The 220,350-nt window shown below is 63.9% G+C and carries 239 protein-coding genes and 2 tRNA genes (2 of these 241 running past the window's edge); 101 read left to right on the plus strand and 140 right to left on the minus strand.

Annotation, left to right across the window (positions count from 1 at the left end):
* The 4 genes from RAM60_RS11545 to hisS all read right to left on the minus strand — a co-directional run.
* On the minus strand, positions 1–332 hold the 5' portion of the coding sequence (locus RAM60_RS11545) for a DUF4167 domain-containing protein (RefSeq protein WP_369026643.1). It extends 322 nt beyond the left edge of the window; the window shows 332 of its 654 coding nt (coding positions 1–332); it begins with the start codon at positions 330–332; the stop codon falls past the left edge of the window.
* Between the two features lie 232 nt (positions 333–564).
* A complete protein-coding gene (gene prmC, locus RAM60_RS11550) occupies positions 565–1,392 on the minus strand; it encodes a peptide chain release factor N(5)-glutamine methyltransferase (RefSeq protein ID WP_369026642.1) in 828 nt (275 codons plus the stop codon).
* The gene (prfA, locus tag RAM60_RS11555) at positions 1,385–2,452 is read right to left on the minus strand and encodes a peptide chain release factor 1 (protein ID WP_200981511.1); all 1,068 of its coding nucleotides are present in this window, start codon (positions 2,450–2,452) and stop codon (positions 1,385–1,387) included. Before prfA ends, prmC begins: the two co-directional genes overlap by 8 nt.
* A gap of 2 nt (positions 2,453–2,454) precedes the next feature.
* Positions 2,455–3,690, minus strand: a complete 1,236-nt coding sequence (hisS, locus tag RAM60_RS11560) for a histidine--tRNA ligase (protein WP_369026641.1) — start codon at positions 3,688–3,690, stop codon at positions 2,455–2,457.
* Between the two features lie 82 nt (positions 3,691–3,772).
* Between hisS and RAM60_RS11565 the strand changes: the two genes are divergently transcribed.
* Positions 3,773–5,671, plus strand: a complete 1,899-nt coding sequence (locus tag RAM60_RS11565) for a M61 family metallopeptidase (RefSeq protein WP_369026640.1) — start codon at positions 3,773–3,775, stop codon at positions 5,669–5,671.
* A 97-nt stretch (positions 5,672–5,768) separates the two neighbouring features.
* Positions 5,769–6,308, plus strand: a complete 540-nt coding sequence (gene ppa / locus RAM60_RS11570; protein ID WP_200981514.1) for an inorganic diphosphatase — start codon at positions 5,769–5,771, stop codon at positions 6,306–6,308.
* 3 nt (positions 6,309–6,311) lie between these two features.
* On the opposite strand, the gene RAM60_RS11575 is transcribed toward ppa, so the two are convergent.
* From RAM60_RS11575 to RAM60_RS11585, 3 genes are all read right to left on the minus strand, one after another.
* Positions 6,312–7,688 (minus strand): mechanosensitive ion channel domain-containing protein, encoded by a 1,377-nt coding sequence (locus RAM60_RS11575; protein WP_510639760.1) that lies wholly within the window; start codon positions 7,686–7,688, stop codon positions 6,312–6,314.
* Positions 7,685–9,031, minus strand: coding sequence for a TldD/PmbA family protein (locus tag RAM60_RS11580; RefSeq protein WP_369026639.1), 1,347 nt, complete (start codon positions 9,029–9,031; stop codon positions 7,685–7,687). The genes RAM60_RS11575 and RAM60_RS11580 overlap by 4 nt, the downstream gene beginning before the upstream one ends.
* Positions 9,032–9,107: 76 nt before the next feature.
* Entirely contained in the window at positions 9,108–9,482 is a 375-nt protein-coding gene (locus tag RAM60_RS11585) for a hypothetical protein (RefSeq protein WP_369026638.1), read from the minus strand.
* A gap of 182 nt (positions 9,483–9,664) precedes the next feature.
* On the opposite strand from RAM60_RS11585, the gene lptB reads away from it, so the two are divergent.
* From lptB to ctrA, 4 genes are all read left to right on the plus strand, one after another.
* A complete protein-coding gene (gene lptB / locus RAM60_RS11590; protein ID WP_200981517.1) occupies positions 9,665–10,450 on the plus strand; it encodes an LPS export ABC transporter ATP-binding protein in 786 nt (261 codons plus the stop codon).
* 26 nt (positions 10,451–10,476) lie between these two features.
* Complete coding sequence (rpoN, locus tag RAM60_RS11595; RefSeq protein WP_369026637.1) at positions 10,477–11,934, plus strand: RNA polymerase factor sigma-54; 1,458 nt, start codon at positions 10,477–10,479, stop codon at positions 11,932–11,934.
* 49 nt (positions 11,935–11,983) lie between these two features.
* Positions 11,984–12,418, plus strand: a complete 435-nt coding sequence (locus RAM60_RS11600; protein WP_369026636.1) for an ester cyclase — start codon at positions 11,984–11,986, stop codon at positions 12,416–12,418.
* A 140-nt stretch (positions 12,419–12,558) separates the two neighbouring features.
* Entirely contained in the window at positions 12,559–13,254 is a 696-nt protein-coding gene (ctrA, locus tag RAM60_RS11605; RefSeq protein ID WP_200981520.1) for a response regulator transcription factor CtrA, read from the plus strand.
* A gap of 67 nt (positions 13,255–13,321) precedes the next feature.
* Here the strand turns inward: ctrA and RAM60_RS11610 are convergent, their stop codons facing one another.
* The 3 genes from RAM60_RS11610 to RAM60_RS11620 are packed head-to-tail and all read right to left on the minus strand — an operon-like array spanning position 13,322 to position 14,719.
* Positions 13,322–13,789 (minus strand): hypothetical protein, encoded by a 468-nt coding sequence (locus RAM60_RS11610; RefSeq protein WP_369026635.1) that lies wholly within the window; start codon positions 13,787–13,789, stop codon positions 13,322–13,324.
* A gap of 20 nt (positions 13,790–13,809) precedes the next feature.
* Complete coding sequence (locus tag RAM60_RS11615) at positions 13,810–14,265, minus strand: hypothetical protein (protein ID WP_369026634.1); 456 nt, start codon at positions 14,263–14,265, stop codon at positions 13,810–13,812.
* Positions 14,258–14,719, minus strand: a complete 462-nt coding sequence (locus tag RAM60_RS11620) for a group III truncated hemoglobin (RefSeq protein ID WP_369026633.1) — start codon at positions 14,717–14,719, stop codon at positions 14,258–14,260. Before RAM60_RS11620 ends, RAM60_RS11615 begins: the two co-directional genes overlap by 8 nt.
* Before the next feature lie 78 nt (positions 14,720–14,797).
* On the opposite strand from RAM60_RS11620, the gene RAM60_RS11625 reads away from it, so the two are divergent.
* Complete coding sequence (locus RAM60_RS11625; RefSeq protein WP_369026632.1) at positions 14,798–15,238, plus strand: RrF2 family transcriptional regulator; 441 nt, start codon at positions 14,798–14,800, stop codon at positions 15,236–15,238.
* Positions 15,239–15,274: 36 nt separating this feature from the next.
* Here RAM60_RS11625 and RAM60_RS11630 read toward each other — a convergent pair whose 3' ends face one another.
* A complete protein-coding gene (locus RAM60_RS11630) occupies positions 15,275–16,099 on the minus strand; it encodes a helix-turn-helix transcriptional regulator (protein WP_369026631.1) in 825 nt (274 codons plus the stop codon).
* Positions 16,100–16,304: 205 nt separating this feature from the next.
* Here RAM60_RS11630 and RAM60_RS11635 point away from each other — a divergent pair, with 205 nt between their 5' ends.
* Both RAM60_RS11635 and trmB read left to right on the plus strand, forming a co-directional pair.
* A complete protein-coding gene (locus tag RAM60_RS11635) occupies positions 16,305–16,730 on the plus strand; it encodes a response regulator (protein ID WP_369026630.1) in 426 nt (141 codons plus the stop codon).
* Positions 16,731–16,794: 64 nt separating this feature from the next.
* The gene (gene trmB, locus RAM60_RS11640) at positions 16,795–17,496 is read left to right on the plus strand and encodes a tRNA (guanine(46)-N(7))-methyltransferase TrmB (RefSeq protein ID WP_369026629.1); all 702 of its coding nucleotides are present in this window, start codon (positions 16,795–16,797) and stop codon (positions 17,494–17,496) included.
* A gap of 58 nt (positions 17,497–17,554) precedes the next feature.
* On the opposite strand, the gene RAM60_RS11645 is transcribed toward trmB, so the two are convergent.
* On the minus strand, positions 17,555–18,163 hold the full coding sequence (locus RAM60_RS11645) for an outer membrane protein (protein WP_200981524.1): 609 nt from the start codon (positions 18,161–18,163) through the stop codon (positions 17,555–17,557).
* 175 nt (positions 18,164–18,338) lie between these two features.
* Between RAM60_RS11645 and RAM60_RS11650 the strand changes: the two genes are divergently transcribed.
* A complete protein-coding gene (locus tag RAM60_RS11650; protein ID WP_200981525.1) occupies positions 18,339–19,010 on the plus strand; it encodes an SDR family NAD(P)-dependent oxidoreductase in 672 nt (223 codons plus the stop codon).
* Here RAM60_RS11650 and RAM60_RS11655 read toward each other — a convergent pair.
* Both RAM60_RS11655 and RAM60_RS11660 read right to left on the minus strand, forming a co-directional pair.
* Complete coding sequence (locus RAM60_RS11655) at positions 19,007–20,149, minus strand: aminotransferase class V-fold PLP-dependent enzyme (protein ID WP_369026628.1); 1,143 nt, start codon at positions 20,147–20,149, stop codon at positions 19,007–19,009. The genes RAM60_RS11650 and RAM60_RS11655 overlap by 4 nt on opposite strands.
* Positions 20,150–20,161: 12 nt before the next feature.
* Positions 20,162–22,423: an NADP-dependent malic enzyme gene (locus RAM60_RS11660; RefSeq protein WP_369027333.1), complete on the minus strand. Its 2,262-nt coding sequence runs from the start codon at positions 22,421–22,423 to the stop codon at positions 20,162–20,164.
* 112 nt (positions 22,424–22,535) lie between these two features.
* On the opposite strand from RAM60_RS11660, the gene mutS reads away from it, so the two are divergent.
* The 3 genes from mutS to RAM60_RS11675 are packed head-to-tail and all read left to right on the plus strand — an operon-like array spanning position 22,536 to position 26,011.
* Positions 22,536–25,160, plus strand: coding sequence for a DNA mismatch repair protein MutS (gene mutS, locus RAM60_RS11665; protein WP_369026627.1), 2,625 nt, complete (start codon positions 22,536–22,538; stop codon positions 25,158–25,160).
* Positions 25,161–25,185: 25 nt separating this feature from the next.
* Entirely contained in the window at positions 25,186–25,560 is a 375-nt protein-coding gene (locus RAM60_RS11670; RefSeq protein WP_369026626.1) for a hypothetical protein, read from the plus strand.
* 34 nt (positions 25,561–25,594) lie between these two features.
* Entirely contained in the window at positions 25,595–26,011 is a 417-nt protein-coding gene (locus RAM60_RS11675; RefSeq protein ID WP_200981530.1) for a YidH family protein, read from the plus strand.
* A 4-nt stretch (positions 26,012–26,015) separates the two neighbouring features.
* Here the strand turns inward: RAM60_RS11675 and RAM60_RS11680 are convergent, their stop codons facing one another.
* Genes RAM60_RS11680 through gluQRS form a run of 5 tightly spaced genes read right to left on the minus strand, consistent with a single transcriptional unit; the run spans position 26,016 to position 28,966 of the window.
* The gene (locus tag RAM60_RS11680) at positions 26,016–26,327 is read right to left on the minus strand and encodes a hypothetical protein (protein WP_369026625.1); all 312 of its coding nucleotides are present in this window, start codon (positions 26,325–26,327) and stop codon (positions 26,016–26,018) included.
* Between the two features lie 49 nt (positions 26,328–26,376).
* The gene (locus tag RAM60_RS11685; protein WP_369026624.1) at positions 26,377–27,249 is read right to left on the minus strand and encodes a 3-hydroxyacyl-CoA dehydrogenase family protein; all 873 of its coding nucleotides are present in this window, start codon (positions 27,247–27,249) and stop codon (positions 26,377–26,379) included.
* A gap of 60 nt (positions 27,250–27,309) precedes the next feature.
* A complete protein-coding gene (locus RAM60_RS11690) occupies positions 27,310–27,879 on the minus strand; it encodes a cob(I)yrinic acid a,c-diamide adenosyltransferase (protein WP_369026623.1) in 570 nt (189 codons plus the stop codon).
* A 13-nt stretch (positions 27,880–27,892) separates the two neighbouring features.
* Positions 27,893–28,123, minus strand: a complete 231-nt coding sequence (locus RAM60_RS11695) for an HIG1 domain-containing protein (protein ID WP_200981534.1) — start codon at positions 28,121–28,123, stop codon at positions 27,893–27,895.
* Positions 28,124–28,135: 12 nt separating this feature from the next.
* On the minus strand, positions 28,136–28,966 hold the full coding sequence (gluQRS, locus tag RAM60_RS11700) for a tRNA glutamyl-Q(34) synthetase GluQRS (RefSeq protein ID WP_369026622.1): 831 nt from the start codon (positions 28,964–28,966) through the stop codon (positions 28,136–28,138).
* A gap of 144 nt (positions 28,967–29,110) precedes the next feature.
* Between gluQRS and RAM60_RS11705 the strand changes: the two genes are divergently transcribed.
* On the plus strand, positions 29,111–29,719 hold the full coding sequence (locus tag RAM60_RS11705; RefSeq protein WP_200981536.1) for an HNH endonuclease: 609 nt from the start codon (positions 29,111–29,113) through the stop codon (positions 29,717–29,719).
* 37 nt (positions 29,720–29,756) lie between these two features.
* Here RAM60_RS11705 and RAM60_RS11710 read toward each other — a convergent pair whose 3' ends face one another.
* From RAM60_RS11710 to dksA, 8 genes are all read right to left on the minus strand, one after another.
* Positions 29,757–31,040: an amidohydrolase family protein gene (locus tag RAM60_RS11710; protein WP_510639763.1), complete on the minus strand. Its 1,284-nt coding sequence runs from the start codon at positions 31,038–31,040 to the stop codon at positions 29,757–29,759.
* Positions 31,041–31,279: 239 nt separating this feature from the next.
* Positions 31,280–32,497: a kynureninase gene (gene kynU / locus RAM60_RS11715; RefSeq protein ID WP_369026620.1), complete on the minus strand. Its 1,218-nt coding sequence runs from the start codon at positions 32,495–32,497 to the stop codon at positions 31,280–31,282.
* Positions 32,490–33,119 carry an arylformamidase gene (kynB, locus tag RAM60_RS11720; protein ID WP_369026619.1) on the minus strand — a complete coding sequence of 210 codons (630 nt, stop codon included), beginning with the start codon at positions 33,117–33,119 and terminating at the stop codon, positions 32,490–32,492. Before kynB ends, kynU begins: the two co-directional genes overlap by 8 nt.
* Positions 33,116–33,907, minus strand: coding sequence for a tryptophan 2,3-dioxygenase (locus tag RAM60_RS11725; protein ID WP_369026618.1), 792 nt, complete (start codon positions 33,905–33,907; stop codon positions 33,116–33,118). The genes kynB and RAM60_RS11725 overlap by 4 nt, the downstream gene beginning before the upstream one ends.
* Before the next feature lie 36 nt (positions 33,908–33,943).
* Positions 33,944–34,363, minus strand: coding sequence for a DUF4112 domain-containing protein (locus RAM60_RS11730; RefSeq protein ID WP_369026617.1), 420 nt, complete (start codon positions 34,361–34,363; stop codon positions 33,944–33,946).
* 5 nt (positions 34,364–34,368) lie between these two features.
* Positions 34,369–35,829, minus strand: a complete 1,461-nt coding sequence (locus RAM60_RS11735; RefSeq protein ID WP_369026616.1) for an ABC transporter substrate-binding protein — start codon at positions 35,827–35,829, stop codon at positions 34,369–34,371.
* Between the two features lie 48 nt (positions 35,830–35,877).
* Positions 35,878–36,255 carry a PilZ domain-containing protein gene (locus RAM60_RS11740; protein WP_200981543.1) on the minus strand — a complete coding sequence of 126 codons (378 nt, stop codon included), beginning with the start codon at positions 36,253–36,255 and terminating at the stop codon, positions 35,878–35,880.
* A gap of 108 nt (positions 36,256–36,363) precedes the next feature.
* On the minus strand, positions 36,364–36,822 hold the full coding sequence (gene dksA / locus RAM60_RS11745) for an RNA polymerase-binding protein DksA (protein WP_200981544.1): 459 nt from the start codon (positions 36,820–36,822) through the stop codon (positions 36,364–36,366).
* A gap of 287 nt (positions 36,823–37,109) precedes the next feature.
* Between dksA and RAM60_RS11750 the strand changes: the two genes are divergently transcribed.
* The gene (locus RAM60_RS11750; RefSeq protein WP_200981545.1) at positions 37,110–37,439 is read left to right on the plus strand and encodes a hypothetical protein; all 330 of its coding nucleotides are present in this window, start codon (positions 37,110–37,112) and stop codon (positions 37,437–37,439) included.
* Positions 37,440–37,442: 3 nt separating this feature from the next.
* On the opposite strand, the gene RAM60_RS11755 is transcribed toward RAM60_RS11750, so the two are convergent.
* Genes RAM60_RS11755 through RAM60_RS11775 form a run of 5 tightly spaced genes read right to left on the minus strand, consistent with a single transcriptional unit; the run spans position 37,443 to position 40,644 of the window.
* Complete coding sequence (locus RAM60_RS11755) at positions 37,443–38,582, minus strand: GNAT family N-acetyltransferase (RefSeq protein WP_369026615.1); 1,140 nt, start codon at positions 38,580–38,582, stop codon at positions 37,443–37,445.
* Positions 38,579–39,346, minus strand: a complete 768-nt coding sequence (locus RAM60_RS11760) for a glycerophosphodiester phosphodiesterase family protein (protein ID WP_369026614.1) — start codon at positions 39,344–39,346, stop codon at positions 38,579–38,581. The genes RAM60_RS11755 and RAM60_RS11760 overlap by 4 nt, the downstream gene beginning before the upstream one ends.
* The gene (locus RAM60_RS11765; RefSeq protein ID WP_369026613.1) at positions 39,321–39,776 is read right to left on the minus strand and encodes a RidA family protein; all 456 of its coding nucleotides are present in this window, start codon (positions 39,774–39,776) and stop codon (positions 39,321–39,323) included. The genes RAM60_RS11760 and RAM60_RS11765 overlap by 26 nt, the downstream gene beginning before the upstream one ends.
* Positions 39,773–40,414 (minus strand): HAD family hydrolase, encoded by a 642-nt coding sequence (locus RAM60_RS11770; RefSeq protein ID WP_369026612.1) that lies wholly within the window; start codon positions 40,412–40,414, stop codon positions 39,773–39,775. The genes RAM60_RS11765 and RAM60_RS11770 overlap by 4 nt, the downstream gene beginning before the upstream one ends.
* Positions 40,411–40,644: a DUF3572 family protein gene (locus RAM60_RS11775; RefSeq protein WP_200981550.1), complete on the minus strand. Its 234-nt coding sequence runs from the start codon at positions 40,642–40,644 to the stop codon at positions 40,411–40,413. The genes RAM60_RS11770 and RAM60_RS11775 overlap by 4 nt, the downstream gene beginning before the upstream one ends.
* A gap of 109 nt (positions 40,645–40,753) precedes the next feature.
* On the opposite strand from RAM60_RS11775, the gene RAM60_RS11780 reads away from it, so the two are divergent.
* The 4 genes from RAM60_RS11780 (at position 40,754) to RAM60_RS11795 (ending at position 43,519) form a co-directional block, all read left to right on the plus strand.
* Positions 40,754–41,122: a response regulator gene (locus tag RAM60_RS11780; protein ID WP_200981551.1), complete on the plus strand. Its 369-nt coding sequence runs from the start codon at positions 40,754–40,756 to the stop codon at positions 41,120–41,122.
* Positions 41,123–41,217: 95 nt separating this feature from the next.
* Positions 41,218–41,460: an acyl carrier protein gene (locus RAM60_RS11785; protein WP_369026611.1), complete on the plus strand. Its 243-nt coding sequence runs from the start codon at positions 41,218–41,220 to the stop codon at positions 41,458–41,460.
* Complete coding sequence (gene spt, locus RAM60_RS11790; RefSeq protein ID WP_369026610.1) at positions 41,460–42,710, plus strand: serine palmitoyltransferase; 1,251 nt, start codon at positions 41,460–41,462, stop codon at positions 42,708–42,710. Before RAM60_RS11785 ends, spt begins: the two co-directional genes overlap by 1 nt.
* Positions 42,711–42,724: 14 nt before the next feature.
* On the plus strand, positions 42,725–43,519 hold the full coding sequence (locus RAM60_RS11795; RefSeq protein WP_369026609.1) for an enoyl-CoA hydratase/isomerase family protein: 795 nt from the start codon (positions 42,725–42,727) through the stop codon (positions 43,517–43,519).
* Between the two features lie 45 nt (positions 43,520–43,564).
* Here the strand turns inward: RAM60_RS11795 and RAM60_RS11800 are convergent, their stop codons facing one another.
* Positions 43,565–44,419 (minus strand): sterol desaturase family protein, encoded by an 855-nt coding sequence (locus tag RAM60_RS11800; protein ID WP_369026608.1) that lies wholly within the window; start codon positions 44,417–44,419, stop codon positions 43,565–43,567.
* A gap of 103 nt (positions 44,420–44,522) precedes the next feature.
* Here RAM60_RS11800 and RAM60_RS11805 point away from each other — a divergent pair, with 103 nt between their 5' ends.
* Positions 44,523–45,167, plus strand: coding sequence for a Crp/Fnr family transcriptional regulator (locus RAM60_RS11805; RefSeq protein ID WP_369026607.1), 645 nt, complete (start codon positions 44,523–44,525; stop codon positions 45,165–45,167).
* A 7-nt stretch (positions 45,168–45,174) separates the two neighbouring features.
* Here the strand turns inward: RAM60_RS11805 and RAM60_RS11810 are convergent, their stop codons facing one another.
* Positions 45,175–45,810 (minus strand): YqaA family protein, encoded by a 636-nt coding sequence (locus RAM60_RS11810; protein ID WP_369026606.1) that lies wholly within the window; start codon positions 45,808–45,810, stop codon positions 45,175–45,177.
* Positions 45,811–46,041: 231 nt separating this feature from the next.
* On the opposite strand from RAM60_RS11810, the gene RAM60_RS11815 reads away from it, so the two are divergent.
* Together RAM60_RS11815 and RAM60_RS11820 are read left to right on the plus strand one after the other, a co-directional pair.
* Entirely contained in the window at positions 46,042–46,665 is a 624-nt protein-coding gene (locus RAM60_RS11815) for a hypothetical protein (RefSeq protein WP_369026605.1), read from the plus strand.
* Position 46,666: 1 nt separating this feature from the next.
* Positions 46,667–47,983 carry a DNA-packaging protein gene (locus RAM60_RS11820; protein ID WP_510640409.1) on the plus strand — a complete coding sequence of 439 codons (1,317 nt, stop codon included), beginning with the start codon at positions 46,667–46,669 and terminating at the stop codon, positions 47,981–47,983.
* A 3-nt stretch (positions 47,984–47,986) separates the two neighbouring features.
* On the opposite strand, the gene RAM60_RS11825 is transcribed toward RAM60_RS11820, so the two are convergent.
* On the minus strand, positions 47,987–48,352 hold the full coding sequence (locus RAM60_RS11825) for a cupin domain-containing protein (protein WP_369026604.1): 366 nt from the start codon (positions 48,350–48,352) through the stop codon (positions 47,987–47,989).
* 66 nt (positions 48,353–48,418) lie between these two features.
* Between RAM60_RS11825 and RAM60_RS11830 the strand changes: the two genes are divergently transcribed.
* The 17 genes from RAM60_RS11830 (at position 48,419) to RAM60_RS11910 (ending at position 62,058) form a co-directional block, all read left to right on the plus strand.
* The gene (locus RAM60_RS11830; RefSeq protein WP_369026603.1) at positions 48,419–49,573 is read left to right on the plus strand and encodes a phage portal protein; all 1,155 of its coding nucleotides are present in this window, start codon (positions 48,419–48,421) and stop codon (positions 49,571–49,573) included.
* Entirely contained in the window at positions 49,570–49,878 is a 309-nt protein-coding gene (locus RAM60_RS11835; RefSeq protein ID WP_369026602.1) for a DUF6127 family protein, read from the plus strand. The genes RAM60_RS11830 and RAM60_RS11835 overlap by 4 nt, the downstream gene beginning before the upstream one ends.
* Positions 49,875–50,273, plus strand: a complete 399-nt coding sequence (locus RAM60_RS11840) for an HK97 family phage prohead protease (protein WP_369026601.1) — start codon at positions 49,875–49,877, stop codon at positions 50,271–50,273. Before RAM60_RS11835 ends, RAM60_RS11840 begins: the two co-directional genes overlap by 4 nt.
* Positions 50,274–50,350: 77 nt before the next feature.
* Positions 50,351–51,490: a phage major capsid protein gene (locus RAM60_RS11845; RefSeq protein WP_369026600.1), complete on the plus strand. Its 1,140-nt coding sequence runs from the start codon at positions 50,351–50,353 to the stop codon at positions 51,488–51,490.
* Between the two features lie 71 nt (positions 51,491–51,561).
* Complete coding sequence (locus RAM60_RS11850) at positions 51,562–51,852, plus strand: head-tail connector protein (RefSeq protein WP_369026599.1); 291 nt, start codon at positions 51,562–51,564, stop codon at positions 51,850–51,852.
* 152 nt (positions 51,853–52,004) lie between these two features.
* Positions 52,005–52,406 (plus strand): tail completion protein gp17, encoded by a 402-nt coding sequence (gene gp17, locus RAM60_RS11855; RefSeq protein WP_369026597.1) that lies wholly within the window; start codon positions 52,005–52,007, stop codon positions 52,404–52,406.
* Entirely contained in the window at positions 52,403–52,810 is a 408-nt protein-coding gene (locus tag RAM60_RS11860; RefSeq protein WP_369026596.1) for a phage major tail protein, TP901-1 family, read from the plus strand. Before gp17 ends, RAM60_RS11860 begins: the two co-directional genes overlap by 4 nt.
* Complete coding sequence (locus tag RAM60_RS11865) at positions 52,807–53,157, plus strand: gene transfer agent family protein (RefSeq protein WP_369026595.1); 351 nt, start codon at positions 52,807–52,809, stop codon at positions 53,155–53,157. The genes RAM60_RS11860 and RAM60_RS11865 overlap by 4 nt, the downstream gene beginning before the upstream one ends.
* Entirely contained in the window at positions 53,154–53,348 is a 195-nt protein-coding gene (locus RAM60_RS11870) for a phage tail assembly chaperone (protein WP_369026594.1), read from the plus strand. The genes RAM60_RS11865 and RAM60_RS11870 overlap by 4 nt, the downstream gene beginning before the upstream one ends.
* Positions 53,341–53,916 carry a tail tape measure protein gene (locus RAM60_RS11875; protein WP_369027331.1) on the plus strand — a complete coding sequence of 192 codons (576 nt, stop codon included), beginning with the start codon at positions 53,341–53,343 and terminating at the stop codon, positions 53,914–53,916. The genes RAM60_RS11870 and RAM60_RS11875 overlap by 8 nt, the downstream gene beginning before the upstream one ends.
* An 11-nt stretch (positions 53,917–53,927) precedes the next feature.
* Positions 53,928–56,237, plus strand: a complete 2,310-nt coding sequence (locus RAM60_RS11880) for a DUF2460 domain-containing protein (RefSeq protein WP_369026593.1) — start codon at positions 53,928–53,930, stop codon at positions 56,235–56,237.
* Positions 56,234–57,049, plus strand: a complete 816-nt coding sequence (locus RAM60_RS11885; protein WP_369026592.1) for a phage/gene transfer agent baseplate hub protein — start codon at positions 56,234–56,236, stop codon at positions 57,047–57,049. Before RAM60_RS11880 ends, RAM60_RS11885 begins: the two co-directional genes overlap by 4 nt.
* 134 nt (positions 57,050–57,183) lie before the next feature.
* Entirely contained in the window at positions 57,184–57,462 is a 279-nt protein-coding gene (locus RAM60_RS11890; protein WP_510639769.1) for a hypothetical protein, read from the plus strand.
* 3 nt (positions 57,463–57,465) lie between these two features.
* A complete protein-coding gene (locus RAM60_RS11895) occupies positions 57,466–59,655 on the plus strand; it encodes a phage tail protein (protein WP_369026590.1) in 2,190 nt (729 codons plus the stop codon).
* A 22-nt stretch (positions 59,656–59,677) separates the two neighbouring features.
* Complete coding sequence (locus RAM60_RS11900) at positions 59,678–60,133, plus strand: DUF2793 domain-containing protein (protein ID WP_369026589.1); 456 nt, start codon at positions 59,678–59,680, stop codon at positions 60,131–60,133.
* Positions 60,134–60,328: 195 nt separating this feature from the next.
* A complete protein-coding gene (locus RAM60_RS11905) occupies positions 60,329–61,438 on the plus strand; it encodes an OmpA family protein (RefSeq protein WP_200981563.1) in 1,110 nt (369 codons plus the stop codon).
* A gap of 95 nt (positions 61,439–61,533) precedes the next feature.
* Entirely contained in the window at positions 61,534–62,058 is a 525-nt protein-coding gene (locus tag RAM60_RS11910) for a superoxide dismutase family protein (protein ID WP_200981564.1), read from the plus strand.
* On the opposite strand, the gene RAM60_RS11915 is transcribed toward RAM60_RS11910, so the two are convergent.
* From RAM60_RS11915 to RAM60_RS11945, 7 genes are all read right to left on the minus strand, one after another.
* Positions 62,055–63,653: an MFS transporter gene (locus tag RAM60_RS11915; RefSeq protein WP_200981565.1), complete on the minus strand. Its 1,599-nt coding sequence runs from the start codon at positions 63,651–63,653 to the stop codon at positions 62,055–62,057. The genes RAM60_RS11910 and RAM60_RS11915 overlap by 4 nt on opposite strands.
* Positions 63,654–63,657: 4 nt before the next feature.
* Positions 63,658–64,374: a 7-cyano-7-deazaguanine synthase QueC gene (gene queC, locus RAM60_RS11920; RefSeq protein WP_369026588.1), complete on the minus strand. Its 717-nt coding sequence runs from the start codon at positions 64,372–64,374 to the stop codon at positions 63,658–63,660.
* A 40-nt stretch (positions 64,375–64,414) separates the two neighbouring features.
* Positions 64,415–64,804: a hypothetical protein gene (locus RAM60_RS11925; RefSeq protein ID WP_369026587.1), complete on the minus strand. Its 390-nt coding sequence runs from the start codon at positions 64,802–64,804 to the stop codon at positions 64,415–64,417.
* Between the two features lie 100 nt (positions 64,805–64,904).
* Positions 64,905–65,810 (minus strand): Hsp33 family molecular chaperone HslO, encoded by a 906-nt coding sequence (gene hslO / locus RAM60_RS11930; RefSeq protein WP_369026586.1) that lies wholly within the window; start codon positions 65,808–65,810, stop codon positions 64,905–64,907.
* A gap of 49 nt (positions 65,811–65,859) precedes the next feature.
* Positions 65,860–66,789, minus strand: a complete 930-nt coding sequence (gene argF / locus RAM60_RS11935; RefSeq protein WP_369026585.1) for an ornithine carbamoyltransferase — start codon at positions 66,787–66,789, stop codon at positions 65,860–65,862.
* A 7-nt stretch (positions 66,790–66,796) separates the two neighbouring features.
* The gene (locus tag RAM60_RS11940; RefSeq protein ID WP_369026584.1) at positions 66,797–67,984 is read right to left on the minus strand and encodes an aspartate aminotransferase family protein; all 1,188 of its coding nucleotides are present in this window, start codon (positions 67,982–67,984) and stop codon (positions 66,797–66,799) included.
* A gap of 131 nt (positions 67,985–68,115) precedes the next feature.
* Positions 68,116–68,856: a cold-shock protein gene (locus RAM60_RS11945; RefSeq protein ID WP_369026583.1), complete on the minus strand. Its 741-nt coding sequence runs from the start codon at positions 68,854–68,856 to the stop codon at positions 68,116–68,118.
* Between the two features lie 258 nt (positions 68,857–69,114).
* Between RAM60_RS11945 and RAM60_RS11950 the strand changes: the two genes are divergently transcribed.
* Together RAM60_RS11950 and RAM60_RS11955 are read left to right on the plus strand one after the other, a co-directional pair.
* Positions 69,115–69,945 carry a TerC family protein gene (locus RAM60_RS11950; RefSeq protein ID WP_369026582.1) on the plus strand — a complete coding sequence of 277 codons (831 nt, stop codon included), beginning with the start codon at positions 69,115–69,117 and terminating at the stop codon, positions 69,943–69,945.
* Positions 69,920–70,357 (plus strand): protein tyrosine phosphatase family protein, encoded by a 438-nt coding sequence (locus tag RAM60_RS11955; RefSeq protein ID WP_369026581.1) that lies wholly within the window; start codon positions 69,920–69,922, stop codon positions 70,355–70,357. The genes RAM60_RS11950 and RAM60_RS11955 overlap by 26 nt, the downstream gene beginning before the upstream one ends.
* Here the strand turns inward: RAM60_RS11955 and RAM60_RS11960 are convergent, their stop codons facing one another.
* Entirely contained in the window at positions 70,358–71,785 is a 1,428-nt protein-coding gene (locus RAM60_RS11960; protein WP_369026580.1) for an amidohydrolase, read from the minus strand.
* A gap of 62 nt (positions 71,786–71,847) precedes the next feature.
* On the opposite strand from RAM60_RS11960, the gene RAM60_RS11965 reads away from it, so the two are divergent.
* The 4 genes from RAM60_RS11965 to RAM60_RS11980 are packed head-to-tail and all read left to right on the plus strand — an operon-like array spanning position 71,848 to position 75,179.
* Positions 71,848–72,252, plus strand: coding sequence for a hypothetical protein (locus RAM60_RS11965; RefSeq protein WP_369026579.1), 405 nt, complete (start codon positions 71,848–71,850; stop codon positions 72,250–72,252).
* A 7-nt stretch (positions 72,253–72,259) separates the two neighbouring features.
* Positions 72,260–73,198 carry a sterol desaturase family protein gene (locus RAM60_RS11970; protein ID WP_369026578.1) on the plus strand — a complete coding sequence of 313 codons (939 nt, stop codon included), beginning with the start codon at positions 72,260–72,262 and terminating at the stop codon, positions 73,196–73,198.
* A 24-nt stretch (positions 73,199–73,222) separates the two neighbouring features.
* Positions 73,223–74,809, plus strand: coding sequence for a GMC family oxidoreductase (locus RAM60_RS11975; RefSeq protein WP_369026577.1), 1,587 nt, complete (start codon positions 73,223–73,225; stop codon positions 74,807–74,809).
* Positions 74,799–75,179 (plus strand): YkvA family protein, encoded by a 381-nt coding sequence (locus tag RAM60_RS11980; RefSeq protein WP_369026576.1) that lies wholly within the window; start codon positions 74,799–74,801, stop codon positions 75,177–75,179. The genes RAM60_RS11975 and RAM60_RS11980 overlap by 11 nt, the downstream gene beginning before the upstream one ends.
* On the opposite strand, the gene RAM60_RS11985 is transcribed toward RAM60_RS11980, so the two are convergent.
* From RAM60_RS11985 to RAM60_RS12075, 19 genes are all read right to left on the minus strand, one after another.
* Entirely contained in the window at positions 75,176–75,703 is a 528-nt protein-coding gene (locus tag RAM60_RS11985) for a GNAT family N-acetyltransferase (RefSeq protein ID WP_369027330.1), read from the minus strand. The genes RAM60_RS11980 and RAM60_RS11985 overlap by 4 nt on opposite strands.
* Before the next feature lie 107 nt (positions 75,704–75,810).
* The gene (locus RAM60_RS11990; RefSeq protein WP_369026575.1) at positions 75,811–78,192 is read right to left on the minus strand and encodes a TonB-dependent receptor; all 2,382 of its coding nucleotides are present in this window, start codon (positions 78,190–78,192) and stop codon (positions 75,811–75,813) included.
* Positions 78,193–78,447: 255 nt separating this feature from the next.
* The gene (locus RAM60_RS11995) at positions 78,448–79,764 is read right to left on the minus strand and encodes an ammonium transporter (protein ID WP_369026574.1); all 1,317 of its coding nucleotides are present in this window, start codon (positions 79,762–79,764) and stop codon (positions 78,448–78,450) included.
* A gap of 20 nt (positions 79,765–79,784) precedes the next feature.
* Positions 79,785–80,123, minus strand: a complete 339-nt coding sequence (locus RAM60_RS12000; protein WP_200981581.1) for a P-II family nitrogen regulator — start codon at positions 80,121–80,123, stop codon at positions 79,785–79,787.
* 133 nt (positions 80,124–80,256) lie between these two features.
* Positions 80,257–80,958 carry an endonuclease/exonuclease/phosphatase family protein gene (locus RAM60_RS12005; RefSeq protein WP_369026573.1) on the minus strand — a complete coding sequence of 234 codons (702 nt, stop codon included), beginning with the start codon at positions 80,956–80,958 and terminating at the stop codon, positions 80,257–80,259.
* Positions 80,959–80,964: 6 nt separating this feature from the next.
* Positions 80,965–81,522, minus strand: coding sequence for a pyridoxamine 5'-phosphate oxidase family protein (locus tag RAM60_RS12010; protein ID WP_369026572.1), 558 nt, complete (start codon positions 81,520–81,522; stop codon positions 80,965–80,967).
* On the minus strand, positions 81,522–82,394 hold the full coding sequence (locus tag RAM60_RS12015; RefSeq protein WP_200981584.1) for an alpha/beta fold hydrolase: 873 nt from the start codon (positions 82,392–82,394) through the stop codon (positions 81,522–81,524). The genes RAM60_RS12010 and RAM60_RS12015 overlap by 1 nt, the downstream gene beginning before the upstream one ends.
* 37 nt (positions 82,395–82,431) lie before the next feature.
* On the minus strand, positions 82,432–83,955 hold the full coding sequence (locus tag RAM60_RS12020; protein WP_369026571.1) for a peptide chain release factor 3: 1,524 nt from the start codon (positions 83,953–83,955) through the stop codon (positions 82,432–82,434).
* Positions 83,945–84,319: a hypothetical protein gene (locus tag RAM60_RS12025; RefSeq protein WP_369026570.1), complete on the minus strand. Its 375-nt coding sequence runs from the start codon at positions 84,317–84,319 to the stop codon at positions 83,945–83,947. The genes RAM60_RS12020 and RAM60_RS12025 overlap by 11 nt, the downstream gene beginning before the upstream one ends.
* A 2-nt stretch (positions 84,320–84,321) precedes the next feature.
* Positions 84,322–85,065, minus strand: a complete 744-nt coding sequence (locus RAM60_RS12030) for an SDR family NAD(P)-dependent oxidoreductase (protein ID WP_369026569.1) — start codon at positions 85,063–85,065, stop codon at positions 84,322–84,324.
* Complete coding sequence (gene pheT / locus RAM60_RS12035; RefSeq protein ID WP_369026568.1) at positions 85,062–87,455, minus strand: phenylalanine--tRNA ligase subunit beta; 2,394 nt, start codon at positions 87,453–87,455, stop codon at positions 85,062–85,064. Before pheT ends, RAM60_RS12030 begins: the two co-directional genes overlap by 4 nt.
* Positions 87,452–88,552, minus strand: coding sequence for a phenylalanine--tRNA ligase subunit alpha (gene pheS / locus RAM60_RS12040; protein ID WP_369026567.1), 1,101 nt, complete (start codon positions 88,550–88,552; stop codon positions 87,452–87,454). Before pheS ends, pheT begins: the two co-directional genes overlap by 4 nt.
* A gap of 79 nt (positions 88,553–88,631) precedes the next feature.
* Positions 88,632–89,543 (minus strand): helix-turn-helix domain-containing protein, encoded by a 912-nt coding sequence (locus RAM60_RS12045; protein ID WP_369026566.1) that lies wholly within the window; start codon positions 89,541–89,543, stop codon positions 88,632–88,634.
* Positions 89,544–89,632: 89 nt separating this feature from the next.
* The gene (locus RAM60_RS12050) at positions 89,633–90,526 is read right to left on the minus strand and encodes a helix-turn-helix domain-containing protein (RefSeq protein WP_369026565.1); all 894 of its coding nucleotides are present in this window, start codon (positions 90,524–90,526) and stop codon (positions 89,633–89,635) included.
* Positions 90,527–90,630: 104 nt separating this feature from the next.
* Positions 90,631–91,500, minus strand: coding sequence for a helix-turn-helix domain-containing protein (locus RAM60_RS12055; RefSeq protein ID WP_369026564.1), 870 nt, complete (start codon positions 91,498–91,500; stop codon positions 90,631–90,633).
* A gap of 114 nt (positions 91,501–91,614) precedes the next feature.
* Entirely contained in the window at positions 91,615–91,974 is a 360-nt protein-coding gene (gene rplT / locus RAM60_RS12060) for a 50S ribosomal protein L20 (protein ID WP_200981592.1), read from the minus strand.
* Positions 91,975–92,003: 29 nt separating this feature from the next.
* Positions 92,004–92,207 carry a 50S ribosomal protein L35 gene (rpmI, locus tag RAM60_RS12065; RefSeq protein WP_200981593.1) on the minus strand — a complete coding sequence of 68 codons (204 nt, stop codon included), beginning with the start codon at positions 92,205–92,207 and terminating at the stop codon, positions 92,004–92,006.
* A gap of 135 nt (positions 92,208–92,342) precedes the next feature.
* On the minus strand, positions 92,343–93,086 hold the full coding sequence (locus RAM60_RS12070; RefSeq protein ID WP_369026563.1) for an SDR family oxidoreductase: 744 nt from the start codon (positions 93,084–93,086) through the stop codon (positions 92,343–92,345).
* Positions 93,083–93,868: an inositol monophosphatase family protein gene (locus tag RAM60_RS12075; RefSeq protein ID WP_369026562.1), complete on the minus strand. Its 786-nt coding sequence runs from the start codon at positions 93,866–93,868 to the stop codon at positions 93,083–93,085. Before RAM60_RS12075 ends, RAM60_RS12070 begins: the two co-directional genes overlap by 4 nt.
* Positions 93,869–94,046: 178 nt before the next feature.
* Between RAM60_RS12075 and RAM60_RS12080 the strand changes: the two genes are divergently transcribed.
* Entirely contained in the window at positions 94,047–94,925 is an 879-nt protein-coding gene (locus RAM60_RS12080; RefSeq protein ID WP_369026561.1) for a helix-turn-helix domain-containing protein, read from the plus strand.
* Positions 94,926–94,942: 17 nt separating this feature from the next.
* Here RAM60_RS12080 and RAM60_RS12085 read toward each other — a convergent pair whose 3' ends face one another.
* Positions 94,943–95,878: a ribose-phosphate pyrophosphokinase gene (locus RAM60_RS12085; protein WP_200981597.1), complete on the minus strand. Its 936-nt coding sequence runs from the start codon at positions 95,876–95,878 to the stop codon at positions 94,943–94,945.
* 106 nt (positions 95,879–95,984) lie between these two features.
* Positions 95,985–96,959, minus strand: a complete 975-nt coding sequence (gene glpX / locus RAM60_RS12090) for a class II fructose-bisphosphatase (RefSeq protein ID WP_369026560.1) — start codon at positions 96,957–96,959, stop codon at positions 95,985–95,987.
* An 83-nt stretch (positions 96,960–97,042) separates the two neighbouring features.
* Between glpX and RAM60_RS12095 the strand changes: the two genes are divergently transcribed.
* Positions 97,043–97,624, plus strand: a complete 582-nt coding sequence (locus RAM60_RS12095; protein WP_369026559.1) for a hypothetical protein — start codon at positions 97,043–97,045, stop codon at positions 97,622–97,624.
* Here RAM60_RS12095 and RAM60_RS12100 read toward each other — a convergent pair.
* Entirely contained in the window at positions 97,578–98,888 is a 1,311-nt protein-coding gene (locus RAM60_RS12100) for a homoserine dehydrogenase (protein ID WP_369026558.1), read from the minus strand. The two genes, RAM60_RS12095 and RAM60_RS12100, sit on opposite strands and share 47 nt — an antisense overlap.
* Before the next feature lie 114 nt (positions 98,889–99,002).
* Positions 99,003–99,833 carry a hypothetical protein gene (locus RAM60_RS12105; RefSeq protein WP_510639778.1) on the minus strand — a complete coding sequence of 277 codons (831 nt, stop codon included), beginning with the start codon at positions 99,831–99,833 and terminating at the stop codon, positions 99,003–99,005.
* A gap of 374 nt (positions 99,834–100,207) precedes the next feature.
* Here RAM60_RS12105 and RAM60_RS12110 point away from each other — a divergent pair, with 374 nt between their 5' ends.
* The 6 genes from RAM60_RS12110 (at position 100,208) to RAM60_RS12135 (ending at position 103,911) form a co-directional block, all read left to right on the plus strand.
* A complete protein-coding gene (locus RAM60_RS12110; RefSeq protein ID WP_200981600.1) occupies positions 100,208–100,870 on the plus strand; it encodes a TonB family protein in 663 nt (220 codons plus the stop codon).
* Positions 100,871–100,921: 51 nt separating this feature from the next.
* Positions 100,922–101,692 carry a MotA/TolQ/ExbB proton channel family protein gene (locus RAM60_RS12115; protein WP_369026556.1) on the plus strand — a complete coding sequence of 257 codons (771 nt, stop codon included), beginning with the start codon at positions 100,922–100,924 and terminating at the stop codon, positions 101,690–101,692.
* An 84-nt stretch (positions 101,693–101,776) separates the two neighbouring features.
* Complete coding sequence (locus tag RAM60_RS12120) at positions 101,777–102,307, plus strand: ExbD/TolR family protein (RefSeq protein ID WP_200981602.1); 531 nt, start codon at positions 101,777–101,779, stop codon at positions 102,305–102,307.
* Positions 102,308–102,345: 38 nt separating this feature from the next.
* A complete protein-coding gene (locus RAM60_RS12125) occupies positions 102,346–102,783 on the plus strand; it encodes an ExbD/TolR family protein (RefSeq protein WP_200981603.1) in 438 nt (145 codons plus the stop codon).
* 221 nt (positions 102,784–103,004) lie between these two features.
* Positions 103,005–103,391, plus strand: coding sequence for an ExbD/TolR family protein (locus RAM60_RS12130; RefSeq protein WP_369026555.1), 387 nt, complete (start codon positions 103,005–103,007; stop codon positions 103,389–103,391).
* A gap of 79 nt (positions 103,392–103,470) precedes the next feature.
* On the plus strand, positions 103,471–103,911 hold the full coding sequence (locus RAM60_RS12135; RefSeq protein WP_369026554.1) for an ExbD/TolR family protein: 441 nt from the start codon (positions 103,471–103,473) through the stop codon (positions 103,909–103,911).
* 6 nt (positions 103,912–103,917) lie between these two features.
* Here RAM60_RS12135 and RAM60_RS12140 read toward each other — a convergent pair whose 3' ends face one another.
* Complete coding sequence (locus RAM60_RS12140; RefSeq protein ID WP_369026553.1) at positions 103,918–106,389, minus strand: ligase-associated DNA damage response DEXH box helicase; 2,472 nt, start codon at positions 106,387–106,389, stop codon at positions 103,918–103,920.
* A 96-nt stretch (positions 106,390–106,485) separates the two neighbouring features.
* Between RAM60_RS12140 and RAM60_RS12145 the strand changes: the two genes are divergently transcribed.
* The gene (locus RAM60_RS12145) at positions 106,486–106,716 is read left to right on the plus strand and encodes a hypothetical protein (protein WP_369026552.1); all 231 of its coding nucleotides are present in this window, start codon (positions 106,486–106,488) and stop codon (positions 106,714–106,716) included.
* Positions 106,717–106,720: 4 nt separating this feature from the next.
* Here the strand turns inward: RAM60_RS12145 and pgmG are convergent, their stop codons facing one another.
* From pgmG to RAM60_RS12160, 3 genes are read right to left on the minus strand one after another with little or no spacing between them, the layout of a single operon-like run.
* Complete coding sequence (pgmG, locus tag RAM60_RS12150; RefSeq protein ID WP_369026551.1) at positions 106,721–108,124, minus strand: phosphoglucomutase/phosphomannomutase PgmG; 1,404 nt, start codon at positions 108,122–108,124, stop codon at positions 106,721–106,723.
* On the minus strand, positions 108,124–108,423 hold the full coding sequence (locus RAM60_RS12155) for a J domain-containing protein (RefSeq protein WP_369026550.1): 300 nt from the start codon (positions 108,421–108,423) through the stop codon (positions 108,124–108,126). The genes pgmG and RAM60_RS12155 overlap by 1 nt, the downstream gene beginning before the upstream one ends.
* An 8-nt stretch (positions 108,424–108,431) precedes the next feature.
* Positions 108,432–109,229 carry a division plane positioning ATPase MipZ gene (locus RAM60_RS12160; RefSeq protein ID WP_369026549.1) on the minus strand — a complete coding sequence of 266 codons (798 nt, stop codon included), beginning with the start codon at positions 109,227–109,229 and terminating at the stop codon, positions 108,432–108,434.
* 166 nt (positions 109,230–109,395) lie between these two features.
* Here RAM60_RS12160 and panC point away from each other — a divergent pair, with 166 nt between their 5' ends.
* Positions 109,396–110,241 carry a pantoate--beta-alanine ligase gene (panC, locus tag RAM60_RS12165; protein WP_369027329.1) on the plus strand — a complete coding sequence of 282 codons (846 nt, stop codon included), beginning with the start codon at positions 109,396–109,398 and terminating at the stop codon, positions 110,239–110,241.
* A 162-nt stretch (positions 110,242–110,403) separates the two neighbouring features.
* Here panC and RAM60_RS12170 read toward each other — a convergent pair.
* The 9 genes from RAM60_RS12170 to pepN all read right to left on the minus strand — a co-directional run bounded on the left by RAM60_RS12170 (position 110,404) and on the right by pepN (position 120,026).
* A tRNA-Gly gene (locus RAM60_RS12170) sits at positions 110,404–110,477 on the minus strand.
* A gap of 90 nt (positions 110,478–110,567) precedes the next feature.
* Positions 110,568–111,170: an OmpA family protein gene (locus tag RAM60_RS12175; RefSeq protein ID WP_369026548.1), complete on the minus strand. Its 603-nt coding sequence runs from the start codon at positions 111,168–111,170 to the stop codon at positions 110,568–110,570.
* Positions 111,167–113,026 (minus strand): cation:proton antiporter, encoded by a 1,860-nt coding sequence (locus RAM60_RS12180; protein ID WP_369026547.1) that lies wholly within the window; start codon positions 113,024–113,026, stop codon positions 111,167–111,169. Before RAM60_RS12180 ends, RAM60_RS12175 begins: the two co-directional genes overlap by 4 nt.
* Before the next feature lie 86 nt (positions 113,027–113,112).
* A complete protein-coding gene (locus RAM60_RS12185; protein WP_369026546.1) occupies positions 113,113–113,643 on the minus strand; it encodes an adenine phosphoribosyltransferase in 531 nt (176 codons plus the stop codon).
* Between the two features lie 79 nt (positions 113,644–113,722).
* Positions 113,723–114,589, minus strand: coding sequence for a cytochrome c1 (locus RAM60_RS12190; protein ID WP_369026545.1), 867 nt, complete (start codon positions 114,587–114,589; stop codon positions 113,723–113,725).
* A gap of 23 nt (positions 114,590–114,612) precedes the next feature.
* Positions 114,613–115,908, minus strand: a complete 1,296-nt coding sequence (locus RAM60_RS12195) for a cytochrome b (RefSeq protein ID WP_200981616.1) — start codon at positions 115,906–115,908, stop codon at positions 114,613–114,615.
* 21 nt (positions 115,909–115,929) lie between these two features.
* Positions 115,930–116,502: a ubiquinol-cytochrome c reductase iron-sulfur subunit gene (gene petA / locus RAM60_RS12200; protein ID WP_369026544.1), complete on the minus strand. Its 573-nt coding sequence runs from the start codon at positions 116,500–116,502 to the stop codon at positions 115,930–115,932.
* A 217-nt stretch (positions 116,503–116,719) separates the two neighbouring features.
* Positions 116,720–117,382, minus strand: a complete 663-nt coding sequence (gene pgeF / locus RAM60_RS12205; protein ID WP_369026543.1) for a peptidoglycan editing factor PgeF — start codon at positions 117,380–117,382, stop codon at positions 116,720–116,722.
* Positions 117,375–120,026, minus strand: coding sequence for an aminopeptidase N (gene pepN / locus RAM60_RS12210; RefSeq protein ID WP_369026542.1), 2,652 nt, complete (start codon positions 120,024–120,026; stop codon positions 117,375–117,377). Before pepN ends, pgeF begins: the two co-directional genes overlap by 8 nt.
* Before the next feature lie 154 nt (positions 120,027–120,180).
* Here pepN and RAM60_RS12215 point away from each other — a divergent pair, with 154 nt between their 5' ends.
* Positions 120,181–121,428, plus strand: a complete 1,248-nt coding sequence (locus tag RAM60_RS12215; protein WP_369027328.1) for a M48 family metallopeptidase — start codon at positions 120,181–120,183, stop codon at positions 121,426–121,428.
* On the plus strand, positions 121,425–122,210 hold the full coding sequence (locus RAM60_RS12220) for a Rossmann-fold NAD(P)-binding domain-containing protein (RefSeq protein ID WP_369026541.1): 786 nt from the start codon (positions 121,425–121,427) through the stop codon (positions 122,208–122,210). The genes RAM60_RS12215 and RAM60_RS12220 overlap by 4 nt, the downstream gene beginning before the upstream one ends.
* Here the strand turns inward: RAM60_RS12220 and RAM60_RS12225 are convergent.
* Both RAM60_RS12225 and RAM60_RS12230 read right to left on the minus strand, forming a co-directional pair.
* Entirely contained in the window at positions 122,194–123,135 is a 942-nt protein-coding gene (locus tag RAM60_RS12225) for a DMT family transporter (protein ID WP_369026540.1), read from the minus strand. The genes RAM60_RS12220 and RAM60_RS12225 overlap by 17 nt on opposite strands.
* On the minus strand, positions 123,132–124,127 hold the full coding sequence (locus tag RAM60_RS12230) for a threonine aldolase family protein (RefSeq protein WP_369026539.1): 996 nt from the start codon (positions 124,125–124,127) through the stop codon (positions 123,132–123,134). The genes RAM60_RS12225 and RAM60_RS12230 overlap by 4 nt, the downstream gene beginning before the upstream one ends.
* Before the next feature lie 49 nt (positions 124,128–124,176).
* On the opposite strand from RAM60_RS12230, the gene RAM60_RS12235 reads away from it, so the two are divergent.
* The gene (locus RAM60_RS12235; RefSeq protein ID WP_369026538.1) at positions 124,177–124,476 is read left to right on the plus strand and encodes a GNAT family N-acetyltransferase; all 300 of its coding nucleotides are present in this window, start codon (positions 124,177–124,179) and stop codon (positions 124,474–124,476) included.
* Here RAM60_RS12235 and RAM60_RS12240 read toward each other — a convergent pair.
* Both RAM60_RS12240 and RAM60_RS12245 read right to left on the minus strand, forming a co-directional pair.
* The gene (locus tag RAM60_RS12240) at positions 124,465–126,006 is read right to left on the minus strand and encodes a PH domain-containing protein (RefSeq protein ID WP_369026537.1); all 1,542 of its coding nucleotides are present in this window, start codon (positions 126,004–126,006) and stop codon (positions 124,465–124,467) included. The genes RAM60_RS12235 and RAM60_RS12240 overlap by 12 nt on opposite strands.
* A complete protein-coding gene (locus RAM60_RS12245) occupies positions 126,003–126,467 on the minus strand; it encodes a PH domain-containing protein (RefSeq protein ID WP_369026536.1) in 465 nt (154 codons plus the stop codon). The genes RAM60_RS12240 and RAM60_RS12245 overlap by 4 nt, the downstream gene beginning before the upstream one ends.
* Positions 126,468–126,555: 88 nt before the next feature.
* Between RAM60_RS12245 and RAM60_RS12250 the strand changes: the two genes are divergently transcribed.
* Positions 126,556–127,452: an SDR family oxidoreductase gene (locus RAM60_RS12250; RefSeq protein ID WP_369026535.1), complete on the plus strand. Its 897-nt coding sequence runs from the start codon at positions 126,556–126,558 to the stop codon at positions 127,450–127,452.
* Between the two features lie 117 nt (positions 127,453–127,569).
* Here the strand turns inward: RAM60_RS12250 and RAM60_RS12255 are convergent, their stop codons facing one another.
* Genes RAM60_RS12255 through RAM60_RS12305 form a run of 11 tightly spaced genes read right to left on the minus strand, consistent with a single transcriptional unit; the run spans position 127,570 to position 137,441 of the window.
* The gene (locus RAM60_RS12255; protein WP_369026534.1) at positions 127,570–127,980 is read right to left on the minus strand and encodes a DUF3035 domain-containing protein; all 411 of its coding nucleotides are present in this window, start codon (positions 127,978–127,980) and stop codon (positions 127,570–127,572) included.
* A complete protein-coding gene (gene lspA, locus RAM60_RS12260; RefSeq protein WP_369026533.1) occupies positions 127,980–128,519 on the minus strand; it encodes a signal peptidase II in 540 nt (179 codons plus the stop codon). The genes RAM60_RS12255 and lspA overlap by 1 nt, the downstream gene beginning before the upstream one ends.
* The gene (gene ileS / locus RAM60_RS12265) at positions 128,516–131,374 is read right to left on the minus strand and encodes an isoleucine--tRNA ligase (protein ID WP_369026532.1); all 2,859 of its coding nucleotides are present in this window, start codon (positions 131,372–131,374) and stop codon (positions 128,516–128,518) included. Before ileS ends, lspA begins: the two co-directional genes overlap by 4 nt.
* A 41-nt stretch (positions 131,375–131,415) precedes the next feature.
* Entirely contained in the window at positions 131,416–132,468 is a 1,053-nt protein-coding gene (locus RAM60_RS12270; RefSeq protein WP_369026531.1) for a glycerophosphodiester phosphodiesterase family protein, read from the minus strand.
* Complete coding sequence (locus RAM60_RS12275) at positions 132,465–133,391, minus strand: bifunctional riboflavin kinase/FAD synthetase (protein WP_369026530.1); 927 nt, start codon at positions 133,389–133,391, stop codon at positions 132,465–132,467. Before RAM60_RS12275 ends, RAM60_RS12270 begins: the two co-directional genes overlap by 4 nt.
* Positions 133,388–134,563 carry a dipeptidase gene (locus tag RAM60_RS12280; RefSeq protein ID WP_369026529.1) on the minus strand — a complete coding sequence of 392 codons (1,176 nt, stop codon included), beginning with the start codon at positions 134,561–134,563 and terminating at the stop codon, positions 133,388–133,390. The genes RAM60_RS12275 and RAM60_RS12280 overlap by 4 nt, the downstream gene beginning before the upstream one ends.
* The gene (locus RAM60_RS12285) at positions 134,560–135,033 is read right to left on the minus strand and encodes a dihydrofolate reductase (RefSeq protein ID WP_510639783.1); all 474 of its coding nucleotides are present in this window, start codon (positions 135,031–135,033) and stop codon (positions 134,560–134,562) included. The genes RAM60_RS12280 and RAM60_RS12285 overlap by 4 nt, the downstream gene beginning before the upstream one ends.
* Complete coding sequence (locus tag RAM60_RS12290; RefSeq protein ID WP_369026527.1) at positions 135,024–136,094, minus strand: 5-(carboxyamino)imidazole ribonucleotide synthase; 1,071 nt, start codon at positions 136,092–136,094, stop codon at positions 135,024–135,026. The genes RAM60_RS12285 and RAM60_RS12290 overlap by 10 nt, the downstream gene beginning before the upstream one ends.
* Entirely contained in the window at positions 136,094–136,576 is a 483-nt protein-coding gene (gene purE, locus RAM60_RS12295; RefSeq protein WP_369026526.1) for a 5-(carboxyamino)imidazole ribonucleotide mutase, read from the minus strand. The genes RAM60_RS12290 and purE overlap by 1 nt, the downstream gene beginning before the upstream one ends.
* A 1-nt stretch (position 136,577) precedes the next feature.
* On the minus strand, positions 136,578–137,264 hold the full coding sequence (gpmA, locus tag RAM60_RS12300; protein ID WP_369026525.1) for a 2,3-diphosphoglycerate-dependent phosphoglycerate mutase: 687 nt from the start codon (positions 137,262–137,264) through the stop codon (positions 136,578–136,580).
* Between the two features lie 33 nt (positions 137,265–137,297).
* The gene (locus RAM60_RS12305; protein ID WP_200981635.1) at positions 137,298–137,441 is read right to left on the minus strand and encodes a hypothetical protein; all 144 of its coding nucleotides are present in this window, start codon (positions 137,439–137,441) and stop codon (positions 137,298–137,300) included.
* 112 nt (positions 137,442–137,553) lie between these two features.
* Between RAM60_RS12305 and RAM60_RS12310 the strand changes: the two genes are divergently transcribed.
* Positions 137,554–137,628 (plus strand) — tRNA-Thr (locus RAM60_RS12310).
* Here RAM60_RS12310 and RAM60_RS12315 read toward each other — a convergent pair.
* Complete coding sequence (locus tag RAM60_RS12315) at positions 137,607–138,959, minus strand: hemolysin family protein (RefSeq protein ID WP_369026524.1); 1,353 nt, start codon at positions 138,957–138,959, stop codon at positions 137,607–137,609. The two genes, RAM60_RS12310 and RAM60_RS12315, sit on opposite strands and share 22 nt — an antisense overlap.
* A 185-nt stretch (positions 138,960–139,144) precedes the next feature.
* On the opposite strand from RAM60_RS12315, the gene RAM60_RS12320 reads away from it, so the two are divergent.
* Complete coding sequence (locus tag RAM60_RS12320; RefSeq protein ID WP_200981637.1) at positions 139,145–139,840, plus strand: YiaD family glycine zipper/OmpA-like lipoprotein; 696 nt, start codon at positions 139,145–139,147, stop codon at positions 139,838–139,840.
* Between the two features lie 61 nt (positions 139,841–139,901).
* On the opposite strand, the gene RAM60_RS12325 is transcribed toward RAM60_RS12320, so the two are convergent.
* Positions 139,902–140,681: a 3'(2'),5'-bisphosphate nucleotidase CysQ gene (locus RAM60_RS12325; RefSeq protein WP_369026523.1), complete on the minus strand. Its 780-nt coding sequence runs from the start codon at positions 140,679–140,681 to the stop codon at positions 139,902–139,904.
* 117 nt (positions 140,682–140,798) lie between these two features.
* On the opposite strand from RAM60_RS12325, the gene sucC reads away from it, so the two are divergent.
* The 6 genes from sucC to RAM60_RS12355 all read left to right on the plus strand — a co-directional run bounded on the left by sucC (position 140,799) and on the right by RAM60_RS12355 (position 146,995).
* Entirely contained in the window at positions 140,799–141,998 is a 1,200-nt protein-coding gene (gene sucC / locus RAM60_RS12330) for an ADP-forming succinate--CoA ligase subunit beta (protein ID WP_369026522.1), read from the plus strand.
* Between the two features lie 191 nt (positions 141,999–142,189).
* Positions 142,190–142,936 (plus strand): electron transfer flavoprotein subunit beta/FixA family protein, encoded by a 747-nt coding sequence (locus RAM60_RS12335; RefSeq protein WP_369026521.1) that lies wholly within the window; start codon positions 142,190–142,192, stop codon positions 142,934–142,936.
* Between the two features lie 27 nt (positions 142,937–142,963).
* Entirely contained in the window at positions 142,964–143,893 is a 930-nt protein-coding gene (locus tag RAM60_RS12340; RefSeq protein ID WP_369026520.1) for an electron transfer flavoprotein subunit alpha/FixB family protein, read from the plus strand.
* An 81-nt stretch (positions 143,894–143,974) separates the two neighbouring features.
* Entirely contained in the window at positions 143,975–145,087 is a 1,113-nt protein-coding gene (locus RAM60_RS12345) for a hypothetical protein (RefSeq protein WP_369026519.1), read from the plus strand.
* Positions 145,084–145,983 (plus strand): hypothetical protein, encoded by a 900-nt coding sequence (locus RAM60_RS12350; protein ID WP_369026518.1) that lies wholly within the window; start codon positions 145,084–145,086, stop codon positions 145,981–145,983. Before RAM60_RS12345 ends, RAM60_RS12350 begins: the two co-directional genes overlap by 4 nt.
* A gap of 172 nt (positions 145,984–146,155) precedes the next feature.
* Entirely contained in the window at positions 146,156–146,995 is an 840-nt protein-coding gene (locus tag RAM60_RS12355; RefSeq protein ID WP_369026517.1) for a hypothetical protein, read from the plus strand.
* Positions 146,996–147,024: 29 nt separating this feature from the next.
* Here RAM60_RS12355 and RAM60_RS12360 read toward each other — a convergent pair whose 3' ends face one another.
* The 6 genes from RAM60_RS12360 to RAM60_RS12385 all read right to left on the minus strand — a co-directional run bounded on the left by RAM60_RS12360 (position 147,025) and on the right by RAM60_RS12385 (position 154,160).
* A complete protein-coding gene (locus tag RAM60_RS12360; RefSeq protein ID WP_369026516.1) occupies positions 147,025–148,236 on the minus strand; it encodes a DUF445 domain-containing protein in 1,212 nt (403 codons plus the stop codon).
* A 65-nt stretch (positions 148,237–148,301) separates the two neighbouring features.
* On the minus strand, positions 148,302–151,769 hold the full coding sequence (locus tag RAM60_RS12365; protein ID WP_369026515.1) for an efflux RND transporter permease subunit: 3,468 nt from the start codon (positions 151,767–151,769) through the stop codon (positions 148,302–148,304).
* Positions 151,770–151,781: 12 nt separating this feature from the next.
* Positions 151,782–152,963 carry an efflux RND transporter periplasmic adaptor subunit gene (locus tag RAM60_RS12370; protein WP_369027327.1) on the minus strand — a complete coding sequence of 394 codons (1,182 nt, stop codon included), beginning with the start codon at positions 152,961–152,963 and terminating at the stop codon, positions 151,782–151,784.
* Between the two features lie 265 nt (positions 152,964–153,228).
* Positions 153,229–153,495 (minus strand): GlsB/YeaQ/YmgE family stress response membrane protein, encoded by a 267-nt coding sequence (locus RAM60_RS12375; protein ID WP_200981647.1) that lies wholly within the window; start codon positions 153,493–153,495, stop codon positions 153,229–153,231.
* A gap of 132 nt (positions 153,496–153,627) precedes the next feature.
* Positions 153,628–153,927 (minus strand): CtrA inhibitor SciP, encoded by a 300-nt coding sequence (sciP, locus tag RAM60_RS12380; RefSeq protein ID WP_200981648.1) that lies wholly within the window; start codon positions 153,925–153,927, stop codon positions 153,628–153,630.
* Positions 153,924–154,160, minus strand: a complete 237-nt coding sequence (locus RAM60_RS12385) for a hypothetical protein (protein ID WP_510639787.1) — start codon at positions 154,158–154,160, stop codon at positions 153,924–153,926. Before RAM60_RS12385 ends, sciP begins: the two co-directional genes overlap by 4 nt.
* 161 nt (positions 154,161–154,321) lie before the next feature.
* Between RAM60_RS12385 and mnmA the strand changes: the two genes are divergently transcribed.
* Positions 154,322–155,476 carry a tRNA 2-thiouridine(34) synthase MnmA gene (gene mnmA / locus RAM60_RS12390; RefSeq protein ID WP_369026513.1) on the plus strand — a complete coding sequence of 385 codons (1,155 nt, stop codon included), beginning with the start codon at positions 154,322–154,324 and terminating at the stop codon, positions 155,474–155,476.
* Here the strand turns inward: mnmA and RAM60_RS12395 are convergent, their stop codons facing one another.
* Positions 155,477–155,821 carry a hypothetical protein gene (locus RAM60_RS12395; RefSeq protein ID WP_369026512.1) on the minus strand — a complete coding sequence of 115 codons (345 nt, stop codon included), beginning with the start codon at positions 155,819–155,821 and terminating at the stop codon, positions 155,477–155,479.
* Between the two features lie 29 nt (positions 155,822–155,850).
* On the opposite strand from RAM60_RS12395, the gene RAM60_RS12400 reads away from it, so the two are divergent.
* On the plus strand, positions 155,851–156,981 hold the full coding sequence (locus RAM60_RS12400) for a serine hydrolase domain-containing protein (RefSeq protein ID WP_369026511.1): 1,131 nt from the start codon (positions 155,851–155,853) through the stop codon (positions 156,979–156,981).
* Between the two features lie 3 nt (positions 156,982–156,984).
* A complete protein-coding gene (locus RAM60_RS12405) occupies positions 156,985–157,149 on the plus strand; it encodes a hypothetical protein (RefSeq protein ID WP_369026510.1) in 165 nt (54 codons plus the stop codon).
* Here the strand turns inward: RAM60_RS12405 and RAM60_RS12410 are convergent.
* Genes RAM60_RS12410 through pdxH form a run of 3 tightly spaced genes read right to left on the minus strand, consistent with a single transcriptional unit; the run spans position 157,146 to position 159,471 of the window.
* On the minus strand, positions 157,146–157,940 hold the full coding sequence (locus RAM60_RS12410) for a PhzF family protein (protein WP_369026509.1): 795 nt from the start codon (positions 157,938–157,940) through the stop codon (positions 157,146–157,148). The genes RAM60_RS12405 and RAM60_RS12410 overlap by 4 nt on opposite strands.
* Positions 157,937–158,869 (minus strand): cation diffusion facilitator family transporter, encoded by a 933-nt coding sequence (locus RAM60_RS12415; RefSeq protein ID WP_200981654.1) that lies wholly within the window; start codon positions 158,867–158,869, stop codon positions 157,937–157,939. Before RAM60_RS12415 ends, RAM60_RS12410 begins: the two co-directional genes overlap by 4 nt.
* A complete protein-coding gene (gene pdxH / locus RAM60_RS12420; RefSeq protein ID WP_369026508.1) occupies positions 158,866–159,471 on the minus strand; it encodes a pyridoxamine 5'-phosphate oxidase in 606 nt (201 codons plus the stop codon). The genes RAM60_RS12415 and pdxH overlap by 4 nt, the downstream gene beginning before the upstream one ends.
* Before the next feature lie 82 nt (positions 159,472–159,553).
* Here pdxH and RAM60_RS12425 point away from each other — a divergent pair, with 82 nt between their 5' ends.
* From RAM60_RS12425 to fabI, 3 genes are read left to right on the plus strand one after another with little or no spacing between them, the layout of a single operon-like run.
* Positions 159,554–160,504 (plus strand): DnaJ C-terminal domain-containing protein, encoded by a 951-nt coding sequence (locus RAM60_RS12425; RefSeq protein WP_369026507.1) that lies wholly within the window; start codon positions 159,554–159,556, stop codon positions 160,502–160,504.
* 4 nt (positions 160,505–160,508) lie between these two features.
* Positions 160,509–161,537 carry a YihY/virulence factor BrkB family protein gene (locus tag RAM60_RS12430; RefSeq protein ID WP_246449769.1) on the plus strand — a complete coding sequence of 343 codons (1,029 nt, stop codon included), beginning with the start codon at positions 160,509–160,511 and terminating at the stop codon, positions 161,535–161,537.
* Positions 161,525–162,334, plus strand: a complete 810-nt coding sequence (fabI, locus tag RAM60_RS12435) for an enoyl-ACP reductase FabI (RefSeq protein WP_200981657.1) — start codon at positions 161,525–161,527, stop codon at positions 162,332–162,334. The genes RAM60_RS12430 and fabI overlap by 13 nt, the downstream gene beginning before the upstream one ends.
* Before the next feature lie 10 nt (positions 162,335–162,344).
* On the opposite strand, the gene wecC is transcribed toward fabI, so the two are convergent.
* The 10 genes from wecC to RAM60_RS12485 all read right to left on the minus strand — a co-directional run bounded on the left by wecC (position 162,345) and on the right by RAM60_RS12485 (position 170,902).
* Positions 162,345–163,610, minus strand: a complete 1,266-nt coding sequence (gene wecC, locus RAM60_RS12440; RefSeq protein ID WP_369026506.1) for a UDP-N-acetyl-D-mannosamine dehydrogenase — start codon at positions 163,608–163,610, stop codon at positions 162,345–162,347.
* A gap of 73 nt (positions 163,611–163,683) precedes the next feature.
* Positions 163,684–164,805, minus strand: coding sequence for a non-hydrolyzing UDP-N-acetylglucosamine 2-epimerase (gene wecB / locus RAM60_RS12445; protein ID WP_369026505.1), 1,122 nt, complete (start codon positions 164,803–164,805; stop codon positions 163,684–163,686).
* A gap of 44 nt (positions 164,806–164,849) precedes the next feature.
* Complete coding sequence (locus RAM60_RS12450) at positions 164,850–165,413, minus strand: hypothetical protein (RefSeq protein ID WP_369026504.1); 564 nt, start codon at positions 165,411–165,413, stop codon at positions 164,850–164,852.
* Positions 165,414–165,502: 89 nt separating this feature from the next.
* Entirely contained in the window at positions 165,503–166,030 is a 528-nt protein-coding gene (locus RAM60_RS12455; RefSeq protein ID WP_369026503.1) for a demethoxyubiquinone hydroxylase family protein, read from the minus strand.
* Positions 166,027–166,503, minus strand: a complete 477-nt coding sequence (locus tag RAM60_RS12460; RefSeq protein WP_369026502.1) for a disulfide bond formation protein B — start codon at positions 166,501–166,503, stop codon at positions 166,027–166,029. Before RAM60_RS12460 ends, RAM60_RS12455 begins: the two co-directional genes overlap by 4 nt.
* 15 nt (positions 166,504–166,518) lie before the next feature.
* Positions 166,519–167,859, minus strand: a complete 1,341-nt coding sequence (locus RAM60_RS12465; protein ID WP_369026501.1) for a S41 family peptidase — start codon at positions 167,857–167,859, stop codon at positions 166,519–166,521.
* Positions 167,860–167,960: 101 nt separating this feature from the next.
* On the minus strand, positions 167,961–169,190 hold the full coding sequence (locus tag RAM60_RS12470; RefSeq protein ID WP_369026500.1) for a murein hydrolase activator EnvC family protein: 1,230 nt from the start codon (positions 169,188–169,190) through the stop codon (positions 167,961–167,963).
* Positions 169,191–169,208: 18 nt separating this feature from the next.
* On the minus strand, positions 169,209–169,631 hold the full coding sequence (locus RAM60_RS12475) for a 23S rRNA (pseudouridine(1915)-N(3))-methyltransferase RlmH (RefSeq protein ID WP_369026499.1): 423 nt from the start codon (positions 169,629–169,631) through the stop codon (positions 169,209–169,211).
* A 113-nt stretch (positions 169,632–169,744) separates the two neighbouring features.
* Positions 169,745–170,164: a ribosome silencing factor gene (rsfS, locus tag RAM60_RS12480; protein ID WP_200981665.1), complete on the minus strand. Its 420-nt coding sequence runs from the start codon at positions 170,162–170,164 to the stop codon at positions 169,745–169,747.
* A gap of 57 nt (positions 170,165–170,221) precedes the next feature.
* A complete protein-coding gene (locus RAM60_RS12485) occupies positions 170,222–170,902 on the minus strand; it encodes a nicotinate-nucleotide adenylyltransferase (protein WP_369027326.1) in 681 nt (226 codons plus the stop codon).
* 301 nt (positions 170,903–171,203) lie between these two features.
* Between RAM60_RS12485 and RAM60_RS12490 the strand changes: the two genes are divergently transcribed.
* Together RAM60_RS12490 and RAM60_RS12495 are read left to right on the plus strand one after the other, a co-directional pair.
* The gene (locus tag RAM60_RS12490; RefSeq protein WP_510639792.1) at positions 171,204–172,322 is read left to right on the plus strand and encodes a M23 family metallopeptidase; all 1,119 of its coding nucleotides are present in this window, start codon (positions 171,204–171,206) and stop codon (positions 172,320–172,322) included.
* Between the two features lie 16 nt (positions 172,323–172,338).
* Complete coding sequence (locus RAM60_RS12495; protein WP_369026497.1) at positions 172,339–172,725, plus strand: bactofilin family protein; 387 nt, start codon at positions 172,339–172,341, stop codon at positions 172,723–172,725.
* A 66-nt stretch (positions 172,726–172,791) separates the two neighbouring features.
* On the opposite strand, the gene RAM60_RS12500 is transcribed toward RAM60_RS12495, so the two are convergent.
* The 6 genes from RAM60_RS12500 to RAM60_RS12525 all read right to left on the minus strand — a co-directional run bounded on the left by RAM60_RS12500 (position 172,792) and on the right by RAM60_RS12525 (position 179,052).
* On the minus strand, positions 172,792–174,468 hold the full coding sequence (locus RAM60_RS12500; RefSeq protein ID WP_369026496.1) for an AMP-binding protein: 1,677 nt from the start codon (positions 174,466–174,468) through the stop codon (positions 172,792–172,794).
* Positions 174,469–174,567: 99 nt separating this feature from the next.
* Positions 174,568–175,269, minus strand: a complete 702-nt coding sequence (locus tag RAM60_RS12505; protein ID WP_369026495.1) for a cell cycle transcriptional regulator TrcR — start codon at positions 175,267–175,269, stop codon at positions 174,568–174,570.
* A 103-nt stretch (positions 175,270–175,372) separates the two neighbouring features.
* Positions 175,373–176,359 (minus strand): glycosyltransferase family 4 protein, encoded by a 987-nt coding sequence (locus RAM60_RS12510; protein ID WP_369027325.1) that lies wholly within the window; start codon positions 176,357–176,359, stop codon positions 175,373–175,375.
* Positions 176,360–176,457: 98 nt separating this feature from the next.
* On the minus strand, positions 176,458–177,333 hold the full coding sequence (locus RAM60_RS12515; RefSeq protein WP_369026494.1) for a UDP-2,3-diacylglucosamine diphosphatase: 876 nt from the start codon (positions 177,331–177,333) through the stop codon (positions 176,458–176,460).
* Between the two features lie 101 nt (positions 177,334–177,434).
* Complete coding sequence (locus tag RAM60_RS12520) at positions 177,435–178,049, minus strand: glutathione S-transferase family protein (RefSeq protein ID WP_369026493.1); 615 nt, start codon at positions 178,047–178,049, stop codon at positions 177,435–177,437.
* A complete protein-coding gene (locus RAM60_RS12525; RefSeq protein ID WP_510639793.1) occupies positions 178,042–179,052 on the minus strand; it encodes an NAD(P)H-quinone oxidoreductase in 1,011 nt (336 codons plus the stop codon). The genes RAM60_RS12520 and RAM60_RS12525 overlap by 8 nt, the downstream gene beginning before the upstream one ends.
* A 114-nt stretch (positions 179,053–179,166) precedes the next feature.
* On the opposite strand from RAM60_RS12525, the gene RAM60_RS12530 reads away from it, so the two are divergent.
* The 8 genes from RAM60_RS12530 (at position 179,167) to RAM60_RS12565 (ending at position 188,312) form a co-directional block, all read left to right on the plus strand.
* Positions 179,167–179,382 carry a DUF1192 family protein gene (locus RAM60_RS12530; RefSeq protein ID WP_369026492.1) on the plus strand — a complete coding sequence of 72 codons (216 nt, stop codon included), beginning with the start codon at positions 179,167–179,169 and terminating at the stop codon, positions 179,380–179,382.
* 140 nt (positions 179,383–179,522) lie between these two features.
* Complete coding sequence (gene clpA / locus RAM60_RS12535; RefSeq protein WP_369026491.1) at positions 179,523–181,895, plus strand: ATP-dependent Clp protease ATP-binding subunit ClpA; 2,373 nt, start codon at positions 179,523–179,525, stop codon at positions 181,893–181,895.
* Between the two features lie 124 nt (positions 181,896–182,019).
* A complete protein-coding gene (locus RAM60_RS12540; protein ID WP_369026490.1) occupies positions 182,020–182,937 on the plus strand; it encodes an ABC transporter ATP-binding protein in 918 nt (305 codons plus the stop codon).
* Complete coding sequence (locus tag RAM60_RS12545; RefSeq protein WP_369026489.1) at positions 182,934–184,430, plus strand: ABC transporter permease; 1,497 nt, start codon at positions 182,934–182,936, stop codon at positions 184,428–184,430. Before RAM60_RS12540 ends, RAM60_RS12545 begins: the two co-directional genes overlap by 4 nt.
* A 42-nt stretch (positions 184,431–184,472) precedes the next feature.
* Complete coding sequence (locus RAM60_RS12550) at positions 184,473–185,477, plus strand: ligase-associated DNA damage response exonuclease (protein ID WP_369026488.1); 1,005 nt, start codon at positions 184,473–184,475, stop codon at positions 185,475–185,477.
* A gap of 2 nt (positions 185,478–185,479) precedes the next feature.
* Positions 185,480–187,072 carry a cisplatin damage response ATP-dependent DNA ligase gene (locus RAM60_RS12555; protein ID WP_369026487.1) on the plus strand — a complete coding sequence of 531 codons (1,593 nt, stop codon included), beginning with the start codon at positions 185,480–185,482 and terminating at the stop codon, positions 187,070–187,072.
* A gap of 10 nt (positions 187,073–187,082) precedes the next feature.
* Positions 187,083–187,769, plus strand: coding sequence for a YoaK family protein (locus tag RAM60_RS12560; protein ID WP_369026486.1), 687 nt, complete (start codon positions 187,083–187,085; stop codon positions 187,767–187,769).
* 27 nt (positions 187,770–187,796) lie between these two features.
* Complete coding sequence (locus RAM60_RS12565) at positions 187,797–188,312, plus strand: DUF1993 domain-containing protein (protein ID WP_369026485.1); 516 nt, start codon at positions 187,797–187,799, stop codon at positions 188,310–188,312.
* Here the strand turns inward: RAM60_RS12565 and RAM60_RS12570 are convergent.
* The 6 genes from RAM60_RS12570 to RAM60_RS12595 are packed head-to-tail and all read right to left on the minus strand — an operon-like array spanning position 188,309 to position 192,902.
* Positions 188,309–188,590 carry a DUF167 domain-containing protein gene (locus RAM60_RS12570; RefSeq protein ID WP_369026484.1) on the minus strand — a complete coding sequence of 94 codons (282 nt, stop codon included), beginning with the start codon at positions 188,588–188,590 and terminating at the stop codon, positions 188,309–188,311. The genes RAM60_RS12565 and RAM60_RS12570 overlap by 4 nt on opposite strands.
* Complete coding sequence (locus RAM60_RS12575; protein ID WP_369026483.1) at positions 188,571–189,143, minus strand: gamma carbonic anhydrase family protein; 573 nt, start codon at positions 189,141–189,143, stop codon at positions 188,571–188,573. Before RAM60_RS12575 ends, RAM60_RS12570 begins: the two co-directional genes overlap by 20 nt.
* Positions 189,140–189,697, minus strand: a complete 558-nt coding sequence (locus RAM60_RS12580) for a GNAT family N-acetyltransferase (protein WP_200981682.1) — start codon at positions 189,695–189,697, stop codon at positions 189,140–189,142. The genes RAM60_RS12575 and RAM60_RS12580 overlap by 4 nt, the downstream gene beginning before the upstream one ends.
* Entirely contained in the window at positions 189,690–190,238 is a 549-nt protein-coding gene (locus tag RAM60_RS12585; protein ID WP_369026482.1) for a GNAT family N-acetyltransferase, read from the minus strand. Before RAM60_RS12585 ends, RAM60_RS12580 begins: the two co-directional genes overlap by 8 nt.
* Positions 190,239–190,243: 5 nt before the next feature.
* Positions 190,244–191,242 (minus strand): porphobilinogen synthase, encoded by a 999-nt coding sequence (hemB, locus tag RAM60_RS12590; RefSeq protein ID WP_369026481.1) that lies wholly within the window; start codon positions 191,240–191,242, stop codon positions 190,244–190,246.
* 49 nt (positions 191,243–191,291) lie between these two features.
* Complete coding sequence (locus RAM60_RS12595; protein ID WP_369026480.1) at positions 191,292–192,902, minus strand: M23 family metallopeptidase; 1,611 nt, start codon at positions 192,900–192,902, stop codon at positions 191,292–191,294.
* Positions 192,903–193,067: 165 nt separating this feature from the next.
* On the opposite strand from RAM60_RS12595, the gene RAM60_RS12600 reads away from it, so the two are divergent.
* From RAM60_RS12600 to RAM60_RS12625, 6 genes are all read left to right on the plus strand, one after another.
* Positions 193,068–195,596, plus strand: a complete 2,529-nt coding sequence (locus tag RAM60_RS12600) for a helicase-related protein (protein ID WP_369026479.1) — start codon at positions 193,068–193,070, stop codon at positions 195,594–195,596.
* A 9-nt stretch (positions 195,597–195,605) separates the two neighbouring features.
* Positions 195,606–195,863: an RNA-binding S4 domain-containing protein gene (locus RAM60_RS12605; RefSeq protein WP_200981687.1), complete on the plus strand. Its 258-nt coding sequence runs from the start codon at positions 195,606–195,608 to the stop codon at positions 195,861–195,863.
* Between the two features lie 51 nt (positions 195,864–195,914).
* Positions 195,915–196,253, plus strand: a complete 339-nt coding sequence (fdxA, locus tag RAM60_RS12610; RefSeq protein ID WP_200981688.1) for a ferredoxin FdxA — start codon at positions 195,915–195,917, stop codon at positions 196,251–196,253.
* 257 nt (positions 196,254–196,510) lie between these two features.
* Positions 196,511–197,044 (plus strand): CarD family transcriptional regulator, encoded by a 534-nt coding sequence (locus tag RAM60_RS12615; protein WP_200981689.1) that lies wholly within the window; start codon positions 196,511–196,513, stop codon positions 197,042–197,044.
* A gap of 134 nt (positions 197,045–197,178) precedes the next feature.
* Positions 197,179–197,997, plus strand: a complete 819-nt coding sequence (locus RAM60_RS12620) for a head GIN domain-containing protein (protein ID WP_369026478.1) — start codon at positions 197,179–197,181, stop codon at positions 197,995–197,997.
* Between the two features lie 53 nt (positions 197,998–198,050).
* A complete protein-coding gene (locus RAM60_RS12625) occupies positions 198,051–198,380 on the plus strand; it encodes a hypothetical protein (protein ID WP_369026477.1) in 330 nt (109 codons plus the stop codon).
* Here the strand turns inward: RAM60_RS12625 and RAM60_RS12630 are convergent.
* On the minus strand, positions 198,377–199,303 hold the full coding sequence (locus tag RAM60_RS12630; RefSeq protein ID WP_369026476.1) for an L-threonylcarbamoyladenylate synthase: 927 nt from the start codon (positions 199,301–199,303) through the stop codon (positions 198,377–198,379). The two genes, RAM60_RS12625 and RAM60_RS12630, sit on opposite strands and share 4 nt — an antisense overlap.
* Positions 199,304–199,351: 48 nt before the next feature.
* Here RAM60_RS12630 and RAM60_RS12635 point away from each other — a divergent pair, with 48 nt between their 5' ends.
* On the plus strand, positions 199,352–201,091 hold the full coding sequence (locus RAM60_RS12635) for an acyl-CoA dehydrogenase family protein (protein WP_369026475.1): 1,740 nt from the start codon (positions 199,352–199,354) through the stop codon (positions 201,089–201,091).
* A gap of 18 nt (positions 201,092–201,109) precedes the next feature.
* On the opposite strand, the gene RAM60_RS12640 is transcribed toward RAM60_RS12635, so the two are convergent.
* Entirely contained in the window at positions 201,110–202,561 is a 1,452-nt protein-coding gene (locus RAM60_RS12640; RefSeq protein ID WP_369026474.1) for a PQQ-dependent sugar dehydrogenase, read from the minus strand.
* Between the two features lie 83 nt (positions 202,562–202,644).
* On the opposite strand from RAM60_RS12640, the gene msrC reads away from it, so the two are divergent.
* Together msrC and RAM60_RS12650 are read left to right on the plus strand one after the other, a co-directional pair.
* Complete coding sequence (gene msrC, locus RAM60_RS12645) at positions 202,645–203,127, plus strand: free L-methionine (R)-S-oxide reductase MsrC (protein WP_369026473.1); 483 nt, start codon at positions 202,645–202,647, stop codon at positions 203,125–203,127.
* 123 nt (positions 203,128–203,250) lie between these two features.
* The gene (locus RAM60_RS12650) at positions 203,251–204,102 is read left to right on the plus strand and encodes a YMGG-like glycine zipper-containing protein (RefSeq protein ID WP_369026472.1); all 852 of its coding nucleotides are present in this window, start codon (positions 203,251–203,253) and stop codon (positions 204,100–204,102) included.
* A 51-nt stretch (positions 204,103–204,153) separates the two neighbouring features.
* Here RAM60_RS12650 and RAM60_RS12655 read toward each other — a convergent pair whose 3' ends face one another.
* Genes RAM60_RS12655 through RAM60_RS12680 form a run of 6 tightly spaced genes read right to left on the minus strand, consistent with a single transcriptional unit; the run spans position 204,154 to position 210,003 of the window.
* Positions 204,154–205,119, minus strand: a complete 966-nt coding sequence (locus RAM60_RS12655; RefSeq protein ID WP_369026471.1) for a ParB/RepB/Spo0J family partition protein — start codon at positions 205,117–205,119, stop codon at positions 204,154–204,156.
* Entirely contained in the window at positions 205,116–205,907 is a 792-nt protein-coding gene (locus tag RAM60_RS12660) for a ParA family protein (RefSeq protein ID WP_200981697.1), read from the minus strand. Before RAM60_RS12660 ends, RAM60_RS12655 begins: the two co-directional genes overlap by 4 nt.
* Positions 205,904–206,500, minus strand: a complete 597-nt coding sequence (gene rsmG / locus RAM60_RS12665; RefSeq protein WP_369026470.1) for a 16S rRNA (guanine(527)-N(7))-methyltransferase RsmG — start codon at positions 206,498–206,500, stop codon at positions 205,904–205,906. Before rsmG ends, RAM60_RS12660 begins: the two co-directional genes overlap by 4 nt.
* Positions 206,501–206,532: 32 nt before the next feature.
* Entirely contained in the window at positions 206,533–208,386 is a 1,854-nt protein-coding gene (mnmG, locus tag RAM60_RS12670; protein ID WP_369026469.1) for a tRNA uridine-5-carboxymethylaminomethyl(34) synthesis enzyme MnmG, read from the minus strand.
* Between the two features lie 60 nt (positions 208,387–208,446).
* Positions 208,447–209,721, minus strand: a complete 1,275-nt coding sequence (gene mnmE / locus RAM60_RS12675) for a tRNA uridine-5-carboxymethylaminomethyl(34) synthesis GTPase MnmE (RefSeq protein WP_369026468.1) — start codon at positions 209,719–209,721, stop codon at positions 208,447–208,449.
* Positions 209,722–209,739: 18 nt separating this feature from the next.
* Positions 209,740–210,003: a DUF6489 family protein gene (locus RAM60_RS12680; protein ID WP_369026467.1), complete on the minus strand. Its 264-nt coding sequence runs from the start codon at positions 210,001–210,003 to the stop codon at positions 209,740–209,742.
* Between the two features lie 115 nt (positions 210,004–210,118).
* Here RAM60_RS12680 and RAM60_RS12685 point away from each other — a divergent pair, with 115 nt between their 5' ends.
* The 3 genes from RAM60_RS12685 to RAM60_RS12695 are packed head-to-tail and all read left to right on the plus strand — an operon-like array spanning position 210,119 to position 212,831.
* Positions 210,119–210,817, plus strand: a complete 699-nt coding sequence (locus RAM60_RS12685; RefSeq protein WP_369026466.1) for a dienelactone hydrolase family protein — start codon at positions 210,119–210,121, stop codon at positions 210,815–210,817.
* A 17-nt stretch (positions 210,818–210,834) separates the two neighbouring features.
* Positions 210,835–212,445, plus strand: coding sequence for an FMN-binding glutamate synthase family protein (locus RAM60_RS12690; RefSeq protein WP_369026465.1), 1,611 nt, complete (start codon positions 210,835–210,837; stop codon positions 212,443–212,445).
* Entirely contained in the window at positions 212,430–212,831 is a 402-nt protein-coding gene (locus tag RAM60_RS12695) for a nuclear transport factor 2 family protein (protein ID WP_369026464.1), read from the plus strand. The genes RAM60_RS12690 and RAM60_RS12695 overlap by 16 nt, the downstream gene beginning before the upstream one ends.
* On the opposite strand, the gene RAM60_RS12700 is transcribed toward RAM60_RS12695, so the two are convergent.
* The 4 genes from RAM60_RS12700 to hemE form a co-directional block, all read right to left on the minus strand.
* Positions 212,826–213,347, minus strand: coding sequence for an AAA family ATPase (locus RAM60_RS12700; RefSeq protein ID WP_369026463.1), 522 nt, complete (start codon positions 213,345–213,347; stop codon positions 212,826–212,828). The two genes, RAM60_RS12695 and RAM60_RS12700, sit on opposite strands and share 6 nt — an antisense overlap.
* Positions 213,348–213,360: 13 nt before the next feature.
* Entirely contained in the window at positions 213,361–214,626 is a 1,266-nt protein-coding gene (rho, locus tag RAM60_RS12705; RefSeq protein WP_200981704.1) for a transcription termination factor Rho, read from the minus strand.
* Positions 214,627–214,790: 164 nt separating this feature from the next.
* Positions 214,791–215,234, minus strand: a complete 444-nt coding sequence (locus tag RAM60_RS12710) for a CopD family protein (RefSeq protein ID WP_200981705.1) — start codon at positions 215,232–215,234, stop codon at positions 214,791–214,793.
* Between the two features lie 33 nt (positions 215,235–215,267).
* Positions 215,268–216,293: a uroporphyrinogen decarboxylase gene (gene hemE, locus RAM60_RS12715; protein ID WP_369026462.1), complete on the minus strand. Its 1,026-nt coding sequence runs from the start codon at positions 216,291–216,293 to the stop codon at positions 215,268–215,270.
* A 282-nt stretch (positions 216,294–216,575) separates the two neighbouring features.
* On the opposite strand from hemE, the gene RAM60_RS12720 reads away from it, so the two are divergent.
* The 6 genes from RAM60_RS12720 to hpf all read left to right on the plus strand — a co-directional run.
* Positions 216,576–217,454: a pyruvate, water dikinase regulatory protein gene (locus RAM60_RS12720; protein ID WP_200981707.1), complete on the plus strand. Its 879-nt coding sequence runs from the start codon at positions 216,576–216,578 to the stop codon at positions 217,452–217,454.
* Complete coding sequence (locus RAM60_RS12725; protein ID WP_369026461.1) at positions 217,451–218,056, plus strand: Maf family protein; 606 nt, start codon at positions 217,451–217,453, stop codon at positions 218,054–218,056. The genes RAM60_RS12720 and RAM60_RS12725 overlap by 4 nt, the downstream gene beginning before the upstream one ends.
* A complete protein-coding gene (locus RAM60_RS12730) occupies positions 218,053–218,907 on the plus strand; it encodes a shikimate dehydrogenase family protein (RefSeq protein ID WP_369026460.1) in 855 nt (284 codons plus the stop codon). The genes RAM60_RS12725 and RAM60_RS12730 overlap by 4 nt, the downstream gene beginning before the upstream one ends.
* Positions 218,904–219,509 (plus strand): dephospho-CoA kinase, encoded by a 606-nt coding sequence (gene coaE / locus RAM60_RS12735; protein WP_369026459.1) that lies wholly within the window; start codon positions 218,904–218,906, stop codon positions 219,507–219,509. The genes RAM60_RS12730 and coaE overlap by 4 nt, the downstream gene beginning before the upstream one ends.
* A gap of 50 nt (positions 219,510–219,559) precedes the next feature.
* Complete coding sequence (gene dnaQ / locus RAM60_RS12740; RefSeq protein ID WP_369027323.1) at positions 219,560–220,255, plus strand: DNA polymerase III subunit epsilon; 696 nt, start codon at positions 219,560–219,562, stop codon at positions 220,253–220,255.
* Positions 220,256–220,324: 69 nt separating this feature from the next.
* Positions 220,325–220,350: the start of a ribosome hibernation-promoting factor, HPF/YfiA family gene (gene hpf, locus RAM60_RS12745; RefSeq protein ID WP_200981712.1), read on the plus strand. It continues 544 nt past the right edge of the window; only the first 26 of its 570 coding nucleotides appear in the window; its start codon is at positions 220,325–220,327; its stop codon lies off the right edge, out of view.

Consider the following 220,350-nt stretch of genomic DNA (forward strand, 5'->3'; position numbering starts at 1 on the left):
CGGTTGTCGCTGCGGCCGCGACGGTCGTCGAAACCGTCATCGCCATCATCGTCACGATCGTCGCGGTCGTCCTGACGCTTGCCCTTGGCTTCGTCCTGGCGCGCCTTGTTGTCGGCGATCACGCGGAAATAGTGGTCGGCGAACTGCAGGTAGTATTCCATCTGCACCCGGTCGCCGTTGTGTTGCGCGTCCTGGGCCAGCTTCTTGTACTTGTCGAGCAGCTGCGGGGCATTGCCACGCGCGCGGCTGTCGATGCGGTTGGCATTGTTGCCGCCGCCCTGGTTGCGATTGTTCCCGCGTCCGCGACGACGGTTATTGCGATTGTTGTTCAAGGGTTACCTGTCCTCATAAATGACGCGGCGCGAATTCAACTAGAAATGGCTGCGTGACCCCTTGCACGACCGCGAACATCGCCAGTCGTGTGCCCCAGTCTTGTGCATGGTATGCGAGGCCAAAGCCGCGCACCGTAACTGCATATTTCGGAGCTCAGGCCGGCGGGTCGAGCATGTCGCGCACCACTGGCCTGCGGCCAGAGGTAGAGGGTCGAATCGGCTTTGCCAAGCCTTATCTGAGAATCAGTGCACGCGGACGCCCGCCGAGGTCGCGACGGAGTTCGGATTCAAACCCCGAGTCGCGTGCGATGGACGCGACGCTATCTGCTTGAGTCGCGCCGATTTCGAGCACCGCGATGCCATCCGGCAAAAGGAGCTTGCCAAGCTGCGGGATGATCGCGCGATAGTCGTCAAGGCCTTCGGGGCCTGCGAATAGCGCGCCGGCCGGTTCATAATCGCTCACATCGGGATCGAGAGCGGCATCTTCCTCGACGTAAGGTGGGTTGCAGAGGACGAGGTCGAACTGTCCCAGCCCAACGGTCCAATCATCTGCCAGCCAGGAATCGAGGCGAAACTCCGCCCGTTCCCCGAGACCCAGGCGATCGGCATTGCCTCGCGCAACTGCGATTGCCGCTTCGGAGGCGTCCATCCCCAGCCCCCGCGACGCTTCGCGCTGGCTGAGGAATGCCAGCAGCAGGGCGCCCGTACCCGTGCCCATGTCGAGCACTCGCGCTGCGGACGGTGCGGCCTCGAGCGCTGCCTCCACGATTGTTTCGCTGTCGCCACGGGGGATCAGCGTATCCGGCGTCACCGCGAGTTCGAGACCGAAGAATTCCTGCCGTCCGAGGATATGCGCGACCGGCTCGTGGCTGGACCGCCGTTCGACGAGTGCGGAGAAGGCAGACGGCGCAGCATCGCGCATTCCCTTCAGCAGCATGTCCGAACGCGCGATGCCCAGCGCATGCGCCATCAGCAGTTCGGCATCGAGCCGGGCGGTATCGCTGGTCCTGGCGAGGCGCTCTGCTGCAGCGCGGATCGCTTCGCCGACCGTCTCAGTCATTCATCGCGGCGAGCCGCTTGGCTTCGTCCTCGGCGATCAGCGCGTCGACCAGTTCGCCAAGGCCGGGCCCGGCGATGATCTGCGGCAGCTTCTGCAGCGTCAGGCCGATGCGGTGGTCGGTCACGCGGCCTTGCGGGAAATTGTAGGTGCGGATGCGTTCGGAACGATCGCCCGAACCGACCATCGCCTTGCGCGCCGCGGCTTCCTCGCCATGCGCCTCTTCGCGCATCTTCTCGTAGAGGCGAGCGCGCAGCACCTGCATGGCCTTGGCCTTGTTCTTGTGCTGGCTGCGCTCGTCCTGCTGCGTCACCACGAGGCCCGAGGGCAGGTGGGTGATGCGCACGGCGGAATCGGTCGTGTTGACGTGTTGCCCGCCCGCGCCGCTCGCGCGGTAGATGTCGATCTTGAGGTCCTTGTCCTCGATTTGGACATCGACCTCATCAGGTTCGGGCAGGACGGCGACCGTCGCGGCCGAGGTATGGATGCGCCCGCCGCTTTCCGTCTCGGGCACGCGCTGGACGCGATGAACGCCACTTTCGAACTTCAATTTGGCGAACACCCCGTTGCCGGTGACGTTGGCGACGATTTCCTTGAAGCCGCCGACCTCGGACGCATTCATGCTGACCGGCTCGACGCGCCAGCCCTGTTCGGCGGCATAGCGTTCGTACATGCGATAAAGGTCGCCCGCGAACAGCGCCGCCTCGTCGCCGCCGGTCCCGGCGCGGATTTCGAGCATGGCCGGACGGGCATCGGCGCTGTCCTTGGGCAGCATGGCGATGGCAAGTTCGCGCTCGGCCGCGGGAAGGCGCTGGCGCAATTCGGCCAGTTCCTCGTCAGCCAGCGCCTTCATCTCCGGGTCTTCGGTCAGGACCGAGAGTTCGGCGATTTCGGCGCGGATTTCCTTTACCTCGCGCGCGACCTTGGCGACCGGCTCGAGCTCGGCATAGTCACGGCTCGCCTTGACGAACTCCTCGCCTTCGAGCGTACCCGAAGCCATTCGCGCCTCGAGCTCGGCAAAGCGATGGGTGATCTGGTCAAGGCGTTCAGCGGGAATGCTCATGGTCAGGCGAGCAGGCCTTCGAGATGGATCCGGCCTTCGTCGTCGGCCTTGATGCGGACGTGCTCTTCGCCATCGCGCATGGCGAAGGCGACGATCTTCTCCGCACCCGCTTTGACTGCCTTGTCGAAGCGCTTGCGCGGGCTGCCGGTGGCGATCAGTTCCGCCGAATGTCCCGCGGAGCGGATGCGCCCGATGGCGGCAATCGCATGGCTGAGCAGCTGGTCGTCCTCGACCACGACGATGACGTCGGCCTTGGGTTCGCCCTTGTCGCCAACCAGCATCGCAAGCCGCTCGATCCCTGCAGCCCAGCCGACCGCAGGGGTCGGCGCGCCGCCGAGGCTTTCCATCAATCCGTCATAGCGCCCGCCACCTAGGATGGTGCTTTGGCTGCCGAGCCTGCCTGCTGCCTCGCTGCCCTCGTCGGGAATGAACTCGAAGGCGGTGTGCCGGTAATAGTCGAGACCGCGCACGAGGCTTTCGGCGCGCGTCCACCTGACCCCAGCTGCATCGAGGCCGCTGGTCACCGCATCGAAGAAGGCACGTGCGTCGTCCGACAGGTAGGCGTCGATCTTCGGCGCATCGGCCACGAACCTGCGGTCGCGCGGGTCCTTGCTATCGAGGATGCGCAGCGGGTTCTTTTCCAGGCGCTCCTGCGAATCCTCGGACAGCTCGCCCTGCACTGCGCGGAAATGCTCGACCAGTGCAGCGCGCCAGGCCTCGCGGCTGTCGCCGTCGCCAAGCGTGTTCAGGTGCAGCGTCACGCCCTCGATGCCGAGTTCGCGGATGATCTGGTCGGCCATGGCGAGCAGCTCGACGTCGGCCTGCGGTTCGGCAGCGCCGATGATCTCGGCATCGATCTGGTGGAACTGGCGATAGCGCCCCTTCTGCGGGCGCTCGTAGCGGAACAGCGCGCCGTGCGTCGCCAGTTTCAGCGGCGCGTGCTGCTGCCAGCCGTTGGTGAGATAGGCGCGTGCGATGCCCGCCGTGAACTCGGGGCGCAGCGTCAGGCTCTCGCCGCCGCGATCCTCGAAGGAGTACATCTCCTTGGAGACGATATCGGTCGTCTCGCCAATGGAGCGAGCGAAAACCTCGGTCTTCTCGAACACGGGCATTTCCGCGCGACGGAAACGATAGAGCTTGCGCACGCGCTCGAAGGTTTCGACCACGAAGGCGAAAGCCTCGGCATCGGCGCCGAAGATGTCCTGGGTCCCACGGATAGCTTGCGGTGTTTTCGACATGGCCCGCCCGTTACTCGGCACTGGGCCGCACCGCAATGGGCAGCGATTGCCTTGGAGGCGCGTTGCAGGCAGGGAGGCGCGCATGATCAATCGCTTCGTGTCGCTCGTCCTTCTCGCCACCGCCGTACCGCTGTCAGCCGGTGATCCGGCTCCAGTCCCGGCGCTGCCCGTCACGCAGGCGGCGGCTTATCCCGGGACCATCGCGATTGAGGTCGATGCGCGCGACACGGTCAGCCGAGCCTTCACCACGAAACAGACCATCCCTGTCGCCCCGGGCACGCGCGATCTGGTGCTGGTCTATCCCAAGTGGCTGCAGGGCAACCACGCGCCCTCGGGCCAGATACAGCGTGTCTCGCGGCTGGCGTTCACCAGCGACAAGGGTCCGGTCGAATGGCAGCGCGTGCCGAGCGAGCCCTATGCTTTCCAGCTCGCCCTGCCCGATGGGGCGAGCAAGGTCATGGTCGAGCTCACCTACACCTCGCCTTTCCCGGGGGACGCCTGGCGCGTGCTGATGACCGACGCCATGCTGAACCTGCAGTGGGAGAAGATGTCGCTCTATCCCGCAGGCTGGGACATCAACCGCATGCGCGTGAAGCCGAGCGTCCTCCTGCCCGATGGTTGGGCAGTTGCGGGCGCGCTCGATGGCGAGGTCCGCGAGGGCAACAAGGTCAGCTATGCCGAGACCGACTACGCAACGCTGGCCGATTCTCCGCTGTTCGCGGGCAGGCACCACAGGCGCTGGGACCTTGGCCAGGGCGTCGAGCTGGAGGCTTTCGGCGACGAGGCCAAGAACCTGGTCGCCAAGGACGAAGCCATCGCGGCAGGCAAGGCGCTGGTCGCCGAAGCTATTGTAACCTTCGGGTCGAAGCACTTCGACCACTACGATTTCCTGCTTGCACTGACCGACCAGCTCGGCGGCATCGGGCTCGAACACCACCGTTCGAGCGAGAACACGCAGTCGCCCGACGATCTCAGCGATTTCGCCGGCAACACGCACGACAATTCCCTGCTGCCGCACGAGTTCACGCACAGCTGGAATGGCAAGTTCCGCCGTCCCGCGGGTCTCGTCGCACCCGACTTCCACACCGCACTCGATGCGCGGCTGCTGTGGGTCTACGAAGGGCAGACCTCGTTCTGGGACTGGGTGCTGGCGGCCCGTTCCGGCTTCATGCCGCGCGATGTGGTTCTGGGATCGCTGGCCGAGGATGCAGCCTATTACAGCCGCCAGGCCGGCCGCGAGTGGCGCAGTGTCGAGGATTCCACCTTCGACCCCATGCTCGGCTACAGGGCCGACCGCCCCTTCCCTTCGCTCAGCCGCAACCGCGACTATTACAGCGAAGCGGGGCTGGTGTGGCTCGAGGTCGACCAGATCATCCGCAAGGGCACCAAGGGCAAGCGTGGGCTCGACGATTTCGCAAAGCTGTTCTTCGGCGTGAAGGACGGTTCGTGGCAGGTCCTTCCCTATGAATTCGCCGATGTGGTCGCCGCGCTGGACGCGGTCTATCCGTATGACTGGGCGGGTTTCCTCAAGAGCCGCATCGGCGAGGCCGGACAGCCCGCACCGCTCGCAGGGATCGAGGCGGCCGGTTATCGCCTGACCTGGCGGAGCGAGCCCAACCCATACACCAAGCAAGCGCGGAGCGGGGCGAAGGGCGACTTCAGCGGATCGCTTGGCATCAGGGTATCGGGCGACGGCAATGTTTCCGCCACGCAATGGAACTCGCCCGGCTTCGCCGCAGGCCTGACCCCCGACACGCGCATCGTCGCGGTCAACGGCCTCGCCTTTACGCAAGCCCGGCTCGCCGAAGCGCTCGAATCGGCCAAGGCCAGCAAGGTCGCGCCGCAGCTGATCGTCAAGCGGGGCGAGCGTTTCGAGACCATCACGCTGCCCTATTTCGACGGCGTGCGTTATCCATGGCTGGAACGCGTCGGCGACAAGCCTGCCGGGCTCGACCGCCTGCTCGATCCGCGCCGCAAATAGGACGAAAGCAGGGGTTGCCCGGCAGGGCCACGCACTCTAGTGCGCGCCGCGAAGTCTTTCTGGGGAGAGGGGCCGCACGCAACGAAGAAGAGTAGTCATGCGCATCGACAAGATCCCCGTGGGCGACAATCCGCCCGAGAGCCTCAACGTCATCATCGAAGTGCCGACCGGCGGCGAGCCCGTGAAATACGAGTTCGACAAGGAATCGGGTGCACTGTTCGTCGACCGCATCCTCCACACGCCGATGCGCTATCCGGCCAACTACGGCTTCGTGCCGCACACCCTGTCGGACGACGGCGACCCGCTCGACGCGCTGGTCATCTCGCGCTCGCCCTTCATCCCGGGCTGCGTCGTGCGTGCCCGCCCCATCGGCGTGCTCAACCTCGAAGACGAGCATGGCGGCGACGAGAAGCTGATCTGCGTGCCCGTCGACACGACCTTCCCCTATTACTCCGACGTCGGCCAGACGAAGGACCTGCCCTCGATCATCTTCCAGCAGATCGAGCACTTCTTCACCCACTACAAGGACCTCGAGGCCGAGAAGTGGGTGCGCATCGGCAATTGGGGCGATGCGGAAGATGCCAAGCGCATCGTGCTCGAATGCATCGAGCGCTACGAAGCCAACAAGAACAAGTAGGCGCTACTCGACCGGTCGGGACTGGTCGAGCAGGTCCTTTTCCTGCCCGCCGCCCGACTGGCGCCGTTCGGCTTCGACCATTTCGCTGATTTCGTCCTTGGGGGCGGTATCCGCGGCTTGTTGCGCAGGGGCCGACGCAGGCTTCCTGTGTTTTACCGGAGCTTCCGGCTGCTTCCCCTCTCCCACGTTTTCGAATGGGAGGGGCCGGGTCCGCTGATCGAAACGCAAACGATAGATCGGTTCCGGCAAGGCAAATCCTGCATCCTCAAGCGCCGATTTGACCGCCGCGATGGCATGGGTCTGCGACTTCCACCAATCCGCCTCGCGCTGGTCGATCCAGCCGAGGAAGCGGATCACCACATTCGAATCGCCCACCTCGACGATGCGCCCCTCCGGCGGCGGCTCTTCGAGCACGAAATCGAGCGCTGCCAGCGTGTCACGACCGAGTTTGCGCGCGGCCAGCGCATCGTCATCCGCATCGACGCCCAGGTCGAACTGGAACCGCCTGTGAGGATTGCGCGTGTAGTTGAGGATCACCGCGCGAAAGACCTGTCCGTTGGGAATGCGCAGGTGATTACCGTCGAGCGTCATGAGCACGGTGGCGCGGCTCGTCAGGCGGATTACGCGCCCTTCGTATTCGTCGATCTTCACCCAGTCGTTGGCCCGGAAGGGCTGGCGCAGGCTCAGCATCAGCGAAGCGACGTAGTTCTCGATCGTGTCGCGCATCGCGAAACCGAGCGCGATGCCGACGACGCCCGCGCCGCCAAGCACTGCGCCTAACAGCGCGGTCGCGCCGATCATGTCGAGCGCGATGACGAGACCGCCGATGAAGAACACGAAGCGGATCGCGCTGGAGATCAGTTCGGCAAGGAAGCTGTTCGGTGCCAGCCGGTGCCACAAGGCCCCAAGACCCGCGATGACATAGCCGACCATCGTCACGAGCACCCACACGCCGAGCGCCGCGGCGATGAGCGGCAGGATGCGCACGAAGCTTGCCCAGCGATCCGCAAGGCTGGTGATCCCTGCGCCGTCCGAAGAAATCGAAACGTCGCGCTTGAGCCGGTTCTCGACCGTCACCACGCCCGAAATGCGCCCTGCGATCGCTTCGGCGCGATCGATGTCCTCGGCCTTGGGCACGGTGCCCGCCAGCGAAACCACGCCCTGGCTTACCGACACCTCTACGTCGGCGAAGGCGGGCAGTTCGGCGAAGATTCCCGAGATGCGGTCGGTGATGCGCTGGTCGGCGCCGTCATCCTGCGTGGCGGCAATCGTCTGCGGCGTCGCGGTTTCGACCGGTGCCGGATCTGCTGCCTCTCCGAGCTGCGCTACCGCAGGTGCGGCGAGCGCTAGTGCGAGAAAGGCGAGCAGGCGGAGTATCACTGTCCCGCCACCGCCATCCCATCGATACGGAAGGTAGGTACGTCGATCCCGTGACGGAACTCGAGGTCGTTCGCGGGGACCAGCGCCCTGAACATTTCCGGCAGCGTCCCCGCGATGGTGATTTCGGCGACCGGCCCGGCGATTTCGCCGTTGCGGATGCGAAACCCGCTTGCACCACGACTATAGTCGCCGGTGACGAGGTTGACCCCCTGACCGAAAAGGCCGGTGATAAACAGGCCGTCCTCGATGTCGGCAATCAGCTCCGCGACCGAAACGCTCCCCGGCTCCATCCAGACGTTGCTTGATGAAACGCCCGGAGCGCCGCCACTACCCCGCCCCGCGTGACCGGTCAGACCAAGCCCAAGCTGCCGGGCCGAAGCCACATTGGTCAGCCATCCGCCGAGCCTGCCGCCGTCCACCAGCGTGCGCGGGCCGCAGGCGACACCCTCGCCGTCGAACACGCGCGAGCGTAGCCCGCGAACGCGCAAAGGGTCCTCGATAACGCGTACCGAACTGTCGAACAGCTGCTGGTCCTCGCGACCGATCAGGAAGCTCGCCTTGCGCGCAATCGAGGGCGCACTCATGGACGAGAGGAGGTGGCCGATGACACCATTGCCGACGCGCGGATCGAAGACGACCGGCATCTTGCCCGAAGGGATCGAACCCGGCCCGACCTTGCGGACGGTACGTTCGCCCGCCTCTGTCCCGATTATCGAGGCTTCGGGCAGGTCGCCCAGATGGCGAACAGTGCGATAGGAATAGTCGGTCTGCTTGTCAGCACCCTCACCCGCGACCACGCTGGCCGAGAGCGAATGCGAGCCGCCCGAATGCGACCTGCCGAACCCTGTCGAGGTGGCAAGCGCGAAGACGCTGCGCGACGAACTGGCGCTGCCGCCATTGGAATTGGTCACCCCGGGCACGGCGCGCGCGGCATCTTCCACTGCCAGGGCCGCATCGCGCAGCACATCGGGAGATGGTTCCACCGGATCGAGCAGGTCGAGATCGGGCATCTCCCCGCTGAACAGATGCTCCTGGCCGGCGAGGCCCGCATACTGGTCCTCGGGCGCAAGCCGCGCCATTTCCACCGCCCGTTCCGCCAGCACCGCCAGCCCTTCGGGGGCGAAATCGCTGGTATGGATGGACGAGGATCGCGAACCCACGAAGACCCGCAGGCCGATCTCTTCGCTTTCCGATCGCTCGACATCCTCGAGCGCACCGAGCCGCACACCGACGCTTTCGGAAGAGCTTGCCCGGCACACTGCATCGGCAGCGTCGGCGCCACGCGCTATCGCGAGGTCGACCAGTTCGCGGCAGCGCGACAGGGCTTCATCGCCGCCGATCATCGCAAATTGTCATGTCTTTGGAGCATCGTCCCGCAAGTAGGGACGGGATTGCGGCGAGGCAACCGCGCGAAAGAAATCAGGAAAAGACGAGCTTGAAGAAGGCCGTCAGCGCGATCGGCACAATCAGGGCGAGCGCCCACAACATTATGACATCGCGCTTGAATGCGGTTCCCATCTCGGGATTGCGTGCCTGCTCGTCGCTGAGCGAGGTCCAGCGGCGTTCGTATTTGTGGCAGAAGGGAATGATGCCGGCGACGAGTATGACAAGGATAACGTAAGGCGCGATGTTGTTCATGCCTTCGCGCATGGCGTGGACGGTCGCGAATATCTGGAGGCCGGTATAGACGAGGAGCGCGGTCGCGACGTGGTCGCTCATGCTTTTGCGGTAGTCGCGCTTGCGCTCCTTCGCATGCACGGATCCCACGGTATTCTCCTCGAGCGCCTTTACCATGCGCTTTCCCCTGTCAGTCTCACCCGAATCACATTGTTTCAAATTTGCTTCCCGCTGGCAAGCGCCGCTCGACCTGCGCTGGTGGACCGTCCCGTTGCGGTCCATGCAGGAATCCTGCCAATTCGTCGAACAATGGGCCGCGCGGGGTTTTCACCAGCGGCAGACCTGCCTATGTCGCGCGCATGGCAGACATCGATCAAGCCAGTGTAGCCGACCCGGTTCACGATGCCGCACCGCCCATCCCGCAGGGCGGGCTGGAGGTCATTTCGATCGCCAAGAGCTATGACAAGCGCAACGTCCTGACCGACATTTCGCTGACCGTCGGCAAGGGCGAAGTGCTTGGCCTGCTCGGCCCGAATGGTGCTGGCAAGACGACCTGTTTCTATTCGATCATGGGTCTCGTCAGGCCGGATGCGGGCCGCATCCTGATGGATGGCCACGATGTGACCAAACTGCCGATGTACCGCCGCGCGATCCTCGGCCTCGGCTACCTGCCGCAGGAAACGAGCATCTTTCGCGGCATGACGGTCGAACAGAACATCAACTGCGTGCTCGAAATGGTCGAGCCGGACGACGAGACGCGCGCGGCCGAACTCGAGCGGTTGCTCGAGGAATTCGGGCTCACGCGGCTGCGCACCAGCCCCGCAATGGCCCTGTCGGGCGGCGAGCGGCGGCGCTGCGAAATCGCCCGCGCTCTGGCGGCCAAACCCTCGATCATGCTGCTCGACGAACCTTTTGCGGGCATCGACCCGCTGTCGATCAGCGACATTCGCGACCTGGTAAAGGACCTGAAGACGCGCGGCATCGGCGTCCTCATCACCGACCACAATGTGCGGGAGACGCTCGAGATCGTCGATCGCGCCTGCATCATCTATGGCGGGCAGGTGCTGTTCGCCGGGACGCCGCAGGCACTGGTGGCGGACGAGAACGTCAAGCGTCTCTATCTCGGCGAGAACTTCTCGCTGTGACCGACGGGCGCGCCCGGAGATAGGTCATGGCGCTCGGTCCGAGGCTAGACCTCAGGCAAACCCAATCGCTGGTAATGACGCCCCAGCTGCAGCAGGCGATCAAGCTGCTGGCGCTGTCCAATCTTGAGATCGAGACTTTCGTTGCCGAGGCGCTCGAATCGAATCCACTGCTCGATATTGGGGAAGTACGCCGCGAGGCAGGCGAAGATGCGCCGACCGAACCCGGAGAGCATGACAGTGCCCCCGACTTCGACGGCGAGGCTGCGCTCGATGTCGCCGATCACGCGATCGATCCCGAGGCAGCGCCCGGCGACATGGGCGACTGGAGTCGCGGCGATGGCCCCTCGCTTTCATCGGATGACCTTCCCGACCTCGAAAACCGGTCGGCAGAAGGCCCGACGCTTGCCGAGCACCTGTCCGACCAGGTCGGTGCATCGGCACACGACGCGCGCGAGGCACTGATCGCGCATCGCCTCGTCGGCGAACTGGACGAGGCGGGTTACCTCACCACAGATCTCAGGTTCATCGCCGAGGAACTGGGTGCGCCGCTCGCCGAGGTCGAACGCGCTCTCGCACTCGTCCAGTCGCTCGACCCGACCGGCGTTGGCGCGCGGAACCTGGCAGAGTGCCTCGCACTGCAGGCGAAGGAGGTCGACCGCTACGACCCCTGCATGGCGCGTCTCATCGACAACCTCGATCTCGTGGCTTCGGGAGAGATCGCCCGGCTGAAGCGCATGTGCGAAGTCGATGACGAGGATTTCGCCGACATGCTTGCGGAGCTGCGGACCTACGATCCCAAGCCCGGCCTTCGCTTCGGCGGCGGGACCGAAGCCGCAGTCGTGCCCGACGTGCTGGTCTCGCCGACCGACAAGGGCGGGTGGGACATCCGCCTCAATGAAGCGAGCCTGCCCCGCCTGGTGGTCAATCGCGAATACTACGTAGAACTGAAGGCGGGTGCGCGCGACAAGGCGTCCATGGCCTGGCTCAACGAGCAGCTGGGCGAGGCCGACTGGCTGATCCGCGCGCTCGACCAGCGGCAGAAAACCATCCTCAAGACCGCCGCCGAGATAGTGAAACGGCAGGAGGGCTTCCTCAAGGAAGGCGTTACCGCCATGCGTCCGCTGACGCTGCGCGAGGTCGCCGAGACCATCGAGATGCACGAAAGCACAGTCAGCCGGGTCACCAGCAACAAGTACCTCGCCTGCCCGCGCGGCACCTTCGAGCTGAAGTACTTCTTCTCGAGCGGGGTTGCCGCAGCCGATGGCGAGGGCGCGAGTTCGGAAGCCATCAAGGCCCGTATCCGGGCGCTGTGCGATGCCGAAGACCCGAAAAAGGTTCTCTCCGACGAAGCGCTTGCAGGACTGCTGAAGCAGGAAGGCTACGACCTCGCCCGGCGCACGGTTGCCAAGTACCGCGAAGCCATCGGCATTGGCTCCAGCGCGGAACGGCGCCGCGCGAAGAAGCTTCGCGCGATGGGCGGCTGACAAGTCCGCTCAGCCGTGGCAGGTTCCCGCCCATCGACGGGAGAGCGCGATGTCTGAGCTTGCCGAACGGCGCATCCGGGTGGTCCGCGACCACATGCACCTCGAAACGGTCTATGACTGGGACGGCGTGATCGCGACCTTTGCCGGGCATCCCCGCTACGAGATGTCGACCGGACAGGTGTTCGACGGCGAAGCGGCCGTGCGCGGCTATTTCAACGCTTCGCGTTCGGTCTTCCCGGACCAGGGCAACGAGGTCATCGCGATCGCGCACACCGGAAATACCGTTCTCGTCGAGTTCTGGCTGACCGGCACGCACCTCGGCGAAATGCGCATTGGCGACCGGGTTATCGAGCCTACGGGGCGAAAACTGCGCATGCGCATGGCGGCAAGTTTCGAGTTCGAGGAAGGGAGCGACCGCATCCTCGTCGAACGCCCGTATTACGACCAGGCCGCGGTGGCGCGGAATATCGGAATCGAACTGTGAGTCCTCGCTGCAACAGTAAAAAGTCTTAACGCGCTTTACCTGACGTTAACCTTTTCCGTTCAGACCTCGTGTGGTTAATAAGCGACAACACCTCTTATCGAGGGGTTACCGCAAGTTAGGGGCAACCGGGGGGACCACCCATGCGTGTACTGCTGATCGAAGACGAGCCGACAACCGCGAAAGCGATCGAGCTCATGCTCACGACCGAAGGGTTTAATGTCTACTCGACCGACCTGGGCGAGGAAGGCCTCGATCTGGGCAAGCTGTATGACTACGACATCATCCTGCTCGACCTCAACCTGCCGGACATGCACGGCTACGACGTGCTCAAGAAGCTGCGCGTCGCCAAGGTGCAGACCCCGGTCCTGATCCTCTCGGGCATTGCCGAGATGGACAGCAAGATCCGCTCGTTCGGCTTCGGTGCCGACGACTACGTGACCAAGCCCTTCCACCGCGAAGAGCTGGTCGCCCGCATCCACGCCGTGGTGCGCCGCTCGAAGGGCCACAGCCAGTCGATCATCCGCACCGGCAAGCTGGCCGTGAACCTCGATGCGAAGACCGTCGAAGTCGACGGTGCCCGCGTCCACCTGACCGGCAAGGAATATGCGATGCTGGAGCTGCTCTCGCTCCGCAAGGGCACTACGCTGACCAAGGAAATGTTCCTCAACCACCTTTATGGCGGCATGGACGAACCCGAACTCAAGATCATCGACGTCTTCATCTGCAAGCTGCGCAAGAAGCTCAGCCATGCATGCGGCGGCGACAACTACATCGAGACCGTGTGGGGCCGCGGCTACGTGCTGCGCGACGCCGGCGAAGAGGCGGAAGCCGCCTGACAGAATACTCCTGGACGGGAATAGCGAGGACGCCCGGGGTGCCATGCACTCCGGGCGTTTCGCTTTCTCATGCCGGTTCGTGGAGGCGACCCCAGCTCTCGCGGGTCACCCGCTCCTCGAATATCGCACGTTGCAGCGGGTCGAACACTTCGACCAGGAACGCGCCTTCCACCCACACCTCGACCAGCGGAAAGATGTCGCCCCCACGCCAGCACAGGCGTGCCGGCCAGCCTTCTGCACCGGCACGGTTGATCACGAAATCTGCCGTACAGTCGACACCTAGTGCCAGATGGACTTCGCTACCTCGCTGGGCCGTATCAGTTTTCTGCCATTCGGCCTCATCGGGCCCCCGCGCAAGGAGGGCGCCCCTGCGTACCACTTCGACCTGGACCGAACTGTCGCCCGCCCATGCGACCCATGCATCGGGGCCCCCGGGCGGGAAGGGAAAGGCCTCTCCTTCCAGGAGGTCAGCAAGGAATTGGGCTACTTTCGATGGCTGGTCGGCGGGAATGGATGCGTGGATGATTTTCGGCATGAAAGCCTCCTTGGGTCCGGTCAGGTCAGGATATTGGCGAGGATGGCGAAGCCCGTCCCGAAGAGGGCGAGGCAGGCGGGAACGATGAGAACCTGCGCAGCAACGGCCTTGCGGTCCATCGGTCCGGTCCACGTCATCAGTGGCGCGCGGCCGCGGGCGAAATCGCTCTTGTGTTCAGCGGGTCGGACATTGGCCAGAATGCGCGCTGTCCCGAAGTACATCATCGCATAGCCAATGCTGATCACGATGGCGAAAATCGCAGGACCACTGTGCGCGGTTGCGACAGCGAGTCCGGTAAAGAAGACACAGTAGGCGGCGCTCATCGCGCTCCATACCCAGCGGGGCATCTCGAAATCGGTGGGCGGCGGGAGTTGTCCCGTCGTCGAAGGGCCGGGGCCTTCGAGGAGTGCGAGGATATTCGCATCCACGCATTCGCCGCATTCGGCAGCGGCTGCAAAGTCTTGGCTCTCAAGCATGATACGCTCCATTCGATGAACCCTGGCGGGCTGGTGACTGGCGATGACGGAGTACGCCGGCGAGCAGGCTCGCAGCGATCGAACGGGCCCGGTCGGTCACCATCGCGGCGGCGCCCGGATTGGGGGCTTCGGCCAGCACGGCGGTCTCGAACAGGTCGAGCCAGCGTTCGAATTCAGCGGCGTCGATATCGGGAATGACCACGTGCTTGAGCATCGGATTCCCGCTGAAACTGCCCTCGGCTCGCAAGATCGAGCGCCAGAACTGCTTCATTCTTGCAAGGTGTGGCTCCCAGTCGTCGACGCGGCTCGCGAAGATCGGGGCAAGCACCAAATCAGAGCGGACCGCCGAATAGAACCGGTCCACCAGTCGGTCGATGAAGGGACCATCGATGCCGAGACCGTCGGCAAGCGCGGTGCGGGAGGTACGAAGTTCCAGGGCAGTTTGGCTTGGCATCGCATCGCCTCATAAGTGGTATTTGAGATACCTCTATACGGAGATTGCGCCGAAAGCAATATCTGATATGCATCTTTTATGAGGCTCAATCTCCAGACCGATTTCGCATTGCGCGTGCTCATGTTCCTGGCCGCGCAGAAGCGGCAGGCGTCGATCGAGGAAATTGCCGATGCCTATGGAATCTCGCGCAATCATCTGACCAAGGTGGCGCGTCACCTGGCCGACATGGGACTGATCAGCGCCCGCCGCGGTCGCGGCGGCGGACTCGAACTCGTACTCCCGCCGGAGGAAATCGGGGTGGGCAAGGTGGTACGGGAAATGGAATCGCTCAGCGGCTTCGTCGAATGCTTCGAACGCGATTCGAACACCTGCCCGGTCGCTGGCGCCTGCGGCCTGCAAGGGGCCTTGCGCTCTGCGCTAGACGACTTTCTGGCGCGGCTGGACGACTACACGGTCGCCGACCTGCTGCCCCGTCCCGATCGCTTCACCAAGGCTCTGGCAAAATCGCCGCCCGGCTGAGCCAGCCGGGCGACTTCATCCCTTCTGCAGGGATTTTCACCCGACGCGGGTGAAGTAGGTGGTTTCGAGTTCGGGGATGCCGGCGCCGGCCCAGACGATCGTCTCGGTCATCGATTGCCGGTCCTTCGACACGGTATAGACGCGGGTCGAGACGGGCTGGCCGCCCTTGCCCAGCGTCATCACCAGCGTGTTCGGCGAAGGCTGGCGCAACGACACCGTGTCGATGAAGCCCATGTTGCCGGAAATCGGGACAGGAGCCCCGTCGGCCAAGGCAGTTGAATCCGCCTTGCTGACCGAACCGTCGGGCGCGACGATTTCGACATGTGTGGTCCATGCCTGGTCAGCCGAAACCGCGAACCGGATGGTCACGCTTTTCGGCCGTTCTGTTTCGGGAATGCGGCCGACATCGAGCGACCAGCTCCCCACCAGCGGCGACGGCTGCGTGGCGACGGCATCGGAGGGTGGAGCGGCATCGGTTCCGGCGGTGGAAACGCTTGCCGCATAGAGAAGGCCGGCAGCGGCGATGGGCATCAAGATCAGCATGAAGATGGTTCCTTTAGACCGTGGGCGGCCCGCACCCACGGGCCATGCCGGACCCTCGGTCGCGGGACCCTTCCCCGCCAGATCGATATTTTCGTCCCAGATTTTTTGGGCATCGAGGAGCCGGGCAAGCTCGCGGCTGCTGCCCACCCCGGTCTTGCGGCGCGCTTCGCGCAGCCGCTCGTTGATCGCTGTCTCGGAACGCCCGAGGCTCGCCGCGATCGACTTGGCCGTATGCCCGTTCGCCAGCAGGTGGAGTATTTCCAGCTCGTTGTCGTTGAGCGCGGCCAGGGAACTCTTCGGGATCAGCGGGCGTGACATGGCGCGAGATCATCACAAGCCGGTGAGAGCGTCCAGCACGATTTTTTTGGGTCCGGACCGGTGCCGTACTTGAGCCACCGCAAAGAAGGATAAACGGATGACAGGTCCCATCATAGGTGATTCCCCTGAGGCGCGGCGACGCATCGTCGCTGATAGAATCCTCCTCGCAGGAGCACATTCCTGGATAACGATTGGGGGATCGTCAGTGACAAAGGGACCGGGAAAAAAGATTGCCATCGTCGAGAACGATGAAATCCTCGCCATGCTGTGGAAGGAAACCTGCCGCGCGGCGGGATATGAGGTTGTGGGCATCGCGACCAGCTTTTCGCAAGCGTGCCGCCTGGTTGCCGGTACCTCTCCAGATGTGGTGATCGCGGATTTCGCCCTCGACGATGATCACGATGGCCTTGAGTTGCTGCATCGCGTCATGAGCGAACAGGCGGGCCTCGCAACCATCCTCGTGACCGGCTGGGACCTCGCTGTCGTCCAGGAAAGGCTCGCCTATGTCGAGCCCGGCGCCGTGCTGACCAAGCCGGTCATGCCGGGCGAGCTGCTCGACTGCCTCGCGACGCTTCGCACGGGAGCGGCACAAGACGAGGTGGACGCTGTCGTCTGGGCACACGCCGCCTGAAGCGCAACAGTCGCTCTACGGAACGACTGGACAACGGACCCCTGCCTCGCCTAGCGGGCGCGCCATGTCAGCATTCAAGGAAGGCGATCCGACAACCCTCAACCGGCTCTATGGCCGCAGCCAGGGCAAGCCCCTGCGCGCAGGCCAGCAGGAGCTGGTCGACCGCCTGTTGCCGCAGATCTCGGTTCCGGCAGAAGGGCCGGTGACGTCGGACGTGCTTTTCGGCTTCGACCGTCCGCTTCATTTCGAAATCGGCTTTGGCGGCGGGGAACACATGGCCGAGCGCGCCGACATGCTGCCCGACCACGGCTTCATCGGTGCCGAACCCTTCGTCAACGGCGTCGCTCAGGCATTGGCCCATATCCGCGACCGGACGCTCGCCAATGTCCGTATCCATCATGGTGACGCGCTGGATGTCCTCAAGCGCATCCCCGACGGGGCGCTGACCATGGTCTACCTGCTCCACCCCGATCCCTGGCCCAAGAACAAGCACGCCAAGCGGCGGATGATGAACGACGGCCCGGTGCGGATGATCGCCGACAAGCTGAAGCCCGGCGGCGAGTTCCGCTTCGGCACCGATCATGCGGTTTACCTGCGCCATGCACTGATGGTGATGCGCCGCTTCACCGACGAGTTCGAATGGGTGGTCGAAGGCCGGTCGAGCTGGGAAAACCGCCCCTCGGGCTGGCCCGAAACGCGCTACGAACACAAGGCGCGCACGGTGTACCGCCACGAAGTCTGGTACTTCCGTTTCCGCCGCAAGTAGGCCGCAAACAGGAAGGGCCGCCCCGACGGAGCGGCCCTTCCCTTTTCGGGTACTAGCCTCAGAAGCGCAGGCCGAGCCCGGCGACGATCTGGTCCGTCGAGGCATCGCCGAAATCGGCGTCGGCGACATTCTTGTACTTCGAACGACGGTATTCGATGCGACCTTCGAGCGGTCCGGGCAACTGCACCTGAACGCCGCCGCCGAAGCGCAAGCCGTCGGTGTTGTCCTTGAGGTCGGCGAGCGAGCCTGCCGAAGTGAACGCCTTGGTGTCGAGCGCGGTGTAGCCGACCTTGCCATAGGCCGCGATGCCTGGGGTCAGCGCGAAGCCGGCGCGGGCGCCCACATAGTACTGGCCATTGGCTTCAAGGCCGTCACGCGCGCCACCGAAGCTGGACGGAAACTGGGTCGATCCGGTGCTCGTCGAGATCTCGCCTTCGACGCCCACGAAGGCGCTGCCGAGCGAAAGGTCGTAGCCCGCATTGACGCCGTAGACCGCCGAACTTGCATCGGCCGAGACGCTGCCGTCGCCGGAATCGACATTGAGGCCCTCATAGCCGCCCAGAACGCCGACATAGAGCCCGCCGGGAGCGGTGGTGGCTTCCTGCGCCAAGGCGGGAGCAGCCATGCTGCCGAGTGCGATCGCGACCAGTGTGATTGTCTTCTTCATTGTCAGTCCTTTCGCGTGCTGACTTGTGCACGGAAGGGCTCGATTTCTCCCACCCGCTTGCGCGATGATGAACCGGATGGCGAATCCATGCCGGGGCGCGACGGAGCGACAGAAAAAGCAGAGGAACGGCTCATGACCTGCTACGCCGAGACATTCAGAGCAAAGGGGACCAGAGATGGCTGACGGTACGATCTTCATTCTTGGCGCGTCGCGCGGCATCGGGCTGGGACTGGTCCAGGAATTCCTCGCCCGCGGGTGGAAAGTCGTCGCGAGCGAACGGTCGCATAGCGAGAAGTTGCATGCGCTCGAGGGCAAGGGCGTGCAGATCGTCACTGCCGACGTCACCGATCCCGCCAGCTTCGCCAGCCTCCCCATCGCGGATGGGAGCCTCGATGCAATCATCGTCAATGCCGGAATCACCGGCGCTGCGCACCAGTCGGTGGAAAAGGCGACTGCCGACGAAGTGGCGCATGTCATGATGACCAATTCCTTCGGGCCTGCACGCGCGGCGAAGGCGCTGTTGCCCAAGCTCAAGGACGGCGGCACGCTCGGCTTCATGTCCTCGCTGATGGGCTCGATCGCCGACAGTTCGGGCGGATACGAGCTCTACCGGTCGAGCAAGGCGGCGCTCAACATGCTGGCAAAGGGCATTGCCGAACAGAATGCCGGGCCGCGCGGCATCGAGGTGCTGTCGCTCCACCCGGGCTGGGTGCAGACCGACATGGGAGGCCCCAACGCCACGCTGACCGTCGACGAGAGCGTCAACGGCCTTGCCAATGTCATCGAAGGATCGGGCGGTGGCGGCTTCCGCTACATCGACTATAGCGGCCGCGAACTGCCCTTCTAGCCGAGGCAGGCCCTGAGCGAGCCGATCAGCGCTTCGCGGTCGGCGTCACTGTTGTAGAGGTGTGGAGTAACGCGCAGCGACGCGCCGCGCAGCGATACGAACACGTGGTTGGCGGCGAGTGTCTCGGTCAGCCCGTCGGGCACGCCATCGGGAAATTCCAGCGCCAGGAAATGTGCGGCGCGGTTGCCGACGGGAGCCGCCAATAGGCCCAATTCTCGCGCCTCGGCTGCTATCGCTTCGGTCGAATCCGCCAAGGTTTCAGCGATCGCATCGACACCGAATTCGAGCAGGAAATCGATGGCGGCACCCGCCCCCATCAGCAGCGGCGGGTTCGATTTCTCGCCCATATCGAAGCGCCTCGCCCCCGGCTGGAAATCGTCGCGATAGTCGACCAGCCGCGAGAAATCCTCGGACCCTGCACGATTGATCCAGTTGTGCTCGATCGGCCGTCCCGCATGGTGCTTGGGATCGACATAGAGCATGCCGATGCCATAGGGTCCCATCAGCCACTTGTAGCACGCCGCCACCGCGAAATCGGGCCGGACCGCTGCAAAGTCGATAGGCATCGCGCCGAGAGACTGCGTTAGGTCTAGGACGAGCGCCGCACCCATTGCGCGACATTTCTCGCCCACCGCGACGAGGTCGACCACCCGACCGTCGGCCCAGTGGCAGTTGGGGAGAGCGACGATCCCGGTATCCTCGCCGATCGCGTCGAGCACCGCATCGGTCCAGCTGTCCTGAGACGGGCGGCGCACGTGGACGACCTCTCCCCCGCATGCGCGCGCCAGTTCCTGCCAGGCATAGACGTTGGAGGGGAACTGGTCCGCCAGGGTGACGATCTTCTGACCCTTCGCCAATGACAGGTTGGCGGCTGCGATGGCCAGCGCGTAGCTGGCGGAGGGCACCACGGCGACGCAGTCCGCAGGGACGCCCGCAAGCCTCGCGGCGCGGCTGCGGAAGTCCTCGGTGATCGAAAAGAAGTCGGCCGGGCGGTAATCCCATGGCTGCTGCTTCAGCCGCGCGCCCCGTGCAACGGCCTCGCTCACATCATGCGACAGCGGCGCCATGTAGGCGCAGTTGATGTAATGCACATCGTCGGGGATGGCGAAGCGGTGTCGCTGGGACGGTATCGCGCCCATAGCCGGTACTGCCTAGCCGACGACCCCGGCCGCGGCGAGAACCGCCAGCGTCAGCACGTCGGGCGCAATGGCCGTCATCGGGGCGATCTGCACCGGCTTTTCCATGCCGATCAGCATCGGACCGATGGTCGTCGCCCCGGCCAGTTCGCGCAGCAGCTTGGCCGAGAGATTGGCCGATTGCAGACCGGGCATGATCAGGACGTTGGCCGGACCCGACAGGCGGCTGAAGGGATAGAGCTCCATCACCTTGGGGTTCAGCGCGGCGTCCGGGGCCATTTCGCCTTCGTACTCGAACTCGCACTCCTCGGCATCGAGGATGGCAACGGCATCGCGGATGTTGTCGAGCCACTGTCCCGAAGGATTGCCGAAGGTCGAATAGGACAGGAACGCCACACGCGGCTCGTGGCCCATGCGGCGCGCGACCGCGGCCGTTTCGCGGGCGATATGGGCCAGCTGCTCGGCAGTCGGGCGCTCGTTGATCGTCGTGTCGGCAAGGAAGGTCGTGTGGTTCTTGCCGATCATCAGGTGGATGCCGAAGGAGATCGCACCCGGCGCCGGATCGAGGACGCGAGCCACTTCTCGTGCGGTCTGTGCGAAGGTCCGCGTAAGGCCGGAAATCATGCCATCGCCGTGGCCAAGCGCGACCAGCAGGGCAGCAAAGACGTTGCGTTCCTGGTTGACCATCCGACCCACGTCGCGCTCGGTGTAGCCGCGCCGCTGGAGCCGCTTGTAGAGATAGTCGACCATCGCCGGCACCTTGTCCGACACGGCCGAGTTCTCGATGATCCAGTCGTCCGGATCGTCCACTGCCAGTTCCACCAGCTTCTCGCGCACCTTCTCCGTGCGACCGACCAGGATCGGAGTGCCATAGCCGAAGTCGCGGAACTGGATCGCGGCGCGCAGCACCACGTCCTCTTCTGCCTCGGCGAAGACCATCCGCTTGGGATTGGCCTTGGCGAGCTCGTAGATATTGGTGAGCGCGGCCGTCGTCGGATTGAGGCGCGCCTTCAGCGAATGGCGGTACTCGTCGAAATCGGCGATCGGGGCCTGCGCGACGCCCGAATCCATCGCCGCCTTGGCCACTGCGCTCGAAACCACCTCCATCAGACGAGGATCAAAGGGGGCCGGGATGATGTAGTCCTCGCCGAACTGGTGAGTTACGCCATAGGCAGCCGCCACTTCCTCGGGCACGCGTTCGCGCGCGAGTTCGGCAATGGCGCGGGCGGCGGCAACCTTCATCTCCTCGTTGATTGCGGTCGCCTGCACGTCGAGCGCGCCGCGGAAGATGAAGGGGAAGCCGAGGACATTGTTGACCTGGTTGGGATAGTCCGAACGGCCGGTCGCGATGATCGCGTCGGGACGAACCGCCTTGGCATCCTCCGGCATGATTTCCGGTGTCGGGTTGGCCATGGCGAAGATGATCGGCTTGTCGGCCATCTTCGCGACCCATTCGGGCTTCAATGCCCCTGCGGCGCTGAGACCCAGGAATATGTCCGCGCCGACCAGCGCTTCCTCCAGGCTGCGCGCCTCGGTCGCAACGGCGTGTGCGCTCTTCCACTGGTCGATGCCTTCGCGACCCGGATAGATCGGGCCCGAGCGGTCGCAGACGATGACATTCTCGTGCGGCACGCCGACCGACTTGATCAGCGCGGTACACGCGAGCGCCGAGGCACCCGCCCCGTTCACCACCATGCGCACGTCCTTCAGATCGCGACCGGTCAGGTGGCAGGCGTTGATGAGGCCGGCAGTGGCGATGATGGCAGTGCCATGCTGGTCGTCATGCATGACGGGAATGTTCATCCGCTCGCGCAGGGCCTGCTCGATGATGAAGCATTCCGGTGCGGCAATGTCCTCGAGATTGATGCCGCCGAAACTCGGTTCCATCAGCGCCACGGCTTCGATGAACTTGTCCGGATCCTCGGTGGCGAGCTCGATGTCGATCGAATCGACGTCGGCGAAGCGCTTGAACAGGACAGCCTTGCCTTCCATCACCGGCTTCGACGCCAGCGCACCGAGATTGCCCAGGCCGAGAATGGCGGTGCCGTTGGAAATGACTGCGACGAGGTTCGAACGGGCGGTGTACTTCGCCGCCAGCGACGGGTCGGCAGCGATCGCTTCGACGGGGGCCGCAACGCCGGGCGAGTAGGCCAGGCTCAGGTCGCGCTGGGTCGCCATGGGCTTGCTGGCGATGATCTCGATCTTACCCGGACGGATCGTCTCGTGGTAAAACAGCGCCTCGCGCGTGGTGAAACCGGTCGGCTTTTCGTCGGACATCATATTCCCCGTAGATTCGCCCCCGCCCTAACGCGCTTGGCCAAGGAGCGGTAGGGGAAACCTTGGCCGCGATACTTCCCGAATCGGAACGGCCGCCGCTACGGCTGGAAGGATGTCCGGCCAGCCCACCCCGATGATGCAGCAATATCTCGCCTTGAAGCGCGAGGCGGGCGATGCGTTGCTGTTCTACCGCATGGGCGATTTCTTTGAACTGTTCTTCGACGACGCGAAAGTGGCCTCGGGCGTGCTCGACATCGCGCTCACCAGCCGCGGCGAGCATGGCGGGGAGCCGGTGCCGATGTGCGGTGTGCCGGTACACGCGGCGGAAGGTTACCTCGCGCGGCTGATCAAGGCAGGATGCCGCGTGGCCATTGCCGAACAGACCGAAACGCCCGACGAGGCCAAGGGCAGGGCCAAGCGCGAGGGACTGCCCTCGTCCAAGGTGCTGGTCGCCCGCGACATCGTGCGCTTCGTCACTGCAGGTACCCTCACGGAAGAGGCTCTGCTCGAACCGCGGCGGGCGAACCTGCTGGTCGCAGTGGCACCGGTGCGCGACGGGATCGGGCTTGCAGCGTGCGATATCTCGACCGGCCGGATGGAGCTGGAGCAATGTCGACCCGAGGCGATCGACGCAGCGCTGGCGCGCCTCGGGGCGAGCGAGATGGTGGCCCCCGACGACTGGGAAGACGCGCCTTTCGGCACAATTTCCCGCCCGCGTTCGGATTTCCGCAGTGAAGAGGGCGAGGCGCGGCTGAAGGCGCTCCATGGAATCGCAACGCTCGACGGGCTGGGCGACTTCACCCGCCCGATGCTGGCTGCAGCAGCCGGCCTCGTCGCCTATCTCGACCACGCCGGTCGGGGCAAATTGCCCTTCCTCCTGCCGCCGGTTGCGCGCGGTACTGGTGCGCACCTCGCGATGGATGCCGCGACACGCACCAGTCTCGAAATCCTGCAAGCGCAGGGCGGAGGTCGCGAGGGAAGCCTCATCGCCTGCATCGACCGCTGCGTTACCGGCGCGGGCGCGCGCCAGCTGGCTGAAGACCTCTCCGCGCCGCTCGCAGATGCCAAGGCGATCGAGGCGCGCCTCGCAGCCGTGCACCACTTCCATGCCGATCCGCTCCTGCGCGCCGACCTGCGAGCAATGCTCAGGCAAGCGCCCGATATCGGTCGTGCGCTCGGCCGCATCGTGGCGGGCCGGGGATCGCCCCGTGACCTTGGGCAGATTCGCGACGGCCTGTCCGAGGCGCGGCGGATACGCGATATCCTCCAGTCCAGTCCGGACCTGCCGGAGCTTCTGCGGGGGGCCACGTCAGCGCTGGGCGGCCATGCGGCCCTTGTCGACCACCTCGCCCGTGCGCTCGTTGCTTCCCCCCCGACCGAGCGCCAGCAGGGCGGCTTCATCGCGCCGGGCTACGACCATGCGCTCGATGCCCTGCGCGAAACCAGCGGCAACGCCCGCCGCGCCATTGCCGCGCTGGAAGCGAAGTATCGCGACGAGACCGGCACCCCCTCGCTCAAGATCAAGCACAACAAGGTGCTCGGCTATTTCATCGAAGTGCCTGCCAAGCATGGCGACAAGCTGATGGCACCCGACAGCGGCTTCAGCCATCGCCAGACCATGGCAGGCGCGGTCCGTTTCAACTCGCTCGGCCTGCACGAGGAGGCGAGCCGCATTGCCGAAGCGGGCGGCCATGCCCTGGCCGCCGAGGAAGCGCATTTCGAGGAGCTCGTCGGCGAGATATTCGCAGCGCGCGAAGCCATCGCGGCAACCGCCGCGGCCTTGGCCCGGATCGACGTCAGCGCTGCCCTGGCGGAGCGTGCCGTCGAAGGCGACTGGGCCCGTCCCGAAGTCGTCGACCAGCCTTGCCTTGAGGTTGTCGGTGGGCGCCACCCGGTGGTCGAGCAGGCCCTGGCGCGCGGCGGCGAGCGTTTCGTCGCCAATGACTGCCGACTGGGGAACGACGATCGCCTGTGGCTTATCGGCGGGCCCAACATGGGCGGCAAGTCGACCTTCCTCAGGCAGAACGCGCTGATCGTCCTCCTCGCCCAGGCGGGAAGCTACGTCCCGGCAAGTTCTGCGAGGGTGGGCATTGCGGACCGCCTCTTCAGTCGCGTCGGGGCGTCGGACAATCTCGCCCGTGGCCGTTCGACTTTCATGGTCGAGATGGTCGAGACCGCCGCCATCCTGAGCCAGGCGACAGAGCGCAGTTTCGTCATCCTCGACGAGGTCGGGCGTGGCACTTCGACCTACGATGGCATGGCACTCGCCTGGGCGGTGGTCGAGGCAGTGCACGAACAGTTGAAGTGCCGCTGCCTGTTCGCGACGCACTACCATGAGCTCTCGCGCCTCGCCGAAACCTGCGATGCCCTGAGCCTCCACCATGTTCGTGCACGCGAATGGAAGGGCGATCTCGTGCTGCTCCATGAACTTGCCGGCGGAGCGGCAGACCGCAGCTACGGCCTCGACGTGGCGCGTCTTGCGGGCGTGCCGCAGCCGGTCATCAAGCGCGCCCGCGCCGTCCTCGACAAGCTCGAGAAGGGGCGTGCCGAGACAGGCGGACTGGCGGCGGGGCTTGGCGACCTGCCGCTATTTGCAGTGACGGCGGCGACCGCGGAAGCGAAGGTGGATGGCCTGCGGGAGGCCCTCAGGGAACTCGACCTTGATTCGCTCAGCCCGCGTGAGGCGCTTGAAAAACTCTACCAATTCAAGGCCGAAGCAGACGAAACGAAGGCTTAACCGCGTTCTTCTATAGTCACCGGTCATGGAAGACGGGCTGTTTACCAATCAGGGCAAGAAGCTCCTTTTCGTGGCCATTTTCCTGGTGCTGGTCGCAGCGCTGGTTGGCGGCGAAGAGGACCCGGGCATGATCGCGCAGATCAGCGACCAGGAAGGCACGCAATCCGCGCCGACCGCCAGTGTTGCGAGCGCCAGCACCTATTCCGAGCCCGAAGTAGTCGTACGTGATCCGCGCCCGGTCGAGCGGCCGAGTGCACGTGATACGAGCCTCGAAGACTGGTACGCCGAAGCAGGCCCCTCCGAGCCGGTCGATCCGCAGCCGGTCGATGAAAGCTACCTCATCAATGACACCCAACCCGCCGTCAGTGCCGAGCCGCAAGGCGGGGACTACGAGTTCTGAGGAACCCCCCGCCCCGCTCACCCATTCCTAGGGCATGGCGCAGGCAGATCCCGAAGACGACGACATAGATAAAAGTACCGCCTGGGCGGAATTGCGCACCGATCTCGCCGAAGATCGCAACATCATGGCGATGGAGCGCACTTTTGCCGGATGGATGAGAACCGCATTCGCAGCGATCGGTATCGGTCTGGCATTCAAGGCATTGTTCGGAGCTTTCGATCCGCCTTGGCTTGCAAAGGCCATAGCCACCGTTTTCATCCTGTCGGGAGGTTGGCTGGCGGTAACCGCACAACGTCGCGCCTGCGCCACGCTCGACAGGCTCGACGCGCACCGGTTCGAGGCCATATCGACCCCGAACTTTCGTGTGCTCGCCTATAGCGTGGCGGCGGGGTCGCTGATCCTCACCGCCGGATTATGGATCCTGAACGACGGCTCCCTCCACGCCGGTTGACCGCCTAGCTGTCGTCTTCCTCGAACTCGGCATCATGGCCCTCGCCGTACTTGCCGGCATTGTCGTCCATGTTGGACTCGCCGTCATATGCGCCCATGTCGATCCTGCCGGAACTTTCCATGTCGCGCATGTGGTCGATCACGTCCTGGGTTGTATCACCCATCAGGCCGGATTCGTTGGAACTCTTGATGCTTTCGGTGGGGCTGGACGAGTGATCGCGCTGTGCCTGCTCAGCGACGGTCTGCGCCTGACTGCGCTCGTCGTCTTGCTCGTCATTATGGGTCTCGGGCGGAAGGTTGTTCGGGGGGGTAGTCATCGGGAAATCTCCTTTCCCGATGAACGGCCCCGCCCCGATGCGGGTTCCCTCAGCGGGTCGGCACCGGCATCTCGGACGAATAATCATAGAAGCCGCGACCCGTCTTGCGGCCGAGCCAGCCGGCCTCGACGTACTTCACCAGCAGCGGAGCCGGGCGGTACTTGGCGTCACGGGTGGTCTTGTAGAGCACCATGATGATGTCGAGGCAGGTGTCGAGCCCGACGAAATCGGCCAGCTGCAGCGGCCCCATCGGGTGGTTGAGGCCGAGGCGGCAGCCCTTGTCGATGTCCTCGATCCCCGCGGTCGACTGACCGAGGACGAAGATTGCCTCGTTGATCATCGGCAGGAGGATGCGGTTGACGACGAAGCCCGGCTCGTCCTGCGAGAGGACCACTTCCTTGCCGAGCCCTTCGGCGAAGGCGACCGTCCGGTCTGTGGTGTCCTTGGCAGTGGCAAGTCCGGGGATGACCTCGATCAGGCCCATGACCGGCACCGGATTGAAGAAGTGCAGGCCGATGAACCGCGCCGGATCGGGCGAATAGTTCGCCATGCGGGTGATAGGGATTGAGCTGGTGTTCGACGCCATGATCGCGCCTTGCGAGAGGAACTCGCCGGCCTTCTGGAAGATCGCCTTCTTGATCTCTTCCTTCTCGGTCGCCGCCTCGATGATGAGGTCGGCATCCTTCATCGGCGTGTAGTCGGCCACCGGCGTAATGCGCTTGAGGACGGCTTCCGCTTCGGCGATTTCCATCTTGCCGCGTCCGACGAGCTTGCCGAGCGCCTTGTCGATGCCTGCGTGCGCCTTCTGCGCAACTTCGAGGCTGATGTCGGCGAGCATCACGTCCATGCCGTTGGCGGCAACGGTCTGGGCGATGCCCGAACCCATCTGTCCCGCGCCGATGATGGCGACCGTCTTGCTCATCCAGAAATCCCTTCGCACGTGCAGCAAAGGCGCTGCCCTAGCGAGCGGCGAAGGCGCTGGCTAGCGGTTTGCTCCGGGAATCCACTTTACGTCGTCGGCACCGCCGGCATTGGCAACACGCGCGAGGACGAAGAGGTAGTCCGACAGGCGGTTGATGTAGGCGAGAGCCTGGGGGTTGGTCGGCACATCGGCAGCCATCGCCGTCATGGCGCGTTCCGCACGACGGGCCGAGGCGCGGGCGACGTGGAGGCGCGCGGCAGCTTCCGAGCCGCCCGGTAAGACGAAGCTGGTGAGCGGGGCCAGCCTTTCGTTGGCCGCGTCGATCGCCCGCTCCAGCCACTCGACCTGCGAGGTCACAATCCGGAGCGTCATCTCGGACGGGGCGAAGTCGTCCCCCGGTGTCGCAAGATCGGCGCCGAGGTCGAAAAGGTCGTTCTGGATGCGGTAGAGCGCTTCGGCGTGGTCGCTGCCCTTCAACGCAACAGCGGCAAGGCCCACTACGCTGTTCGCTTCGTCTACCGCGCCGATTGCCTCCATGCGCGATGCGTGTTTCGGGAGGCGCGATCCGTCGACGAGGCCCGTCGTGCCGTCGTCGCCGGTGCGGGTGTAAATCTTGTTGAGCTTGACCACGAGGCGCCGCGCCTCAGTTGGCTATGGCGAGGATGACCGCGACCACGACGATCGCAAGTGCCTGGTACTTGATGCGGTTGAACATCATCCGGTTCTGCAACAGCTGCATCTCGGTGGCGTCCACCTGTTCCCCGCTTTGGAGGTCGATCTTGGTGCTCTTGAGAAAGGCGACGATGCCGCGAACCAGGCTGACGACCACCAGGATCATCAGCACGACGAGGACGATGATGAGGAATGTGTTCATAATGACCCCGATCTAGGTACTGGCGAGCGTAATTCCAGCCGGAAACCGCCCCTGCCGCATTTCCTCTGCCAGCGCCAGCCCGTCCTCGCCGGCACGGCGCCGATCGGCGAGCGAAGGCGAGTGACGGCTCTTCGACAGCTTCTTGCCGCCGGCGTCCATCAACAGGCCGTGGTGGTGCCAGCGCGGCACCGGCAGGCCGAGCAGTTCCTGGAGCAGGCGGTGCACGTTGGTGGCGTAGAAAAGGTCCTGGCCGCGCGTCACCAGCGTCACCCCGTCGGCGGCATCGTCCAGCGTCGCGGCGAGGTGGTAGCTGGCTGGCGAATCCTTGCGCACGATGACGACATCGCCCGCCTCGCGCGGATCGGCGCGCATCCTGCCCGCAAGCTCATCCTCCCACCAGATCTCGCCAACTTCCGCCATGGCCTTGTCGACGTCGAAGCGCAGCGCGAGTGGCTTGCCGATATCGAGTTCGCGGCCCTTGCAGGTGCCGGGATAAACCAGCCCGTCGGGCCCGAGATGCGGTTCGAGCGCCTCGATCTCGGCGCGGGTGCAGGTGCATGGATAGAGCAGGCCGCGTTCGAGCAGGTTGCGCGCTGCAGCATCATAGCTCGCCAGGCGGGTCGATTGCGCCGGAACTTCGTCCCATTCGAGGCCCAGCCATTCGAGGTCGGCACGAAACTCGTCGGCCAGCTCGGCGCGCGAGCGGGTCCCGTCGATATCCTCGATCCTCAGCTGGAAGCGGCCCTGCCCTTCACGCGCCCGGTCATGTGCGACGATGGCCGCGTAGGCATGACCGAGGTGGAGCGAGCCGTTCGGGCTCGGGGCAAACCGTGTGACTGTCATCGGTGCGGACACGGTTGCTTTGAGAGTGAGTCAATAATGTCGCGATTCCCGGGATAAGCCTGTGGAAAGCCTGTCTGTAACAGTCTTGACCCTTTTCCTTGCAAGTGCATTTTTCGAACCAAGAGATCGGGGAGGAACGCCAACGTGTTCAGGGCCGAACTGCTGGAACGGGCCGCGAGGTTCCGAAGTACGCTCGAGGATCCGACGCGCAATCTGCAGTCGTGTCCGTCCCTCGTCCTGAATGCCGATTACACACCGCTATCCTACTATCCCCTGAGCCTGTGGCCGTGGCAGACCGCGATCAAGGCCATCTTCCTCGACCGGGTCGACGTCATCGCGACCTACGACCGCGAAGTCCACTCCCCCTCGCTCGACATGAAGATCCCCAGCGTGATCGCGCTGAAGCAATATGTGAAACCGAGTGAGTTCCCTGCTTTCACCCGCTTCAACGTCTTCCTGCGCGACCGCTTCAGCTGCCAGTTCTGCGGCGACATGCACAACCTCACCTTCGACCACGTGACCCCGCGCCGGCTGGGCGGCAAGACTACTTGGGAAAACATCGCCACCGCCTGCGCACCCTGCAACATGAAGAAGGGCGGGCGGACACCGAAACAGGCGGGGATGCACCTCTACGCCGAGCCGATCCGCCCAACGCACTGGCAGTTGCAGCAGCACGGCAAGATGTTCCCGCCGAACTACCTCCACGAAACCTGGCGCGACTGGCTCTACTGGGACATCGAGCTGGAGGAATAGGAGAATGTCGGGTGGTCACGTGCCACCCGTGCACCGGCTACAATCCGAGGCCGGCAATATCGACGCCCTGTGCCTCGAGAGCTTCCACCAGATTTCGCTGCGTTCTTGCGACATCATGTACCGCCGCGCTCTTGCGTAGCTCGTCGAGCTTCTCGCGATCGAGGTATCGCCCTTTGGCAATGACGGCGGACAGCCGCCTTAACGCCGAAAGATCCATGCTGGGGTCTGCATCCAGAAGCAGGAGGTCCGCCCTCTGCCCTTCTGCGACACGTCCGAAGCGGTCCGTCTCTCCCAGTACCTTGGCTGGATTGAGCGTAGCGGCTCGCAGCGCATCTTGAGGTTGGAGGCCTGCTTCGACAAGCAAGTCGAGTTCCTCGACCAACGAGACGCCGGGAATATTCGTAAAAATGCCGGCATCGCTGCCCGCCACCATCAGCGCACCTTCTTCATGAAGGTACTGCGTCATGGTCTTGAAGAACTCGAAAGCTGCGCGGTTCTGTGGAATATCTTCGTGGGACCATCGATCGTACTCAGCTTGTGATTGAGCGACGAGCAGGGGATTGAGCATCTCGGTCCCGGGTCGCTGGAGGTATGCACCGCCGGTCTCTGCAACCCTAAGTAGGTTGGAAAAGGCAAGAAGCGTCGGATCGACCGGAACTTTCGCATTTGCGATTTTCGCAGCGAGCGTCTTGGCAGCCGACTCATCGTAGCGGTTGCGGAGACCGTGCCAGACAATCGATTCCACGTGTTCGATCGTGACGAAGCCATCGTCGAGGATTTCGTCGAAACCGATCGTGAATGGGCGTGCAGCTGGAGTTCCTGCCATCCGAACCCCCTCAGGCGTATGACCCATGACGGTCATTCCCAATTTGCCGGCCTCGTCCCGGATTGCGTCGTATGCTTCGCGGGTGAGGTTCGAATAGACCTTCAGTCGCCTGAAACCGGCATCGTGCTGCCGCCGCACTGCGCCGCGTGCTTCCTCGGCAGTGGCCACGATCTCATGATTTATCTGCTCATTCGCACCATGACTGTTGAGGATCGGGCCAGTGGTGATCAGCCGAGGGCCAAGAACCTCACCATTTTCGATCCGGTCTGCCAGCGGGAGGTGGAACGGCATTCCCGATGCGTTTCGGACTGTCGTCACGCCATTGGCAAGATAGGCACCGAGCGACGCTTCATCCCAGATGTGGACGTGCATGTCGACGAGCCCTGGCATCACGATGCGCCCCTGGCCATCGATGACCATGAGCCCCTCGTCAGCTATATCTCGGCTCGCAGGGGCTATGCGGGAAACCACGCCATCTTCGATGAGGATCGCCATGTCCCTTTCGATCCGCGGAGTATCCACATCGAGATGAAGGATATCGACATCGCGAAGTAAGTATCGATCAACCGGCCTGGCAGAAGCTTGAGCCGCAAAGGCCATCGCAACCGCAAAGACGAACACTCGAAGTCTACATGCCTTCGCCATCAACATTCTTCCCCCCGCGAGATCATCACGGGTTTGACCGTACGCATCGAGGCGACGAATTCAACTTTGGCCCCGAATTGGGCGCTTGCTTACGTCACTGCCGCCCGCTCGCGGAACTCGTCGCGCTGCCACTCTCCCGTTTCCAGCACCTCGGCGAGATGCCGTGCCGCCTCGGCCATGTCCCCGAAGCGCAGGTAGGCGGGCGCGAAACCAAGGCGCAGGATATCGGGGTCCCGGAAGTCGCCGATCACGCCGCGGGCAATGAGGGCCTGGCAGATGGCGTAGGCCTCGGGATGGCGGAACGAAAGCTGGCTGCCGCGCTGCGCGGGGTCGATCGGGCTGACGACCTCGAGTTCGATACCGTGTTCCGACACGCACTGACGGAAGAATTCGGATAGTGCCTGCGACTTTGCATAGAGCCGCTCGACGCCGATTTCGGCGATCAGGTCGACCCCCACTTCCAGAGCGGCGAGGCCGAGGATGGGCGGTGTGCCGCAGAGCATCCGGTCGACGCCGGGCGCGGGCGCATAGTCGTCGCTGAAGGCGAAGGGCGCGGCGTGGCCCATCCAGCCGGTCAGCGGCTGTTGCACCTCGACTTGGTGCCGCTCTGCAACGAAGAGATAGGCGGGCGCACCGGGTCCGCCGTTGAAATACTTGTAACCGCAGCCGACCGCGAAATCAGCGTTGCAGGCGTTCAGATCGACCGGCAGCGCACCGCCCGAATGCGACAGGTCCCACAGCACCAGCGCGCCCTTGGCGTGAGCCGCCTCGGTGAGCGCGGCCATGTCGAAGATGGCGCCGGTCTTGTAGTGGACATGGGTCAGCATCAGCAGCGCGACGTCATCGTCGATCGCTTCCGCCATCGCCTCGCGCGGTGCCAGACGACGCTCGGCGAGACCCTGCTGTTCGAGCCCCGCGATCATGTAGAGGTCGGTGGGAAAGTTGCCCGGTTCGCTCAGCACCACCTTGCGGCCGGGACGCATGGCGAGCGCGGCGGAGATCAGCTTGAACAGGTTCACGCTGGTGGAATCGCAGGCGATGACCTCGTGCGGATGTGCCCCGACCAGTGGTGCGATCTTGGCCCCGACGCGCTGGGGCATCCCGATCCAGTCGGCGCCATTCCAGCTGCGGATCAGGCCTTCGCCCCATTCGCCCCGGACGACCTCGGCGATCCGGTCGGGCGTCGCCCTGGGCAACGCCCCGAGCGAATTGCCGTCGAGATAGATGACGCCTTCGGCCACGTCGAAACGGTCGCGGAACTCGCGCAACGGATCGCCCGCGTCGAGGGTGCGCGCACGCTCAAGCATCCGGGAGCTCCCGCAGCACCGCACGACACAGGCCCGCATCCCCGCCCGTGATCTTCAGCGGCAGGGCAATGAGCTCGTAGCGCCCCGGCGGCACGTCATCGAGCACCAGCCCTTCAAGGATGCGCATGTCGTTGGCGAGCACCGCCTTGTGGGCGTCCATCGTCTTCGATTCCTGCGGGTCGACCGAGGGCGCATCGGTACCGATCAGGACAACGCCCTGCCCGGCCAGCCAGTCGATCGTCTCGGCAGCGATGGCAGTGAAATCGCTGTCCCATTGATCATGCGGGAAGCGCTCGTAGGTCCGCAACAGCACCCGCGTCGCACCGCCGAGGTCGGGCAAGTCGGCGATCTGCACCCACCCCCGCGCCGCAAGCGCATCGACCACCAGGCATTCGCCAAGGTAGGGGTCGAGCGAGACGCTGGCGATATCCTCGGCCGTTGCCGAATAATGCAGCGGCGCGTCGCCATGCGTGCCCGAATGCGTGCTCATCGTCATGCGCCCGACATTGACCGGCGAGCCGTCCTCCATCTTCCACGTCCGCTCGAACGCGAATTCGGTGTCCCCAGGCCAGACCGGCAGGCCGGGGCGCAGGACCTGGGAAATATCCCGGATGCGGCTCACAGCGCGGTCCTGACGCTGAGCAGTTCGGGGAAGAACGCCGCCTTCAGCACGCCTTCGAGGTACGGAACGCCAGGCGTCCCGCCAGTGCCGGTCTTGAAGCCGATGATGCGCTCGACGGTCTTCAGGTGTCCGAAACGCCAGCGCTGGAAGTGGTATTCGAGGTCGACGAGCTTTTCTGCAAGCTCGTAGAGATCCCAGTGTTTCTGCGGGTCTCGGTAAATCTCTGCCCAGGCTGCCTCGACTGCTGGCGAATGTTCCCAAGCCGCACCGACCGGGCGGTCGAGCACCTCCTGCAGGATCGCGAAACCGCGCCGTGCCAGCAGCGCGATCGCTTCGGCATAGATGCTCTTGCGGTCCAGTTCGGCCCGCAGTTCGCGCGCCACGTCCGGTGTTGCCTCATGCATTTCGACCATCTTGGGTTTCCTCCCGCCGAGGAGGAACTCCATCATCCGGTACTGGGCGCTCTGGAAGCCGCTGGAGCCGCCGAGATGCGGGCGGATGGTCGAATAGTCGTGCGGGGTCATGGTGCTGAGCACGTCCCAGCTCTGGATCAGCTGGCCCTGTGCCCGGGCGACGCGGGCGAGCATCTTGAAGGCGGGGCGCAAATTGTCGGCCACTATGCACTCGCGCGCGGCGAGCAGTTCGTGGATGCACAGCTTGAGCCACAGCTCGGAAGCCTGGTGGACGATGATGAACAGCATCTCGTCATGCGCGTCCGATGCCGGATGCTGCGCAGCGAGGATGCGATCGAGGTCGAGGTAGGACCCGTAGGTAACGTCTTGCGCCATGCGCGCACCCCTAGCGCGCAATCGTCTCGCTTGAAACTACCCCTCGATCACGCGGGTCGCGGGATGATGCTTGTCGAGGTGGTTTTTGACGATCTTGAGGTTGCGGCTGTTGGAGCGGAAGGCGAAGTCGAAGGCATCGCCCAGCACGGGCACGGCACCGACCGCGCTGTCGAAGGCGATATTGCCCGCCATGCGCCAGAGCTTCCATTTGGGGATGCCGAGATTGCGCGCTTCCCACACGATGTAGGCGCCCATCGCCGCCGTAACGAAATCGCCGATCACCGGGACCAGGCCGACGATGGAGTCGAGGCCAATGGGATAGTTGGTGCCGGGAATGACGAGACTGCGTTCGAGCAATTGCTCCATCGCCTCGATGCGCTTGCGCACGGACAGAGGGTCGGTGCCGGTCGGCATTTCGAAGCCCAGCGGTCGGGCGCGGGGGAAGCGTTCGTCCATCTTCCCTAGATGGGGGCGTGGGAGAGTGGGAACAAGGGATGGACGTTCCAGCCGTTCTCGGAAAAGCCAGTAGTGTCACCGCGCACCAGTGACCAGCGGATAGGAGCGCCCAGCGGGATAAACAGGTTTGACGCCGTCAATGCCTGCTCCGCTTCGGCAAGGAAGGAAGCCTCTTCTGCCGGATCGCGCGCATCCACGGCCAGGCCGACGAGGTAATCCGCGCCCTCGGAGCAAACCTGGCGCGAGACGCGGCAATTGAACTGGTTGAGGAACCAGCGCGGACCCCCGAAGCGTGCCACGCGATCGCGCAGGACGAGGTTGGCCTTCTTGCCCTTGGCCGTGCGTTCGACTGCTATGCCGACCTGCGACAGATCCCGTGCAAGTGCCTCGAACAACAGGTCGGAACCGGGCCCGTCCGGCAATTCGATGCTGACGCGCACTTCGCCACCATTGAGGCCTTTCCAGCGTGACACGCGCGAGGCCGCACGCGAACGCCGCGCGCCCATGTCCATGTCGCCCCAGCGCTCTCCCACGGTCCCGGGATCGTTCGGTAGTCCGGGAGCGACTATCCGCGTCGTCGGGACCCAGCCACCGATGTTGAATGCACCGAGCAGGGTTGATCGGTCGATCGCCATTGCCACGGCCTCGCGGTTCTCGGCTGTGGAGAGGAATCCTGCGGGATTGGCGACATCAAGGCCGAACAATCCCAGCGCTGCGTCGAGCCGGATCGTGCCGCGGCTCAACGGGCCGGCGTTCACTAACGGGAGGCTTTCGATCCGTCCGCCGAGAACGAGGTCGTACTTGCCTTGCGCGAAACCCTCCGCAGCAGTGGCCGCATCCTTCGCATATACGCGCACGGGCGAGACTGCCTCCTCCCAACCCTCCTGACTCGGCAAGCCGCGGTCTTCGGGCGGCATGGCATCGAGCTGGATGTAGTCGGCTTCACGAGTGGCGCGCATCGGCCCAATCTGGGTCTTGTCGAGCGACAGGCCCAATTCCGGCTGGGCGAGCAGCTGGAGCAGGTCGGGCATGGGGCTCTTCAGGCGGACTTCGATCACCCTGCCGGTCATCGCCCGGATATCGCGCACCTTGGCAAGGTCGAGGCCGAGCGAGGTCCCGTCCAGCCGCCGCAAGGTCGCAGCCAGCTTGTCGCGCACCATCTGGGCCGTCAGGCGCGAGCCATCGGGAAGGTCGAATTCGCGAATGCGGAAAATGTAGCTGGAGCCGTCATCGGTGACGATCCAGCGCTCTGCCAGCGCGGGAACGACCGAACCTGCCGGATCGAGCGACACCAACCCCTGCGCCTGCGCAGCACGAAGCTCCTGTCCGGGATAGGCCAATCGGACGCCGCCGGTAGCAAGTTCACTCGGCGCAGCAATGAAGGCAACATCGACCACACCGTCATTGACCCCGCCGCTGCATGCAGCGGTTGCCAGTGCCAGTATCAGGGCAGGGATGAAGCGCATCGCCCGCGACTAGCAGTCATGGGCCGCCGCGTCAGCCGCAAGTTTCACTCAGATCGAGCGAACGCCATGTTCATTGTCGAAGATGCGTCCCGTCCGCACCGGTCGCGTATGGCGCGGAGCCTCGCTTCCTTGCGTTCCCGCTGAATTCGCCGCGCGCACCAGGATCGGGTCGATTTCGCGATCGAACGCGATTCCGAAGCGGATTCCCTGGACCCAGGCAACCACGCCCTTCACCTCGCCGACATTGCGCAGGCCAGCTGTGACGCGATCGCCGCTGGCCACCGCCACGCCGGATTCAGCCATCATGCCACCGGCCGACAGATTGCGCACTTTCGCGCGCACCACTTCCGTGCGTCCGTCGAAAGCCAGATCCGCAAACAGGAAAAGGCTGTCGCGCACGACATTCCGGGTTTCCAGCGAAGACATTAAGCTTCCGTCTCCCAAGCCTTAACAACCACCACGCAAATCCGGCGTGTGTGGAGCTATATGCCCGAGGAGACTTGAAAGAGCGGTAAAACGAAAAGGTTAACGCGTTCAGTCGTCGCGGGAGATCTTCTCGCGTCGCTCGTGTGCTTCCTGCGCCTCGACGGTCATCGTGGCGACGGGACGCGCGATCAGGCGCTTCAGGCCGATCGGGTCGCCGGTCACTTCGCAATAGCCATATTCACCCCGGTCGATGCGGCGCAGGGCGGAGTCTATCTTGGCGATGAGCTTGCGCTGGCGATCGCGCGTGCGCAGTTCGATGCCCCAGTCGGTTTCGGAAGATGCGCGGTCGTTTAGGTCGGGTTCGCGTATCGGACCATCCTGGAGCGATTGCAGCGTCTGTCCCGCGGCGTCATGAATCGACTTTTTCCAGTCGAGCAACAGGATGCGGAAATAATCCAGCTGCCTGTCATTCATGTACTCTTCGTCTTCGCTGGGATTGTAATCGTCACCGACCGCCGCGCGGGCCTTGGCCAGTTTTTCCATGTCGCTCGAAGCCGTTGAGGCCATTCGACCCTCTCACCTGTAAGAACCGCAATCGCAGGTCATCGTCGCCCCGCTGGCCCGGATGTTTCCGGTGCCCGACGCCCTGTTGGGCGGGCCTATAGGCAAGCGCCCCTAGGCGCACAAGCGGCAATCCCGGCAAGGTGCCAAATTGATGCTGCACGTGTCCCAAACAGCGCGAATTCCCTCGGCAAAAAAGAAATTAACCGGGCCGTTAACCAATTGTTGACCATAAGAGGCGACCTCTTGGCTGTCCGGCGGGGCAAATGCCGGGCTCAATGGGGGAAATGACAATGGCTTTTACCGCTATCCAGGGAGGCGCCGGTGCCATCGTGCAGGGCAAGGCTGCTGCCGAACTCGTCGCCGAATGTCTCGCCGCTTACGGCAATGGCAGCCTCGATGCTCTCTATGACCTCGGTGTCGCCTTTTCGACCGCCAGCCACGGCGTGACCTGCGACATGATCGAAGCACACAAGTGGTTCAACATCGCGGCCTCGAAAGGCCACGAGGAAGCCGCCTGGTGCCGCGCCGACATTTCCGAGGAAATGACCGCCCGCGAAATCGCCGAGGCCCAGCGCCGTGCACGCGAATGGCTCCTCGAAGGACAGCGCAAGGCCGCCTGAACCCTATCCGCCCTTCCTGAACGGGGTTCGGGCGGAAAGGTAGTTGCGGTCGGCGGCCACTCCGGCACGCTCGCGCTGGAGGAATTCCGCCACCGCCTCGCGGAAACCGGGGTCGGCGATCCAGTGCGCCGAGACGGTCTCCACCGGTTCATAGCCGCGGGCGAGCTTGTGCCCGCCTTGCGCTCCGGCTTCGACGCGCGACAGGCCCAGCTCAATCGCCGCGTCGATCGCCTGGTAGTAGCAAAGCTCGAAATGCAAGAAGCGGATGTCGCGCGTGCAGCCCCAGTAGCGGCCATATAGCGCATCACCGCCGATGAAATTGAGCGCGCCGGCCACGGGAACGCGGTCCTGCAGCGCCAGCACCAGCATGATCTTCTCTCCCATCCGCTCGCCGAACAGGTCGAAAGCCTCGCGCGTCAGGTATGGATGGCCCCATTTGCGTGCGCCGGTGTCTTGGTAGAAATGCCAGAAGGCGTCCCAATGCTCGGGACGAATGTCGCCCCCCGTAAGCCTGACGATCTCGACCTCCGCCTGTGCCGCCGCGCGTTCCTTGCGCAGGTCCTTGCGCTTGCGCGAAGCGAGCGTGGCGAGGAAATCATCGAAAGTCGAAAACCCGCGATTGTGCCAGTGGAACTGGATGTCCGAGCGCAGCATCCACCCCGCATTCTCGAACAGCGGCTGCTGAGCCGGTTCGATGAAGGTCGCATGGGCCGAAGAGAAGCGGTTCTGGAGGCACAGCTGCTCGGCCGCATTGAGCAGCGGCGCGGCATACGCCTCGTTCGACAGCAGCAATCGCGGCCCCGTCGCCGGGGTGAAAGGCGCGGCAATCTGGAGCTTGGGGTAGTAGCGTCCACCGGCGCGTTCGTAGGCATCGGCCCAACTGTGGTCGAAGACGTATTCACCCTGGCTGTGGCTCTTGAGATAGGCGGGCATGGCGGCGAGGATCGGGCCGCCCTCTTCGCTGATGACGATCGGTGTCGCCTGCCACCCGGTGCCCGGTCCGACGCTACCCGAATCTTCGAGCGCGGTCAGGAATTCGTGGCTCACGAACGGATTGTCGGCGCCTGCGAGCGCATTCCATTCCGCACGGTCGAAGGCGCCGACCGATCCGCCGACACGCGCGGCTAGGCCGCCATCGCTCATGGCAGTCCCGCGCCTTCGGCAATGGGCGCATCGGCATATTGCCGCGCCCGTTCGCGCAGGTCGGGGGAACTGACGGTCCAGGTGAGCACCGGCAGCCCTGCGGTGCGAGCAGCCGTGACCATCCGGTTGGGAAGTGCGTGAACGTGATAGGCGAGGAAATCGGGCTGGGCGGCCCATAGCGCGAGGTGGCGGCTGATCTCGCTCTGTGTATGTCCCTTGCTATCCTCGCGCATGACCAGGCCGCGCACGGTCATGGGCGAGTGCTGCTTGAACCACCGGGAGACACGGGGGTCGAAGCTCATGACAGCGTGGGGCCCGGCATATCCTTCGAGTGCATCGACGACGCGACGACAAGTCCGCGTCACATCGTAGCGTGGCTTGGATTTCACCTCGATCAGCAGCGGGACCCGACCTGCAACGATTTCAAGCAGGGCGGCAAGATCTATCGGCGCCTCGCCATCGGCATAATGCAAGGCTTGCCATTGCGCCCTGGTGCGACGTTCGCCCTGATCGGTCGACCCCAGCAGGCGGGCAAAATCCCAGTCGTGAAAGACCATGGGCCAGTCATCGAGGCTGCGCTGGAGGTCGCACTCGATGCCCAAGCCTTCTTCGACCGCCGCGCGAAAAGCGGCAGGCGAGTTCTCTACCCGCCCCTCGCCGTGCAACCCGCGATGGGCATAGGTCCATTCGCGCAACCACCCGACCCGCGCAGGGTCGGGCGAAGCGACGAAGAAGCGGTCAAGCCGTGATAGCAATGATCGCATCGACCTCGACCGCGGCATCGAGCGGCAGGACCGGTACGCCGACTGCGCTGCGAGCGTGCTTGCCGGCATCGCCGAACACCTCGACCATCAGGTCGGACGCGCCGTTTGCAACCTTGGGCTGGTCGGTGAAATCGGACGTCGATGCGACGAAGCCACCCAGCTTGACCACCTGTTCGACCCGCTCGAGCAGGCCTGCAGCCTCGAGCTGGGCGAGAATCATCAACCCGCAAGCGCGGGCCGCCGCCTGGCCTTCCTCGAGGCTCACGGTGTCGCCCAGCTTGCCGGTGACGAGCTTGCCGTCGACGAAGGGCAGCTGGCCCGAGAGGTAGGCGCGGCGGCCGTCGACAACGACCGGCACGTAGCTGGCGACGGGGGCTGCGGCCTTGGGCAGGGTGATGCCGAGTTCCTGGAGCCGTGCGGCGATAGTCATGCGTTTTCCTTTTCGAGTTTGCCCATCAGCCAGGGCAGCGCGTGCTCCCACGTGTCGATCCGTGCGTCGGCATGGCCGGACTTGTGTGCGCAATCGATCAGCGGGGCGAGCATGGGTTCGCCGCACAGGTGGAGGGTCGTGATGTTGGCGCCGGTCCCGCCCAGGGTCTCGCGCGCTGAACGGTGATGCTGGGCAAGGTCGTCGATGAAGATGGCGTGCGACGGATTGTATTCCTGGAGAATCGCCTGGAGTGCAGGACCCTTCGGCCCCTGGTTGGTGAAGACCCGCGCATGGAAACCGTGGTCCGCGAGCTGCTCACGCCGCATCTGCTGGCGCGCATCGTTGAGATTGGTCAGCACCACGACGTCTGCATGATCGGCCAGCGCATTGATGCCTTCGATCGCACCCGGGATCGGCGTCTGGCGATGCATCTGCGTGTCGAAGAAACCGCCAAGCATTTTCCAGATGTCCTCGGGCGCAAGATAGTCGCCGCTTTGCTGCCAGCGCAGCGCCTTTGAAAAATCGTTGCCGACCATGCGGAATTCGACGCCCTGCGTCTCGGCCAGCCAGTCGCGGAAGGGCGCGACCATGTAGAGCAGGACCTCGTCGCAGTCGGAGATGATCAGCGGCCGGCTCATCGGGCGAGCTCCCGGCTGGCGGCCACCAGCGCTTCGGGCGTCGTGCCCAGCGCATCGGCGGCGAGCACGAGGTCGGGCTCATGGTTGGCGAGGAATTCGAGCACGGCTGCCTGCACGCCGCGATCCTCGATTCCGTGGCGCAGGCGCTCCGGGGTCAGGCCGGTCAGCGACAACAGGCGGTCGGCGCGTTGTCCGTCGGCGAGTGCCCAGCCGAGTGCCTCGAGCGCCAAGACCTCGGGCGCCCTGCCCTCTGCCTGCGAAGATGATGCGTCGCGGATAATTGTCAGTTCCCTTCGATTTCCATATGGCGCCTTGCACACGCCCTGAGGAGGCCCGCAGGTGGCAAAGAGAATCCTCGTTGTCGAGGACAACGATCTCAACCGGAAACTGTTCTGCGACGTTTTGAAGGCCAACGGCTTCGAAGTCGTGCCTGTCGCTGACGGTTCCAACGTGCTGCCCACGGCCAAGCGATTCGCGCCCGACCTGGTCATCATGGACATCCAGTTGCCCAATGTCAGCGGGGTCGACCTGATCGTTCAGCTCAAATCGGATTATTCGCTCCGCGACATCCCGGTTCTGGCGGTGACCGCCTACGCCGGCAAGGGCGACGAAGAGCGCATCCGCGATGCCGGTGCGGCGGATTACCTCGCCAAGCCCGTCTCAATCGGCCCCTTCATGGCCGCCGTGCGCGCGTTGCTGCCCGACTAGGCAAGCTTGACAAGCGCCGCGCGAAACCGTTTGGCCCCGACATCATGCAGGACTACGCCCTGCGCACCGGAAGAACGCAGAGAACTGGACCCCCTATGGACCGCGCCGAAGTCGACACCACGATCCGTTCGCTGATCGAGCCCTTCAACAAGAAGGAAGTCGCGATCACCGACAGCACCACTTTTGCCAACGATCTCGAATTCGACAGCCTCACGGTCATGGATTTCGTGGCCGAGATCGAAGACGCGTTCGACATCATCATCTCGATGAACCAGCAGGCCGAGATCGAGAACTACGGCCAGCTCGTCGATGCCGTGACCAAGCTGCAGGCCGACTGATGAGCGAGGGCATCATCCAGCCGGACCAGCCGGAAGAACTTGAGGGCGAAGGCAAGGACCTCTTCTCCAAGTTCGACGACATCATCGCCATGCGCGAAGGCCTCCTCGCCAGCGGGGTAGAGGATCCGTTCAACCTCGTCATGGAAAAGGTCCTCTCGCCTACCCGCGCGATCTGCAACGGGCGTGAAACGATCCTGCTCGGCACCTACAACTACATGGGCATGACCTTCGACCCGGATGTGGTCGAGGCGGGCAAGCAGGCGCTGGCCGATTTCGGCTCGGGGACCACCGGTAGCCGCGTGCTTAACGGCACCTACCAGGGCCACAAGGAAGTCGAGCAGGCGCTCAAGGACTTCTACGACATGGACCACGCGATGGTCTTCTCGACAGGCTACCAGGCCAATCTCGGGATCATCAGCACCATCGCCGGCAAGGGTGACTACGTCATCCTCGACATCGACAGCCACGCCAGCATCTGGGACGGCTGTGCGATGGGCAATGCCGAGATCGTGCCCTTCAAGCACAACGACATCGAAGCGCTCGAAAAGCGGCTCAAGCGCATCCCCGAAGGCGCGGGCAAGCTGGTCGTCCTCGAAGGCGTCTACTCGATGCTCGGCGACATTGCGCCGCTCAAGGAAATGGTCGCGGTCGCCAAGAAGTACGGCGCCATGGTGCTGGTCGACGAGGCTCACTCGATGGGCTTCATCGGCGAGCATGGCCGCGGCGTGTGCGAACAGGCCGGTGTCATCGACGATTGCGACTTCATCATCGGCACCTTCTCCAAGAGTGTCGGCACCGTCGGTGGTTTCTGCGTATCGAACCATCCGAAGTTCGAGATCATGCGCCTCGTCTGCCGTCCCTATGTCTTCACCGCCTCGCTGCCGCCGAGCGTGGTCGCGACGGCCGAGACCTCGATCCGCAAGCTGATGCACGGGTCGAACAAGCGTGCGCATCTGTGGGAGAACTCCAAGAACCTCCACAAGGGCCTGCGCGACCTCGGCTTCCAGCTCGGCACTGACGAACCGCAGAGCGCAATCATCGCGGTGATCATGCCCGACCTCGAGCGCGGCGCAGCCATGTGGGAGGCGTTGATCAAGAACGGGCTCTACGTGAACCTCGCCCGCCCGCCGGCGACGCCTGCGAACATGACCCTTCTGCGCTGCTCGCTCTGCGCCGAGCATTCCGAGGAGGAAGTGGGCGAGATCCTGCGCATCTTCGAGGTTGCCGGGAAGGCCGTGGGCATCATCTGACGAAGGGACAGCCAGTGACCGACCCGATCCTCATCCACTCCGATGGTCCGGTCGAGACGGTCACGCTGAACCGGCCCGAGCGCCTCAACGCCATGGACGAGGCGTTGATCTATGCATTGCAGGACTATTTCCGCGGCCTGCACGATCGCCTCGATGTGCGCGTCGTGGTGCTCAGGGCTGCGGGCCGGGCATTCTGCGCGGGCCTCGATCTGGGCAGCTGGAAGAATACCGGCAACGAGGGGGCGATCCATCACACCTGGCGCACCCAGCGGGCCATTGCCACGGTGATGCAGCTGATGCGCAGCTGCCCCCAGCCGATCATCGCCCTGGCACAGGGCGCTGCCTGCGGGGGCGGCCTGTCGTTGCTGCTGTCGAGCGACATCCGGTTTTGCACGCCGGATTTCCGCATGAACGCGGCCTATATCAAGATCGGTCTCGGCGGGTGCGACATGGGATCGAGCTATTTCCTGCCGCGCCTGGTGGGCTCGTCGCTGGCCTCGGAGATGATCCTCACAGGTCGCTTCATCCATGCCGATCGCGCACTCGCCTCGGGCTTCGTCAGTGCAGTGGTCGAGAGCGACCAGCTGGATGCCGCGGCGGCCGGGATCGTCGACGACATGCTCCTGACCGCACCGATGGGCCTGCGGCTCAGCAAGGATGCCCTAAATCGCAATATCGATGCGCCCGGCTTTGAGGCAGCGCTGGCGATCGAGGATCGTCAGCAGGTGATGCTGAGCCAGACGGCCGATGCACTGGAGGCGCAGCGCGCCTTCCTCGACAAGCGGCGGCCCGATTACCGCGACCGCTAGCATAAAGGTGCCGGCCAGGCTCTCCTTCCCGGCCGGCACGCCCGGTCAGGCGGCGCTGGGCGCTGCCTGCTCTGCAACTTTTTCCCCGCCTTCGGGCATGATCTTGTTTTCGGGGAAGATCGGCCACAGCAATTGCTGGCCGAGCGTCGCCGGGGCGAGGTTCTCGACACCGTAGCTCGTGGGATAGGTGCGGGTGATCTTCGCGGTTCCGAACAGTACGTCCCAGAAGAACAGCAGGTTCCCGTAGTTGCCCTTGTAGTTGACCGCCGGATCGTCGGCGTGGCGACCATGGTGAGCATGGTGCGTGGCAGGCGTCGAGATGGTCCGCTCGACCACCCACATGACGGGCGAGAGCCACTTGATGGCGTAGAGCGGCTTGTCCCAGGCGACGTCGGAATGGGCACCGATGATGACCAGCATCTTGACGACGATGTAGCCGGCATAGACCCAGCCGAGGCCGAGCCAGACAAGCACGCCCGCGAGCCACAGGCTGGGCATCATTGCGTAATAAATGATGTTGTTCCGGTAGACGAGCCGGACGCTCATGTACTTGGCGTTGTGATGCGCGCGGTGGAGGTTGTAGAGCCAGGATGTCGAATGGCTCGCGCGGTGCCACCAGTACTGCATCATGTCCTCGCAAACGAGGAACAGCGCGATCGCGGCGAAGACGTTGAGGCCGGCCAGTGCTCCTGCGTATTGCGGGGCGATCGCATTGGCGAGGGCTCCGGCGGCGAACAGGACGGTCGGCTGGGTGACCGCGATCAGCATCGTCATGCTGACCGCTTCGACGATCCCGTCATCGCGGGTCTGCTCGGATTTCGAGAACAGGTCCGAGCGCCACAGCTCGGCAAGGGCAAAGCCCAGATAGATGGCGATGATGGCGATGGTCGATCCGGGCATGTCTCTCTCCCAAGAGGACGGTCTTGTCGATTCGCGGTCTAGCGTTTACTGACGAGTAAGAATGTCCAATAGTTTACATTCTCCCGCGACTCGACGTTCGCTGATGTCGCCGATGCTGTTTTCGGCGCTCGATCCTGCCTTGCGGGTCCATCTCCTGCGCAATGCCGCGGTGCGCGAATTCGGCGACGGTCAGATCATCCAGCAAAGGGGTGAGCGGGCCGACGGCTTCTGGCTGATCGAAGAAGGATCGGTCATGGTCGGCCAGTTCCTGCCCGAAGGGGAATTTCGCGCGGTCGCACTGCTGGGGCCTGGCGATTCCTATGGCGAGCTGGCGGTCTTCGCCGGCAAGCCGCGCATCGTCGACGCGGTTTCGCGTGGCAACAGCCGGGTCAGGCTGATCGCGGCGCGCCCCTTCCTCGAGGCGCTGAGCAACTACCCCGCCTCGACCCGGGCCTTGCTGGGCGCCCTGTCCGAACAACTTCAGGACACGCTGGCGCAACTTGCCGGCCTGAGGCGCGGGACCAATCCGCAGCGGCTCGCGGCGATCCTCGCCAACATGGCCTCCGACCAGGACCAGCCGGCGAGCGTCGTGGTGACACAACAGGAACTCGCCGACCTGCTCGGAGTGACCCGTGCGACTGCCAATGCGGCGCTGCGCGAACTGCAGAAGCTCGGCCTCGTCCAGCGCGGCTATGGTTCGGTCACGATCCCCGTCCGCGACCGGCTGGCACAATTCGCCCTCGGCTAGGTCCCGCTTACTGCTCCAGCGTGGCGGCGGCGCATTTCTCGGCCGTGGCCTGGTCTTCCCCGCCGTCGAGATAGGCGATGGCGACGAAGCCAGCGATCACCAGCGCCACGAAGCCCACGGTCACGAGGCCGAGGTACTTGTCGATGAAGCGCTTGATAGGTGCCCCGAACAGGCGGAACAGCACGCCCACGATCATGAAGCTGATCGAGCGGGAAACGATGCTGGCGAGGATGAACGGCACCAGCGCCATGCCGATGAAGCCCGCGGTGATCGTCAGCAGCTTGAACGGTATCGGCGTCGCACCCTTCACGATCAGGATCTCGACCCCATATTCGCGCAGGTAGCAGGCCGCCACAGGGAAACTCTCCGACAAGCCGAGCCAGCGCAGCAGGTCGGCACCGATGGTATCGTACAGTCCCCAGCCGATCGCATATCCGAGGAGGCCGCCGGCGACCGAGGCCAGCGTCGCGATGACCGCGAAGCGGATCGCCTTCTTCGGCTCGGCAAGGCACATCAGGCCCAGCAGCGGGTGTGGCGGGACCGGGAAGAAGCTCGCCTCGATGAAGGCGAACATCGCCAGCCACCATTCGGCATGCGGGTGGGACGCCTTTTCGAGCGTCCAGTCGTAGAGCTTGCGCAGCATGGTCCGGTGAAATTCCTCGCGTCCCGTGGTCCTCAGCGAACTAGGCGAGCATCCCTTCGTAGGCAAGCGCGACTGAATAACCTATTTGGTTCTTTTTGATTGACATCGTCACGCTGTTTGGGTACATAAAAGGAACATCGCGATAGTGTGATTCGCACTGAAGGGCGGCCATCTCCACCAGCCGGAGCGGCCGCCTTTTCGCGTTCAGTCAATTCGTTGCGGGAGGGCAAGATGGGCAAAGCCAAGTCCGGCGACCGCCATGCCTGGGAGGCGCCATTCCTGAAGGCGCTCAAGAAGTATGGCTCGGTCAAACGCGCAGCCAGCGCAGCCGGGATCACCACCGGACCCGTATATAACCGGCGCAAACGCAGCGAGGAGTTCTTCGAAGCCTGCACGAAGGCCCGCGAGGCTTTCCATGCCAATGGCGGCCGGGTCATCCGCAACAGCGCCGACAAGCCCGCACCCCGGCAATGGAAGCGCACCTTTCTCGACATGCTGGCGGAGACTTCCAACGTCACCGCTTCCGCCCATGAGGCGAATGTCTCGGTGCGCGAAGTCTATCGCACCCGGCGCTCGGACGAGGATTTCGCGGGTGAGTGGCGCACGGCCCTCTTCGAAGGCTATGCCAACCTGGAAATGGAGGTGCTCGGCTTCCTGCGCGATCCGGCTCCGACCCGGAAGCTGGACGTTGCCGCGGCGCTGCGCCTGCTGACCGCGCACAAGGATACCATCGCCACCGAGCGAGCGGCCCGCGCCAATGTCAGCGCCGCAGAAGTGCGCGCCTCGATCGAACGCAAGGTCGAGATTTTCCGCCAGCAGGTCGCCGCGGAACAGGCGCGCAAGGCCGGTGACTGACTTGGGCGGCAGGCCGCGCCTGTTCTCGCAGGCCTCGTGCGATCTCAAGGACAGCTTCGTCGCCGGACTGGACCAGAAGGAAAAGGACGAATGGTCGTTCGACTTCGCCAACACCGCGCACGACGGGCAGCTGCCACCGTCGGGCGACTGGCGGACCTGGCTGATCATGGCCGGACGCGGTTTCGGCAAGACGCGGGCAGGGGCCGAATGGGTCCGCTCGCTCGCCGAAGCGAACCGCTATGCGCGTATCGCACTGATCGGCGCGAGCCTGGGCGAGGCGCGCAGCGTCATGGTCGAGGGCGAGAGCGGCATCCTCGCCTGCTCGCCGCCCGAACGGCGACCCGTTTTCGAACCTTCCTTGCGGAGGCTGCGCTGGCCCAACGGGGCCGAGGCGATGCTCTATTCCGCTGCCGAACCCGAGAGCCTGCGCGGTCCGCAGCACAGCCATGCCTGGTGTGATGAGCTGGGCAAATGGAGCAATGCCCATGACCGCGCGCTGTCGGCGTGGAACAACCTCCAGCTCGGCCTCAGGCTGGGCAAGGACCAGCGCGTGCTGGTCACCACGACGCCGCGTTCGACGCCGCTGCTGGCAAAGCTGGTCGGGGCAAGCGACACGGCGATTACCCGCGGTCCGACCAGCGCCAACACGGGCAACCTCCCGGCGAGCTTCCTCGCGGCAATGGAAGCCGAATTCGGCGGCACGCGGCTGGCACGGCAGGAACTGGACGGCGAACTGCTGGAGGACATCGAGGGCGCGCTGTGGTTACGCTCGCTGATCGAGGAATGCCGCTGCGAGGGCGCAGTGCCGCCTGCAAGGCGCGTGGTGGTGGCGGTCGACCCGCCTGCCAGCGCGAGCGGCGATGCCTGCGGGATCGTGGTCGCCATGGTAGGCGAGGACGGCCTCGCCTATGTCCGCGCCGATTGCTCGGTCGAGAAAGCGACGCCCGAACGCTGGGCCCGCGCCGTGGCGAAGGCCGCCGAGGCCTGGGGTGCCGACCGCGTGGTCGCCGAAGCCAACCAGGGCGGCGCAATGGTCGCCAGCGTCCTGCGCGCAGCGGACATTTCGCTTCCGGTCAAGCTGGTCCACGCCAGCCGCGGCAAGACGGCACGGGCGGAACCTGTCGCCGCACTCTACGAGGCAGGCCGGGTGAAACACGCGGGAATGTTCGCGAAGCTGGAGGACGAGATGTGCGGGCTGATGGCCGGCGGCGGTTACGAGGGGCCGGGAAGGTCCCCCGACCGGGCCGATGCTCTGGTCTGGGCGCTCAGCGAGCTGATGCTGGGCAAGAGCGGGAGGCCGCGGGTGAGAACGCCATGACGATCAATGGGCGTGTTCGGGGGGCGCAAACAGCACCAGTTCCACTCTTTCGTCGCCGTCGACGTAACCATCGTGACCCGGCGGAATCTCGAAAAAATCTCCCGGCCCGATCGCGGTTTCGATATCGGTATCGACCATGCGGACTATGAGCCGACCGCTGATACAATAGCCGGTGTGGCGAGCAGGACATGCCGCGGGCGAACCGAGCAACGGTTTTTCGTCCTTCTCCCATGTCCAGCCAGGTTCGAAGACAGCCCGCATCCCGGCAGTACCGTCCGCCATCTGGACGATGGAGATTGAACCGGCTTCGGCCATGTCCAGCTTGTCGTCGGGCGTTTCAAACCGTCTCACTTCGATCGCTGCAGTCATTGTGAGCTCTCCCCTTCGGAGGGCGTCGAGTCGGCGCCAACTCAATCGTACAACATTGGAGAGATCATGTCCTTCCTCACCTCCCTGACCTCCGCCTTCAAGGCGGGGGCGACTTCGCGCGTGCCTTTGACCCGTGGCTATATTTCGCCCTGGGCCACGGCCTTCGACAGCACCTCCGGACGCGCACCGTTCGACTACACCTCCGCCGTGGCCGAGGCCTATTGCGCCAATCCGGTGGCGCAGCGCGCGGTGCGGATCGTGGCCGAAGGCGTCGGCGGTGCGCCGATTGCCTGTGCCGACGAGCGGCTGGCGAAGCTCATCGCCTGTTCCTGCGGCGCGCAGCCGCTGCTCGAGGTGCTGGCGGCCCAGCTGTCGCTCCACGGCAATGCCTATGTCCAGATCGTCAAGGACGGCGCGGGCGTGCCGGTCGAGCTCTATCCCCTGCGGCCCGAGCGGGTGCAGGTGGTGGCCGGCGCGGACGGCTGGCCCGCCGCCTATCGCTACATCCTCGCCGATCGCACGCTGACCATCCCGCTCGAGGACGAGGATGGCTGGCCCAATGTCATCCATTTGAAGGGCTTCCACCCGACCGACGACCATTACGGCGCAGGCTCGCTAGCCGCCGCCGCGCCCGCCGTGGCGATCCACAACGCGGCGTCGGAATGGAACCGCGCATTGCTCGCCAATGCGGCGCGGCCGAGTGGCGCGCTGGTCTATGACAGCGGCGATGCAGCGGGGCTGACGACCGAGCAGTTCGAGCGGCTGAAGGCCGAATTGCAGAGCGCCTTCCAGGGCCAGGGCAATGCCGGACGGCCGATGCTGCTCGAAGGTGGGCTCGACTGGAAGGCGATGAGCCTGTCGCCTGCCGACATGGATTTCGCGACGCTCAAGGCCGCGGCGGCGCGCGACATCGCGCTCGCCTTTGGGGTGCCGCCGATGCTGCTCGGCCTGCCGGGCGACAACACCTACGCCAATTACCGCGAGGCGAGCCGGGCGCTGTGGCGACTGACGCTGCTGCCGCTGCTCGGCAAGATCCTCGACGGCCTGCATTCCGGCCTCGGCGACTGGTTTGCCGACGCACCGTCTGTCGACCTCGACCGCATCCCGGCGCTGGCCGAGGACCGCGAGAAGCTGTGGGCGCAGGTCACCGCCGCCGATTTCCTCTCGCCGGACGAGAAACGCGAAATGCTGGGCCTCAAACCGATGGAGAATGGCCAATGACCCGTGAAGACATGCTCGCGCGGCTGATCGCGCAGGCCGATGCGCAGGGGGGCGATCTCGTCACCCTGCGCGCCATCGTCGAGGAATCGAGCGAACTGGGCGCCAAGCGCGTGCTCGACCGTCTCGGCCTCGGCGATCCCTCGGCGCAGGACGATATCGACGAGCTGCGCGAACTGCTTTCCGCCTGGCGCGATGCCAAGGCGAGCGCGTGGAAGGCGGCTGTCGAGTGGCTCACCCGCGGCGTGCTCGCGGCGCTGCTGATCGGCATCGCGGTGCGGCTTGGCGTCGGCGAGATGCTCGGATGAGCGCGCTCAGGATCGCGGGCTACGCGGCGCTGTTCGGCACGCCCGACGCGGCGCGCGACACCATCCTGCCGGGCGCCTTCGCCAACACGCTGGTCGAGCGGCGCGAGCCATTCCCGCTCTACTGGCAGCACCGCCCCGAACAGCGGATCGGCTGGGTCGAGACCGTCGGCGAGGACGCGCGCGGGTTGCGGATCATCGCCACCATCGACAACCCGGACGGGCGCGCAGCCAAGCTGCTGCGCGAGCGGGCGGTAAGCGGCCTCAGTTTCGGCTACCGTGCGCGGCGCTACCGCCACACGCCACAGGGCCGCGAACTGGCCGAGATCGAGCTTTTCGAGGTCAGCGTCGTTACCCACCCACTCCAGCATGACGCCAGGGTCCACCTGACCGCGTGACGTCACGCCGCCTGCCGACTTTCCCCTCGCCGCCTTCCGGGCGGCTTTTTTTGTGCCCTGAAGAAAGAGGAAACTACATGGACAACACTACCCCCACCCCCGACCAGGCCGAAGCGAGCTTCGATATCGTCGCCCGCCAGGACAAGACCGAGGCTGACGTCGCCGCGCTCCGCAGTGACGTCGACGAGGTCAAGGCGCGGGTCGACAAGATCGGCCGCGCCGCCGCCCGCCCCGCGATCGGCGGGACCGAGGAGGCCGCGCCCGAAGTGAAGGGTTTCGTCGACGGCTACCTCCGTCGCGGTTCGACTGCCGAGTTCAAATCGATCAGCGGTGCCGTGCCGTCCGACGGCGGCTATGCCGTGCCGCGCCAGATCGATGCGATGATCGCCCGCGAACTGACCGAGATCAGCCCGATCCGTGCCCTCGCCCAGGTCGTCCAGACCGGCAGCGCGGGCTACCGCAAGCTCGTCAGCATCGGCGGCACCGCCTCGGGCTGGGTCAGCGAGACTGCGGGCCGCCCCGGCACCGACACGCCCAATTTCGCTGAGATCGCCCCGCCGACGGGCGAGCTATATGCCAATCCGGCAGCCTCGCAGGCCATGCTCGACGATGCGGGCTTCGAACTCGACACCTGGCTCGCAAGCGAGATCGCGATGGAGTTCGCCCGCGCCGAGGGCGCAGCCTTCGTTCACGGTACCGGCGTCAACCAGCCCAAGGGCTTCCTGTCATCGCCGGTCAGCACGGCCGAGGATGGATCACGCGCCTTCGGTTCGCTGCAGTACATCGGGTCGGGCGATGCCGACGGCTTCGACACCAATCCCGACGCGAAGCTGATCGACCTCGTCCACACGCTGAAGGCCGGCCATCGCCAGGGCGCAAGCTTCGTGATGAACTCGGCGACCCTTGCCGAGGTGCGCAAGCTCAAGACCGCCGACGGGGCTTTCCTGTGGCAGCCGGGCCTGGTCGAAGGCCAGCCCGATCGCCTGCTCGGCTATCCGGTGGTCGAGGCCGAGGACATGCCCGATATCGCCGCGGGCACCTTCCCGATCGCCTTCGGCAATTTCCGCCATGGCTATCTGATCGCCGAACGCAGCGCGACGCAGGTGCTGCGCGATCCCTTCACCAACAAGCCTTTCGTCCACTTCTACGCCACCAAGCGCGTCGGCGGACAGCTGCTCGACAGCAACGCGATCAAGCTCCTGAAAATCGAGTTGTGATCGCCCGTGCCCGCGCCGCCTCCCCCTTCGGCGCGGGCACCCCCTTTTCCTGTCACTGAGGACATCACTTCATGCCGACAGAACTGTCCGGCCAGCCGCTCGACGAATTGAAGCAATGGCTGGCGATCAGCACTTCGGGCGAGGATGCGCTGCTCCTGCGCCTGCTCGAGAGCGCCTGGCAGATGTGCCAAACCTTCACCCGCACCGTCCTGGGCGAATGGGCGGTGCTCGATCCGGCCTTGCGCCACGGCATCGTCCGCCTTGCCGCGCACCAGTACCGGGAGCGCGACAACGGCGAGGCGGGTGCCCTGCCCGCTGCCGTCGCCGCCCTGTGGCAACCGTTCCGTACCTTGCGACTGTGAGCTTCGAACGCCTGGCACAGGCCCTGACCCGCCGTGCCTCCGCTCTTGCCGCAGCGCGCGCCGAAATGCGCCGCCGTGAACGGCGCGAGGACCCCTCGCGCTGGCACCGCCCGCACCTTCTTTGGCCCCATTTCACAAGCAGGACCGACTAGATGGAAAGCGAATTCCGCCGCGCGCTGGCCCAATGGCTGCGCGACGATCCCGTGCTCTCGCAGATGGTGAATGCCATCGAGGAGGAAGGTCCGGTCGCGGCCAGCCCGCCGTCGATCGCGATTGTGGCCAGTGCGTCTGCCGACTGGGGCAGCAAAACGACGACAGGTCGCGAGGTCCGTCTCGCGCTCGAACTCGTCGTTCGCAGCGATGCGTCGGAAAACACTGCCGCCGTCGTCGCCCGGATCGAGCAGCGCATCGCCACCCTTCCCCCGGACCAGGGTACCTTCCGCGTCGTCGTCACCCAGTTCCTGCGCAGCCGCGCCGAACGCCGCCAGCGCAGCCTTCGCGCCGTGCTGCTCGAATACCGCTTCAACCTCATCGCTACGGAGACCTTGCCATGACAGCCCAGAAAGGCGCCGCCTTCCTTCTCAAGATCGGCGACGGCGGATCACCTGCCACCTACGAGACCGTTGCCGGCCTCCGCACCACTCAGATGTCGATTAACGGCGACACGGTGGTCGTCACCCACAAGGAAAGCGGCGGCTGGCGCGACCTGCTCTCGGGTGCCGGCACCCGTTCGGTCTCGGTATCGGCCAGCGGCATCTTTCTCGGCTCGGATGCCGAGACGAGGGTCCGTAGTCATGCGCTCGCAGGAACGCTCGATGCGTATGAACTCTCGTTCGAGGACGGCGCGAAGATGCGCGGCTCATTCCTCGTCCAGCGCCTCGATTATGCCGGAGACTTCAATGGCGAGCGCACCTATTCGCTCCAGCTCGAAAGCTCGGGCGCAGTGGTGCCTGCATGAACCGCGCTCAAGTAGCCGAAGGCGGTAGCGCAGAAAAAGCTCACGCTAATCAGCTGAGGGGCGAGGCCACGATCTCCATCGATGGACGCCTGCACCTCCTTCGCCCGAGCTTCGATGCGCTGGTCCGGGCCGAAGAAGAACTCGGCCCGCTGTTCGCGATGGTCGAGCGAGCAGGTGAAGGCCAGCTGCGACTTTCCGAGATCGCTGCGCTGTTCTGGCACTGCCTGGCCGAGCGGGGCGAACTCACCCGTGAGCAGGTCGGCTCCGCAGTGCTGGCGACGGGCCTCGCCGAAGCCGCCAAGCCCTTGCGCGCCCTGCTCGGTGAAATCCTCAAGGGCAGCGGGTGAGCGAGAATTTCGGCGTTGCCGCCTTGCGCCTCGCGGGCCTCGCCGCCGGTGCCCTCGGTTGGCTGCCGGACACCTTCTGGAACGCCACCCCTTCCGAACTGCTCGCCTCGCTGGCGCCCCCGCTGCCCGCCGAGACCCCGCCCAGCCGCGAGGAGATTGCGGCGATGATCGAAAGAGACGCCCATAACTGACGAAATCGACGAACTCATCGTGTCGGTGCGCGCCGACACCCAAGCCTTTGCCGCCGACATGCAGGCCATGCGCGGGGCCTTCGACACCACGCTGGTCGACGGCTTCGAGCGCGCCGGATCGGTGCTCGAACGCGGGCTGCTCTCGGCCATTCGCAAGGGCAGCCTCGGCTTCGACGACCTGAAGCGCATCGCCAGCGGCGTGCTCGACCAGATTGCCGCGCAGGCGCTGCAGATCGGTTTCGGCAATCTGATGGGCGGTTCGGGCGGCTCGGCCGGCGGGATCGGCGCTTTCTTCTCCTCGGCCCTCGGTGCGCTGTTCGGCCTGCCGGGACGCGCCACTGGCGGGATTGTCGCGCCCGACCGACCCTATCTCGTCGGCGAGCGGGGGCCCGAGCTGTTCGTCCCCACCAGCGCAGGACGTGTCGAGGCGAACGGCGCGCGGTCCGGCAGCAAGGAGGTCCGCGTCGCAATCAACCTATCCGCCCCGCGCGGGACCAGTGCGCCGGTCGCCATGCAGCGCAGTTCGCGCCAGGTCGCGGCCGCCGTGCGCCGCGCACTTTCGGCCTAGGAGCAACCAACATGTCATTCTGGCTCGCCCGCGAAAGACGCGGGCAACGCAGCGACTGGATCCAGCGTTTCGATCCGCGCTTCTGGACGGTCAACTTCCCGCGCCCGATGATGGCCAGCGTTGTCTCGACCGGACCCAATTCGTTGCGCGTCGATTGCGAATTCGTCCGAAGCGGCGACCTTGCCGGATTGATCTGGGAGAGCGAAGACAAGCTCGACCACGTGCTGCTCGCCTACGCTACCGAGCGCGACTATTCGCGCAGCACGCTAAGTTTCCGCTGGCGTAGTTCGGGGGTCGCGGCCCTCGACCAGACGAACGGCCCAACGCTGACCATCGAAGGCCGAGACACCACTGGCCAGCCGCGCGCCTGGTATGTCCGCTTGTGGAACTTTGCCAGTGGCACACCCGAAGATGCGCGGATCGACCTGCCTTTCTCCGCGCTCGGCACCGGCTGGGACGCTTCGATTGATACGGTCCATCCATCGGACATCGACCGCATGTTCATCTCGCTCGTGCCACAAGGCTATGTCGAGGGAGGGGAGCAGCCTTTCGCGGCCAGCAGGACAGGCTGGGTCGAACTGACCGATATCGCCTGTGACGGCGAAAGGTCCATGCTGGAAATCGGGGACGTGATCCTGCCCGTCCATGGCGAGCAGGTTGCGACCGCCTATGACGACATGTTCAACCAGACCCCGTCGCGCATCCTGCGTTCGATCGAAGGGCTCGGTTATCGCGGGCGCATCGTCCATTATGTCGGGATGAGCCACTACTACCGGCTCGAACAGGTCGATGGGCGGTCCGTCGCAAGGGAAGTTGGCGAGTTGTGCGCGCCAGCCATCGCCTGGCACCGCAACTATTTCGCGGAGGCGGTTTCGATGGGGTTCGAACCCATCGTCTCGTTGTCGTACGAGCTACTCGACGCGAACTGCCCCGTCGCCTGGCGCCAGCGAGCAGCGAACGGCGATATCGCCCTGACGGGCTGGGAGCCTCCGTCGGCCCTGCTTTCCCCTGCCGCAGAACCGGTGAATGCCTTCCTGCAGAGCATCGCGACCCAGTTCACTGCTCTGCTCGAAGAGGCAGGAGGCAAGGTCCTGTTCCAGGTCGGCGAGCCCTGGTGGTGGATCACCCCCGGCAGCTACCGCCCGTGCCTCTACGACGACCATGCCACCACCCTGTGGGGCGAAGGCGCTCGCCTGATCGATGACATGCGCCAGCCGATGGCTGCAGCAGACCGGGCCTTCCTCGAGTTCGCGGGATCGGTCCTTGCGCAGTCCACCCTCGCGCTGACCGATGCGGTCCGCAGTGCCGCCTCGGGCGAGGTGGAGGTCATGCTTCTCGCCTTCACGCCGACCATTTTCGATCCGGCGATGCCCGAAGCGGTGCGGCTGAACATGCCGACGGGCTGGGCCTACCCAGCTTTCGACCGCCTGCAGCTGGAGGATTACGACTGGCTGACGCGCGGAGCCGGCGCCTTGCGCAGGATGGCTTATGAGGTTGTCGCCGACCGCCTGGGGTACCCGGGCGACAAGCAGGACTACCTTGCCGGCTTCGTCCTCGATCCCGCCGATTGCGCCGCGCTGTGGCCACTGATCGATGCCGGCCTCGAAGAGGCTCGCCAGCGCGGGGTCGCGCATCGCTTCGTATGGGCGCTGCCACAGGTCCAGCGCGACGGATACACCCGCCTTCCAGCCACGGAGACTGACGTGCAAGCTTTCGACGATGTCGCCTATCCGCTCGCGCTGGGGCGCGATGCCTCGGTCTCGCCCGAGTTCTCGACTACCATCGCGGTCACCGCTTCGGGCCACGAGGCCCGCAATGCGCTGTGGTCCGATGCGCGCCTGCGCTACGATGTCGGACCGGGCATCCGTTCCGAAGCCGAGTTGGGCGAGCTGATCGCCTTCTTCCGCGCCCGCTACGGCCCTGCCCGCGGGTTCCGCCTGCGCGATCCCTTCGACCACAGTTCAAACGGCATGACCGGCGCATCCGGCCCGGCTGACCAGCCCCTTGGCATCGGCAACGGCGTCGACGACCGGTTCCGGCTTGCCAAGTCCTATGGCGAACAGGCGCGGGCAATTACCCGTCCGGTAGCGGAAACAGTGAGGGTCAGCGTCGACGGCGCGGAAACTGCAGCGTTCAACCTCGCTCCCGGCGGCTGGGTGGTGCTTGACGAAGCCCCGCCGGTAGGCGCCGAAGTTCGCGGGGGGTTCCTGTTCGACGTACCGGTGCGCTTTGCCGAAGACCGTCTCGACGTGAGCGGGCTTTCCTTCGCCGCCGGGGAGGCCCCTTCGGTCCCGCTCATCGAAATCCGCGAGGCCGTATGAGCCGGATCTTCTTCGAACGCGAACTCGATACGGCAGCGGCATGGTGGCGGATCTATCGCAGCGATGGGGTGACGCTCGGCTTCACCACGCATGACCGCGACCTCCTCTTCGACGGGGTGCTGCACCGGGCAGCGCCCGGCATGCTGCCCTCGGCGATCCGCAAGACGGTCGGGTTCACCGACGACGAGAGCGAAGTAGAGGGCGCAATCTCGCACGCCGCCATCCGCGAGGAGGACCTGGTCGCGGGCAGGTATGACGGAGCTCGCGTCGAAAGCGGCATCGTCGACTGGCAATCGCTCGAAACTGCCACCCTGCACGGCGGGTCGATCGGTTCGGTATCGCAGGAAGGCGGGAAGTTCGCCGCCCAGCTGCGCTCGGCCAAGGCCGACCTCGATGTCGATCCCGTGCCGCTTTCCAGTCCGACCTGTCGCGCAAGCTTCTGTGGCCCGGAATGCGCGTTGAACCCGCTCGATCACGAGACGCGCACAACAATTTGGTCGGTGGACCCCGATGCCAACAGGATCACGACCGAAGAGGCCGACCACTCCGGATATTCCTTTGGCACCGTGACCTTCCTCGATGGGACGATGGCGGGACTTTCCGCGCGGATCATCGCCACTTCGCAGGTCGGGCTGAATCTCGACCGTCCGGTGGACCCGGCTCTCGCAACCGGAGCAAGGGTGAAGCTTCGCGAGGGCTGCGACAAGACCATCGCCACCTGCGCTGGTCGCTTCGATAATGCCTGCAACTTCCGTGGCGAGCCATTCCTGCCCGGCAACGACATGCTGGCCCAGTATCCCATGCCGCGATGACCCTTGCGGAAAACTTCGCCAGAGAGGCGGAGAAACTGGTCGGCACCTCGTTCAGGCTGCGAGGGAGGAATCCGGCAACTGGTCTCGACTGCGTCGGACTTGTTTCCTGCGCACTCTCTGCAGCGAGGGGATGGGTGAAAGCCCCCGACGGCTATGCGTTACGTAACGCAACGCTGGAGCCCTATCTCACCTTCGCTGGGCGAAATGGTTTCGAGAACGCGGTCGGGTCAATCGTTCGCGGCGACCTGCTGCTGGTCCGGCCCGGTCCTGCACAAACGCACCTGGTGGTTGCCACTTCGCCGGATCGCTTCGTGCACGCCCATGCAAGCTTGGGACGCGTCGCGATCCATGCCGGCACGCTGACCTGGTCCATCCACCGACACTACCGGCTCCTGCCCCTAATCGAGGAATAGATCATGGCGACCGTCGTACTCACCACGCTGGGCTCGCTCTTCGGAGGACCGCTTGGCGGCGCAGTCGGAACGCTCATCGGTCGCCAGATAGACGGCGCCATCATCGGCGGCCCAAAAAGCGAAGGTCCGCGCCTGAAGGACCTCGCCGTTAGCACTTCGAGCTATGGCCAGCCGATCGCCCGACATTATGGCAGCGTGCGCGCTGCCGGGACCGTCATCTGGGCGACCGACCTCAAGGAGACGAAGCAGAAATCCGGTGGCGGCAAGGGACGCCCCTCGAGCACCTCCTATGCCTACAGCGTCTCCTTTGCGGTGGCGCTTTCGAGCAGGCCGATCGAAGGTATCGGCCGCATCTGGGCCGATGGAAATCTATTGCGAGGCTCGGGCGGCGACCTCAAGTCATCAGGTGCCCTGCGCATTCATTCCGGCCATGGGGACCAGCAACCAGATCCCCTCCTGGTGGCCGAGCTGGGCGGGAAATGCCCGGCTCACCGCGGCTGCGCCTATGTTGTTTTCGAAGACCTTTCTCTGGCCGATTTCGGCAATCGCATTCCCGCCCTCACATTCGAAATCCTCGCCGGTGATGGAGCCGGGCTGCTCCCGGAGATGGTCGGAAATCTCGGTTCCGTAGATCCATCGGCACTGATGGATCAGCTCAAAGGCTACAGCCATGACGGCGGCAGCCTTGCCGGCGTGCTGGCGCAGGTCGACCGATTGAAACCGGTCGTTCCGCTTTATCGGGGGGGCGCATTGCGGCTTGCCGGGAGCAGCACGGCGGAACAGATGACCAAGTCCCTCCCGCCCCCCGCGACCTGGGATCAGGGTGAATTTGGTCGCGAGGAAGGGCGTGCTCGCACACGCGGATCGTTGACGGCAAATGCTCTATCGGCCCTGCGCTACTACGATCCCGCGCGCGACTATCAGCCGGGCATGCAGCGGGCTGAGGGAGGTGCCGCAGCCACACAGGGAAGGACATTGGAGTTCCCCGGCGTCCTGTCCGCTCAGGACGCGCGCATGCTGCTGCGTGAGGCCTCCATGCGAGAAGCAATTGGACAGGAAACGCTGTCCTGGCGGGTAGCACAACTCGATCCCGCGTTGGGTCCGGGTTCGAAAGTAAAGGCGCCCGGTATTCCCGGCACATGGCGGGTGGCGGAATGGGAGTGGCGACGCGCTGGCATAGAATTGCAGCTTGTCCGCCATCTCGAACAGGGCGCAATCCATGCGGTGACTTCCGACCCCGGCGACGGCTGGCATCCACCGGATCGCGAGATCGGGGCCACGAGCCTCCGCGTCTTCGAGTTGCCTTGGGATGGGCACGGATCGAGTGAAGAGGTCCGCATCTTTGCTGCAATCAGCGCGCCCGCTGGCCCCTGGGCCGGGGCAGCGCTGTTTGCGCAGCAAGGTGCCGCGCTCGAACCTGTTGGCAATAGCGGGCGGTCCCGCGCCACGACCGGCAAACTCCTCCAGCCATTGGAACCCAGCCCCGCACATCGGTTCGAACAGGCAGCATCGCTGTTGGTAAAGATGGTGGACCACAGTTCCGAACTGGTCTCGACCGACGCTGCAGGCCTGGCACGCGGGGTCAACCGGATGCTGGTTGGCGAAGAAGTGCTGCAATTCGCCCAGGCCGAACCCCTCGGTGAAGGCGAGTGGAAACTGACCGGCCTCCTTCGCGGTCGCGGCGGGAGTGAACGGCCCGCGCTTGCCGGACATGCGGCAGGCAGCGAAGCAACCCTTTTGGACGAGGATTTATTGTTACTGCGTGTCAATCTGCCAGCGCTGGCCGGCAGCACCGAGTTTGCAGCGATCGGACTCGCCGACAGCGAACCCGTGAAGGCTTCGCTGGAGAACCAGAGAGCAAGCAGGCGCCCTCCCAGCCCGTGCCACGGCTGCGTCCGGCATACTGACGACGGCGCCCTGGCCATTTCCTGGACCCGAAGAGCCCGCGGTGGCTGGATCTGGCAAGACGAGGTCGAACAGCCCCTCGTCGAACAGCAGGAACATTACGAAGTCGGGATCGGTCCGCCTTCGGCACCCTTGCGGTCGTTTACTACCCCGACCCCGGATCTGGTCCTGGGGGCTGCGACCTTGGCCGATCTCACCGCGACGCACCCAGATAGCCCGATCTGGGTGAGGCAGTGCGGCGATTACAGCAAATCACAACCGCTAATGCTCGGCCGCTTGGCCGGGTAACTTCGTCTTGAAGGATCATACCGTGACCGAATATGTCAGCTTTCCAGAATCCACCGCCCGATATTCATTGCCATTTCTTGTCGCAGGACAGGCCCAGAAGGAATTTTTCGTCAACGAGGCGCTCGAACGTCTCGATATACTTCTTCATCCGGTGGTCGAAGGCGAGGTCTGCGATCCGCCTTCCTCACCGCAAAAGGGGCAGGCTTACCTTGTGGCTACGCCGGCGACAGGAGCCTGGATTGGTCAGGAGGATCGTATCGCCGGATGGGACGGTAACCAATGGACCTTCATCGACCCGACCGCGCAAATGAATGTCTTTGATAAGAATCTCGGGCGTAGACGGTGTTTTCGCGAAGGATGGAATCTGCCGCCGGAGCCGGTGCTGCCGACGGGCGGCTCGACCATCGACAGCGAGGCGCGCGAGGCGATCGAGACCATTGTTGAACTCCTGCAACAGGCCGGACTCATATCATCGTAACAATCTGGGAACGAAATTGTTCTAGCGCCGTTCGCACCGCCATGGAGGATATCCCATTCTCTTATCGCAAGAATCTCGTTCGCAAGAGCGGCATAATTGCAACAGTTCCCGGACATTGTCCGCTTGCCACTGTAGGGGTTGAAAGTTAGATATCTTCCACTCGGTGGCTCTAATTCGCAAAAAGGGGAAACAATAATGCGGAAATTCGTCATAGGTATGGCGATGGCCTCTACGGCACTTGCATCGCCCGCCCTCGCCAAGGAAGACAGCTGGTATGTCGGCGTCGAGGGTGGTCCGAGCATCGTTGAGGATATCGATTTCAACGTCGACGACGGCGCTAGCTCGCTCGGTGTCGATTTTGACACCGGCTACGACTTTGGTGGTTTCATCGGTTATGACTTCGGCGCCTTCCGTCTGGAAGCAGAAGTCCGTTACGCTGGTGCCAACCCGAACACGCTGATCGTGAATGGCCCGACCACCCTGGGCGGTGGCAGTGTCATCGGTGCCAACCAGTATGAAGTCGCCGACGGTGAACTCACCTCGCTGGCATTCATGCTCAATGGCCTGTTCGATTTCGGTCCCGATGACGGCCTCCAGGGCTTCGTCGGCGGCGGTATCGGTGTGGCTCGCACCAGCCTCGACACGGTTGTCGGCGTTCAGCAGGCCTTCGATGATTCGGACAGCGGTCTGGCATGGCAGGTTCTCGCGGGTATCCGCGCGCCCCTGACCGACAACATCGACGTTGGCCTCAAGTATCGCCTCTTCACTGCCGAAGACGTGACGCTGGTCGACGTTGCTGGTCGTTCGCTGAACGATTCGATCCGCAGCCACTCGCTGCTCGGTACGTTCACCTACAACTTCGGCGAGCCGCCGGCACCTCCGCCGCCGCCCCCGCCGCCGCCGCCCCCGCCGCCGCCTCCCCCGCCGCCGCCGCCGCCGCCGCCGGCTCCGGTCTGCGAGCAGGGTCCGTACATCGTCTTCTTCAACTGGGACGAATCGGACATCACTCCGGAAGCAGCGACGATCCTCGACAACGCGGTTTCGGCCTACGCCAACTGCGGCACCGCCGCAGTCATGCTGGCCGGTCACACCGACACGTCGGGTTCGACGGCCTACAACATGGGTCTCGCCGAGCGTCGTAACTCGTCGGTCCGTGGCTACCTGACCTCGCGCGGTATTCCGGATGGCCGGATCTCGAGCGAAGCCTTCGGTGAATCGCAGCTGCGCGTCCCGACGGCGGACGGTGTCCGCGAACTCCAGAACCGTCGCGTGGAAATCACCTACGGTCCGGGTTCGGGCATGTAATCTTCGCTTCATTGCGAAAACGAACGAGGGGCCGGAGCAATCCGGCCCCTTTTTCGTTGGGATCGTGTCGGATCCATGGAAGGGAGAACTGAGTAATGCGCTTTTTTGTCGCCAGCCTTGCGCTTGCTGCTGTTGTCAGCGGCTGCACCACGATCGACAGTCTGCCCGAAGAACGGCTCGGAGAAGCTACGATCAGGCTGCCAAGCGGCATCCCGATTGGCTCAGCCCAGATCACGCGCAAGGGCGACCGGCTGACCCTCAGTGCGGCGGTTGCCGGTATCGAACCGGGTATCCATGGTTTCCATCTTCACACCACCGGCAAGTGCATCGCACCTGACTTCACGAGCGCGGGTGGGCACCTCAATCCGGGGGGCAAGGCACACGGATCGCTATCGGCCGGTGGCAAGCACCTCGGCGACATGCCCAATCTGGACGTGGCGTCCAATCGAACCGCCACTGCCGTGGTCGATCTGCCGGGCGAACCGTCCAACGTAATGGCCGACCTGTTCGATGCCGACGGTACGGCCATCGTCATTCACGCAAATGCTGACGACTATCGCACCGACCCGACAGGCAATGCCGGGTCACGCATTGCATGCGGAGTATTCGAAGCGAACTAGGCCTCGATCGGTTCGCCGGCTTCGCGGGCCCAGTTGCGCACATTGGCACTGGCCCGCGGGACCAGCCAAAGCGCCCCGACGAGGAGTGCGAAACCGAACGGCGCGACGATGAATGTCGACAGCACTCCCTTGGAGAGGTCATCGCCGTTGGTAGCCGAGACATAGCCCGCCATAAAGGGTCCCAGGCCGAGGCCAACCAGAGTCGTTGCGAGGAAAAAAGTCGCGGTCGCCAATCCACGCATCCGTGGCAACACCAGGGACTGGCTTGTTGCAGCCGCTCCTCCAAGCGCCGATGCGCTGAGCATCTGGGCAAAGAAGCTGGCGATGTAGAAGATGGTCACATCACTCGTGGTGTAGGCCACCCACATCACGGGAAGCGGTGCCAGCAGGCCCAGCATGATGATCCAGACGCGTCCGTTGGGGCGTCGCTTGATCAGCATGTCCGCGATCCAGCCCCCGACGATGACCCCTACGAAACCAGCCACGGCGGCCGGCGCGCCAAGCAAGAGGCCAAGATCGGACTTGGACGCGCCCAGCGCGCGCTCCGCGTAAGGGGCACCCCAGTACGATGCGGCATAGGAAATGAAGGATACTGTGCCGTAACCAAGGATGGTGCACAGGAACGCCGGTGAACCCCATGTCAGACGAAACGTCGGGAGGTCGCGCGCGCGCAGGCCCATCGCCCAGCTGAAGACGGCATAATAGCCGACTCCCAGGAATACCCATTGTTCGAGCACCCCGGTCCAGCGCCAGAGGATCCAAGCGAGCGCTGCGAAGAATGCCGCGCCAGCCAGGTTCATCGCCAAAGCGCTCGTCCCTCGAGCCGCCGCTCCGAAGATAGTGAACGGCGGAATTACCTGGAAAAGCTCGCGTACGAAGCCCTTGAAAGGTTCGGGATCTTCGGGAGTCGGCAGGCCGTCTATCGCACCGCGCACCGGTTCCCGCAAAGTGAGGACCCAGAGTGCCAGCAACAGTCCCGGGATGCCCACTGCGAGGAATGCCGCTTGCCAGCCTGCGAGGCCGAGTGGCCCGCCTTCCGGATAAGCCGCGTTCCAGTTCTCGACGATCAGGCCGCCAATGAGCAGCGAGATTCCGCCGCCTAGATACAGGCCCGATGAATATATCGCCAAGGCAGTCGCTCTCAGCCGCGCGGGGAACCAGTCGCTGATGAGAGAATACGCAGAGGGGCTGGCCGTAGCTTCGCCCACGCCCACCCCGATACGTGCGACGGTCAAGGTGGTGGCATTTTTCGCGAATCCCGACAACGCGGTCATGGTCGACCACAGGGTCAGGCCGATTGCCATCAGGCGCACGCGTTTCCAGCTGTCGGCGAGCTTACCCAGCGGAATGCCGAACAGCGCATAAAATACGGCAAAAGCCGTGCCGTAGAGGAAGCCAAGGTAGTCATCCTCGACACCGAGGTCGGCCTTGATATCGTTCGCCAGGATTGAAAGAATCTGGCGATCGATGAAGTTCAGCACGTAGATTAGGACGAGGACGCTGAGCGCGTACCAGCTATAGGCCGAGACCTTGGTTTCGGCGCCACTCCCGTTCTGTTCAGTTGCGGGGGCGGTCGCGTCTGTGGCTTCGGTCAATTACTTACTCCGTCAGTGCTGGCGCATCCTGTGCGTAGGGAGTGCTATCGACAACCCCCGCTTCGGCAAAGCCCTTTCGGCGCAATCGACACGAATCACATCCGCCACATGCCAATCCCTCGGGTGTGGGATCGTAACAGGACCAACTCCAGGAGGGGTTCAGGTCGAGCCGATGGCATTCACGTGCGATCTCCGCTTTCGACATGTGCTGGAGAGGCGCATGAATGGTGAAAGGCATGCCTTCCACGCCCTGCTTGGTCCCGAGGCGTGCGGTTTCGGCAAAGCTGGCGATGAACTCGGGCCGGCAATCCGGATAGCCCGAGTAGTCGAGCGCATTTACGCCGATGAAGATATCGCGGGATCCGGACGTTTCCGCGAAGGCGGTGGTCAGAGCCAGAAAGACCAGGTTTCGGGCGGGAACATAAGTTACCGGAATGTCTTCCCCGACACCGCCCTTGGGCACATCTATATCGTCGGTCAGTGCCGAGCCGCCGAATTGGCGAAGGTCGAGCGGAAGCAGGACGTGCCGGACGACACCCAGCTTCTGCGCGATTGCCCTTGCCGATTCCAGCTCACGGACGTGACGCTGACCGTAATCAATCGTCAGCGCATGGATTTCATGGCCACGCTCGCGCGCAATGGCGGCGGTCACCATGGAATCCAGGCCGCCGGACAGGAGGATTACCGCCGGGCCAGGCTTAGTATCGTTTTCCTTGGGCATGGTGCGAGCCGCTAGAACGGATCGCGCCCTGCGGCAATCATCAGTCGCAGGACGCAGTCCGTCGGGCTTCGGCAGAAAACTGGAATGGCTTACCGTCCGCGATCCCCTGGCTGTCGATTTGGACGAGGGCCGGGGTTTCCTTGCGAATGTTCGTCCGGCCATAGCCATTGCCACGGCAGGTGTACTGAACGGTCACTTCACTGGCGCCGTCTTCGACGACGAAGCGATTGCAGCCACTGTCCGTGTGGCGCAGCTGGATGAACTCGCGGCCCGAGCGCACGCAGACCTTACGGCTGGCACTGCCATCGCGATAGCGCACTTCCCAACCGCCCTTTTGCAGCGTGTCGAGCATCGCCAGCGATCCCTGCGCAAGCACAGGAGCCGCCAGACAAGCCGCCGCAATGGCTATCGCCTTTGCAGATACACGCATCTTCACTCGAACCACCTTTCAAGCGGAGCGAAATCGCCGCCCCGATTCGTCCATATTACAGCAAAACTGCGCTTAACCGTTGTATAACATCGACAGACCGTTATCCGGCGATGGCAAACTGCTTCGAACAGAACGCACAATCGACCAGAATGAGCCCGTCGTCATTGCGCATGTCTGCCCTGTCTTCTTCCGGGAAACGGCCAAGAACCTGCTCGTAGTGCTCGATCGAGCACCTGCATCCACGCGCGATGGCGGCGCCCGGCTGAATGCGGACCTCGTCTTCATCGTGGAACAGCCTCCAAGCTATGGCCTCCAGCGACAAATCGTTGTCGAGCAACTCTTCATGGCGGATAGAGCCGCCCATGACGGCGACATGTTCCCACTCGGGATGGTCTAGTCGCGCATGGAGGCGTTCGCGTCCTTCCTCTCCGTCGGGCAGATGCTGGACTAGCATGCCCGCAGCCACCGTTCCCTCGCTTCCGGAGCGTACGGCGCAACGGATGAGTGTGGGGACCTGCTCCGACTGGTAGAAGTAGCTCTCGCATGCTTCCGAGAGGCTGCCACCCTCCAGCGGTACGATGCCCTGGTAACGGCCCTGGCCCGACGGGATATCGAAAGTGATCGCGAGATAGCCTTTGCCAAAGAGCGCAAAGAGGGATGGATTGGCCCCCAGTTCGGCAAGTCGACTCTCGTCGAAATCAACATAGCCACGTAGCGCGCCACCCTTGAAATCGCACACCAGCAGACGCACGGCGCCCTCTTCGGTCTGCGCCTGCATGGTTACCTGCGACCCGTCGTCCTTGAGAAGGCCACCGATCAGCGCCGCCAAGACAAGAGCTTCGGCAAGCAGGTGGGTGATGGGCGCCGGGTAGGCATGTGCCGACAGGACTTCGTCCAGCACACCGTCGAGACGGACGAGCCGGCCACGCGCGTTCTGCGAAGGGATGGTGAAGCCGAGGAGACGGCCCGAATAGGTCTCTTCGGGCTGGAGGGGGGTGTCGTTCATCGCCGCCATATGGGGCGTGGGCAGCAAAATGGTAGGGGCTCGGCCCCACCTACAGCTTACCGTGACACCAAAGCAGGATCGACTTCTGCGCGTGGATGCGGTTTTCCGCCTCGTCGAAAACCACCGATTGGGAGCTTTCGAAGACGCCGCTACTGACTTCGTCTCCTACATGCGCAGGCAGGCAGTGGAGAAAGCGCGCATCGGGCTTGGCGCGGGCCATCAGTTTCTCGTCGACGCGGAACGGCTCCATCGCCGCAAGCTTGTTGTGAACATGCTCCTGGCCCATCGACACCCAGGTGTCGGTGACGACGATGTCCGCGCCCTCGGCAGCTTCGGCTGCATTCTTGGTCAGCGTGACCTGCGCACCGCCGGTCCGGGCCATTTCGACGAATTCGGTCTCCGGCTCGTAACCCTGCGGCGTGCCGACGCGGACGTTGAACTTGAAGATGCCTGCTGCCTCAAGGATCGAGTGGAGGACATTGTTGCCGTCCCCCAACCAGGCTAGTTCGAGACCCGGCAGGGCCTTGCCCTGTTCAACCATGGTCAGAAGGTCGGCAACGATCTGGCAGGGATGCGAGCGATCGGTCAGGCCGTTGATGACCGGTACACTGGCATAGTGCGCCAGTTCTTCGGCTTTCGCATGGTCGTCCGTGCGGATCATGATTGCATCGGCCATACGGCTGAGCACGCGTGCCGTATCGGCAATGCTTTCACCTCGGCCGAGCTGGCTTGTCCCCGAATCAAGGATTAGCGCACTACCGCCCAGCTGGCGCATGGCTATGTCGAAGCTGGCGCGGGTGCGGGTAGAATTCTTCTCGAAGATCATCGCCAGCACGTGACCCGCAAGCGGCGCGTCGGCGTCGGGCTTGCCTTTCGGCCAGCCCGCACGCGCCGCCTTCCGATCCTGTGCGTCGGCAAGCATGGCGGCAATCGCATCCCCGCCCGCATCCGAGAGGTCGAGGAAGTGATTCACCGCCATCGTCTCCTCAGGCCGTGGCCGGATCGAAGCTCGCCGCACCGGCGGAGAGCTTGTCGAAGAATTCGTCGAATTCGGCATCATCAGCCACCAACGGAGGCAGGATGCGCAGTGTGTTGTCGCCCGCAGCAACGGTCAGCAGTTGGTGATTGTCGCGCAGGTGCACGTAGAACGGCCGGCTTTCGACTTTCATCTTGAGGCCGAGCATCAATCCCTTGCCGCGAACGAGTTCGAAAAGCTCGGGATAATTGCCGATGAACTGTTCGAGCCGGCTGCGCAGGCGCTCCCCCTTCTCGGTCACTTCGGCGAGGAATTCGTCATTGGCGACGGCATCCATCACCGCCATGCCGGCCGCCATGGCCAGCGGGTTGCCGCCATAGGTCGAGCCATGCGTCCCGAAGCCCATGCCGCGCGCAGCCTTTTCGGTCGCGAGGCAGGCGCCGAGCGGGAAGCCCCCACCGATGCCCTTGGCTGTCGCCATAATATCGGGCTCGATGCCGTAGTGCTCGTAGGCATAGAGCTTGCCGGTACGGGCGACACCGCACTGAACCTCGTCGAACACCAGCATGAGGTCGTTTTCGTCGGCGAGTTGGCGCAGGCCGCGAATGAACTCCTCGCTGCCGGGGCGGATGCCCCCTTCGCCCTGGATCGGTTCGACCAGGAAGCCTGCGGTATTCGGACCCATCAGCGCCTTGGCGCTCTCGAGGTCGTCGAACTCGGCATATTTGAACCCGGCGAGCAGCGGCATGAAGCCCTTGTGCATCTTTTCCTGGTTCGAGGCGCTGATCGTCGCCATCGTCCGCCCATGGAAGGCGTTGGTAAAGGTGATGAGTTCGAACTTGTCGTCATTGCCGACATGCTGATGATAGGCACGCGCGGTCTTGATCGCGCACTCGACCGCCTCGGCACCCGAGTTGGTGAAGAACACGGTATCGGCAAATGTCTTGTCGACCAGACGCTGTGCCAGCGCCTCTCCCTGCGGGCTGCCATAGAGGTTCGAGACGTGCATCAGCTTCGCAGCCTGCTGCTGGATCGCGCCGATCAGGCCAGCGTGGCTGTGGCCAAGCAGGTTCACGGCAATGCCGCTGGCAAAATCGAGATAGCGGGTGCCGTCTTCGTCGATGAGGTGGCAGTGGTCGCCTTCAACGGGGCGCACGCCGCAACGGGGATAGACGGGCATCAGGGGCGAAATCGACATGGTGTCTCCGGGGGCTCTCTCGGGTCAAAGACAAATGGCGGTCCCGTCAGGGAACCGCCATCTGCGTGTTTGTCAGCGATCTATTGCGTCTCGCCTGCCGGGTCAAACCCGGGAGGGCCGAGGCGCGCACCTTATTCCGAGATCGGAACCAGGTTGACCGCCGAATATTTGCCGCGTCGGTCGACTTCGAGATCGAACTCGAAGCGCTGGCCTTCATCGATTCCGGAGAGGCCCGAACGCTCGACCGCACTGATGTGCACGAAAGCGTCCGGCTGACCGTCATCGCGAGTCAGGAAGCCGAAGCCCTTCATCGAATTGAAGAACTTCACGGTTCCGCTGGCCTTTTCGCCTGTCAGCTCGCGACGCGGTGCCGCGTCTTCGCGCTTGGCGACAGCGATGACATCGCCGACGACCTGGAGGTCCTGAGCCGAAACCTTGCCGCCGCGATCGACGAGGTTGAACTCGAGCTCCTGACCTTCAGCCAGGCCTTCGAGACCCGCACGCTCGACAGCGCTGATGTGGACAAAAACGTCCTCGCCACCGGTTTCCTGCTGGATAAAGCCAAAGCCCTTCTGGCTGTTGAAGAACTTCACCGTGCCCTTGCCGGTGCCGACGACTTGCGCGGGCATGCGGTTGAAGCCGCCGCCACCGCCACCACGCGGGCCGCCGCCAAAGCCGCCGCCACCGCCGCCGCGGTTGCCGCCGCCGAAACGGTCGCCGCCACCGCCGAAGCGATCGCCGCCGCCGCGGTCGTCACGGAATGAATTGTGTGGAGCAAAATCCGCCGGCGGTCCGCCAAACGGATCGAAACCTTCCTCCCCGAAACCGTCGCGCTTGTCCCGTCCGCGGCGGCGCCCTCTGTCGTAACCCATAACTCGAACATTACCTTCGGCCGCCCTTGGGTAACTGTGCTTCGGCGCGGGGCAGCAGGATACGCCGGACACGGACTCATGCGCACCGATTTCGGACGCATTCGCCACATTTTGTCCTCCTCATAGCGCGAAACATCGCCATACGCGAATGATTTAGCTCAACCGCCCGATGCGCGGCAAAATTGTGACATTTTCGCAAGGCCGGATTTGTCGGCCGTTTCCCTTGTCACCGCCGGAACGAGTTGGCAGAGCGGGACGATGGAAATCATGGCCTTGCTCACCGATCCGGCCGCCTGGCTGGCCCTGCTGACACTGATCGCTCTTGAAGTCGTTCTAGGCGTCGACAACCTCATTTTCATAGCGATCCTGTCCAACAAGCTGCCCGAGCATCAACAGCAGAAGGCGCGCAAGATCGGCCTCGCCCTCGCGCTCGTCATGCGCATCGGCCTGCTGATGCTGATCGGCTGGCTGGTGACCCTGCAAACGCCGCTTTTCGACCTGGGCCTGACCGGTGCGCCAAACCAGTACGGCGAACCCAGCTTCGAGACTGCCTTTTCAGGGCGCGACCTGATTCTCCTCGCCGGCGGACTGTTCCTGCTGTGGAAGGCGACAAAGGAAATCCATCATTCGATGGAGCCTGGCGACGATTCGGGCGAACTCTTGGACAAGACGCCGGGGGTTGCAGCCGCTGCGACCGCCACCTTCGGTGCAGTTATTGCGCAGATCATCGCAATCGACATGGTCTTTTCGATCGATTCGATCCTCACCGCCGTGGGCATGACCGATGACATCCCGATCATGGTTGCTGCAGTCGTGATCACCGTAGGCATCATGATGGTCGCCGCCGATCCGATGGCCCAGTTCATCGAGAAGAACCCGACGCTGGTCATGCTGGCGCTCGCGTTCCTGGTCATGATCGGCGCGATCCTGGTGGCCGATGGATTGGGTTTCCATGTGCCAAAAGGATATGTCTACGCTTCCATGGGATTCGCACTAGGTGTCGAACTGCTCAACATGCTGCAGCGCAACAGGCGCAAGGCGAAGAATAGCAGGACGACGCACAATGACCGAATGGACCCCCATCGATGAGGCCGTTTTCGTCGCAGGACAGATTTCTCCGGACGACGTAGCGCGCGCAGCCGACCGCGGTTTCGCACTCATCATCAACAACCGTCCCGATGCCGAGGAAGACGACCAGCCCGACGGGGCACTGATTGCCGCAGCGGCCAAGGCTGCCGGCATCGCCTATGTCTCGATACCCGTCGGCGCCGAGGGTATCGGCCCCGAACAGATCGACGCAATGGCTTGTGCGCTTGCCGAAGCGGACGGCGACATCCTGGCCTTCTGCCGATCGGGCAATCGCTCGAGCATGCTCTGGGCGCTCTCGCAGGCGAAGCAGGGCCGCGATCCTGACATCGTCGCGGAAATGGTGCGCGATGCGGGCTACAACCCGGTGCTCATCCTGCCCGTCATGAAGCAGCTGGCCGCGAAAGCCGCCTGACTACTTGCGATAGTCGAGCGGCGGATCGCGGTCGCCCAGTAGCGATACATATTCGTAGTCCGGACCGCGCGACGCGTCGAATTCGGCCCGTGCTGCTGCACGCAGATCGGGATTGGTGAACAGCTCGGCCGCCATCAGGGTCATCGCCTTGGCGGCCAGTTGCGCCCCTTTGAACCCGATCGTCGAGCCGCTCGCCGCGACCGCCTGCCAGCTGTGGGCGCTGGTTCCCGGGACCCAGGTCGCGGTGTCGAGGCCGACTGTGGGCGTGGTCCACGAAACATCGCCCACATCGGTAGACCCATAGCCGAGCGACTTCGCATAGGGCTGGATCTTGGCCGCATCCTCCAACGGCTCGGCTTTCTCGCCGAAACTCTTGGCGATTTCCGTGGCCCAAGCGCGTTCCTCGGCCGTGTATTCGACGCCGCCGAGGCTCCGCAGCTTGGCGTCCATCACCTTCTGCAGCGTCTCGTTGACCAGCAGCGGGTTGTTGCCGTGGATGATCTCCCACTCGACTTCGGTACCCGTTCCCATGGCCCCACCCTTGGCCGCCGCTTCGAGCCGGGTCCACAGGCGCCGCACCTCGTCCGCATCTGGATGACGCACGTAATAAAAGCTCTCGGCGAAGTCGGGAACGACATTGGGAGCCGAGCCCCCTTGCGTGATGACGTAGTGGATGCGCGTGTCCATGTCGGTGTGCTCGTGCATCATGTTGGCCATCATGTTCATCGCCTCGACCCCGTCGAGCGCGCTGCGTCCCCGCTCCGGAGCGCCAGCGGCGTGGGCCGACACGCCCTTGAAGCGGAATTTGGCAGAACGGTTGGCGAGGCTGGTCTGCGCTGCCGCGCTGTTCTCGTCGGACGGGTGCCAGTTGATCGCCACGTCAACGTCGTTGAACAGGCCCGCCCGCGCCATGTAGACCTTGCCCGAACCGCCCTCTTCGGCAGGCGTGCCGTAAAGCCTGATTCGGCCCGGCGTGCCTGTCTTTTCGAGCCAGCGCTTCACCGCGATCGCCGCGGTCAGTGATCCAGCCCCGAACAGATTGTGCCCGCAGGCATGACCGGCGAGCTTCTCCGCAAGCGGATCGCGCGCGGAAGAGGTCGACTGGGTGATCCCCGGTAGCGCATCGAATTCGGCGAGAATGGCGATGACAGGCCCACCCTTGCCCCACTCGGCAACGAATGCTGTCGGAATCTCGGCAACGCCTGCCTTGACCTTGAATCCTTCGCGGTCGAGCTCGTCCTGCAGGAGACCGCTCGAGCGGGTTTCGAGGTAGCCGAGCTCTGCCCAGTCCCAGATCTGCTTGGCAACCCTTGCCGTGCGGTCCCCTTGCGCGGTGACTTCGGCGAGAGGGTCGGCCTGCTGTGCAATTGCAGGTGCGGCAGTTCCGGCGAGAAGCATGGCCGTGGCGATGGCGAGTGCGGATTTCATCTGTGTCTCCCTTGTTGCGACCTGCTTGCCGGAAATGGGCGTGCATGCCAATCCGCGCAGCCATGAGCGGACTCCCCCCTGCCCTGATCCAGTTCCTCGGCTCGCTGGCTGCGATCCTTGCGCTTGCCGCCATCGCATGGTGGCTCAAGCTTGGTCCGACGCCTCGGCTGGCCGATCGGGAGGCGGCGCTCGGCGCTGCCGACGAGGCGGTGAGCGGCTTCCTGGCAGTCGATTGCGCAATCGACGAGGATGGCCACGGCGCGCTGCTTCGCGATGCGTCGGGGCGTATCCTGCTTCTCCGTCCGCATGGATCGCACTTCGCTGGACGGGTCCTGACGCGCGCGGCGACTGCGCGTATCGAAGGTGGTACGCTGGTGATCGACACTGCCGAAAAGCGTTACGGTGCCGCGCGCCTCAAGCTGGCCGATGCTTCAGCTTGGATGCAGGCGATCGAAGGCATAGGATAGGTCCAGGATGCCCGATTTCTCACCCACCGAACTCGCCGTGCCCGGATTCGTCGCCCTCGTCCTGATCGAGATGATCTGGGCGTGGAGGAAGCGGCCCGACGCGTATGAACCGAAGGACACGCTTACCAGCCTTGCCTTCGGGTTGGGGAGCACGGTCGCGGGGCTGATTTCGGGTGGCGCCTTCCTCGCGCTGTTCCTGTGGGTGTGGCAGTTCCGCCTGTTCGACGTGCCGTGGACCTGGTGGGCTTTCGCCCTTTGCTTCGTGCTCGACGATCTTGCCTATTACTGGGTCCATCGCTTCGGCCACCGCGTGCGCTGGTTCTGGGCGAGCCATGTGAACCACCATTCGAGCCAGCATTACAACCTGTCGACCGCGCTCCGGCAGACATGGACCGGGTTCCTGACGCTGGGCTTCGTGTTCAAGCTGCCGCTGGTTCTCCTCGGCTTCCATCCGGGCATGATCGCCATCTGCGCCGGCTTCAACCTGATCTACCAGTTCTGGATCCACACCGAGGCGATCCACCGCATGCCGCGCTGGTTCGAGGCAGTGATGAACACGCCAAGCCACCACCGTGTCCACCACGCCACCAACCCGCGCTATCTCGATCGCAATTATGCCGGCGTCTTCATCGTCTGGGACAAGATGTTCGGTACCTTCGAGGCCGAGGTGGACGACGAGAAAATCCGCTACGGCATCGTCAAGCAACTGGGCAGCTTCAACCTGCTGTGGGCCGTCTTCCACGAATGGATCGGCATCGTGCAGGACATGTGGCGCGCGCCCTGGGGCAGCAAGCTTGGCTACCTGCTGCGCGAACCCGGGTGGACGCATGATGGCAGCCGCGAAACCTCCGACATGATCCGCGAGCGCTGGCTCGAACGCCAGGCAGAGCCAGTTCGACCCGTTTCAAATGCAAACCCGATTGCGGGCGACGCGGAGCCTGCCTAACCTCTCGAATCGAGAGGAGCTTTCATGGACGAGTTCGATGTTGTGGTGGTCGGCGGCGGAAGCGCCGGCAGTGCGGTGGCCGGTCGCCTGGCCGAGGCGGGCAAGACAGTTTGCCTGCTCGAGGCGGGCGGGCGCAATAATGGCATGCGCATTACCACGCCAGGCCTGCTCGCGATCCCGAACCCGGCGGCCAACTACATGTACGAGACTGTCCCGCAGAAAGGGCTGAACGGCCGGATCGGCTACCAGCCACGCGGCAAGGGTCTTGGCGGCTCCTCGGCCATCAATGCGATGGTCTATATCCGCGGCAACAAGTGGGACTACGACAATTGGGCGGAACTCGGATGCTCCGGATGGGGCTACGATGATGTGCTGCCCTACTTCAAGCGCGCCGAACACAATGTCCGCGGTCCTGATGCCTACCACGGAAACCACGGGCCACTGTGGGTCAGCGACCAGAAATGGCCGAATCCGGGCAGCCTCGCCTTCGTCGAGGCGGCGGCACAGCTCCAGTTGCCGCGCAATGCCGATTTCAACGGTGAGAAGCAGGAAGGCTTCGGGCTCTACCAGGTCACGCAGAAGGACGGTGAGCGGTGGTCGGCGGCGCGCGCCTATGTCGAGCCGCGGCGCAATGCCAGCAATCTCGACATCCGGATCGGCGTGACCGTCCAGAAGCTCGAAATCTCCGGTGGCCGGGTGACGGGCGTGACGTATTCGGTCGGTTCGCGCCAGCGCACCGTGAAGGCGAAAGGTGCGGTCGTGCTTTCGGCAGGTGCGTTCAACTCGCCGCAGATCCTGATGCTGTCGGGCATCGGCCCCGCCACCCACTTGCGCGAACACGGGATCGACGTGGTGGCAGACCGGCCTGCAGTCGGCTCCGACCTCCAGGACCATATCGACTACGTGTCGAGCTGGCAGGTCAACAGCAACGAGTTCTTCGGCAAGACGCTCGCAGGCACGCTCAAGGTCGCCAAGGCGCTGGTGGAACACCGCCGCTTCCGCACCGGACGGATGACCACACCCTATGCCGAGGCGGGCGGTTTCTGGACCGTAATGCCCGACGCACCCGCTCCCGACATCCAGTGGCACTTCGTTCCCGCCATGCTCGAGGACCATGGCCGGACCGATGTGAAAGGCTATGGCTTCTCGCTCCACGCCTGCGTGCTCAGGCCCGAGAGTCGCGGCACCGTCAGGCTCGACAGCCGCAACGCGGCCGACGCGCCGCGGATCGATCCCAACTTCCTTGACGATGATCGCGATATTGCGACCCTGCGCGAAGGCGTGCGCCTGTCGCACCGCATCGTTACCTCGCCAAGCTTGGCCAAATACGAACCGCGCGACCGCTACCCGATCAATCTCGACGACAATGCCCAGCTCGACGAGCTGATCCGCAACCGCGCCGACACCGTCTATCACCCGGTCGGCACCTGTCGGATGGGATCGGACGAGGACTCGGTGGTCGATCCGACGCTGAAAGCGCGCGGGGTCGACGGGCTCTATGTCGCCGATGCCAGCATCATGCCGCGCCTTGTCTCGGGCAATACCAATGCCCCGTCGATCATGATCGGCGAGCGTTGTGCGGATTTCGTCAAGGCGGCGCTTGCTGGCTGACCTCAAGGGCTGGGCCCGCGCACTGAAGCGGGACGTGCTGGCGCTCTACATTGCGGGCCGCGACCCGCGCACGCCATGGATCGCGCGCGGCGTTGCGCTGGCGGTTGCCGCCTATGCGCTAAGCCCGATCGACCTCATTCCGGATTTCATCCCGGTGCTTGGCCTGCTCGACGACCTGATTCTGGTCCCCCTGGGTATTTGGACGGTCTTGCGACTGATCCCGCCCGACCTCATGGCCGAGTATCGCGACAAGGCCGCACAGGTTTCGGAAAAGCCTCGCTCCACTGCGGGGCTGGTCATTGTGATCGTAATCTGGGGGGGCGCGCTGCTGGCCGCCGGCTGGTGGTTCTTCGCCCGCCCGGCGACCTAGGCTATCCGCTTGGTCATGGTCGCCAGCGGTACGGGCACCGCGCCATGGGTGTCGAACCATTCGCTCTCCACCGTGTAGCCGCACGCGAAATAGAGCGGCTTGCCGGACATTGTCGCGGCCATCTCCAGCTCCCTGAAACCCTCCGCGCGGGCCGCATTCTCCGAAGCTTCGAGGATCATCCGGCCGACCCCTTTGCGGGTGTGGTCGGGATGCGTGTACATCGCCCGGATCCGCGCGCGTTCCTTCTCCGGGTCGAGGAGGCGGGAATCGCGACCCGCCGAATGGTCGCCGCCGTACAGCGTCGCTCGGCGCGACCAGCCCCCGCAGCCCGCCAGCGCATCGCCTTCCATCACGCAGAAGTAAGTGCCATCGTCGATCAGTGTGAGGTCGAGGCCCATGGCCACGCGAGAGCTTTCGATTTCCTCGGGCGTCAGGAAGCCGCGCTGCAGTTCGGCAATCGATCGCTCCATCAGATCCGCTATCGCCTCGCGGTCATCCCTCGTGGCAATCCGCAACTCGAGCATCACTCATCCGCCTCCTGTCGACGTCAGCGGGATTGCCCGAAGTGCGGGCAAAGGAAAAGGGCCGGAGTTCGCACCCCGGCCCTTCACTTTGTTTTGCAATCGGCGCGTCAGAACGACTGGCGGGCCGTGATGCCGAAAGTACGCGGCTGGTTGGTAAGGTAGGAAAGACGCGCACGCCCGCCACGCTCACGGTCGAAGCTCAGCAGCGCGTTCTCGTCGAACACGTTGTTGACGTAGGCGACCAGCGACAGACCGCTGTCGAGATCGACACCCACGCTGAGGTTCACGATGTCGTAGGACGGGAGGAGCAGGTCCACTGTCGTTGCATCGCCAGCAGCGGCACCGCCGAACGGCAGGCCATGCGTGAACGTCCGCGGGTTGTTTTCCTGGTCTGCCGGCTGGGTGTAGCGGTTGCCGACATGGCTGTAGGAAGCCGCGATGTAGGCGTCTGCCGAGGACCCGATCGGGAACTCGTAGCTGGCCGAGGTCGAGAACTGGAACTTCGGCACCGACGGCAGGCGATTGCCCTCGCGAATACCCGTAGCCGAGGTCAGAGCGCCCGGCAGGGTGGTGTCGAATTCAGCTTCGATCAGGCTGCCCGAGAACACGAAGTCGAGACCGGCGACCGGCGACAGGCCGACTTCCGCCTCGAAGCCCATGGTGTGGGCATCGGGAACGTTGAACACGATGCGCGACGAACAGCTGCCGGCATCGAGGGTAACCTGCAGGTTCTTGATGTCGTTGTAGAAGCCGGCGACGTTGGCATAGAAGCCGCGGCCCTGGGCCTTGGCGCCAACTTCGTAGTTCCACAGCGATTCGTCATCGTAGCTCTGGAACGACCCGAACAGTGCTTCGTCCGCCGGCGAGCAGAGCGTCACGTTGAGCGGATCGTTCACGCCGCCAAGACGGAAGCCCTTCGAAGCCTGGGCGTTGACGGTCACCGTGTCGTTGACATCGTAACTCAGCAGGATGCGCGGGCTGAAGCCATCGGACGTGGTCTTGTCCTCGACGTTGTCGCCATTGGCAAACAGGCCGCCCGAGATGAACTTGCGCGTCTCGGTGAAGTCGTACCAGCGCAGGCCCACGGTGACGTCGAACGCGTCGGTCAGGGCATAGGTGCCTTCGCCGAAGATTGCGAACTGCGTCAGGTCGTACGGAAGGTCGGCATTGTAGGGCGAATTCAGCGGGAAGCCATTGGCGACCGCTGCGGAAGTGCCCGCACCGAATGCGGCATCGGTGAATGCGTCATAGCCCGGGGTGGGCAAGCGCTGGCGATAGAAGCGCTCGGTGTCCGAATAGAAACCGCCGAACACCCACTGGAACGGACCGCCGTAGTTGGACGACAGGCGCAGTTCCTGGGTGAAGCTGTTGACGTCGGTGGTGTCGCGCAGGTTCGACGGCAGCAGCACGCCGGCATCGGGGAAGCCGAGGTCGACCGAGACCGAGCCCGTCAGGGCGCTGGCATCGCGGCTTACGAGGATGCTGCGATCGGTGATGGATGACACCGAAGTCAGCGTGATGTCCGAGATGTCGGCGTTGATGACAAGGTCGCCAATGAAGGTTTCATCCTCGAAGCCTTCACGCAGCAGCAGGTACTGCTCGCGCTCGTCGAAGGACTGCGGGGTCGTCAGGAATTCATTGTAATAGAGGTTGTAGATTTCCTGGCGGTTGAAACCGTCGGCCTTGACCTTCTGGTAGACGGCGCGCGGGGTAATGGTCACGTTCTCGCTGACTTCGTAGGTCAGCGCGATGCGACCGCCGTAACGCTCGCCACCGTTGATGTCGTCGCCGCCGGCCGGACCGACAGCATTGATGAAGCCGCCGTATTCGGTGAAGTAACCGACCGCGCGCAGCGCCATGCGGTCACCAAGGGCGACGTTGACCATGCCCTTCATGTGCCAGCCCATGTCGTCGCCATCGACGAGGTTCACATTGCCTTCGACCATGCCTTCGTTGACGCCAACGAGCGGCTGGTTGGTGATGTAGCGGATGGTGCCGCCGACACTGCCCGAACCGAACAGCGTGCCCTGCGGGCCGCGCAGCGTTTCGACGCGGTTGAGGTCGAAGAGGTCGAGGTCGGGCGTGAACAGCGACAGCGAGATGACGCTTTCGTCGAGGTAGACGCCGACCTGTTCCTTCACGCCCGGCTGGTCGCGGACGACCTGGCCGGCGGAGACGCCGCGCACGGAGACCTGGCTCTGGCCGGGCCCGAGGTTCTGCACCGACAGGCCGGCGACGTTGCGCGACACATCCTCGAGCGTGGTTGCGCCCGATTTCTGGATGTCTTCCTGCGTCTGTGCGTTGATCGAGAAAGGCACGTCCTGGATGGTCGAGTCGCGCTTGGTCGCGGTCACGATGATGACGTTGCCGGTGGCTTCCTCTTCCGCGCCGGCATCCTGCGCCGCAGCGGGTAACGAAATGGCGGCAAGCGCGCTGCCGGCCATGAGCATGGCGACGCGCGAGGCACGGGACTTGATGATGGTCTTCATGATTTGCTCTCCTCCCGGGGAGGCGAGCCTCCCCAACGGCGCTCACATGAATCACGCACTGCCGCTTTTCAATCCCGTCGCTGGGAAGGCCGCTCAGAGCCCCGCGCTCCGTAGCAAAAGGGTCACAGGTTGATTTGGAGCAAAAAAGGGGCCGGAGCGTCGGCTCCGGCCCTTTACAAGTCGATGTTCGCAGGAGGAACATGGGTGGGCGGGGCGCCCGAGGAGAGGAGAGATGGCGCCCCGCCGAGCTTGTGATCAGTTGTAGGCGCGCTCCCCGTGCTCGCCGATGTCGAGCCCGTTGAACTCGACCTCTTCGGAGACCCTGAGGCCAGTGAGGAGCTTCGCTGCGTAGATCGCGATGGCAGTGCCGACCGCGGCCCAGACCACGGTAGTCACAGTGGCGTTCAGCTGGACCAGCGTCTGGTCGAGCATCGAAAGGTCGCCCCCGGGGCCGCCGAGCGAGGCATCGTGGAAGATGCCGGTGCCGATGGCGCCGATCATGCCGCCGATGCCGTGGATGCCGAATGCGTCGAGCGCGTCGTCGTAGCCGAGCTTGGGCTTGAGCTTCGACACTGCGAAGAAGCAGACCACCGAAGCGATCGCACCCAGCGCGATGGCACCGAACACGCCGACATTGCCGGCTGCCGGAGTAACCGCGACGAGACCCGCGATGATGCCCGAGCAGAAGCCCAGGGCCGAAGCCTTGTGGCCCATCAGTTTTTCGACCGCCATCCAGGCCAGTGCCGCAGCGGCAGTAGCAACGAAGGTGTTGATCATCGCCAGGCCGGCGGTGCCGTCGGCTTCGAGTTCCGAACCGGCGTTGAAGCCGAACCAGCCCACCCACAGCAGGCCCGTGCCGACCATGGTCAGCGTCAGGCTGTGCGGCGGCATCGGTTCGGCCGGGTAGCCCTTGCGCTTGCCGAGGATCATCGCGGCGACCAGCGCCGAGACACCGGCATTGATGTGCACAACCGTACCACCGGCGAAATCGAGCGCGCCCATTTCGAAGAAGCGGCCGCCGCCCGCCCAGACCATGTGGGCGATGGGGAAATAGACGATCGTCAGCCAGATCACGCCGAACACCATCACGGCCGAGAACTTGATGCGCTCGACCGTCGAACCAAGCACCAGCGCGGCGGTGATTGCAGCGAAGGTCATCTGGAAGCAGATGAAGACATATTCGCTGATCACTTCATCGCTGAAGGTCGCAGCGGTGCTGTCCGAGGTGACGCCTGCAAGGAAGAACTTGCCCCAGCTGATGAACTGGTTGCCTTCCGGTCCGAACGCGAGGCCGTAGCCGTAGGTGACCCAGACGAGCATGGCGAGACAGGCGATGGCGCCAATCTGCGTCATGGTCGAAAGCATGTTCTTCGAGCGGGTCAGGCCGCCATAGAACAGTGCGAGGCCGGGCAGGATCATCATCAGTACTAGGATGGTCGAGGTCATCATCCAGGCATTGTTGCCGGGATTGGGGACAGGCGCGGCAGCTTCTGCCGCTTCCTGTGCGAACGCCGCTACGGGCGCGAAGAACGCGAGGCCGGCGGCGCCCGCGCGGGTGAGAGTGCGAAGCATGGTGGATCCCTTCATCGTCTTCACAGGGCGGTGTCGCCGGTTTCGCCGGTGCGGATGCGCGTGGCGCTGGCGAGATCGAGCACGAAGATCTTGCCGTCACCGATCGCTTCGGTGCTGGCAGTCTGCTGGATGGTTTCGACCACCTGCGGCGCCAGGTCGTCGCTCGCGGCGATTTCCAGCTTCACCTTCGGCAGCATGTTGGTCGAATATTCGGCGCCGCGATAAATCTCGGTCTGCCCTTTCTGTCGTCCGAAGCCCTTGACCTCGGAAACGGTCATTCCCGCCACGCCGATCGAACCCAGTGCCTCACGCACCTCGTCGAGCTTGAATGGCTTGATGACTGCGATGATGAATTTCACGCCTTCACCCCTCATGTCTGCCGCCGGTCCCAGCACCGGCCTTCGCAGATGCAGCACGAAGTGTGCCAAAGCGCGCGCCAAGGGGGCGCAACCATGTTTGCGGTGGCGGGCTGCTCGAAATTTAGGCGGGTGACTACTTTTTAGTCAGTGCCAGCTGGGCAACGACAGGCAGGTGGTCCGACGCGACGGCTGCGAGAGGGGTGTGGTGGACTCCGGTTTCGGTGCAGCACCAGTGTCTGGTGATGGCAATACGGTCCAGCGTCGCGACCGGTTGGCGGCTCGGATAGCTCCGGCCCGGAGTAAGCACTTCCCAGTGGTCACCAAATTCGCGCATCGCCCCGGTTTGCCGGCCCCATTGGTTGAAGTCGCCGAGGATCACGGTCGGCAGGTTGCGGTCACAGCCGTGCACGCGGTCGAGCAACGCCCGGATCTGGTCGCGCCGACGCAGTCCCGACAGGTCGAGATGGGTGCCGATGATGCGGATCAGCTTGCCCTCGATTTCGATCTCGCCGCAGGCCGCACCACGCGGTTCCAAAGTCGGGAGTTCCAGTGCTTCGCCCGAATGGACCTCGATCCCGCGCCGTACGAGCAGGGCATTGCCGTGCCAGCCGATGCTCCGCGGACGGCGGGCCACCTCGATGACGCGCCAATGGGTATCGTCGATAGCCGCTCGAGGCAGCACGCTGGTGCGTTCGCCAATGCGTCGGTCCGCTTCCTGCAGCGCGACCACGTCCGCGTCGATCTCGTGCAGGACACGCAGGATGCGTTCGGGATCGCGCTTGCGATCGAGGCCGACGGCCTTGTGGATGTTGTAGCTTGCGACCCTCAGCTGCATGCGGTTTCAGCTGCCGTCGAAATATCGGTCAGTCGGGCGGGTCGGCAGTCCGTCGATGCTCCTTGTGCGCCCCTGCATCTTGGTGACCCACTCCTGCGGATCGGACTGCGCGTGAGCCTTTTTCAGGATCACCCGCTCCTCGCGATAATCCATGAAAGGCACGCCCCAGCCGCAGCTGGTCTGGACGCTCTCGACCGCGATATCGAAGATCTGGCGCGTCCCGGGAAAAAGCTCGAACTGTGCCGCCAGGTCATTCCACTCGGGGTCCTGCGGCAGAACCGCGCGCCCGTGGCCATAGATGCGCAGGATCAGCGCCGGTCGGTCGAAATTGCAGAACATCAGCGTGATGCGGCCGTCTGCCGCGAGGTGCGCATGTGTCTCGTTCCCCGAGCCGCCGAGGTCGAGATAGGCGACCCGGTCGGGCGCGATAATGCGGAAGGCGTCATAGCCCTTGGGGCTGAGATTGATGCGGGCATCCTGCGCCGCTGTGGCGACGAAGAAGACCGGCTGTTTTTCGATCATCGCGATGTGCTTGTCGTCGAGGCGATCGAAAAATTCGGCCATCAAAGGAACTCCCGCAACGTCTCCATGAATCTGTCAAACTGGTCGTGGTGCAACCAGTGCCCGGCATTGGCGAATTCGATGACCTTCGCGTTGGCGAAATGGTCCAGCCTGCCGTCACCTTCGGGGTTGGAGGCCCAACTGTCGGCACCGTAAAGCAAGAGCGTCGGAGCCGTAATCGCGGCCCAGGTCTGGTGCATGAACTCGTCGGCGATGTCCTCGGTCGGCCAGACATTGAGGTGCGGATCGAATTTCCAGCTGTAGGTGCCATCCTCGTTGCGGTTCACCCCGTGGATGGTGAGGTGACGCGCCTGTTCCTCGGTGAGGTAGCTGTTCTCCTCGATCATGCGCGCGAAGGCCGTCTCGATGCTCTCGTACTTGCGCGGCGATCGGCCCGAGGCCGCGCGCTTCTTGCCGATCCATTCGTTGAGGCGCTCGGGATACGGCTTGGCGCGCATTTCGGCCTGCCGCTTGGGGCTTGGACCGAGTCCCTCGATGGCGACGATCTTCTTCACCATTTCGGGGAAGGTACCCGCGTAGCGCAGCGAGACGTTGCCGCCCATCGAGTGGCTGACGATGGTCACCGGACCGACGCCGAGCTGGTGGATCAACTGCGCGAGGTCGTAGACCATGTCGTTGGCGGAATAGTTACCGTCGCTGACCCATTCGGAATCGCCGTGGCCGCGGTGGTCCATCGCGACCACATGCCAGTCGTCGCGCAGTTCCTCGGCCACCCAGTCCCAGCTGCGCGCATGGTCGCGCCCGCCGTGCACCAGCACCAGCGGCGGCTTCCCGCGATTGCCCCAGTCGAGGTAATGCAGCCGCAGGCGCTGCGAGATGAAGGTCTGCGAAGTCGGGCCGGGTTGTAACGTCATGCGAGGGCTTTGCGCCAAGGCCACCGCAGTTTCAACCTCAGCGCTCCTTCGTCGCCGAGAAGACCAACTCGGGATGCTTTTCCTGCTGGTAGCCGACGTCCCACGGGCTCTTGGCCATGAATACGAGGTCGCCGTCGCGGTCCTTGGCAAGGGTGGCGCGGTTGAACTTCTCGAATTCGTCGAGGTCCTTCTGCGCCCCCTTGATCCAGCGCGCGGTGGCAAAGGGCGAGGCCTCGAGGTTGGCGGCGACCTTGTATTCGGCATCGAGGCGCGAAATCAGCACCTCAAGCTGCAGCTGGCCGACCACGCCGACGATCCACTGCGCACCGATCTCGGGATAGAAGACCTGGATCACGCCCTCTTCGCTGAGATCGTCGAGCGCCTTCCTCAGCTGCTTGGTCTTGGTCGGGTCGACCAGCGCGACGCGGCGGAGGATTTCCGGGGCGAAGTTGGGCAGGCCGGTGAAGCGGACCTTGTTGGTTTCGGACAGCGTGTCGCCGACGCGCAGCGTGCCGTGATTGGGAATGCCGATGATGTCGCCAGCCTCGGCCGTGTCGGCGAGCTCGCGATCCTGCGCGAAGAACAGGATCGGCGAGTGGATCGCGATCGGCTTGCCGAGCCCCGAGGGCGTCAGCTTCATGCCGCGTTTGAAGGTGCCCGAAACCTGACGCATGAAGGCAATGCGGTCGCGGTGGTTGGGGTCCATGTTGGCCTGGACCTTGAAGATGAAGCCGGTGACCTCGTCGCGGCTCGGCTCGATCTGCTCCTCGCCCGCGGGTTGCGGACGCGGCGGCGGGGCCCACTTGGCGATGGCGTCGATCAGTTCCTCGACCCCGAAGTTCTTCAGCGCCGAACCGAAAAAGACCGGCGTCAGGTCGCCGTTGCGATAGGCCTCGAGGTCGAATTCGGGATAGCCTTCGCGAACCAGCTCGATTTCTTCCGCGAGATCCTCCGGCAGCTCGCCCAGCGGCTCGCGCTTGCCGCGATATTCGCGGCTGTCGCCCTCGGGCTTTGCCACCGTGTCGTCGGCGAAGTCGAGCACCCCGGTGAACAGACCGCCCATGCCGAGCGGTGCGCTCTGCGGACTGACATCGAGCGCCAGCGCATCGGCAACCTCGTCGAGGATCTCGAACAGCGAGCGGCCCTCGCGGTCGACCTTGTTGACGAAGGTGATGATCGGCACGTTCCTGAGGCGGCAGACTTCGAACAACTTCTTGGTCTGGCTCTCGATACCCTTGGCAACGTCGATGACCATGACCGCCGAATCAACCGCGGTCAGCGTGCGGTAGGTGTCCTCGGAAAAGTCCTCGTGGCCCGGAGTGTCGAGCAGGTTGAAGGTGATCCCGTCCTTCTCGAAGGTCATCACGGAGGATGTCACCGAGATGCCGCGCTGCTGCTCGATCTTCATCCAGTCCGAACGAGCACGCCGCGCCTGGCCGCGCGCCTTGACCTCGCCCGCGAGGTGGATCGCGCCACCTTGCAGCAGCAGCTTTTCGGTCAGGGTCGTCTTGCCCGCGTCAGGGTGCGAGATGATCGCGAAGGTACGGCGATTAGAGGTCATCTTGGGTAACGGGTTTCTTGATGATGAGCTTGCGCAAGCCAATGATGGCAAGCCCGTAGAGGACGAAGGCGAAGTCGACGACCAGCAGCAGGAAGCCGCCGATGGCTCCGTCGCCGGGAATGCTGAGAACCGATGCGCCCCACAGGCCGAGCAGCGCGGCGATCACTGCCAATGAAGCTATCGCCACGCGGGGCGAAAGAGCTGCGAGCAGGGCCGGGAATCCGGCAAGGACGATTGCGCCGAGCAGGAAGAACCCGCCAGTGGCTCCGTCGATATCCATGTCGAGCATGCCCCTCCCGACGAGATAGGTGAGAAGCAGACCGGCGAGGAACACGCCGAGCACCAGGAGGGTCTTGGGCGACATTGTCAATCGCGCGCCACGCGGAAACCGGCGAAATCCTGGTTGACCGGCATCAGTTCGAGGCGGTTGATGTTGAGGTGCGGCGGCAGCTCGGCGATCCAGCGAATGGTGTCGGCGATGTCCTGTCCGGTCATCGGGTTGACCCCGCGATAGAGATCGTCCGATGCCTGCTGGCTGCCTGTGCGCACCAGCGTGAACTCGGTCTCGACCATGCCCGGCTCGATGCTGGTCACGCGTACGCCGGTGCCGTGAAGATCGGCGCGCAGGGCCAGGGTGAAGTGATTCACGAAGGCCTTGGACCCGGCATAGACATTGCCGCCGGGGTAGATGTAGCTGCCTGCGACCGAGCCGATGGCAATGATCGCGCCCTTGCGCTCGATCAGCGTCGGTAAAAGCTTGCGGGTCAGCACCACCATGGCGGTCACATTGGTGTCGATCATGGTCTGCCAGTCTGTCAGGTCGGCTTCCTGCGCCGGCTTCAAACCTTGCGCCAGTCCCGCATTGTTCACCAGCAGGTCGATCCCGGCGAACTCTTCCGGCAGGTTGGCGACTGCCTCGTCCAGCGCGGAGGTATCGCGCACGTCGAAACAGGCGGCATGGACCTTGTCCGCACCAAGCTCGGCCACGAGGGCATCGAGCCGCTCCTTGCGTCGCCCGGTCGCCACGCAGCGCCAGCCGCTCGCCACCAGCGTACGAACGGTCGCCTCGCCGATCCCTGCTGTTGCCCCGGTGACGAATGCAGTCTTCATCCGCGCAGCTCCGCGCCCTGCTTGGCGGCAGAGGCGACCACCTTGTCCGAGATTGCCTTGATCTCGGTATCGGTGAAGCTCTTGTCGCCCGGCTGGAGAACGACTTCGACCGCGACCGACTTCTTGCCTTCGGGCACGCCTTGTCCGGCAAAGACGTCGAACACGCGGGCGGACACGATCGTCTGCTTGTCCGCACCCTTCACTGCACGGACGAGTTCATTCGCGGCGAGGTCCGAGGGGACGAGGAATGCGAAGTCGCGCGTGATCGCCTGCAGTGCGGGCGGCGCATAGGTCGTGCGGGCGAAGCCGCCGCTGCCTTTCTTCGGCGGGATGGCATCGAGGAAGATCTCGACCGCCATGACCGGCCCGTCGATGTCGAAGGCCTTGAGCGTCGCCGGATGCAGCGCACCGAAGCGGGCGAGCACGTTCTTTGGCCCGAGCCGCAAGGTCGCCGACTGGCCGGGATGGAACTGCGCACCCGCCTCGCCCATCACCATGAGGTTATCGACCGGCGCACCGGCGGCTTCGAGCAGGGCCATGGCTTCGGCCTTGGCATCGAAGGCGTCGAATTGGGCAGCCTTGCCGCTGGCCCAGCCGCGCGCGGTCTTGTCGCCTGCAAGGATGACGCCGAGCGTCGGCCGCTCGTCGCTCGCACCGCCTTCCCCGCGGAAATAGCGACGGCCGATCTCGAACAGGCGAGAACCGTCGGCGCCGCGGTCGGCATTGCGCTTGGCAGCGGCGATCAGCCCCGGGAGCATGGACGGGCGCATTGCCTTCATGTCCTCGCTGATCGGGTTATCGAGCACCCAGAGGCCACCATTGCCATCGGCGAAATGATCGGCATCCGCCTGCGGCAGGAACGACCAGGTCACCGCCTCGTCGAGCCCGCGACCGGCAGCGACACGGCGCAGCTTGCGCTCCATCTTCTGCAGCGGCGTGGCGGTCGGGCGGGCAACCCCGTCCATGCGCGGCAGCGGTGCGCTGGCAACCTTGTCGAGCCCGTGGATGCGAACGACTTCCTCAACCAGATCGGCCGCGCCCTCGATATCGTGGCGGCGCAGCGGACAGGTCACCTGCCAGTCGCTGCCGACGGTGAAATCGAGCGCTTCGAGGATGCGGCGCTGTTCGGCCTCGTCCACCTCGACACCGCCAAGGCGCGCGGTGAGCGTGGGGTCGAAAGCAATCACTTTCGCTTCCTCCGGCGGCTGACCGGCGCGGACGACCTCGCTCGCCTCGCCGCCGCAAATGCGCTGAATCAGCGAGGTCAGCAGGGCGAGGCCATCGTCGAGGAAGGCCGGATCGACGCCGCGCTCGAAGCGCGTGCGCGCATCCGATGCGAGGCCGAGCTTGCGGCCCGTCACGCCGATGCGGGTGGGGTCGAAATAGGCGATTTCAAGGAGAACGTCGGTCGTGTCCTCGGTCACGCCCGAGTGCTCGCCACCCATGATGCCCGCGACGTCGTGTACGCCATTGGCGTCGGCGATCACGGTCATGGTCTCGTCGAGCGTGTAGGTCTTCTCGTTGAGCGCCAGCACCTGCTCGCCGTTCCTTGCGCGGCGGGCGACGACCGCGCCGCTCAGCTTGGCGAGGTCGTAGGCGTGGGCCGGACGCCCGAAGGCGAGCATGAGGTAATTGGTGATGTCGACCACCGCCGAGATCGGACGCTGGCCCGCGGCCTTGAGGCGACGCTGCATCCACTCAGGGCTGGTGCCGTTGGCGACACCCTTGATCACCCGGCCATAGAAAGCCGGGCACCCTTCGGGATCGTCGGTGCGGATTTCGACCGGACATGCGCCCCTGGCCTCGATCGCCGGGATATCGATCGGCTTAAAAGTGCCGAGGCCCGCCGCCGCAAGGTCGCGCGCGATGCCGTAGACGCCCATGCAGTCAGGCCGGTTGGGCGTGATTGCCACGTCGAAAACGGGCGAAGTGTCGCTGTATTCGGCAAAACTGGTGCCGACCGGTGCATCCTCGGGCAGTTCGATGATGCCGTCATGCTCGTCGCCGAGCTCGAGCTCGCGCACCGAGCACATCATGCCGTTGCTCTCGACCCCGCGGATCGCGCTCTTGCGCAGCTCCATGCCGTTGGCTGGGACAACCGCGCCGGGGAGGCCGAGCACGCCCTTCATCCCGGCCCGCGCGTTGGGCGCACCGCAGACCACCTGGAGCGGATCGCCCTCGCCGGTATCGACGGTCAGAACCTGCAGCTTGTCGGCATCGGGATGACGTGCAGCTGTAAGCACCTTGGCAACACGGAAGCCTGCCAGACGCAGTGCAGGATCCTCTATATCCTCTACTTCATGGCCTATACGGTTGAGCGCGGCAGCGATCTCCACCACCGAAGCTTCGGTGTCGAGGAAGTACTTGAGCCATTCGAGCGAGAATTTCATGCGCGCGCTCCTACACCTGCGGAGAGCGTCGGCTGGTCGAAGGGCGAGAAGCCGTAGTGCGACAGCCAGCGGCCGTCGCCGTCGAAGAAGGCGCGCAAGTCGTCCATCCCGTATTTGAGCATGGCGAGGCGGTCGACGCCGACGCCGAAGGCGAAGCCCTGCCACACGTCGGGGTCGAGGCCTGCGAATTCGATCACCCGGCGGTTGATGACGCCCGAGCCGAGCAGTTCCATCCAGCCGTGGCCCGGCGCGTCGCCGTCGCCGCCGAGGACACGGCGGCCGTCGACATCCTGCCAGCCCACGTCGACCTCGACCGAAGGCTCGGTGAAGGGGAAGTAGCTGGGGCGCAGGCGCAGGACGATGTCCTCACGCTCGAAGAAAGCCTTGAGGAAAGTTTCCAGCGTCCACTTGAGGTGGCCGAGGTGGATGCCCTTGTCGACCACCAGCCCTTCGATCTGGTGGAACATCGGCGTGTGCGTCGCGTCGCTGTCGGAGCGATAGACGCGGCCCGGTGCGATGATCCGCAGCGGGGCGCCCTGTTCGACCATCGAGCGGATCTGCACCGGCGAGGTATGCGTCCGCAGCAGCATGCGGCGACCCTCGCTATCCACGTCGGGAAAATAGAAGGTGTCGTGCATCGCACGGGCCGGGTGCGTCTCTGCCATGTTGAGCGCGGTGAAATTGTGCCAGTCGTCCTCGATCTCGGGCCCGGTAGCGACCGAGAAGCCGAGGTCGGCGAAAATCTCCGCCAGCTCGTCCATCACCTGGCTGACCGGATGCACGCTGCCCTTCGGCGCTTCCGGCGCGGGCAGCGTCAGGTCGAGCGTTTCCGTTGCCAGCCGCGCATCGAGCTCCGCCGCGTCGAGTACGTCCTTCTTCGCCGCCAGCGCATCGGCGACATCGGTGCGCAGGCCCTGGATCTTCGGCGCTTCGGTCTGGCGTTCTTCGGGGCTCATCGCGCCCAGCGTCTTCATCAGGCCGGAGATCGAGCCCTGCTTGCCGAGAAATTCGACGCGCAACCCCTCGAGGGTCGCTGCATCAGGGGCTGCGTCGATCCGCGCGAGCGCGTCGGCTTTGAGAGTTTCGAGGTCGGTCATGGAACACTGGTCTGGCGTTGGCGGAAATGCTGAACGCGCCCCCTAGCGCCTTAGGCGCGTGTTCCCAAGCCCCGATTGGTCAGCGCAGCAAAGCAGGCTTCGGGGTGTGCAGTGCCTGCATCGCCACGCCCGCCGCCTTGCTGGTAACGCGGACCGCAGCCTCGACGAGCGGATGCGGCCGATCAGCATATTGGCCGGGCGTCATTCCCATGACGGATCGGAACTCGCGAATGAAATGTGCCTGGTCCGAGTAGCCGTGGTCGAGTGAATTGATCCACCGCATCGACGGATCGAGCATGTAGCGCCCCAAACTGCGCAGGAAACGCTGACGCCGCAGGAGCGCCGCCGGCGGAAATCCGAAATGCCGTTTGCAGAAACGTTCGAATGTTCGCTGGTTCATGCCAGCCAGGCTCGCAAGGTGAGAGGAGGACGTGACCCGGCCCGATCCGATGGCGAGGTGGACTGCATGGATGGTGCTCTCGTGCGCAGGACGCTCGCCCAGAAGCGAGCGGAATGTCGTATTGAGCAGCTGGATCACCTGCGCTTCGTCGAGTGCACCGGAAACAACGGTCCCAAACATCCTGTAAAGCTCGCCGAGTTCGGGATAGTTGGCGAGGTCATCATTGCGGTTCGCGAATTCGTTGGCATTCATGCCAACGAAGCGCGCCCATCCTGCCGGTGTCAGGCCGACCCCCCAGTATTCGCCGGTCGAGACCCGTACATGGGTCGCCTTGTCGGTCGAACCGGACAGGATGACAGGCGGAATCTCCTTCAATTCCCCCGGGCCGATCGACGCGCGATAGAGCTCCGCGACCCCGCATCTCAGGTTGGCCTCTTCGGGCGACATCCAGTCCTCAAGCACCATTCCCGGAGCAATGCGAGTGCAGTAGTAACCGGACAGATATGGTGCCAGATCGACAGGAGTGTCGAAGACAAGCATCGAGAGCTGGTCCGATGCGAATTCCGAAATCCTGGGTAATCTGAGCGCCATTCTAACCCCTGAGCTTCGCCGATTTGGCGGCCAAGCCTTTAAATGGCAACAGTTTCATGGCCGGCCTGTCTCGAAAGACCGGCATGGTTTCAGGTCGTAGGCGGCTTGTGAAGCACCTGCACCGCCTCCCCCGCAACGGCCTTGCGGGCATGTGCAGCAGCACCTAGCACCGGATGTGGCAGCCGGGCATATTCGCTCGGACTCATGCCCATGAAGCGCTTGAAGTCGCGGACGAAATGAGCCTGGTCGTGGTAGTGGCTGTCGAGCGTCTCGATCCATTTGAGCGAGGGGTCGAGCATGAACTGGGCAAGGCTGCGCAGGAAGCGCTGTCGCCGTAGCAACATCTGGGGCGGGAACCCGAAGGCTGTGAGGCACAACCGCTCGGTCGAGCGAATGCTAAGCCCGCTTTCCGCAGCGAGTTCGGCAACGGTGTGGATCAGCGGGTCGACCAAGGCCCTTTCCAACCGGATGACTTCCTGATCGCGCTGCCCCGGCGGCCCCAGGGCGGCGCGCAGGGCGTCGACCAGCCGGTCGCGATGGCGTGCAGGATCTTCTCCCTGCTGCTCGAACACCGCATCCAGCAGGCGCAACCGGGTAAGCGCGGGCTCCTTCAGGACGTCCACGTGGCGGTCGGCATAATCGCTGGCAGGGGCCGAAGTCAGCCGGGTCCAGCCCAGCGGGAGCAGGCCGATGCCCCAAGAACGGCCAGGCCGCGCCACAAACCGCGTTGCATGACTGGTCGGACCGGTCATTACGACGCGCGCAACCTGTTCCAGCTCGGTGTTGCCGATTGCAGCCGAAATCGAACCATCTGGAATCAAGCGCAGGTTTGCCCATTCCGGATGCAGCCTGTCTTCCACGGGAAGGCAATCGTCGGCGCCGCTGATTTCCATCAGGTAAATGGTGGTGACGAAGGGGCGCAAATCCTCAGGCGGAAGATAGAAGCGCAATGCGACGCAATCTGCCCCCGTGCCGCGACTCATCGCCACCCACCTGCTGGCTGCAAGCTCGATTGCCCCGTGTTTGTGCTCTGTCTCTGCAACATCCCTGCCGTTGACCTAGCAAATCGTGCCACGAAGGCGATAGCCTATTTGGGTCGGTCGAGCGTCTGTACCGGAGATCCCCAGACACGCTGGCGTTCGCTCATGAAGGCGCTGATGATCGGGTGCGACATGGCGGCATATTCGCTCGGGGTCATTCCCATGAAACTGTGAAACTCGTGCACGAAGTGGGCCTGATCGTGGTAGTGTCGGTCAATTACCGAAGACCAGCTTCCTCCATCGAGCATGAAAGCGGCCAGCGTGCGCATCAACCGCTGCCTGCGCAGCAGGAGACGGGGCGAGAAGCCGAAATGGCGATTGCAGAGACGCTCAAGCGTACGCTTGGAAAAGCCGGTGCGCTCGGCGAATTCCTCCACCTGTAGAAGATATGGATCGACCATGACCTGGTTGATCATGGTGATCCGGTCGGACTCCTTGGGAGGCCCGGCCAGACCGCGGAAGAAGTCGATCAGAACCGCGAATTCACGGTCGTCGTCCGGCGCGTTGTCAAAGAGAAGGTCGGCCAGAGGGACGAACGGCGCAAAGATCGGATTCTTCTCACCGTCAGAAACCGTATTGGTGTGCTCACACGCCGGGGCCTTGATGAACCTTGCCCAGCCCAGCGGCATCAGCCCTATCCCCCACATTCGCGTGTTGCCCAGTTTGAAGTGAGCCGGACGCGAACTGGGACCGGTCGCCTGGAACCGGCATCCGTCTACTGAAGAACCTCCGACGATCTCGGCATATGGCGGATTGGAAGCGAAGAAGCGGAGGTTCGACCATTCCGGCTGCAGGCAATCCTCGACACTGTCGCAGTCAATGGGCTCGACCTCCATACGGTAGAAGGTCGTAAAGCAAGGCGCCAGGTCCTCTGGCGGCGCATAGAACTTGACGTCGAGCCGGCAGGTTCCGGTCATGGCCTCCCCCAGAAGAGAAAGCCGATCTTACCAGCTTGTATGTTCGCGACAAGTTGGCACGAAAAAGGGCGCCCCGATCCGGGACGCCCTCTTCTGATTCCGTCGACGGGAAGATTAGGCCGGAAGGGCCTTCTTCGCCTGGTCGATGATCGCCTTGAAGGCTGCGCCTTCGTTCATGGCGAGGTCGGCCATGACCTTGCGGTCGAGTTCGATGCCGGCCAGCTTGGTGCCGTGCATGAACTGCGAATAGGTCAGGCCTTCGGCGCGAACCGCTGCGTTGATGCGCTGGATCCACAGGGCGCGGAAGTTGCGCTTCTTAATCTTGCGGTCGCGATAGGCATACTGGCCGGCCTTCTCGACGGCCTGGCGCGCGATGCGGATGGTGTTCTTGCGGCGACCGCGATAGCCCTTGGCCTGGTCGAGAATCCGCTTGTGCTTCTGGCGGGTGGTCGTGCCGCGCTTGATACGGGACATGCTCTAGTACTCCTGAAAACGAAACGGGCTCAGTCGAGGCCGTAGGGGGCCCACTTCTTCACTGCCTTCCAGTCCGATTCGGACAGGACGGAGGTGCCGCGGTTCTGGCGGATGTACTTGGCATTGTGGCTGATCAGGCGGTGGCGCTTGCCGGCGACACCATGCTTGACCTTGCCCGTGGCGGTGAGCTTGAAGCGCTTCTTCACGCCGCTCTTGGTCTTCAGCTTGGGCATTTTCATCTCCTAACCGGAAAATGGGTGGTCAGAGACACGCTCGAACCGGCCCTGGCAGCCCTTTCAGCCAGGCAGGCACATGAATCACGTGTCGGTGAAGGGCGCGCGTTTAGCGTCTCGTGCGCCGAATGCAAGTCAGAAGTGGGAGAGGTAACCCCCGTCGACCGCCAGCGACTGTCCGGTGATGTAGGACGCCTCGGGCGAGGCCAGGAAGGCTACTGCTCCCGCGATCTCATCCGGTTCGCCCCAGCGCCCTAGCGAAGTGCGCCTTGCAAGGTGTTCGGCCACGCCCTGGTCGGCGACCATTTCCGCATTGGCCTGGGTCGCGAAATAGCCGGGTGCGACCGAATTCACCGTGATGCCATCGGGTCCGAGCTCAGCCGCGAGCGCGCGCGTCAACGCCGCCAGCCCGCCCTTCGACGCAGTGTAGGCAGCGTCACCGCGGGCGATCTCGGCAGCGATCGAGGTAATGTTGATGATCCGCCCATAGCCCCGCGCGCGCATCAGCGGCACGGCCCTCCGTGCAAGATCGAACGGCGCGACAAGATTGGTATCGAGCATGGCCCGCATCGCCGCCCGATCCAGTTCGGCAAAGGGTCGGCGATCACGATTGCCGACATTGTTGACGAGGATGTCGAGACCGCCTTCTTCGGCGATCTTGGCGAATGCGGCTGCAGTGGCCTCATCGTCGGAAATATCGAATGGTAGCGATCGTGCAGAGGTTCCGAGGCTGCCAACCACCGCTGCAAGGGCATCGCCATCGCGACCATTGAGCCATACAATCGCTCCCGCGTTCACGAGACGCTGCGCAATCGCCAAGCCCATCCCTCGGGCAGCACCCGTCACCAGCGCGACCCGACCTGACAGCGAGGGGTTCATGCCCCCGACATCGCCTCGAGAACATCCTCCAGCCTCGCGGGATCGCCCAGGGCGATGACCGTACCATCGCTGCCTGCGTCGAGCGGATGGCCCTGCCAATCGGCCATCATTCCTCCTGCGCCTTCGACCACAGGGACAAGCGCGGCGTAGTCGTGCAACTTCAGTCCGCTTTCCATGACGAGGTCGAGGTGACCGCTGGCGAGAAGGGCGTAGTTGTAGCAGTCGCCGCCATAGACCGGGTAAGGCCGCTTCGGATAAGCCTTGGCGACGACCCGGAGATAGGCGTCCACCTCTTCGTCGGCGAAGGCGTGCGGGCTGGTCGTGGCGACCGATGCGCCTGCGAGAGCGCCACAGGCTCGAGTGCGGATCGGCCTGCCATTGAAGGTCGTTCCTTCACCGATCGCACCGACCCAGCGTTCACCAAGGATCGGCTGGTCGATCACGCCGAGAACGGGCCAGCCGTCCTGCAGCAGCGCAATCAGGGTTCCGAAAATGGGTCGCCCGGCCACGAAACTCTGGGTGCCGTCGATCGGATCGAAGACCCATTGGCGCAATGCGCCTTCGCGGAGCGAGCCGAACTCCTCGCCGATGATTCCCTCGGTGGGACGCTCGGCCTCGACTATCCGGCGCATAGCCTCTTCCGCCGCACGGTCGGCGACCGTTACTGCGGTGTGATCGTCCTTGTGTTCCACCTGCCAGTCACCGCGAAAAAGCGGGCGGATGGCTTCTCCCGCGGCGTCCGCGAGGCGGTTGGCGAGCTCAATGTCTTTCGGCGTTACCATTAGGGACCTTGCATGCGGGCGACAAAGCGGCCCATAGAGTGCGTGCGCCGCGTGTCAAACGCGCGGTGCCAAGGCAAAGGGGCGCGGGGCAATCGACGATCCAGCCATCCATTCTTTGACGGGTACGTCGCGCCAGGGTGCCCCCCTGGCACAATCTCGCGCGGGCGCTCCGGACATCGTGACATGGTTCGATTGGCTGAGCGTTGCAGAAGGCGAGTTGCCCGAAGGCGCAACCGTTTCCTGCGGCATGCTGGGTGACCAGCCCTGTATGCGTCTGCTGTGGGGCGGGGTCTGGACCGCCGAAACCCGTGATGGTCACATGATTTTCGACCCGGGCGAGAAGGGCATCACGCTCTATTTCGGACCGCAGTCGCGATACATGCCGATCTCGGTCACAGGATCGTATCGTGCCCTTACCATGCATCTTGCCACGGGCGCCCCCGCAGTTCTTGCAGGGCCGACCCAGATTGATCTGCTCGACCGCATCGAGATTCATGAGGACATCGTCGGCCACGGCAAGCTGACCTCCAAGATACCGCTCGAACAGGATTACGAATGCTGGATGCAAGCGCTGGAGGAGCAGCTTCGCAGGTTCCTTGACGCTACGGGACGGCGCCTGCCCGATCCGCTTTCCGCATCCTTCGAACGGGAATGCATCGTCGCGCCCGATTTCACCATTTCCGAATTTGCAGCTGCCCATGGCGTTTCAACCCGAACGGTCGAAAGGGCGGTCAGACGCGACTTCGGCGTCAGTCCTACCTTCGCGCTGCGCCGTGCCCGGGCCCTTGATATGGCTGCCGCACTCCTCGACGTCGCGGAACCGGGCGCAGAAAACGAGATACGTCTGCGCTATTTCGACCAGTCGCACCTTATCCGCGAAATAAGGCACTTCTTCGGAATGAAGCCGAGCGAACTATCGGGACGCAAGCACCCGCTGCTGTCGCTGAACATGGAATCGCGGCAACGCCGCCGCATGCAGGCCCTTGCGGAACTGGAAGAGGAAGGTCGCCGGGGCGTCATACCGTGGCGAGAGCGCAGCACGCCTCCTGCCACTTAGCGCTCTCGGGCAGCAAATCAGTCGAAGAGCGAGCTGACCGATGCCTCGTCGGAAATACGGCGCACTGCTTCTCCGATGAGCGGAGCGATGGTCAGGATGCGGATTTTCTTGCTGTCCGAAGTCGCATCGGTGGCGCGGATGGTGTCGGTAATGACCAGTTCCTTGAGCGCCGAACCGTCGACGCGCGCTACTGCGCCGCCCGACAGCACCCCGTGCGTGATGTAGGCCGCGACCGAACTGGCGCCTTCGTCGAGCAGGGCCTGCGCCGCGTTGCACAGCGTGCCACCCGAATCGATGATGTCGTCGATCAGGATGCAGTGGCGGCCCTTTACGTCGCCGATGATGTTCATGACCTCGCTTTCGCCCGGGCGGTCGCGACGCTTGTCGACGATGGCCAGCGGGGCGTTGTCGAGCCGCTTGGCGAGAGCGCGGGCGCGCACCACGCCGCCGACGTCGGGCGAGACAACCATCAGGTCCTGGTCGCCGTAGCGCGCCTGGATGTCCGCGGCCATGACCGGCGCAGCAAACAAGTTGTCGGTCGGAATATCGAAGAAGCCCTGGATCTGGCCGGCGTGGAGGTCGACGGCCAGTACGCGATCGGCACCCGCCTCGGTGATCAGATTGGCCACCAGCTTGGCGGAGATCGGGGTGCGCGGGCCGGGCTTCCGGTCTTGGCGGGCGTAGCCGAAGTAGGGAACGACTGCGGTGATGCGCTTGGCCGACGCGCGGCGCAGGGCATCGATACAGATCAGCAGTTCCATGAGATTGTCGTTCGCGGGATAGCTGGTCGACTGGACGACGAAGACGTCCTCGCCGCGCACGTTCTCGTGGATTTCAACGAAGATTTCCTCGTCGGCGAAACGGCGCACCTGCGCGTCCACCAGCGGCATCTCGAGATAGGCTGCGATCGCGCGGGCGAGCGGCAGGTTCGAGTTGGCGGCCATGATCTTCATCGCAATCGAATCCCCGTTATCGGCTGTGGCAACCGCCTAGCCGAGAGTCATGGGATTGCAACATGCGAAGCGGCGGTTTCCCCGTCGCCAACGCCACAACCGTCCGTCACTTCGGGCGATGTTCGCCCCGGATCCAGCGCACGGTGCCAGAGCTGGCGCGCATCACCACGCTTTCGGTCGTCATGCGGCCATCGCGCAGATACTTCACGCCGTCGAGCAGCGAACCCGAGGTCACGCCCGTAGCAGCGAAGATGCAGTCGCCCTTCACAAGGTCGTCACGCGTGTAGATGCGGTCGAAATCGGTGATGCCCCACTTGCGTGCTCGGGCCTTCTCATCCTCGTTGCGGAAAACGAGGCGTCCGTTGAATTGCCCGCCGACACAACGCAACGCGGCCGCCGCCAGCACGCCCTCAGGAGCGCCGCCCTGGCCCATGTACATGTCGATGGTGGTGTCCTCGTCGGTCACCGCGATGACTCCCGCGACGTCCCCGTCACCGATCAGCACGACACCGCAGCCGAGGCCGCGCAGTTCGGCGATCAGCTCTGCGTGACGTGGCCGGTCGAGAACGCAGACGATGATGTCCGACGGTTCGACGCCCTTGGCGGCAGCGACCGCCTTAACATTCTCGGTCGGCGTCTTGGCGAGGTCGATGATGCCCTCGGGATAGCCGGGTCCGACCGCGATCTTGTCCATGTAGGTGTCGGGCGCGTTGAGCAGGCAGCCCTCTTCGGCAGCAGCCAGCACCGCGAGCGCATTGGGCCCCGCCTTGGCGGTTATGGTAGTACCTTCGAGCGGATCGAGCGCGATGTCGATCTTGGGCCCCTTGCCCGGTGCGCCACCGACCTTCTCGCCGATATAAAGCATCGGTGCCTCGTCCCGCTCGCCCTCGCCGATGACGACTGTTCCGTCCATGTAAAGAGTGTCGAAGGCCTTGCGCATCGCCTCTACGGCTGCGGCATCGGCGGCTTTCTCGTCACCGCGACCGATAAGCTTGGAGGCTGCAACCGCAGCTGCCTCGGTCACGCGGACCATTTCGAGGACGAGGATGCGATCGAGCGGGTTTTCGGCCGGCGAGTTCATATGCGGTTCAGTCCCTCAAAGCTGAATGGAGCAGCGGTCACAGCCCATTCGAATTCGTATGCGCGCGCCGATAGACAGGGGAAATGGCATTGTCGAGACGACTGACCCGGATCGTGCCAGTCATCGCTCTTCTGACGCCCCTTGTCCCCCTTCACGCCCAAGTCCAGCATGGCACTCCGCCCGAACGCATCGATCTGCTGGCAACGCAGGGGGAATATGAGGGTCCGCTTGAGGATTGCAGCGAAGAACAGGAAGCGGCAGCAATCTCGGGCGAGATCGTCGTCTGCCGCAGGAAGGCCGACACTTCCCGCTACGGCTTCGACAAGGAGGAATGGGAAAGCCGCTACGCCGACAAGACGCGCGACAAGGGCGACCCGCGGGCTCCGGACCTCGAGCCCCACTATCCCGGCGTGGTCGTGGCGCGAGGTTGTTTCATCCCGCCTTGTCCGCCGCCACCGGCCCTTTTCATCGATGTCACGGCATTGCCGGCAGCGCCTCCGGGCTCTGACGCGGATCGGATTGCACGCGGCCTTGCGCCGCTGGGACGTGACGCTGCTTCACCTCCGGCGTTGAAAGAAGAACTCGGCCTCCCTCCCGTGCCTTCGGTCGAACAACAGGTCAGTCCTTCAGAATCGGCATCACCAGAGGCGGAGCCGTCAGGCTAGGCGAGCCGTCGAGCAAGGCCAGTGCCTGGGTGACACAGCGCTCGGGACCCTCGTGCGTCACCATCGCGACCTGCACTTCACCACCATCCTCGTCGCGGCCGCGCTGGATGAGGCTCTCGATCGATACCCCGGCATCGCGCATGGCGGCAGTGATCTCGGCCAGCACACCGGGGCGATCCGCAACGGTGAAGCGGATGTAGTCGCGTCCCACGCGCTCGCCGGGATCGCCCGGGTCGAGTGTCTCAAGTTGCGCTACCGGCACAGAGAACGGTGCGCCAGCGAGACCGCGGGCAATGTCGATGAGATCGGCGACCACCGCACTTGCGGTAGGCCGGTCGCCTGCTCCGGCGCCTTGAAACAACAAGCGCCCTGCGAAATCTCCTTCGGCCACGACCGCATTGGTCGGGCCCGTGACGGCGGCAAGCGGATGGCGGAACGGGACGAGGCACGGGCGCACGCGCTGCATGAGTCGGCAAGTGCCGTCTTCACCCTCATCGAGATTGGCCACCCCGACCAGGCGCACGACATACCCCAGTGCGTCCGCCTGCGCGATATCGGTCGACCGCACTTCAGTGATGCCACTGGTGCGCACGCCAGCGAAATCGATCCGCGTGCCGAAGCCGATCGCGGCCAGGATGGCGAGCTTGTGTGCCGCGTCGATCCCCTCGATGTCGAAGGTCGGATCGGCTTCGGCATAACCCTGCTCCTGCGCCGCTTTCAACATGGCATCGAAGTCGGCACCGGTGCGCTCCATTTCGGAGAGGATGTAATTACAGGTGCCGTTGAGGATGCCGTAAATTCTGGTGAGCGCGTTGGCGGCCGTGCCTTCGCGCAGGCCCTTCACCACAGGAATGCCGCCCGCGACCGCTGCTTCGAATGCAAATGGCGCACCTTTGATTGCCGCGAGCTCGGCAAGCTCCATTCCGTGATGTGCGACCATCGCCTTGTTGGCGGTCACCAGACCCTTGCCCGCATCGAGCGCAGCACGAGCTAGACTCAGAGCCGGACCATCGGAACCCCCGACCAGTTCGACGACGACATCGACATCGGCCCGTTCGGCCATGGCCTGCATGTCATCGACCCAGGCATAGGGTGTAAGGTCGATACCGCGGTCCTTACTACGGTCGCGGGCATTGATCGCGACGACTTCGATCGCCCGGCCGGCACGCCGCTCGACCATGTCGCGATTGGTCTCGAGCAGGCGGATCACCCCTGTCCCTACGGTTCCGAGCCCGGCTAGGGCGATGCGTAGCGGTTCAGCCATGGCGCGCAGCGACCCCGCCACGTTTTCGAGCAAGCGATTTCATGTTTCGCGGACTAGCGCAGCAGGGCGTCTGCTGGGAACCAGTTTGTCTTGGCGTGCGCCAAGCGCAAGCTGTTACCGCTGCGAGCGCGTGCAGGGGCCAAGCTGCTGCATCACGTAGGCATAGTCCTGTGCTGCCAGAGCCCGCGCCTCGGAGTCACGGGAGAGATTCGCTTCGGCCGGCAGACGGGGCGGGAGGGCGCAGGCCAGGCGGTACCATTCCAGTGTCCCGGTCTGCGGCGGGCGGGCGGCCTGGTCGACGATCTCGGTCCAGGAGACGCCCCAGCGCGGTGCCTGGTTGGGTCGTCTCACAATCGTGACGGAAACCGGCCCATCGTTTTCCGTATCCAGGAAGAGCTGTGTTTCCGATTCGCCTACCAGCGTGCCACGAACGGAGAGCACGTCGCGCACCCCCGTCACCCGAGGAGGTGCATCGGGCGACAGTAGCGATGCAAGTACCGGGCGGAGTTGCGCCTCGAATTCTGGCGTGTACGCGTACTGCGCATCTGGCCGGACGAGCTGGAGCTGACCCGGGCGACCAGCCACCGGACGTGCGAACAGGACGAACTCCTGCTTCTTCAGCTTCGGCGCCTTGCCCTTTGCGGTCGGCGGCACATCGACAAGATAACGCAGCGATTCGCCAAGCGGCGCGCGGCCTGCGATCAGCGCGGTCGTCTGAGCTTCTACATAAAGGCGCACGTGACCGGGAGCGAGGCCGGGAGAGCGCTCGGGCTCGACCGCGACCTGGTCCTTCACCTTTGCGCGGACAACTAGCGGGGTGCCATCGGCGATCGCGACGACGTCGGCATAAGTCATGCCTGGTGTCGCCGGAACCTGCGCCGAAACGACGGCAGGCGACGATACAAGGGCCATGGCCAGCAGGATTGTCTGGGCTGGGTTGCGCATCTGGTCGGCTCCGTTCGGGAAAAAATTGTGCAGCTTGCAGTCGAATCGGTCAATCATCGCTGATGGTGCACGGTTCCCCGCCAGCAATCCCCGCAAGCCACTGAATCCGCGGTTAACCGATAAAGCGTTTGCCCAAGTTGGGAGTCGTAGCTAAAGCCACGAGCCGGGCCCAAGCCATGATACATTATTGCTTGGGGGAGAGGACTTGGGGTTTCTATCGGGAACCGCAGGCCTTCCGCATCGTCGTTAGCCCTAGGGGTTGCTGCGATGTTCGAAAGTTAATCGAGGTTCCGGGTCGCACGTATCGCACGTAATCCCGAAGAACCTCTCGTTCCCGGATCCCACCGGGACGACCGATGGAGTGAAGCGACCGAATGGCATATGCTGACCAACAGATGAGCGGCAATCGCGTTGTCGCGATCATCATTGTTGCCCTCATCCATATCGCTCTCGGTTACGCGCTTATCACGGGTCTCGCCTACGAGGCGGCGACCAAGATGATCGAGCGAGTGACCACGATCGATATCGAGGAGCCGCCGCCGCCCGAGCCGGAGGACGAACCTCCGCCGCCCGAACCCGACAATGCGCCGCCGCCGCCGGTGGCACCGCCGCCGCCGATCAATATCGCGCCGGCGCCGCCGCCGATCCGCACGCAGACCACGATTCCGCCGCCTGCACCGGTTGCGGTCCGTATCCCTGCACCTGCGCCGCCGGCACCGCCGCCGCCGCCCGCAGTGGACAAGGCTCGTGGCGCGACCCCCAAGGGTCAGGCAGGCTGGGCACGCCGCATCCAGCAGAACTATCCTCGCAAGGCCGAACGTGAAGGCACCGAGGGTTCTGTGGGCGTTTCCGTCGTGGTCACCCCCGACGGTCGCGTCGGCAGCTGCACCGTGACGCGTTCGAGCGGCTCGAGCGATCTCGACTCCGCGGCTTGCGACGGCATGACTCGTTATGCCCGTTTCAACCCCGCGCTGGACTCGGCTGGTAACGGTATTCCCGACCAGTATTCGACCACCATCGTTTACCAGCTCAACTAGTTTCATCCCGCCCGGAAGGCGGGCACACATTACCTAAAAGGACCACTCGCTATGACCTTTGAAATTCTTGCAGCTGCCGCCGATGCGGCTCCGCAGAGCTCCTTCGGTTTCCTCGAAGCCATGGAACAGGGCGGTATTATCGCCTGGTCGATTTTCACCGTTCTCGTAATCATGTCGGTCGGCTCGTTCTACATCCTCTTCACCAAGCTGTTCGAACAGCGCAAGGTGATGGCGCAGTACAAGAGCGTCCGCACCAACTTCTGGAAGGCCAACAGCCTTCGCGAAGGCGCCACCAAGCTCGAGAAGAACAGCGCATGGCGCCAGCTCGTCGATGACGCCGTCACTGCGGAAGACCAGCACGCCAAGATGACCGACAAGCTCGAGGCCCATGACTGGATGCACGGTTCGCTTGCTCGTTCGGAAGACACGATCAACTCGAAGCTGGCCAGCGGCCTGCCGTTCCTCGCAACCGTTGGTGCAACCGCACCGTTCGTCGGCCTGCTCGGTACGGTTATCGGTATCTACCGCGCACTGATCAACATCGGCATCGCCGGTTCGGCCTCGATCGACAAGGTCGCGGGTCCGGTCGGTGAAGCACTGATCATGACCGCCATCGGTCTGCTCGTCGCGGTTCCGGCCGTTTTCGCCTACAACTGGCTGCAGGGCCGCAACAAGCGCATCCAGGAAATGCTGAGCGCTTTCTCGACCGATCTGCTCGCCTACATCAACTCGAACGGTTCGGTTAAGCCGGCCGTGATGACCGCGCCGTCGACTCAGCAGGCCGCCAAGGCTGCTGCTACGGCCCCGGCTGCGAAGAAGTAATCGATGCCTTGCGAGGGGTTGCCGCGGCAACCCCTCGCAGCAAACGCATCGAGCCCAAGAATTTCGAACGATAGGATTTGAACCATGGCGATTTCGACAGGAGGAGGAGAAGGTACTCCGATGTCGGACATCAACACCACGCCCCTGGTGGACGTGATGCTGGTGCTTCTGATCATCTTCCTCATCGCGGTTCCGGTCGCGATCCAGACCATCGAAAAGCTGGAAATCCCGGTCTTCGAATCGGTCGAATCGAAGGACAAGGTGGAGAATCTCCTCCTGACCGTCAGCACGACCGATGAAGCCGGTCGCAGTGCGGGTGAGCCCGGCTTTACCGGAGCTTCGCGCAGTGGCCAGTGCAGGGTCTACTTCAACAACATCTCGGCAGTCTCTTCCGAAGAGCTTTACGACCAGGCGTTCGAACGTCTGGACGCGATCGTCCAGCGTGCTGGCGGTCCTGAAGCGATCATGGAAGACCCGGACAAGATCCCGCAGGTACACATTCGCGGTGACGTGAATGCCCCGTGGTCCTGCGTTGCCGGTGCGATCTACAACGTCCAGGCGGCGGGCTACCCCACCGTCGGGTTCATCTCGAACCCGGTCGACCCCAACGGTTGATCGCGCGGTTCGACAGAGAAGACTAGGAGTAACCCACTATGGCAATGTCAGGCGGCAAGGATGATGGCGCGCCGATGATGGAAATGAACATGACGCCGTTGATCGACGTCCTGCTCGTTCTCCTCATCATGTTCATCATCACCATTCCGGTGGCAACCCACTCGGTCGACATCGACCTGCCCCAGCCGAACCCGACCCCGCCCGACGTGATCGTCGAGCCGGAGAAGAACAAGCTGGTGCTTACGGTCGACAACCAGATCCTCTGGAACGGCAATGCCATCGATCTCGGCCAGCTGCGCACGCTTCTGGCAGAATCGACCCAGATGGCTGTCGAACCCGAACTGCAGTTCGAACCGGAAGCTCTCGCCAGCTACGATCTCGCGGCAAAGGTGCTGCAGGTGATCAAGGCCAGCGGCGTGACCAAGTTCGGCTTCGTCGGCAACGAGCGTTACCGCACTTTCGGCAAGGCTGGATAAAGCACCGGCGTAGCCGACACAAAGAAGCGGAGAAGGGGCGGAGCGATCCGCCCCTTTTTCTTTGTCCGAAAGGGGAGCGGAAGCTGCTTCTCTTTGCTTCAGGGATATGCGAGCCCGCAAGCAGCTTGCTCATCACATCATTTTGTGATGTTATTACGTCTCTCATACGGGAGTCGCATGTGCCCTACACTCACCGCCGCTGTGTCACTACGTACCGTCCGATGTCGGAATTGAACATCACGCCTTTGATAGACGTCATGCTGGTACTCCTCATCATGTTCATCATGGTCATTCCGATCGCGACGCACTCGCTACTCATTCCCCTTCCTAATGCTCCGGGCCGCTTTGAAATCCTGGAGGTCAACACGGTCCACATTGATGAAAGCGACCGGGTTTTCTGGAATGGTCTAGAGCTAGATCGCCAGGAGCTGTTGAACCAGTTGGCCAGTGCGGCGAAGAATACCGACCAGCCTCTCGTGCGCTTCGAGCCTGACGCTCGGGCCAGCTACGACAAATCAGCCAGGACGCTCGCCCTCATCAAAGATTCCGGCGTGCGAAGGTTCGCGTTCATCGGCAACGAACGATACCGGAATTTTTATGCCGAATAGGTGGAAGCGGCGCGCAGGCGCTCGGATCAGGACCAGATTTGACCACGGCGAGCCCATCAGGTGGCTCGGACTTGTACCCTTGGCCGGCATTTTCGCCATTGCCGCAGCCCTGGTTCTCCTGACCTACGGCATCACACCGCACCTGCTGACCGTCGCTTTCCCCCTGCCCGGGCCCCATGAAGCAGGCCCCCTATCTCCTCCCGTAAACCGGCTGATTATCAGGGAAAACGGGGCCCTTCTCTGGAACGGCGAGCCTGTTTCGGATCGCGACCTTGCCCTCATCCTCGACCAGCACGCCCAAATCGAGCCGCGGCCCGCTCTTCTGTTCACTCCGGATGCCAAGGCATCCTACGCGCGGGTTCTCGAGGTTCTCGGTATGGTGCGTTCGAAGGACCTGGTGGATCGATGCTTCAGGTTTTCGGAAATCTCGCGATACCGCCACTATGACCGGCCTGCGACCTTCGATACCCATGCCCCTGCCCATAGCGAAAACTGCTCGCCACTGCTGAAGCTGGATTGAAGCCCGTCAGTCCAGAATTACTTCGGCCTCGTCCAAGCGCATCGCGGCCCCCGCCAGACTCTCCGCTTCGAGCAGCAATTCATCGTCGAGCGAGCCTTGCGGGGTCGCCTCGCGTCCGATCATTACCATGACCGGCACGGCCAACGGACTGACGCGATCCAACTCGACATGGACCAGCTGCTCGGCAGCCCGGTCAAGGAGGTCGCCCAACCTTCCCACATCGGTCATCCGCGTCCGCGCATCTGCCCAGGCAGCCTCGAGCAGAACATGGTCGGGTTCGTATTTGCGCAGCACGTCATAGATGAGGTCGGTCGAAAAAGTGACCTGCTTGCCAGTCTTGCGCTTCCCGGGATGCTGACGCTCGACCAATCCACCGATCACCGCCACCTCGCGGAAGGCGCGCCGCAGCAGGTGGGAATTCTGGACCCACTCGACGAACTCATCCTGCAAGATGTCCGGCGACAAGAGCGGGGCGGGATCCTTGACCGGCTTCAACCCCCATACGGCCAGCGAATAGTCGTTGGCGACAAAGCCGCCCGGCATCAGCCCCCGGTCCTCCATACGACGCGTGATCAGCATTCCGAGGCTTTGGTTCGCGTTCCAGCCTTCGAAGGTGTAGTAGACGCTGTAGAAGCGCTTGGCGTGGGGGAAGCTCTCCACCAGCAATTGCCCCGGCCCGGGCATCTGCGAACGCCAGTCCTGGACTTCCAGCCATTCGCGGACATCGTCGGGAAACCGTCCCCAGCTGGCGCGATCGACCAGCATGGTGCGCACTCGATCGGCCAAGTGCGTGGTCAGCGGCATGCGCTGCCCGCCGTAACTCGGGATCATGGCGCTGGCCTTGGCGGCCTTTACGACCACTTCCATATCCTGCACCTTGATGACCTCGAGACTCATGCCGGCAAAGGCGAAAGTATCGCCGGGACTGAGCGAGGCGGCGAAGCGCTCCTCTACCTTTCCGAGGCTTCTCCCACCTCTTCCGCGACCTGCATTGATGCGCACGTCGAGCATCTCGGAATCGATGATGATCCCTGCATTGAGCCGGTGCCTTGCTGTCTGCTCCGGATGCGAAAGGCGCCACACACCCTTGCCGTCACGCACGATGCGCTTGAACTTGTCGTAGGCACGCAGGGCATAGCCCCCTGTCGCCACGAACTCGAGGACGCGACCCCAGACCTCCTTGTCGACCCAGGAATAAGCAAGGCTGGCGCGCACCTCTGCCAGAAGGCCGTCTTCCTGGAATGGTGCGGCACAGGCACAGGCCATGACGTGCTGTGCCAGGACATCAAGCCCGCCGGGGCGGAAATCCTCCCCGTCGCGCTGACCTTGGTCAACAGCATCCTTGGCCGCCGTCGCCTCAAGGAATTCGAAGCGATTGCCCGGAACCAGCATGGCGCGACTGGGCTGGTCGAGCCGGTGGTTGGCGCGACCAATTCGCTGGAGCAGGCGTGAGGAACCCTTGGGCGCACCCATCTGCACGACGAGGTCGATGTCACCCCAGTCGACGCCAAGATCGAGGCTGGCGGTCGCCACGAGTGCGCGCAATTCGCCACGCGCCATCGCTCCTTCGACCTTGCGGCGAGCTTCCTTGGAGAGTGAGCCGTGGTGGACGCCGATGGGCAGATTGTCCTCGTTCACATCCCACAAATTCTGGAAGATGTACTCGGCCAGAAAGCGCGTGTTGGTGAAGATCAGGGTCGTGCGGTTCTTTCGGATCTGGTCGTAAAGTTGTGGAATCGCCCAGGTCGCGGCATGCCCGCCCCAAGGGACTCGCTCTTCGTCCGGCAGGAGTATCTCGACCTCTGCCGGCGCGCCGTTCTCGCCCTCGACCAGTTCGACCGCATCTATGTCGCCCCACGGTGCCAGCCATTCGCGAAAACTCTCTGGGCTCGCGACAGTCGCGGAGAGCGCGGCGCGCCGCATGTCAGGAGCGATAGCCTGCAGGCGAGAGAGTGCCAGTGCCAGCAAGTCGCCGCGCTTGCCCGTAGCAAAGGCGTGAACTTCGTCGATGACGATGCGCTTCAATCCGCGGAACAACTCGAAGCTTTCGGGATAGGACAGGAGCAGCGAGAGGCTCTCGGGTGTGGTCAGCAGGATGTGCGGCGGCCGCTCGCGCTGGCGCTTCTTGCGGTCCGATGGCGTGTCGCCGCTGCGCGTTTCGATGCGGATCGGCAGCCCCATCTCCTCGACCGGGGTGAGGAGGTTGCGCTGGACGTCATGCGCCAAGGCCTTAAGGGGTGAGACGTAAAGTGTGTGCAGTCCCTCCGGCGGATCGCGATCCCCAAGACGCGATGGGGTAAAATCCGCCAGCGTGGGCAGGAATCCCGCCAGCGTCTTGCCAGCGCCCGTGTCCGCCACCAGCAGGGCGTGGCGACCGGCATCACTCGCCGCGAGCATTTCTACCTGATGGCGCCGGACTCGCCAGCCGCGCCCGGAAAACCAGGCAGCGATTTCCTGTGGTATGCGCTCTGGCTCCATGCCTCCCTGATATGGTATGGAGACGCCAACCAACAAGATTTGACGGGTTCCTCGAGGTCGCAACCGCAAGGGCGCATGCAGCGACGGAGGATATCCATGGGTTACGTGAAACTGGCAATCCAGGGCGAAAGCCACCTCGGCATCGTCAACACCGACCAGATTACCTACATCACACAGGGCATCTATGGTGCCTCGATTCACTTCTCATCGGGCGAATACCTCGTGTGCGACGGGGACCTCGATGAAGTGGCCGAGAAGCTCTTCGGAACCCCCCAGCCACTCAAGGTAACGGAAAGCTACCTGATCGGGCATCCAAAGCCCGACTAATCTGTCAGTGCCCGGCCTGCGGTCCGCGTTCGAGGCCGCTCAGCGCCAATTGTTCGTCGATCTGGGCGACGAGGCGATCGAGGCCTGCCTGGTTCTCGCTCTCGGCGCGCGCGACGAGGACGTCTTGCGTGTTCGAGGCGCGCAGGAGCCACCAGCCGTCGTCGGTGGTCACGCGGACACCGTCTGTCGTGTCCGCCACTGCATCGCTCTCGGCAATCCGGGCAGCGATTTCACCGATGGCGGCGAACTTGCGATCCTCGTCAACCTGGAAACGCAGCTCGGGCGTATTGACCATGGCAGGCATGGCACCGCGCAGTTCCGCGACGCTCTTGCCCAGCCTTGCAGCCGCCGCAATCAGGCGAACGCCGGCGTAAAGCGCGTCGTCGAAACCATAGTACTCGTCGGCGAAGAAGACGTGGCCGCTCATTTCCCCCGCCAGGGGTGAGGAAACTTCCTTCATTTTGGACTTAATCAGCGAGTGGCCGGTCTTCCACATCAGCGGGGTGCCGCCGCACTTCGCGACATGGTCGAACAGGGCGCGGCTCGCCTTCACGTCGGCGATGATGGTGCCGCCGCTGCGTCGTTTCAACAGGTCCTCGGCATAGATCATCAGCAGCTGGTCGCCCCAGATCACCCGACCCTGGCCGTCGATCGCGCCGATCCGATCGCCGTCGCCGTCGAAGGCCACACCGAAATCGAGGGACTTTGCGGAGACGAGCGCACGCAAATCCTCAAGGTTCGCCTCGACAGTGGGATCGGGATGATGATTGGGAAAATTGCCGTCGACTTCGGTGTAGAGAAGGTGGTGCTCGCCCGGCAGTGCCGCAACGAGCTTCTCGAGCGCAGGGCCCGCCGCGCCATTGCCCGCGTCCCAGCCGATCCGCATGGCGGAAAGAACCGCTGGGTCGATCCCGTCGAGCGCGGACAGCATCTTGGCGATATAGGCGTCCATGACATCGCGGTCCTCGACGCTGCCATTTCCGTCGGCCCACTCGCCCGCCGCGCCGCGACGACCAAGTTCCTGGATGTCGGCGCCGAAAAACGGTCGGCCCTGAAAAACCATCTTGAAGCCGTTGTAATTGGCGGGGTTGTGGCTGCCGGTTATCTGGATGCCGCCATCCACGTCCTCGGCTGAGGCTTCGGCATAGTAGAGCATCGGTGTCGGCCCCATGCCGACGCGCACGACGTCCATCCCCGAAGCGGTCAGCCCCTCGACCAGTGCATGCTCGAGCATCGGCGAGGACACGCGCCCGTCGTAACCGACCGCGACGCGCTTGCCCCCTGCCTCGCCCAGCATCGTCCCGAAACCGCGACCGATCGCGCGGGCATCGTCGGGGCCCAGCGTCTCGCCGATGATCCCGCGAATGTCGTATTCGCGAAGCACGGTGGGGTGGAAGGTGTGGGTCATCAATTCTGCTCCGGTATCTCGTAGGGCAGGTTCTCGAGCAGCAGATCGCGGGCTGCGTTGAGTTCCTGCATCGCGGCATTGGTGCCGCCCCTGTCGGGGTGAATCATTGCGGTCATGCGACGGTGCGCCTCGCGAATTTCACGCGCATCCGCGGCGGCGCTCACCCCGAGCAGCTTGCGGGCCTTGAACAGCGCCTGCGAGCGGGTGTCGGGTGTGGAGAGGTATTCCCACGGCCATTTGCCGAAGATCCAGCGGCATGCGACCGATACCAGCATGGCAATGGCTATAAGGCGGGTCATGTGGCGGGTTACTCCGGCTGGACGGCAGTGTCTCCGGGCAGTCGTAAGCCTTTGACGAGCCCGCGCAACTCCTGTCGCGCAACGAGGTGGCTGGTGCCGAGGTCGCCCAGCTGCCCTTTGTCGAGCAAGGTCAGGCCCGAGGGGAAGAGTTCGCGGTAGATCACACGCTCCGACAAGCCCTTGGCGATGCGGAAACCGACGCGCTTGGCCATCTCGTTCAACGCCTGCTCGATACGGGCCATGTTGCGCGCTTCGGTGTGACCGGTGCGGTTGCGCACGACCACCCAGTCCATCTGGCGCCGGTTCTGCTCGATACTTGCGCGGCTGCGCTTGAGGCGCGCTTCCCAGATCAACTCGGCATAGAAGGACAGTTTCTTGACCTTGAAGCTCTCGCCCTCGACCTGGCCGATGAGGTCGAAGTCGACGAAGCTGTCGTTCATCGGGGTCACCAGAGTGTCCGATGTCGTCGCCGCATGGCGCGCGAGGGGATCGTCACGACCGGGCGTATCGATGACCACGAAATCGGCTCCGGCCGCCTTGTCGGCGATGAATGCCTCGAAACCCGCTTCGTCCATTCCCTCGACCACGTGACATTCCACCGTGGGCAGGTCGATGCCGCGGCGCTTCATTGTGTCCGCGCGGTTCTCGAAATAGCGGCACATGGTTTGCTGGCGGTGATCGAGGTCGAACGCCACCACTCGTGCGCCGCGAAATGCGAGCGCAACGGCAACATGCACTGCAGTAGTGGACTTGCCCGTACCGCCCTTTTCATTGGCGAAGACGATACGGTGGGGAGCGGCGGTCATTGAAGGGTCCATGCTGTATTCGGTTGCACGGCTCCTATCCAAGCACGCCATCTGCCGCAACGCGCGGTCCGGCACGGCGGGTGACAATTCCACCGTCGCAGTTTCTCTGGCCAGCGCCCGCCCCGCCTCCTATGCGTCGGCCCGAAGCGGACTTGGGAGAGCGACGCTGATTACCGTTACGAAGCTGGACGAATTGCGCCGCGAGACTGACGCGCTGAAAGGATCGGGTACACTCGCCCTCGTCCCGACGATGGGCGCACTGCACGAAGGCCATCTGACCTTGGTGCGTGAGGCGCGCGCAAAGTCTGACCACGTCGCGGTTTCGATCTTCGTCAATCCACGCCAGTTCGGTGCGGGCGAGGACCTCGATTCCTATCCGCGCCAGCTTGAGCGCGACGCCAAGTTGCTCGCGCGCGAGGGCGTGGCCCTGCTCTGGGCACCGACACCGGGAGAGGTCTATCCCGAGGGCTATGCCACCAGCATCTCGGTCAGCGGGGTAAGCGAGGGCCTGTGCGGGGCTTCCCGGCCGGGCCATTTCGACGGCGTTGCCACCGTCGTGTGCAAACTGTTCAACCAGGTCCGCCCCGACATGGCATTTTTCGGCGAGAAAGACTGGCAGCAGTTGGCCGTCATCCGGCGCATGGCGCGCGACCTCGACCTCACACTCCCTCATGCCGATGCCATCCATGGAGTTGGGATCGTGCGCGAACCCGATGGCCTCGCGATGTCGAGCCGAAATGCTTATTTGTCGCAGGAGCAGCGCGTGCAGGCGGCAGGCCTTTCCGCCGCCATGCGCGAGGCAATCGCACGGATCGCCAAGGGCGTAGACGCAGGGGAAACGATTACCGACCTCAAGGCCGCCATCATCGCCGCGGGCTTCGAGACAGTCGATTATGCCGAGCTTCGCGATGCCGATTCGATTGCTCCGCTGTCGAGCCCGAATGGCAATGCTCGCCTGTTTGTCGCAGCCCGGATCGGGGGTACGCGCCTTATCGACAATATGGCGGTGTGAGAGCGTCCCCATTTCATGGGAATTGCCTCGTGTTAACGTTTCCGCCAGAGCGGCTGCACGTCGAAGCTGGCTGGCTACGCCGGCCCTTCGGAGTCGCAATGATCGGGCGCGATGCGCGAAAGCGTTTCGCGCCCGATTTGCGTCCGGAACGATGGAAAATGGTGGAGCGGGTAAGGGGAATCGAACCCCTCTAGCTAGCTTGGAAGGCTAGTGCATTACCACTATGCTATACCCGCCCGGCGAGGTCCTTGAGGCACCCGCGAACTAGCGCGCCAATGCCATTGCAGCAGGCGCATCGTCAACCGCTCATCTCAACCACCGGAAATCTATTCCTCGGCTGGTTCGGCCAGGGTTTCGGCCAGCGTCGGTTCCTCTACCACCGGTTTGGGATCCGGGCTTCCAATGTGGATGTCGACGCGCCGGTTGGCGGCGCGCCCTCTTTCATTGGGCGAGCCATCGGGCAGGGCGTTGGGCGCCACCGGGTTCTGTTCGCCGAAGCCGATCACGGTGATACGCGATTCGGCGATGCCGTTCTCGACCAGGAACGCCTTCACCGCCTCGGCGCGCTCGATCGAGGCCCTCATGTTGCTTGCGTCGCTACCGCCCGAATCACTGTGGCCGCGAAGGATGATGGGCCAGTCCATCGCCGCCTGCGGTGACTGGGCGACGGTGGCGATATCTGCGCGCGCCTGCTCGTCCAGTTCGACGCCCTCCTCGAACCGGACTGTCGTGTCGAGCGGCGCAGGCGCAACCGCTTCTGCACCGCCGATCGGCTCGACCTGGAATTCGGGGCGGAAGATCGACTTGCCAGTTCCCGATGCTGTCGCTTCCGGTTCGGGTGCGGGATCACGATCGCCGCACGATACGACAATCGTTGCAAGTAGGGTGACGGCAATGGCCGCTGTTGTGCTGGCTCGACGCGAAGTCATGCGTTCTCTCCTGCGGGACGTTGCTTCTGCTTCTTGCTCGCACGCTTCGCAGCGACCTCGCCGGGGGTGCGTCGCTGCGGCGGGGAGAAGCTGACGATGGTGTCGCCGGCACGCGGTTCGGGGTGCGCGGCGTGGGTAAAGAAGCGGATCGTGCCGTCGTGCCTGACCAGCAGCAGCATGTTCGCGGCATCGGGCAGTCGCTGTTGCGCCGCTTCGAACCCGAATTCGTCGGACAGCTTAGTCTTGCGGAAGACCCAACCCTGCGCCTGGCGCTCGTTGACGTCTTCGACACCGAAACCGGATTCGAACAGGGCCCTGCCGCGAATGCTGTTGGGAAGCGTGTGCCGATCCCTGTCGTCGACCGATTCGCCCAGCTGGAAGACCCGGTCTCGCCCGATCTCGTAGGCAAACTCGTTGCAAACGAGCGCATTGTAGGCCTCGTTCTCGGTCGCCGCTACGAGGACCGAGTAGGGCGTCAGGTCGAGATTGTGCTCGGTCGCCTCGTTGAGAATCTCGCCGTGATAAAACGGCAGTCCTTTCTGGCGTGCAGGGGCCAGACGTTGCCAGCTCGAATCGACGACCATGACCGGCGTTTCCATCTCGCGCAGCATGTCCGCGAGCGCATTCGTCCAGGGCGTGCTGCCGACGATGATCATGCCCGGACGGTTGCTGCCCTTGATCTTGAGCAGGCGGGCGACAAGGTCGATGGTGAAACCGTGTGCCACGATGGTAGCCACAACCACGGCAAAGCTAAGACCGATGAGCGCGCGCCCGTCGAAGCCGATATCGGCAAGGCGCAAGGCAAAGAGGCCGGAGATCGCAACGAGGACGATACCTCTGGGGGCGATCCAGGCGAGGAACAGGCGCTCGTTCCACGGGACCGAACTGCCGAGCAACGACAGCAGGATCGTCGCCGGGCGCACCACGAAGAGCAGGGCGAGCAGGAAGAGCCCGAAGCTCCAGTTGAGATAGGCGAGATCGGCGAATTCGAGGCTCGCCGAAAGCAGGATGAACAGCCCCGAGATGAGCAGGACGGCCACGTTCTGCTTGAACGGGTGGATGCTGCGGAGCGACTGGACGTTCATGTTCGCGAGCGCGATGCCCATCACGGTCACTGCGACAAGTCCGGCCTCGTGCTCGATCGTGTTGGAGAAGACAAAAACGACGATGACCGTTGTCAGCAGCACGGGCACCTTGAGGTATTCGGGCACGGCTCCGCGCGGGAAGGACCAAGCGATCGCCGCCGCTGCGACATAGCCGATGATGCCTGCGATGATCGCGGCGAGGATCAGCGGCGGAACTACCTCGAAAAGACCGGCATCGGGGAATTCGGCGATGCGGCGGAAGTATTCATAGGCCACGACGGCGCAGAGTGCCCCGAGCGGGTCGTTGACGATGGCCTCCCACTTGAGGATCGCCGCCGGACGGGGCTGGACCGAGGATTGGCGCAGCAGCGGCATGACCACCGTCGGGCCGGTTACGACAAGGATGCCTGCAAACAGGATTGCCACCGGCCATTCCAGCCCCCCGATCGAATGGGCCGCGAGCGAGCCGAACAACCAGCCGAGCGGGACGCCAAAAATGACGAGGCGCCATACGCCATCGCCGGCATGGCGAAGTTCGCGGAAATCGAGGCTGAGACCGCCTTCGAAAAGGATCAGCGCAACGCCGATGGCGACCATCGGTTCGAGCAGGTCACCAAAAGCGTGCTCGGGACTGAACAAACCAAGGATAGGACCGGCGAGAAAGCCTGCCGCAAGCATCAGCACGATCGCGGGCCAACCGGTGCGCCACGCAAGCCATTGTGCCCCGATGCCGAGCATGCCGACCATTGCGATGACGAGTGTCTGTTCCATTAGCCCCTTGGATCGCCCGCGCCCGATCCCGCGAGCGCCCTATTCCCCCAACGCACGACCGGGGCGATTTTTCCCGAAAGCGCGCGTCAGTCGCCCTCAAACTCCATCAGCGCGTGGACTTCGACCCCATTCGCACGCAGCAGGCTCCCTCCGCCGAGATCTGGAAGGTCGATCACGAAGGCCGCCAGCGCCACCTCCGCCCCGGCCTGGCGCAGCAGCTTTGTCGCGGCAGACGCTGTGCCACCGGTAGCGAGCAGGTCATCGACGATGGCGACGGGTTGCCCATTGGTTACCGCACTCGGATCCATCTCGAGCCGGTCCAGGCCATATTCGAGTTCGTAATCCACGCCGATCGTGTCGCATGGCAGCTTGCCCGGCTTGCGGATCGGGAGGAACGGCAGGCCGAGGCGTGCGGCAACCGCCGCCCCGAATATGAACCCGCGTGCCTCCATTCCAGCGATAGCCGACGCGCCCGCGACCCTTTCACCCAGCCACTCGACCGTCGCTGCGAACCCTTCTCCGTGACCGATCAGCGTGGTGATGTCGCGGAACTGGATGCCCGTCTTGGGAAAGTCGGGAATGGTACGCACGAGCGCCTTGAGTTCGGCGGGGGTCAAATCGCGTCTCCCGGAAAAGGAAGCGCCCCTCGCATCCCGGAGGATGGAGGGGCGCTATTTGTTTGCTTGGAAAGCAGGATCAGCCGCGCTTCTTGGGCTTCACCGCCGCCCAGATCTGCTGCTTCGACAGGTAGGCAAGAACCGTCGCGAAGAGCAGGAAGATCAGCACCGGCCAGCCGGTCTGCTTGCGCTTCACCAGCGAGGGTTCGGCAGTCCAGGTGAGGAAGGCCGAGACGTCCTTCGCCATCTGCTCGACCGAGGCGTCGGTGCCGTCGTCATAGGTGACCGCACCAGCCGAAAGCGGCGGGGCCATGGCCAGCCCGAGGTTGGCGAAATACGGGTTGTAGTGGCCGGTCGGCGAAAGCGCGAAGTCGGGGAATTCCTTCTTCAGCTCGGCCGGGATCTCCTGATAACCGGTCAGCAGCGAGGTGACATAGTTCGAGCCATCATGGCGCGCCTTGGTGATCAGCGAAAGATCGGGCGGAATGGCGTTGTTGTTGGCCGCAGCGGCAGCAACTGCATTGGGGAAGGGTGACGGGAAATAGTCGGTCGGCAGGCCCGGACGCGTGGTCGCTTCGCCGGTTGCCGGATCGACACCGGGGACCTGCTTCGAGGCAGCGAACGCCTTAACCTGGCTCTCGTCATAGCCGATCGCTTCGAGGTCGCGGAACGAGACGAACTTCAGGCTGTGGCAGGCCGAGCAGACTTCGTTGTAGACCTTGAAGCCGCGCTGCAGCTGCTGGACGTCCCACTTGCCGAACGGCCCGTCGAACGACCAGGCGTACTTGTTCGGATGCTTGTGAAACTCGTGCTCTGCCGTGGCGGGCTTGAGTTCGCCTTCCTGGATGACAGCGGTGGCGCCGGTCACGAAGGCCCACAGAACGGCAACCGTAAAGCCGATGCCGACGAGGATAGCTACGAGGCGGATGCTGAGGAGTTTGCTCATTATCTCAAGTCTCTCTTTCTCGCTCAGACCGCCGGCTTGGCGTTTTCGCCAAGCACAGCCTTGTCGTCAGAGCCGAGAACGGCTTCGGTTATCGAATAGGGCAGCGGTTCCGGCGTTTCGATCTGCGAGATGATCGGCAGGATCACCAGGAAGTGCAGGAAGTAGTACGCGGTCGCGATCTGGCTGAGCATGACATAGGGCTCTTCGGCCGCGGCGCCGCCGCAGTAGAACAGCACCGCCATGGTCGGGATGAGGCCGAACCAGAAGAACTTGCGGAACAGCGGGCGGTAGTGGCCGCTGCGCACCGGCGACTTGTCGAGCCAGGGCAGGAAGAACCACATCAGGATCGCGCTGAACATGGCGAGCACGCCCATCAGTTTCGCGGGGATGAAGAAGAAGTCCGCGGTGAAGGCGCGCAGGATCGCGTAGAACGGCCAGAAGTACCATTCGGGGACGATGTGTGCCGGGGTCGAGAGCGGGTTCGCCTCGATGTAGTTGTCCGGGTGGCCGAGGTAGTTCGGCAGGAAGAACACCAGCGCGAAATACAGCAGCAGTGCCACGCCGAGGCCGAAGCCGTCCTTCGCGGTGTAGTACGGGTGGAACGGGATCGTGTCGGATTCCTGCTTCACTTCCACGCCGGTCGGGTTCGACGAGCCGGGGATGTGCAGCGCCCAGATGTGCAGGATCACTACGCCTGCAATCACGAAGGGCAGCAGGAAGTGGAGGCTGAAGAAGCGGTTGAGCGCGGCGTTGTCGGGCGCATAGCCGCCGAGCAGCCAGACCTGGATCGGCTCGCCCACCAGCGGGATCGCGCCGAACAGGCCGGTGATGACCTTAGCGCCCCAGAAGCTCATCTGGCCCCAGGGGAGGACGTAACCCATGAAGGCGGTGGCCATCATGAGCAGGAAGATCACGACGCCGAGCAGCCAGATCATCTCGCGCGGGGCCTTGTACGAGGAATAGTAGAAGCCACGGAAGATGTGCAGGTAAACGACGATGAAGAAGAAGCTGGCACCGTTGGCGTGGGCATAGCGCATCAGCCAGCCCCAGTTGACGTCGCGCATGATGTGCTCGGTCGTCGCAAAGGCGACCTGCGCGTTGGCGGCATAATGCATCGCCAGGACCACGCCAGTGACGATCTGCAGCACCAGGAAGAAGCCGGCAAGAACGCCGAAATTCCAGAAGTAGCTGAGATTGCGCGGAACCGGGTAGCCGGCGCCGATGGCGTTATAGACCAGCCGCGGCAGGGGCAGCTTCTCGTCCATGAACTTCATGAACGGAGTGGTCGGGGTGTATTCCTTGGCCCAGGGAAAGCTCATGGTCTCTTCTCTTCTCTAAGCTCAGCCGACCTGGATGACGGTGTCGGAGGTGAACTCGTATTCCGGCACTTCGAGGTTCTTCGGTGCAGGACCCTTACGGATGCGGCCGGCGGTGTCGTAGTGCGAACCGTGGCACGGGCAGAAATAGCCGCCGAACTCGCCCTTCACCTCGCCCTCGGCAGCGCCGAGCGGGACGCAGCCCAGGTGGGTGCAGACGCCCATGGTGATGAGCATGTCCTTGTGGCCTTCCTTGGTCCGCTCTTCCAGCGTCTGCGGGTCGCGCAGGCTGCTGGTGGCGACCGCTTCGGCAGCGGAAATTTCGGCCGAGGTAAGGCGGCGGACGAACAGCGGCTGCTTGCGGAACACCGCCTTGATCGCCTGGCCCGGCTGGATCGCCGACACGTCGACCTCGGTCGAGCTCGCGGCGAGCACGTCCTTGGAAGGTGCCATCTGGCTGACCAGCGGATAGACGACCGCGAGGCCGCCGATTCCGGCAGCGCTGACGGCTGCAATATCGAGAAAGTCGCGGCGGCGGATGCCGTCGTCGGTCACGCCTGCCGTTTCGGGAGTTGCGGTTGCAGCGGTGTCTGCCATCAGCGCGTTGCCTTGCCTGCCTGTTACCTGCGCCCCTGCCCGAGGACCGGGCGCGACGCTTTGTGCGATTACCAGTCCGGAGCCGGGACCGATTGCCGCCCTGCCATCTATGCAGAATGCGCGAAAGCCCCCGGTTACCCGGTTTGGTCCGGGCCTCTAGCGGCTATGCGACAGGTTGCCAACAGCCATTTTGGCCCCTTCCACCGCGTTCGCACCGTTACTGCGGCAGGGCAATCACACTGACCTGCCGCCCACCCGTATCCTCTCCCCGGTGGGTAGCCCTGCGGAAGGAGAAGAATCGGCCAGGATCCGCATAGGTGTCGAGCGCAAGGTCCTCTACCGCACCAACGCCCGCGCGTTGCAGGCGATGGACGACATAGGCCGGCAGGTCGAACTGCCAGTGGCCCTCGCGGCCCTCGTGGAAGAAACGGGCGTCGCTCGCTTCGAATTGTCGGCGGAAGCCGTCATCGACCTCGTAGCTTGCCAGTGCGATCGTCGGCCCCACCGCAGCGCGGATTCGGTCGGCGCGCGCGCCTAGCGCCTCCATCGCGGCAACGGTCGCCTCGAGGACGCCCCCATGCGCCCCGCGCCATCCCGCATGTGCCGCCCCGACGACCTGCGCCGAAGGATCATGGAACAGGACGGGCGCGCAATCGGCAGTCACGATCGACAGGACGAGGCCGGGGCGAGCCGTTACCAGCGCATCGGCCTCCGGAGGAACCTCCCACGGCGCGACCACCGTCATGACATCGGGCGAGTGGACCTGCTTGGCCCTGACGAGTTCAGAGCCGGGCAGCACGTCATCCGCCTCCAGCCCTTCGCGGGTCGAGAACCCGTGCGGGACCCCGCCGAGCAGGGCAGAGCGGATGATCTCAGCCAAGCGAACGGGTGACCTGTTCGAATGTGTCGCGAGACAGTTTCGGGGCGGCGGCGATTCGCTCCAGCTGTTCGCGCATCATCGCCGCGCGCTTGGGTTCGATCCTCCGCCAGCGACCGAGCGGGGGAACGAAACGCGCCGCGGTCTGCGGATTGATCGGATCGAGTTCGAGGATCAGGTCGGCGATCATCCGGTAGCCCTCGCCATCGGGGGAATGAAAGTGGTGGGGAGTGCCAGCGAAGGCCATGTAGAGCGACCGCACGCGGTTGGGGTTCTTGAGGGTGAACTCCGGATGATCGCGAAGCGCCTTGACGTGCTCGATCGCATTGGGGTGGAGCGAGGACGCCTGGAGCGAGAACCACTTGTCGATGACCAGCGCATTGCCCTCGTAGCGGTTGTAGAAGTCGAGCAGGCGCCCGGTACGCTCGGCACTGTCGATGCCGGTAAGGACCATGAGCGCGCCCTGGCGATCGGTCATGTTGTCGGCATTGTCGTACTGGTGCGCGGCCAGTTCGACCGCCTTGGCCGGATCGCTGGCGGCAGCGAAGGCGAGGACCAGCGTCTTGACCTTGCGCGCACCCCGCGAGGCGAGGTCGAGCGAATAGGGTGCCTTTTCCGCCCGGTCGTAGAGGGCGTGGAATTCGTCCCGCAGTTCCTTGCCCAGGAAAGCTTTCAGGGCCTCGCGCTCCTCGTGGATGCGGGTCGGATCGGCGACCAGCATCTGCTCGGCGAGATAGGACTGGCTGGGCAGCGTCATCAGCTCGCCGCGCATCAGGTCGTCGAGCGATTCATCGACCAGCACCGCGCCCATTGCCCGTGCGATGTCGGCCTGCGCCGCAATGCGCTCGTTCTCGCCGAGCTCGCCCGAAACAGCAGCGACGAGGTGGCCACCCATCAGTTCCTGCATAGCTTCGTAGCGGGCGAATGGGTCATCGTCCTTGGCGGCGAGGAAAACGAGGTCTTCGCGCGACGCGCTGCGTTCGATGGTGACAGGGGCGGAGAAGGTACGGTTGATCGACAGTACCGGTGCCTCGGCGAAACCGTCGAAGGCGAATGTATCCTCGGACTTGTCGAGTACCACCAGTTGCTCGCCGCGATGCGTGCCGCTGGCACGGTCGAACAGCGCGATCTTGAGCGGGATCGGCATCGGCCGCTTGCTGTCCTGCCCCGGCGTCGGCGGGACATGCTGTTTCAGCGTCAGCTTTGCCGTCTCGCCCGAATGGTCAAGCGCCGCGGTTACCTTGGGCGTGCCGGCCTGCGAGTACCACAGGCGGAATTGCCCGAGGTCGAGGCCCGCACCATCCTCGATCGACTTGACGAAATCCTCGCAGGTCGCGGCTTCGCCGTCGTGGCGCTCGAAATAGAGGTCGGTCCCTGCGCGGAACCGCTCCTCGCCCGCCATGGTGCGCATCATGCGGATGACCTCGGCGCCCTTGTTGTAGACGGTGGCGGTATAGAAGTTGTTGATCTCGCTGTACGAATCCGGACGGATCGGGTGGGCGAGCGGCCCCGAATCTTCGGGGAACTGGACCCCGCGCAGGACGCGCACGTCCTCGATCCGCTTCACTGGTGCGCTGCCCATGTCCTGGCTGAACAGCTGGTCGCGCAGCACGGTGAAGCCTTCCTTCAGGGAAAGCTGGAACCAGTCTCGGCAGGTGATGCGATTGCCCGACCAGTTATGGAAGTATTCGTGGCCGATGACCCCCTCGATCCCGTCATAGTCGCCGTCGGTGGCGGTCTCGGGGTCGGCAAGGACGTATTTCGTGTTGAAGACGTTGAGGCCCTTGTTCTCCATTGCGCCCATGTTGAAGTCGCTGACAGCGACGATGTTGAACAGGTCGAGGTCGTATTCGCGACCGAAGGTTTCCTCGTCCCACTTCATCGAGCGCTTGAGGCTTTCCATGGCGTGCTCGGTGCGTTCGAGATCGCCGTCGCGCACCCACACGTTAAGTTCGACCTTGCGCCCGTTCATGGTGGTGAAGCTGTCGCTGCGCGCGACAAGGTCGCCCGCCACGAGTGCGAAGAGATAGGACGGCTTGGGCCAGGGGTCGTGCCACTCGGCCCAGTGGTTCTCGCCTTCCTCACCCGTTGCCGTGCGGTTGCCGTTGCATAGCAGGATCGGGAACTGCACCTTCGGTCCGCTCATCCGCACCGTGTAGGTCGAGAGCACGTCGGGCCGGTCGGGGAAGAAGGTGATGCGGCGGAAGCCCTCCGCCTCGCACTGGGTGCAGAGCATGCCGTTCGAGGCATACAGCCCCATCAGCTGCGAATTGGCCGCCGGCGAAATCTCGGTGACGATGCGCAAGGCATGGCTGTCGCCGGGGAGCGTGACGACGAGGTCGTCGCCATCCATCATGTACCCTTCGCATGTCTCGCCGTCGCACTGCAATTCCCTGACCGTCAGCCCATCGCCGTTTAGACGGATCATCGGCGTGCGTTCGGCGGCGGGATTGCGCTCCACCTTCAGCGTCGCGACCACGCGCGTCAGCTCGAGGCCGAGTTCGAATTCGATGTGCACTTCGGGCACCACCCATCCGAAGGGCGTGTAATCCTCGCGCCTGATGATCGCAGGCTTGTGCGGTTCGGTCGCGGCATCGGCCATCTCGGGGTTGCCATCGGGGGTTGCGGGGGTGCGGGCGATATCCATGGAATTCCTGTCGTGAAGTGCGGCGCTTGCTCTGTCATTCAATACAACGCCCGTCGAGCCTTCGCGTTCACTTGTCGTGCAGATGGCTGCGCTCGATTGACAGATTCCCGCGATCGTCGCAGCGATGCGCACCAAGGGAGGGTTACTTTTGACCATGATGATCGACTTGCTGGCCGCCGCGAGCGGTTCATTCGACGTGGAAGCCGCAACACGCGCCTACCTCGACACTCTGCAGGGTCCCGCGCGGGCGCAGTCCGATGCCTATTTCGAGGGCGGCTACTGGCTGATCCTGTGGGGCACGCTGGTCGGCATCCTTGCCGACTGGCTCCTACTGCGCTTCCGCCTCGCGGCCAAGTTCCGCGATATCGGCGAGCGGCTGAGCAAGCGGCGCTGGGTGGTCACCGGCGTCACCGCGCTGCTCTACACTCTGGTGGCAACGATCATAGTGCTACCGTGGACGATCTACACCGGCTTCTTTCGCGAAAAGCAGTACGGCCTGCTCGACCAGGGTTTCGGCGCGTGGGGCGGCGAGCAGCTGATGAACCTGGGCATCGAACTCCTTATCGCGCCCCTGCTGGTCATCGCGATCTACGCGCTCATCCGCCGCGCCCCGCGCAGTTGGTGGCTATGGGCGACGGGCGTGATCGGTGCCTTCATGATGGTCGGCATGGTGCTTGGCCCGGTGTTCATCGCACCGCTGTTCAACGACTACACCGAGATGCAGCCCGGGCCGCTGCGCGACAGGATCGAAGCGGTCGCGGCGAAATACGACATTCCGGCCGAGCACATCTATGTCTTCGACCAGTCGAAGCAGCACAAGCGCATTTCCGCCAATGTCTCCGGCCTTGGTCCGACGATCCGCATCTCGCTCAACGACAACCTGCTCGAGCGCACCAGCGAGCCTGAAATCCTCGCCGTGATGGGTCACGAGATGGGGCACTACAAGCTCAACCACGTGTGGTGGATCGTCGGCATCTATCTCGCGATCTTTGCGGCAGGCCTGTTCATTGCCAGCCGCGTGGCACCGATGCTGATCGCGCGTCATGGCGAGCGCTGGGGCGTTCGCGACATTGCCGATCCGGCGTCGCTCCCGATCCTTGCGATCTGTTTTTCCGCATGGATGTTCCTGATGACCCCGGCGACCAACTCGCTGGTTCGCATCGCGGAGAGCAAGGCCGATGCCTTCGGTCTCGAGGCGGCGCAGGAGCCGGACGGTTTCGCCAAGGTCGCGATGCGCCTGTCCGAGTACCGCAAGATCGAACCCGGTCCGCTGGAGGAAGTCCTGTTCTTCGACCATCCGAGTGGCGCAACCCGCGTGCGCATGGCGATGGAGTGGAAGGCGCAGCACGTGAAGGATCCGCAGATCGTCGTTCCCGAAGAGGGCTACCTCGACATCGAATGATGCGGCTCTTCGTCTTCGGCCTCGGCTACACCGCCTCGCGCATTGCCACGGCGATGCGCGAGTGTGGCTGGAGCGTCGATGCGACGGGCAGCGCGGGGAACATCGACTTCGACGACGAAGACGCGGTCCTGGCGGCGCTTTCCGGCGTCAGCCATGTGCTGAGTTCCGTCCCGCCATCGGCTGACAGCGACCCTGTCCTCGACCGCTACGGAAGGGCGCTGGAAGGCAAGTGGCTCGGCTACCTCTCGTCCACCGGCGTCTACGGCGATGCTCGCGGCGCATGGGTGGACGAAGCTTCGCCAACCGGAACCGGCCGCAGGACCGCACGTGCCGAATGCGACGCGCGCTGGCTCGATGCTAGGGCGCGCGTGTTTCGCCTGCCCGGCATCTATGGTCCGGGTCGAAGCGCGCTCGACCGCGTGCGTGAAGGCAAGGCGCACCGTATCGACGTGCCGGGGCAGGTCTTCAGCCGGGTGCACGTCGACGACATCGTCTCCTGCGTCCTCGCGGCAATCGAGGGCGATGCGGCGGTGGGCGCCTACAATCTCGCGGACGACCTGCCGACCAGCCAGAACGCAGTTATCGAGGAGGCCTGCCGCCTCCTCGGCATGACGCCGCCGCCCTTGCAGACGATGGACGAAGCCGACCTCTCGCCCATGGCGCGCGGCTTCTATGCCGAGAACCGACGGGTGGCGAACGGCAAGGCGAAGCGGGCGCTCGGATGGCGGCCTCGATTTGCGACCTACCGCGAGGGCCTGACCGAAATCATGGCTCGGGAGTAGCGCGGCGCGGCGGCGGATTGCGTGTGCGCATCGCCACCACCATGCCGATCACGGTGATGACCGCACCTGCAATCGGCAGCGGGCCCCAGATGAAGCCTTCGAACATGGTCGACAGGATCATCGCCACCACCGGCACCACCACCGATGAATAGGCAGCCTTCCCAGCGCCGACCTTGCGCACGAGGCCGTAGTAGAGCGGGAAGGTCACCACCGATCCGGCAATGCCGAGGTAGAGAATGCCGAGACCGTAGGCCGGGCGCGGGTCGAATTGCGGCGGACCTTCGGTCAGCAATGCGAAGACGGCATTGATCGCAACTCCGCAAAGCATCGACCATGCGAGCAAGGTGAGCAGCGGCTGGCGCTTCGCCCCTTCGGTCGCCTGGAGAATGTTGGCCGTGCTCGCAGATAATATGCCGCCGACACACAATGCGGCACCGGTCAGCACCTCACCCAGCGTTGCCGGTGATGCGCGATATTCCTGCGCGAAGAGCATGGCGACGCCGACCGCAGCGATGCTCGATCCGATGACGAATTCACGCCGGATCGGCTGGCCAAGGAAGATGCGGCCCAGCACTGCGTTTGGCACCACCAGCAGCGCGAAGATCACCGCGACCAGACCCGAGGTGACGTACCCTTCGGCGCGGTAGACGAAGCCGAAATTCATCGAGAACTGGAAGATGCCGAGCGCGACCACGAAGGGCCAGCCACCGGGAGCGAGACGGAAGGGTTCGCCGCGCACGCGGGCGAGGAGGAACATGCCCGCAGATGCCACGATGAAGCGGTAGGCAATCGACCAGCCCGGCGGGACGGAGGAAATCTGGTCGCGGATCACGAGCCAGGTGCCGCCCCATATGAAGCTCACCAGCAGGAAAGCGCCGAGGTTTCTGGGGGCGAGCAGGCTCTCGCCGTCGGGACTGGCGCTCATAGGTTGCCGATCGCAGCGGAAAGCGCGCGGGCATGGTCCTCGCGCGTGTTCCAGGCGGTTACGAAGCGGGCCGCATCATCGCCCCAGTCGTAAAAGCCGAAGCCCTGCGCGCGCAGTGTCTCACGCTCGGTGGGCGTACAGCGGACGAAGAGTTCGTTGGCCTCGACCGGGTGCATCAGGCGCTCGCCACAGGCGCTGGCAATCTCCGCCGCGGCGGCGTTAGCTGCGCGGGCATTGGCGAGCCACAGGTCACCGTCGAGCATGGCGTGGATTTGCGCCGCGAGATAGCGACCCTTTGATTGCAGGTGCCCGGCCCGCTTGCGCCGATAACGCGCGACATCGGCCAGAGCGATGTCGAAGAAAACGATCGCTTCGGCGCTCATCCCGCCATTCTTGACGAAGCCGAAGCTCAGTGCGTCGACCGGTCCCGCAGCTTCAGCGGCCGAACAGCCCAGGAAGGCCACCGCATTGCCGAAACGCGCGCCGTCCATGTGGAGGCCCAGCCCGCGCGCCTTGCCGATTTCGGCAATGGCGACGACTTCTTCCGGCCGGTAGCTGCGCCCGTATTCGCTCGCCTGGGTGATCGAGATCGCGTGCGGCTGCACCTGGTGGACGTCATCGCGGATGGGGTCGATGACTGCGCGGATCGCTTGCGGAGTGAGCTTCGCTCCCTCGCCTTCGGCCAGCAGCAGCTTGGCGCCGTGGAGGTAGAATCCGGGTGCCCCGCCCTCGTCCATCTCGATATGCGCCTCGCGGTGGCAGACCACGCCGCCGTGCGGTTGCACCATGGTCGCGAGCGCGAGGCAGTTGGCCGCGGTCCCCGTTGCCACCCACAGCACCGCGCAGTCACGCCCGAATAGTGCGGACATGCGTTCGTCGAGACCCGCGCTGATCGCATCGCCGTCATAGGGAGAATCGGGCGCGTCTGCTGCGCGCATGGCGTCCCACAAGGCGGGATGGACGGTGGCGGCGTTGTCGGACAGAAACAGCATGGAACGCGCATAACGGGGCGTGCATTTGTTGCACAGAAAGGATTTCTGCATGAGCGACAGCACCGAGATTACCGTCGAGCGCAAGGAACACGGCAGCAGGGGCGCCTACGTTATCCACCTGCCCGGGGTAGAGCACCAGGCCAAGCTGACCTGGGTGGAGCGCGACGGAGTGCGTCACGCGGATCACACCTACGTTCCCGACGAGATGCGCGGCCAGGGCATTGCCGGTAAGCTCGTCGACGCGCTGGTCGCCGACGCGCGCGAGCAGGGCTTCAAGATCGCTCCCGAATGCTCCTATGTCGTGGCCGCGTTCAAGCGCCACCCAGAGTGGGCAGACCTACGCGCCTGACAGGATCTCCGGGGAGGCTCCCTCCGACAGTTCGGAAAAATCGGTCGTGGCGATGCTGGCGAGAATGACCCTGCGCCATTCGCGGGCATGGTCGACGTCGACCGCCTCGATCGCGAAGTGGCCGCCGGCGAGTCCGAGCGAGAGTTTCGCATAGCCGCGCCTTCGCGCGATCGGCCCCTGCACGATTTCCACCGATTGCAGCTTCGTCCGCGAACCGATGGTGAGTTTCGGCGCCAGCCAACCATGCCGCGAATAGAGATATCGCCCGGTCATTGCGTGACGGTCGAACCGGTGGAGGTAGTATTGGCGCACGGCCGAAAAGACCCCGGCCCCGAGCGGCAGCAAGGCTGCCCATTGCCATGGGGAAAACATCGCTACCGGAATGGCCACAAGGCCCAGGATGGCGAAATCGAGCACGGCGGCATCGAAGCTGGCCTTCGCACTGCGGCCTGCCCACTGGAGGCTTTCGCCCGGCAATGCGAAGCCGGTCGTTTCCACGATCGGCGCGATTTCCTCCATCTGCGCGAAGGGCGCCGCCTCGTGGTTGGCCGAGGCGCTGTCGCTGGCGAGGCTGACGACGCCCAGAGCGTGCCAGCCGAAGAGACGCCGGATGAAACCCGTCTTCACCGTCAGCGCCTGCACGCGGTGAACCGGCATAACCACATCGGTGCGGGTGAACATGCCACGGCGACGGCGCAGGCCCTTGGCGGTCCGCTCGAGCCGGAAGCCCCATTCACGCAGGGCCGTCCGCGTGACGCCGGTAACAGTGCCGACCAGGAGGAGGGAGATGGTTGCTGCGATCGCCGCAAGGGCTTGCGCCGCGAAGCCCAGCTCGGCGAGCCAGTGGCCCGGTCCCGAGAGCGCATTGCGCCATGCGCGCACATCCCAGATCTCGAAGGGCAGGAGGAAGTCGAACTGCTGCGCGGCACCGAAAACCACTGCCACCACGGCCAAAGAGAATTCGAACAGGCCGAAGGTCAGCACCCGCTTCGGCGACATTGCGAAGAGCAGTTCGGTGGGTTCTTCGACCTGCTCCGCCTCGGCATCGACAAGCGCGGCCCCGCCATCGCGGCGCGCGCGTACCAGCTCACGCAGGCGCTCGCCCTCGGTCTCGCTGAGGTAGGCGAGCTTGAGGTCGTCGCCTCCGCTTGCCCCGGTTTCGAACTTGACCTCGGTCAGGCCGAATAGGCGTGGGATGAATTTCTGCTCGAGGCTGACGTCCTGGATGCGTTCGTAAGGAACCGAGCGCGCTGTTCGCGACAGCAGCCCGCTCTCGACCCTGATGTCGCTCTCGCGAACGGCATAGGTGAGGCGGGTCCAGCGCAGATAGGCGATCGCAAAATTGGCGCCTACCACCGTCACGACGATGGGCAGGAAATAGAGCGCCCAGTCGCCGACGTCGCCCTTGTCGAAGATCGTCGCCGAAGCAAAGGCGATCGGCACCACCAGCTGGGTGAGCATGGTCGCGGCCTTCACCGCGAAGGTGCGCGGATCGGTCCGCATGGGCTGGTCGGTGGAAACGTCCCTCACTGCGTGTCGCGCCGGATCGCCGAACGGATGTCCTCGCGCATGGCCATCGCATCCCCGCGTGCGAGACCTGGCAACGAGACCGAGGCGTTGTGGGTCCCTGCCGTGTGCACGGTCAGCGTGGCGAGATGGAAGGCGCGTTCGAGCGGTCCCTGATTGACGTCAATGTGCTGCACCCGGCCGAACGGCACCACGGTGTCGCTGCGGAACAGGATCCCGCGGACCACCCGCAGGCGCTCCTCCTCGATCGAATAACCGCGCGCGGCATAACGGCGCATCGGCATGCGGACGAGCAGCCATGCGGCGAAGAGGCCCGCCGGCACCCAGACGTAGCCTGTGTACCCGGGTATCGCGATCTCGGCGATCGTCGCACCGGCAAGCAACACGAGAGCGACGATGGAGAACTGGACCCGCAGCATGCGTGCATATGCCGGATCGAGCGGGGTAAGAGAGGTTTCGTCCATGCGTTATAGCTAGGCAATACAGTGGCACGATTCAATCTGGATTCGCCCCTGCCCTGCGCTATGCCTTGTGGCGGAGAAGGAGAACGCCATGGACGTATCGAAGCTGATGTTCCGCGAAGGGCTGATGGACGGGGAGCGGATCCTCGTTACCGGCGGAGGCACTGGCCTCGGCCGCGAGATGGCCGAGGCCTTCGTCAAGCTGGGTGCGGAAGTCCACATCTGCGGACGGCGCCAGGGCAAGCTCGACGAGACCGCCGAGGAACTGATGGCGGCCCATGGCGGCAAGGTCGTCGGCCATGCCTGCGACATTCGCGATGCGGGCGCGATCCACGAGATGATCGACAACGTCTGGGCCCACGGTCCGCTGACCGGCGTGGTCAACAATGCGGCAGGCAACTTCATCAGCCGGACCGAGGATCTGTCGGTCAACGGCTTCAACGCCATCAGCGACATCGTTTTTCGCGGCACGTTCTACGTTACGCTCGACGTCGGAAAGCGGCTGATTGCGGAGAAGCGGCGGGCGAGTTTCCTTTCGATCCTCACGACATGGGTGTGGAACGGCAGCGCCTTCGTCGTTCCCTCGGCCATGAGCAAGGCAGGCATCAATGCGATGACACAGAGCCTTGCTGTCGAATGGGGCCGCTACGGCATGCGGTTCAACGCGATCGCGCCGGGCCTCTTTCCGACCAAGGGCATGAGCGCGCGGCTGTCACCAGGCGGGCGCGGCGGCAATTCCAACGATGCGATGAACCCAACCGGACGGCACGGCGAGATGCACGAGCTCGCCAACCTCGCCGTGTTCCTAATGGGGCCGGGCGCGGAATGGGTGAACGGCCAGACCATCGCCATCGACGGCGCAGGTTACCAGGCCAATGGCGGGACCTTCTGGGGCGCGCTCCATAACCTTGGCGACGAAGAATGGGCGGCCATGCGCGAGATGATCAAGGGCACGAATGAGGCGGACAAGGCCCAAAGAACTACTTAGCAGGTCAACTTGGGAACCGGGGCGGCGGAGCCCCGGCAAGGGCGACCGCCCGCCCGCAGCGGGCGCAGCTTGCTGCGCATCTAGCGAGGAGGCTCGCCCGGAGGCGCGAGCGCAAAACTAGGAGGGAATAACCGCAACCGCGCTGGCGCCGTCACCTTCGGGGGCGGCGATGATGTCGCGGGTCACTGAACCCTTGGCCACGGTGGCGGTCTGCGGGTCACCCACGGCGCTGCGAATGCCGGGCACCGCAGTGCCAGCGCGGTCGAGCACGCTGGTTTCCACGCTGCTGCGCGGGGCCGGACCGCCGAACAGGGCATCGAGCGCCTGCTCCGACGCAGTGCCTTCGGACGGGCGCGGCGATCCGGGTGCGGGCGGAACGAGGTTGAAGTCGGGCGGGACCACCAGCGGCGCCTGGCGCTGCACGGCGAACTCGTCCGGACGGTCGCGGTTGAGAAAGCCGCCGCTGCCGCAGGCCGCGGTCATGGCGCCGAGCCCGGCGACGATTGCGATACGGGCGAATTTGGTCATCAGCTGTTCTCCGCGGCGCCGGGCGCCTGAGTGATTGTAATCTCTTCGGCGTCCTTCTCGCGCATGAAGAAGGCGCGCGCAAGGACGATGAGGACGCCGATGGTGATAGCTGCATCGGCGACGTTGAAGATGAGGAACGGGCGCCACTCGCCAAAGTGCAGGTCGGCGAAATCGACGACGTAGCCGAGCTCGTAGCGGTCCTTGATATTGCCCAGCGCCCCGCCGAGAATCAGTGCGAGGGCGAGGATGTCACCCATCAGCTTCTCACGCATCATCCAGACCGTGACGACGAGGGCGATGAGCCCGGTGACCAGCACCAGCATCCAGCGCATTTCGGGACTGTTGGCCTCGAACATGCCGAGGGAGACACCGAAGTTGCGGGTGAAGCGCAGGTCGAAGAAGGGAAGGATTTCCTGCGCCTTGCCGATCTCGTTGATGCCAAGGGGGACGGTCACCGCCCACTTTGTCCACTGGTCGACGGCGAAGATCGCCAGCGCGAGGACGCAGCCGATCAGGCGATTGCGGATGAGCGGGGTCATTGCGCGGCATCCATTTGGGCGACAACCGGCTCGCAGCGGTCACACAGGTCGCCGTCCTCGGCGACGCTGGGCAGGTGGCGCCAGCAGCGCCCGCATTTCGCTTCGGAGGTCCGGGTGACTGTCACCGCATCGCTATCGCCGCGCGTGACTGACGCAGTGATGAACAGTTCGGCGAGCTCTTCGTCGGAAAAGCCTTCCGGCACCGCGCTGGCAGGCACGACGACATCGGCCTCCAGACCTGAGCGGATGACCTTGTCGCGGCGCAGCGGCTCGATCGCTTCGGTGACCTTTTCTCGAAGAGCGCGCAGCTGGGTCCACTTGGCACCGTCGGCAGTGACGCCGGGAACGGCGGGCCATTCGAGCAGGTGGACGCTGCCACCATCGGGATAGCGGCTCTGCCACACCTCTTCGGCGGTGAAGACCAGCACCGGCGCGGCCCAGCGCACCAGCGCGTGGAACAGCAGGTCGAGCACGGTGCGATAGGCGTTGCGCTTGGTGCTGTCCGGCCCGTCGCAATAGAGGCTGTCCTTGCGGATATCGAAGTAGAAGGCCGAGAGGTCCTCGTTCACGAAATCCGACAGGAGCCGCGTGTAGGTGTTGAAGTCGTAGTCATCGACCGCCTTGCGCAGCTTGCCGTCGAGATCGGCGAGCAGCGCGAGGACGTAGCGTTCCAGCTCGGGAATCTCGCCCGCATCGCCCATGTCGCCGATGAAGCCGTCGAGCGCACCGAGCAGGTAGCGGAAGGTATTGCGCAGCTTGCGGTACTGGTCGGCAACGCCTTTGAGGATTTCATCGCCGATACGGTGGTCCTCGGTGAAGTCGACCGAGAGCGCCCACAGGCGGATGATGTCCGCGCCATAGGTCTCCATGACCTTGATCGGGTCGACCGTGTTGCCGAGGCTCTTCGACATCTTGCGCCCGTCGCTGGCCATGGTGAAGCCATGCGTGAGGATCTGGTCGAAGGGCGCGCGGCCGCGGGTGACGCAGCTTTCGAGCAGGCTCGACTGGAACCAGCCGCGATGCTGGTCGGACCCTTCGAGATAGAGGTCGGCGGGCCACTGCAGTTCGGGCCAGCGGCCGCTTTCGAGCGTGAAGGCGTGGGTACAGCCCGAATCGAACCACACGTCGAGAATGTCGGTGACCATCTCGAACTCGGCCGGGTCGTAAGCTTCGCCGAGGAACGCCGCCTTGTTGGCCTCGCTCCAGGCATCCATGCCGTGCTCACCCACCGCCGCGACGATGCGCGCGTTGACTTGCGCGTCCTGCAGGTAAGTGCCGTCGTGACGGACGAAGAGCGTGATCGGCACGCCCCAGGCGCGCTGGCGGGAAAGCACCCAGTCGGGGCGGCCCGCGACCATCGAGCCGAGGCGGTTGCGGCCCTTTTCGGGCACGAAGCGGGTATCGGCGATGGCCTGCATGGCCCGTTCGCGCAGCGTGCCGCCGCCCGCGAGTTCCTTGTCCATCGGCACGAACCACTGTGGGGTGCAGCGGAAAATGACCTTGGCCTTGGACCGCCAGCTGTGCGGGTAGGAGTGCTGGTAATCCTCGCTCGCGGCGAGCAGCGCGCCCGCCTCGCGCAGGTCCGAACAGATCGGGCCTTCGGGCGAATTGAACGGCTTGTTGATGACGCTGCGGCGGCGATCGTCATCAGCGCCCAGCCATTCCCAGTCGTCGCGATAGCGGCCGTCGTTCATCACCGCGAATTGCGGACCGATGCCGTGCGCCTTGCACAGCTCGAAATCGTCCTCGCCATGGTCGGGTGCCATGTGGACAAGGCCCGTGCCGCTGTCGGTGGTGACGAAATCGCCCGGCAGGAAGGGGCGCGGCCTGGCGTAGAACCCGCCGAGATGGTGCATCGGGTGGCGGGCCACGGTTCCGGCGAGGTCGGAGCCTTTGCCGCGCCACAGAACTTCGAACTCATCGAAACCAAGCCTGACCCGAACCTGGTCAATTAGGCTGGAAGCCAACAAGAGCCTCTTGTCCAATACATGAGCGCCAGCGTCATAGCTCCCGCTTTCGGACAGTCGGCCGGAATAGGCAGGAGCAATAAGCTGATAATCAATCTCAGGCCCGTACGCGATCGCCTGATTGACAGGAATCGTCCAAGGGGTGGTCGTCCAGATGACAGCGTGATCGCCCTCTAAATCTGCGATCTGACTTTCCACGATCTCGAACGCCACGTCGATCTGGGTCGAGACGATGTCCTCGTATTCGACCTCGGCCTCGGCCAGCGCGGTTTCCTCGACCGGGCTCCACATCACCGGCTTCGACCCGCGATAGAGCACGCCCGCTTCGGCCAGCTTCATCAGCTCGGCGACGATGATCGCCTCGCTTTCCTTCTGCATGGTGAGGTAGGGGCGGTCCCAGTCCGCCATCACGCCGAGGCGTTTCAGCTGCTCGCGCTGCACGTCGACCCAGTGCTGGGCATAGGCGCGGCATTCCTCGCGGAAGGCGAAGACTGCGGCCTCGTCACGGCCATTGCCTGCAAGGACCGGCTTTTCCTTCTTGTCCTTGCGGTACTGTTCCTCGACCTTCCATTCGATCGGCAGGCCATGGCAGTCCCAGCCCGGAACATAGGGCGCGTCCTTGCCGAGGAGGTTCTGCGTGCGGCAGACCATGTCCTTCAGCGTATGGTTCAGCGCATGGCCGATATGCATGTCGCCATTGGCGTAGGGCGGGCCGTCGTGGAAGATGAACTTCTCGCGGCCCGCGCGGCTTTCGCGCAGCTGGCGATAGAGTCCTTTGGATTCCCACTGCGCGGCAATGCCCGGCTCCTTCGCAGGGAGGCCGGCCTTCATGGGGAATTCGGTCTTGGGCAGGAAGACCGTGTCTCTGTAATCGCGCTTTTCAGACATAGAGGCGAGCCGTTAGGGGATTTGGGGCTGGCTTTAAAGCGTCAATCGCCGCGCCGCGCCCGGCGGCGTGCGAGCCCGTCATGGATCGCGTCGATCTCTTCCTGCGAGCGGTCGTCGAAGCGCTGGATGAGCGCGGGGATCACGGCGAGCGAATCCTCGACCCAGGCATAGCCGTTGAAGCTCGCCGGGATCTCGCCCAGCTGCTCGGGCAGGTCGAGCCCGCGCGGACGGCCCTCGCCCAGCGGCCCGACCACGACGATGCGCGCGCCATGCGCCTCGGCCCGCGCGATCATGCGGTTGGGCCAGCCCCAGAATAGGAACTGCTTGTCGAGCGGGATCATCAGCGTGCCGTCCTCGCAGGAAGAGGGGAACCAGCCGCTCCAGCCGTAGAGGACATAGTCCTTGGTGCACTGCTTGGCTTCCTCGTTGCTGAAGGCCCATGTGCCGGGCAGCAGCTTGCGGATGCGGTCGACGGGGCCCTGTCCGCCATAGAAGGCATCGCCGCGGTCACCGGTATTGCGTCCGGCGGCCCTGACTGCCGCGAACAGCATGTCGGCCTCGCGCGGGTCCTTCGACTTGAAATTGTAGATCAGCGAGGCGCGGCCCGAAGCCGCCATCGCCTCCTCGATCGTCGGGATTGCGCCCACGTGCTTCCCGCGGAAGGGGAAGGTCTTGCCGCCGTCTGCAGTGTATCCGTAACCCGCATCGAGCGCCTTCAGTTCGGCCATGGTCGCGTCGCGCGTTTCGCCCTTGCCCTCGGTACGGCAGTCAAGCGTCCAATCATGGAACACCGCAAGTTGCCCGTCCTTCGTCGGGGCAATGTCGATCTCGACCAGGGTCGCACCCAGCTTGGCCGCACGGGCGATCGAGGGCACCGTGTTTTCCAGATAGCCATGCACCGGCTGCTCGATCCGCGTCGCCGTGCAATCGTCGCGACCGAGGCCGGTCTTGTCATATTGCTGGTAAAGCCCGCGATGCGCGATCAGCTTGACCGCGCCCTTGGGTGTCGGGGCCAGCCAGCTCGCGTTGACGATTGTCAGGACGAGGAACAGGAGCGCCCCGACAAAGCCGAGGCGCTTGAGCCAGATTTTCATGCAAGCAGCTCTTTCGCCCGGGCGCAGTCGCGGTCCATCTGTTCGATCAGCGCGTCGAGGCTGTCGAACTTGGCCTCGCCGCGCAGGAAGTAGTGGAAGGCCACCTCGATTTCCTGTCCGTAGAGGTCACCCGAAAAGTCGAAGAAATAAGGTTCGAGCAATTCCTTGGGCGGGTCGAATTGCGGGCGGATGCCGATATTGGCAGCGCCTTTCAGGACTTGCCCGGTGGTCAGGATGCGCCCGGTGACCGCGTAGATGCCGTATTTCGGACGCAGGTACTGTTCGACGGGCAAATTGGCGGTGGGATAGCCGATCTCGCGCCCGCGCTTGTCGCCGTGCTGGACGACGCCGCGAATGGCGAAGGGGCGGGTGAGCAGGCGCGCTGCCTCCTGCGGGTATCCGTCACGCAGGGCGTCGCGCACGCGGCTGGAGGACACGGGCTCGCCACCGTCGAGCACCGGCGGGACGGCGCGGGCCTCGATGCCCACTTCCTTGCCCAGACTGACCAGTCGTTCGAAATTGCCGCCGCGCGCTTTGCCGAAGGTGAAGTCCTCACCCGTCACAACCCCTGCCACGCCGAGATGTTCGGCCAATAGCACTTTCACGAAATCTTCCGCCGTGGTCCCGGCGAGCTCGCCGTCGAAGTGGAACACCAGCATCGCGGTCGCCCCGGCGGCAAGGTAGAGTTCCTGCCGCTGTTCGAGAGTTGTAAGGCGGAAGGGTTCGGCATCGGGCTTGAAATGGCGCACCGGATGCGGGTCGAAAGTGGCGATGATCGAAGGGCGGCCTTCCTCGCGCGCCCAGCGGATTGCCTCGCCCGCCACCGCCTGGTGGCCGAGGTGGAAGCCGTCGAAGTTGCCGAGCGCGATGACTGCACCGCGCAGGGACGCGGGCAAGGCTTCGCGATGATCGAGCCACCTCATTGGGGAACAAGCCCCGCGCGGATCACTCGCAGGGCATTGCCACCCATGGCGGCGCGAATCTCGCCCTCGGTGAAGCCTTCGTCCAGCAGCGCCTGCGTCACCTGCGTCAGCTGCGATGTGTCGAAGCGGACCGTGGTCGCGCCGTCATAGTCGCTGCCCAGCGCGACGTGTTCGATACCGACGAGATCGCGGATATGCTTCATCGCCTTTGCCGTAGCATGCGGATCGGTGCTGCACACCGCACCCTCCCAATAGCCGACGCCAATCACGCCGCCGGTCTTCGCGACGCCGCGAATCTCGTCGTCGGTGAGGTTGCGATTGACCTTACAGGTCGCCTGCACGCCGCCGTGGCTCGAAACTACCGGCCGCGTGGCCATGGCGAGGATGTCGGCGACGCACTGGTGGCTGCAATGGGCGATGTCGACGATCATGCCCTTTTGCTCCATCCGCCGGACGGTCTCACGCCCCATGTCGGTGAGGCCGCCCTTCTTCAGGCCATGCATCGACCCGGCAAGCTCGTTGTCGAAGAAGTGCGTCAGCCCCGCCATCCGCATTCCGGCGGCGTAGAGCTTGTCGAGGTTGTCGACGTTCCCTTCGAGGCTCTGCAGGCCCTCGGCGCTGAACAGCGCGCCGACCGGCTTGTCCTTGTCCTTGCGGGCCCGGAGCAGGCGGTCGAGGTCCTCCGGCGACCAGACTTGGTAAAGGTCAGTGCGCGAAGTCTCGACCGCGGTCTCAAGCTTCTGCGCATGCCACAGTGACCGCTCGAGCAGGCTGGTCCAGGTCCGCATCGGCTGCATCTGCACGAAGGCGAGCAGGGTGATGTTGTCGGTATCGGCGCCATTGGCGTCGTAGTTCTGGCTCTTGGGCGTCTTGGTCACGCTGGAGAAGACCTGGAGCGCGACATTGCCTTCGCGCAGGCGCGGCAGGTCCATGTGGCCGCGTCCGGCGCGTTCGAGCAGGTCGCGCTTCCACAGCAGCGTGTCGGAATGCAGGTCGACGATGTCGAGCGTGGCATGGAGCGCCTTCGCCTCGTCCGAGACCGGGATGAGAGGCTGGCCGTCGATCTTGTTCATCCCGCGCTCGACGATGCCGGGGCCGAGGATGAAGAACCCGCCCAGCGCCAAGACAAGCACGAGGCCAAGGCCGGTGAGGATCTTGCGGCGGCGGGTCATGCTGCTCTCTCCAGGGTGACAAAGCTGTAGGCTGGGCGTCCGTCGTCGGCCGGATGATCCTCGCGCGCAACTTCGGACCATTCGGGGCCGGCTTCGGGCATGTGAGTATCGCCCTCGAAATCGCCGTGGACCTCGGTCAGCTCGATGCGGTCGGCGAGCGGTTCGAACAGACGGTAGATTTCCGCGCCGCCGATCACCGAACAGTCGCTGTTCGCCACCAGATCGAGCGCTTCATTGACACTGTGGACCACCTCCGCGCCCTCCGCCTGCCAGCTCTTGCTGCGGGTCAGGACGATGTGGCGACGGCCCGGCAGCGGCTTGGGAAAGCTCTCGAACGTCTTCCTCCCCATGATCATCGGCATACCCATCGTCAGCCGCTTGAAGCGCTTCAGATCGTTGGGAATGTGCCAGGGAATTCCGCCATCCTTGCCGATCACGCCATTTGTGGCGCGGGCGTAGATCAGGAACATGCCCATGAGCGTTCCAGCCGGGTGACGTGACCCATCTTGCGCCCGTCGCGCACCTCGGCCTTGCCGTAATCGTGAAGATGCGTGTCCGGCGTCGACAGGAAGGACTGCGCCGAGGAAATTGCGTCACCGATGATATTGGTCATCTCGACCGCCTTCGCCACGGTGGAGGTATCGCCCAGCGGCAAGCCGGCCACCGCCCTGACGTGGTTTTCGAACTGGCTGGTGACTGCCCCCTCGATGGTCCAGTGACCCGAATTGTGGACGCGCGGTGCCATCTCGTTGAACACGGGACCGCCCTTCGTCGCAAAGAATTCGAGTGTCAGCACACCCACGTATTCGAGCCGGTCGGCAACCTTGCGGGCGAGAGAGCGTGCCGTTTCGACCTGTGCCGCAATGACCTCGCCTGCCGGAAGGACCGAGGTGGCGAGGATCCCGTCCACATGCGTGTTGCGGGTCGAATCCCAGAAGCGCACATCGCCATCCCGCCCGCGCACGAGGATGACCGAGAACTCGGCCTCGAATTCGACGAAGGCTTCGTAGATCAGCGGTACGTCGGGAAGGCGCAGCCCTTCGGCATCGCGCGCCGAGGCGATGCGCCACTGGCCCTTGCCGTCGTATCCGTCGCGGCGAGTCTTGAGGATGCCGGGCGCGCCCAGTCGGTCGATCGCGGCCGTGAGGTCGTCGTGCGAATCGACTTTCGAGTATGCGGCAGGCGTGCCGCCGAGATCCTCGACGAAGCGTTTCTCGGTAAGCCGGTCCTGCGCAGTTTCCAGCGCACGCGGGTGCGGAAAGATGCGGCCTGCCGGAATGGCCTGCGCCGTGGAGACGGGTACGTTCTCGAATTCCCATGTCACCGCATCGCATTGCGCCGCGAAGGCGGCGAGAGCGGCGCGGTCGTCCCATTTGTTGGAGAATACGTCATCGCACACCTGTTCTAGGACCGTGTCTCCCTCGGGCGCGAAGCCGATGCAGCGATAGCCTAGCTGGGCGGCAGCGACCGCCATCATCCGGCCGAGTTGCCCGCCGCCGAGAATGCCGATCGTGCCCCCGCGCTTCAGCATCAGCCTTCGGGACGCTCCGTCACCGCAGCGCTGCGCCGGGCACGCCAGTCCTGAAGGCGCTGCGACAGCGCGGCATCATGGTTGGCGAGGATGGCGGCGGCGAGCAGGCCCGCATTGGTCGCGCCGGCCTTGCCAATGGCGAGAGTGCCGACGGGAACGCCAGCAGGCATCTGGACGATCGAGAGCAGGCTGTCCTGACCCGAAAGCGCCTGTGACTGGACCGGCACGCCGAGCACCGGCACATGGGTGAGAGCGGCGATCATGCCAGGCAAATGAGCCGCACCGCCTGCGCCAGCGATGATGACTTCGAAGCCGACCGCAGCGGCGCCCTTGGCGAATTCGTACATACGGTCGGGGGTACGGTGGGCGGAAACGATGCGGACATCGGTTTCGACCCCCAGCTCCCCAAGCACCTCGGCGGCGCAGGTCATGGTCTCCCAGTCCGACTGGCTGCCCATCACGATTGCTACCTTGGCCGTCATGTCACGCGTCCTTGAGATAGTAGCGCTCGCCAACTGGCGTCGCGCCGTCGAAGTCGTAGACGATTGGCTGGCCGGTCGGAATCTCCAGCCCGGTGATATCCTCGTCCGAGATGTTCGATAGATGCTTTACCAGCGCACGCAGCGAATTGCCGTGGGCAGAGATGATCACGTTCTCGCCCTTGGCCAGTTGCGGCAGGATCGCTTCCTCCCAATAGGGCAGCACGCGCTCGATCGTCAGCTTGAGACTCTCGGTACGCGGGATGTCGATACCGGCATAGCGCGGATCAGAAGCGAGATCGAACTCGCTGCCCGGTTCCAGCTCGGGCGGGGGCACGTCGAAACTGCGGCGCCAGATGTGCACCTGTTCGTCGCCGTGCTTTTCACGGGTTTCCTGCTTGTTGAGGCCTGTGAGGCCGCCATAGTGGCGCTCGTTCAGGCGCCAGTCGCGGGTTACCGGGATCCACAAGCGGTCGCAGGCTTCAAGGGCGATGTTGAGTGTCTTTATCGCGCGCTTCTGGACGCTGGTGAAGGCGACCGTGGGCAGCACACCCTTGGCCTTCATCAGTTCGCCCGCGGCCTTAGCCTCGGCGACACCCTTTTCCGTAAGGTCGACGTCCCACCAGCCGGTGAAGCGGTCGGCGAGGTTCCACTCGCTCTGGCCATGGCGGACGAGGATCAGCTTGGACATGGAAACTCCCGATTTCCCTAGGAGCACCGCGCGTTAGCGGCCCTCGGGCGGCTTGGGAACCCCGTCTGCATCCGATTCGCGCATTTCCCTGCCCTGCTCCTTCCGGCGACGCAGGTTTTCACGCAGTTTCGCGGCAAGCCTCTCTTCGCGGCTCATCTTGTCGTTCTGGTCAGACATCGCGCAACCTTTTGCGAATTTCGCTGCGAGGCTCAAGCGGAGGTTGACTTATCCGCCGTGTCTGCCAATAGCGCGCGCCTCCACCCCGCGAGCCTTTCCGCGGTGGATCCGTGCTGCTGTAGCTCAGTGGTAGAGCGCACCCTTGGTAAGGGTGAGGTCGGGAGTTCAATCCTCCCCAGCAGCACCATTTTCCAGATCGATGCCTTCCGACACCACAGGCGAGCCGTCTTCGCGCGCGACGAGCAGCTTGTCGATACGGCGCCCGTCCATGTCGACCACTTCGAAGCGATAGCCCTGGTCGTGGAAATGCTCGCCTTCATTGGGCAGGCGCTTGAGGACATGGAGGGCGTAGCCGGCAGCGGTGCCGAACTCGCGATCGTCGCCGTATTCGAGGTCCAGCTTGTCGGCGAGCACATCGGCAGAGAGCGACCCCGAGACGAGCAGGCTGCCGTCCTCGCGCTCGACCATGCCCGGTCCGTCGCCATGCTCCTGGTCGCTGACGAAATCACCCACGAGCGTCGTAAGCAGGTCCACTGGCGTAACGATTCCGTCGAGGTGCCCATATTCGTCGTGGACCATCGCCATGGCCACTTCCGCCTGCTGCAGGACGCGGAGCGCGTCCACCGCATCGAGCTGGTCCGGCACGACTTCGGCCTTCTTCATCAGCGCCGCCAAGTCCACCTCTTCGCCGGTGACCATGCGGGTGAGGATCTCGCGGACCTTTACCACCCCCACAACCTTGTCGGCCGAGCCTTCCGCCACGGGAAGGAGCGAGTGCGGGCTCTTCTCGATAGTGGCGCGGATCGCATCCTGATCGGCACCAAGGTCGATCCAGTCGATCTCGGTGCGCGGCGTCATCATTTCGCGCACAGGCCGCTGGGCCAGACGTACGACGCCCTGCAGCATCTGGTGCTGTTCGTGCTCGATCACGCCGCTGCGCGTTGCCTCGGCGAAGAGCATGTGAAGTTCCTCGGCTGTCACCGCGCTCTGCCCGGCAGGGCGCACGCCGAGAAGACGGATGAGCAAGCCGGAAGAGGCATCTAGCAGCCACACAAGCGGAGCGGCCACGCGGGCAAGAATCGCCATCGGCAGCGCCATGGCAATGGCGATCGGCACTGCCGCGCGCAGGGCGACCTGCTTCGGCACCAGCTCGCCGACGACGAGGCTGAGGTACGTCGTCAGGGCGATAACGGCGGCAAAGCCTGCTTCTTCCGCCCACTGGGCGGGAAAACCCCAGGCCAGCAGGCGGTCGGCCACCGGACCGCCAAGGCTCGCTCCGGAGTAGGCGCCAGCGATGATGCCGATGAGGGTGATGCCGATCTGGACCGTCGAAAGGAATTTTCCCGGTTCCGCAGCCAGATCGAGCGCCGTTTTAGCGCCGCTGCTGCCATTGTGCGCGGCGGCCCGCAGTCGTGCAGTGCGGGCCGATACGATGGCCAGCTCGCTCATGGCGAAGACGCCGTTCAGCACGATCAGTCCTGCGATGATGAGCAGGTCGGTCCAGGGAAAGGGTGTCACGCGACTGCGCTAGCACAAATGGCGCACTCTTCCAGTGGAGGCTTGCACTTATTGTCCAGCGCTTCAGGAACAGGCGCGCGATTCGAATGTTGGAGGGGAAGACGCGGGTGGGCGCGTCCCATCCAACGCGGGCTCAAAAGGGAACCCTCGAAAGACCGTACGCCCGTCGCCAAGGAGGAATGATAATGAAGAAATCGCGCATCCTTACTGCCAGTCTCGCCGCCGTGTCGCTGATGACCGTGTCGGCATGTGTCACCGATCCCAACACCGGCGAGAAGAAGGTCTCGCGCACCGTCCTCGGCGGCGCTGGCGGCGCTGTGCTCGGCGGCCTGCTGGGTGGTGTCATCGGCGGGAAGACCGGACGCATCGTCGGCGCTGTCGGCGGTGCCGCTGCCGGTGGCTACGTCGGCTACAAGATGGACCAGCAGATCAAGGAACTGAAGGAACAGACTGCCGGTTCGGGCGTGGACGTTTCGGAAGTCGACGGTGGCGATGCCATCCTCGTCAACCTGCCCGACGGCGTGACCTTCGCCACCGGCAGCTACACGATTTCGCCCGGTTTCCGTGACCTGCTCGACCGCGTCGCGGCAAGCCTCAAGCAGTACCCGAACAGCCTCGTCGACGTTTACGGCCATACCGACACGGTTGGCTCGGCATCGTCGAACCAGCGCCTGTCGGAACAGCGTGCACAGGCAGTGGCGAACTACCTGATCTCGCAGGGTGTCAGCTCGTCGCGCATCCGCTGGATGGGCTTCGGCGAGACGCAGCTCAAGGTTGCGACCGGCGATGGCGTCAACGAGCCCCTGAACCGCCGCGTCGAAATCAAGATCATCCCGTTCGACCAGAATGACGTGGCTGCTGCCCAGGCCGCCCAGAACTGATAAGAACGAACCCTCGGGTTTCGCAAAAGGGGAAGGGCCGTCCGTTTGGGCGGCCCTTTTCCTATGCGGGCAGCTGCGCGGCGCGCGCAGCGAGCCTTTCCACCGCAGCGCCGTGAATCGCGGGCGCGCTTGCAAGGACACCGAAAGCGCGCGGATCGCGCTTGTTGTAATCAAGCTTGTTGCCGAAGGCGTCGCTGATCGCTGCACCTGCTTCACGTGCAATCATGCCCGCAGCCGCGATGTCCCATTCGAAGCCCCAACGCAGCGTCGCGACAAGGTCCGCTTCGTCCGCCGCCACCATCGCGATGCGCAGCGCAATCGAATTGGGCTGGTCAACCATGACGAGGTCGGCGTCGGTCTTGGGCAGTGCGTGGGCCGGCACACGCGAACCGGGGAATTCACTGCGCGTCGATGAGCGCAGGCGTTCGCCATTGCGCCAGGCGCCCTGACCCGCGACCGCGCTCCAGTTCTCGCCGCGCGCCGGTGCTGCCAGCATGCCGATCAGCGGCCGCCCCGAACTGATCAGCGCAACGGACACTGCCCAGCCCGGGCGGCCGCGGATGAAGTCTCGCGTGCCGTCGACCGGATCGACCAGCCAGATGAGGTCGCGATCGAGGCGTGAGGGATCGTCCGCCGTCTCTTCAGACAGCCAGCCCGCGGCCGGCAATAGCGCACCGAGCTCGCGCTTAAGGAAAGCGTCGACAGCAAGGTCGGCTTCGCAAACCGGGCTGTTGGGTTCCTTCTCCCAGCTACGCACGACATTGCCTGCCCCCGGCCAGAGGTCATGGGCGATCCGTCCCGCTTCGGAGACGATCGATTCCAGGCGTTTGCTGTCGATCATTGGAGACGCCTCGCCCCTGCACCCGAAAACCGCACTTTTCAAGCGCGCCCAGACATGCTTATGCGCCCGGCGACTCCCTTTCCCCCAACGCGCATCACGCGAAGGACGAACGAACCCATGAACATCCACGAATACCAGGCCAAGGAACTGCTCGCGAAATACGGCATCGGCATCCCCGCAGGACACGCCGCGCTGACTGTCGAAGAAGCGATCGAGGGTGCGAAGAAGCTGCCCGGACCGCTTTATGTCGTGAAGGCGCAGATCCACGCCGGTGGCCGTGGCAAGGGCAAGTTCAAGGAACTGGGTCCCGATGCCAAGGGTGGCGTCCGCCTGTCGAAGAGCATCGAGGACGTCGAAGCGAACGCCAAGGAAATGCTCGGCAATACGCTGGTGACGATCCAGACCGGCGAGGCGGGCAAGCAGGTTAACCGCCTCTACGTCACCGATGGCGTCGATATCGCTTCGGAATACTACCTGTCCATGTTGGTCGACCGCGCATCGGGCCGCGTCGCCATGATCGTCTCCACCGAAGGCGGGATGGACATCGAGGAAGTCGCCCACTCGACGCCCGAGAAGATCACCACCATCACCATCGATCCGGCGCAGGGCTTCATGCCGCACCACGGCCGTGCGGTGGCCTTCGCCCTCAAGCTGAAGGGCGAGCTCAACAAGCAGGCACAGAAGCTGGCCAAGCAGCTCTACACCGCGTTCATGGACCTCGATTGCGAAATGCTCGAGATCAACCCGCTCGTTGAAACCGAGGACGGCAACCTTCTCGTCCTCGACACCAAGATGAGCTTCGACGGCAACGCCATGTTCCGGCACAAGGACGTGGAGGCGCTGCGCGACATCACCGAGGAAGACCCGGCCGAAGTCGAGGCAAGCGAATACGACCTCGCCTACATCAAGCTCGACGGGAACATCGGCTGCATGGTCAACGGTGCCGGCCTCGCCATGGCGACGATGGACATCATCAAGCTCAATGGCGCTTTCCCGGCAAACTTCCTCGACGTGGGCGGCGGTGCCACCACCGAGAAGGTGACTGCGGCGTTCAAGATCATCCTCAAGGATCCGGCGGTCGAGGGCATCCTCGTCAACATCTTCGGCGGCATCATGAAGTGCGACGTCATCGCCAATGGCATCGTCCAGGCGGCGAAGGACGTGAACCTCTCGGTCCCGCTGGTCGTCCGCCTCGAAGGCACGAACGTGAACGAGGGCAAGGCGATCCTCGACAATTCGGGCCTCGCGATCGTAAGCGCCGACGATCTCGGTGATGCGGCACGCAAGATCGTGGCGGAGGTCAAGAAGGCCGCGTGAGCGCCCTCGTCACCTTGCCGTAAGGAATAGGGAAAGGCGGGCCTCGCGAGGGGTCCGCCTTTCTCATTTGGCCGACCGCGAATGCTCTGGTGCGGTCGAACATAAACTACGTAGGAGGGCCTGCCTCACTTGACGTTTACGTAAACGCAAGCTAGGCGAGCCGCAGATTCATTCGAGAGGAAGGAAACCCGATGAAAATCCTCGTCCCCGTCAAGCGGGTGATCGACTACAACGTCAAGCCGCGGGTCAAGGCCGACGGCACCGGCGTCGATCTCGCCAACGTCAAGATGAGCATCAACCCGTTCGACGAAATCGCCGTCGAGGAAGCGATCCGCATCAAGGAAGCTGGCAAGGCGACCGAGATCGTGGCCGTCTCCATCGGCCCGGCGAAGGCACAGGAAACGCTGCGCACCGCGCTCGCCATGGGTGCCGACCGCGCAATCCTCGTGCAGACCGACGACGAGGTCGAGCCGCTCGCCGTTGCCAAGATTCTCAAGGCGATTGCCGAGGCCGAAGAGTCGGGTCTGATCCTGCTCGGCAAGCAGGCGATCGACGACGATTCGAACCAGACCGGCCAGATGCTCGCTGCCCTCATGGGTCGCCCGCAAGGGACCTTCGCCAATACCGTGGCAGTCGACGGAGACAGCGTCACCGTGAAGCGTGAAGTCGACGGCGGTCTCGAGACCGTGAAGCTCTCGCTCCCTGCCATCGTCACCACCGACCTGCGCCTCAACGAGCCGCGCTATGCTTCGCTGCCCAACATCATGAAGGCGAAGTCGAAGCCGCTCGATACCAAGGCTCCGGCCGACTACGGCGTCGACACTGCGCCGCGCCTCAAGACGCACAAGGTCACCGAGCCGCCGGTGCGCCAGGCCGGCATCAAGGTCGCCGACGTCGACGAGCTGGTCGCCAAGATCAAAGCCCTCGGCATCGCGTAAGCCCCGGACACGAAAGGAATCACGAAAATGAAAACTCTCGTCTGGGTGGAACACGACAACGCCCACATGAAGGACGCCACTCTGGCTGCGGTTACCGCCGCTTCGAAGCTCGGTGAAGTCCACCTCCTCGTCGCCGGCAAGGGTTGCCGCGGCGTGGCCGAGGAAGCCGCCAAGGTCGCCGGCGTCGGCAAGGTGCACGTCGCCGATGACGCCGCCTACGAGCACGCGCTGGCCGAGAACGTCGCTCCGCTCGTCGTCGATCTGATGGGTCACCACGATGCCTTCGTCGCGCCCGCCACCACCACCGGCAAGAACATCGCGCCGCGCGTCGCCGCACTGCTCGACGTGATGCAGATTTCGGACATCCTCTCGGTCGAAGGCGACAAGACCTTCACCCGTCCGATCTATGCCGGCAACGCCATCGCTACTGTGGAATCGAGCGACCCCAAGCTGGTCATCACCGTGCGCGGTACCGCCTTCGACAAGGCGGCGACGGAAGGCGGTTCGGGCACCATCGAGGACGTCGCCTCGACCGGTGACGCCGGCACGTCGAGCTTCGTCTCGGCCGAAATCGCCAAGAGCGAACGTCCGGAACTCACCAGTGCCAAAGTCATCGTTTCGGGTGGCCGCGCGCTCAAGGACTCCGAGACCTTCCAAGAAGTCATCATCCCGCTGGCCGACAAGCTCGGCGCGGGTGTCGGCGCCAGCCGCGCGGCGGTCGATGCGGGCTATGTCCCCAACGACTACCAGGTCGGCCAGACCGGCAAGATTGTGGCCCCGGAAGTCTACATCGCCATCGGCATTTCGGGCGCTATCCAGCACCTTGCCGGCATGAAGGATTCCAAGACCATCATCGCCATCAACAAGGACGAGGACGCCCCGATCTTCCAGGTCGCGGACATCGGCCTCGTCGGCGATCTCTTCAAGATCGTGCCGGAGCTCACCGGAAAGCTCTGAATTCACGCAAAGTTTGCAAGTTCACTTGCATAAGGAGGCCCGGGTATTTCGCCCGGGCCTTTTTCGTTGCATGAGGGATGCATGACCGATCACCTTCCTTCCTATTCGCAGGGGGATGTGAAGCAGGCGCTGCTTGCCGCGGGTGCGTCGGGCACAATCTATTCGCTGGTCATGCCCGAGAGCGAGGCGGTGCTGGCCGAGGTCATGGACGGCGGTCCTGCGGGGCGCGATGCCGGGCTGCTCGAACACTACCGCGAAGCCTGGACCCAGAAGCAGGACGCTCTGCACGAGGGCTATTTCGAGCGCTGGATCGCGTGGTCCGCGCCGGTCGTGAAGTTCGAAGCCGCCGCGTTCCCGCACCGCTATCCCACCGCTGGGGCGAGCGAGGGTATCTTCAAGCTGATGGCCGAGTATGCCGCCCGCGCCCGTAGCGAGGGGTTTGCGCCCTCGATCCATATCTTCGACGGAGAGTACGAGGGATTTCCAGCCTACGCTGCAAGTCTGGGGCTGCCGTTGGTGCGGCACAGTCGAATCGAGTGGATGGAAGTTGCAAGTCACGCCGAGCGCAACGCGCAGTTCTGGATCAGCCAGCCATCAGCAATCGACGGGAGCGTCTGGCCGCATTTCGACGCTTTTGCCCGAGGGCTGGCGGAAGAACGACCCGACATCGCTCTCGTCCCCGACCTCACCTATGTCGGGAACGTGGCGCGCGCATTCGAGGTGGCGATCGACCTGCCCAACGTAGCGCATTTCGTATTCAGCCATTCCAAGCCCTTCGGCGGATACTACCACCGCGTCGGCGGCGTCTTTTCGCGCGAGGAGAGTCCAGCGCTGTTCGGCAACAAGTGGTTCAAGAACCTCCTCAGCCTTGCCTGGGGCAGCGCGATGATGGACAGATTCGGCGTCCACGAACTGCCCCGTCGTTACGCCGGGGTGCAGGCTGAAGCGACACGAGGAATCGGACGCCTCCTCGACGTTGAACGTCTTCAGCCCGCCGACGTGAACCTGCTCGCTACCGCACCCGTCTCCGATGCCGACAGCACATTGGTACGCATGCTCCATCGCGGGTCGGGTGACGAGGCCGTCGTCCGCCTGTGCGCGACCCCCGCCATGGCGGCCCTTATCGATCCCAGGCTCGCCGCCAGCACCGCGCCGCAGCTCCTCGAACGCTGGCGAGCGGAGGGCCTCGCATGAGGGCCGATCGCATCGACCTGCTGATCTCGCGCGACGAAATCCACGAGTATGTATTGAACCTTTGGGCGGACGGCCCGATCGCGGAGTCGCACCGCAAGGGCGGGATGGTCCACGATATCGTCGATCGCTTCGGCAAGGTCCCGCGCTTCTTCTACGAACCATCCGAGCCGGACATCGAGTGGACGCACTTCTCGACCTGGTGGGGCGGCATCCTGCTGTGCGATTACGACAATCCGCACATCCGCGACCTGCGCTATCTCCACGAGATCTACCACGGCGCCACGCTGCCCTATTTGCGCGATTGCAGTGTCGCGATGCTGGAATCGAAGAACTTCGCCAACGAGCGGCAGGCGTCCACCCTGACCGAGATGGCGATTTATCTCGAGCTGCCCGAGCTGCGCGAACTTACCTTCGACCACCCCATCTTCATGGATCGCTTCCTCTATCCGACAGGCGACTTTTCACGCCCCGACCGACAGCTTGTCGACCATTGGAAGGCCGACAGCCGCACGACCTTCGACTTCCTCCTCGAACAGCGGCGGAAGGTCATCGAGGCACCGGCCAGCGAGATTGATCCTGCCGATCCGCAGGTGATCTGGCTGAGGCGCTACGGCGAACAAGGTCGCAACTGGGTCCGTATCTGGAGCGAGCGCTATGGCGAGGTGGAGAACGCCATGCTCACGCTCATCGAGCGTAGCGCCGCGGGCGAGCGCGAAGCGGCCGGCCGCAACCATCTTGCGTGGCTGCTCTCGGACGTGGTCAGCGAGGGAACAGGCGTACCCTTCCATCGCGAGGCGCGTGCCTTCCGCGATGCTTTCGACACGCTGGTCACTGCCTACGACGCTGCCATGACCGAGAGCGGTGAGACCGCGGTCAAAGGCAAAGCGCCTGGCTGACCGGCCCGCGCCATGTCGTATTCGTACTCGCAAAGGTCAAACAGCCTTTCTAGGCTGATCCGGATTTGAAAGTTTGGGGTCGCAAATGGTTACGAAATCACTCTTGGCATCGGCATGCCTTTCGCTGGCAATTGCACCTGTAGCGGCACGGGGCGCAGACAGGGCTCCGATCGTGCTCAAGCCGATAGGCCAGTGGAACCTGGACATGGGCGAAAACAAGTGCCGCATCGCACGTGTGTTCGGTAGCGAAGAGCAGAAGGCCGCATTCTATCTTGAACAGTGGTCGCCATCTGAGGAAGCCGATTGGGCCGTTGCGGCACGCGAGGTCGCCGGGTTTCGCAGCGATCGGAAGACCACTTATGCGTTCGGCCCTGGCGGCAAGAGCGATGATTTCGAGTTCACCAAAACAAGTTTCGGCGACTTCGGGAATCTCGTTGGCGCCAGAAGCAAGATCGTGAGTGACGACCCTTCGCAAGAGGATGTGAACTCGAACGATGATGACGAGCGTGACTGGCAAGCTCGTCCTCGCGGACTCGAGCAACTCGATTCCGACCGCGCTGCCCAAATAACTTCGCTGACATTATCGCAGTCGGGCCGAACGGATGTGGTCATCGAAACGGGAGGTCTGAAACCGGTCCTCGCTGCGATGAATGCATGCATGGAGGACCTCGTTAGGCACTGGGGCCTCGATCCGGCGGAGCAAAGGAGGGTAGTGAGCCCTCCCAAGGCCACCAACATGCCCAAGGTGGTCCAATACATAATGAGCACCTATCCTGCAGGGGCGCTGAGGAAAGGTGCCCAGGCCACTTTCCACTTGCGGATCATGGTGGGTACCAATGGCGCGGTCGAGGAGTGCGTCCTCACCAACCAGACCCTGGCCGAGGATTTCGACATGAAGCGCCATCCCTGCTTCGCATTTACGACGCGAGCGGTAATGGAGCCTGCACGAGACGCCGCCGGCGAGCCTGTCAGGTCCTTCTACACCGCTCGGATCGCCTATCGGATCGGATGAGCGCGGCGCTGCCACACAGCAGCACCTGCCTAACCTATCGTCTCCGACAGGAAGTGGAGCGTCAGGCCAACGAGCCCGCCGACCATCGTACCGTTGATACGAATGAACTGGAGGTCGCGGCCGACAGCGCCTTCGACCCGGTCGGTGATGGTCTGCGCGTCCCAGCGCTTCACGGTTTCCGACACCAGCCTGACGATCTGGTCGCCGTAGCGCGTGGCAATCCCGACAGCGGTACGGCGCGCAAAGCGGTTGACCTGGCGCTGCAATCGCTCGTCGTCCCGCAGGGCTGCGCCCAGTTCTCCCAGGGTTTCCCCGAGATAGCCTTCGCCCGCGCCGCCGTTCGATCGGATCGACTTGATGAGGCCTGCACGCAGGCGCTCCCACACGCCCTGCCACCAGTCGCCGATGGCAGGATTGTTGAGCAGTTCGCGCTTCATCCGCTCGACCCGCTCCTGCATCTCGGGGTCTTCGCGTAGACCCTTTGCAAGTTCATGTAGACCTTCCTCTATCTTGTCACGCAGGGGATGCTCCGGATCGACGAGGACTTCCGCCAGCAGCTTGTAGAGCCCATCGATGACCGAATTGGCCAACCGCTCATCAAGGCCGGTAAAGCGCAGCACGGCATTGGCGCGCTTGTGCACCATGTCACGCACCAGTGTTTCGTTGTCCTCCAGCACCAGCCCTGCCCAGCGGATGATCTTGTCGATGAGCGGCTTGTGCCGGCCGTCGGCGATCATCGCTTCGAGCATGCCGCCCAGCAACGGGGCGATGTCGAGCTTCTCCAGCTGCGCCTTTATGCCCCCGCGTACCTGCCCGCCGAGCCGGTCGGGATCCAGCGACTGCAGCACTTCGATCGCAAGCTCGCCTGCGCCTGCGCGGATGCGGGAGTCGCGGGCCGACTTGGGATCGGCAAGGTAGCTGCCGACCGCCTTGGCCAAGTTCATCGTGCCCATGCGTCGGCCGACGACCGCGGGGGTGAGGAAGTTCTCGCGCAGGAACTGCGCCATGGTGTCGGCGATACGGTCCTTGTTTTCAGGGATGATGGCGGTGTGCGGGATGGGCAGGCCGAGCGGACGGCGGAACAGCGCCGTAACCGCGAACCAATCGGCGAGTCCGCCGACCATGGCTGCTTCCGCAAAAGCGTGGAGATAGCCCCAAGCGGGGTGCAGATCGAGGTAGCGCCCGGAGAGCAGGAACAGCCCCGCCATCAGGACGATCAATCCGGTGGCAGTTCGCCGCATCACCCGCGCGCGGTCGGGCGCTAGCTGAGGGCCGGCAAATGCCGAACCCGCGGGCAAGTGGTCACTCACTCCGCGGGCTCTGCCTCCGGCGCCTGGCCGCCGCCCACGATGCCGCGCTTGTCGTCACCTTCCTTGTAGGTGAGCAAACGACCGCGCAGCCACGGGCCGGCACGCTTTTCGAAGCCGTCAGCAAGACTGAAGCCTGCTGGCACGATGAGCAGGGTGAGCAGGGTAGAAAGGATCAGGCCGCCAATCACCATGGTCCCCATCGGCGCGCGCCACGCACCGTCGCCTGCTCCAAGGACGCCCGAGAGCGCAGTCGGCACCATGCCTGCGGTCATCGCCACCGTGGTCATAACGATCGGCTGGGCACGCTTGTGGCCAGCATCGAGCAGGGCGTGAAGCTTGCGCGTGCCTTTGGCCATTTCCTCGATCGCGAAGTCGATCAACAGGATCGAGTTCTTCGACACGATGCCGAGAAGCAGCAGGATACCGATATAGATGGGCATCGATTGCGGCTGGCCGAACAGCCAGACAAGCAGGATGCCTCCCAAGGGCGCAAGCAGCAGCGAGGTCATGTTCACCAGCGGACTGATGATGCGCTTGTAGAGGAGGACCAGCACGGCGAAAACGAGGAAGAAGCCGGCGACGATGGCAATCATCAGGTTCTGCAGCATTTCTGCCTGCCACTCGTCCTCGCCGACCACGTCGCGGATGACGCCCTGTGGCAGGTCCTTGAGGATCGGAAGCTCGTCGATCTTCTTCTGGGCTTCACCCTTGATAACGCCCTGGGCAAGGTCGGCACCCACGAGGACGCGGCGGTTCTGGTTGTAGCGCTGAATAGCTGTCGGGCCCGAACCGAAAGTGATTTCGGCCACGCGGGACAGCGGGACCGAACCACCGCTCGCTGTCTGCACCGGCAAGTTCTTGATCGTTTCTAGGCTTTCGCGCGATTCCTCGGGCAGCATGACGCGGATCGGGATCTGGCGGTCCGAGAGCGAGAACTTCGCGGCATTCTGCTCGATCTCGCCCATGGTGGCGATGCGGATGGTCTGGCTCAGCGCCACCGTGGTCACGCCAAGGTCTGCGGCGAGATCTTCGCGCGGGCGAATGATGATTTCGGGCCGGTTGACGTCAGCACTGATGCGCGGCGCAACCAGGGTATCGATACCCTTCATCTGCTCGACCAGCGTGGCGGCCGTTTCCTCGAGGAGTTCGGGATCGGATCCGGCGAGCATGATGGTCATGTCGCGGCCCGAGCCGAAGCCGCCCGATTGCGATGCAAAGCGGATGCGTGCGTCGGCCATCTGCGCGAATTGCGGAGCGAGGCTGCGCTCGAAGTCGATCGAGCTGCGCTCGCGGTCTTCCTTGAGCGTGATGTAGATTGTCGCCTGGCCTTCGCGCACGCGTTCCAGCGCCAGCTCGACCTCGGGCTGCTCGTAAAGCACCTTCGACACGCGGTCGGCGACTTCGCGCGTGGTTTCCAGCGTAGTGCCGGGCACCATCTCGATCTCGATGCGGCTGTTTTCGCTGTCGATCACCGGCTGGAACTGCGCCGGGACGATGGTGAACAACAGGATAGTCAGCATCAGCGAGAAATAACCGATACCCAGCATCCATACCCGATGGTCGAGGAAGCGGGCGTGGAGATACTTCCACACCTGACGCATATGATCGCCAAACAGTCCGACGATGAAGCCGATCAGCTTGAACAGCGCCAGTACGGCCAACAGTCCAGCACCAAGCGCTATCGCCACCTGGATGATCTCGATGATCTTGGCGACGACGACAGCAAAGATATTTTCCGATCCGCCGGTGATCAGCGCGGGCAGTCCCAGGCCATTGATCGCATTGAACACGGCGAAGATAGCGGCGCCCGCGACAGCAAGCGCTGCGAGCACAGTGAACAACAGGCCAAGGACATAGAGCCAGCGATGGCGCGGACCTTCCAGCCCTTCGCGTGCCGCATACATCTTGCCGCGGTCGAGCGACCACCTGAGGACTTCCATGTAACGGTCCATCAGCGGACCTTCGCCGTGTGCAGCCTGTCCCTGCGCCTTGAGGAAATAGGCGGCCAGCATGGGCGTGATCATGCGGGCAACGGCCAGCGACATGAGCACGGCAACGACGACCGTCAGGCCGAAATTCTTGAAGAACTGGCCCGAAATGCCCGGCATCGCGCCGACGGGGAAGAATACCGCAACGATACAGAAGCTGGTGGCAACCACCGGCAAGCCGATCTCGTCGGCAGCGTCGATCGAGGCCTGGTAGGCGGTCTTGCCCATGCGCATGTGTCTGACGATGTTCTCGATCTCCACGATCGCATCGTCGACCAGCACGCCTGCAACCAATGCCAAGGCCAGCAGCGAGAGCTGGTTCAGGTTGAAACCCAGCAGGTCCATGAACCAGAAGGTCGGAATGGCCGACAGCGGAATGGCGACTGCGGAAATTGCTGTCGCGCGCCAGTCGCGCAGGAAGAAGAACACCACGACGACGGCGAGGATGGCACCCTCGATCATCGCGGCCATGGCGCTTTCGTACTGTTCCTTGGTGTACTTCACCGTGTTGAAAAGGGGGATGAACTTGATGCCCGGCGTCTCCGCCTGGATCTTCTCGATTTCCTTCACCGCCTCTTCGTAAACCGTGACGTCCGAAGCACCCTTTGCGCGGCTCATGGCGAAGTTCACGACCTGCTTGCCCCGGACGGTGGCGATGGAGGTTTGCTCCGAATTTCCGTCACGCACGGTGGCCACGTCGGCCAGCTTGATGGTCCGGCCGCCGCCCAGCTGGATCTGGCGCTGGCTCAGTTCGAATGCATCGGCATTGTTACCGAGGACGCGGACCGACTGGCGCGTGCCCCCCACTTCGGCAGTGCCGCCTGCAGTATCGAGATTGTTCGCGCGCAGAACGTTGTTGATCTGGCTGGCGGTCACACCGAGTGCCTGCATCTTGGGCAGGTCGAGGATGACCTCGATTTCCCGATCGACGCCGCCGAAGCGATTGACCTCGGCCATGCCTTCGATGCCGAGCAGACGCTTGGCCACCGTATCGTCGATGAACCAGCTCAATTGCTCGATGGTCATGTCATCGGCTTCGACCGCATAGATTGCGAGGAAGCCGCCGGAGATTTCCTCCTTGGTGACACGCGGTTCGAGAATGCCGTCCGGCAGGCTCCCGCGAACCGTGTCGATGGCGTTCTTTACCTCCGAAACCGCGTCGTTCGGGTCGATACCGATCTCGAACTCGATGAAGGTGTTGGAGTTGCCTTCCCGCGCGGTCGAATTGATCGAATTTACGCCGTTGATCGAACGGACGGCCGCCTCGACGCGTTGGGTGATCTGGTTCTCGATCTCGGTCGGGGCAGCACCCGGCTGCGAAATCGAGACATTGACCGCCGGGAATTCGATGTCGGGGTTGTTGACCACGTCCATGCGCATAAACGCGATCAGACCCGCGAGCAGCAGCGCGGTAAACGCGACCAGGGGAATGGTCGGGTTGCGGATCGACCAGGCCGAGATATTGCGGAAGTTCATCGGTCGACTGCCTCAGCTACCCTTGGCCATCTGCGGCTTCACCGTTTCGCCTTCGGTCAGGAAGCCGCCGGCTCGAAGCACGACGCGCTCCTTGCCGTTGAGGCCCTCGGTCACCACGATACCCTGCGGCGTGACCGCACCGGTGGTGATCGGGCGCCGTTTCGCCTTGCCCTCGCTATCTACGATGTAAACGAATGCTCCCTCGCGATCGGACAGGACCGCCGATTCAGGCAGGACAGGCGCCACGACCGCGCCGCTTTCAATGGTCGCGGTTGCGAAGCCACCGGGGCGAAGTTCGGGAGCGTAAGGCAGCGCAATCCGTGCCGTACCCTGGCGATCGGCGTTGCTGATGGTCGGCGAAATCTGCCAGATCTGGCCCGAAAAAGTCTTTTCCGAACCGACGGGCTGCACCTTGGCCGTCTTGCCGGCGCCGATTTTGGCAAGGTCGCTCTCGCTCAGCTTGGCGAGCATCTCCATCTCGCCCCCGCGAGCGATGCGGAACAGCGCCTGCGCACCGCCTGCCACTGTCTGGCCGACCTCGACATTGCGTTCGAGAACAAGGCCTGCCGCCGGAGCTACAATATTCAGGCGCGCATTGCGTGCCTGCAACTCGCGCAACTGCGCTTGTGCCACGCGGACGCGGGCGACAGCAGCATCGCGCGTCGCAGTTAGCCGATCGACGTCGGCGGTCGACACGAAGCCGCGCTCAACCAGCTTGAGCGAACGGTCGAGATTGGCCTGAGCGAGGTTCGCATCTGCCTGTGCGACCTGGATCTGGGCCGCGGCACTCTGCGCCTGCTGGGACTGGACCGAGCGATCGATGACCGCAAGAACCTGGCCCTGGCGCACCCAATCGCCGGCTTCGACCGGTATCGCAATGACGCGTCCGCCTTCACCGACAGCGCCGACCGGCATATCGCGGCGAGCCGCCAACGTGCCAGTGGCCACTATCTGGCCGGAAACGGTCGTGCGGCCGGGGGCAACGACGGTGACGGTGGGAAGCTGCTGCTCGTTCTCGTCAGTCGGCGCAGTTCCGGAGCGGCCGAATACGACATAGGCGATCAGGATCAGCGCCGCGAGGGCGACAACGGCCGCGATAATCTTCCTGCGTCCGGACGAAGCCGAGCCTTCGCCGTCGGCGACAAAGCCGATCGTGCCCGCATCGCGCGTTTCAAATCCCGTCTCGTAATTCATCGCCATCATGCCCCGGTACTCGTCACTCGGACGTGGTGTATTATCTTGCTATATCACTGAACGCAAGAATTTACCGAAAGGGGCGATAAACCGCCAATTGGGCAAGGGCAACGCGCCGTTCTGCGAAGCGCAAATTCCGGCAGACCAATGTCGCGCGGTTACAACATAACCTGACGGGCCCAAGGCGCGGAAATATGTCGAGAAATAGAAAAAGCGGAGTCTCCGAAAATGGAGACCCCGCTTTTACTTTCGCGATTGCGGTTACTTAACGGACGCGGCCGCGCTGAACCATATTCGCAATGCCGAGCAGGACAATGGCACCGACGATGGCGACCAGGAAGCCCGGAAGGTTGAAAGTCTGGATAGTGGTGTCGATGCCGAACAGCGGACCTGCGAGCAGGTTGCCGATGATCGCACCGATGATTCCGACGACGATGTTCCAGAAAATGCCCATCGAGGCATCACGGTTCATGACCAGGCTTGCGAGCCAGCCGGCAACGCCGCCAACGATAATAGCAATAATCCAACCCATTCTATTTCCTCCTGTATTTCCCGTCGACCGTGTGCCCCCCTTAACGGACAGCAGGACGAAACGGTTCCCCGTTGTTTACCGGGGATACAGCTGGAGCGAGTGGATTGTCGTTTTGTTCCCGAAGCGGGCGCGTCAGTACTTGAGCTGGCGCTCGTAAAGATCGCGGTAATGCTGGATGCGCGTAACGCGCAGGCCCTGCATGCCGGAGCGATCGACGGCGCGTTGCCAGGAGGCGAACTCTTCGAGGCTGAGGCTGTAACGCTCAAGAACCTCGTCGATCGACAGCAGCCCGCCGTTGACCGCGGCAACCACCTCGGCCTTGCGGCGCACGACCCAGCGCTTGGTGCCCGGCGACGGCAGGTCGGCGAGCGTCAACGGCTCCCCGAGCGGGCCAATCACCTGTGCAGGGCGGATATCCTGGTTCTCAATCATTCTTTCTCTCGATCGCCATGCACCGCATCACTTGCGGCTGACCCGAGGCCTAAACCCGTGGCTTTTCCATGACCTGAAGCTTCATGGTTACCCGGGCATTTACCCTTTTCATTCCCTTCACGGCGAACCTCGGCGAATGCGCCGAAGCCGGCCTCGATACGCGCAAACTCCTCGCGAAGATCGCGAGTCGCGGCGATGCGGGCAACGAGATCCGTCCACTGGAAACGGCGCAAATCCGCGCCATCCCGCGTGTCCGGGAACCCTGCCCTGTTGAAATGCCCCTCGTACATTCGACTGTGGATAACAGCGCATGGTGAACGATCCGTAAAACATCGCATACGGCGCTGGGCACTGCCCTCTGGTGGCAAGCCCCCTGCCCGTGTATGGGCGCGCCATGCCCACCACCGCAGAACTTTCCCCGGCCGCCGCCGCGGCGCTGTTCGACCTTCCGCGTCCGGCGGAAGAGTGCCGGATCGTGGTCGCCATGTCTGGCGGGGTGGACAGTTCCGTCGTTGCAGCACTCGCGGCACGCAGCGGAGCCGAAGTCATCGGGGTGACCCTCCAGCTTTACGATTACGGCGCAGCGACCGGCCGAAAGGGGGCCTGCTGCGCGGGCGACGATATCCGCGATGCACGCGACGTCGCCGAACGCCTGGGCATCGCGCATTACGTCCACGACCATGAAAGCGCCTTTCGCGAGGAGGTGGTCGAAGGATTCGCCGATGCTTACCTTGCAGGCCAGACGCCTGTCCCCTGCATCCGCTGCAACATGGGGCCCAAGTTCACCGACATGTTCGCCATGGCGCGGGAGCTGGGTGCGGATTGCCTCGCAACGGGCCACTACGTTCGCCGGGTGATGGGCGCGACCGGCCCCGAACTGCATCGGGCGCTCGATCCCGCGCGCGACCAGTCCTATTTCCTCTATGCGACCACGGAAGAACAGCTCGCGTTCCTGCGCTTCCCGCTGGGGGGACTTCCCAAGGACGAGGTGCGTGCGCTGGCGGCGGCAGCAGGCCTGCGCAATGCCGACAAGCCCGACAGCCAGGACATTTGCTTCGTCCCCGACGGAGACTACGCGAAGATCGTCACCAAGATGCGGCCCGAAGGCGTGCGCCCGGGCAAGATCGTCCATGCTGCAACCGGCGAGGAACTGGGCGAACATCGCGGGGTGATTCACTTTACCGTCGGTCAGCGGCGCGGGCTCGAGATTGGCGGCCAGCCGGAACCGCTTTACGTCATTGGCATCGATGCCGAAGCTGCCGAGGTCCGCGTCGGCCCCAAGCGCATGCTCGCGGTCGAATCGGCCCGGATCATCGAAACGAATCGCATCGGGCCGCTGCCTGACGCCCCGCTGACCGCCAAGGTCCGCAGCCTCGCCAAGCCTGTTCCGGTTGTTCTCGACGGTCCTCTCGGCGACAATGCCGCCACTACGATCCGCTTCGTCCAGCCCGAATACGGCGTGGCCCCCGGCCAGGCGGCGGTCATCTATGCTGGAGAGCGCGTGGTCGGCGGAGGCTGGATCGCATCGACCGGGGGTGTGGCCGGCTGATCAGCCCTCCCACGGCTGGAGGACGCAGCCATACCCTTCGCGATAGAATGCCGTGTCCGAGGCAACCAGCGGCACCGAAGCGGTTACGCTCTTCGCCTCTTCGTCTGCGCTGAAGCGCACGAATTCCATGCCCTCCAGCTTGTCCTTGGCACAGTCGCTCATGCTTCGCCCCTCGATGAAGCGGCACGAGCAGGCGACATGCGCGCCATAGGCCGTCCCGGCGGCGACAGTGCGGCGCACACCCTCGCCATAGAACACCCAGGCAGCCCCGCCGATGGCGAGAGCGATGAGTGCGAGCCACAGCCAGATACGCGTTTTGCCGGAGCTGGTTTTGGCCGTTGCCAAGCGGGATTCCTTCGTGCGAGTGACGCCGCATGTCCCAGCGGTCCGCCCCCCTTATCGCGCTTCTCATTGCTGCCACAAGCCTTGCTTCCTGCGGTTCGTCGGGTCCCGCCGAATTGCCACCGCTCAGTGAAGAGGCGCTCGCTGCGGTGACGCAGGATGCCGGTGCGCCCAAGGATCAACTGGCCCGCCAGGTGGACGAAGTCTTCACCGGCGAAGGCGTAGGCGAGACGCGAGCGCTGGTCGTCATGCATGGCGGCAAGATCGCTGCGGAGCGCTATGCCGAGGGCTACGACAAGGACACCCGCTTCGTCAGCTGGTCGATGGCCAAGACGGTCACCGCGGTGATGATCGGCATGCTCGTGGCCGACGGACAGCTGCGGCTCGATGCGCCGGCTCCGGTTCCGCGCTGGCAGCGTCCCGGTGACCCGCGGGCGGAAATCACCCTGCGCCAACTGCTCCAGATGAGGTCGGGCCTCGAACATACCGAGGCAGGCGATCCGCCTTACGAAAGCGGCGAGGTTCGCATGCTCTTCCTCGACGGACGTGACGACATGGCCGACTATGCAACGGCCCAGCCGCTCGAGGCGGAGCCCGGCTCGAAGTTCGAATATTCGTCCAATACCACCGTCATCCTTGCCGACATCGCCGCACGCGCACTGACGGGCAGCAAGGATCCCGAAACCCGGCGCAAGGCTGTGGCCGACTTCCTCCATTCCCGCCTGTTCGGACCGCTCGGCATGACCTCTGCAGTGCCGGAGTTCGACGCTTCGGGCACGTTGATCGGGGGCAGCCTGATCCATGCAACGGCACGCGACTGGGCCAAGTTCGGCGAAATGTTGCGCAACAAGGGTTCGTATCGCGGCGAACAGCTGGTCCCGCGCGCCTGGGTCGAGGAAATGGTCAAGCCCAGCCCCAAATCCCCGCATTACGGCCTGCAAACCTGGCTCAACCGACCTTTGCCCGATGGCGAGGAACACCCGCTCTTCCCCGACCGGGCGCCGCACAGCGCCTTCGCGATGATCGGCCATATGGGCCAGTACGTCTTCGTGTCGCCGAGTCAGAAACTCACGGTGGTAAGGCTCGGTCATTCGGACGCGCCGCAGCGCAAGGCGATGCTCCAGCAACTGGCCGACGTTATCGACCTTTACCCGGCGAGCTAGGCCATGGGATACTTGCTAGGGTTCATCGGCTTTCTGGCCTTTTGTTACGCCATTGCCGACAAAGAGCAGCTTGCTGTGGATCGGGAGCGGATCAGACCTTTCTCGATCAAGGTGTTCCTTGTGACCATGGCTTTAGCGTTGGCGATCCTGATCTACGAAGTTCTCTAGTAGAAGAATTTGCCCTCGACCACGGTCACGCAAGGACCACCAAGCGAAGCCTGGTCACCCGCACGCCGACAGGTCAGCGTCCCGCCCCGTCTGCTCGCCTGGTGCGCCGTAAAACTGTCGCGCCCCAGCCGCTCGCTCCAGAAATGGGTCAGCACGGCATGGGCCGATCCGGTCACGCTGTCCTCGTCCACGCCCCCGCCGGGTACGAAGACGCGACTTACGACATCGGTGGCACTACCGGGCGCAGTGCAGATAAACTGGTCGTTCCCGAGTTTCCCGAGCCCGCGCAGGTCAGGCGTCAGTGAGCGCACCGTCGCCTCATCCGCGAACAGGAAGACATTGTAGCGGGTATCGTTGCGCCACACGTCAAGCGGATCTGTGCCGAGCAGGGCGACGGCCTCGTCCCAGCCGCGCGGCGCGGTTTTGATGAGCGGCAGGCCGAGTTCGTAGCCCTCGCCAGCCTTGCGCACTTCGAGAATGCCCGCATGGCGCGTACGGAAAGTCACGCGGTCGCCTCCGTCCCGCCCGAGCAGGACATGCCCGCTGGCGAGCGTCGCATGGCCGCACAGCCGGACTTCCTCGGTTGGGGTGAACCAGCGCAGTTCCCAGTCCGCCGCACCGCTCGCATCACGGATGACGAAGGCGGTTTCGGCGAACATGTTTTCTTCGGCAATGGCCAGCAGTGTCGCGTCGTCGAGCCAGGCTTCGAGTGGCATCACCGCTGCCTGGTTCCCTGCGAAGGGGCGGTCGGCAAAGGCATCGACGTGCCAGTAGGGCAATGCCCGGGTCATGCCTTGTGGTCCCCCAGCTCGGGCAAAAGTTCCTCGGCCGCTGGTCCCTCCTCGTCTATCAAGCCTTCGGGGTCGGGGTGAATGAGCACTTCGACACCGGGAAATTCCGCTTCGATGCGCGCTTCGATCTCGTCCATGATCTTGTGGACTTCGCGCAAGGGCTTCGATCCGTCCATTGCCGCGTGGAACTGCACGAAATCGACCGCCCCGGCAGTACGCGTGCGCAAGTCGTGCACCCCGCGGAGTTCGGGATGGCGTGCAAGAACGGCAAGGAATGCCTCACGCTTCTCGTCCGGCCATTCCTTGTCCATCAGGTGATCGACCGCCTCGCTCGCCGCGTGGAACGCGCCCCATGCCAGCCATGCGGCAATCCCGAGACCGAAGAGCGGGTCGGCCATGCCGAAGCCCAGGTACTGGTCGATGACCAGCGCGGCGATGACCGAGAGATTGAGGAACAGGTCCGATTCGTAATGGATGTTGTCGGTCTTGATCGCGACCGAATTGGTCTTGCGCACGACATGGCGTTGCCATGCAACTAGGCACAGGGTTGCGAGGATCGCGAAAATGGAAACGCCGATACCCTCTGCCGCAGCGGTGGTTTCTCCGCCGCTCAACAACCGCTCGACAGCGCGAAACGCAATGCCGAAAGCAGAGATCGAAATCAGCATGACTTGCACGATGGCGGCCAGTGCCTCCGCCTTGTGATGGCCGAAACGATGGTCCTCGTCGGCGGGCATGGCCGCGATCCACACGCCGATGAGCGTTGCGAGGCTGGCGACGAGGTCAAGCGCCGAGTCGGCCAGGCTCCCCAGCATCGCGGTCGAGCCAGTGCGCCAGGTCGCCCAGGTCTTGAGCGTGACCAGCACCACCGCCATCGCGATGGAGGCGAGTGCGGCCGAACGGGTCAAGGCGGCGCGATTGTCGCTCATGGATAGAGCAGCGTGTTCGACCACGCCTCCTTCTCATCATGGCGTGTGAAGAGGCGCCTGTCGTGCAGTCGGAACTCGCGGTCGCGCCAGAATTCCATCCGCCGCGGGCTCAGGCGGAAGCCCGTCCAGTGCGGCGGGCGGGGTATGTCGCCTTCCGGAAAGCGGCCCTCAAGCGCAGCAACGCGGTCGAGATAGACCTGGCGGGCGGGCAAGGGCCGCGATTGGTCGGATGCCGCAGAGCCGATCTGCGAGACGCGCGGCCGCGAGTGGAAATAGGCATCGGCCTCCACCTCGCTCACTTCGGTCAGCGGGCCTTCGATGCGAATCTGGCGGCGCAGGCTCTTCCAGTGGAACAACAGCGCGGCGCGCATGTTGGCGCGGATCTGCTCACCCTTGCGACTTTCGGCGTTGGTGTAGAACACGAAGCCATCGTGGCCGTTGCCTTTGAGGAGCACCATCCGCACCGACGGAAATCCTTCGGGCGTTGCGGTGGCCAGCGCCATCGCATTGGCATCGTTCGGCTCGCTCGCCTTGGCCTCGCCAAACCACACCTCGAACAGGGCGAAGGGATCGGTTTCGGGGATCGCGCTTTCATGGTCCATGACGAGACGCCCTAACGCCATGTCCCTCAACACGGAAGCACCATGCTTGCGCGCGCGTGCTGTTACACCTAGCTAACACGCCATGGCCGACCCCTATTCCATCCTTGGCGTTGCGCGAAATGCGACAGAAAAGGACATCAAGAGCGCCTATCGCAAGCTGGCGAAGGAGCTGCACCCTGACCGCAACACGGACAATCCCAAGGCGGCAGAGCGCTTCTCCGAAGTCACTCGCGCCTACGACCTGCTGTCGGACAAGGACAAACGCGCCCGGTTCGACCGCGGCGAGATCGATGCCGACGGAAATCCGGCGAACCCGTTCGCCGGCATGGGCGGCGGATTCGGCGGCGGAGGCGGTGGACAACGCGGTTTCCGCGCAGAGGATTTCCAGGGTTTCGGCAATGAGAGCGTGGACCTCGGCGACATTTTCGAAGGCTTGTTCGGCGGCGGCGGCGCGCGCCGCGGCGGCAGTCCGTTCGGCAGCGCCGGGCAAAGGCGTCCACCCCCTCCACCGCGCAAGGGCGCGGACATCGCCTATCGCCTGCGCGTTCCGTTTGTCGAGGCAGCGACGCTGCAGGACCAGCGAATCACCCTCGCCGACGGCAAGACGATCGACCTCAAACTGCCCAAGGGTGTCGAAACCGGCACGCAAATGCGCCTCAAGGGAAAGGGCGAACCCGGCCCCGGCGGAGCTGGCGACGGCCTCGTGACCATCGACATCGACAAGCATCGCTTGTTCAAGCGGGATGGCAACGACGTGCGCTGCGACCTTCCGATCACACTCGACGAGGCGCTCAACGGCGGGAAGATTCGCGTACCGACTGTCGACGGGCCGGTGATGATGACCGTCAAGCCGGGTACCCATGGCGGGACTGTCCTGCGCCTCAAGGGGAAGGGCTTCAGCCGCAAGGATGGCACGCGCGGAGACCAGCTGGTCACGCTGGAAATCCAGCTGCCTGAAAATCTCGATGAACTTGCCAAGCGGCTCGAGGGGTGGAAGGACGAAGGGAACCCGAGGGCAGACCTGGGAGCCTGACCGTTTGACCAAGCACGAACTCCCGGCACCGGCAGAGCGGGAAATCCACTCGCTCTCGCCAGAGGCGCGCAGGGAAGAGGCGCGGCACCTTCGCGGGCGGATCGAGTACCACGTCGGTCCCGGGACCCGGGCCTGGAACGTGGCCAAGCGTACCATCGTCGGCACGTACAACGACGGTTTCATCCACGCGGGCAACCTTGCCTACCTCGCCATGCTGGCGATCTTCCCGTTCTTCATCCTGGGCGCCGCGATCTTCTCGCTGTTCGGGGAAGAGGCGGAGCGGGCGGCCATGATCAATGCCGTACTGTTCGCCCTGCCACCCGTCGTCGGCAATGTCATCGAACCGGTCGCACGCGACGTGATCTCCGCGCGCAGCGGTTGGCTCCTGTGGGCGGGCGCGCTCGTGGCCCTGTGGACCGTTGGCAGCCTTGTCGAAACCATTCGCGACATCTTGCGCCGGGCCTATGGCACCCACCCGACCCATGCCTTCTGGAAATACCGCCTGTTCTCTTCGGGCGTGATCCTGGCGGCCGTGATGCTTCTGATGCTGTCGCTCATCGCGCAGGTTGTGATCGGCACAGCGCAGGAAGTGATCGAAGCCTACTTCCCGCAATTGGTCGACCACGTTTCCGACCTGCGGCTGACACGCATAGTTCCCGCACTCGGCCTGTTCGGCTCGCTCTACCTGATCTTCTACACGCTGACCCCGTCCAAATACCGCAGGCGTCGCTATCCCAAATGGCCCGGCGTATTGCTGACCACCTTGTGGTGGATCGCCGTCACCACGGGCCTGCCGCCGGTATTGCGCCTCTTTTTCGCTTACGATCTTACCTACGGCGGGCTGGCGGGCGTGATGATCGCGCTGTTCTTTTTCTGGCTTGTCGGGCTCGGTGTGGTTATCGGCGCGGAACTCAACGCGGCCCTGGCCGAAACGCCCGAGGAAGAGATGAACTTCGTCGGGCAGGCGGATGATCGCCGCCGCGCCGCGCTGAAACGTGAAATCGAGGAGGAAGATACGGCATGGTCGGACTGATGGCAGGCAAGCGTGGCCTGATCATGGGCCTCGCCAACGACAAGTCGCTGGCCTGGGGCATCGCGCAGCAGCTACGCGAGCATGGTGCGGAACTCGCATTCTCATTCCAGGGAGAGGCGCTGAAGAAGCGCGTGGCGCCGCTGGCCGAGCAGCTCGGCAGCGATTTCCTGATCGAATGCGACGTGTCCGACATGGGCGCGCTCGACGCCGCCTTCGATGCACTCAAGGCGCGGTGGGACACGATCGACTTCGTAGTCCACGCGATCGGCTTTTCCGACAAGAACGAATTGCGCGGGAAGTATGTCGACACCAGTCTCGACAACTTCCTGATGACGATGAACATTTCGGCCTACTCGCTCGTCGCGGTGGCGCAGCGCGCGGCGGCGATGATGCCGAATGGCGGTTCGATCCTGACGCTGACCTATTACGGCGCGGAGAAGGTCATCCCGCATTACAACGTCATGGGCGTTGCCAAGGCGGCACTGGAAACCAGCGTGAAGTATCTCGCGAACGACCTTGGTCCGCAGAACATCCGCGTCAATGCGATCAGCGCCGGGCCGATCAAGACTCTGGCCGCCAGCGGGATCGGCGACTTCCGCTACATCCTCAAGTGGAACGAATACAACTCGCCGCTACGTCGCAATGTCACCATCGAGGACGTTGGCGGATCGGGTCTCTATTTCCTGTCGGACCTGTCATCGGGCGTGACCGGGGAAACGCACCACGTGGATGCTGGCTACCATGTCGTCGGCATGAAGCAGGAAGACGCGCCCGATATCGCGCTCGACAAGGGCTGACCCTTAGTGGTCAGGCCACGTCCGGCCAGATGCCGCGCGTGTCGTAGACCGCCTTGTTGGCACGTTCCTCGGGCGGGATGACCTTGAAGACATCGTGATCGACGAGCGGGATCAGCACGCCGCATTCCTCGAGCGCGGTGTCGATGTCGACAAGTTCCGCACCCGTTCCCTCGAACTCCTTGGGCAATCCGCCCGCATAGGGCTCGACCACCTGTACTCTTTCGCCGAATTCGCGCGCGAGCGAGGCGGCGACATAGCGTGCCGGTGACTCGCGGAAGTCGTCGATGTTCGCCTTGAAAGCTAGACCGAGGCAGGCGATCTTCGCACCGGGATTGACCTCGACAAGTGCCTTCGCGCGGGCGAGCACATGATGCATCTTGGCATCGTTGGTCTCGCGCGCCTGGCGGATGATCTTCGCTTCTTCGGGAGCGCCGTGGACGATGAACCACGGATCGACCGCAATGCAGTGTCCGCCCACACCGGGTCCCGGGGTGAGGATGTTCACGCGAGGGTGGCGATTGGCGAGACGAATGACTTCCCACACGTCGAGCCCCTGCCGGTCGGCAATCATCGAAAGCTCGTTTGCAAAGGCGATATTCACGTCGCGGAAGGCGTTTTCGACCAGCTTGGTCATCTCCGCACTGCGCGCATCGGTCGTGACGCATTCGCCCTTCACGAAGCGTTTGTAGAAGGCGAGCGCTTTTCGCGCACAGCGCGGGGTGATGCCTCCGATCGAGCGGTCGTTATGCGTCAGCTCCTCGAGGATCTTGCCGGGCAGGACGCGCTCCGGGCAATAGGCGAGGCTCACATCGGGCTGGCCGTCGGTAAGTCCGGGCATGGCGAGGTCGGGGCGTGCCGCCGCGATTGCGTCGCGCATCGCTTCGGTCGTGCCGACGGGCGAGGTCGATTCGAGGATCACCGTATCGCCCTTCTTGAGGACGCTGGCGACTTTCTCCGCCGCGGCCATGACGTAGCTCGTGTCTGGCGTGTGATTGCCGTCCTTGGCGAAGGGCGTCGGTACGGCAATCACGAACACGTCGGCAGGCGAAATCTCGGTCGAGGCACGCAGCAGCCCGCGTTGGACGACCGCCTGGACCAATCCGTCGAGATCGACCTCCTCGATATGGATTTCGCCGCGATTGATCGTCTCGACAACGCGCTCGGAGACATCGACGCCGAGCACGGGGCAGCCTGCACGCGCTATGATAGCCGCCGTAGGAAGACCGATATAGCCGAGGCCGATAACGCAGACGTCGGGCTTGGTGTCACCGCGCATGAAAGTCGTGTCCCTGAAACCGTTTCGCCCAGGCTCTAGCGCCTGTCGGTAAATTTAACAGTAACTCTATCGATCAACCGGCAAGCAGGTCGCAAATCCGCTGCGCAGAGTGGCCATCACCGAACGGATTGTGGGCCCGTGCCATGGCCGCATAGGCTTGCTCGTCGTCGAGCAGGCGGAAGGTCTCGCGGACGATGGTGTCCGCATCGGTTCCAACCAGTTTGGCGGTTCCCGCCTCGACACCCTCGGGCCGCTCGGTGGTCTCGCGCATCACCAGTACCGGCTTGCCCAGTGCGGGCGCCTCCTCCTGCACACCGCCGCTGTCGGTCAGCATCAGATGCGCGATGTCGAGCAGCCGGGCGAAGTGCGGGTAGTCGAGGGGTTCGATCAGGGCGACATTGTCGAGACCGGCCAGTTCGGCGTTCATGACTTGCCTTACGTTGGGGTTGAGGTGCACCGGAAAAATAACCGCAACGTCATCTCTGGATGCAATTTGCCTAACCGCATTGGCAATATTCTGCATCCCCTCGCCAAAGTTCTCGCGGCGGTGACTGGTCATCCCGATGATGCGCTTGCCGGCAAACCGCTGCTCCAGTTCGGACAGGCCCCGCGCAAGTTGGGGTTCACGCGTCACTTTCTCGCTGACCCAGTGGAGCGCATCGATGACCGTATTGCCGGTTACATGGACAGTCGCCGGATCGACGTTCTCGCGCAGCAGGGCATCCCGCGCCGTCTCGGTAGGGGTGCAATGCAGCGCTGCGAAGGTCCCGACGACGCGCCGATTCACCTCTTCGGGCCACGGATGATGGATGTCGCCGCTGCGCAGCCCCGCCTCCACATGGCATACGGGAATCTTGCGGTAATAGGCGGCGATGGCACCGGCCATCACCGTTGTCGTGTCCCCCTGCACCACCACCCAGTCGGGCTGTTCGGCATCGAGCACCTTGCCGATTTCGACCAAGGCTCGTGCGGTCAGCGCATCGAGCGTCTGGCCCGGCGTCATCAGGTCGAGGTCGTGGTCCGGGACGATCTCTGCGATCGCCAGCACTTGGTCGAGCATCGCGCGGTGCTGTGCCGAAACGCAGACCCGGCTGTCGAAGCGCGGGTCGGCCTCCAGCGCATGGACCAGCGGAAACAGCTTGATGGCCTCGGGGCGGGTCCCGAAAACGGTAAGGATCTTGCGCGGCGCACTCATGCGCGCGCTTTAGCCGCAATTGGTTAATCGACGATAGACGACGGTCAGCCTTCGGGGCTCGGCAGCGGCTCCGCTTCGATGGTGGGCGTCTCGCCCGACCGCTCGCGTTCAAGGCGCTCCATGTACTCGCGCTCGATCATCTCGACGCGTTCCTGCTCTTCGCGCGCTGCCTCGTCGACGCCCTCGAGCCGTTCGGCACGCGCCTGGTTGACCAGTGCGCTGAAGCGCACTTCGGAGCCCTGCGCCTTGTCGGCATAGGCGTTGGCGATCATTTCCTGGGTGCAGCCGGTGAAGCCGCCTGCGCCGACCGGGGTACAGGACATGGTGCCGAACTTGCCGACCATTTCCAGCCGCTCGACACGCTGGGCCCAGGCCTGGCCTTCGGGGCTGTCGGAGAAACGCAGGCGTTCGGGAATCCGGTACCGCTCCTGCTCGGCCTTGCGAGCACAGACCACGATCTGGTCGCTGGTGCTTTGCGGGCAGACATCGTCGCCATAGACGATGACCATGTTGTAGCTGTCATCCGGGGTTTCGACGGGCTGCTGCGCCATTGCCGGCGCTGCGGCACCGAGGGCGATGACGGCGATCAGCGGCAGGGACTTCGACATGGTAACCTCTCGAAACTCTATCGGGCGGCATCTGGCGCCTTGCCCGGTGAACTCTCCATGAAGCGCGCAAAGGCGCTCCGGCGTTCCCGTCAAATCCTCTCGGAGAGCCGGATTGCCGCGCGGCAGCCGAGCCGGATGAGGCCCGAAAGCACGGGATAGGCCGGCGCACGCTCCGCTCCGGCAGCCATGGCTGCATCGCGATGCTCACGTTCGTCCTCGCGGAATTCCTCGATCATTGCGGCGAGCTCGGGGTCCTCCCCGCTTTCGTGCAACTCATCGAGCTGGCGCGAATAGTGGTCGTCTATTTCAGTCTCGATCGCCGCCGTACAGGCCATCGCCGCTTCGGGTCCGATCAGGGCAGTTACGGCTCCCAAAGCGAATCCAGCGCGGCCCCAAAAAGGTTGCAGCGCGGTGGGGCGCACGCCGCGGCGCGCCATCAGTGCATCGAACTTCTCGCGATGCCCCGCTTCCTGCTCCGCCATGCCTGCGATTTCGGCCGAGTGCGGACCGCGATTGCCCATCACGGCGAGCTGGCCCGCATAAATGCGCGTTGCTCCAAATTCCCCGGCCTGGTCGACGCGGATCATCCGGGCGATGTGATCGGGAGCCTTGCTCATGCCTTCGCATCCTTGCGAAGAAGGACCAGCACCACAAACGCCGAAACTGTCGAGATCAGGAAATTGTACCCGGCGAGGCTGATTCCGAAGAGCGTCCAGGCAGGTTCGTCGCAGCGCACCAATGGGGTGTTCATGATATCCTCGAGCGCGTTACCGCTGCTCTCGCTGAAAATGGCCGCGCAGGAGGTAATCCCGGGCCACCAGCCGTATTCCACTCCGGCGTGGAAGAACCCTATCAAGCCCGAGGTAAGGATCGCCAGGGCAGCCAGTGCCGTCAGGACTTTGCGCGGTTCGGTCACAAAGGCGAGCGCGGCCAGAGCCACGGCGGCGAAATGGGGCCAGCGCTGCCACCAGCACATTTCGCACGGGTACAGGCCGAAACCGTATTGCGAGATATAGGCGCCGCCGAGCAGCAGCCCCGGTATCGCCAGCGCAATCATGCGCGCCAGTCGCGAGTTGGGCGAAAGCGTCATGCCCCGCCGTTTAGCCTACTTGGCGCGCGCGGCAACCTTGTTCGGCGATGTCCGGCGCAGCGTCTCCAGTGCATAGTGAAGCTGGAAGTCCTTGATGCCCTTGGCCTCGAGCTGTTCGGAGGTGAACTGGAAGCGCGGATCCTCACGCAAGTCCTTCTCCATCGCCTCGTCTGCCAGACCTGCTTCATTCAGCAGGTGCCCGCGCAGGTCGCTTTCCCGCATCACGAACTTCGAACGCTTGGCGAGATCCGGATCGGAGAGCTGCGGCACGGTGATGTCGGGCTTGATGCCGCCCTCTTGCACCGAATGGCCCGAAGGCGTGTAGTAGCGCGCAGTCGTCAGCTTGAGCGCCGCGTCGCGGCCCAACGGCAGCAGCGACTGGACGCTACCCTTGCCGAAGCTGCGTTCGCCCATGATGACCGCGCGGCGATGGTCCTGCAATGCGCCGGCGACGATTTCGGATGCCGAGGCCGAACCGGCATCGATGAGGACGATGATCGGGAGACCTTGGGCGATATCGCCGCGGAACACGGTCTCTGCGTCATAGGTGATGTTCTCGCCCCTTGCGCGACCGCGCTGCGAGACAATCTGCCCGTCGGTCAGGAAAAGGTCGGACAGCGCCACCGCCTCGTCGAGGCTTCCCCCGGGGTTGGAGCGCAGGTCGAGCACCAGCCCGTTGAGGCGTCCCGTGGCCTTGCTCTGCATGTCCTTCCAGGCCGCGAAGACGTCGCTGCCGACATCGCGCGAGAACTCGTTGACCATGATGTGGCCGATATTGCCGGCTTCGAGTTCCCAGGTCACAGGCTCGAGCTCGATCACGCCGCGCGTGACGGTCACTTCGAAGGGTTCCTCGCGACCCGTGCGGAAGATGGTCAGGCGGATGCTGGTGCCTTCCTTGCCGCGCATCTGCGCGACGGCCTCGTCGAGGCTGCCGCCGTAAATCAGCTTGCCGTCGAGATGGGTGATGTAGTCACCGGCCTTGATGCCCATCTTGTCGGCCGGGCTGCCGCGGAAGGGCGAGATGACCTTGACCGCGCCGTCTTCCATCACGACCGAGAGGCCGAGCCCGGAATAATTCCCGTCGATCATGGTTTCGAGGCGCTGGAGATCGCCACCATCGAGATAGGCCGAGTGCGGATCGAGCGAGGCAAGCATCCCGTCGATCATCCCGCGCATCAGCTTGTCGTCGTCGACCTGCTCGACATAGCTTGCCTTGATCCGCTGGTACACTGCCGCGACCTTGGCGAACTCCGGTCCTGCGCGCCCGTCGATCTGGGCGACACCCGCAGTCGTGGCGGGAATCAGGGCAACCGCCGTCACAAGGGCGGCGGAACGCAGCAAGGGGGCGAATTTCATCCGGGCAGTCTCCAAAGCGCTGGCGCGTTTTATCGCGCATGGCCTGTTAATGCCAGATGAGCGTGAAAGTCCCGTCCCGAAAGGGGAATTCGACCGGCGACCTACCTGAGGTAGTCGAGCGGATTTACCGGTGTACCTTCACGCCGCAGTTCGAGGGTAACCCGCGGCGCATTCCGGCCCGCCGTCCCGAGGGGAGATCCGGCGGTCACTTCCTGTCCGACAGCTGCCTGCAATCCCGCGAGGCCGGTGACGAGGCTCGTCCAGCCATTGGGATGCTCGACGATCACGATCATTCCGTACCCGCGATAGGGCCCTGCGAAGGCAACACGGCCGGTAGCTGGGGCCACCACCTGGGCTCCGGCGCGTGGAACGAGCGATATGCCCGCTTCGCGTGGACCGCCCTCGCCAGCTTCGCCGAAGCCGCGGGCAACGCGGCCGTCGACGGGCAATTGGTAGCGTGTCGGCGGCGCGGTCGCGCTGGGGAATGGAATCGGGACCGCCGATGCCTTTGCCGTCGCCAATTGCGGATTGGCCGGACGCGGGATCGGGCCGGGCAGCGCCGCAAGCCGCTCGCGCAACGAACCTGCTGCTTCCAGTTTGCCGACGAGACTGTCGAGGTCGCGCGCCTCTTCGGCAAGAATCAGGGCGCGACGCGCCTCGCGATCGGCCCCGCCCGATGCCATTTGCGCCGCCTGCCGTTCGCGTTCGGCGAGGGCCGACAGTTTTGTGCGCCGTTGGCCGAGGGTCTTTTCGCTTTCGCGACGGTCTCCGAGCGCGAGACGCGCCTCTTCTTCGAGTGCCCGCGCGCGATCAAGTTCACCGCGCAGGGCGGCAGTACGCTCGCGGACCAGCGGGATCGTGCTGTCGAGGACGGCGCGGGTGTGCACGAGGTCGCGCAAAGAGCCGGGTTGGAGCGCGGAAAGCGTCAGCGGACGTCGGGCAAGGCTTTGCAGCGCCCCCGTGAGCTGGACGAGCGGGGTCCGACGCACGGCCAGTTGCCGGTCGAGCGCGCGCCGCTGGGTGTTTGCGATGGCAAGGCGGGCCTCCGCCGAAGCTATCGCGGCCTCCGCCTGCTGGACGCGGGCCGCCAGTGCCGCGATCTCCTGTCGCGCCTTGTCGGCAGCCTCGAGCGATTGCGCCGCCTTCTTCTCCAGCATCTCGCTGCGTGCGCGGGCATTGCGTTGCTGTTGCCGGGCTACGTCCAGTGCCTGACGTGCTTCACCCGCGTTGGCAAAAGAGGTGCCATCCTGCGCCTCGGCCGGGGCGCGGACGAAAGTGAGCACGCCGACGACAATCGCGATGGATACAGGAAGTGCGACGCTGCGGATCATGGCGTCAATCCTGCAGCATTATCCGCTGCGATGATAGGGGTGGCCCGCAAGGATCGTGGTTGCCCGATACAGCTGTTCGGCCAGCATGGCGCGGGCCAGCAGATGCGGCCAGGTGGCGGAGCCGAAGGCGAGCAGCAGATCTGCCTCCCTGCGCTCGTCTTCCGAATGGCCGTCGGCCGCGCCGAGGACGAAACGGCATTCGCGCATCCCGTCATCGCGCCAGCGCCCGAGGATGGCGGCAAACTCCTCCGAGGAGAGATCCTTGCCCCGTTCGTCGAGAAGCACCGTCTTGTATGGCGATTGCGGTTCGGGAACGCGGCCCCCGGTTTCGGGAAGCTCGGTGAATTTCACCGGCCAGGTTAGGCGCTTCTCGTATCGCGCAACCAGCTCCGCCTCCGGCGAGCGCGCAATCTTTCCGCGAGCGATGACGTGGAGGAGCATGAACAAACTTATCCGAGGCGTAGCGGAGGCAGGCGCGACCACGCGCCCGGGCGTATGCGAGGAAGCCAAGCCGCACGGGTGTGCGGCGTCCAGCGCCTGAAGGCGCTAGATGACTACGCCGTTCCGGCCACCGGCGGTGCGTCGCCGAATGCCCACATGCGCTCTAGGTTGTAGAAGCTGCGGACTTCGGGACGGAACAGGTGGACGACGACGTCCCCGGCATCGATCAGCACCCAGTCGGCCGCTGGCAGGCCTTCGAGCTTTACCGGCCCGTGACCTTCCTGTTTGACCTTCTCGGCCAGTTTCTGCGCCATGGCCGCGACCTGCCGGGTCGAACGGCCCGAGGCGATCACCATGTGGTCGGCAATCGAGCTCTTGCCTTCTAACGGGATGGTCACGACGTCCTGCGCCTGGTCGTCATCGAGCTGCTGGAGCACGAGTGCGAGGAGCTGGTCGGAATCAGCCTTGGCCAAGGGGATAACCTTTGCCGAGGCCTGACCGGCGTTTGCCTGGTCGGTGTGCGCCTGAGTCATAGGCGGATGCGGTACTCCTGAATCGAGGGGCGTGGGCCATGTCGGAAACAATGCGCATCATGGCGCGGTAGTTTCCTCCCGCGCTTCGATGAGCCGATGTGTCAGCTGGTCCCTCGGAGGCGGCCCGGCGAAGCGTGCGGCCCAATCGGGATCGGCGCGGCGGATGGCCGTGGCCGATCGTTGATCGGGATCGAAACGCAAAGTCACCAGTGCCGGTGCACTCCATGCGCCCCCGTTTACAAAACTGGACAGCGGCACCGAATAGCGCCTCAGCCAGGCCATCGCGGGGCTTGCGACGACAGCGTCATCATAGCCGGGCCGTGCGATGACCGCAATCGGCATCATCCGCGCAATTCTCCGCCAGTCGCGCCAGAGGTGGAACTGGCCGAGATTGTCCGCCCCCATCAGCCATACGAAGTCGTGCTTTGGATAGCGCCGTTCGAGCGCGGCCAGCGTGTCGACCGTAAAGCGGGTCCCCAATTCGCGTTCGATCGCGGTCACACGGATTCTCGTGCGCCCCGCGAGTTCAACTGCGGAGCGGTATCGCGACGCCAACGGGGCCATCCCCTTCTTCGGCTTCAGCGGATTGCCCGGCGACACCATCCACCACACTTCGTCGAGCCGCAGAGCTGCTAGCGCGAAGAGCGACACGCGGCGGTGGCCGCCATGCGCCGGATTGAAGCTTCCGCCGAGCAGGCCGATTCGCGCCATATTCCTCAGCGCCCAGCCACGGGACAGTCCTGACCTGACGTTTTATCTTTTAAAATCAAGAACTTGCATCCCCATTGCGCGAGGGTGCTCCGTGCGAATCGCAAGAAAGCAGTAAACGCTGGCGTAACTTTTGGTTCCCGCATTTGCATGAAAATTTTCCAACAAAGTAACGCTTCACCGCATCCTTCCTTCGACTCGTGGAATCCACAGGCCCCGCGATTCGATTCCCGCGGAAACCTTTGTTAGCGCTCATTTCGGGACGTGAGAGACCATTAAGGGACGGGTCGTTTTGCTCAATCAATCTGCCACGAGCGGCTGGGGGAGCCGTTTGCGTAGCTGGTTTCCTGATCGCGAGTTCTTCATGCGATCGGAAGGCCAGGTTCGCTTCATCACCATTTCATCCAAGGTCCAGATTACCGCTGCTGCGATTGCGGCTGCGGCACTGCTTGTCTGGGCAATCTCGATGGCTGTAGCCGGCTGGACTCAGTATCGCGCCACGGCGGATCGCCTGTCGCTGCTCGATCGCGAGGCGAAGGTCGCAACCGCCGAAGAGCGCGTCGACGCCTATCGCGGAAATATCGATGCGGTCGCCACCGACCTGCAGAAGCGCCAGGAATTCATCGAAGACATGGTGTCCGCCCTTCCGGAGGACGTGAAGACCGTCGACAAGGTCAGCGATTCGACCGGCGAAGCGGCCAAGACCGTCGACAAGGTCAGCTTGTCGATCCCCGAAGCAGCTGCGCTCGCCCGCATCGAAGCGCGCCAGCTTGCCTTCGTGGAGAACCTGACCCGCTATGCCGACTGGCGCGCCCAACGCGCATCGGCCGCACTCAAGAAACTGGGCCTGGACCCGCGTAGCATGGTGGCACGGGCCGACCGCACTGCGATGGGTGGTCCGCTCGAAAAGCTGACGACCTCGCATGACGGCTCGATCGACCCCCGTTTCGAGCGCCTCGGCCTTTCGATCGCCCGCATGGCAGCTCTCGAGAGCGGGCTTGCCGGCGTGCCGCAGGTCGAACCCGCCAGCCTCAAGTATATTTCATCGGGCTTCGGATATCGTCACGACCCGTTCACCGGCGCAGGAGCCATGCACAAGGGCCTCGACTTCCGCGGTCCGATCGGTGCGCCAATTTACGCAGCAGCTGCGGGGCGCGTCAGCTTCGTCGGTCGCAAGTCCGGCTATGGTAACACGGTGGAAATCACCCACGGCAATGGCCTGATGACGCGCTACGCCCACATGTCGCGGTTCACCACCAAGGTTGGCGCCAAGGTTAGCCCGGGCCAGACCATCGGCGCGATCGGCAGCACCGGCCGCTCGACGGGCCCGCACCTCCATTTCGAAGTCCGCATCAACGACCGCGCTGTCAATCCGCGCACCTTCCTGGAGACTGCTCCTCATGTTCTCGAAGAAATCCGACGAGCTCCCCAGCTCGCCTCCGCAAACTAACCCGGGACGCAACTTAATGAGCAAGGGCAACTCCACCTTTTCGGTTCTTGGGTCGGATCTGTCGATCAAGGGCGACATCAAGGCTTCGGCCGACCTGCACATCGACGGCTCGGTCGAAGGCGACATCGCCTGTTCCAGCCTGGTTCAAGGTGAGACCAGCACTGTGACCGGCGCGATCAAGGCAGAGACCGCACGTCTCGCCGGGACCGTTAACGGCTCGATCACTGCGCGCGAGCTGGTGATCCTCAAGACCGCCAAGATCAACGGCGACGTGTTCTATGATGCCCTGACCATCGAGCAGGGCGCGCAGGTTGAAGGCCGCTTCGCCCATCGCGACACCAAGCCTTCGCTCTCGGCTGCACCGCAGCCGGCCAAGCAGCCCGAGCTTTCGGTCGCGAACTAGGTTTTCCCAGTTTGGAGGGGATGAGGGCCGCTTGCGCAACGACGCAGGCGGCCTTCTCTTTTGGCCTCAGTCGAGGACTTCGGCACGAAGTGCCTTGCGATCGAGCTTGCCGATCATGGTCTTGGGAAGTTCGTGCCGCACGACGATGCTTTCGACGCGCTCGTGTTTGCCGATACGGCTGTTGAGCCATTCGGCGAGATCTGCACCCGTAGCAGTGGCGCCGGCATTAAGCGTGACATAGGCACGCGGTCTCTCGCCAAGGTATGCGTCGGGGACGCCGATCACCAACGCCTCCTTAACTGTTTCGTTTTCCAGCAGCACGTCCTCGACCTGGCTCGGGAATACCTTGAAACCGCCGACGGCAATCATGTCCTTGATGCGGTCGACGATCTCGAGAAATCCTTCATCGTCCAGCGTCGCCACATCGCCGGTTCGTAACCAGGTATTGCCGTGATGCTCGACGAAGACGTCCTTCGCTGCTTCTGGCCGGTTCCAGTAGCCTTGCATGATCTGTGGACCGTGAAGTGCCAGTTCGCCGGGCACTCCGTCCGGCGCAATCTTCGTCGCATCTTCCTTGTCGAGCAGCAGCACTTCCGTTTGCATGACCACCTGCCCGATCGTCCCCGGCTTGCGCTTGCCGGCATAAGGATTGGCCGAAACCACTCCCGAGCTTTCGGTAAGGCCGTAACCCTCGACCAGCCGGACACCGGTCGCCGCTTCCCATTTCTCGCGCAGCGGGCCGGCGAGCGGCGCGCCGCCGGAAATGCAGACCTTGAGGGTCGAAAGATCGGTCCTGGCCAAGTCGGGATGGTCGAGCAGTGCCTGGAACATCGTCGGCACTCCGGGAAAGCCGGTCGCGCCATACTTCTCGATCGTTTGCAGTACTTGCTTCGTCTCGAAACGCGGCACCATGGCGATGGACGCGCCGGTCACCACCGCGTGGTTGAGCAGCGCGGTGTTGGCGAAGACATGGAAGAAGGGTAGCGCGCCCATGAAGATTTCGCCGGCCGGATCGCCGAAAGGATTGAGCCCGGCCGTCTGCTGTGCGTTGATCGACAGGTTGGCATGCGTGAGCATGGCCCCCTTGGGCGTGCCTGTTGTTCCTCCGGTGTACTGGAGCAACGCCAGGCCATGTGGATCGATTTCGGGAAGGGGCTCGTTGCGGCGCGCCCCTCCTTCTTTCAGCAGGTTCGCCCAATCCAGGATCCCGTTCCCGTAGGTGACGCGAGCCACCTTGCTGCGAGCGAACAGGCGCAAAGCCAAGCCCTTCACGGTTGGCAGCATGCTCGAGAGCGAACTCACCGCGAGCATTTCGAGTGAGGTGGAGCGCAGGACCGCCTCCGCCTTGCCGTACAGTTCGGGCACGTCGACGGTAACCAGCAGGCGCGTGCCCGAATCCGCGACCTGGGTACTCAATTCGTCGACCGTGTAGAGTGGCGAGAAATTGACCACCACCGCACCGGCCATCATCGCTCCGTAATAGGCGACGACATAGGACGGTACGTTGGGGAGAAAGAGGCCAACCCGATCGCCGTTGCAGATGCCGTGCATGCGCAGTGCCTGGGCAAAGGCAACCGTGTCACGGAAGAGCTCGTCATAGCTGTAGGTGCGGCCGAGGAAGTGCAGCAGGGGCGCGGCGGGCGAACGGTCCTTCGTACGCGCGAACATTTCCGGCAAGGCAATCGCGTCGAAATGCGTTGCCCATGGTACGGGATGATAATTCGGCAGCTTGCTGACATCCATGTCAGTAGGATGGCCTATCCTGCCATAAACGCAAGCAAAAAGGGCGGGCGCAGCCTGTGCTTCGCCCGCCCCTCAAGAGGTCGTTCAAGGCTTGCCCGATCAGGCTTCCTCGGCATCCTCCGACGCGCGCTTGGCTTCGAGCCAGGCGGCGGCTTCGGCTTCCTGCGCAGCTTCGGCGGCGGCCTTTTCATTGGCATCACGCTCTGCGCGCAGTTCCTCGATCAACTTCTCGCGATCGCTGCCCGATTCGACCGGGGCGTCTGCGCCTTCGATGCCGGCTTTCTTGGCAGCCTTGGCGACGACGGCGTCGAGTTCGCGCTGCGAACACAGGCCGAGCGTAACCGGGTCTTTCGGCTGGATGTTCTGGATGTTCCAGTGGCTGCGCTCGCGGATCGCTGTGATCGTGTTCCGCGTAGTGCCGATGAGCTTAGAAATCTGTGCATCCGAAATCTCGGGGTGAGCACGAAGGATCCAGGCGATGCCGTCGGGCTTGTCCTGGCGCTTGGAAACCGGGGTGTAGCGCGGCCCCTTGGTGCGGCTCACCGCGACCGGAGCGCGCTGCATCTTGAGCGCGTAATCCGGGTCGGCCTGGCCCTTCTCGATCTCGGCCAGCGTCAGCTCGCCTGAGTGCACCGGATCGCGGCCCGTGTACTTGCTGCTCGCGAGGTCGTCAGCCATCGCCTGCACCTCAAGGATGTGAAGGCCGCAGAATTCGGCGATCTGCTCGAAGGACAGGCCGGTGTTGTCGACGAGCCAGGTGGCGGTCGCATGCGGCATCAGCGGTTTGGGTTGGTCGGCCATGGAAATGCCTTTTCTCGGGTCTGAAAATAGAAGGGCCGCCCCTCGCGGAGCGGCCGTTGTGGTCCCGATGTAAGCGACGGGGGCGGATTCGGCAAGTGAATCCCTAAGGGTCGAACGGCAGGTTCGTACCGAGCGTTGCCAGTCCCGCAAGAAACTGGCGCGTCGCCTCCTCCCATCCGAAAGTAGCCCCGTATCGCGCGCAGGCGCGGCGATCGCACAGGATTGCTGCGGCGATTGCCCGGTCGAGGTCTTCGCTGAGCGCACCCACATCGTCGGTGACGATGTCCTTTGGCCCGGCAACGGGATAGGCGGCAACGGGCGTGCCGCAGGCAAGAGCCTCTATCATCACGAGGCCGAACGTATCCGTCCGGCTGGGGAAGACGAAGACATCGGCCCCCGCATAGCACCCGGCCAGTTCCTCGCCCTCGCGTCGGCCAAGGAAGACGGCATCGGGGAAGCGCACCTTGAGCGATTCCAGCGCCGGTCCGTCACCGACGACAACCCTCGTGCCAGGGTAGGACCCGGACAGGAATGCCTCGATGTTCTTCTCCACCGAGACGCGCCCGACATAGAGCTGGATCGGGCGCGGCAGGTCGGCATACTCGACGGGCGGGGGCGCTCCGGGCGTGAAGCATTCGAGGTCGACCCCACGGCTCCAGTGATGCAACCGGTCGAGGCCGCGCTCGCGCAGTTCGCCACGGATGCTCTCGGTCGCCACGAGCACACGCTCTGCCGGGGCATGGAACCACCTGATATAGCGCCAGAACCATGCGGCGGGAAGGTGGGTACGCCGTGCCACGTACTCGGGAAACTGCGTGTGATAGGCGGTGGTGAAACTCACGCCGTAGCGCGCGCAGTAGCGCCGCGCAGCCCAGCCGAGCGGGCCCTCGGTGGCGATATGGATCGCATCGGGAGCGAACTTGCGCAGCCGATCGGAGACAGCGCGCGGACAGGTGAGGGCCAGGCGTATCTCGGGATAGGTCGGGCAAGGCACGCTGGCGAATTCGTCGGGCGAGATGACGAGGATTTCGCGCCCCTGCTCGCGCAGGATCTCGCAGGTCGTTGTCAACGTGCGTACCACGCCGTTCATCTGCGGGAGCCAGGCATCGGTGACGATTGCGATGCGCTGGGGTTCGACGGGGATCACTGCCTTGGCGCGACGGTCGAGCAGGGGAAGGGTTTGGGCGTTCAAGCAGCCTTCCTTTCGGACTTGTTGCGCCGCGCAACTTCTTCGGCCCAGTGGAGCACTTCCATGCGCCCGTCGAAATGTTCGACCAGCGCCGTGCAGCCTTCAACCCAGTCGCCGTCGTTGAAGTATTCGACGCGACGACCCTCGTGGAAGAAGTCACGAACTTCCGCAGTATGGATGTGGCCGCAGACAACCCCGTCCACCCCGCGTTCGCCGGCGGCGCGTGCGACCACTTCCTCGTACTTCGAGATGAACTCGACCGCATTCTTGACCTTGTGCTTCGCCGCCTTGGAAATCGACCAATAGGGCAGACCGAGCGCCTTGCGCGCACGGGCGACCCAATTGTTGAGCTTCATCATCGCGTGGTAGGCAGCGTCGCCGACGAAGGCGAGCCAGCGGTGCGCCAGCATAATGGTGTCGAACTCGTCACCATGGAGCACCAACAGGCGGCGACCGTCGGCGGTATCGTGAAAGGCGGCGCGGCGAATTTCCACTCCACCGAAGTTCATTCCGCAGAAGGGCCTCACCATCTCGTCATGATTTCCCGGAATGTAGACGATCCGCGTGCCGCGCTTCGCTCGTTTGAGGACGCGCCACACGATGTCGTTGTGTTCGGCTGGCCAGTAGAACTTCTTCTTGAGGCGCCAGCCGTCGATGATGTCACCGACGAGGTACATGGTGTCACTGTCGGTGTGGTCGAGGAAATCGATCAGCAGTTCGTGGTTGCACCCCTTGGTGCCGAGGTGGATGTCGCTGATCCAGATTGTGCGAAACCGCAACCGCTCGCCTGTGATGCGTTCGGGAACGGTTGGCTTGATCGAGGGAAAATTGGCTACGTTGTGAAGCGCTTCGAGGCCGCTGGGCAGTTCGGTCATGGATTGGAATCCCGCTGCTTTTCACGGGATTCTATGTCATGCCAATGTTACGCGCCGCGCACGTGACGGTTACGAAATCGGGACTTTGCTACGGTTTCGGGTCAGGACATCGGGACATAACCCGGCAGGGTCGAAACCCGTTCGAGCCACCGTCCGATTGCAGGGTAATCCCCCAGGCCGAAGCCGCCCTCTTCCGCCACATGCGTATAAGCGTAGAGCGCAATGTCGGCGAGCGATGCGCCTGTTCCAACGAACCAATCGCGATCCGAGAGGTGGCGATCCATCAGCGTCAGCGCGTCGCAACCGGCGATCCGCTTGGCGATCAGCTGAGCGCGCTGCTGGTCGGACAGGTTCGGTTCGCCGATAAAGTGAAGCCAGAAGCGCAGCGTCGCGACATTGGGCTCGTGATTGTACTGCTCGAAGAACATCCAGCGCAGCATGTCGGCACGCAGGAAACGGTCTCCGGGGATCAAGTCGCTGCCCTCGGCGAGGAACCAGCAGGCGGCATTGCTTTCAGGCAGGAACCTGTCGCCGATCTGAAGAACAGGTATGCGGCCGTTGGAATTGACCTGCGCGAGGAAATCCGGCGTTCGCGTCTCGCCTTTCATGATGTCGTATTGCCGGACTTCCAGCGGCAGTCCGAGCATCGCGGCGGTCAGCTTGATCTTGTAGCAATTGCCGCTGCGCGGGTCCTCGTGAAGCGTCAGCCTATCCACCTGCGACCTCCAGCACGATCTTGCCGATATGATCCCCGCCTTCCATCCGCGCATGCGCCGCCGCGACGTCGCGCAAGGGGAAGCTGCGATCCATGACGGGACGGATCGTCTTGTCCTCGAACAGTGGCCAGGCGTGATTATGGATCTCATCCGCGAGCAGCGCCTTGAACTCGTCAGAGCGCGGGCGCAGCGTCGAGCCGGTCAGGGTCAGGCGCTTGCGCATGATAGTGGCCATGTTGATCTCGGCCTTGAGCCCGCCGAGCACGGCGATCGTTACATGGCGCCCGTCATCGGCGAGGCATTCGATGTTGCGCGCCACATAGTCGCCCGAGACCATGTCCAGCACCACATCGACACCCTTGCCTCCGGTAAAAGCCTTCACTTCCTCGACGAAATCCGCCTCGCGATAGTTGATCGCGAGGTCCGCGCCGAGTTCGCGCGCAGCCTGGCACTTGTCCTCGCTACCGGCGGTGGTCACCACCTTCATCTCGAACGCCTTGGCGAGCATAATCGCCATTGTGCCAATGCCCGAGGTGCCGCCGTGGACGAGCAGCGTTTCACCCTCGCGCGCCCAGCCGCGCTCGAAGACATTGTGCCAGACGGTGAACAGCGTTTCGGGGATCGCAGCCGCTTCGGCCATGTCCATATCGTGCGGCACGTGAAGGCAGTGCGCAGCATTAGCGAGGCAATATTCCGCATAGCCCCCACCCGAAACCAGCGCGCAGACGCGGCGGTTGAGCATTTCCGGCTGCACGCCCTTGCCGACGGCGACAACCGTCCCGGATACCTCGAGGCCCGGAATTGGCGAAGCTCCCGGCGGCGGCGGATAGAACCCCTGGCGCTGGATCACGTCGGGCCGGTTCACCCCCGCCCAGGCGATCCTGATCAGCAACTGGTTCTCGCCCGGTTCGGGTAGCGGCAATTCCTCGGGGCGAAAGACATCGGGACCGCCCGGGGCATCGAACCCCATGGCAGTCATGGTAGCGGGCAATTCTGCGGCCAATTTGCGTCCCCTGCGTCTTGCGCGTCGAACATGCGTGGCACGGCTGCCACGGCGGGGGGCAATAGCGGGAGCCCCCGTTGACAGCAACCGGGGAGAATTGCGAGATTGCTCCCAATGGAAGACGACGACCGTCCGCGCCCCCTTGATGACAAAAGGACGGGCGACGCTGCGAGCAAGCTCGCCGCAGAGGACCTCGGCCCCTATTCGCAAGACGAGCTGGAACAGCGCATCGCCTTGCTTGAAGCCGAGATCGCTCGCGTCGAAAAGCATCGCCTTTCGGCTGCCGCGCATCGCGATGCGGCCGAAGCCTTGTTCGGGCGAAAGGATTAGTTGGCTGTGCGGGGGCTGCAATCATCCGCATCGCCCACCATATCGGCCACATATCCATCCACGCATACAGCTTTGGTCAACCTTGCCGGCCTAGGCTGCCACTGTCTCGCCTCTCGCGAGTCCCCTTAGGAAGACCGTAAATGCCAAGCTTTGCAGCAAACCTCGAGAAGACCCTCCACGCAGCGCTCAGCGACGCGGGCGAGCGTCGGCACGAATATGCCACGCTCGAACATTTGCTGCTGGCATTGATCGATGACGATGATGCGGCGCAGGTCATGACCGCCTGCGGCGTCGATCTCGACGAACTTGGCGGCGTGGTGCGCCAGTATCTCGAACAGGAATACCAGTCGCTGAAGTCGGACGATTCCAGCGACCCTCAGCCGACCGCCGGATTCCAGCGAGTGATCCAGCGCGCGATCCTGCATGTCCAGTCCTCAGGCAAGGACACGGTCACTGGCGCCAACGTGCTGGTGGCGCTGTTCTCCGAACGTGACAGCTACGCGGTCTATTTCCTCCAGCAGCAGGACATGAGCCGGCTCGATGCTGTTAGCTTCATCAGCCACGGCATCGGCAAGGGGGGCAAGCAGATCGAGAGCCGCCCGCCCCAGGGTGCCGAAGAGGCCCAGGCCGAGACCGAGGATAAGGGCGACGCCAAGGGCAAGAAGGAAACCGCGCTCGACCAGTTCACCGTCAACCTCAACAAAAAGGCGGAAGACGGCAAGGTCGACCCGCTGATCGGCCGCGGACCGGAAGTCGATCGCACGATCCAGATCCTCTGCCGTCGCTCGAAGAACAATCCGCTCTATGTTGGCGATCCCGGTGTCGGCAAGACCGCGATTGCGGAAGGTCTGGCACGCAAGATCGTCGAGGGCGAGGTGCCCGAAGTGCTGCAGAACGCGGTGATCTACTCGCTCGACATGGGCGCGTTGCTTGCCGGCACACGCTACCGCGGCGACTTCGAGGAACGCCTGAAGCAGGTCGTCAACGAGCTTGAGGGCATGCCCGACGCGGTGCTCTTCATTGACGAAATACATACGGTGATTGGCGCCGGTGCGACGAGCGGCGGGGCGATGGACGCCTCGAACCTGCTCAAGCCCGCTCTGTCGAGCGGCGCGATCCGCTGTATCGGCTCGACCACCTACAAGGAATTCCGCAACCACTTCGAAAAGGATCGCGCCCTGCTGCGCCGGTTCCAGAAGATCGATGTGAACGAACCGACGGTCGAGGACACGATCAAGATTCTCAAGGGCCTCAAGAGCGCCTTCGAGAACCACCACAAGGTCACCTACACTGCCGATGCACTGAAAACGGCGGTCGAGCTGTCGGCACGGTACATCAACGACCGCAAGTTGCCCGACAAGGCGATCGACGTGATCGACGAAGTCGGCGCGATGCAGATGCTGGTGCCGCCGAGCCGTCGCAAGAAGAAGATCACCGCCCGCGAGATCGAGGCGGTCATCGCGACCATGGCGCGCATCCCGCCCAAGTCGGTAAGCAGCGACGACAAGAAGGCGCTCGAGAACCTCGAGCGCGACCTCAAGCACGTCGTCTTCGGCCAGGACGCTGCGGTCGAGAAACTGTCGACCGCGATGAAGCTGAGCCGCGCGGGCCTGCGCGACCCGGACAAGCCGATCGGCTCGTTCCTGTTCAGCGGCCCGACCGGCGTCGGCAAGACCGAGGTCGCTCGCCAGCTCGCCAGCATCATGGGCATCGAACTGAAGCGCTTCGACATGTCCGAGTACATGGAGCGCCACAGCGTGTCCCGCCTGATCGGCGCGCCTCCCGGCTATGTCGGTTACGACCAGGGCGGCCTACTGACCGATGCCATCGACCAGAACCCGCATTGCGTGCTGCTGCTCGACGAAATCGAGAAGGCGCACCCGGACCTGTTCAACATCCTGCTGCAGGTGATGGATAACGGCCGCCTTACCGATCACCACGGCAAGACGGTAGACTTCCGCAATGTCGTCCTCATCATGACCACCAATGCCGGCGCGGCAGACATGGCACGGCAGGGGATCGGTTTCGGCGACGTGAGCAAGGAAGATGCGAGCGAGGAGGCGGTGAAGCGGATGTTCACCCCCGAATTCCGCAATCGCCTCGATGCCATCGTGCCCTTTGGCTACCTCGGGAAGAACACCGTCGCCCGCGTGGTCGACAAGTTCATCCTCCAGCTCGAACTCCAGCTCGCCGAACAGAATGTCGACATCCAGTTCGACAAGGAAGCGCGCACCTGGCTGGGTGACAAGGGTTACGACAGGCTCTACGGCGCCCGCCCGATGGCGCGATTGATCCAGGAGAAGATCAAGCAGCCGCTCGCCGAGGAACTGCTGTTCGGCAAGCTTGCCGACGGCGGCGAGGTCCAGGTCACGATCAAGGACGCCAAGCCCGCTTTCGAACTTACCCCGGCACCTCCCAAGGCTAAGCCGGCAAAGAAGAAGGCTGTTGCGAGGAAGAAACCTGCGCCGAAGAAGCCGGCCGCAGACACCAGCGAGGGCGAAGCGAAAAAGTAAGCTGCGTCTCTACCGCACGAAAACAAGGGGCGACTTCGGTCGCTCCTTTTTTGTTGTTCAACCGAAGACACTTGAGCGCTTTTGGCCTTCCCCTTACCCAGTCACTGAACAAGGGGACTCTTGAATGACTGTTTTGCGGGTCGAAAACCTAACCAAGCGGTTCGATGGCGTGCTGGCGGTGGACGATCTCACATTCGCGGTCGAACCTGGCGAGATCTTCGGCTTTCTGGGCGGCAATGGCGCGGGCAAGACCACGACCCTGCGCATGGTGCTCGACATTATCCGCCCCACATCGGGCCGGATCGAGGTGCTGGGAGCCTCACCCGACCGTCGGAACTCGGCGGCCATCGGCTTCCTGCCGGAAGAGCGTGGGCTCTACAGCCACATGACCGCGATCGACACGATCGTCTATTTCGGCCGCCTCAAGGAGATGGATGCGAAGCTCGCGCGCGAGCGTGGCATGGCGCTGCTCGATCGTTTCGATCTCGGCGAGCGCACCAAGAGCAAGATTGGCGACATGTCGAAGGGCATGGCCCAGAAGGTCCAGCTAGCCTGCTCGCTGGTCAACGAGCCCGAACTGCTCATGCTCGATGAGCCCTTTTCCGGCCTCGACCCGGTCAATCAGGGATTGCTCGAAGAAGAGATCCTGCGCGCCTCGCGCCGCGGTGCTGCAGTAATCTTCTCGACCCACGTCATGCAGCACGCCGAACGGCTTTGCGACCGACTGCTGCTGCTGCGCAAGGGCAAGAAGCGGTTCGAAGGGACGCTCGACGAAGCACGTGCACTTCTGCCGACCCGTATTGCCGTGGTGGCCCGGCCCCAAATAGCCGATGTCCCTGGGGTCATCGGAGCCACTCCCGGTGGAGAAGCGGGTGACGGCTGGACACATTACGAGCTGCAATTGCAGCCCGGCACTTCATCGGAAGCGATCCTCGAACACTGCACCGCAAACGGGATCGGGGTCAGAAGATTCGAGGAACACCGCGCCTCGTTGCATGAGGTGTTCGTCGAACTGGTCGGCGATGCGGGAGTGAAGCAATGATGGACAACGTCCTACTCGTCGCCAAGCGCGAGTTTCGCCAGATAGTGGCAATGAAAAGCTTCTGGCTGACCCTGCTGCTCCTGCCCGCGGCGCTTGCTATTGGCCCCCTCTTCGCACGCGGCCTCGACGAGCCGGAATCCCAGCGCGTGGTCGTCATCGACCGGGCGGGAGGAACGGTGAGCGATGCGATCGCCGCGCGTTTCTCCATTGAGGCTGATCGCCACATGATGCGCGATCTCGCCCGCTATGTCCGCAAGCACAAACTCGAGGCGAAACTGGCCGACGCGGAATGGGCCAAAAGCGATCGCTGGTTCTCGGACGCAGATGTGCTCGCCTTCCGCGAAGGCGGCGGTGTGGATGGCGCAATCAAGCGCATCGATGGGATTCGCGTACCGGATACGCCCGAGTTCAAGAGCCACGCACCCGCCTATGTGGTTGCCCGCGCAGACGAACAGCTGACGCAGGCTGGTGACGACGCGCTGCAGGACGGCGTCGACACGCTTTTCCGGCAGAACAAGGAAAACAAGGATATCGGCGCCGACTACGTGGTGCTGGTCGGATCGGAATTCCCGCGCGATCCCAATGTGCGCCTGTGGTCGAGCGAACAGCCCGAATCGGACTTCATCGAGACCATCCAGGAGGTCCTGACCGGAGAGTTGCGGCTCGGCCTGCTGCAATCGCGCGGCGTCGCGCGCGACGAGGCACGCGTGATCCAGGACGCGAGGCCCGCGATCGCAGTCACCGCGCCACCTCCCGGGGGAGGTGCCAAGGAAGCGGTGCTGATCCGTTCCATTCTGCCCCTTGCCGCAGCCTATATCCTGATGCTCAGCCTGCTGATGTCTGGCAGCTGGATGCTGCAGGGCTCGGTCGAGGAGAGGTCGAACAAGCTGATTGAAAGCCTACTCGCCTGCATCCGCCCCGACGAACTGATGTACGGCAAGCTGCTCGGTTCGCTGGCGGTAGGCCTGTCGATGATCGGCGTCTGGGTCGTTTGCGCCGCAGTGGCCGCCTTTGCCACGCAAGGGGCAATTGCCGACATGATTCGTCCCGCGCTCGAACCGCTGACTTCCCCGTTCAACATCGTGACGATGATCTACTTCTTCATCCTCGGATACGTCGCCATCTCGATCATATTCGTTGCGATCGGTGCGCTGGCAGATTCGATGAGCGAGGCGCAGGGCTACCTCATGCCGGTCATGCTGCTCATCCTGCTGCCCATCACCTTCCTCATCAATTCGGTCGTTGCCGGAAAGGAAGGGCTGTTCATCCAGGTGCTCACCTGGGTGCCGCTATGGACGCCCTTCGCGGTCCTCGCGCGACTGGGCATGGGGATCGAGGTCTGGGTGGTGTTGGCGACCGGCGCTTTCCTCGCCGCCTTCGTCATCCTCGAACTGGTCTTCCTCGGCCGCCTGTTCCGGGCGAGCCTGCTGGCAACAGGGCAGAAGCCAGGATTGCGGCAGCTGGTGGAACGCCTCAAGCCCGCAAGGGAATGAGGTTGCCGGGAACGCTTGCCCGTCTCCCTGCTTGAATCGGGAATGGCCGCGCCCTTCTCCTGGATAAGACCCGAGCCGCACGGCATCCACGTCGTTCCCGCAGATTGCTGGATCGATCCCAGCCGTCCGGCGGACATGGCGCTGGTGACGCATGGCCACGCCGATCACGCGCGCGGCGGACACGGTCAGACAGTCGCCACTCCGGAAACGCTGGCCATCATGAAGTTGCGCTACGCAACTTCGGACGGGGCTATGCCCGTAGCCTATGGCGAGACCATCCGCCTGCGCGGCGGTGTCGACGCGACATACATCCCCGCCGGCCACGTGCTGGGCAGCGCGCAGATCCTGCTTGAACATGCGGGCGAAAGGGTGGTGATCACCGGCGACTACAAACGCCGACCCGATCCGACATGCCCACCTTTCGAGGTCACGCCTTGCGACATCTTCATAACCGAGGCGACGTTCGGCCTGCCGCTGTTCACTCATCCCCCGATCGAAGAGGAGATGGCGAAGCTGCTCGATCGCCTGTCCGCGCATCCCGATCGCTGCGTGCTGGTGGGAGCTTACGCGCTGGGCAAGGCGCAGCGGGTTATCGCCGAACTACGCCGCGCGGGGCATCGCGAGCCGATCTACCTTCACGGCGCGCTAGAGAAAATGTGCCGGCTCTACGAGGAGCACGGCGTCGATCTCGGCGAGTTGCGGCTCGTCTCCGACCATTCGAAGGAGGACATGCGCGGCGCGGTCGTGCTCTGCCCGCCATCCGCGCTCAACGACCGCTGGAGTCGTCGTTTGCCCGACCCGATCACAGCCATGGCAAGCGGCTGGATGCGCGTTCGCCAGCGCGCCCGGCAAAGGAATGTCGAATTGCCGTTGGTCATCTCCGACCACGCGGACTGGGGAGAGCTAACGCGGACCATCGAGGAGGTAGGAGCCGAAGAGAACTGGATTACCCATGGGCGCGAGGATGCGCTGCTGCGCTGGTGCCAGCTCCACCAACGGCGCGCCCGCGCGCTCGCACTCGTCGGCTATGAGGACGAGGACGACTAGGCGTGGAGGAATTCGCCGCCCTGGTCGATGCGCTGGTCTACACGCGCAGCCGCAACGAGAAGCTCCGGCTGATCGCGGAATATCTGCAGGCAACCCCCGATCCCGATCGCGGTTGGGCTCTCGCGGCGCTCAGCGATGGCCTCGATTTCCCCGCTGTGAAAAGTTCGACCATCCGTGCCATGCTCATGGAGCGCATCGACCCGGTGCTCTGGACATTGAGCCGCGATTTCGTCGGCGACACGGCCGAGACAGCCAGCCTTCTCTGGCCCGCTCCCGATGCCGCACCAAGACCGCCCACGGTTAGCGAGGCGGTAAACATGCTTGACGCCATGAATCGCAAGTCCGTGCAGGTCGAGCTTCCCAAGCTGCTCGACAGGCTCGATCCCTCCGGGCGCTATGCGCTGCTCAAGCTCGCGACCGGCGGCATGCGGATCGGCGTCTCGAGCCGACTTGCCAAGACCGCTTTCGCGCAGGCCTTCGATGTCTCGGTCGAGGAGGTCGAGGAATACTGGCACGGGCTTACCCCTCCCTATGCCGAGCTGTTTGCCTGGGCCGCGCATGGCGAGGCGCCGCCCGATACCGAAAACCTGCCGACCTTCCGCCCCTTCATGCTCGCCCATCCGCTGGAGGAAACGGTCGTCGACCTCGCCGATTACGCCGCCGAGTGGAAATGGGACGGGATCCGCGTCCAGCTCGTCCGCGCAGGTGACGAGACCCGGATCTATTCGCGCAGCGGAGACGACATTTCGGCGACTTTCCCAGAATTGCTCGATGTCCTCCCCTTTGCCGCAGTCCTCGACGGAGAACTGCTCGTGCGCGGCGCGCATCAGGGGGGCGAGGAAGGCGGTGCGGCGAGTTTCAACGCACTCCAGCAACGGCTCGGGCGCAAGACCGTTAGCAAGAAGATGCTCGCCGATTACCCGGCCTTTGTCCGCCTCTACGATGCGCTCATCATCGAGGGCGAGGATCTGCGCGAGAAGCCTTGGATGGAGCGCCGTGCGCGGCTCGAGACGCTGATGGAGCGCCTGCCCGAAAGCCACTTCGACCTGAGCGAAGTCGTCGAGGCCCGCGACTTCAAGCACCTTGGCGCCATACGCGAGACCGCACGTGACGATGCGATCGAAGGGCTGATGCTCAAGCGCAAGGACAGCCCCTACATCGCCGGGCGCCGGGTCGGGTACTGGTACAAGTGGAAGCGCGACCCGCTGCTGGTCGATTGCGTGCTGATGTATGCCCAGCGCGGCAGCGGCAAGCGGTCGAGTTTCTACTCCGACTACACCTTCGGTTGCTGGGATGGCGACCCCGACCTGGGCGCGGAACTGCTGCCCGTCGGCAAGGCCTATTCCGGTTTCACCGACGAGGAACTCAAGAAGCTCGATCGCCATGTGCGCCAGAACACCGTCAACCGCTTCGGACCGGTCCGCGAGACCGACAAGAGCCTAGTGTTCGAGGTCGCGTTCGACAGCGTCCACGAATCCAGGCGCCACAAGTCGGGGCTTGCCATGCGCTTCCCGCGCATTCACCGCATTCGCTGGGACAAACCGCCGCACGAAGCTGACCGGATCGAGGCACTGAGGGCGCTGATCAGGGATTGATTTCGTGCCAATGCACGGCAAGCTGCGGCCCGTGCATCGCTACGACCCCGCCCGCCAGAAGCTGGCCCTCGGCCTCGCCTTCCTCGCAGGAGCAGTCGATGCCACTGGCTTCCTCGCGACCGGCGGCTATTTCGCGTCCTTCATGTCGGGCAACACGACGCGACTGGGCGTGGACCTCGCCACGACTGCGAGTGCGATCCTGCTTCCGTTGGCGATCATCGGCAGTTTCGTTTCGGGGGTAGTCATGGGCGCGATTGTTGCTGGACGCTGGCCGGCGTATCGAAAGCGCGCACTTCTGCTGGGCGTGTCAGCACTGCTTGGCGTGGGGGCCCTTGCCCATTTTCTCGGCTCAACCTTCGGGTTCCTCCTGCCGGCAGCTTGCGCAATGGGCCTCGCCAACAATGTCTTTTCCAAGGATGGCGAGGTCACCGTGGGCGTCACCTACATGACCGGCGCCCTCGTGCGCTTCGGGCAGGGAATTGCCGCCCAACTAACCGGTCGGTCGGCGCAGGGCATGCGGGGTTACGGCCTGCTTTGGCTTGCCCTTGCTCTCGGCGCTTGCGGAGGCGGATGGGTCTATGCCCACAATGCAGTCATTGCGCCGCCGCTCCTTTGCGCTCTCGCCGTGCTGCTTTTCAGTTCGTCCTGGCTGATCGAACGCACCGGACCCATTGATATGGAAACGGCGCAACCCTAGCTGGCAGGGACCTGAGGGGAGAGAACCATGTCTTACGCCACTGCCGCGCTCGCCACATACGCCAACATGCTCGGAACGCTTGACCACCTGGTCGGCAAGGCGAGCGAGCACGAGAAGGGTGCCGCCCTTCTGGAAGCCCGCCTGGCGGAGGACATGTACCCCCTCCACACGCAGATCCGGTTCACTGTCGGTCAGGTGATTGTCGCGCTGGACCGCCTGGGCGAGCTGGGCCTGGAGTCCGACGACAGCGACATCGTTGATTTCGCCGACGCGCATGCAAGGATCGCCAAGGCGCAGGAACTTGTCGCCAACACCGACGCCTCCGGCTGGCCCGCTTCCGATGCCACTGTCGAGTTCGACCTGCCCAATGGCATGGTCTTCTCCATGCAGACGCACGAGTACATCCGTGACTGGGCGATGCCCCAGTTCTACTTCCACCTGATGACCGCCTACGCAATCCTGCGGAAGGAAGGCCTCGCGATCGGAAAGGCCGACTACGTGCCCTTCATGATGAAGTACCTGAAGACACCCGCAAACGCCTAAAGCGCAATTCCCAGCAGTTTCTCGCGCGAAGTTGCGCCGCGCAACAACTCGACCCTGGAGGGTGCAAGGTCGAGTGCCTGGGCGACGAGGCGAACGACCGCCTTGTTCGCGGCACCGTCCTGTGGTTTGGCGCGGACTTTGACAGAAACCTTGCCGTCTTCGACCGTGATCGCCTCGCCCCGTGCGCCGGGAGTGGCGCGGATGGCCAAACGGCCCTCGGCATCGATCAGGGCGCGAAGGGCGGCGGGGTCGGGAAGCTCAGCTCTTGAGCGCTTCATCGACTGCCGCGGCGTGGTGCTTCGCGTTCTCGGCATAATGCGCGACGCCCATGCGCATTCCCATGATCGCGGCATCGTTCAGTTCGCGCATCAGGCGCGCCGGGCGCCCGCCCCACAATTCGCGCGGGCCCATGACCTTGCCCTCCGTCAGCATGGCACCTGCCGCCAGCATCGCGTCAGAGCCGATCACCGCCTTGTTCATAGCGATCGCGCCGAGCCCGACGAAGCCGCGATCCTCGATCCTGCAGCCATGGATCATCGCCATATGGCCGACCAGAACATCGTCCCCGATGATGCAGGGCGAGCCATCGGGATCTCCCGGACGCTCGGGATCGCAGTGGACCACGGTGCCGTCCTGAATATTCGAGCGCTCGCCGATGACGATACGGCTGACATCGGCGCGCAGCACGCAATTGTACCAGATCGAGCTGCCAGCGCCGATCGTGACATTGCCAATGATGGTACAGCCCGGCGCGATGAACGCGGTCTCGTGGATTTGCGGCGCATGGCCGTGGATCGGGATGATGTTCACCCCGGGGCGGTGCACGCTCATCGGGCGCTCTCCCACTGTTCCTTGGTAATCGAGTAGAGGATCGTCGTTCGATCCTCAGGCGGATAGGCGGGATCGTCGAAATCGAGATCCTTGCGCCGGACCATGCCGAGCTTTTCCATCAGCTTCCAGCTGGCGACGTTAAGATCGCTGGTGAGCGCCACGACATGCGGGGCATCGACACGCCCGAAGGCCCAGTCGAGCACCGCGCGCATGGCCTCTTCGGCATACCCACGCCGCCAGCGGTCCTCGCGCACCAACCAGCCGACCTCGTGGTCCCCGAGATTGCTCGCCAGCGGATTGTCGACCCGTTTGATCCCGCAATGACCGACCATTTCGCCGGTCGCCTTCTCGATCATGAACAGGAAGCTGAAGCCTTCCTGCGCATAGAGTGCACGCGACTTGGCGTGCTTGGCTTCGATTTCGTGCAGTTCCTTCACGCCGCCCAGCCGCTCCATCACGGCAGGCGTGTTGAGCAGGCGGTCTTGTTCCACCGCGTCGCCCTCGTCGATGGTGCGCAGGATCAGGCGCTCGGTTTCAGCGATGATATCAGCCACGCCAGTCCTCCCGCGCGATCGAGTAGACGATGATGGTGGGGTCCTGGTCATCGAAATCGGCACTATCGAAATCTAGATCTTCGCGCCGACGCATGCCGAGGCGCTTCATCAGTCCCCAGCTCGGGACGTTCTTGTTCACGGTAAAGGCAACGACCTCGTCGGCCCCGAACCGGTCGAAAGCAAGATCGAGCGAGGCGCTTGCAGCCTCCTTCGCATAGCCCTTGCCCCACGCATCTTCACGCAGGCGCCATCCCACTTCCATCAGGCCCATCGGTCCGCCTGCCTGGTTGGAGCGCTTGAGGCCGCAAAAACCGAGGATCGCACCATCTTCCTTGCGTTCTATGCACCAGAAGGTGTGGCCGTGATCGCGCTCGTAGGAAAGCAGGCGCCCCTGTGCGGCAAGGCGCTTGTCCTCGTCGCAAACGCCGCCGAGCCAGCGCATGACTTCGGGCGTGTTGGTCGCGCCCCAGAAAAGTTCCCAATCCTCGTCGCGCCAGTCGCGCAGGACCAGCCGCTCGGTCTCGTGCCGGAGGTTGCCCATCGCCGTCAGCCGTTCAGCAGGCGCGCAGCAACAGGCGCATGGTAGGTCAACACGCCGGAACAGCCTGCGCGCTTGAAGCCGAGAAGCTTTTCCATCAGCAACGCATCGCGATCGGCGACGCCTGCCGCAGCGCCCGCTTCGATCAGCGCATACTCGCCGCTGACCTGGTAGGCGAAGACCGGTACGCCAAAGCGCTCCTTGGCACGCCAGATGATGTCGAGATAAGCGAGACCCGGCTTGACCATGACGCTGTCTGCGCCCTCGGCGATGTCCATGGCGATTTCGCGCATGGCCTCGTCACCATTGGCAGGGTCCATCTGGTAGCTCTTCTTGTCACCCTTGAGCAGTCCGCCAGACCCCACGGCGTCACGGAACGGGCCATAGAAGGCCGAGGCGTACTTTGCCGAATAGGCCATGATCTGGACGTTGGGATGGTCGTTCATCTCCAGCGCCATGCGGATGGCGCGGACGCGGCCATCCATCATGTCAGATGGTGCGATGATATCGGCGCCTGCATTGGCCTGGTTGACCGCCTGGTCGACCAGCACCGCAACCGTATCGTCGTTGACGACGTAGCCATCAGCGTCGAGCAGCCCGTCCTGACCGTGGCTGGTATAGGGGTCGAGCGCGACATCGGTCAGGATGCCGACATCGCTGCCACAGGCGTCACGGACCGCCTTGATTGCCCGGCACATGAGGTTGTCGGGATTGAGCGCCTCCGCCCCGTCATCGCTGCGACGGTCCGGTTGGGTGTTCGGAAACAAGGCGACGCACGGAATGCCCAGATCGAGCGCCTCCTTCGCACGCATTGCGATGCCATCCACGGACCAGCGCGAAACTCCCGGCAGGCTTGCGATCGGCTCTTCGACGCCCGCGCCATCGGTCACGAACAGCGGCCAGATCAGGTCTGCCGGGGTGAGCAGCGTCTCGCGATGCATGGCACGGCTCCAGGCCGTGGCACGGGTGCGGCGCAGGCGGGTCGCAGGATAGGATGTAGTTGTCATGCGCACCGTCTGCCGGAAGGCGCGACGCTGCGCAATCGCAGCAGATGTGTCAGCGCAGTTTCTTGGGCGTCTCGATGCGGTCGATCTCGCGTAGCGGTTCTTCTGCCACGACCTCGTTGGGTGTTGGCTGAAGATCGCCGAGTGCAGCTCCCGGTTCGACCTTCTTGAGGGTTGAAAGGGTTTCGCGGAAGCGCTGCAGCTCCGCGCCGCTCAGCTGCGCGCGGGTGACATACTTGACCGAAGCCGGATCGACCGCGCGGCCATTGCGATACATCTCGTAGTGGAGATGCGCACCGGTGGAGAGGCCGGTGGAGCCCACGTAGCCGATAACCTGCCCCCGGCGCACTGACTGGCCGCGATCCACTGCCATGCGACTCATATGGCAATACCGCGTGTCGATCCCGCCTTCGTGGCGCAGCTTGACTGCATTGCCGCAGCCGCCAGCGCGACCAGCCGACAGAACGCGACCGTCGGTGACGGCGACGATGGGTGTGCCGTAGCTGGCCTTGTAGTCGAGGCCCGAGTGCATGCGGGTATAGCCGAGGATCGGGTGGCGCCGCATGCCGAAGCGCGAAGACGTGCGGCCCGGCACGGGGGCCATGAGTCCGCCACGCTGCTCGCCCACGCCGGAAGCCTCGTAGAACTGGCCATCCTTGCCCCAGCGCATCAGCTGCACGCGCGACTTGTCGCCGCGATCGATGCCTGCATAGAGCAGCTGGCCCGCCTGGCGCTCGCCAGTCGCTGCCCGACGATGGGCGATGATGAAATCGAAGGTGTCGCCCGCGCGGATATCGCGATCGAGATTGATCTGCTGGCTCAGCGTCTTGAGATAACTCTGCACCGCACTCGCCGGAGCGCCTGCGGCGCGGGCGGAGCGATAGAGGCTGTCACCCACGGTTCCGCGAATGCGCAACGGGGTTTCATCGACGCGGATGGGCTTCTTGATCAGCGAGAGATCGCCGCCTTCGTCGAGGCGTGCCACCGAAAGTTCGAGATCGAACCGGGCGCGGAAGGCGAGTTTCTCGAGCGGGCGCGGCTCGCCCGGCGAGGGGCGGCGGCCAAGGACGATGTCGACCTGCGTGCCGGGCTGGATTTCCGCCAGAGCGATGGCGCGGCTGACCATGTCGGTGACCGATTGGGTGTCCGAAGAGCCCATCCCGGCGCGACGGAGCATGGTTTCGAACCCGTCGCCGCGGGCCAGTGTGGCAACCAGCTCGATGCTCGGCCGCTCGGGTGCCTCGGCCAGCGGTGCGACAAGCGAAGTAGCGCCCATGTGGCGCCCGCTGTCACCACCGAGGGCAAGCGGCATGATCATCTGGCTGCGGTATTCATCGCGCACGGCATCGTTGAGGTCGACTGCCGGTGCGGCCTCCAGCGGTTCGAAACTCGGCCAGAAGCTCAGCGCGAAGGCGGAAAGGCCGACCAGCGTGCCAAGGCCCCGGAACCACCGCTTGCTGCCGATTTCCGCGCCGAGATCGGGAGCCATATCCAGCGTGCCGATACGCGACGACAGATTGTCGCGCAGTTCGGCCCATGAAAACCTGGGAATACTGGGAGCGGCAACGATCTGGTCGTGCGCGAGCGCAACGGCCGGCCCGTTCAAGCCGCCGAGCGATGCCTGGGCATCTTTCTCGCTATCGTCCCCGTGGGACCTATACACGCCTGACCCTCCGTCCAAGGTCCAACCGGCGTGAACGGTAGGACCTGACCCTTGCGGATCTGTTGCCCGCATTTCCTGACGAAACAAAGTAAAGGTGCGATTAACATGCGCCCACCCGAGTCCGTATTGCGGTGAATCGAGGATGATCTGCGCCCGGTGGTTGCGATGCCCAACCACCGCTGCCACTTAGGCTTGGTGCAGGACAGCGCGATCAAGGCGGTTCTCGGACCCACCAATACCGGCAAGACGCATCTGGCGATCGAACGCATGTGCGGCCATTCGAGCGGTTGCATGGGCTTCCCGCTGCGATTGCTGGCGCGTGAAGTCTACGACCGCGTCCGCGCAATCAAGGGCGACGCGCAGGTTGCCCTCATCACCGGCGAAGAACGGATCGAACCGAAGGATGCGCGCTACCTGTGTTGCACGGTCGAGGCGATGCCGCGGGACGGTGCGAACGCGGCCTTCGTCGCCCTGGACGAAGCGCAACTCGCCGCCGACCGCGAGCGTGGACACATCTTCACCGACCGCCTTCTGAATACGCGGGGTCGCGAGGAAACCATGCTCCTGGGCTCGGCTACCGTAGCGCCGCTGGTTCGCGAACTGGTGCCCGAAGCCGAGATTTCCGATCGCCCTCGCTTTTCGACCCTCACCCACATCGGACCGCGCAAGCTCTCGCGCCTGCCTCCGCGGAGCGCGATCGTCGCCTTCAGCGCAGAGCAGGTTTATGCGGTGGCGGAGATGTTGCGGCGCTTCCGCGGCGGAGCGGCCGTGGTCATGGGCGCGCTGAGCCCCGAGACCCGGAACAAGCAGGTCGCGCTCTTCCAGTCGGGCGAGGTCGATTACATCGTCGCCACCGATGCCATCGGCATGGGTCTCAACCTCGATGTGAACCACGTCGCCTTTGCCGGTCTCACGAAGTTCGACGGCGTGCGCCAGCGCCGCCTGCTGCCCGCAGAAATGGCGCAGATTGCCGGTCGTGCCGGCCGTCACCAGCGCGACGGAACCTTCGGCACCCTTGCCGGACAACGCGGCCCTGCCCCCGAATTCACCGAAGAAGAGATCTACGCGATCGAGGAACACCGGTTCGCGCCCCTGACCCATCTCTTCTGGCGCGAGCCCGAACCGCGCTGCGACAATCTTGCGACTCTCATCGCCGATCTCGAGGCGCCGCCGCTGGATCCGGTCCTGCGCCTGGCGCCCGAAGCGATCGATCTTGCGACGGTGAAGAGGCTTGCCGAAGAACCGGTCTCGGCAAACGTGCGCACTCCGGGGATGGTCAGGCGGTTCTGGGAAGCCTGCTCGCTGCCCGACTTCCGCCAGCGCGGCCCGGATGTCCACGCCCGCTTCGTCGCGCGTCTTTGGCAGGATCTTTCGGAAGGCTATCTCGGTGCGGATTACGTCGCTGCGCGCATCTCCGAACTCGACAACATGGCGGGCGACATCGATACGCTGCAGGGGCGGATCGCCGCGATTCGCAGCTGGGCCTACATCTGCCAGCGGCCCGACTGGGTCCTGGCGCGTGACGAAATGGCGTCGCGTGCGCGGGCGGTAGAGGCAAAACTGTCGGATGCGCTCCATGCGCGGCTGACCGAAAGATTCGTGAACCGGAGGACGGCAATCCTGATGAAGTCGCTGGGTGAAGACGCCGGCATGTTGCCCATCGAACTGGGTGAGGACGGCAGCGTGACCGTAGATGGCGAGCATCTTGGCAAGGTCGAGGGGTTCCGCTTCGTCGTCGACCCGGGTGCACGCCACGAGGATCGCCGGATGCTGCTGGCCGCGGCGGAAAAGTCGCTCCCGCGCATACTGGGCGAGCAGGCCAAGGCGCTTGCGGCGTCCGACATGGCTGATGTCGAGATCGCACGCGGCGCCTTACGCTGGAGAGGCGAGGAACTGGCCCGCCTGGAATTCCGAGACGGCACAGTGACGCCGATCCTGCAACCCACCCGAGAGATTTCGGCACTTCCCGAAGCTGCACGAACCACCCTGCTGGCAGCGCTACAGGCCCTTGTTGCCGCGCGCCTTGCCCCCCTCGAAGCGCTGGAGAAGCTGCACGCTGCGGCGCGCGACCCGGAGGCCGGATCCCAGGCACGCGCGCTGTTGCTCAACCTCATAGCCGGACACGGCTTCGTCTCTCGCGAACGCGCGGGCATCGAACATCTGCCCAAGGAAATGCGCCCCTTCCTGCGCAAGATCGGCGTGACATTCGGTGCTCTCGACATATTCGCGCCCGCCTTGCTCAAGCCTGCTCCGCGCCAGCTGCTCGCCTCGCTCGGGATTGATCGCCGCCCCCTGCAGGACGGCATGTTGCCGGTCATTGCCGGCGGGAAGCGTCTGCCAAGTGGTTACCGTCCGGCCGGCGATCAGGCGATCCGCGTGGACTTGGCGGAAAAAATCCTGCGCGCGGCGCACGAGGTCCGCGCCAAGGCCCAGGCCAAGGATCGCCGCCGCAAGTTCGTTCTCGACCTCTCGCTTCCAATCTCGATCGGGCTCGAGGAGAAAAACGCCGTCCGCCTGCTCGGCAGCGCGGGGTTCCGCGTACAGCATGCCCGAAAGCTCCCCGAAGGCGCTTTCGGCCCGGCCCGGCCCGACCTTTGGGAATGGCGCCCCGCGCGCCGCAAGCAGGAACGCCAGGCTCCCGCCGCACCTCGCGAGGGAAGCGCCTTTGCCGCCCTTGCCGATCTCATGCGGTAAGGGGACCGGATGCGGATCGACCGCCTGCTGTGTCACCTGCGCTTCGTGCGAACGCGCAGCGCGGCGCAAAAGCTGGTCGAGCAGGGTTATATCCGGCGGAACGGAGAGCGTGTCGTGCGCGGCTCGCACGAAGTACGCGTGGGCGATGTACTGACGATTCCGCTGGGCAATCTGGTGCGCCTTGTCGAGATTCTCGAGCTTCCCGAACGTCGCGGACCGCCGCGTGAAGCACAGGCATGCTATCGGGAGCTTGACCCCAAAGGATAATCGGCCCTAGCAGCGGTTTTCAGGGAAACACTTCAAGGGACCAGACTACCCATGACCTATGTCGTCACCGACGCCTGCATCAAGTGCAAGTACACCGACTGCGTCGAGGTCTGCCCGGTCGACTGTTTCTACGAGGGCGAGAACATGCTCGTCATCAACCCCAGCGAGTGCATCGACTGCGGCGTGTGCGAGCCCGAGTGCCCGGCAGAAGCGATTCTCCCGGATACCGAGGACGGCCTCGAGAAGTGGCTCGAGCTCAACACGAAGTTCTCCGCCGAGTGGCCGAACATCACGCAGAGCAAGGAACCGCCGGCCGACGCCGACGAGCACAAGGGCGAAGAAGACAAGTACGACAAGTACTTCTCGGCCGAACCCGGCGAAGGCGACTGATCCCGCGCCCCGTTCGGCGCGATTCCATCCCCCGCAAGCCAGCATTCAATTGCGATTCGCAATTTTGTTGCGAGTGTGCTATATAATGCAACAACTGCACCGGTTTGCTCCCGGTCAGGTGTTAAGACTGAAAGGGCAGGCCACCCCGTAACGCCATCCAAGGAGTTCACCCGCGCACCCTGATACGGGGCGCGGCCCGACCCCTTCGTGACGCTGCGGCCCCCAACAGGACCTGCCCTGACGAAAGGATGGAATGCATGGCTAGCCAGGCGAATGCCTTCGATGTCGGCGATTATGTTGTTTATCCCAAGCACGGTGTCGGCCGTGTAATCGAGCTCCAGAGCGAGGAAATCGCCGGTATGCAGCTCGAACTCTATGTCCTGCGTTTCGAGAAGGAGCGCATGACGCTCCGCGTCCCGACCAACAAGGTCGAATCGATCGGCATGCGCAAGCTGTCGAGCGACAAGACTCTCAAGGAGGCGATGGAAACCCTCAAGGGCAAGCCCAAGGTCAAGCGTACCATGTGGTCGCGCCGCGCCCAAGAATACGAAGCCAAGATCAATTCGGGCGAGATCGTCCTGATTGCCGAGGTGACCCGCGACCTGTTCCGCCCCGACGACCAGCCGGAGCAGAGCTATTCGGAGCGCCAGATCTTCGAAGCGGCCTCGAGCCGACTCGCCCGCGAACTCGCGGCGATGGAGAAGACCGACGAGCCGACTGCACTCGAAAAGATCCTCGAGGTCCTGCGCGAACACGCGCCCCAGTATTACGACAACACCGAAGACGCCTGATCGACAGGCGACATTCGGAACTCGACGAGGGGCCGCTCCGCAAGGGGCGGCCCCTTTCGCTTGCCTTGCCCTCGCTTCCTCACCGTATTATATCGGCAATACGGACAGTCGGAAACGAAGGGAAGAATTCCGCTATGATCCACAAGATACTCAAGGGCCTCGCGCCGCTGGCCGCTCTCGCAGGAGCGGCGATGGTTTCCGGCTGCGACGGCGTGAACATCCAGATCGGCGATAGCGATGCGGTCCCGCTGGCCGAACTCGACATGAGCGGTCCCGCGCCCAAGGAACTCGTGGTCGCCGGTCCGGACAGGGTTGTCGTGCGCGACGGCGACAAGCTCGACCTCGATGTGTCCGGCGATGCCAATGCGGTCGACGCGCTGCGCTTTTCGATCGATGACGGTACGCTCGCCATTACGCGCGAGAAGAACAGCTGGAAGGACAAGGGCTCGGCCACCGTCACTGTGACCCTGCCCGAGCTCAACGGCCTGGTGGTCGCGGGATCCGGCGACATCGACGTCGAGAAGATGACCAACAAGGCAGAGGTCACCATTGCCGGTTCGGGCCGCGCCAAGGTTGCCGATCTCACTGCCGAAAAATTCGAGATGACCATCGCCGGATCGGGCGACTTCGAGGCGGCAGGCGCAGTCGACAATCTCGACATGACCATCGCCGGATCTGGCCGCGCCAGAATGGCCGGGCTGAAGGTCGAAAAGGCCGATATATCTGTTGCCGGATCGGGCGAGGCGGAATTCTCGTCCGATGGCAAGGTCGATGCCTCGATCGTGGGTTCGGGTCGCGTGACCGTCCTTGGTCGCGCGAACTGCACCGTAAGCGCGGTCGGCTCGGGCAAGCTCAATTGCAAGCCCGCCAAGAGCAGTGAAGAAGCTGCGCCTGCACCGGAAGCGCCCGGGGCGCCCAAGGCACCAAAGGCTCCCAAGCCCCCCAAGGGCTAAGTTCATCGAAGGCTAAACATTCAATGGCTAGGCGGGCGGCGAAAGGTATTCGCATGCGTCGCCTAGCCCTCCTGATTCTACCTCTTGCCAGCCTCGCCCTTCAGGGGTGCCTTGCCAAGACCGCTCTCGACGTCGCGACGGCGCCAGTGAGGATCGCGAGCAAGGGCGTGGACCTTGCGACCACCAGCCAGTCCGAAGCCGACGAGAAACGGGGCCGCGAGATTCGGCGGCGCGAGGAGGAACTCGCGAAACTGGAGCGCAAGTACAACAAGGCGATGGACAAATGCCGCGACGGCAGTCGCTCCGCCTGCGACGATGCGCGCAACATCTACGCGCAGATGCAGCAGATCATTCCTACGATTCCGGTCGAACCTGAAGACTAATCCGCGGGCGTCGCGGCGCGACGCAGTCGGTCGTTGATTGCGATTCCGATACCCGTTTCCGGGATCGGCGCCACCGCGATGCGCGCCTTTTCCGATCGCGCTCCTTCGTGAAGGCAGGCATAGAGGCGTGACGCAGCCTCGTTGAGATCGCCGCCTTCCGACAATGAGCAATCCCCGCCAATCGCGCCGAACCCGATCATAAAGTCGTCTGGCGCAACTTCCGTCGCGTTCAGGCGAACGGGCTTGCCCGGAGCATAATGGCTCGCCAGCTGGCCGGGGGCCTCGATCCCATGCCCAAGGCTCGGTCCGCCAAGGTCGAGCGGTCCCGGCCGCAGAACATCGATCGCGCCATCCGCGCGCACCGCAACAATGGTCGATTCCACTCCCGCAGCACAGGCACCGGCCTGGATCACCGCATTGATACGCCCGTCCAGCGACGCCCGGACATGATCTGGGTTGGTCGGACTGATGAAACCGCTCCGATTCGCCGACGGAGCAGCGATCGGAAGATCCAGTTCCGAAAGCAGCGCCTGCATGACCGGATGATCGGGCATGCGAAGTGCAACAGTATCGAGCCCTGCACTCACGGCAGCTGCGATTTGCGCCTCTGGCAGCCGGGGAAGCACAAGTGTCAGGGGCCCTGGCCAGTAGCGGTCCATCAAGGCACGGGCGGTTTGGTCGATGACTGCCAGTCGTGCTGCCTGTTCGACCGAGTGAACATGTACGATCAACGGATTGAAGCTCGGTCGCCCTTTCGCTTCGTATATCCGCGCCACCGCCTCGTCGCTGTCGGCACGGGCGGCAAGGCCGTAGACCGTCTCGGTCGGCACGGCGACAAGCCCGCCGTCACGCAGGATTTGCGCCGCACGGGCGATTCCCTCCGCGTCCGCCAGTATCGTTTCCGTAGCGTATTTGCCGACCATGCCCGCGCGCTATATCTGCAGGGCGACAAAGCCAAGAGGAATGCCGACGTGCCCTACACCGCCGCCACCCAGGACCAGCTGCTCGCCATCCGCGTGAATGCCGGAATCGAGGAGCTTGCGCAGAGCGAGAAGTTTGCCGCCGCAGAGCCTGACATGGTCGAGGCAATCGTCGAAGGCATCGGCCAATTCGCCGCCGGGGAATGGGCGCCGCTCAACCGGCAGGGTGATCTCGAAGGCGCCAAGCTCGAAAACGGCGTTGTCCGCCTGCCGGAAGGATTTGCGCAAGGCTACCATGCCTATGTCGAGCAGGGCTGGAACGCGATTTCGGGGCCGACCGAGTTCGGGGGCCAGGGCCTGCCCTTCACGCTCTCATGCAACGTGCTTGAAAACCTCGGCACGGCAAACATGGCCTTCAACCTGCTGCCGATGCTCAGCGTCGGCGCAATCGAGGCGCTGGAGCACCACGGATCCAAAGAGCTTCAGGACAAATACCTGCCGAGGCTCGTCAGCGGCGAATGGTCGGGAACGATGAACCTGACCGAGCCGCAAGCCGGCTCCGATGTCGGCGCGCTCCGTTCGACCGCAGTGCCGATCGAGGACGGCGAACATGCAGGCAAATACAGGATCAAGGGCCAGAAGATCTATATCACCTGGGGCGAGCACGAGCTTTCGGGGAACATCATCCACCTCGTCCTCGCACGATTGCCCGATGCACCCGAGGGGAGCCGCGGGATTTCGCTGTTCATCGTGCCCAAGTATCACGTGAAGGCCGACGGTTCGCTAGGACCCAAGAACGACCTGCGCTGCGTCAGCATCGAGCACAAGCTCGGCATCAACGCTTCGCCTACCTGCGTCATGAGCTACGGCGACAATGGCGATTGCATCGGCGAACTGGTCGGCGCGCCCAACCGCGGCCTGGCGGCGATGTTCACGATGATGAACAATGCCCGCATCAACGTCGGCAACCAGGGCGTGCAGATCGGCGAGCGCGCGACGCAGCAGGCGCTGGAATACGCGCGCGACCGCGTGCAGTCGGCCCGAGCCGGTTCGCCCGATCGCGCTCCGGTGGCGATCATCGAGCACCCCGACGTGCGCCGCATGCTGCTGCGCATGAAGGCGCTCACCGAAGGCGCGCGCGCCCTGCTCTACTACACTGCAGGGCAGGTCGACCGCGGTACGCTGGGCAATGCGGAAGCGGCCGCTCGAGGCGAGGTTCTGACACCGCTGATCAAGGCATGGGGCACGGATGCCGGCATCGAGGTCGCAAGCCTCGGCGTGCAGATCCATGGCGGCATGGGCTTCATCGAGGAAACCGGTGCCGCCCAGCACTGGCGCGATTCGCGCATTGCCCCGATCTATGAGGGCACCAACGGTATCCAGGCGGCCGATCTCGTAACGCGCAAACTGGGCATGGACGATGGCCAGGCTATGATGGCGCTGATTGCAGACATCGCCTCGGGGGCCGCGAAGGAACCGGCACTGCACGCCCTTGCCAGCGAATGCGCAACCATCGCCGAGTGGATGCGCAGTGAGGCGAGCCTCGACGACCGGCTTGCCGGCTCGGTGCCCTTCTGCACCATGCTGGCGGTAGCAACGGCCGGTTGGCAATTGGTTCTGCAACTTCGCGCGATCGAAGCCGGAACGGCGCCCGCGCTCGCCATCGCCAAAAAGGCCAGCGTGCGCTTCTTCCTCGACCGCATCGTGCCCGAGGCGATCGGCCTCAGGGCAGGCGCGATGGCTGGTGGTGCAGGCCTCTACGAGATCAGCACCGAACAGCTCCTCGGCTGAGAAGTCGCGCCGCGCGACTTACTCGGCCGTGACAGTGCGCGCGTAATCGTCCTTGCCGAAGGTCGCTTCCTGCCCGCGCAGCTCGCGCCGGGCAGGCAGGCGGTTTCCACTCACTCGCGTGATCCCCTTCTGGGCCTCGGCGCCCGGCGCCACGACGCGCCAGATGATGCCCGCCGTATCGTCGCTGACCAGCAGGGCACCGTCTCCGGCCCATTCAACCCAGGTCGGGCGTCCGCGCGTCGTGCCGTCACCGGTCAGGAAGCCGGTCAGCACCGGTACCGGCTTTCCTGTTGGATTGCCGCGCTCGTCGAAGGCGACATAGACGACATCGTAACCAGAGGGAGGCTTGCGGTTCCACGAGCCATGGCGGGCGATGAAAGCGCCACTGGCGAACTTGTCGCCCATTTTCGCGCCTTCCCGACTGAACACGAAGCCCAATGCCGCAACGTGCGGACCAAGGGCGTATTCGGGCTTTCGAACATAGTTGATGAATGCGGGGATCGGATATTTGACCCGACGATCGAAATTGTCGCCCCAGTAAACCCACGGCCAGCCGTAGTGTGCCCCGACAGGGACATTGGTCAGGTAGTCGGGCACCAGGTCGCTGCCCAGCATGTCGCGCTCATTGACCGTGGTCCACAACTCGCCCGACCAGGGACTGAAGTCGAGGCCGTTGGCATTGCGGAGTCCTGCGCCGAAGATGCGCTGCCTGCCCGTTGCCGTGTCGATTTCCCAGATTAGGGCGCGCCCCTCCTCGGCTTCCATGCCCTTGTCGGCAATGTTCGTGTCCGAGCCGACTGCTGCGTAGAGTTTCGAGCCATCTTCGTTGATGGCGAGGTTGCGCATCCAGTGACCGCCGCCGCTCGCGAGGTCGATGACCTTGCGCGCAGGCCCAGAGACTTTCGCGTCACCGAGCTTGTAAGGATAGGCCATCACGGCGTCATTATTGGCCACGTAGAGCGTGTCGTTGGCCCATGCGAGACCCGAAGGCGAATTAAGGCCTTCGAGGAGCACCTCCCTCACCTCTGCGCTCCCATTGCCGTCCGCATCTCGAAGCAGGACGACCTTGTTGGGCGACTTTCCGGTGGCGCCTGCGCGACTCATCAGCAGGTCGGCGATCCAAGCTTGCAAACCTCCGCCCTTGCTCTCGGGAGCACGGGTGAGGGACACGAGAATGTCGCCATTAGGAAGCGCCTGCAGGGTGCGCGGATGCTCGAGGCCATCGGCGAAGCGCGTAACGGCCAAGCCCTCGGCGGCTGCGGGCACTTCATCGGCCTTCCAGCCGACCGGCTCGGCGATGGCCACGGTCGGAAACGTCTCGGCCGCGGGCTCCTCGAGCTTGGGGTCTGCGCCGACGACCTCGTCCCACGGGACAGTCGCGGTATCGCCTCGCGAAATGAACCAGAACGCCACCGCCAGGACCAGCAGCAGGACGAGAAGGGCGATGCCCAGCTTCTTGAGAATGCTCATGCCATGCGGGATAGGCGAGCACGCTTTTCACGGCAATGACGATTGCCACTTGCCCGTGCGGCCCCGCGCACTAGATCACCGCCATGTTCGATTTTCGCCCTGCAGACGACTGCCCCAAGCCCGAAGCCTATCGCCAGCTCGTCGACGCGGCGGACGCTCTGACGTCGGGAGAGCGCGACGCCGTGGCCAACATGGCCAACATCGCCGCGCTGCTGTGGGACTTCCTGCCTGACCTCAACTGGGCGGGCTTCTACCGGGTAGTCGAGGGCGAACTGGTTCTCGGGCCCTTCATCGGGCGTCCGGCATGCATCCGCATCGCGATCGGTTCCGGAGTGTGCGGCGCGGCAGCCGCGACGGGAGAGACCCTGCTGGTCGAGGACGTCCACGCATTCCCCGGGCACATCGCCTGCGACGCCGTGACCAATTCCGAACTGGTCGTCCCGGTCGTGTTCGGAGGAGAGGTCATTGCGGTGATCGACCTCGACAGCCCTGCCGCGGCCCGTTTCGATCTCGAGGACCAAGCCGGGATCGAACGCCTCGCTTCCGTCATTGCTAACCGCATCTAGTCTCGTTTTCCCGAATTGGCACGGTCAGGGCGCCGCTTTTGGCGCAACTTCCCACGCGTGTTAGGAATACGGAAACCATGATCAGCCCGCTCCCCGCCCGGAGTCGCGGCAGGGAGAACTGAAATGTCTGCGCTGCGCACCCTTGCCCTGTGTTCCGCCCCGATCGCTCTCGCTGGAGGCGCTGCCTCCGCGCAGGAGGCCATCTCGTATGAGACCGGAGAGTACGCCTACGCCCAGGAAGGTCAGCCCAGCGCCGACCCGGCACCTGTGGTCTTCCGCGAGCGGGAAGTGATCCAGTCGATTCCCTCCGTCGATCCAGACGACGAGTTGCAAGTCATCGCGGTCGATTCCACTCCCGAACCTATCTTGGTTGATCCTGTTGCCCATACGGCACCGAGGATACTCTACGCCTATCCGGCGGTTTACGCGCAGCCACCTGCGCCGGGGAGCGCGTCTCGCGTGATCTACCGCGAAGGAGATCCGCGAGCTTCTCGGACATATTCGTACGTATACGAGGGTTCGGCTCCCATGGTGCCCCCGGGCGGACGGATCGTCCATTTCGACAGTGAAGCCTGGCTTGCCGAATGTCGCCGCCGCATCGCCCCGGTCACCTATTACGAAGAGGACGGCAATGGCGAAGTGGCGGGCGCACTGATCGGCGCTGCTGCAGGGGGCCTTATCGGGAATCGGGTCGCCGGACACGGACATCGTACGACCGGTACCCTCATTGGCGCAGGCATAGGGGCCCTTGCGGGTGCTGCAATCGGCGACTCGGTCGACGATCGCACGGTCGCCGGTGAGGGCGAGGATCGATCGGGACAGTGCGAAGCCTATCTTGACGGTTACATGGAAAGTGCCCGCACCGGGGGCCTCCACGGCCGCACCTCCGCCTCCGGTGAATACATGCTTGTCCCGGTCACCGTCATGGTACCGCAGCGCGCAATCTACGCTGACGGCAAGCCGTTCGAGCGATAGGCAGAAGTTGCGCCACGCAACTTTTGGCCGATCAACATCTTGATATTTATATCAAATATCGCCGCCAGTCAGGCGCTGACAGATGAGGTCAAGCTGGTCGAGGGTGCGGTAGCGAATGGTGACCGTGCCCGTGTTGGGCGAATCCTCGGTCTTGATGCGGACCTGCATCCCGAGGAACTCCTCGAGGTGGCCCTGCACAGCCGAGATATCGGCATCGTTCTCGCCTGATCGCGAGGGAGTCGGTTTGCGGGGTGCCGCGGACTCTCTGCCGACCGCCCGCGCCAGCTTTTCGATCTCCCGCACCGACAGCTTCTGTTCGACGGCGCGACGGGCGAGCGATGAGGCTTCCTCGTTCCCGATCAGCGCGCGCGCGTGCCCCATGGACAACGCGCCATCTGCGAGCAGAGCAAGCACATCGTCCGGCAGGGCGAGAAGGCGCTGGAAATTCGCCACATGGCTGCGCGACTTGTCGACCAGCTTGGCGATCTCCGCCTGGGTCATGCCTTCATCATCGGCAAGCTTTTGATAAGCCCGCGCTTCTTCGAGCGGATTGAGGTCTTCGCGCTGGAGGTTCTCGACCAGCGCCAGGGCCATGACCTCGCGCTGGTCGAGGTCACGGACGACAGCCGGGATCTCGTGCAGGCGCGCCCGCTGAGCCGCTCGCCAGCGACGCTCGCCCGCGACCAATTGGTAACGACCACCACCCATGGGGCGGACAATAATAGGCTGGATGACGCCCCGCGCCGCGATCGAGGAGGCCAGTTCGTCCAGGGCTTCCTCGCGGAAATGCGTGCGCGGCTGACCCGGGAGCGGCGAAATGTCGGCCACCGGGATGGACGCAAGGCCACTGGTGACAATCTTCGGACCACTCGCTCTAGATAGCGACTGGCCGACCTCGGTTGCGTCCTGGCGAACCAGCGGCTCCTCGCGACGTGTCTCGCCAAGGAGCGCACCCAGGCCCTTGCCGAGCTTCTTCTTGCGATCGATCATTCGTGCGGGGCTCGTTGCATCGCTCATGCGGCCTTCCTCTTTTCTGACAACCTGCCGATCAATTCGCGCGCGAGTCCGATGTAGGCACGGCTACCGGGGCAATTGTGATCATAGACGAGCGCCGGCATCCCATGGCTCGGTGCTTCGGAAAGACGCACGTTGCGCGGAATGACGTTCTCGAACACGAGGTTGCCCAGGCAATCGCGCACATCGTCGGCCACCTGGTCGGTGAGGCGGTTGCGCCGGTCGAACATCGTCAGGACTACGCCGACGATACCCAGATTTGCGTTGAATCCCTGCTGGATACGCTCGACGGTCTGGAGGAGCTGGCTCAGGCCCTCGAGGGCGAAGAATTCGCACTGCAGCGGCACCAGCAGCGTATCGGCAGCGCATAGGGCATTGAGTGTCAGCAGCCCGAGTGAAGGCGGGCAGTCGATGAAACATACATCGTAGCCGGCGAAACCATCCTTGCCTTGTTGCGCAAGAGCCGAGGTGAGACGCGAGGTGCGGTCATCAACCGAAACAAGCTCGACCTCGGCACCGGAAAGGTCCTGCGTGGCCGTAACGATATCCAATCCGGGAATATCAGTGGGTTGGACACATTCGGCGAGCGTCGCCTGGTCGAGGAGCAAGTCGTAGCTGGTGTTCACCCGTGCAGCAGCTTCGATACCCAGTCCCGTCGACGCATTACCCTGAGGATCGAGGTCGATCAGGAGTGTTTTCCACCCCGTCGCCGCCATTGCTGTCGCAATATTGATGGCCGTGGTGGTCTTGCCCACCCCACCCTTCTGATTCGCGATCGCAACGGTGATCATGACTTTTCGCTCCATTTGCCCGTTCCGACCACAATTCCGGCCTCGTCGTCGGTGAGCGATTGTTCCACGTGAAACATCTTGCGCCCGAATTTTGATAGCGCAGCCACTTCTTGGGCCGCGGACCGCCCTTTCGGCAACACCCAGCGGGTGCGACTTGTGGAGAAGCGTGCGGATAATGCGAGCAATCGATCCAGGGGAGCAAACGCGCGGGCTGAGATGACGCCCGCCTCGAATGTCTCGACCTGTTCGAGCCGCGCTCCCTCGATTCGACAGTTGTCCAACTGCATCTTGGACTTCATGCGCTCCAGCCAATCGATCCGGCGCTTGCGGGATTCTACAAGAATTACAGGTATTTCCGGCCTCAGTGCCGCGATTACCAGCCCCGGGAAACCGGCGCCACTTCCCAAGTCCATCCACGGCCCCGTTGAGCGCTCGGCATGGCCGATGAGTTGGGCGGAATCGGCAATGTGACGCTGCCAGACACACTCGAGCGAATTTTTCGCAACGAGGTTTTGCAGCACGTTCTCCTGCCGAAGTTCGTCCTCGAGCATCTGCAAAGCTTCGAGCGATTCTTTTCCGCCGATCTCCGCCACGTAGGCACGAGCGGATTCCTCGTCTCGGATCCTCACGACGCCGTGACCTGTCCGCGGCGGACGTGTATCAAAACGGCGGCCAATGCGGCGGGAGTAATACCCTGCACTCGGGAGGCAGCGGCGATCGTCTCGGGGCGAGCTCTCGACAGCTTCTCGACCATTTCGTTAGAAAGGCCCGGAACCGATGAATAGGAAAAGTCGGAAGGAAGCCGCAGACGTTCGCTGGCACGGAGTTCCGCCAACTCTGACTCCTGCCTCGCGAGGTAGGGTGCGTAGAAGGCGTCCTCAGCCAATTCGACCGTAAGCGCATCAAGCGGATCGAGCCCCGCAAGAACGCTCGCGATTTGTCCCACGTCGACATGGCCCCCGGAAAGCCATTCCCTCGCCGGCCGCTCACCCGCGTCGCGTTTCACGTGAAATCCTGCGTCGATAAGCTCGCGGGCGTGTATCGGTGCACTAAGAAGCGCTTCGAGCTCATCGCGGCGCGCCGCCCTCTCGGTGAACCAGGCCTTCCTCTCCGCACCCACCAATCCGGCATCGATCGCCGCCTGGGTAAGGCGGGTGTCGGCATTGCTGGCCCGCAATCGCAGGCGATACTCCGCGCGTGAAGTCAGCATACGATAAGGCTCGGTGATCCCCTGTAGGGTCAAATCGTCCAGCATGACTGCAATATAGGAATTGGCGCGATCAAGAGCCGGCGCCTCCTTGCCGATCACCGACGCCGCTGCCTGCATCCCAGCGACGAGTCCCTGCGCCGCCGCCTCTTCATAACCCGTGGTGCCATTGATCTGTCCGGCACAGTACAGGCCCGGGACCGCATGAAGCTCGAGTGTCGCTTTCAGCGCTCGAGGATCGATGTGATCGTATTCCACCGCATATCCCGGCACGACCATCTCGACCTTCTCAAGACCCCTCATCGCCCGAAGCATGCCGAGTTGTACGTCGACCGGCAACGAAGTGGAAATCCCGTTGGGATACACCAGATGTGTGTCGAGTCCCTCGGGCTCGAGAAAAACCTGGTGGCCGTCGCGATCCCCGAACCGGTGGATCTTGTCTTCGATCGAGGGGCAATAACGCGGCCCCGCCGCCCCGATCGCGCCAGAGAAAAGGGGTGAACGGTCGAGATTGGCGCGAATGATGTCATGCGCCTGCTGGTTGGTGCGCGTGATCGCACAGAAGACTTGCGGGTTATCCCTCCGCTCGGTGAGGGAGGACATCGTCCAATTCCCATCGTCGGAAGGCTGCTCGTCGAGACTTGCCCAGTTGATGGTCCTCCCATCCAGGCGGGGAGGTGTGCCCGTTTTCAGGCGACCCATGGGCAGGTCTGCGCCGCGCAATTGCCCAGCAAGACGATGTGCGGCGTTTTCGCCGATGCGCCCGCCCTCGAAACGCTCTTCCCCGCGGAACAGTACGCCTCCAAGGAAGGTGCCCGTGCACAGGACGACCGCTCGCGAAGTGAGGCGAGTTCCGTCGGCAAGTTCCAGACCGTTAACTTGATCGCCCACGAAGACGAGTGCCGCAGCTTCCCCCTCGATGATCGAAAGGTTACGTTGTCCCGCCACCTGGGCCTGCACCGAAGCCTTGAACAGCTTGCGGTCCGCCTGCACCCTCGGGCCCCAAACCGCGCTGCCCTTCGACTGGTTGAGCATGCGGTAATGGACCGCTCCCGCATCGGCTGCACGAGCGATGATCCCGTCGAGCGCGTCGACCTCGCGAACGAGGTGTCCCTTGCCAAGCCCCCCGATCGCAGGGTTGCAGCTCATCGCGCCAATCGCCGCCGCGTCGAAAGTCACAAGCGCGGTACTCGCACCCATGCGGGCCGCCGCACAGGCAGCCTCGACCCCGGCGTGTCCACCGCCGACAATGATCACGTCGAATTCGCGCATGGCCGGGCGATTAGCTCCGTCGCAAGCCGAGGTCAAAAGCGATGTGTTCCACGTGGAACATCACTTGCCGATGCAGAACCGGCCGAAGAGCACATCGAGCATCTCCTCGGTCGAGTTCCTTCCGGTGATTTCATCGAACGAGACGCGTGCCCGGCGCAGGTTCTCTGCCGCGATCAACCAGTCCCCCTGCCCCTGACACGCCAGGAGCGCTTCGCACGCTTCCCGAACAATTGCTTTCTGTCGACGGGTCAGGGCGATCCGATCAGGAGGAGGTAGGCTCCGCTTTGCCCGTGCGATGATCTCCGTAATCAGAGCGTCCACCCCCTCACCTGTTACCGCTGAAACCCGGAAACCCGGGCCGCCAGCAGAGGTGTCAGCGAGATCGATCTTGGGCGTAATCTGAATCGCCCCTTCGGGCCGATCTTCCTCATGGCCCAGCCACAGCACGATTTCTGCCCGGCGCAACTGATAGTGTGCCCGCTCGATACCGATGGCCTCGATTTCCCCGACATCTTCGGCACGCAAACCTGCCGTATCGACGAAGACGAAGGGCACACCACCAAGAGCGACTGCCCTCTCGATCACATCGCGCGTGGTGCCCGCCTCGGCCGAGACAATCGCGGCGCCGTCCTGAATTATAGCATTGAAAAGAGACGATTTTCCAGCATTGGGCGGCCCACCGAAGACGACCCGGACGCCCTCGCGCAAGCGATCGGCGGATGGTCGCTCCAGAACCCGCTCGATTTCGAGGCGCAATTCCTCCAACCCGGCTGCGAATGACGGAGGCAGATCGCCCACATCGTCCTCGTCCGAGAAATCGATGACCGCTTCGAGTTGGGCCGAAAGCTGAAGCACCCGGTCGCGCCAACCCTCCACTCGCCGGGACAACTCGCCTCCCGCAGCGTGAAGCGCGCCGCGACGCTGCCATTCGGTCTCTGCCGAAAGGAGGTCAGCCAGCCCCTCTGCCTCGGCAAGGTCGATCCGGCCGTTGCCCAAGGCACGTCGGGTGAATTCGCCCGGATTGGCCTCGCGAAGTCCGGCGAGCTGTCCCAGCGTGTCGAGAACACCGACCACAACCGCCCTGCCTCCGTGACAATGAAGCTCGGCCAGATCCTCGCCCGTGGCAGTACCGGGGCCGGGGATCCACAGGACAAGGGCTTCGTCGAGGAGATCCCCCTGCCGATCGACCAATTTTCGCAGCACCGGGCGACGCGCAGGCACCTCGCCACAGCCGAGATCGTCGAGGGCGCCGCGTGCGCCCGTGCCGCTGATACGAATGACCGCGATCCCGGCCGGCGGCGCGCCGCTCGACAGGGCAAAGATAGTGTCAGTCATCGGCTTGTCGGCAGGGTGTCAGTCCTCGTCCGACGTCTTCTTGCCGGACTGGCTGCGCGCCGCATTGGCGCCTTCCATGAAGCTCTGGAAAAGCTTGAAGCCTGCCTGGCCCATAGGTGCGAGCTGTTTGGCGTATTCCTGCAGCTGATCGGTGTTGGTGACACCCTTCATCGCTTTGGACATCATATCGACGTAGATGTCGTTGGCCTTGCCCACGTCGGGAAGCCCCATGAAACTGCGGGCCTCTTCGGGCGTGCAGTCGATTTCGATATGGACCTTCATGCAGCTTCCTCCGTTGTGACCCTGTGTGCCTTGTCTGCACCCTATCTGGGTTTGCCAAGCATTCGCTGCAAGCGCTAGGCCGCATGAAGACCAATTGCGAGGGAGAACCGCGCCGATGACCGAAGCAGCCCAGATCGCCACCCTGAGCGGCAATGACCACTTCACCGCTTATGTCGCGCGCCCCGCAGGCACGCCGCGCGCTGCGATCATCGTGATCCAGGAAATCTTCGGCGTGAATGCGGGCATCCGCCGCAAGTGCGACAGGCTGGCCGAGGATGGCTATCTCGCCGTCGCGCCGGACCTGTTCTCGCGGCTGCAACCCGGCATCGAGCTGGATCCGGACGTCGAGCCCGAATTCAAGCAGGCGCTGGAATGGATGGGCAAGTTCAACCAGGACCAAGGCATCCGCGACATCGAGGCGACGATCCATCACATCCGCCGCGAAGAAGGCGTCGCGAAGGTTGGCTGCGTCGGATACTGCCTCGGTGGCCGGCTCGCCTACATGACTGCGGCGCGCACCGACGTGAATGCCTCAGTCGGCTATTACGGTGTCGGGATCGACGGTCTGCTGGGCGAGAAACACGCGATCGCCCACCCCCTTATGCTCCACATCCCGACCGAGGACGGCTTCGTCGACAAGGCGACGCAACAGGCGATGCACGAGGGGCTGGACCATCACCCCAAGGTCACGCTCCACGACTACGAAGGGCTCGACCACGGCTTTGCCACCGAGTTCGGCAAGCGCCGCAGCGAGGATGCCGCGAACCTTGCCGACAGCCGCACCAGCGCCTTCTTCGCCGAGCACCTTGCCTGATGCGCAATCGCGCGCAAATGCGCGAATCGTCCGAGCTGTTCATGCGCTTCGGACCGACGCTGGTTGTGGTGCTGCTCGCCGCGATCTGTGCGCTGGTGGAGAACCTGCGCTGGGGCCTGGTAGTCACCCTCCCGCTGCTGACGCTGGCGATCTACGACTTCTTGCAGCGCCGCCATACGCTGTGGCGCAACTATCCGCTGCTCGCGCACATTCGCTGGATCATGGAGGATTTGCGCCCTTATGCTCGTGCATATTTCGTCGAAGGCGACCTGGAGGGCCGGCCGTTCAACCATGACGAGCGCGCGCTGGTCTATGCGCGGGCCAAGGGCGAGCTCGATTCGCATCCCTTCGGCACCGAGCTGGACGTTTATTCGGACGAGTACGAGTGGCTGGGCCATTCGATCGTGCCGAAGGAGGATGCCCCAAAAGAATGGCGCACCACCGTCGGCACGGAGCAGTGTGCGAAGCCCTACTCCTCCTCGCTCCTCAACATCTCCGCGATGAGCTTCGGTTCGCTGTCGGCGAATGCGATCATGGCGCTGAACAAGGGCGCGGCGCTGGGCGGGTTCTACCATGACACAGGCGAAGGTGGCCTTTCGCGCTACCATCGCTCACATGGGGGCGATCTCGTGTGGGAGATCGGCAGCGGCTATTTCGGTTGCCGCACGAAGGATGGGGCTTTCGACCCCGGCATGTTCGCAGAGACTGCCAGCGAAGAGCAGGTCCGCATGATTGAGATCAAGCTCAGCCAGGGGGCGAAGCCGGGCCATGGCGGGGTCCTGCCAGCAGCCAAGGTCACTGCCGAAATCGCCGAGGCGCGCGGCGTATCCGAAGGTGAAGCCTGCGTCTCGCCCGCCGCGCACTCAAGCTTCTCCACCCCGGTTGAATTGCTCGAATGGGCTGCCAGCCTGCGCGACCTTTCCGGTGGCAAGCCCGTCGGCATCAAGCTGTGCGTCGGCCAGCCGCACGAGGTGTTCGCGCTGATGAAGGCGATGCTCGAGACCGGCACCAGGCTCGACTACATCGTCGTCGATGGCGCGGAAGGTGGGACCGGGGCAGCACCGGTCGAATTCTCCAACCGTCTCGGCATGCCCCTGCGCGAAGGGCTGATCCTGGTGCGCAACGCGCTCGTCGGCACGGGGCTCAAGAAGGAAATCAGGCTTGGTGCCGCAGGCAAGGTCCATTCGGGCGCCGGTCTCGCAATGAATCTCGGGCTGGGTGCCGACTGGTGCAATTCGGCGCGCGCCTTCATGTTCGCGCTGGGCTGCGTGCAATCGATGAAGTGCCATACCGATGCCTGCCCCACCGGCGTGGCGACACAGGATGCGACCCGCCAGCGCGGCCTCGTGGTCGAGGACAAGGGCGAGCGCGTCGCCCGCTTCCAGCGCCAGACGCTCGCATCGCTAAGGGAAATGGTCATCGCCATGGGGCTCGAGAACCCGTGGCAGATCGCACCCTGCCATATTTCCGAGCGACTCAATTCGGCAAAGTCGGACCGGATCGACAACATCTACGGTTTCCTCAAGGAGAACCAGTTGCTCGACGATCCGGCTTCGACGCAATATGCCGAGGAATGGGAAATGGCCCAGGCACACACATTCGGGGAGGCGACATGTCGGCCAAGGTAGGATTGAAGCGCTGGCACGAGGTCATCGAGGGCGGCAGTTCGCCCGAGGCACTCTCGGCCATCATCCGCGAAGACGCGGTGTTCCACTCGCCCGTCGTGCACACGCCGCAGGTCGGGCGCCCGATTGTGGTGGCCTATCTTTCGGCCGCGGGACAGACGCTGGGCAACGAGAGTTTTGAATATGTCCGCGAGCTGGTCGATGGCGAGAATGCCATGATCGAGTTCCAGACCACGATGGACGGCATTCACGTCAACGGCATCGACCTCATCCGCTTCGACGAGGACGGCAATATCGTCGATTTCAAGGTCATGGTCAGGCCGTTGAAGGCGGTGAACAAGGTCTGGGAACAGATGGCCGCTCAGCTGGAACGCCAGAAGGCCTCATAATCGCCCGAGAACGAACTCTGCGCGCTCTGCGGGGGTGGCGAAGGGCAAGGTGACCAGATCGTAGCCATAGTGCCTCCAGGCGCGTTCTACGGCATCATCGCTGGCAAGGGCAGCATCCCAGTCCTGGATGCGCTCGTCATCGGGCGTGTAGATCTCGCGCCAGGGCCTGGCATGGAACACGGGCCCATCGAAACGAAGGTCACGACAGGCACGATCGATTTCGGCCGGAACCTCGAGGCCTTCCAGCCAGAGGAAGCCGACGATATCCGCGAAACCGCGGTCGAAGATTGAGGGCGATGCGTCGGCCGCCCGCCATTCCGACATCTGCTCGATGAACATGGCATCGGCGAAGCCGCGCGGGTCGCGCTCGCGCAATTCCATGCCGCCCTCCCCCTGAAGGATGCGGCGGGCAACCTCGCGCACGACCGGGAGGCCGCGCTGTGCGAGCTCGTCAAGCAATGTGGACTTGCCCGCCCCGGGAGCGCCGGTGACGGCCACTCTCCGGATCGCGGGCATGCGCGCCGAACCCTTACTGGTTCATCGTCGCGAAGAAGTCCTCGTTGGTCTTGGAATCCTTCATCTTGTCGAGGAGGAATTCCATCGCGTCCACCGTGCCCATCTGCATGAGGATACGGCGCAGGACCCACATCTTCGACAGCTTGTCCTTCTCGACCAGCAGCTCTTCCTTGCGGGTGCCCGACTTGCCCACGTCGAGCGCGGGGAAGATGCGCTTGTCGGCGACCTTACGATCGAGGACGATTTCCGAGTTACCGGTGCCCTTGAATTCTTCGAAGATGACCTCGTCCATGCGGCTGCCGGTGTCGATCAGCGCGGTGGCGATGATCGAGAGCGAACCGCCTTCCTCGATGTTACGTGCTGCGCCGAAGAAGCGCTTGGGGCGCTGCAGGGCGTTGGCGTCGACACCGCCGGTGAGAACCTTGCCCGAGCTCGGCACGACAGTGTTGTAGGCGCGGCCGAGACGGGTGATCGAGTCGAGCAGGATGACGACATCGCGCTTGTGCTCGACGAGACGCTTGGCCTTCTCGATCACCATTTCGGCGACCTGGACGTGGCGGTTGGCAGGCTCGTCGAAGGTCGAGGAGATGACCTCGCCCTTCACGCTGCGCTGCATGTCGGTGACTTCCTCGGGACGCTCGTCGACGAGCAGGACCAGCAGGAAGACTTCCGGGTGGTTGTCGGTGATCGCCTTGGCGATGTTCTGCAGCAGCACGGTCTTACCCGTGCGTGGCGGGGCGACGATCAGCGCGCGCTGGCCTTTGCCCTGCGGCGAGATGATGTCGATCACGCGGGCCGACTTGTCCTTCACCGTCGGATCGAAGGTGTCGAGCGTCAGCTTTTCTTCCGGATAGAGCGGCGTGAGGTTGTCGAAATTGGTCCGGTGGCGGACCGCGTCGGGATCGTCGAAATTGACCGAGGCAAGGCTGGTCAGCGCGAAGTAGCGCTCGCCTTCCTTGGGTGCGCGAATCTCGCCCTCGACGGTATCGCCGGTGCGCAGCCCCCATTTGCGGACCTGGTTGGGCGAGACATAGATGTCGTCGGGGCCGGCGAGGTAGTTCGCCTCGGGGCTGCGCAGGAAGCCGAAGCCGTCCTGGAGCACCTCGATGGTGCCGATGCCCATGATCTTTTCTTCGTATTCTTCGTCCTCGGCCAGTTCGCGCAGGATGCAGAACATCAGGTCCTGGCGGCGCATGGTCGAGGCACCTTCGACACCGAGTTCTTCGGCCATCGACACCAGCTCGGCGGGGGTTTTTGCTTTTAGGTCTTTGAGATGCATTTGTTTTCTCGAGAGTATTCTGTTGGGATGGCCGGCAGGTCGATATGGGCTTGGAGAAAGCGGACCCGGCCCCGTCTTGGATGCGGGACCTATAGCCAGTCGGTGGAGATGCAATTACGGGCGCGCCGCAAATGCGTCAATTCATAAAGCGATAGGCGGATGCGTCAGAAGGGTTTGACGACGACCAGCACCACGATGAGCGCGAGTGCGATGCCGGGAAACTCACCCCACATGCGCAACTGCTTCTCGCTCAGCGGTCGCTCGCCCGCGACCATGGCCTTGGACTTGGCGACCATGAAGCCGTGAAAGCCGGTAAGGGCAACGACCACCAGCAGCTTGGCGTGGAACCAACCCTGGTCCCAGGCACCGATGGACGAAGCCAGCGCAAGGCCGAGAACCCACACCACGACGAGGCTCGGCGTCAGGATGATCTTGCGCAGGAGGCCCATGCGCTTGCCCCACAACGCCGCTTCTTCCGATCCCGGCGCAGTGCCGTGAAGATAGATCATCTGCCGGGGGAGCATGAACAGTCCCGCCATCCAGAACACCATGAAGATGATGTGTCCGGCCTTGAGCCAGAGGTAGGTCATGGCAAGCACGTCCTGCATCGCGAAGCTATGTAGGTATTGCGCACGAGTGCGTCACCCCTCGAAACCGCGGACAGTCGAAATCAGCCGCTCGACGTGTTCGATGGGCGTGCGCCGGTCGATGCCGTGACCGAGGTTGAAGACATGCGGCCGGCCGGCAAAGGCACGCAGGATCGTCGCCACGCGCTTTTCGAGCTCGGGGCTTCCGGCAAGCAGCAGCAGCGGATCGAGATTGCCTTGTACCGGCATGTCCGCAGGCAGTTCCCTCGCGACCCAATCCGGATCGAGCGTCTCGTCCACCCCCACGGCCTGAACCCCGGTCTCGCGCGCATAGGCGGGCAGTTTCTCGCCCGAGCCCTTGGGAAAGCCGATGACCGGAGTATCCGGGTGTCGTTCGCGCAATGCCGATACGATGGCAGCATTGGGCGCGATGACCCAGCGTTCGAACTGGTCGGGAGCGAGGCTGCCTGCCCAGCTGTCGAACAATTGCACCGCTTCCGCACCGGCTTCGATCTGGCCGGAGAGATAGGTGATGGTCTGCTCGACAATCGCATCGATAATCGCTTGCAAGGCACCCGGATCGCGATAGGCCATGGCCCGCGCGTCGTGCTGGTCGCGACTGCCCTCGCCCGCCACCATATAGGTCGCGACGGTCCAGGGACTGCCCGCAAAGCCGAGCATGGTTACGCCCTCTGGCAGACGCTGGCGGCACAGGCGGACTGTCTGGTAGATCGGATCGTAGCGTTCGGTCGCCGAACACAGCGTATCGAGCGCTTCATCGACGAGTCTCGGTGCAAGCTTTGGCCCCTCGCCCGCCTCGAACCACAGGTCCTGGCCCATCGCATGCGGCACGATCAGGATATCCGAAAACAGGATTGCCCCGTCGAATCCGAAACGGTCGATCGGCTGCAACGTGATCTCGCAGGCGGCCTCGCTGTCGTAAGCCATCTCGAGGAATCCGCCCTTCTGCTCCCTCAGGGCACGGTATTCGGGGAGGTAACGCCCGGCCTGGCGCATGAGCCACATGGGCACCCGCGAGGAGCGCTTTCCGTTCAGCGTATCGAGAAGGAGACCGGGCATACGGGAAGAGTCCAATCCAATATATTTATTTAGATAAGAGTTGATGGAGTCTGTTGGCCCTGTGGATTTCAGGGATAACCGGCCCCTGCCCGAATTCTCCCGCAAAGCAAAGGGTCGAGCGGATATGCGACTCGCGGCTCGGCTTGAGTCGAGTCAAACTTATCCCTGTTGTCCCCAGCCTGTCCAAAACCCGACCGACCTGTGCGGGAATCGCCTGCTGAAAGACTCGTTGTGGGGAGGGAAGTTCCTCCCGAACTTGTCGGCAGGCCTATCCCGTGGTTTATGCCGGTGCTTCTCCACAGGGTGCCGGAGCCTCTCATTTCCAACCGCGTCCATCTCCACCTGTTGTCAGACTCCACCGGCGAAACGCTCGAGATGCTGGCCAAGGCCGCGCTCGCGCAATTCGAGGATGCGGACGTCATGCGCCATTTCTGGCCGATGGTTCGAAGCCGCCAGCATCTCGAGCGCATTGCCCCGGAGCTCAAGGCAAACCCTGGCCTAGTCCTCTTTACGCTGGTCAATCCCGAAACGCGCGATCGGCTGGAAGAGATCTGCCGCCAGCTAGGGCTGCCCGCCGTCCCCATACTAGACCGTGTGACCGAGGCACTCGAAAAGGCGCTGGGGCAGGAAGCCCATGGCAAGCCCGGTCGCCAGCACGCGATGGACCAGGCCTATTTCAAGCGGGTCGAGGCGATCCAGTTCACCATCGCACATGATGACGGCGTCGGGTGGGAGAACTGGGAAGAGGCGGACATCGTCCTCGCAGGCGTTTCGCGCAGCTCGAAGACGCCGACCAGCATTTACCTGGCCAATCGCGGTTACAAGGTCGCCAACATCCCGTTGGTGGTCGAAAGCCCGCCACCACCCAAGCTGTTCGAGCTCAAGAACCCGATGGTGGTCGGCCTTACCACAGCGCCGGAGCGGCTGGTGCAGGTGCGCCGCAACCGCCTCCTGAGCCTCAACGAGGAGCGCACAACCGACTATGCCGACCAGGAAAAGGTCAAGGCCGAAGTTGCCTTCGCTCGGCGCATGTTTGCAGACAACGGCTGGGCAGTGATCGACGTCACCCGCCGTTCCATCGAGGAAACCGCCGCTGCGGTGATCCGCCTCTATAATGAACGCGAGACGCGCGGCACGACGCAAGGGGCGAAGCCGATATGAACGGGATCGCCGGAAATGGGCTGGTGCTGGCCTCCAACAGCGCCTCGCGCAAGGCGATGCTGGAAGCGGCTGGGATCACCTTCCGTGCAATGTCCGCGGACGTCGACGAGCGGGCGCTTGAAGCGGAGATGGATGACGCGGGCCCCGCCGAAATTGCGCAGGCGCTTGCTGCTGCCAAGGCCGGTGCCGTTTCGACGCAATGCGGTGAGGAACTTGTGCTCGGCTCGGATTCCCTCGTGGAGGTCGACGGACGCCGCTTCGACAAGCCGAAGACGCGTGAGGACGCCGTGGAACACCTGCGCTTCTTTTCCGGCAAGGTGATGACGCTGCACAGCGCCGCTGCGCTGGCCCGCGGTGGGCGGATCACCTGGCTCGACAGCGACTTTGCCCGCCTCAAGGTTCGCGACCTCAGCGATGAATTCATCGAAGCCTATCTCGACACCGAATGGCCAGCAGTCTCCTATTGCGTGGGGGTTTTCCGTATCGAGGGTCCGGGCGTGCAATTGTTCGAAGCGATCATGGGCGACCAGTTCACCGTGCTCGGCATGCCGCTGCTTAAGGTCCTCGATGCTCTGCGCGAGGATGGGGTGCTGCCCGCATGAAGCCCTATGCCGAAGTGGTCGGCGATCCGATCGTACAGTCGAAATCGCCCACGATCCATGGCTTCTGGATCGCGAAACTCGGCCTTGATGCGGATTATCGCGCAGCCCATGTGACGAGCGAAGGGCTGGCTGACTACTTCGCCAGTCGACGCGAAGATCCGGAATGGCGCGGCTGCAATGTCACCATGCCGCACAAGCAGGCCGTCCAACCTTTTCTGGAAGGAATCGACGAAATCGCGAGTGCCATCGGCGCAGTGAACACGATCTACAGGGATTCGAATGGGCAGCTCGTCGGGACCAACACCGACATGTCAGGCTTCCTCGAACCGCTCGCCGGCGATCTCGCGAAATCCCATTATTTCCGCATGGCACGAATACTCGGAACGGGAGGCGCGGCGCGTGCAATCGTGACTGGCCTTGCGGGCCAAGGGTTCACCCTGGTTCTCGCTGGCCGTAACCCGGACAAGGCCCGCGCAATGCTCGACCAACTCGACCCGGGCGGCGAACATCATACCACCTTGCTGGACCATTTTGCTGAGGCGACGTACTTTGCATTCGACGATCGCGAAGGTTGCTGCGACCTCGTCGTCAATGCGTCCCCCCTGGGCATGCGCGGGCAACCGGCCCTCGCCTTCGATTGGAGTCATGCGCCACCGGGATCGATTGCCTATGACATCGTGACTGACCCGGTCGAGACCGAATTCCTCAAGGGTGCACGCGAGGCCGGCTTCAAGACTATCGATGGTCTATCCATGCTCATCGGACAGGCGGCGGCAGCCTTCACCCGTTTCTTCGGCGTCGAGCCGCCGCGCGAACATGATGCCGAACTGCGAAAAAGGCTGAGCGCATGACCCGCCCCCTGATAGTTGGTCTCACCGGCTCGATCGGAATGGGAAAGTCTACAGTTGCGACGATGTTCGAGGCCGCAGGGGTGCCCGTGTTCGATGCCGATGCGGAAGTGCGCGCCATGCAGGGCGCAAATGGAGAATTGATCCCGGCGATTGAAGCAGCCTTCCCTGGCACAACCGGGCCTGCGGGCGTGTTGCGCGACGAGCTTGGCCAGAAGGTTTTCGGCGACAAGGAGGCGTTGGCCCGATTGGAGGCGATCGTCCATCCGGCAGTGGCGAGGAAGCGCGAGGCGTTCCTGATCGAACATGCCGGTGCACCAGTTGTCGTGTTCGACATACCCCTGCTGTTCGAAAAGGGCGGCGCGGCGGCAGTCGACAAGGTCGTGGTGGTTTCTGCCCCTGCGGAGACTCAACGCGCACGTGTGCTGGCCCGACCCGGCATGACGCAGGAGAAATTCGCTCATATTCTTTCGTTGCAGGTTCCCGATGCCGAAAAGCGGGAACGGGCGGACTACATCGTCGACACAGGGACATCGGTGGAGGAAACCGAGACCGAGGTCATCGACCTCATCACCCATCTGCGTGCCGAACGAGCAAAGAAATAGGTGATCCGCAGCACTTGAAATCCGCCCGAGAGAGGCCGATAGATTGCATGATGCGCGAAATCGTATTCGATACCGAGACCACCGGCCTAGACCCCAGAAGCGGGGACCGGATGGTCGAAATCGGCTGCATCGAAATGTTCAATCTCGTACCGACAGGCGCAACCTTCCACGCCTATTTCAATCCCGAGCGCGACATGCCCGCAGGGGCAGAGGCAGTGCACGGGCTTTCTGCTGCCTTCCTGTCGGACAAGCCATTGTTCAAGGACATGGCTGGCGAACTCATCGAGTTCCTTGGCGATGCACCTTTGGTCGCGCACAATGCCGGCTTCGACTTCGGCTTCCTCAATGCCGAACTGGAATTCTGCGGACGCGACGCCGTCTGCATGAGCCGCATGATCGACACCGTCGCTATCGCCAAGAAGCGCCATCCCGGCGCGAAGCTATCGCTTGACGCGCTGTGTTCGCGCTACGGCATCGATCGCAGCCATCGCGTAAAGCACGGGGCGCTGCTCGATGCCGAACTGCTGGCGCAGGTCTATGTCGAGCTGAAGGGCGGTCGGCAGATCGGATTGGAACTGGCAGCGGAGATCGCGGCGCGCGAAACTGTCGTTGCAAGTGAGGTTATCGCTGTGCGCAAGGCACCTGACGGACCGCGCCGCGAGCCGCGGCCGCATGCGGCCAGCCAGGCTGAACTGGCACGACACAGGGAATTCATGTCCGGGATCGAGAACCCTCTCTGGGGCTAGGTTGCGGAGATGCCGGCGGACGGGGTCGGAAGCGGGATCGGCGGGTAGGACAAAGGAGAAAACGATAAGATGGATATTCGCGTCTCTGGCCACCA

The sequence above is a fragment of the Qipengyuania sp. RANM35 genome, from assembly GCF_041021145.2.
Classification (GTDB): Bacteria; Pseudomonadota; Alphaproteobacteria; order Sphingomonadales; family Sphingomonadaceae; genus Qipengyuania; species Qipengyuania soli.

Coding starts and splice junctions, on each gene's coding strand:
- RAM60_RS12375 (WP_200981647.1), bottom strand. CDS start 153,495: ATGGGTTGGATTATTGCTATTATCGTTGGCGGCGTTGCCGGCTGGCTC.
- RAM60_RS11850 (WP_369026599.1), top strand. CDS start 51,562: ATGCCGACAGAACTGTCCGGCCAGCCGCTCGACGAATTGAAGCAATGG.
- rplT (WP_200981592.1), bottom strand. CDS start 91,974: ATGTCCCGTATCAAGCGCGGCACGACCACCCGCCAGAAGCACAAGCGG.
- RAM60_RS11730 (WP_369026617.1), bottom strand. CDS start 34,363: ATGGACGAACGCTTCCCCCGCGCCCGACCGCTGGGCTTCGAAATGCCG.
- RAM60_RS11760 (WP_369026614.1), bottom strand. CDS start 39,346: ATGCGATCATTGCTATCACGGCTTGACCGCTTCTTCGTCGCTTCGCCC.
- prmC (WP_369026642.1), bottom strand. CDS start 1,392: ATGACTGAGACGGTCGGCGAAGCGATCCGCGCTGCAGCAGAGCGCCTC.
- RAM60_RS12180 (WP_369026547.1), bottom strand. CDS start 113,026: ATGGAACAGACACTCGTCATCGCAATGGTCGGCATGCTCGGCATCGGG.
- pheS (WP_369026567.1), bottom strand. CDS start 88,552: ATGACCGACCTCGAAACTCTCAAAGCCGACGCGCTCGCGCGGATCGAC.
- hemB (WP_369026481.1), bottom strand. CDS start 191,242: ATGACAACTACATCCTATCCTGCGACCCGCCTGCGCCGCACCCGTGCC.
- mnmA (WP_369026513.1), top strand. CDS start 154,322: ATGCCCACCACCGCAGAACTTTCCCCGGCCGCCGCCGCGGCGCTGTTC.
- RAM60_RS12110 (WP_200981600.1), top strand. CDS start 100,208: ATGGCATATGCTGACCAACAGATGAGCGGCAATCGCGTTGTCGCGATC.
- RAM60_RS12345 (WP_369026519.1), top strand. CDS start 143,975: ATGACCGATCACCTTCCTTCCTATTCGCAGGGGGATGTGAAGCAGGCG.
- fabI (WP_200981657.1), top strand. CDS start 161,525: ATGGTCGGACTGATGGCAGGCAAGCGTGGCCTGATCATGGGCCTCGCC.
- RAM60_RS11825 (WP_369026604.1), bottom strand. CDS start 48,352: ATGACTGCAGCGATCGAAGTGAGACGGTTTGAAACGCCCGACGACAAG.
- RAM60_RS12425 (WP_369026507.1), top strand. CDS start 159,554: ATGGCCGACCCCTATTCCATCCTTGGCGTTGCGCGAAATGCGACAGAA.
- msrC (WP_369026473.1), top strand. CDS start 202,645: ATGTTCGATTTTCGCCCTGCAGACGACTGCCCCAAGCCCGAAGCCTAT.
- RAM60_RS11840 (WP_369026601.1), top strand. CDS start 49,875: ATGAGCGCGCTCAGGATCGCGGGCTACGCGGCGCTGTTCGGCACGCCC.
- RAM60_RS12410 (WP_369026509.1), bottom strand. CDS start 157,940: ATGACCCGGGCATTGCCCTACTGGCACGTCGATGCCTTTGCCGACCGC.
- RAM60_RS12195 (WP_200981616.1), bottom strand. CDS start 115,908: ATGAGCTTTCCCTGGGCCAAGGAATACACCCCGACCACTCCGTTCATG.
- prfA (WP_200981511.1), bottom strand. CDS start 2,452: ATGAGCATTCCCGCTGAACGCCTTGACCAGATCACCCATCGCTTTGCC.
- RAM60_RS12045 (WP_369026566.1), bottom strand. CDS start 89,543: ATGGCGCTCAGATTACCCAGGATTTCGGAATTCGCATCGGACCAGCTC.
- RAM60_RS12650 (WP_369026472.1), top strand. CDS start 203,251: ATGTCTGCGCTGCGCACCCTTGCCCTGTGTTCCGCCCCGATCGCTCTC.
- RAM60_RS12215 (WP_369027328.1), top strand. CDS start 120,181: ATGATGATCGACTTGCTGGCCGCCGCGAGCGGTTCATTCGACGTGGAA.
- gp17 (WP_369026597.1), top strand. CDS start 52,005: ATGGAAAGCGAATTCCGCCGCGCGCTGGCCCAATGGCTGCGCGACGAT.
- RAM60_RS12510 (WP_369027325.1), bottom strand. CDS start 176,359: ATGAACGGCGTGGTACGCACGTTGACAACGACCTGCGAGATCCTGCGC.
- RAM60_RS11755 (WP_369026615.1), bottom strand. CDS start 38,582: ATGAGCGATGGCGGCCTAGCCGCGCGTGTCGGCGGATCGGTCGGCGCC.
- RAM60_RS11565 (WP_369026640.1), top strand. CDS start 3,773: ATGATCAATCGCTTCGTGTCGCTCGTCCTTCTCGCCACCGCCGTACCG.
- RAM60_RS12660 (WP_200981697.1), bottom strand. CDS start 205,907: ATGATCACCGTTGCGATCGCGAATCAGAAGGGTGGGGTGGGCAAGACC.
- RAM60_RS12400 (WP_369026511.1), top strand. CDS start 155,851: ATGTCCCAGCGGTCCGCCCCCCTTATCGCGCTTCTCATTGCTGCCACA.
- RAM60_RS12530 (WP_369026492.1), top strand. CDS start 179,167: ATGGAAGACGACGACCGTCCGCGCCCCCTTGATGACAAAAGGACGGGC.
- RAM60_RS12515 (WP_369026494.1), bottom strand. CDS start 177,333: ATGACCGAACTGCCCAGCGGCCTCGAAGCGCTTCACAACGTAGCCAAT.
- RAM60_RS12690 (WP_369026465.1), top strand. CDS start 210,835: ATGCGCGAATCGTCCGAGCTGTTCATGCGCTTCGGACCGACGCTGGTT.
- RAM60_RS12560 (WP_369026486.1), top strand. CDS start 187,083: ATGCACGGCAAGCTGCGGCCCGTGCATCGCTACGACCCCGCCCGCCAG.
- RAM60_RS11710 (WP_510639763.1), bottom strand. CDS start 31,040: ATGGCGATCCTCATCGAAGATGGCGTGGTTTCCCGCATAGCCCCTGCG.
- RAM60_RS11765 (WP_369026613.1), bottom strand. CDS start 39,776: ATGACTATCGCCGCACGGCTCCAGGAACTCGGCATCACCCTGCCCAAG.
- RAM60_RS12730 (WP_369026460.1), top strand. CDS start 218,053: ATGAAGCCCTATGCCGAAGTGGTCGGCGATCCGATCGTACAGTCGAAA.
- purE (WP_369026526.1), bottom strand. CDS start 136,576: ATGACGGCCAAGGTAGCAATCGTGATGGGCAGCCAGTCGGACTGGGAG.
- RAM60_RS12325 (WP_369026523.1), bottom strand. CDS start 140,681: ATGATCGACAGCAAACGCCTGGAATCGATCGTCTCCGAAGCGGGACGG.
- RAM60_RS12570 (WP_369026484.1), bottom strand. CDS start 188,590: ATGAAGCGCTCAAGAGCTGAGCTTCCCGACCCCGCCGCCCTTCGCGCC.
- RAM60_RS11695 (WP_200981534.1), bottom strand. CDS start 28,123: ATGAACACATTCCTCATCATCGTCCTCGTCGTGCTGATGATCCTGGTG.
- RAM60_RS12460 (WP_369026502.1), bottom strand. CDS start 166,503: ATGACGCTTTCGCCCAACTCGCGACTGGCGCGCATGATTGCGCTGGCG.
- RAM60_RS11970 (WP_369026578.1), top strand. CDS start 72,260: ATGCCCGATTTCTCACCCACCGAACTCGCCGTGCCCGGATTCGTCGCC.
- RAM60_RS12600 (WP_369026479.1), top strand. CDS start 193,068: ATGCCCAACCACCGCTGCCACTTAGGCTTGGTGCAGGACAGCGCGATC.
- RAM60_RS12230 (WP_369026539.1), bottom strand. CDS start 124,127: ATGCTGTTTCTGTCCGACAACGCCGCCACCGTCCATCCCGCCTTGTGG.
- wecB (WP_369026505.1), bottom strand. CDS start 164,805: ATGAGTGCGCCGCGCAAGATCCTTACCGTTTTCGGGACCCGCCCCGAG.
- RAM60_RS12655 (WP_369026471.1), bottom strand. CDS start 205,119: ATGAGCGATGCAACGAGCCCCGCACGAATGATCGATCGCAAGAAGAAG.
- RAM60_RS12280 (WP_369026529.1), bottom strand. CDS start 134,563: ATGACCCGCCGCCGCAAGATCCTCACCGGCCTTGGCCTCGTGCTTGTC.
- RAM60_RS12140 (WP_369026553.1), bottom strand. CDS start 106,389: ATGGAGCCAGAGCGCATACCACAGGAAATCGCTGCCTGGTTTTCCGGG.
- mnmG (WP_369026469.1), bottom strand. CDS start 208,386: ATGCGCGAATTCGACGTGATCATTGTCGGCGGTGGACACGCCGGGGTC.
- RAM60_RS12220 (WP_369026541.1), top strand. CDS start 121,425: ATGATGCGGCTCTTCGTCTTCGGCCTCGGCTACACCGCCTCGCGCATT.
- RAM60_RS12370 (WP_369027327.1), bottom strand. CDS start 152,963: ATGAATTACGAGACGGGATTTGAAACGCGCGATGCGGGCACGATCGGC.
- hemE (WP_369026462.1), bottom strand. CDS start 216,293: ATGCCCGGTCTCCTTCTCGATACGCTGAACGGAAAGCGCTCCTCGCGG.
- RAM60_RS11580 (WP_369026639.1), bottom strand. CDS start 9,031: ATGATCGGCGGCGATGAAGCCCTGTCGCGCTGCCGCGAACTGGTCGAC.
- RAM60_RS12540 (WP_369026490.1), top strand. CDS start 182,020: ATGACTGTTTTGCGGGTCGAAAACCTAACCAAGCGGTTCGATGGCGTG.
- RAM60_RS12010 (WP_369026572.1), bottom strand. CDS start 81,522: ATGGCCGAATTTTTCGATCGCCTCGACGACAAGCACATCGCGATGATC.
- RAM60_RS12340 (WP_369026520.1), top strand. CDS start 142,964: ATGAAAACTCTCGTCTGGGTGGAACACGACAACGCCCACATGAAGGAC.
- RAM60_RS11885 (WP_369026592.1), top strand. CDS start 56,234: ATGAGCCGGATCTTCTTCGAACGCGAACTCGATACGGCAGCGGCATGG.
- RAM60_RS11670 (WP_369026626.1), top strand. CDS start 25,186: ATGGAAGACGGGCTGTTTACCAATCAGGGCAAGAAGCTCCTTTTCGTG.
- RAM60_RS11990 (WP_369026575.1), bottom strand. CDS start 78,192: ATGAAGACCATCATCAAGTCCCGTGCCTCGCGCGTCGCCATGCTCATG.
- RAM60_RS11965 (WP_369026579.1), top strand. CDS start 71,848: ATGAGCGGACTCCCCCCTGCCCTGATCCAGTTCCTCGGCTCGCTGGCT.
- RAM60_RS11830 (WP_369026603.1), top strand. CDS start 48,419: ATGTCCTTCCTCACCTCCCTGACCTCCGCCTTCAAGGCGGGGGCGACT.
- RAM60_RS11950 (WP_369026582.1), top strand. CDS start 69,115: ATGGAAATCATGGCCTTGCTCACCGATCCGGCCGCCTGGCTGGCCCTG.
- dksA (WP_200981544.1), bottom strand. CDS start 36,822: ATGGCCTCAACGGCTTCGAGCGACATGGAAAAACTGGCCAAGGCCCGC.
- RAM60_RS11645 (WP_200981524.1), bottom strand. CDS start 18,163: ATGAAGAAGACAATCACACTGGTCGCGATCGCACTCGGCAGCATGGCT.
- RAM60_RS11770 (WP_369026612.1), bottom strand. CDS start 40,414: ATGAGCCGGCCGCTGATCATCTCCGACTGCGACGAGGTCCTGCTCTAC.
- RAM60_RS11655 (WP_369026628.1), bottom strand. CDS start 20,149: ATGGGCGCGATACCGTCCCAGCGACACCGCTTCGCCATCCCCGACGAT.
- RAM60_RS11675 (WP_200981530.1), top strand. CDS start 25,595: ATGGCGCAGGCAGATCCCGAAGACGACGACATAGATAAAAGTACCGCC.
- RAM60_RS12290 (WP_369026527.1), bottom strand. CDS start 136,094: ATGCTGAAGCGCGGGGGCACGATCGGCATTCTCGGCGGCGGGCAACTC.
- RAM60_RS11835 (WP_369026602.1), top strand. CDS start 49,570: ATGACCCGTGAAGACATGCTCGCGCGGCTGATCGCGCAGGCCGATGCG.
- RAM60_RS12320 (WP_200981637.1), top strand. CDS start 139,145: ATGAAGAAATCGCGCATCCTTACTGCCAGTCTCGCCGCCGTGTCGCTG.
- lptB (WP_200981517.1), top strand. CDS start 9,665: ATGGCAGACATCGATCAAGCCAGTGTAGCCGACCCGGTTCACGATGCC.
- RAM60_RS12275 (WP_369026530.1), bottom strand. CDS start 133,391: ATGAGGTGGCTCGATCATCGCGAAGCCTTGCCCGCGTCCCTGCGCGGT.
- RAM60_RS12085 (WP_200981597.1), bottom strand. CDS start 95,878: ATGAAGATCATGGCCGCCAACTCGAACCTGCCGCTCGCCCGCGCGATC.
- RAM60_RS12575 (WP_369026483.1), bottom strand. CDS start 189,143: ATGAGCGTGCACCGCCCCGGGGTGAACATCATCCCGATCCACGGCCAT.
- RAM60_RS11610 (WP_369026635.1), bottom strand. CDS start 13,789: ATGCCGAAAATCATCCACGCATCCATTCCCGCCGACCAGCCATCGAAA.
- pepN (WP_369026542.1), bottom strand. CDS start 120,026: ATGGATATCGCCCGCACCCCCGCAACCCCCGATGGCAACCCCGAGATG.
- trmB (WP_369026629.1), top strand. CDS start 16,795: ATGTCAGCATTCAAGGAAGGCGATCCGACAACCCTCAACCGGCTCTAT.
- pdxH (WP_369026508.1), bottom strand. CDS start 159,471: ATGGACCATGAAAGCGCGATCCCCGAAACCGATCCCTTCGCCCTGTTC.
- ileS (WP_369026532.1), bottom strand. CDS start 131,374: ATGTCTGAAAAGCGCGATTACAGAGACACGGTCTTCCTGCCCAAGACC.
- RAM60_RS12720 (WP_200981707.1), top strand. CDS start 216,576: ATGCCGGTGCTTCTCCACAGGGTGCCGGAGCCTCTCATTTCCAACCGC.
- mutS (WP_369026627.1), top strand. CDS start 22,536: ATGTCCGGCCAGCCCACCCCGATGATGCAGCAATATCTCGCCTTGAAG.
- ctrA (WP_200981520.1), top strand. CDS start 12,559: ATGCGTGTACTGCTGATCGAAGACGAGCCGACAACCGCGAAAGCGATC.
- RAM60_RS12250 (WP_369026535.1), top strand. CDS start 126,556: ATGGACGTATCGAAGCTGATGTTCCGCGAAGGGCTGATGGACGGGGAG.
- RAM60_RS12285 (WP_510639783.1), bottom strand. CDS start 135,033: ATGTTCCTGATCTACGCCCGCGCCACAAATGGCGTGATCGGCAAGGAT.
- RAM60_RS12680 (WP_369026467.1), bottom strand. CDS start 210,003: ATGAAGGTCCATATCGAAATCGACTGCACGCCCGAAGAGGCCCGCAGT.
- gluQRS (WP_369026622.1), bottom strand. CDS start 28,966: ATGACAGTCACACGGTTTGCCCCGAGCCCGAACGGCTCGCTCCACCTC.
- RAM60_RS12115 (WP_369026556.1), top strand. CDS start 100,922: ATGACCTTTGAAATTCTTGCAGCTGCCGCCGATGCGGCTCCGCAGAGC.
- coaE (WP_369026459.1), top strand. CDS start 218,904: ATGACCCGCCCCCTGATAGTTGGTCTCACCGGCTCGATCGGAATGGGA.
- RAM60_RS11625 (WP_369026632.1), top strand. CDS start 14,798: ATGAGGCTCAATCTCCAGACCGATTTCGCATTGCGCGTGCTCATGTTC.
- RAM60_RS11680 (WP_369026625.1), bottom strand. CDS start 26,327: ATGACTACCCCCCCGAACAACCTTCCGCCCGAGACCCATAATGACGAG.
- RAM60_RS11725 (WP_369026618.1), bottom strand. CDS start 33,907: ATGGCGCAAGACGTTACCTACGGGTCCTACCTCGACCTCGATCGCATC.
- RAM60_RS11815 (WP_369026605.1), top strand. CDS start 46,042: ATGGGCAAAGCCAAGTCCGGCGACCGCCATGCCTGGGAGGCGCCATTC.
- RAM60_RS12255 (WP_369026534.1), bottom strand. CDS start 127,980: ATGACCAAATTCGCCCGTATCGCAATCGTCGCCGGGCTCGGCGCCATG.
- RAM60_RS11750 (WP_200981545.1), top strand. CDS start 37,110: ATGGCTTTTACCGCTATCCAGGGAGGCGCCGGTGCCATCGTGCAGGGC.
- RAM60_RS11960 (WP_369026580.1), bottom strand. CDS start 71,785: ATGAAATCCGCACTCGCCATCGCCACGGCCATGCTTCTCGCCGGAACT.
- glpX (WP_369026560.1), bottom strand. CDS start 96,959: ATGAACTCGCCGGCCGAAAACCCGCTCGATCGCATCCTCGTCCTCGAA.
- RAM60_RS11905 (WP_200981563.1), top strand. CDS start 60,329: ATGCGGAAATTCGTCATAGGTATGGCGATGGCCTCTACGGCACTTGCA.
- RAM60_RS11845 (WP_369026600.1), top strand. CDS start 50,351: ATGGACAACACTACCCCCACCCCCGACCAGGCCGAAGCGAGCTTCGAT.
- RAM60_RS11805 (WP_369026607.1), top strand. CDS start 44,523: ATGTCGCCGATGCTGTTTTCGGCGCTCGATCCTGCCTTGCGGGTCCAT.
- RAM60_RS11945 (WP_369026583.1), bottom strand. CDS start 68,856: ATGGGTTACGACAGAGGGCGCCGCCGCGGACGGGACAAGCGCGACGGT.
- pheT (WP_369026568.1), bottom strand. CDS start 87,455: ATGAAATTCTCGCTCGAATGGCTCAAGTACTTCCTCGACACCGAAGCT.
- fdxA (WP_200981688.1), top strand. CDS start 195,915: ATGACCTATGTCGTCACCGACGCCTGCATCAAGTGCAAGTACACCGAC.
- RAM60_RS12100 (WP_369026558.1), bottom strand. CDS start 98,888: ATGGCTGAACCGCTACGCATCGCCCTAGCCGGGCTCGGAACCGTAGGG.
- RAM60_RS12350 (WP_369026518.1), top strand. CDS start 145,084: ATGAGGGCCGATCGCATCGACCTGCTGATCTCGCGCGACGAAATCCAC.
- RAM60_RS12405 (WP_369026510.1), top strand. CDS start 156,985: ATGGGATACTTGCTAGGGTTCATCGGCTTTCTGGCCTTTTGTTACGCC.
- RAM60_RS12130 (WP_369026555.1), top strand. CDS start 103,005: ATGTCGGAATTGAACATCACGCCTTTGATAGACGTCATGCTGGTACTC.
- RAM60_RS11740 (WP_200981543.1), bottom strand. CDS start 36,255: ATGTCTTCGCTGGAAACCCGGAATGTCGTGCGCGACAGCCTTTTCCTG.
- RAM60_RS11800 (WP_369026608.1), bottom strand. CDS start 44,419: ATGCCCGGATCGACCATCGCCATCATCGCCATCTATCTGGGCTTTGCC.
- RAM60_RS11895 (WP_369026590.1), top strand. CDS start 57,466: ATGGCGACCGTCGTACTCACCACGCTGGGCTCGCTCTTCGGAGGACCG.
- RAM60_RS11860 (WP_369026596.1), top strand. CDS start 52,403: ATGACAGCCCAGAAAGGCGCCGCCTTCCTTCTCAAGATCGGCGACGGC.
- RAM60_RS11620 (WP_369026633.1), bottom strand. CDS start 14,719: ATGCCAAGCCAAACTGCCCTGGAACTTCGTACCTCCCGCACCGCGCTT.
- RAM60_RS11865 (WP_369026595.1), top strand. CDS start 52,807: ATGAACCGCGCTCAAGTAGCCGAAGGCGGTAGCGCAGAAAAAGCTCAC.
- RAM60_RS12500 (WP_369026496.1), bottom strand. CDS start 174,468: ATGGATGTCAGCAAGCTGCCGAATTATCATCCCGTACCATGGGCAACG.
- RAM60_RS12550 (WP_369026488.1), top strand. CDS start 184,473: ATGGCCGCGCCCTTCTCCTGGATAAGACCCGAGCCGCACGGCATCCAC.
- dnaQ (WP_369027323.1), top strand. CDS start 219,560: ATGCGCGAAATCGTATTCGATACCGAGACCACCGGCCTAGACCCCAGA.
- RAM60_RS11615 (WP_369026634.1), bottom strand. CDS start 14,265: ATGCTTGAGAGCCAAGACTTTGCAGCCGCTGCCGAATGCGGCGAATGC.
- RAM60_RS12625 (WP_369026477.1), top strand. CDS start 198,051: ATGCGTCGCCTAGCCCTCCTGATTCTACCTCTTGCCAGCCTCGCCCTT.
- rho (WP_200981704.1), bottom strand. CDS start 214,626: ATGCATCTCAAAGACCTAAAAGCAAAAACCCCCGCCGAGCTGGTGTCG.
- RAM60_RS11955 (WP_369026581.1), top strand. CDS start 69,920: ATGACCGAATGGACCCCCATCGATGAGGCCGTTTTCGTCGCAGGACAG.
- mnmE (WP_369026468.1), bottom strand. CDS start 209,721: ATGACTGACACTATCTTTGCCCTGTCGAGCGGCGCGCCGCCGGCCGGG.
- hisS (WP_369026641.1), bottom strand. CDS start 3,690: ATGTCGAAAACACCGCAAGCTATCCGTGGGACCCAGGACATCTTCGGC.
- RAM60_RS12070 (WP_369026563.1), bottom strand. CDS start 93,086: ATGAACCCCTCGCTGTCAGGTCGGGTCGCGCTGGTGACGGGTGCTGCC.
- RAM60_RS12245 (WP_369026536.1), bottom strand. CDS start 126,467: ATGGACGAAACCTCTCTTACCCCGCTCGATCCGGCATATGCACGCATG.
- RAM60_RS12020 (WP_369026571.1), bottom strand. CDS start 83,955: ATGACCTCTAATCGCCGTACCTTCGCGATCATCTCGCACCCTGACGCG.
- RAM60_RS12055 (WP_369026564.1), bottom strand. CDS start 91,500: ATGACCGGAACCTGCCGGCTCGACGTCAAGTTCTATGCGCCGCCAGAG.
- RAM60_RS12505 (WP_369026495.1), bottom strand. CDS start 175,269: ATGGCCGACCAACCCAAACCGCTGATGCCGCATGCGACCGCCACCTGG.
- RAM60_RS11585 (WP_369026638.1), bottom strand. CDS start 9,482: ATGGTAAAGGCGCTCGAGGAGAATACCGTGGGATCCGTGCATGCGAAG.
- RAM60_RS12475 (WP_369026499.1), bottom strand. CDS start 169,631: ATGCTCCTCCACGTCATCGCTCGCGGAAAGATTGCGCGCTCGCCGGAG.
- RAM60_RS11735 (WP_369026616.1), bottom strand. CDS start 35,829: ATGCGCTTCATCCCTGCCCTGATACTGGCACTGGCAACCGCTGCATGC.
- spt (WP_369026610.1), top strand. CDS start 41,460: ATGAGCGAGGGCATCATCCAGCCGGACCAGCCGGAAGAACTTGAGGGC.
- sucC (WP_369026522.1), top strand. CDS start 140,799: ATGAACATCCACGAATACCAGGCCAAGGAACTGCTCGCGAAATACGGC.
- RAM60_RS12005 (WP_369026573.1), bottom strand. CDS start 80,958: ATGCAGCTGAGGGTCGCAAGCTACAACATCCACAAGGCCGTCGGCCTC.
- rpoN (WP_369026637.1), top strand. CDS start 10,477: ATGGCGCTCGGTCCGAGGCTAGACCTCAGGCAAACCCAATCGCTGGTA.
- RAM60_RS12620 (WP_369026478.1), top strand. CDS start 197,179: ATGATCCACAAGATACTCAAGGGCCTCGCGCCGCTGGCCGCTCTCGCA.
- RAM60_RS12225 (WP_369026540.1), bottom strand. CDS start 123,135: ATGAGCGCCAGTCCCGACGGCGAGAGCCTGCTCGCCCCCAGAAACCTC.
- RAM60_RS12050 (WP_369026565.1), bottom strand. CDS start 90,526: ATGAGTCGCGGCACGGGGGCAGATTGCGTCGCATTGCGCTTCTATCTT.
- RAM60_RS12700 (WP_369026463.1), bottom strand. CDS start 213,347: ATGCCCGCGATCCGGAGAGTGGCCGTCACCGGCGCTCCCGGGGCGGGC.
- RAM60_RS12335 (WP_369026521.1), top strand. CDS start 142,190: ATGAAAATCCTCGTCCCCGTCAAGCGGGTGATCGACTACAACGTCAAG.
- rpmI (WP_200981593.1), bottom strand. CDS start 92,207: ATGCCCAAGCTGAAGACCAAGAGCGGCGTGAAGAAGCGCTTCAAGCTC.
- petA (WP_369026544.1), bottom strand. CDS start 116,502: ATGGCAGACACCGCTGCAACCGCAACTCCCGAAACGGCAGGCGTGACC.
- RAM60_RS12695 (WP_369026464.1), top strand. CDS start 212,430: ATGTCGGCCAAGGTAGGATTGAAGCGCTGGCACGAGGTCATCGAGGGC.
- RAM60_RS12455 (WP_369026503.1), bottom strand. CDS start 166,030: ATGAGCAAGGCTCCCGATCACATCGCCCGGATGATCCGCGTCGACCAG.
- RAM60_RS12360 (WP_369026516.1), bottom strand. CDS start 148,236: ATGCGGCGAACTGCCACCGGATTGATCGTCCTGATGGCGGGGCTGTTC.
- RAM60_RS11660 (WP_369027333.1), bottom strand. CDS start 22,423: ATGTCCGACGAAAAGCCGACCGGTTTCACCACGCGCGAGGCGCTGTTT.
- RAM60_RS12365 (WP_369026515.1), bottom strand. CDS start 151,769: ATGAACTTCCGCAATATCTCGGCCTGGTCGATCCGCAACCCGACCATT.
- RAM60_RS12305 (WP_200981635.1), bottom strand. CDS start 137,441: ATGTCTGACCAGAACGACAAGATGAGCCGCGAAGAGAGGCTTGCCGCG.
- RAM60_RS11925 (WP_369026587.1), bottom strand. CDS start 64,804: ATGCGTGTATCTGCAAAGGCGATAGCCATTGCGGCGGCTTGTCTGGCG.
- ppa (WP_200981514.1), top strand. CDS start 5,769: ATGCGCATCGACAAGATCCCCGTGGGCGACAATCCGCCCGAGAGCCTC.
- RAM60_RS12125 (WP_200981603.1), top strand. CDS start 102,346: ATGGCAATGTCAGGCGGCAAGGATGATGGCGCGCCGATGATGGAAATG.
- RAM60_RS12120 (WP_200981602.1), top strand. CDS start 101,777: ATGGCGATTTCGACAGGAGGAGGAGAAGGTACTCCGATGTCGGACATC.
- RAM60_RS12190 (WP_369026545.1), bottom strand. CDS start 114,589: ATGAGCAAACTCCTCAGCATCCGCCTCGTAGCTATCCTCGTCGGCATC.
- RAM60_RS11995 (WP_369026574.1), bottom strand. CDS start 79,764: ATGCTTCGCACTCTCACCCGCGCGGGCGCCGCCGGCCTCGCGTTCTTC.
- pgmG (WP_369026551.1), bottom strand. CDS start 108,124: ATGACCCACACCTTCCACCCCACCGTGCTTCGCGAATACGACATTCGC.
- RAM60_RS12155 (WP_369026550.1), bottom strand. CDS start 108,423: ATGACCCGCCTTATAGCCATTGCCATGCTGGTATCGGTCGCATGCCGC.
- RAM60_RS12630 (WP_369026476.1), bottom strand. CDS start 199,303: ATGGTCGGCAAATACGCTACGGAAACGATACTGGCGGACGCGGAGGGA.
- RAM60_RS11630 (WP_369026631.1), bottom strand. CDS start 16,099: ATGTCACGCCCGCTGATCCCGAAGAGTTCCCTGGCCGCGCTCAACGAC.
- RAM60_RS12545 (WP_369026489.1), top strand. CDS start 182,934: ATGATGGACAACGTCCTACTCGTCGCCAAGCGCGAGTTTCGCCAGATA.
- RAM60_RS12640 (WP_369026474.1), bottom strand. CDS start 202,561: ATGAGCATTCTCAAGAAGCTGGGCATCGCCCTTCTCGTCCTGCTGCTG.
- RAM60_RS12710 (WP_200981705.1), bottom strand. CDS start 215,234: ATGCAGGACGTGCTTGCCATGACCTACCTCTGGCTCAAGGCCGGACAC.
- RAM60_RS12270 (WP_369026531.1), bottom strand. CDS start 132,468: ATGAAAATCTGGCTCAAGCGCCTCGGCTTTGTCGGGGCGCTCCTGTTC.
- RAM60_RS12450 (WP_369026504.1), bottom strand. CDS start 165,413: ATGTCGAAGTCCCTGCCGCTGATCGCCGTCATCGCCCTCGGTGCCGCA.
- RAM60_RS11940 (WP_369026584.1), bottom strand. CDS start 67,984: ATGTCGATTTCGCCCCTGATGCCCGTCTATCCCCGTTGCGGCGTGCGC.
- RAM60_RS11650 (WP_200981525.1), top strand. CDS start 18,339: ATGGCTGACGGTACGATCTTCATTCTTGGCGCGTCGCGCGGCATCGGG.
- RAM60_RS11785 (WP_369026611.1), top strand. CDS start 41,218: ATGGACCGCGCCGAAGTCGACACCACGATCCGTTCGCTGATCGAGCCC.
- kynU (WP_369026620.1), bottom strand. CDS start 32,497: ATGCTTGAGCGTGCGCGCACCCTCGACGCGGGCGATCCGTTGCGCGAG.
- clpA (WP_369026491.1), top strand. CDS start 179,523: ATGCCAAGCTTTGCAGCAAACCTCGAGAAGACCCTCCACGCAGCGCTC.
- RAM60_RS11910 (WP_200981564.1), top strand. CDS start 61,534: ATGCGCTTTTTTGTCGCCAGCCTTGCGCTTGCTGCTGTTGTCAGCGGC.
- RAM60_RS11985 (WP_369027330.1), bottom strand. CDS start 75,703: ATGCTCGAGTTGCGGATTGCCACGAGGGATGACCGCGAGGCGATAGCG.
- RAM60_RS12585 (WP_369026482.1), bottom strand. CDS start 190,238: ATGGGCAACCTCCGGCACGAGACCGAGCGGCTGGTCCTGCGCGACTGG.
- RAM60_RS12025 (WP_369026570.1), bottom strand. CDS start 84,319: ATGTCGCCCAAGACCCTCCTGGTGCTCGGCGTGTTCCTCGCCGGTCTG.
- RAM60_RS11975 (WP_369026577.1), top strand. CDS start 73,223: ATGGACGAGTTCGATGTTGTGGTGGTCGGCGGCGGAAGCGCCGGCAGT.
- RAM60_RS12075 (WP_369026562.1), bottom strand. CDS start 93,868: ATGGTAACGCCGAAAGACATTGAGCTCGCCAACCGCCTCGCGGACGCC.
- RAM60_RS12030 (WP_369026569.1), bottom strand. CDS start 85,065: ATGAAGACTGCATTCGTCACCGGGGCAACAGCAGGGATCGGCGAGGCG.
- argF (WP_369026585.1), bottom strand. CDS start 66,789: ATGGCGGTGAATCACTTCCTCGACCTCTCGGATGCGGGCGGGGATGCG.
- RAM60_RS12160 (WP_369026549.1), bottom strand. CDS start 109,229: ATGACCGCCGCTCCCCACCGTATCGTCTTCGCCAATGAAAAGGGCGGT.
- queC (WP_369026588.1), bottom strand. CDS start 64,374: ATGCCCAAGGAAAACGATACTAAGCCTGGCCCGGCGGTAATCCTCCTG.
- RAM60_RS12615 (WP_200981689.1), top strand. CDS start 196,511: ATGGCTAGCCAGGCGAATGCCTTCGATGTCGGCGATTATGTTGTTTAT.
- RAM60_RS11600 (WP_369026636.1), top strand. CDS start 11,984: ATGTCTGAGCTTGCCGAACGGCGCATCCGGGTGGTCCGCGACCACATG.
- sciP (WP_200981648.1), bottom strand. CDS start 153,927: ATGATTGAGAACCAGGATATCCGCCCTGCACAGGTGATTGGCCCGCTC.
- RAM60_RS12105 (WP_510639778.1), bottom strand. CDS start 99,833: ATGCGCAACCCAGCCCAGACAATCCTGCTGGCCATGGCCCTTGTATCG.
- hslO (WP_369026586.1), bottom strand. CDS start 65,810: ATGAACGACACCCCCCTCCAGCCCGAAGAGACCTATTCGGGCCGTCTC.
- RAM60_RS12605 (WP_200981687.1), top strand. CDS start 195,606: ATGCGGATCGACCGCCTGCTGTGTCACCTGCGCTTCGTGCGAACGCGC.
- RAM60_RS12235 (WP_369026538.1), top strand. CDS start 124,177: ATGAGCGACAGCACCGAGATTACCGTCGAGCGCAAGGAACACGGCAGC.
- RAM60_RS11880 (WP_369026593.1), top strand. CDS start 53,928: ATGTCATTCTGGCTCGCCCGCGAAAGACGCGGGCAACGCAGCGACTGG.
- wecC (WP_369026506.1), bottom strand. CDS start 163,610: ATGCGCGGTGACACCAAGCCCGACGTCTGCGTTATCGGCCTCGGCTAT.
- lspA (WP_369026533.1), bottom strand. CDS start 128,519: ATGACCCCGCTCATCCGCAATCGCCTGATCGGCTGCGTCCTCGCGCTG.
- RAM60_RS12470 (WP_369026500.1), bottom strand. CDS start 169,190: ATGATCCGCAGCGTCGCACTTCCTGTATCCATCGCGATTGTCGTCGGC.
- RAM60_RS12145 (WP_369026552.1), top strand. CDS start 106,486: ATGGGTTACGTGAAACTGGCAATCCAGGGCGAAAGCCACCTCGGCATC.
- RAM60_RS12015 (WP_200981584.1), bottom strand. CDS start 82,394: ATGACGTTACAACCCGGCCCGACTTCGCAGACCTTCATCTCGCAGCGC.
- RAM60_RS12725 (WP_369026461.1), top strand. CDS start 217,451: ATGAACGGGATCGCCGGAAATGGGCTGGTGCTGGCCTCCAACAGCGCC.
- RAM60_RS11810 (WP_369026606.1), bottom strand. CDS start 45,810: ATGCTGCGCAAGCTCTACGACTGGACGCTCGAAAAGGCGTCCCACCCG.
- rsfS (WP_200981665.1), bottom strand. CDS start 170,164: ATGACTCAGGCGCACACCGACCAGGCAAACGCCGGTCAGGCCTCGGCA.
- RAM60_RS12095 (WP_369026559.1), top strand. CDS start 97,043: ATGGCATTGTCGAGACGACTGACCCGGATCGTGCCAGTCATCGCTCTT.
- RAM60_RS12495 (WP_369026497.1), top strand. CDS start 172,339: ATGAGCAAGGGCAACTCCACCTTTTCGGTTCTTGGGTCGGATCTGTCG.
- RAM60_RS12565 (WP_369026485.1), top strand. CDS start 187,797: ATGTCTTACGCCACTGCCGCGCTCGCCACATACGCCAACATGCTCGGA.
- gpmA (WP_369026525.1), bottom strand. CDS start 137,264: ATGTCCAAGCTGATCCTCGTCCGCCATGGCCAGAGCGAGTGGAACCTC.
- RAM60_RS12685 (WP_369026466.1), top strand. CDS start 210,119: ATGACCGAAGCAGCCCAGATCGCCACCCTGAGCGGCAATGACCACTTC.
- RAM60_RS11685 (WP_369026624.1), bottom strand. CDS start 27,249: ATGAGCAAGACGGTCGCCATCATCGGCGCGGGACAGATGGGTTCGGGC.
- RAM60_RS12415 (WP_200981654.1), bottom strand. CDS start 158,869: ATGAGCGACAATCGCGCCGCCTTGACCCGTTCGGCCGCACTCGCCTCC.
- RAM60_RS12175 (WP_369026548.1), bottom strand. CDS start 111,170: ATGACTTCGCGTCGAGCCAGCACAACAGCGGCCATTGCCGTCACCCTA.
- RAM60_RS12465 (WP_369026501.1), bottom strand. CDS start 167,859: ATGAAATTCGCCCCCTTGCTGCGTTCCGCCGCCCTTGTGACGGCGGTT.